General features: G+C 43.3%; 189 protein-coding genes, 1 pseudogene and 1 riboswitch (2 of these 191 only partly in view). Of the genes and pseudogenes, 103 read left to right on the top strand and 87 right to left on the bottom strand.

Going from position 1 to position 230,686, the window contains the following annotated elements:
• A protein-coding gene (locus A3K86_RS02675; protein ID WP_068327301.1) for a hypothetical protein crosses the window boundary here: on the bottom strand, positions 1-413 show its 5' portion. Its footprint begins 64 nt before the window's first position; only the first 413 of its 477 coding nucleotides appear in the window; it begins with the start codon at positions 411-413; the stop codon falls past the left edge of the window.
• A gap of 489 nt (positions 414-902) precedes the next feature.
• On the opposite strand from A3K86_RS02675, the gene A3K86_RS02670 reads away from it, so the two are divergent.
• From A3K86_RS02670 to A3K86_RS02655, 4 genes are all read left to right on the top strand, one after another.
• Positions 903-1,418: a DUF2505 domain-containing protein gene (locus A3K86_RS02670; protein WP_068327297.1), complete on the top strand. Its 516-nt coding sequence runs from the start codon at positions 903-905 to the stop codon at positions 1,416-1,418.
• 27 nt (positions 1,419-1,445) lie between these two features.
• The gene (locus tag A3K86_RS02665) at positions 1,446-2,078 is read left to right on the top strand and encodes a TetR/AcrR family transcriptional regulator (protein WP_068327294.1); all 633 of its coding nucleotides are present in this window, start codon (positions 1,446-1,448) and stop codon (positions 2,076-2,078) included.
• Positions 2,079-2,353: 275 nt separating this feature from the next.
• The gene (locus tag A3K86_RS02660; protein ID WP_068327291.1) at positions 2,354-2,941 is read left to right on the top strand and encodes a hypothetical protein; all 588 of its coding nucleotides are present in this window, start codon (positions 2,354-2,356) and stop codon (positions 2,939-2,941) included.
• Positions 2,942-3,452: 511 nt separating this feature from the next.
• A complete protein-coding gene (locus tag A3K86_RS02655; protein ID WP_068327289.1) occupies positions 3,453-5,225 on the top strand; it encodes a PI-PLC domain-containing protein in 1,773 nt (590 codons plus the stop codon).
• Between the two features lie 371 nt (positions 5,226-5,596).
• Here A3K86_RS02655 and A3K86_RS02650 read toward each other — a convergent pair whose 3' ends face one another.
• From A3K86_RS02650 to A3K86_RS02545, 22 genes are all read right to left on the bottom strand, one after another.
• On the bottom strand, positions 5,597-7,237 hold the full coding sequence (locus A3K86_RS02650; protein ID WP_068327286.1) for a GMC family oxidoreductase: 1,641 nt from the start codon (positions 7,235-7,237) through the stop codon (positions 5,597-5,599).
• 76 nt (positions 7,238-7,313) lie between these two features.
• A complete protein-coding gene (locus A3K86_RS02645) occupies positions 7,314-7,871 on the bottom strand; it encodes a protein kinase domain-containing protein (RefSeq protein ID WP_162844297.1) in 558 nt (185 codons plus the stop codon).
• A 235-nt stretch (positions 7,872-8,106) separates the two neighbouring features.
• Entirely contained in the window at positions 8,107-11,577 is a 3,471-nt protein-coding gene (gene tssM, locus A3K86_RS02640) for a type VI secretion system membrane subunit TssM (protein WP_068327280.1), read from the bottom strand.
• 8 nt (positions 11,578-11,585) lie between these two features.
• Positions 11,586-12,728, bottom strand: coding sequence for a type IVB secretion system protein IcmH/DotU (icmH, locus tag A3K86_RS02635; RefSeq protein WP_068327278.1), 1,143 nt, complete (start codon positions 12,726-12,728; stop codon positions 11,586-11,588).
• A 10-nt stretch (positions 12,729-12,738) separates the two neighbouring features.
• On the bottom strand, positions 12,739-14,061 hold the full coding sequence (gene tssK / locus A3K86_RS02630) for a type VI secretion system baseplate subunit TssK (protein WP_068327275.1): 1,323 nt from the start codon (positions 14,059-14,061) through the stop codon (positions 12,739-12,741).
• A complete protein-coding gene (tssJ, locus tag A3K86_RS02625; protein WP_068327272.1) occupies positions 14,061-14,537 on the bottom strand; it encodes a type VI secretion system lipoprotein TssJ in 477 nt (158 codons plus the stop codon). Before tssJ ends, tssK begins: the two co-directional genes overlap by 1 nt.
• On the bottom strand, positions 14,538-15,584 hold the full coding sequence (locus tag A3K86_RS02620) for a type VI secretion system-associated FHA domain protein (RefSeq protein WP_068327270.1): 1,047 nt from the start codon (positions 15,582-15,584) through the stop codon (positions 14,538-14,540).
• Between the two features lies 1 nt (position 15,585).
• Complete coding sequence (locus tag A3K86_RS02615) at positions 15,586-16,317, bottom strand: substrate-binding periplasmic protein (protein ID WP_084406473.1); 732 nt, start codon at positions 16,315-16,317, stop codon at positions 15,586-15,588.
• Positions 16,314-17,528 carry an ABC transporter substrate-binding protein gene (locus A3K86_RS02610; RefSeq protein WP_232321894.1) on the bottom strand — a complete coding sequence of 405 codons (1,215 nt, stop codon included), beginning with the start codon at positions 17,526-17,528 and terminating at the stop codon, positions 16,314-16,316. Before A3K86_RS02610 ends, A3K86_RS02615 begins: the two co-directional genes overlap by 4 nt.
• Positions 17,525-19,744, bottom strand: a complete 2,220-nt coding sequence (locus tag A3K86_RS02605) for an MFS transporter (RefSeq protein WP_068327267.1) — start codon at positions 19,742-19,744, stop codon at positions 17,525-17,527. The genes A3K86_RS02610 and A3K86_RS02605 overlap by 4 nt, the downstream gene beginning before the upstream one ends.
• Positions 19,745-19,752: 8 nt before the next feature.
• A complete protein-coding gene (locus A3K86_RS02600; protein ID WP_068327263.1) occupies positions 19,753-20,901 on the bottom strand; it encodes a D-alanine--D-alanine ligase family protein in 1,149 nt (382 codons plus the stop codon).
• Between the two features lie 63 nt (positions 20,902-20,964).
• The gene (locus A3K86_RS02595; protein WP_146145583.1) at positions 20,965-22,140 is read right to left on the bottom strand and encodes a hypothetical protein; all 1,176 of its coding nucleotides are present in this window, start codon (positions 22,138-22,140) and stop codon (positions 20,965-20,967) included.
• 141 nt (positions 22,141-22,281) lie between these two features.
• The gene (locus A3K86_RS02590; protein ID WP_068327257.1) at positions 22,282-23,232 is read right to left on the bottom strand and encodes a hypothetical protein; all 951 of its coding nucleotides are present in this window, start codon (positions 23,230-23,232) and stop codon (positions 22,282-22,284) included.
• Between the two features lie 35 nt (positions 23,233-23,267).
• Entirely contained in the window at positions 23,268-25,877 is a 2,610-nt protein-coding gene (tssH, locus tag A3K86_RS02585) for a type VI secretion system ATPase TssH (protein WP_068327254.1), read from the bottom strand.
• Positions 25,874-26,866 (bottom strand): type VI secretion system baseplate subunit TssG, encoded by a 993-nt coding sequence (locus A3K86_RS02580; protein ID WP_068327251.1) that lies wholly within the window; start codon positions 26,864-26,866, stop codon positions 25,874-25,876. The genes tssH and A3K86_RS02580 overlap by 4 nt, the downstream gene beginning before the upstream one ends.
• A complete protein-coding gene (gene tssF, locus A3K86_RS02575) occupies positions 26,848-28,632 on the bottom strand; it encodes a type VI secretion system baseplate subunit TssF (protein WP_068327248.1) in 1,785 nt (594 codons plus the stop codon). Before tssF ends, A3K86_RS02580 begins: the two co-directional genes overlap by 19 nt.
• On the bottom strand, positions 28,625-29,062 hold the full coding sequence (gene tssE, locus A3K86_RS02570) for a type VI secretion system baseplate subunit TssE (protein WP_068327245.1): 438 nt from the start codon (positions 29,060-29,062) through the stop codon (positions 28,625-28,627). The genes tssF and tssE overlap by 8 nt, the downstream gene beginning before the upstream one ends.
• The gene (locus A3K86_RS02565) at positions 29,059-30,486 is read right to left on the bottom strand and encodes a type VI secretion system contractile sheath domain-containing protein (RefSeq protein ID WP_068327242.1); all 1,428 of its coding nucleotides are present in this window, start codon (positions 30,484-30,486) and stop codon (positions 29,059-29,061) included. The genes tssE and A3K86_RS02565 overlap by 4 nt, the downstream gene beginning before the upstream one ends.
• 45 nt (positions 30,487-30,531) lie before the next feature.
• A complete protein-coding gene (gene tssC / locus A3K86_RS02560; RefSeq protein WP_068327238.1) occupies positions 30,532-32,010 on the bottom strand; it encodes a type VI secretion system contractile sheath large subunit in 1,479 nt (492 codons plus the stop codon).
• Positions 32,010-32,519, bottom strand: a complete 510-nt coding sequence (gene tssB / locus A3K86_RS02555) for a type VI secretion system contractile sheath small subunit (RefSeq protein WP_068327236.1) — start codon at positions 32,517-32,519, stop codon at positions 32,010-32,012. The genes tssC and tssB overlap by 1 nt, the downstream gene beginning before the upstream one ends.
• Before the next feature lie 77 nt (positions 32,520-32,596).
• Positions 32,597-33,115 carry an Hcp family type VI secretion system effector gene (locus A3K86_RS02550; RefSeq protein ID WP_068327233.1) on the bottom strand — a complete coding sequence of 173 codons (519 nt, stop codon included), beginning with the start codon at positions 33,113-33,115 and terminating at the stop codon, positions 32,597-32,599.
• 41 nt (positions 33,116-33,156) lie between these two features.
• The gene (locus tag A3K86_RS02545; protein WP_068327230.1) at positions 33,157-34,515 is read right to left on the bottom strand and encodes a type VI secretion system protein TssA; all 1,359 of its coding nucleotides are present in this window, start codon (positions 34,513-34,515) and stop codon (positions 33,157-33,159) included.
• Positions 34,516-35,229: 714 nt separating this feature from the next.
• On the opposite strand from A3K86_RS02545, the gene A3K86_RS02540 reads away from it, so the two are divergent.
• Genes A3K86_RS02540 through A3K86_RS02530 form a run of 3 tightly spaced genes read left to right on the top strand, consistent with a single transcriptional unit; the run spans position 35,230 to position 38,149 of the window.
• Positions 35,230-37,236 (top strand): type VI secretion system Vgr family protein, encoded by a 2,007-nt coding sequence (locus tag A3K86_RS02540; RefSeq protein WP_068327227.1) that lies wholly within the window; start codon positions 35,230-35,232, stop codon positions 37,234-37,236.
• Positions 37,236-37,817: a DUF6931 family protein gene (locus A3K86_RS02535; protein WP_068327223.1), complete on the top strand. Its 582-nt coding sequence runs from the start codon at positions 37,236-37,238 to the stop codon at positions 37,815-37,817. Before A3K86_RS02540 ends, A3K86_RS02535 begins: the two co-directional genes overlap by 1 nt.
• A 35-nt stretch (positions 37,818-37,852) precedes the next feature.
• Positions 37,853-38,149, top strand: a complete 297-nt coding sequence (locus A3K86_RS02530) for a PAAR domain-containing protein (RefSeq protein WP_068327220.1) — start codon at positions 37,853-37,855, stop codon at positions 38,147-38,149.
• A 131-nt stretch (positions 38,150-38,280) separates the two neighbouring features.
• Here the strand turns inward: A3K86_RS02530 and A3K86_RS02525 are convergent, their stop codons facing one another.
• A complete protein-coding gene (locus A3K86_RS02525; protein ID WP_068327218.1) occupies positions 38,281-39,768 on the bottom strand; it encodes an oligopeptide:H+ symporter in 1,488 nt (495 codons plus the stop codon).
• Positions 39,769-40,108: 340 nt separating this feature from the next.
• Here A3K86_RS02525 and A3K86_RS02520 point away from each other — a divergent pair, with 340 nt between their 5' ends.
• Positions 40,109-40,735, top strand: a complete 627-nt coding sequence (locus tag A3K86_RS02520; RefSeq protein ID WP_068327215.1) for a TetR/AcrR family transcriptional regulator — start codon at positions 40,109-40,111, stop codon at positions 40,733-40,735.
• Between the two features lie 102 nt (positions 40,736-40,837).
• Here A3K86_RS02520 and A3K86_RS02515 read toward each other — a convergent pair whose 3' ends face one another.
• Positions 40,838-42,718, bottom strand: coding sequence for a sensor domain-containing diguanylate cyclase (locus A3K86_RS02515; protein ID WP_068327212.1), 1,881 nt, complete (start codon positions 42,716-42,718; stop codon positions 40,838-40,840).
• A 382-nt stretch (positions 42,719-43,100) separates the two neighbouring features.
• Between A3K86_RS02515 and A3K86_RS02510 the strand changes: the two genes are divergently transcribed.
• Positions 43,101-43,931, top strand: coding sequence for a DUF4344 domain-containing metallopeptidase (locus A3K86_RS02510; RefSeq protein ID WP_068327209.1), 831 nt, complete (start codon positions 43,101-43,103; stop codon positions 43,929-43,931).
• Positions 43,932-44,093: 162 nt separating this feature from the next.
• Here A3K86_RS02510 and A3K86_RS02505 read toward each other — a convergent pair whose 3' ends face one another.
• The gene (locus A3K86_RS02505; protein WP_068327206.1) at positions 44,094-44,987 is read right to left on the bottom strand and encodes a LysR family transcriptional regulator; all 894 of its coding nucleotides are present in this window, start codon (positions 44,985-44,987) and stop codon (positions 44,094-44,096) included.
• A gap of 121 nt (positions 44,988-45,108) precedes the next feature.
• Here A3K86_RS02505 and A3K86_RS02500 point away from each other — a divergent pair, with 121 nt between their 5' ends.
• Together A3K86_RS02500 and A3K86_RS02495 are read left to right on the top strand one after the other, a co-directional pair.
• The gene (locus A3K86_RS02500; protein WP_068327203.1) at positions 45,109-46,251 is read left to right on the top strand and encodes a hypothetical protein; all 1,143 of its coding nucleotides are present in this window, start codon (positions 45,109-45,111) and stop codon (positions 46,249-46,251) included.
• A 171-nt stretch (positions 46,252-46,422) separates the two neighbouring features.
• Positions 46,423-47,340: a transporter gene (locus A3K86_RS02495; RefSeq protein WP_068327200.1), complete on the top strand. Its 918-nt coding sequence runs from the start codon at positions 46,423-46,425 to the stop codon at positions 47,338-47,340.
• 140 nt (positions 47,341-47,480) lie between these two features.
• On the opposite strand, the gene A3K86_RS02490 is transcribed toward A3K86_RS02495, so the two are convergent.
• Positions 47,481-48,362 carry a LysR family transcriptional regulator gene (locus tag A3K86_RS02490; RefSeq protein WP_068327197.1) on the bottom strand — a complete coding sequence of 294 codons (882 nt, stop codon included), beginning with the start codon at positions 48,360-48,362 and terminating at the stop codon, positions 47,481-47,483.
• Positions 48,363-48,538: 176 nt separating this feature from the next.
• On the opposite strand from A3K86_RS02490, the gene A3K86_RS02485 reads away from it, so the two are divergent.
• The 5 genes from A3K86_RS02485 (at position 48,539) to A3K86_RS02465 (ending at position 53,480) form a co-directional block, all read left to right on the top strand.
• Positions 48,539-49,678 (top strand): dimethylarginine dimethylaminohydrolase family protein, encoded by a 1,140-nt coding sequence (locus tag A3K86_RS02485; protein ID WP_068327192.1) that lies wholly within the window; start codon positions 48,539-48,541, stop codon positions 49,676-49,678.
• Positions 49,679-50,118: 440 nt separating this feature from the next.
• Positions 50,119-50,316: a twin-arginine translocase TatA/TatE family subunit gene (tatA, locus tag A3K86_RS02480; protein ID WP_068327189.1), complete on the top strand. Its 198-nt coding sequence runs from the start codon at positions 50,119-50,121 to the stop codon at positions 50,314-50,316.
• Positions 50,317-50,396: 80 nt separating this feature from the next.
• A complete protein-coding gene (gene tatC, locus A3K86_RS02475) occupies positions 50,397-51,182 on the top strand; it encodes a twin-arginine translocase subunit TatC (protein ID WP_068327186.1) in 786 nt (261 codons plus the stop codon).
• 108 nt (positions 51,183-51,290) lie between these two features.
• Positions 51,291-51,491: a Sec-independent protein translocase family protein gene (locus A3K86_RS02470; protein ID WP_068327183.1), complete on the top strand. Its 201-nt coding sequence runs from the start codon at positions 51,291-51,293 to the stop codon at positions 51,489-51,491.
• Between the two features lie 417 nt (positions 51,492-51,908).
• On the top strand, positions 51,909-53,480 hold the full coding sequence (locus A3K86_RS02465) for an ATP-binding cassette domain-containing protein (RefSeq protein ID WP_068327180.1): 1,572 nt from the start codon (positions 51,909-51,911) through the stop codon (positions 53,478-53,480).
• 51 nt (positions 53,481-53,531) lie between these two features.
• On the opposite strand, the gene A3K86_RS02460 is transcribed toward A3K86_RS02465, so the two are convergent.
• Positions 53,532-54,596 (bottom strand): helix-turn-helix domain-containing protein, encoded by a 1,065-nt coding sequence (locus tag A3K86_RS02460; RefSeq protein WP_068327177.1) that lies wholly within the window; start codon positions 54,594-54,596, stop codon positions 53,532-53,534.
• Between the two features lie 136 nt (positions 54,597-54,732).
• Here A3K86_RS02460 and A3K86_RS02455 point away from each other — a divergent pair, with 136 nt between their 5' ends.
• Positions 54,733-55,119, top strand: a complete 387-nt coding sequence (locus A3K86_RS02455; protein ID WP_332310114.1) for a DUF805 domain-containing protein — start codon at positions 54,733-54,735, stop codon at positions 55,117-55,119.
• On the top strand, positions 55,116-55,598 hold the full coding sequence (locus A3K86_RS02450; RefSeq protein ID WP_068327172.1) for a hypothetical protein: 483 nt from the start codon (positions 55,116-55,118) through the stop codon (positions 55,596-55,598). Before A3K86_RS02455 ends, A3K86_RS02450 begins: the two co-directional genes overlap by 4 nt.
• 107 nt (positions 55,599-55,705) lie before the next feature.
• Here A3K86_RS02450 and A3K86_RS02445 read toward each other — a convergent pair whose 3' ends face one another.
• From A3K86_RS02445 to A3K86_RS02405, 9 genes are all read right to left on the bottom strand, one after another.
• The gene (locus tag A3K86_RS02445) at positions 55,706-56,452 is read right to left on the bottom strand and encodes a hypothetical protein (protein ID WP_107270201.1); all 747 of its coding nucleotides are present in this window, start codon (positions 56,450-56,452) and stop codon (positions 55,706-55,708) included.
• 228 nt (positions 56,453-56,680) lie between these two features.
• A complete protein-coding gene (locus A3K86_RS02440; RefSeq protein WP_068327166.1) occupies positions 56,681-58,132 on the bottom strand; it encodes a bifunctional 2-methylcitrate dehydratase/aconitate hydratase in 1,452 nt (483 codons plus the stop codon).
• A gap of 47 nt (positions 58,133-58,179) precedes the next feature.
• Positions 58,180-59,340 (bottom strand): bifunctional 2-methylcitrate synthase/citrate synthase, encoded by a 1,161-nt coding sequence (gene prpC, locus A3K86_RS02435; protein ID WP_068327163.1) that lies wholly within the window; start codon positions 59,338-59,340, stop codon positions 58,180-58,182.
• Positions 59,341-59,434: 94 nt separating this feature from the next.
• The gene (gene prpB / locus A3K86_RS02430; RefSeq protein ID WP_068327159.1) at positions 59,435-60,316 is read right to left on the bottom strand and encodes a methylisocitrate lyase; all 882 of its coding nucleotides are present in this window, start codon (positions 60,314-60,316) and stop codon (positions 59,435-59,437) included.
• Between the two features lie 22 nt (positions 60,317-60,338).
• The gene (locus A3K86_RS02425; RefSeq protein WP_068327156.1) at positions 60,339-61,103 is read right to left on the bottom strand and encodes a GntR family transcriptional regulator; all 765 of its coding nucleotides are present in this window, start codon (positions 61,101-61,103) and stop codon (positions 60,339-60,341) included.
• A 170-nt stretch (positions 61,104-61,273) separates the two neighbouring features.
• A complete protein-coding gene (locus A3K86_RS02420) occupies positions 61,274-61,939 on the bottom strand; it encodes a lipocalin-like domain-containing protein (RefSeq protein ID WP_068327153.1) in 666 nt (221 codons plus the stop codon).
• A 172-nt stretch (positions 61,940-62,111) separates the two neighbouring features.
• On the bottom strand, positions 62,112-64,112 hold the full coding sequence (gene prc / locus A3K86_RS02415; RefSeq protein WP_068327150.1) for a carboxy terminal-processing peptidase: 2,001 nt from the start codon (positions 64,110-64,112) through the stop codon (positions 62,112-62,114).
• A 17-nt stretch (positions 64,113-64,129) separates the two neighbouring features.
• Positions 64,130-64,774, bottom strand: a complete 645-nt coding sequence (gene proQ / locus A3K86_RS02410) for an RNA chaperone ProQ (RefSeq protein WP_068327147.1) — start codon at positions 64,772-64,774, stop codon at positions 64,130-64,132.
• Positions 64,775-64,885: 111 nt separating this feature from the next.
• Entirely contained in the window at positions 64,886-65,344 is a 459-nt protein-coding gene (locus A3K86_RS02405; protein WP_068327142.1) for a GAF domain-containing protein, read from the bottom strand.
• Between the two features lie 84 nt (positions 65,345-65,428).
• Here A3K86_RS02405 and A3K86_RS02400 point away from each other — a divergent pair, with 84 nt between their 5' ends.
• From A3K86_RS02400 to A3K86_RS02380, 5 genes are all read left to right on the top strand, one after another.
• Positions 65,429-67,261, top strand: coding sequence for an ABC transporter ATP-binding protein (locus A3K86_RS02400; RefSeq protein WP_068330134.1), 1,833 nt, complete (start codon positions 65,429-65,431; stop codon positions 67,259-67,261).
• 109 nt (positions 67,262-67,370) lie between these two features.
• A complete protein-coding gene (locus A3K86_RS02395) occupies positions 67,371-68,567 on the top strand; it encodes a paraquat-inducible protein A (protein ID WP_068327139.1) in 1,197 nt (398 codons plus the stop codon).
• The gene (locus A3K86_RS02390) at positions 68,548-71,172 is read left to right on the top strand and encodes an MlaD family protein (RefSeq protein ID WP_068327136.1); all 2,625 of its coding nucleotides are present in this window, start codon (positions 68,548-68,550) and stop codon (positions 71,170-71,172) included. The genes A3K86_RS02395 and A3K86_RS02390 overlap by 20 nt, the downstream gene beginning before the upstream one ends.
• Positions 71,173-71,304: 132 nt before the next feature.
• A complete protein-coding gene (gene rsmF / locus A3K86_RS02385; protein ID WP_068327133.1) occupies positions 71,305-72,735 on the top strand; it encodes a 16S rRNA (cytosine(1407)-C(5))-methyltransferase RsmF in 1,431 nt (476 codons plus the stop codon).
• Between the two features lie 402 nt (positions 72,736-73,137).
• Positions 73,138-73,731, top strand: coding sequence for an FMN-dependent NADH-azoreductase (locus A3K86_RS02380; protein ID WP_068327130.1), 594 nt, complete (start codon positions 73,138-73,140; stop codon positions 73,729-73,731).
• A gap of 94 nt (positions 73,732-73,825) precedes the next feature.
• On the opposite strand, the gene A3K86_RS02375 is transcribed toward A3K86_RS02380, so the two are convergent.
• The 6 genes from A3K86_RS02375 to A3K86_RS02350 all read right to left on the bottom strand — a co-directional run bounded on the left by A3K86_RS02375 (position 73,826) and on the right by A3K86_RS02350 (position 78,032).
• Positions 73,826-74,179 (bottom strand): YajD family HNH nuclease, encoded by a 354-nt coding sequence (locus tag A3K86_RS02375; RefSeq protein WP_068327127.1) that lies wholly within the window; start codon positions 74,177-74,179, stop codon positions 73,826-73,828.
• A 136-nt stretch (positions 74,180-74,315) separates the two neighbouring features.
• On the bottom strand, positions 74,316-75,251 hold the full coding sequence (locus tag A3K86_RS02370) for an alpha/beta hydrolase (protein ID WP_068327124.1): 936 nt from the start codon (positions 75,249-75,251) through the stop codon (positions 74,316-74,318).
• Between the two features lie 391 nt (positions 75,252-75,642).
• Positions 75,643-76,002 (bottom strand): phasin-related domain-containing protein, encoded by a 360-nt coding sequence (locus tag A3K86_RS02365; protein ID WP_068327121.1) that lies wholly within the window; start codon positions 76,000-76,002, stop codon positions 75,643-75,645.
• A gap of 79 nt (positions 76,003-76,081) precedes the next feature.
• Complete coding sequence (locus A3K86_RS02360) at positions 76,082-76,699, bottom strand: phasin-related domain-containing protein (protein ID WP_068327118.1); 618 nt, start codon at positions 76,697-76,699, stop codon at positions 76,082-76,084.
• Between the two features lie 285 nt (positions 76,700-76,984).
• Entirely contained in the window at positions 76,985-77,257 is a 273-nt protein-coding gene (locus tag A3K86_RS02355) for a polyhydroxyalkanoic acid system family protein (protein WP_232321893.1), read from the bottom strand.
• Positions 77,258-77,489: 232 nt separating this feature from the next.
• A complete protein-coding gene (locus A3K86_RS02350; protein WP_068327112.1) occupies positions 77,490-78,032 on the bottom strand; it encodes a lecithin retinol acyltransferase family protein in 543 nt (180 codons plus the stop codon).
• A gap of 272 nt (positions 78,033-78,304) precedes the next feature.
• Between A3K86_RS02350 and A3K86_RS02345 the strand changes: the two genes are divergently transcribed.
• Entirely contained in the window at positions 78,305-79,483 is a 1,179-nt protein-coding gene (locus tag A3K86_RS02345; RefSeq protein ID WP_162844298.1) for a transglycosylase SLT domain-containing protein, read from the top strand.
• On the opposite strand, the gene A3K86_RS02340 is transcribed toward A3K86_RS02345, so the two are convergent.
• The 3 genes from A3K86_RS02340 to A3K86_RS02330 form a co-directional block, all read right to left on the bottom strand.
• Positions 79,480-79,824, bottom strand: a complete 345-nt coding sequence (locus A3K86_RS02340; protein ID WP_068327104.1) for a hypothetical protein — start codon at positions 79,822-79,824, stop codon at positions 79,480-79,482. The two genes, A3K86_RS02345 and A3K86_RS02340, sit on opposite strands and share 4 nt — an antisense overlap.
• Positions 79,825-80,240: 416 nt before the next feature.
• Positions 80,241-82,295, bottom strand: coding sequence for a sensor histidine kinase (locus A3K86_RS02335; RefSeq protein WP_068327101.1), 2,055 nt, complete (start codon positions 82,293-82,295; stop codon positions 80,241-80,243).
• A gap of 14 nt (positions 82,296-82,309) precedes the next feature.
• The gene (locus tag A3K86_RS02330; RefSeq protein WP_068327098.1) at positions 82,310-83,779 is read right to left on the bottom strand and encodes a sigma-54-dependent transcriptional regulator; all 1,470 of its coding nucleotides are present in this window, start codon (positions 83,777-83,779) and stop codon (positions 82,310-82,312) included.
• A 265-nt stretch (positions 83,780-84,044) separates the two neighbouring features.
• Here A3K86_RS02330 and A3K86_RS02325 point away from each other — a divergent pair, with 265 nt between their 5' ends.
• The 6 genes from A3K86_RS02325 to A3K86_RS02300 all read left to right on the top strand — a co-directional run bounded on the left by A3K86_RS02325 (position 84,045) and on the right by A3K86_RS02300 (position 90,206).
• Complete coding sequence (locus A3K86_RS02325; RefSeq protein WP_068327095.1) at positions 84,045-84,857, top strand: ABC transporter substrate-binding protein; 813 nt, start codon at positions 84,045-84,047, stop codon at positions 84,855-84,857.
• On the top strand, positions 84,857-85,558 hold the full coding sequence (locus A3K86_RS02320) for an ABC transporter permease (RefSeq protein ID WP_068327092.1): 702 nt from the start codon (positions 84,857-84,859) through the stop codon (positions 85,556-85,558). Before A3K86_RS02325 ends, A3K86_RS02320 begins: the two co-directional genes overlap by 1 nt.
• Before the next feature lie 15 nt (positions 85,559-85,573).
• Positions 85,574-86,278, top strand: a complete 705-nt coding sequence (locus A3K86_RS02315; RefSeq protein WP_068327089.1) for an ABC transporter ATP-binding protein — start codon at positions 85,574-85,576, stop codon at positions 86,276-86,278.
• Positions 86,265-86,858 (top strand): molybdenum cofactor guanylyltransferase MobA, encoded by a 594-nt coding sequence (mobA, locus tag A3K86_RS02310; protein ID WP_068327087.1) that lies wholly within the window; start codon positions 86,265-86,267, stop codon positions 86,856-86,858. The genes A3K86_RS02315 and mobA overlap by 14 nt, the downstream gene beginning before the upstream one ends.
• Positions 86,845-88,614 (top strand): bifunctional molybdopterin-guanine dinucleotide biosynthesis adaptor protein MobB/molybdopterin molybdotransferase MoeA, encoded by a 1,770-nt coding sequence (locus tag A3K86_RS02305; RefSeq protein ID WP_068327084.1) that lies wholly within the window; start codon positions 86,845-86,847, stop codon positions 88,612-88,614. The genes mobA and A3K86_RS02305 overlap by 14 nt, the downstream gene beginning before the upstream one ends.
• Positions 88,615-89,474: 860 nt before the next feature.
• Positions 89,475-90,206, top strand: a complete 732-nt coding sequence (locus A3K86_RS02300; RefSeq protein ID WP_068327081.1) for a DUF3581 domain-containing protein — start codon at positions 89,475-89,477, stop codon at positions 90,204-90,206.
• 39 nt (positions 90,207-90,245) lie between these two features.
• On the opposite strand, the gene A3K86_RS02295 is transcribed toward A3K86_RS02300, so the two are convergent.
• The 3 genes from A3K86_RS02295 to nagE form a co-directional block, all read right to left on the bottom strand.
• Entirely contained in the window at positions 90,246-91,667 is a 1,422-nt protein-coding gene (locus A3K86_RS02295) for a sensor histidine kinase (protein WP_068327078.1), read from the bottom strand.
• Positions 91,648-92,325, bottom strand: a complete 678-nt coding sequence (locus A3K86_RS02290) for a response regulator transcription factor (protein ID WP_068327075.1) — start codon at positions 92,323-92,325, stop codon at positions 91,648-91,650. Before A3K86_RS02290 ends, A3K86_RS02295 begins: the two co-directional genes overlap by 20 nt.
• 107 nt (positions 92,326-92,432) lie before the next feature.
• On the bottom strand, positions 92,433-93,806 hold the full coding sequence (nagE, locus tag A3K86_RS02285; RefSeq protein WP_068327072.1) for an N-acetylglucosamine-specific PTS transporter subunit IIBC: 1,374 nt from the start codon (positions 93,804-93,806) through the stop codon (positions 92,433-92,435).
• Between the two features lie 373 nt (positions 93,807-94,179).
• Between nagE and rsgA the strand changes: the two genes are divergently transcribed.
• Positions 94,180-95,238 carry a ribosome small subunit-dependent GTPase A gene (rsgA, locus tag A3K86_RS02280; RefSeq protein ID WP_068327067.1) on the top strand — a complete coding sequence of 353 codons (1,059 nt, stop codon included), beginning with the start codon at positions 94,180-94,182 and terminating at the stop codon, positions 95,236-95,238.
• 148 nt (positions 95,239-95,386) lie between these two features.
• On the opposite strand, the gene A3K86_RS02275 is transcribed toward rsgA, so the two are convergent.
• Positions 95,387-96,310, bottom strand: a complete 924-nt coding sequence (locus A3K86_RS02275; RefSeq protein ID WP_084406470.1) for a Gfo/Idh/MocA family protein — start codon at positions 96,308-96,310, stop codon at positions 95,387-95,389.
• Between the two features lie 230 nt (positions 96,311-96,540).
• Between A3K86_RS02275 and A3K86_RS02270 the strand changes: the two genes are divergently transcribed.
• Positions 96,541-97,317 (top strand): phosphatase PAP2 family protein, encoded by a 777-nt coding sequence (locus A3K86_RS02270; protein WP_068327060.1) that lies wholly within the window; start codon positions 96,541-96,543, stop codon positions 97,315-97,317.
• Positions 97,318-97,471: 154 nt separating this feature from the next.
• On the opposite strand, the gene lpxL is transcribed toward A3K86_RS02270, so the two are convergent.
• Entirely contained in the window at positions 97,472-98,398 is a 927-nt protein-coding gene (gene lpxL / locus A3K86_RS02265) for an LpxL/LpxP family Kdo(2)-lipid IV(A) lauroyl/palmitoleoyl acyltransferase (RefSeq protein WP_068327056.1), read from the bottom strand.
• Positions 98,399-98,883: 485 nt separating this feature from the next.
• On the opposite strand from lpxL, the gene A3K86_RS02260 reads away from it, so the two are divergent.
• The 5 genes from A3K86_RS02260 (at position 98,884) to A3K86_RS02240 (ending at position 105,694) form a co-directional block, all read left to right on the top strand.
• Complete coding sequence (locus tag A3K86_RS02260) at positions 98,884-99,177, top strand: winged helix-turn-helix domain-containing protein (protein WP_068327053.1); 294 nt, start codon at positions 98,884-98,886, stop codon at positions 99,175-99,177.
• A gap of 281 nt (positions 99,178-99,458) precedes the next feature.
• Positions 99,459-100,127, top strand: a complete 669-nt coding sequence (locus A3K86_RS02255) for a DUF2760 domain-containing protein (RefSeq protein ID WP_068330132.1) — start codon at positions 99,459-99,461, stop codon at positions 100,125-100,127.
• Complete coding sequence (locus tag A3K86_RS02250) at positions 100,127-101,962, top strand: Hsp70 family protein (RefSeq protein WP_068327050.1); 1,836 nt, start codon at positions 100,127-100,129, stop codon at positions 101,960-101,962. Before A3K86_RS02255 ends, A3K86_RS02250 begins: the two co-directional genes overlap by 1 nt.
• Positions 101,963-102,275: 313 nt before the next feature.
• Positions 102,276-105,116 carry an Hsp70 family protein gene (locus tag A3K86_RS02245; protein WP_068327047.1) on the top strand — a complete coding sequence of 947 codons (2,841 nt, stop codon included), beginning with the start codon at positions 102,276-102,278 and terminating at the stop codon, positions 105,114-105,116.
• A 374-nt stretch (positions 105,117-105,490) separates the two neighbouring features.
• Positions 105,491-105,694: a helix-turn-helix domain-containing protein gene (locus A3K86_RS02240; RefSeq protein ID WP_068327044.1), complete on the top strand. Its 204-nt coding sequence runs from the start codon at positions 105,491-105,493 to the stop codon at positions 105,692-105,694.
• A gap of 130 nt (positions 105,695-105,824) precedes the next feature.
• Here the strand turns inward: A3K86_RS02240 and A3K86_RS02235 are convergent, their stop codons facing one another.
• The 3 genes from A3K86_RS02235 to A3K86_RS02225 all read right to left on the bottom strand — a co-directional run bounded on the left by A3K86_RS02235 (position 105,825) and on the right by A3K86_RS02225 (position 108,162).
• Positions 105,825-106,667 (bottom strand): hypothetical protein, encoded by an 843-nt coding sequence (locus A3K86_RS02235; RefSeq protein ID WP_068327041.1) that lies wholly within the window; start codon positions 106,665-106,667, stop codon positions 105,825-105,827.
• The gene (locus tag A3K86_RS02230; RefSeq protein ID WP_068327038.1) at positions 106,664-107,521 is read right to left on the bottom strand and encodes an ABC transporter ATP-binding protein; all 858 of its coding nucleotides are present in this window, start codon (positions 107,519-107,521) and stop codon (positions 106,664-106,666) included. Before A3K86_RS02230 ends, A3K86_RS02235 begins: the two co-directional genes overlap by 4 nt.
• 344 nt (positions 107,522-107,865) lie before the next feature.
• Positions 107,866-108,162 carry a hypothetical protein gene (locus tag A3K86_RS02225; protein WP_068327035.1) on the bottom strand — a complete coding sequence of 99 codons (297 nt, stop codon included), beginning with the start codon at positions 108,160-108,162 and terminating at the stop codon, positions 107,866-107,868.
• A gap of 1,192 nt (positions 108,163-109,354) precedes the next feature.
• On the opposite strand from A3K86_RS02225, the gene A3K86_RS02220 reads away from it, so the two are divergent.
• The 4 genes from A3K86_RS02220 (at position 109,355) to A3K86_RS02205 (ending at position 113,725) form a co-directional block, all read left to right on the top strand.
• Positions 109,355-110,839, top strand: coding sequence for an alanine/glycine:cation symporter family protein (locus tag A3K86_RS02220; protein ID WP_068327032.1), 1,485 nt, complete (start codon positions 109,355-109,357; stop codon positions 110,837-110,839).
• A 223-nt stretch (positions 110,840-111,062) separates the two neighbouring features.
• The gene (locus A3K86_RS02215; protein WP_068327029.1) at positions 111,063-112,007 is read left to right on the top strand and encodes an SPFH domain-containing protein; all 945 of its coding nucleotides are present in this window, start codon (positions 111,063-111,065) and stop codon (positions 112,005-112,007) included.
• Positions 112,008-112,017: 10 nt separating this feature from the next.
• Complete coding sequence (locus tag A3K86_RS02210; protein ID WP_068327027.1) at positions 112,018-112,491, top strand: NfeD family protein; 474 nt, start codon at positions 112,018-112,020, stop codon at positions 112,489-112,491.
• Positions 112,492-112,741: 250 nt separating this feature from the next.
• Complete coding sequence (locus A3K86_RS02205) at positions 112,742-113,725, top strand: ParB/Srx family N-terminal domain-containing protein (RefSeq protein WP_162844299.1); 984 nt, start codon at positions 112,742-112,744, stop codon at positions 113,723-113,725.
• 60 nt (positions 113,726-113,785) lie between these two features.
• On the opposite strand, the gene A3K86_RS02200 is transcribed toward A3K86_RS02205, so the two are convergent.
• From A3K86_RS02200 to A3K86_RS02190, 3 genes are all read right to left on the bottom strand, one after another.
• The gene (locus A3K86_RS02200) at positions 113,786-114,238 is read right to left on the bottom strand and encodes a YaiI/YqxD family protein (protein ID WP_068327018.1); all 453 of its coding nucleotides are present in this window, start codon (positions 114,236-114,238) and stop codon (positions 113,786-113,788) included.
• A gap of 85 nt (positions 114,239-114,323) precedes the next feature.
• The gene (locus A3K86_RS02195; protein WP_068330128.1) at positions 114,324-115,919 is read right to left on the bottom strand and encodes an ABC-F family ATPase; all 1,596 of its coding nucleotides are present in this window, start codon (positions 115,917-115,919) and stop codon (positions 114,324-114,326) included.
• Between the two features lie 142 nt (positions 115,920-116,061).
• Positions 116,062-116,685, bottom strand: coding sequence for a PEP-CTERM sorting domain-containing protein (locus A3K86_RS02190; RefSeq protein ID WP_068327015.1), 624 nt, complete (start codon positions 116,683-116,685; stop codon positions 116,062-116,064).
• 166 nt (positions 116,686-116,851) lie between these two features.
• Here A3K86_RS02190 and A3K86_RS02185 point away from each other — a divergent pair, with 166 nt between their 5' ends.
• The 3 genes from A3K86_RS02185 (at position 116,852) to A3K86_RS02175 (ending at position 120,575) form a co-directional block, all read left to right on the top strand.
• On the top strand, positions 116,852-117,958 hold the full coding sequence (locus A3K86_RS02185) for an anhydro-N-acetylmuramic acid kinase (RefSeq protein WP_068327012.1): 1,107 nt from the start codon (positions 116,852-116,854) through the stop codon (positions 117,956-117,958).
• A 321-nt stretch (positions 117,959-118,279) separates the two neighbouring features.
• Positions 118,280-119,731 (top strand): glyceraldehyde-3-phosphate dehydrogenase, encoded by a 1,452-nt coding sequence (locus A3K86_RS02180; protein ID WP_068327009.1) that lies wholly within the window; start codon positions 118,280-118,282, stop codon positions 119,729-119,731.
• A gap of 208 nt (positions 119,732-119,939) precedes the next feature.
• Positions 119,940-120,575, top strand: coding sequence for a DJ-1/PfpI family protein (locus A3K86_RS02175; RefSeq protein WP_084406468.1), 636 nt, complete (start codon positions 119,940-119,942; stop codon positions 120,573-120,575).
• A 138-nt stretch (positions 120,576-120,713) separates the two neighbouring features.
• Here A3K86_RS02175 and ppsA read toward each other — a convergent pair whose 3' ends face one another.
• Positions 120,714-123,083, bottom strand: coding sequence for a phosphoenolpyruvate synthase (gene ppsA, locus A3K86_RS02170; RefSeq protein WP_068327006.1), 2,370 nt, complete (start codon positions 123,081-123,083; stop codon positions 120,714-120,716).
• 186 nt (positions 123,084-123,269) lie between these two features.
• On the opposite strand from ppsA, the gene ppsR reads away from it, so the two are divergent.
• Positions 123,270-124,103, top strand: a complete 834-nt coding sequence (gene ppsR / locus A3K86_RS02165) for a posphoenolpyruvate synthetase regulatory kinase/phosphorylase PpsR (protein ID WP_068327003.1) — start codon at positions 123,270-123,272, stop codon at positions 124,101-124,103.
• A gap of 263 nt (positions 124,104-124,366) precedes the next feature.
• On the top strand, positions 124,367-125,056 hold the full coding sequence (locus A3K86_RS02160) for a hypothetical protein (RefSeq protein ID WP_068326999.1): 690 nt from the start codon (positions 124,367-124,369) through the stop codon (positions 125,054-125,056).
• A gap of 278 nt (positions 125,057-125,334) precedes the next feature.
• Here A3K86_RS02160 and fruA read toward each other — a convergent pair whose 3' ends face one another.
• From fruA to fruB, 3 genes are read right to left on the bottom strand one after another with little or no spacing between them, the layout of a single operon-like run.
• Positions 125,335-127,068 carry a PTS fructose transporter subunit IIBC gene (gene fruA, locus A3K86_RS02155; RefSeq protein ID WP_068326996.1) on the bottom strand — a complete coding sequence of 578 codons (1,734 nt, stop codon included), beginning with the start codon at positions 127,066-127,068 and terminating at the stop codon, positions 125,335-125,337.
• Positions 127,069-127,099: 31 nt separating this feature from the next.
• Positions 127,100-128,065 (bottom strand): 1-phosphofructokinase, encoded by a 966-nt coding sequence (gene pfkB, locus A3K86_RS02150; protein ID WP_068326994.1) that lies wholly within the window; start codon positions 128,063-128,065, stop codon positions 127,100-127,102.
• On the bottom strand, positions 128,065-129,183 hold the full coding sequence (gene fruB, locus A3K86_RS02145; protein ID WP_068326991.1) for a fused PTS fructose transporter subunit IIA/HPr protein: 1,119 nt from the start codon (positions 129,181-129,183) through the stop codon (positions 128,065-128,067). Before fruB ends, pfkB begins: the two co-directional genes overlap by 1 nt.
• A gap of 332 nt (positions 129,184-129,515) precedes the next feature.
• Here fruB and cra point away from each other — a divergent pair, with 332 nt between their 5' ends.
• Positions 129,516-130,499: a catabolite repressor/activator gene (gene cra, locus A3K86_RS02140; protein ID WP_068326988.1), complete on the top strand. Its 984-nt coding sequence runs from the start codon at positions 129,516-129,518 to the stop codon at positions 130,497-130,499.
• A gap of 220 nt (positions 130,500-130,719) precedes the next feature.
• Positions 130,720-131,163, top strand: a complete 444-nt coding sequence (locus A3K86_RS02135; RefSeq protein WP_068326985.1) for a DUF3592 domain-containing protein — start codon at positions 130,720-130,722, stop codon at positions 131,161-131,163.
• Between the two features lie 110 nt (positions 131,164-131,273).
• Here A3K86_RS02135 and A3K86_RS02130 read toward each other — a convergent pair whose 3' ends face one another.
• From A3K86_RS02130 to A3K86_RS02100, 7 genes are all read right to left on the bottom strand, one after another.
• The gene (locus tag A3K86_RS02130) at positions 131,274-132,095 is read right to left on the bottom strand and encodes a helix-turn-helix domain-containing protein (protein ID WP_068326981.1); all 822 of its coding nucleotides are present in this window, start codon (positions 132,093-132,095) and stop codon (positions 131,274-131,276) included.
• Positions 132,040-132,864 carry an EAL domain-containing protein gene (locus A3K86_RS02125; RefSeq protein WP_068326978.1) on the bottom strand — a complete coding sequence of 275 codons (825 nt, stop codon included), beginning with the start codon at positions 132,862-132,864 and terminating at the stop codon, positions 132,040-132,042. The genes A3K86_RS02130 and A3K86_RS02125 overlap by 56 nt, the downstream gene beginning before the upstream one ends.
• Before the next feature lie 248 nt (positions 132,865-133,112).
• On the bottom strand, positions 133,113-134,411 hold the full coding sequence (locus A3K86_RS02120) for an amidohydrolase (RefSeq protein WP_068326975.1): 1,299 nt from the start codon (positions 134,409-134,411) through the stop codon (positions 133,113-133,115).
• Positions 134,412-134,530: 119 nt separating this feature from the next.
• On the bottom strand, positions 134,531-135,610 hold the full coding sequence (locus tag A3K86_RS02115) for a lipocalin-like domain-containing protein (RefSeq protein ID WP_068326972.1): 1,080 nt from the start codon (positions 135,608-135,610) through the stop codon (positions 134,531-134,533).
• Positions 135,610-138,063: an ABC transporter permease gene (locus tag A3K86_RS02110; protein ID WP_068326969.1), complete on the bottom strand. Its 2,454-nt coding sequence runs from the start codon at positions 138,061-138,063 to the stop codon at positions 135,610-135,612. The genes A3K86_RS02115 and A3K86_RS02110 overlap by 1 nt, the downstream gene beginning before the upstream one ends.
• Complete coding sequence (locus A3K86_RS02105; protein WP_068326966.1) at positions 138,044-138,715, bottom strand: ABC transporter ATP-binding protein; 672 nt, start codon at positions 138,713-138,715, stop codon at positions 138,044-138,046. Before A3K86_RS02105 ends, A3K86_RS02110 begins: the two co-directional genes overlap by 20 nt.
• Positions 138,716-138,993: 278 nt before the next feature.
• Positions 138,994-140,361 (bottom strand): MATE family efflux transporter, encoded by a 1,368-nt coding sequence (locus tag A3K86_RS02100; RefSeq protein WP_068326963.1) that lies wholly within the window; start codon positions 140,359-140,361, stop codon positions 138,994-138,996.
• Positions 140,362-140,715: 354 nt separating this feature from the next.
• Here A3K86_RS02100 and A3K86_RS02095 point away from each other — a divergent pair, with 354 nt between their 5' ends.
• Entirely contained in the window at positions 140,716-142,176 is a 1,461-nt protein-coding gene (locus tag A3K86_RS02095) for a DUF2867 domain-containing protein (RefSeq protein ID WP_068326959.1), read from the top strand.
• 71 nt (positions 142,177-142,247) lie between these two features.
• Here the strand turns inward: A3K86_RS02095 and A3K86_RS02090 are convergent, their stop codons facing one another.
• From A3K86_RS02090 to rsuA, 3 genes are all read right to left on the bottom strand, one after another.
• A complete protein-coding gene (locus A3K86_RS02090; protein WP_068326956.1) occupies positions 142,248-142,910 on the bottom strand; it encodes a DUF2913 family protein in 663 nt (220 codons plus the stop codon).
• A gap of 9 nt (positions 142,911-142,919) precedes the next feature.
• Positions 142,920-144,110, bottom strand: coding sequence for a Bcr/CflA family multidrug efflux MFS transporter (locus A3K86_RS02085; protein WP_068326953.1), 1,191 nt, complete (start codon positions 144,108-144,110; stop codon positions 142,920-142,922).
• Between the two features lie 208 nt (positions 144,111-144,318).
• Positions 144,319-145,014 (bottom strand): 16S rRNA pseudouridine(516) synthase RsuA, encoded by a 696-nt coding sequence (rsuA, locus tag A3K86_RS02080; protein ID WP_068326950.1) that lies wholly within the window; start codon positions 145,012-145,014, stop codon positions 144,319-144,321.
• A gap of 257 nt (positions 145,015-145,271) precedes the next feature.
• On the opposite strand from rsuA, the gene A3K86_RS02075 reads away from it, so the two are divergent.
• The 6 genes and pseudogenes from A3K86_RS02075 (at position 145,272) to A3K86_RS02050 (ending at position 153,523) form a co-directional block, all read left to right on the top strand.
• The gene (locus A3K86_RS02075; protein ID WP_068326947.1) at positions 145,272-145,766 is read left to right on the top strand and encodes a GNAT family N-acetyltransferase; all 495 of its coding nucleotides are present in this window, start codon (positions 145,272-145,274) and stop codon (positions 145,764-145,766) included.
• Positions 145,767-145,839: 73 nt separating this feature from the next.
• Positions 145,840-147,585, top strand: a complete 1,746-nt coding sequence (locus A3K86_RS02070) for a DEAD/DEAH box helicase (RefSeq protein WP_068326944.1) — start codon at positions 145,840-145,842, stop codon at positions 147,583-147,585.
• Between the two features lie 358 nt (positions 147,586-147,943).
• Positions 147,944-148,231 (top strand): annotated as a pseudogene (locus tag A3K86_RS23105) (PAAR domain-containing protein); the annotation flags it as partial.
• Between the two features lie 197 nt (positions 148,232-148,428).
• Positions 148,429-149,244, top strand: coding sequence for a DUF4123 domain-containing protein (locus A3K86_RS02060; protein ID WP_162844300.1), 816 nt, complete (start codon positions 148,429-148,431; stop codon positions 149,242-149,244).
• Positions 149,237-152,446 (top strand): hypothetical protein, encoded by a 3,210-nt coding sequence (locus A3K86_RS02055; RefSeq protein WP_068326938.1) that lies wholly within the window; start codon positions 149,237-149,239, stop codon positions 152,444-152,446. Before A3K86_RS02060 ends, A3K86_RS02055 begins: the two co-directional genes overlap by 8 nt.
• Positions 152,447-152,542: 96 nt before the next feature.
• Positions 152,543-153,523 carry a hypothetical protein gene (locus A3K86_RS02050; RefSeq protein WP_068326936.1) on the top strand — a complete coding sequence of 327 codons (981 nt, stop codon included), beginning with the start codon at positions 152,543-152,545 and terminating at the stop codon, positions 153,521-153,523.
• Positions 153,524-153,622: 99 nt separating this feature from the next.
• On the opposite strand, the gene A3K86_RS02045 is transcribed toward A3K86_RS02050, so the two are convergent.
• Positions 153,623-155,776: a TonB-dependent hemoglobin/transferrin/lactoferrin family receptor gene (locus tag A3K86_RS02045; protein WP_068326931.1), complete on the bottom strand. Its 2,154-nt coding sequence runs from the start codon at positions 155,774-155,776 to the stop codon at positions 153,623-153,625.
• A 384-nt stretch (positions 155,777-156,160) separates the two neighbouring features.
• Here A3K86_RS02045 and rplY point away from each other — a divergent pair, with 384 nt between their 5' ends.
• A complete protein-coding gene (gene rplY, locus A3K86_RS02040) occupies positions 156,161-156,439 on the top strand; it encodes a 50S ribosomal protein L25 (protein WP_068326928.1) in 279 nt (92 codons plus the stop codon).
• A 61-nt stretch (positions 156,440-156,500) separates the two neighbouring features.
• On the opposite strand, the gene A3K86_RS02035 is transcribed toward rplY, so the two are convergent.
• Positions 156,501-156,761, bottom strand: a complete 261-nt coding sequence (locus A3K86_RS02035) for a DUF1289 domain-containing protein (RefSeq protein ID WP_068326925.1) — start codon at positions 156,759-156,761, stop codon at positions 156,501-156,503.
• Positions 156,762-156,916: 155 nt separating this feature from the next.
• Between A3K86_RS02035 and A3K86_RS02030 the strand changes: the two genes are divergently transcribed.
• Complete coding sequence (locus A3K86_RS02030; protein ID WP_068326922.1) at positions 156,917-157,228, top strand: hypothetical protein; 312 nt, start codon at positions 156,917-156,919, stop codon at positions 157,226-157,228.
• A gap of 27 nt (positions 157,229-157,255) precedes the next feature.
• Here the strand turns inward: A3K86_RS02030 and A3K86_RS02025 are convergent, their stop codons facing one another.
• Together A3K86_RS02025 and A3K86_RS02020 are read right to left on the bottom strand one after the other, a co-directional pair.
• Complete coding sequence (locus A3K86_RS02025) at positions 157,256-159,640, bottom strand: DNA polymerase II (protein ID WP_068326919.1); 2,385 nt, start codon at positions 159,638-159,640, stop codon at positions 157,256-157,258.
• Positions 159,641-159,651: 11 nt separating this feature from the next.
• Complete coding sequence (locus A3K86_RS02020) at positions 159,652-160,371, bottom strand: nucleotidyltransferase domain-containing protein (protein WP_232321892.1); 720 nt, start codon at positions 160,369-160,371, stop codon at positions 159,652-159,654.
• A gap of 436 nt (positions 160,372-160,807) precedes the next feature.
• On the opposite strand from A3K86_RS02020, the gene A3K86_RS02015 reads away from it, so the two are divergent.
• Together A3K86_RS02015 and A3K86_RS02010 are read left to right on the top strand one after the other, a co-directional pair.
• Positions 160,808-162,277 (top strand): EAL domain-containing protein, encoded by a 1,470-nt coding sequence (locus A3K86_RS02015; protein WP_162844301.1) that lies wholly within the window; start codon positions 160,808-160,810, stop codon positions 162,275-162,277.
• Positions 162,278-162,355: 78 nt separating this feature from the next.
• On the top strand, positions 162,356-162,682 hold the full coding sequence (locus A3K86_RS02010; RefSeq protein WP_068326911.1) for an HI1450 family dsDNA-mimic protein: 327 nt from the start codon (positions 162,356-162,358) through the stop codon (positions 162,680-162,682).
• 94 nt (positions 162,683-162,776) lie between these two features.
• On the opposite strand, the gene emrD is transcribed toward A3K86_RS02010, so the two are convergent.
• Complete coding sequence (gene emrD, locus A3K86_RS02005; protein ID WP_415860025.1) at positions 162,777-163,985, bottom strand: multidrug efflux MFS transporter EmrD; 1,209 nt, start codon at positions 163,983-163,985, stop codon at positions 162,777-162,779.
• Positions 163,986-164,558: 573 nt separating this feature from the next.
• Positions 164,559-165,158, bottom strand: coding sequence for a GTP cyclohydrolase II (locus A3K86_RS02000; RefSeq protein ID WP_068326908.1), 600 nt, complete (start codon positions 165,156-165,158; stop codon positions 164,559-164,561).
• A 1,018-nt stretch (positions 165,159-166,176) separates the two neighbouring features.
• Between A3K86_RS02000 and A3K86_RS01990 the strand changes: the two genes are divergently transcribed.
• Complete coding sequence (locus A3K86_RS01990) at positions 166,177-167,082, top strand: manganese-dependent inorganic pyrophosphatase (RefSeq protein ID WP_068326903.1); 906 nt, start codon at positions 166,177-166,179, stop codon at positions 167,080-167,082.
• 108 nt (positions 167,083-167,190) lie between these two features.
• On the opposite strand, the gene A3K86_RS01985 is transcribed toward A3K86_RS01990, so the two are convergent.
• Together A3K86_RS01985 and cydH are read right to left on the bottom strand one after the other, a co-directional pair.
• The gene (locus A3K86_RS01985) at positions 167,191-168,468 is read right to left on the bottom strand and encodes a patatin-like phospholipase family protein (protein ID WP_068326900.1); all 1,278 of its coding nucleotides are present in this window, start codon (positions 168,466-168,468) and stop codon (positions 167,191-167,193) included.
• 145 nt (positions 168,469-168,613) lie between these two features.
• Complete coding sequence (cydH, locus tag A3K86_RS23125) at positions 168,614-168,703, bottom strand: cytochrome bd-I oxidase subunit CydH (protein ID WP_107270210.1); 90 nt, start codon at positions 168,701-168,703, stop codon at positions 168,614-168,616.
• Between the two features lie 156 nt (positions 168,704-168,859).
• On the opposite strand from cydH, the gene A3K86_RS01980 reads away from it, so the two are divergent.
• From A3K86_RS01980 to panP, 6 genes are all read left to right on the top strand, one after another.
• On the top strand, positions 168,860-169,453 hold the full coding sequence (locus A3K86_RS01980; RefSeq protein WP_068326897.1) for a hypothetical protein: 594 nt from the start codon (positions 168,860-168,862) through the stop codon (positions 169,451-169,453).
• A 405-nt stretch (positions 169,454-169,858) separates the two neighbouring features.
• Entirely contained in the window at positions 169,859-171,340 is a 1,482-nt protein-coding gene (locus A3K86_RS01975; RefSeq protein ID WP_068326894.1) for a sodium-dependent transporter, read from the top strand.
• A gap of 2 nt (positions 171,341-171,342) precedes the next feature.
• Positions 171,343-171,447: a MetS family NSS transporter small subunit gene (locus tag A3K86_RS22585; RefSeq protein WP_107270212.1), complete on the top strand. Its 105-nt coding sequence runs from the start codon at positions 171,343-171,345 to the stop codon at positions 171,445-171,447.
• 197 nt (positions 171,448-171,644) lie between these two features.
• A complete protein-coding gene (locus tag A3K86_RS01970) occupies positions 171,645-172,163 on the top strand; it encodes a hypothetical protein (protein ID WP_068326891.1) in 519 nt (172 codons plus the stop codon).
• 116 nt (positions 172,164-172,279) lie between these two features.
• Positions 172,280-173,260, top strand: coding sequence for a DUF2860 domain-containing protein (locus A3K86_RS01965; RefSeq protein WP_068326888.1), 981 nt, complete (start codon positions 172,280-172,282; stop codon positions 173,258-173,260).
• 192 nt (positions 173,261-173,452) lie between these two features.
• Positions 173,453-175,108: a pyridoxal-dependent aspartate 1-decarboxylase PanP gene (gene panP, locus A3K86_RS01960; RefSeq protein WP_068326885.1), complete on the top strand. Its 1,656-nt coding sequence runs from the start codon at positions 173,453-173,455 to the stop codon at positions 175,106-175,108.
• Positions 175,109-175,765: 657 nt separating this feature from the next.
• Here the strand turns inward: panP and torR are convergent.
• A complete protein-coding gene (torR, locus tag A3K86_RS01955; protein ID WP_068326883.1) occupies positions 175,766-176,479 on the bottom strand; it encodes a two-component system response regulator TorR in 714 nt (237 codons plus the stop codon).
• A 199-nt stretch (positions 176,480-176,678) separates the two neighbouring features.
• On the opposite strand from torR, the gene torC reads away from it, so the two are divergent.
• From torC to A3K86_RS01935, 4 genes are all read left to right on the top strand, one after another.
• A complete protein-coding gene (torC, locus tag A3K86_RS01950) occupies positions 176,679-177,845 on the top strand; it encodes a pentaheme c-type cytochrome TorC (RefSeq protein WP_068326880.1) in 1,167 nt (388 codons plus the stop codon).
• 71 nt (positions 177,846-177,916) lie between these two features.
• Positions 177,917-180,448, top strand: a complete 2,532-nt coding sequence (gene torA, locus A3K86_RS01945; RefSeq protein WP_068326877.1) for a trimethylamine-N-oxide reductase TorA — start codon at positions 177,917-177,919, stop codon at positions 180,446-180,448.
• A 228-nt stretch (positions 180,449-180,676) separates the two neighbouring features.
• The gene (gene torD / locus A3K86_RS01940; protein ID WP_068326874.1) at positions 180,677-181,327 is read left to right on the top strand and encodes a molecular chaperone TorD; all 651 of its coding nucleotides are present in this window, start codon (positions 180,677-180,679) and stop codon (positions 181,325-181,327) included.
• Positions 181,328-181,599: 272 nt separating this feature from the next.
• Positions 181,600-182,145 (top strand): hypothetical protein, encoded by a 546-nt coding sequence (locus tag A3K86_RS01935; RefSeq protein WP_068326871.1) that lies wholly within the window; start codon positions 181,600-181,602, stop codon positions 182,143-182,145.
• 88 nt (positions 182,146-182,233) lie between these two features.
• On the opposite strand, the gene A3K86_RS01930 is transcribed toward A3K86_RS01935, so the two are convergent.
• Entirely contained in the window at positions 182,234-182,632 is a 399-nt protein-coding gene (locus tag A3K86_RS01930; RefSeq protein ID WP_068326868.1) for a hypothetical protein, read from the bottom strand.
• Positions 182,633-182,795: 163 nt separating this feature from the next.
• On the opposite strand from A3K86_RS01930, the gene A3K86_RS01925 reads away from it, so the two are divergent.
• Together A3K86_RS01925 and A3K86_RS01920 are read left to right on the top strand one after the other, a co-directional pair.
• Positions 182,796-183,902 carry an efflux RND transporter periplasmic adaptor subunit gene (locus tag A3K86_RS01925; protein ID WP_068330122.1) on the top strand — a complete coding sequence of 369 codons (1,107 nt, stop codon included), beginning with the start codon at positions 182,796-182,798 and terminating at the stop codon, positions 183,900-183,902.
• Positions 183,902-187,096, top strand: coding sequence for an efflux RND transporter permease subunit (locus A3K86_RS01920; protein ID WP_084406466.1), 3,195 nt, complete (start codon positions 183,902-183,904; stop codon positions 187,094-187,096). Before A3K86_RS01925 ends, A3K86_RS01920 begins: the two co-directional genes overlap by 1 nt.
• Before the next feature lie 83 nt (positions 187,097-187,179).
• On the opposite strand, the gene hutZ is transcribed toward A3K86_RS01920, so the two are convergent.
• The 3 genes from hutZ to hutW all read right to left on the bottom strand — a co-directional run bounded on the left by hutZ (position 187,180) and on the right by hutW (position 189,817).
• On the bottom strand, positions 187,180-187,737 hold the full coding sequence (gene hutZ / locus A3K86_RS01915; RefSeq protein ID WP_068326865.1) for a heme utilization protein HutZ: 558 nt from the start codon (positions 187,735-187,737) through the stop codon (positions 187,180-187,182).
• Positions 187,738-187,868: 131 nt separating this feature from the next.
• Complete coding sequence (gene hutX / locus A3K86_RS01910) at positions 187,869-188,387, bottom strand: heme utilization cystosolic carrier protein HutX (protein WP_068326861.1); 519 nt, start codon at positions 188,385-188,387, stop codon at positions 187,869-187,871.
• 50 nt (positions 188,388-188,437) lie between these two features.
• The gene (gene hutW, locus A3K86_RS01905; protein WP_068330119.1) at positions 188,438-189,817 is read right to left on the bottom strand and encodes a heme anaerobic degradation radical SAM methyltransferase ChuW/HutW; all 1,380 of its coding nucleotides are present in this window, start codon (positions 189,815-189,817) and stop codon (positions 188,438-188,440) included.
• Positions 189,818-190,262: 445 nt separating this feature from the next.
• Between hutW and A3K86_RS01900 the strand changes: the two genes are divergently transcribed.
• The 18 genes from A3K86_RS01900 to A3K86_RS01815 all read left to right on the top strand — a co-directional run bounded on the left by A3K86_RS01900 (position 190,263) and on the right by A3K86_RS01815 (position 206,672).
• Positions 190,263-190,994, top strand: a complete 732-nt coding sequence (locus tag A3K86_RS01900) for an energy transducer TonB (protein WP_068326858.1) — start codon at positions 190,263-190,265, stop codon at positions 190,992-190,994.
• A gap of 3 nt (positions 190,995-190,997) precedes the next feature.
• The gene (locus A3K86_RS01895; RefSeq protein ID WP_068326854.1) at positions 190,998-191,696 is read left to right on the top strand and encodes a MotA/TolQ/ExbB proton channel family protein; all 699 of its coding nucleotides are present in this window, start codon (positions 190,998-191,000) and stop codon (positions 191,694-191,696) included.
• A complete protein-coding gene (locus A3K86_RS01890) occupies positions 191,693-192,112 on the top strand; it encodes an ExbD/TolR family protein (RefSeq protein ID WP_068326851.1) in 420 nt (139 codons plus the stop codon). Before A3K86_RS01895 ends, A3K86_RS01890 begins: the two co-directional genes overlap by 4 nt.
• A complete protein-coding gene (locus A3K86_RS01885; RefSeq protein ID WP_068326849.1) occupies positions 192,112-192,945 on the top strand; it encodes a heme/hemin ABC transporter substrate-binding protein in 834 nt (277 codons plus the stop codon). Before A3K86_RS01890 ends, A3K86_RS01885 begins: the two co-directional genes overlap by 1 nt.
• 36 nt (positions 192,946-192,981) lie before the next feature.
• The gene (locus A3K86_RS01880; protein ID WP_068326847.1) at positions 192,982-194,019 is read left to right on the top strand and encodes a FecCD family ABC transporter permease; all 1,038 of its coding nucleotides are present in this window, start codon (positions 192,982-192,984) and stop codon (positions 194,017-194,019) included.
• Complete coding sequence (locus tag A3K86_RS01875; protein WP_068326844.1) at positions 194,016-194,798, top strand: heme ABC transporter ATP-binding protein; 783 nt, start codon at positions 194,016-194,018, stop codon at positions 194,796-194,798. The genes A3K86_RS01880 and A3K86_RS01875 overlap by 4 nt, the downstream gene beginning before the upstream one ends.
• A gap of 446 nt (positions 194,799-195,244) precedes the next feature.
• Positions 195,245-196,246 (top strand): substrate-binding domain-containing protein, encoded by a 1,002-nt coding sequence (locus tag A3K86_RS01870; protein WP_068326841.1) that lies wholly within the window; start codon positions 195,245-195,247, stop codon positions 196,244-196,246.
• 260 nt (positions 196,247-196,506) lie between these two features.
• A riboswitch (cyclic di-GMP riboswitch) is annotated at positions 196,507-196,609 on the top strand.
• A 122-nt stretch (positions 196,610-196,731) separates the two neighbouring features.
• Positions 196,732-197,322 (top strand): TfoX/Sxy family DNA transformation protein, encoded by a 591-nt coding sequence (locus A3K86_RS01865; protein ID WP_068326838.1) that lies wholly within the window; start codon positions 196,732-196,734, stop codon positions 197,320-197,322.
• A 221-nt stretch (positions 197,323-197,543) separates the two neighbouring features.
• Positions 197,544-197,936 carry a hypothetical protein gene (locus A3K86_RS01860; protein WP_232321891.1) on the top strand — a complete coding sequence of 131 codons (393 nt, stop codon included), beginning with the start codon at positions 197,544-197,546 and terminating at the stop codon, positions 197,934-197,936.
• Positions 197,937-198,082: 146 nt separating this feature from the next.
• Entirely contained in the window at positions 198,083-198,733 is a 651-nt protein-coding gene (locus A3K86_RS01855) for a carboxymuconolactone decarboxylase family protein (RefSeq protein WP_068326835.1), read from the top strand.
• A 10-nt stretch (positions 198,734-198,743) separates the two neighbouring features.
• Positions 198,744-200,963 carry a dihydrolipoyl dehydrogenase gene (gene lpdA, locus A3K86_RS01850; RefSeq protein ID WP_068326832.1) on the top strand — a complete coding sequence of 740 codons (2,220 nt, stop codon included), beginning with the start codon at positions 198,744-198,746 and terminating at the stop codon, positions 200,961-200,963.
• The gene (locus tag A3K86_RS01845) at positions 200,963-202,186 is read left to right on the top strand and encodes an ABC transporter substrate-binding protein (RefSeq protein WP_068326830.1); all 1,224 of its coding nucleotides are present in this window, start codon (positions 200,963-200,965) and stop codon (positions 202,184-202,186) included. Before lpdA ends, A3K86_RS01845 begins: the two co-directional genes overlap by 1 nt.
• On the top strand, positions 202,187-203,944 hold the full coding sequence (locus A3K86_RS01840) for an ABC transporter permease (RefSeq protein WP_068326826.1): 1,758 nt from the start codon (positions 202,187-202,189) through the stop codon (positions 203,942-203,944).
• 22 nt (positions 203,945-203,966) lie between these two features.
• A complete protein-coding gene (locus A3K86_RS01835; protein WP_068326823.1) occupies positions 203,967-204,617 on the top strand; it encodes an ATP-binding cassette domain-containing protein in 651 nt (216 codons plus the stop codon).
• Positions 204,610-205,215 carry a CDP-alcohol phosphatidyltransferase family protein gene (locus A3K86_RS01830; protein WP_068326820.1) on the top strand — a complete coding sequence of 202 codons (606 nt, stop codon included), beginning with the start codon at positions 204,610-204,612 and terminating at the stop codon, positions 205,213-205,215. Before A3K86_RS01835 ends, A3K86_RS01830 begins: the two co-directional genes overlap by 8 nt.
• 230 nt (positions 205,216-205,445) lie before the next feature.
• Complete coding sequence (locus tag A3K86_RS01825; RefSeq protein WP_084406465.1) at positions 205,446-205,886, top strand: MarR family winged helix-turn-helix transcriptional regulator; 441 nt, start codon at positions 205,446-205,448, stop codon at positions 205,884-205,886.
• A complete protein-coding gene (locus tag A3K86_RS01820; protein ID WP_068326817.1) occupies positions 205,879-206,286 on the top strand; it encodes a VOC family protein in 408 nt (135 codons plus the stop codon). Before A3K86_RS01825 ends, A3K86_RS01820 begins: the two co-directional genes overlap by 8 nt.
• Before the next feature lie 143 nt (positions 206,287-206,429).
• Positions 206,430-206,672, top strand: coding sequence for a DUF3297 family protein (locus A3K86_RS01815; protein WP_068326814.1), 243 nt, complete (start codon positions 206,430-206,432; stop codon positions 206,670-206,672).
• 69 nt (positions 206,673-206,741) lie between these two features.
• Here the strand turns inward: A3K86_RS01815 and punR are convergent, their stop codons facing one another.
• Entirely contained in the window at positions 206,742-207,644 is a 903-nt protein-coding gene (gene punR, locus A3K86_RS01810) for a DNA-binding transcriptional activator PunR (RefSeq protein WP_068326811.1), read from the bottom strand.
• Between the two features lie 105 nt (positions 207,645-207,749).
• On the opposite strand from punR, the gene punC reads away from it, so the two are divergent.
• The 10 genes from punC (at position 207,750) to A3K86_RS01755 (ending at position 220,622) form a co-directional block, all read left to right on the top strand.
• Positions 207,750-208,958 (top strand): purine nucleoside transporter PunC, encoded by a 1,209-nt coding sequence (gene punC / locus A3K86_RS01805; protein ID WP_068326808.1) that lies wholly within the window; start codon positions 207,750-207,752, stop codon positions 208,956-208,958.
• Between the two features lie 402 nt (positions 208,959-209,360).
• Entirely contained in the window at positions 209,361-210,089 is a 729-nt protein-coding gene (artP, locus tag A3K86_RS01800) for an arginine ABC transporter ATP-binding protein ArtP (protein ID WP_068326805.1), read from the top strand.
• Between the two features lie 163 nt (positions 210,090-210,252).
• Positions 210,253-210,984 (top strand): arginine ABC transporter substrate-binding protein, encoded by a 732-nt coding sequence (locus tag A3K86_RS01795; protein WP_068326802.1) that lies wholly within the window; start codon positions 210,253-210,255, stop codon positions 210,982-210,984.
• 11 nt (positions 210,985-210,995) lie between these two features.
• Complete coding sequence (gene artQ / locus A3K86_RS01790; RefSeq protein ID WP_068326799.1) at positions 210,996-211,691, top strand: arginine ABC transporter permease ArtQ; 696 nt, start codon at positions 210,996-210,998, stop codon at positions 211,689-211,691.
• Positions 211,688-212,359 carry an arginine ABC transporter permease ArtM gene (artM, locus tag A3K86_RS01785; RefSeq protein WP_068326795.1) on the top strand — a complete coding sequence of 224 codons (672 nt, stop codon included), beginning with the start codon at positions 211,688-211,690 and terminating at the stop codon, positions 212,357-212,359. Before artQ ends, artM begins: the two co-directional genes overlap by 4 nt.
• Positions 212,360-212,666: 307 nt before the next feature.
• Positions 212,667-215,840, top strand: coding sequence for an EAL domain-containing protein (locus A3K86_RS01780; RefSeq protein ID WP_068326793.1), 3,174 nt, complete (start codon positions 212,667-212,669; stop codon positions 215,838-215,840).
• Positions 215,841-215,874: 34 nt separating this feature from the next.
• On the top strand, positions 215,875-216,213 hold the full coding sequence (locus A3K86_RS01775; RefSeq protein WP_068326789.1) for a hypothetical protein: 339 nt from the start codon (positions 215,875-215,877) through the stop codon (positions 216,211-216,213).
• Positions 216,214-217,034: 821 nt separating this feature from the next.
• Positions 217,035-218,258 (top strand): sodium/glutamate symporter, encoded by a 1,224-nt coding sequence (gene gltS, locus A3K86_RS01765; RefSeq protein WP_068326783.1) that lies wholly within the window; start codon positions 217,035-217,037, stop codon positions 218,256-218,258.
• Between the two features lie 262 nt (positions 218,259-218,520).
• Positions 218,521-218,766: a YdcH family protein gene (locus tag A3K86_RS01760; RefSeq protein ID WP_068326779.1), complete on the top strand. Its 246-nt coding sequence runs from the start codon at positions 218,521-218,523 to the stop codon at positions 218,764-218,766.
• A gap of 623 nt (positions 218,767-219,389) precedes the next feature.
• Positions 219,390-220,622 carry an L-lactate MFS transporter gene (locus A3K86_RS01755; protein WP_068326776.1) on the top strand — a complete coding sequence of 411 codons (1,233 nt, stop codon included), beginning with the start codon at positions 219,390-219,392 and terminating at the stop codon, positions 220,620-220,622.
• A gap of 127 nt (positions 220,623-220,749) precedes the next feature.
• Here the strand turns inward: A3K86_RS01755 and A3K86_RS01750 are convergent, their stop codons facing one another.
• A complete protein-coding gene (locus A3K86_RS01750; RefSeq protein ID WP_068326773.1) occupies positions 220,750-222,048 on the bottom strand; it encodes a phosphatase PAP2 family protein in 1,299 nt (432 codons plus the stop codon).
• 784 nt (positions 222,049-222,832) lie between these two features.
• Here A3K86_RS01750 and A3K86_RS01745 point away from each other — a divergent pair.
• Entirely contained in the window at positions 222,833-225,148 is a 2,316-nt protein-coding gene (locus A3K86_RS01745; protein ID WP_068326770.1) for a cytochrome c peroxidase, read from the top strand.
• 111 nt (positions 225,149-225,259) lie between these two features.
• Here A3K86_RS01745 and A3K86_RS01740 read toward each other — a convergent pair whose 3' ends face one another.
• On the bottom strand, positions 225,260-225,868 hold the full coding sequence (locus tag A3K86_RS01740; RefSeq protein ID WP_068326767.1) for a cob(I)yrinic acid a,c-diamide adenosyltransferase: 609 nt from the start codon (positions 225,866-225,868) through the stop codon (positions 225,260-225,262).
• 437 nt (positions 225,869-226,305) lie between these two features.
• On the opposite strand from A3K86_RS01740, the gene A3K86_RS01735 reads away from it, so the two are divergent.
• Positions 226,306-228,396: a methyl-accepting chemotaxis protein gene (locus A3K86_RS01735; RefSeq protein ID WP_068326764.1), complete on the top strand. Its 2,091-nt coding sequence runs from the start codon at positions 226,306-226,308 to the stop codon at positions 228,394-228,396.
• A gap of 347 nt (positions 228,397-228,743) precedes the next feature.
• Positions 228,744-230,686, top strand: partial view of a PA14 domain-containing protein gene (locus A3K86_RS01730; RefSeq protein ID WP_068326761.1) — the 5' end (the start) only. 2,848 nt of this gene lie beyond the right edge of the window; the window shows 1,943 of its 4,791 coding nt (coding positions 1-1,943); its start codon is at positions 228,744-228,746; the stop codon falls past the right edge of the window.

The raw sequence follows: 230,686 nt of genomic DNA, 5'->3' as shown, positions 1-230,686 counted from the left end.
CATCGTTTACAAGGCGGACTTTTCAAAGGTAAACGAGCCAACGCCGCTCCCTGCTGCCCCATCGCACCTTGCCCCGAAGATCCACCAGCCAAATTCTGATTAGCAACCGGACGAACCGATTTAATCTGCCCTATTCCTTGTGATTCGCCACTAGAGGCATAAGAATCAAACGATGAGCTAAAGCTACTTCCCTCTTGAAACCAAGAAAGTACCGGTGTTAACGGCACGGCTAATTCAGAAACGACATCGTGTACCACTTGCTGTGACACCCCTTTCATTTCTTGCGCTAACTGCGGATCGTTTCCAACTTGCTGCGCTTTTGCCAAGCCGATGTTCATCAACTGGCGGGCGGCTTTGGTCGGCTTTTTGACCACTTGTTTCTTTAAGTTCTTTAAAGCTTTTTTGGCGTTCACAGGCTTTGACTACTCAATCAATAACACCCGCCTAAATTAGCAAATTCCATCCCGCAAGAAAAGATAAATACAAATCAATCTCAGTTGCAATTGATGTTTTTGAGGCAAAGAAAAAGCCACCCGTGCCTAGCGGGTGGCTTATTACTTTCTCCGGACTATGACACCACATCATAAAGAAAGTATGGGTGGCGGTTGTTTGACGACTCCTTCATCAAAAACAACACTGCTCGTGTGGATTATATGATTTAATCCCAAACATATATGATACCAATATCACATTTAATCACCTTTCCTTATTCCCTTATTTTCCAATCTCGCAATCAACAACTTTGACAATTCTCAACAAACTGTGAGCTATTTCTGCAAAAGTGCAAATACTCTAAGGGAATATTGATCAAGGGCTAATTTTTCAGACTTTCACTTTGTTTTCTAATGCTACTCGCTGCACACTGACTCATAGTTGTCAGACCAGTTAACAAAGGAAGAAAAATGGATATTTCTGTCGTTCATGATTACCAAATCGAATTGGATAACCTACTTCGTTTTTTTAGTGAAGAAGAGTTAATCACTGACAAATATCAACAACTTGCAGCTAAAAACGTTAAAGTGCTTGCCATTGATGAAACTGACGATGGATTCGCAGTAAAAACCGAACGTGATGTGCCAGCTAATGTTCCCGGTGTATTAAAAAGCATTCTCGGTAGCTTCAACACCATCAAACAAAATGAAACTTGGCATTGGCAAGAAGATGAAAGCCTACTTTGCAAGATGGCAATTGAGATTGTCGGTGTACCCGCTCAAATCACGGGAACGATGCGTTTTACAGAGCCTGCCAAGCAAGGTGATGGGAAGGTAATGACCAGCAACCGTGTCAAAGTTAATGTGAAAAGTAGCATGCCTCTGATTGGTAGCACGCTGGTTAACTTCATCACCGACGATATCAAACTACAGATGCAGAACGAGTACGAATTTCTGCAACAAGCCGTGCCAGAGCTCGCTGAATAATGTAAACCGTCAAGACAAGGAATAACCATGAAAACCCGTGATCGGATTCTTGCTGTTAGTCTCGACCTTTTCAACCGCAAAGGTGTTGCGCACGTTAGCACCTTAATCATTGCGACTGAAATGGGCATTAGCCCTGGTAACCTTTACTACCATTTTCGAGGTAAAGACGAGATCATCGCCACTTTGGTCGAAGAACTTCAAAATTCACTGACGCGTATTAATCAAGAATACAAAGAGCAAGTGAATGTTTTTGATGACTATTGGCCATTCTTGCACACCATAATGGCGCTGTTTACCCATTACCGTTTTCTCTTTAGAAATTTGGATAACCTCAACAGCCAAAGCCCACAAATTAAACGTAAAATAAGAACGCTGATCTTAAAATTACGTACATTAAGTAGCGAGATGCTTGGCCACCTAGCCGCTCTTGGTATGCTTGATACCGAAGAAAAGAACTTACCGCTGATTGCTGATAACCTGTTGTTAGTCAGTCTTAACTGGTTAAATTATCAAACCTTGTTAGATGATAAACCTAGCGAAGATGACCTAATTCGAGCAGGTGTTTTGCGCCTAATATCTATGGTTGAACCTTATTTATCAGAAGAAGCGCAGTCCCCTTTCTATACCCATCAAGATCTTGTTAATGAGCTCGTGCCGTAACTTTTCGGTATTTAGCAAAATTATGACAAGTCCACTTATCTGAAGATCCAAAACCGTAGCTTATATTGCTACGGTTTTTATATCTTGCCATCAATAAAATCAAATAAAACAAGTTGTTAAAGCGAACCTTGTTTTATTACGCTATCGTGTGATCCCTCACTCACATAATAATATTGATGCTGTTTTTTTGTGGTAGCCATAAACAAAATAAGCTACATATGGTATGAGGTTGCACCAACGACCTCTCAATTTTGCAGCTATAAAAGGAATTAAATATGCCTGCAACTAAACATATAGATAAGACGATCACTTCGATCAGCTACATACCCGGCTTATCAGCACATGCTGCTACCTTTATGGCATCTCGCAGCCGTGAGCGCGAATTTTTGCCTTCACATGGTGCGCATTGGTGGTATATCTCCTTCAAGAATCCGGTGGCACTAGAAAAGTTTATCGCGGAGTTATATCAGCATGGCTTTTATGGTGATATTCAAATTCGTGGCAATGACGTTGAATTACAAACCCGTAATGCAAGCGAAGTTGAAGTTGTTAATGCCTATTGCCACCCAGAAGCATTCCCTTTGATGGTTTCACAACTTAGTGCTGATGTTATATATGTCGCCAACGACAGCCATGCCCTTATTTGCAATCAAAACCATAACGGTGCGTTAAGCTACACTGGCGAGCGTTTAACTCACTTCCAATTTAAAGCATCACCATCTAGCTGGGCTTTACTCAATTCGCTCGCCAATATCATTAGCATTCACGATATCGTGCATTTTGATCCTGAAGGCTACATGATTTTGAAACTTGAAGAACAAGCTGAAGAAAAAGTGATAAAGCATTTAGAGGCATTCGCGTAAACTCGTAGTACCACTACAAACCATTTCAAATAAAAACGCCTCAAATCAAACTAACAATTATCTAGATTAGTCTAACTCACTTTTGCCCCTAAATGAGCTAGTTCAGAAATGAAGCCGATATTGAACATCGCAATTTGGATTGCCTTTTCTTACGCTAAAACTCTAACTATTTGGTGACATTTGTTAGTCCACTACAGGCTCCTTTACAGTAGGCTATGGAAGTGTTTGTTGCGGCAGTGTGAGATTGGGTTATCGCCATTGAAGTACTCGTAGTTGACACTGCCATTATTGACTCGCATGGCGACGTCTGAGTTGTAATGTGTTGGTTTTTAAAAGGAGAAGCGATGGTCCCTCCTTTTTGCGTGTTATCGGCCTAAAGGGGGAAAACATAATATTGTGTGACGACCCTTATAGTTTTCTTTTTATATGCACCTGTTTTTGTATTAATTACTACTCTCAATAGGAACGTGCACCACTGTGTGCTTTGGCTAGTAAACTAAAAGGACTTCCTATGAGCCTTCCAAAATTATGCTCTTTGCAAAACGCCGATAATAAGAAATATCGTTGCAACCATGCCACTAAGCTGGCGTCTGATTATGCCCCCCCACAATGCCTGTTTGAGCTGTTGCCGTATGGCAATGAAACCTATGCGATTAAGAATGTGGATAATGGGGAATTCTACCAAAATCATATTCGTTCATTGGCCAGCAGTGTTAAGGGGGATGGTCAGCTTTGGACGATTGTGCCCGCTACTGAGGCTGAAGGAACGTTTACGATTCAAAATGTCGAAAATGGCGAGTACATGACGAGTCATGCAGGTCAGTTGCATAAGGGCACGCCGGGGGCGAGTGAGCATTGGGTGATTGAATCACGTGGTGAGGCAAAACCGGACTTTAAGGCGTCTTTCTACGGCTTCTTGAAGAACCAAAGTAATAATGAGTATCGATGCAATCACGCCTCGCAGTTGAAGGATAAGCCAGTTGTGCCCAACTGTTTGACGAAGTTTATTCAGTACGATGACGGTACGGTAGCGATTCAAAACCAAGACAATTACGAGTTTTTCCAAAGCTCGATTCTTACGATGACTGACCGCGTGACGTCGGATGAGCAAAAGTGGCGTTTAATTGAGGTGGACTCTGAAGAAGGCAATACATTTTATGTAAAAAATGTCCAAAATGAAGAGTACATGACCCGTAAAGCGAGTCAGCTTCACGCCGGTAAACCCGGTAAAGATGAAGTGTGGGTGATTGAGCCATTTGACTGCGCCCAAACCTCGTCTTGGATGAGCAGTAATGCGGCGCTTCTTGGCAATAAGCCGCTCAGTGAAATTTGTCTGCCAGCCTCTCATGATTCAGGGACGTACAAGCGCACGTACCACACTCGGTATGGTACTCAAGCAGTGACAAAAACTCAGATCTTTGATATCCAAATGCAACTGATGCAAGGGGCCCGTAAGCTCGATTTGCGCCCAGCACTGTGGAATGGTGATTTTTATACGGCTCATTACACAGACATTAGCGAGAGTAGCGATTTAGCAGCAACATTTAAGGTTGGCTTTCAAGGTGCTGCTGGAGTTGCGTTATCAGAGGCCTTAGAGCAGGTGGCGGCGTTTATTGAGAACAATCAAGGTGAACTGGTGATTTTGAAGTTCAGTCACTTTATTGATTGGGCGAAGCGTGATGATCGTAAAGATAACGGTTTGTCTGCAGAACAATCGAGGTTGTTTATCTCGATGGTTCGTGATGTTCTTGGTGCGCACCTTATCACAGGGGATGCGACGAACCTATCAAGTTTGACGGTCAATGAGCTACTCAGTAAAGGGAATGTTATTGCGCTGATGCCGAATGGTTTTGAGGGCATTGATTCGAAGGCAGGGATTTGGGCGAGCGATCAGTTACCTGGGGAGGGAGGTTATTCAAACACCAATGTGCTTGAGAACATGGTGGTCAATCAAGAGAAGAAGTTGACTTCTCATTCCCATGATAACAAGCCTTTTATGATGAACATCTCTTGGCAATTGACGTTGGATACAAACAACTGTATTTCTGGCGCGACTTTGGGGACTCCGACGATTTTAAGTTACGCCCAAAAGGCGAATGCGGCTTTGAGCCCGACGCTTTCCGAGTGGCTTGTCCATGGCGTGATTAATGGTACGTATTATCCGAATACGTTGCAGACGGATATCTGCTATGAGGCGCAGACTCAGGCAGTCGCCCTTTCTTTAGCGGTTACCCGTAAGGTAGATAGGTTACTCCATGAGCGTCAGGAGACGCTGCCAGCATAGGCTTTTTAGTGTGTGATGAATAAACCGATAGGTGAAGGCCTATCGGTTTTTTTGTGTTTCAGGTGGGGGAGCTAGGCTTTTGGGCAAAACTCGAGGTTAAAAAGCTTCGGCTCAAAGTGCTCATCCTTGAGACTCGGCTTCCGTTTACCACCGCACTATTGGTTATAACTAAGACATAACGATGATTTATCCGAGCATTCTCTAACTCGAAAGTGTCCAAAAGCGATTTTGGTGGCATAAGGGACAGTCTGTACGACTAGGTCACGCTTCACCACCATAGATGTCAGATTGTGTATAAGCCAGTACTCGAGGCCTGCCGCTTGTTATGGTTCTGGCGATAAGGTCTAGCCCTTAAAGCTAAACATTGATTCTTATCTGCTCATAGCTCTTTCTGCCATTGCCAAGATAGTCAAAGAAGGATTTACTCCTAAATTACCCGGTATAATACTGGCATCCAAAACTTTGAAATTTTCATATCCAAATAAGTTTCCAGCATGGTCAACTACACCATTATGAGATGAACTCCCCATCACAGCACCTCCCATCGAATGAGCAGTTACAGGCATATCAAACAAAACTTCGGGCAATAAATTAGCAGGCTCACCTTTCATCGCGACCGAAAAATACTTAGCAACCTCTTGGGCAACGGGGAAATAACCATCATGATTACTATCAGACGAGTTTAAACTCAGTGTCCAATGCTTCTTTAAGAACAAGAAATACCAAGGTCGCGCAGATTCAATGCGGAAATAAGCGAGCTTTGATTGCATCACCAACAGCCAAATGCTCTTATTTGAACGATTGGCAGGATTTAGTAACCGCAGCAATTTTAGAGGGTGGCGAAAGCTGTAAGTCATGAAAGTCTGCCATCTTTTACGACCATCAACTTTGTCTGTTAAAGGTACATTTGGCGCCATTAACCACGCTGCATTACTTCCTTTTCCGTAGCGTACCACCTGCACGCGGGTTTCGGCATTTACTTGTATTTCACTGCCAATTGCCACACCTTTCGAGTGATCCTCTTCCCTATTGGCAAAGTTTGTTACCGTTACAAGTGTTTCACTATTAGTCATCACTTGGTGGCCAATGCGCGATGAAATGTTTGGCATTAACCCTGATTCACGCATTTTGATCAACAGTGGTACACTTCCTACTGTCCCCCCAGAAAGGATGATTGATTTTACCGTCACATAGTAAGTGCGCTTTTTCAGCCAACCCTGCCTTTCTTCAACCTTTACTTGGTACCCTTGCGCACCATCGCCATTACTATGAGCCTCCCCAAGATTGTTTAATGGTGTAATGGCTACCACCTTGCTCAAAGGTCGAATTTGTGCACCTTTCTTTTCCGCGAAGAACAGGTAGTTTTTCTCTAATGTATTCTTAGCATTATAGCGACAACCTACCATGCAGTTGCCACAGTAATTACAACTACTGCGTTTAGGCCCCTCGCCATTAAAATACGGGTCATCCACGTCCTTTGAATTAAAGACATCTTCAACCCCGTTATGCTCAGGAAAAACAACGCCACAATCAACTGGAGTGAAAGTTGATTCACAACCTATAGCTTCCGATACTTGATGCAAATAATTATCTGCGGGGGTTAACCTTGGATTCGGAACTACACCTAACATTTGCGAAGCTTTCTGGTAAAAAGGCGCTAGCTCTTCAAACCAATTTTGATGAGATAATTGCCATGGTGCTGCCTCTAATACGGTCTTATCAGGGGTTCGATGGGTATTAGCATAAATGAGCGATCCACCACCAACACCAACACCTGAAATAGACATGAACTTCTTGGTGAAAGATAACCGACAAGGACCAAGAAAATTGAACAAAGGAGCCCACATAAACCGTTTGAGATCCCAGTTCGATAAAGCAAATTCATCATCATTAAATCGCTTTCCCTGCTCAAGAATTAATGTTTTCTTCCCCTCTTCTACCGAACGTAATGCTGCAACTGCACCACCAAACCCTGAACCAATAACAACACAGTCAAAATCAAACTTAAACAAACAGTACTCCCAAAATCATTGTTCTTATATTTATTCTTTTAATACTCTAATCACTAAGTGACTCACACCAAGACTTTCAGCAACCCTTCATCTCTAACCACATTAACCAGCGTGCTAACTGCTTAGATTCTCGCTGTGTCAGCACACCTTGCTCACTCTGCTTTTTTAATTGTAAAACCCACTGCCACAATGCGTACCAATCATCTTTTTCGGTCACTTTATGGTTTTGATAACTACGTGATTCAGGACTGAAACCAGGGGTAAGCTGAATACTCGATTGAGAACTAATCATGGTATTGATAGGCAGAGCTGCGCCAAAATCAATTAATGTGATTTTTAGATATCTTTTATCAAACAACACATTTGAAGGCTTAATATCACCATGAATCCAGCCTTGTTGATGCAACACGCTTATTGCACGTACGATTTGTGGTAACAAATATAAGAACAGCGCCGCTTGCTCACTGTCTAAGCTCAGCAGGCTTTCACCTTCAACATAGTCAAGCACGAGTACATTATCATCCACCAGCCAGGCTTTAGCTTGACGGAAGTAATGAGACTCACAAGATTGTAAGCTATGCCATTCACGCGCAAGGCTATCTTTATCACCTTGCTTAATAAGTACAGGAGACATATCTGAACCTTGCTTATCTTTCACCAACCATAGCTTTGATGAAAGTGAAGCTAATAACTTAAATCGTTTATTGAGATTTGAAGGTAATACTTTCAGGTATTGTTCTGTTCTATTTAACCTTGTCGACATTCGTGATTTCTTAGCGTATTCGTTGTAAACAAGAACACGGAATTAGCATCTCAATTGATTATTGATCGCTAATCCCGTGTTAATCCCACTAGATTGGGAACGAGAGTTAGAGTGAAGCAGGTAAATAGAAGCTATTTAATACCCGTTTATCTAACACACTATTACTACCTTCTAAGGTGTATTCGAAGACAATGCTTTGATCTTCTAAGCCGTAATGCAACTTACGTACTCGACGATCACCTGTTGCACTTGCGCTGCCATCAAAGAGCATTCGGAATAACGCCCACTGCCCAGTGTATGACTTCGTTGCAATACGGTTATCACCTTTGTAGAAGTTCGCTGATAGGTAATCATCCGTGCCAATTGATGGCCATACCACACTCTTCCATAATCGCGGACCGTGGCGGTACGAAAAGACATTTTCATTTTCTCGAAGATTAAACTGCGTTGCCGAAGTACTCATTGAGCTTGCCTTCAACTTAAGTTTAAGTGCTAATTGCTGACCACTTGGACCAAAGAATAGCTCACTGATCTTCTTCGCTTGTTTAAAACGTCTTAACGTTTCCGGTTTAATTGGTAATTTCAAACCATCCACTTCAGCCAACTTCAACACATTGTTATCCCAATATGTAAATGGCTGCAGTTCAGTAGTAATGAATTTATCTAAACGGCCTTGAGGTTTAAACATATTGGCAAAATCATCGATAGCGACTTCACCTCTACCTTCTAATGCAAATGGGAAACGCCCTTCAATTGCCTGTCGATAGAAATAGAACACTTGTTCTTGCCATTGCTGATCCAAGTAACCAATGCCACCTTCGATCACCTTTTTCCAAGCTTGCTTATCAAGTTTTTTCACCCAATCTGCCACTTGGCCTGGAGCTTTACTTGATTGACGACGGAAGTTAACCAATGCATCTTGGCTGCCTGCGGCATGAGCTTTTGCTTTGGCATACAAAGCGCGCTGAGGCTCGCTGCTCGTCATCGCAGAATCAAAGTAGGTATTAAGGTTATCCAGCTCCAACATCAACTCGTCGATTGGTGCGCTTTTACTCTTACCTTTAATTTCCATGAAAGAGGCATAACGACTAAAGGCTTCATTGACAACAAATGCTGGTTGCAAACGAACCAAATCATCACCCGCTACACGGTTGATCTTATCGAGTTTTCTTAACTGCTTACCGACTTTCTTCAAGCCTAGTTGATTTGCCGCTTTGGCGTTTCCTTTGGTATCAGCATCATTTTTGACAGCAAGAGATGTATTCACCACCACAGCATCAAGCACATCAACTAATGGGCTATTCGCTGGTTCACGCGAAATTTTTAACGCATTAGCTAAGTCGTAAATACTAGTAAAGTCTTTAACTTCAATATGATTAACCAACTCTTTCCACTGATATACATAATCAGAGTAGTAAAGACGTTGGATCTTCTTACTCAGCTCAGTCAGCTCTGCAACTGAAGCACCAGACATATCACCTTGAATGCTCTTGAACTCATCATACTGCTTTTTCAACAGCGCAGATTTAACAGATAGGTCTATTTTACTATGCCCTTGACGAGTGAAGAGTTCAGGCAATAAGTAGCCATGGAAACCTGATTTAAATTGGAATAGAGCATCAAATTTATCGCCCAATTGACGACGAATATCAACGCGATTGCGGTATTCCGGCATTGATTTCACGCGAGCGTAAATCAAACGTTCAGGTGATAAACCCTCTAAGTTTTGCACCGCAACAGAAACCAATTCTGCGTTCGGCTCTAATACGTGCTGGTAGTCACTTTCAAACAAGTCCACCATCAACTTACTCAGGTTATTGATATTATCTGCCGAAATATCCCCTTGGTCGTTTAAAGTATCAACCAAGTAATTGATCATCTCCGTTTGATCCAAACGTTGCTTATCAAACAACATTTGGTAATAGCGTAGCAGTTCAAAGACTTTACTTGGATTACCTAAGTTCACGTAAACATACAACTCACTACTTAGTACCTCTTCTAATTGCGGTAATAAGAATACTTGCAGCTGTTGCTGGTAACTTTGGTAAATATCTTTCGCGGTTTGCGATTGATTAAAGCTCACCTTGTTATGCCAAGGAATTGGCTCACGACCTTCCTGCGCCACGACGCGCAACTCATTCAAAACAGGCGTCAGCTCTTCAAGTCCGGTAAAGCCCTCTCGTAGGCGATCGATATCATTACGATACAAACTCAATTGCGTAATGGCTTTCTCACGGAACATCTCATCTTGACTCCAGTTATCACGAAGCTGAAGACCAAACAAAGTCACACCAGCAACCACACTGGCTACCATCAAAGTACGAAGCGCTAAGTAGCTGTAATGACGATTCAGATTAACGCCAACGATCCCTGATTCAGGTAACACCACATGGCTAAAAATACGATTAGCAAACAGACTTTTCCGACCCAGTGGTTGGTGTTTAATACCTTGAGCATTAAACGCTGCTTTATCAGCAACTAATTGTGACAGTAGATCATAACTCAGCTCTTTTTGCCCAGTTGTCAAAAGATACATTCCGCGTAACCATACTGACTGACGCACCCGGTTTTCACGACCAATATATGTCAGGAACTCATTAGCACGTTCAAAGAATACGCGTAACTGATATGGCAAGGCAATAATCGATTTCGACTCTTCTTCGCGCGCCTCACGAAGTAACTGAAACTGCTGCTTTGCTAAGTTCGACAAAATAGCATCGCACTCATTGCGCAAATCACGTGAATCAAAACGGTTGTTTTCATTCATTGGCAACGTTACCCCAAATGGGTTTTCGACGTCACAACCTGAATAGCTAGCGAAATAGTCAACAAAATCAGCAATGGCATCCGATTTTGTGAAGACGGTATAAACAGGCAAAGATAAACCTGTATGTTCACCAAGCGCCAAAATTGACTCTTGCAGGTTTGAGCTTAATGCCAAACGTGCTTTTTTATCGCCTTGTAATAAACGATCACAACCAATTGCCGTGATAACACCGTTCGCTGCTTGACGAGGGCGGTATTTCAGTAATTGCTGAGCGAATACACGCCAAAGGCGATCATCAATACCTGAGTCATCAAACAAACGGTGGCCAACTTCAACCACCACTAAGTTATCGTTGCTCCAAAAACGCAGATATTGTTCAGTGTCACTTTCATCTAAGTGACGATGTAAAACTGGTTCTAATTGGTTTTGTTGAAGCAGACTACTTTTGGCGTCTTTTTCTCCGCCAATTAACACATACCAAGGCAGTTCGTACATGTTTTGCAGTTTATTTACTCGCTGACCTTTAAGTTGTTTTATGCCTTGAGCAAACATCTGGTTGATGGTTTTCACATCTTGCTTAAACAAAACTTCAACTTCGTGTTCTTGCTTCGCTTCTTTTGATTGTTCGCGATACCAATAAGCAGCAAACGCCGTCATCATACTCGCAACCACACCACTCCAAAGTAGTGTCAATCGCCATGGAAAAGCCTCTTCATTATCGACGGGCATCCACACGGCAACCAAAATGGAGCCAATTATTAAGGCAAGAGTTACTGCCAACCATGGCTTATTTAATGTCAATTTTTTCATTGTTGTTACTAACTCTGTTTACTGCGTCGAATGGTTGCATTCAGGCCAAAGCGAACGTTCATCTCATTCTTTAATTGCTTCGCTTTCGTTAAGTTCACTTGTTTAGGCACAACCAGCTCAATGCCATTTTCAAGTTCTCGAATTTGCACGCTATATCCTGTGCCTTGCAGATCTTTTGCTAAACGCTTGGCATTCGATTGAGTCGTAAAGGTTGCCAATAGTACTTCCCATTGCTCAGGTTTAGCCTCAACAACAGGATCAACGTCTTCCGTTACTTCAGGTTCAACCAAGCCAATATCTTCGGCGGTACTGACGTACACCAAATCTTCATCATGATTCGAACTTGAAAAGCCATGCATTTCTAAAGAGGTAAATGCGGTAATGGTTGATTGGCTGCGACTGTCATACCAAAACTCAGAAAAAACGTACGAGCCAATAATTGCCAGCGACGCTAACACCATCAACTTGGGCGCACTCAAAAACTGCCATGGTGTTTTTTGCACAGGCAGTTCCGGCGTGCTAGGTACACGCATAGGTGCCTCTTCACGAAAATGGCGAATCGTTACATACAGCTCAGATTTTAATTCATTAATTTTCCGACGCTCTGCATGACGATATTTGCCAAGAAAACCCAGCATCATGAGTACGTATTGCAGTTCAAGGAAATCAACCAATTTTGAAGGCTGACGACGAGCTTGATCTAACAGTTGGAAAAAGACTTCACCACCATCGCGTTGGTTAAAAACCTTGCTCAGCAGCGAATGGTTTTCCCAACGAATTTGAACACCCCAAGAGGTATGCTGGATCATTTCGTCAAAGGCTGCACATAAGACAAAACAGCCCTTCTCAATCACACTTGGGTGGTAATCAAGAAACAAGCCACGGCGCTTAAAATCAGAAATCGCATCAAGCAACTGCTGACGAAAAGCATCCACATCCAGCGGCGAAGACATACGTGGCAAGCTCACGAGCAAACCCAGTAATTCACTGCATGCATTAAGTAAAGGGTTGCCGTAAATTGTTAGGTTATCGATAACTTTTTCGGTACCAGACAAATCCAGAGCCTGTACATTTTCATGCTGCGTCGGCTTTGGCTTGAACTCGGTACGACGGATCGAAATAGTTTCTTGTTCATTAAATAACGATGTCATAGCGATACCATTAACGAATTACATAAAATTCAATTTCGACATCGCCAATACGGCTGTCGACATGCAACGCAATTGGTTCATCTTTCTGTACCAAGTCATGCCAAATATCTGATTGCGTATCTAGCTCGAAATAAGCAGCATCGGTACGTAATTTAAGCTCCGAAGGTGCAATCGGTAAGGTACGAAGCGGTACGCCAGATAACGAGTTACGGACTAAGTCGGCAATGGCACTATTACCAGCCAATTTCACCGCAAGCGGGAATTGCTCGCTCAACTGTACTGAGCCCAACGGTGAAGACACCACCAAAATAAAGCGGCCTGAATTGTATAGCGCACGATCTTGCACCAAAGTACGCAACAAACGACGTTTCAAGAAAAGGTTCGAATCCCAAGTCAGTGTTGTTACGTTATCAAGCTGAACTTCGCGAAGTAACACGCGCATATCCACGAACAACGTTGAGAACAAACTATAAAGTTTGTGATTGTTCCAACCTTCGTATTCTTGCGGCATTTCGCCGTTTAACCCCTGCATTTCACCCACAATTTGCAAGCACTGATGATAGACCTCTTGTGGTGCAGTAGTACCTACATCGAGCCAGTACTTAACCATAGGTAACCAACGCCCTAGCGATTGCAACCATAAGTAATCACGCATAAGCGCTTGATGACTTTTACTGGCAGACTCCACCTGTAATCGTTGAGAAATCGTACGGGCGCGATATTGCATCTGGGCGTAAAGTTCACTCACTCCCTCTTTCAAGTAATTTGATACAGTGAAATACAAAGATGTCGGAATGAAGGCTTGATTAAGCTCAATCTCACCATCTGATTTGTGCTCAGAGACATGAGCAATAGGAATAAGGGTGTAATCTTGAAGATCTTCCCCCTCCAGTTTCAATACGATATTGAGCTCAGCGAGTTCAAGTTGAAGCGCCTCGCTATTACCACGACTTGTATCAAATACATTGTGATCCACGCGATGATAACGACGGTTACGGTCACTTTTTTCACCAACATTAACGACACCAGAGCGGTAGATTGGCATCGCCAAGTACACCAGCTTATCAATGGTACCGGCAGGAATGTCCAAGGCTAAACCGTTGCGAATATCAAACGGGGTACCATCAGGAAAAATACCTTTGGCATTTTTGATCCCTACCTTGCCAATGCTGGTCATGGAGTGATCTAAGTTAAACTCAGCCAGACCATAGCGCGAAGGGTGCATCAAGCCACAATAATCTTTCGTAAATCCTTCTAAATAACGCTCTTGCTGTTGAAAGTGCTGAGGACTTAAAAACATCCCTTCAGACCAAACGACTTTATTCTTATCCATTATTTGTCCTCTTGACCCGTAACACTCACGTTAATACCGTCAATCATTACGTTTACTTCAATTTTTGTATCTGGCTCTACGGCCACGATGGCCTTATTTTTGGCTTCTCGGTAATTAGCAAAAGCTGCAATAACACCGATGTATTTCACTTCGTTAATTTGCGGAATTTCGACACTTTGCTTACCGCTTGGTAACACACTAGCTAACTGACGCTTTGACAAAAGATCCGCTTTTAGCGCGCCTTGATCGTCATTGTAAAGATCCAAAAAGTTGGCTTGCTTAAAAGCTTCACTGTCTGCTAATTGGTAAATTCGTACTTCCAATGGTGAAGCCAAACCATCAATATTAGGATTAATATTATTCGCCGCTTCAATATGAGCGACGACTACCGCAGGGCTATTGTCTTTCCAAAACATCCAACTGCTGCATCCACTCAACATGGTTACCGCTGCGGTCATCAATAAGAATTTTTTCATCTACTTATCCCCGAATGTTTGCTTAATACGTAAGCTTTCTGCGAAGTACGCTTTAAACTTCATCAACCATTCGTTGTTATCTTGCTGACGCGCATAGTAGCGCTGATACATCTCCCAATAATCTGCTTTTCGTCCCCAGAAACTCTTAGGTGCAAGATCATCAAATAAGCCCTCTAAAGACGCAGGCGACACATCCTGAAGCAAACGTTCCAAAGCCATTTCAGCCGCTTGCATCATCAGTTCTTGCTGTTTGGCTTGAAATGCCAATAACTGCTGCGGGTCGAGCACTTGTGTCGACGCCCCTGCTGAATGGTGACTTGCTGTATGATGGCTTTGCTGCGCGTCATTCATTGTTGGTGCTGCCGACAACTGGCTAGGTACTTGGTGTGAAAACGACACCAATTGACTTGTGGTCTCTTCGGCAAATGGGTCATCGTCAAACCCATCATCTTGAAACACATTGGCAGTTTGCGGTTGTTGATCAATCACCACCTCTGGCTCTTTGGCTAAGAACGGATCTTCAATCACGTTATCTTGTAACATGGCATTGAAAGATAAAGTCGATGCTGATTGCTCACGGTCTTGCTCGTCATGAACAAACTCCGACTCATCGCGCTCAAGGTGAGTGGTAACCGAAGGTAAATCCGAACCAAAAGGATCATCTTCCCAACCATTTAAGATAGGTTCAGCCACCGCCTGCGTGGTTTTGGCTGATGCTTGTTCAGGTACAAAACATGACACCATTAAGCGGTACTTACCCAGATTCAGTACATCACCGTCACTCAAGGTTGATTGGTTATTACGGCCAAGCGGTTCGTGACCACTATTAATGAACAAGCCATTAGTGCTAACATCCATGATTTGATAACCACGGTTGCTACGACTGATTAATGCATGCGTGCCTGAAATTTCACGCGATGCATCTGACAACTGCATGGTTGAACCGAATGCACGACCGATAGTTCCACCCTCATCAGGAAAATTATGTGCCCATGCAGTTACTGGCTCACCATCTGGCGAACTGATAATTCTTAGTGATAACGGCATGCTAACCCTCCTTACACTGCTGAACAGCTTGGTTGAACTCATTAATAAATCGTGGATATTGCTTAGTGAATTTCTTTGAGAAGTACACGCCTAATGGTTTGTCATTAACCTTCGTGGTAGTAATGGCACGGTGGCTAACGCCAAGCTTTTTGATCGCCACTTCCATTACGAAATCATTCGCCAACACAGCGCCAACTTCACCAGACAACAACAACTCCAGCATTGCCGTTGCTTTGCGCGGTTTCTTTTCAACGCGATAACCTCGTTTTTGCAGCCAAAACCATTTGTTTGACCCAAACAATGCCGTAACCACAACTTCTTTCTTGAACATAGGATCATGTGTATCGAGTGAATCTGATAAGCTGAACCAACTCCACGTTTGCTGCATGACAGGATTCGAATAATCCGCGTATTTATCACGGATACCGTTTTTCGAGGCTAAGAAAAAACCATGCTGCTCACCTACTTCAATCAAGATTTGGGCGCGATCCCAATCCGTCATCGTAATTTGATAAGGCTGCTTAAGTGCTTTCATTGCGCACTTTAACTGGCGAATACCCGGCCCTTTCATCTCACCGCGTTCTTGGTATTGATAAGGACGCCATTCTTGAGTCGCCAGTAATAAACGCTCAGGGCGAGCTTCTGCATTTACAGAACCCGCCGAAAATAAACTGCCAAAGAATGCTGCAATCAACGCCGCTTTTGGCACTCGAAAAGATGCGTACAACTTCATTTCTGCTCCTTCACGGGTTTGCCATTAAGGCGAATAACAGTGCCATTCACACCGTAAACATCACTGGCCATTTCCATCAGCACAAACGGCACCTGCTGCCGGATACGTTTGGCTTGTTGGAAACTGATTGCGATATCAGGCGGTGAAATAACACCAACAGGTAATTGACCAACTTCAATTTCACCTTTGATCACTTTCAAACCATAAATAGCGGCTTGGTGCGCGTTATTAACAAAACTGACACCAAACGACATTAACGCACTGTGCTCAGTTTCATTCACCACATCGGGTACCGCTGAAATAAGAGCAAGTTGCTGTGAATGCTGATTAATTTCATCAACGCGCGACAACAAACTAGAACTTCCCGTCAACCACAACACTGAATGCGCTAGCTGCGGATCGCCTTGTTTAAGCGTTTTAATGGCGCGCGGCATCGCAACATCAAGCTTTAACTCTGCTTCGTTCTCATCAACGGCAATTGGTACAATTTTGATCCCTGCTTGTTGCGCTACTTTTTGTAGCGGCAAGAACTGAGTGAGATACGCACTGCGGTTGGTGTTGGCATACAAAATACCAATGCTTTTCAAGGTTGGTTTAAAACGCTGAATGAAGTTCAAAACCACTTCTGCAGGCAAATTTAGCGAAGTAAATGCAAAGTTATCGCCTGAGCCACTGTATTGATCGATCAACCCCAGTTGAACAGGATCTTTGGCGTTAACAGATATAACCGGAAGCTTACCGCCCTTGTACACCTTGCGCACTTCAACTGTCGCTCTTGAACCTAGGGTATAAACTAGGCTCACATCGCCTTCAAAGCGCTGCAACATGGACGAGATTTCATTCGGTGTCGCTGGCAACTTCTTTACGACCCACTGAGCCTGCGGCAATGCACGACTAAACTCACTGAGTAGGGTTTTTAGTGCTATATCGTATGATGTCGCTTTACGCGAGACGATAACTAATACCTTAGGCAACGCCTTGGCAGGAGCATAAAGTACACTTTCATTAGCAACTTCGGCTTTCCAGTGACTGTTCGCCGTTGGTTGTAACTCCTTCCCCAACCACTGTGGCCATTGCGTTTGTTTTGACGATTCAGTTTGAGCTTGAGTGCAAATCGTGAACAACATCAACGCCAATCCCACCATCACCTTACGGAAGTTGACCTTATGAAATACACGACACATCAAATTAAAGTGAATGACTTGGCTCATGATTTCGCCTCCAACGCATGTTGACGGTCAAAAACCATAAAACTCACCGCGGCAATCACAAAGAACACCGCCACGGCCATCAATGCTTGTTCCACTGGGAACCACTGCAATAACTGACCAACAATAATGGCACCAGAAACATGGCCAAGACGCTCAAGGAAGCGGTAAGTCGCCGCGACTGAAGAGTCAGACTCTTGCTGCTGAGCTGTGCTGTTCACCACATGAGTAACAACAGGGGCATTAATCAAACCATGTGATGCCCCCATCAACAGCATCGCAACCATAGTCAACAATACAATCAGCCAGCTTTGATTCATGCTAAAGGCAATCGCCATCACAACTAGCGCGCCACCCGCTAAAAAGCTACCCAGAGTTAACGCAGTTTTGCTGCTACCCTGTTTATCAACCCAAGGACCAACTTTGTAACTTACAAGGAGTACAATCGCCGCATAAGTCATTAACACCTGGCCTATGCTTTCTTTGCTAATACCTTTCTCCGCTAACAACAGAGGCACAGCAAATGAGACGATCCCCGTTAATGCCGCTTTCGTTGGAATACCCACCAATACCATGGTGCGAATAAAGGCGGGCACTTTAATAAGGCGTAGAGAATCTGAAGCCATGGCTTTCATGTTGCTTAGCAACGTACCATCGCTACCGCCATTGCCCTTCATTGACGGTAAGATCAAGCTAAACAAGCACATCGCACCACCAATAACAGCAGAGATAGTGAAGATGCCATGATCACCAAAGTAACTAGCAAGTAAGGCACCAATGGCGGCACCTGAAATGAATCCAGCATTAAAACAGAACACGATAATGCCAGCAGCTTGGGTTTTATTACTTTTATCACTAAAGCGCAAAATATAGCCTTGCACCGAAATAAAGATCAGCGCTTGCCCTGCCCCTGAAATAAAACGAGCCAAAATCACATTGAACATTTGAGTCGGTTCGCTAAAACCCAATAAGCCGCAGCCCACTGTTGACAGTACAATACCGAAAAACAGCACTTGGCGAATATCAAACGCTTCAATCAGACGCGCCGCAGGTAGCAAAGTTAATGCAAATCCCAAAAAGTACAGAGCAAAAAAGAGTGAGGAAGCTGTAGCACCGAGCCCATTAGCGTCTGCGACAGAAGATAAAAACTGCGGCAAAATTGGCGCCATTAATGACTCCATTAAAACCGCACCTAAAAATAAAGGCTTTAATCGCTCAAGCACCTGATCTTTCGTGCATTTACCCATCTCACCGCTCAAAAGGCGAATGAAAGCAAAACACACCAAACCACAAGCAAAGAACAAAATGGCAAAGTTCTTCAATACTTGTGCCAATTGGCCTATCACCATTTCCGCTTGATAAGACAAACGTACTTCACCACCACCCGCGGTTGGGAAGGCATATTCCAAACCACCGGTATCGACAATCATGTGACCCATCGAGTTCGCGTCAATACTGTTCGCGACCAAATGACGACTCTTATAAACCGCAATACTGGCAAGCTCAGGATTAGCGCGACGGAAGTGATCCAGCATGCTATCAACGCCCGTGATCATATCGCGACCAATATCGTACTCTAGTACAGGTGATAGGCGATAACTCACGATATCAGCTAGCGAAATAGCCTTACTTTGCAGACCATCGCGGTATAAGCTGCCGACCAACATCATGACGCAAACCGTCATTGCAAAGAACACGACGGAAAAGCTGGTTAAATACACCGCCCGCTCACGGCTACGCAGCACACTACCAATGAAGATGAATAATAAGATGAAAATCACCCACATCATTGGTTTGAACGAGCTAGTGACTTGTTGCTCTAGCTTGTCCTGACTCAAGAAAACATTGAGAGTCCCTATTTGCGAGAATTTGTTATTCAACGCAATCGCAATGACACTATCTTTATCACCCTCCTCACCAGCACGGTAAATGACCTCTGAGCCAGATAATAAAGTTAGGCCAATAACCGAAGCATCAGACTTCACAATAGGCTGTAACACTAGGTTTAAGCCTGCAATCTCCGATAGCGGCACACCCGACTTCAGAACTTGCTCAATCCCTAAACGTGTTGCTTCTGTCTGCGCCATCACTGCATCAGTTGATAGCTGGCGGTAGCTTTTCAATGCTTGTGCATAGCCCACGATCAACACCAGGAATAGTGACAACGTCACTATTCCTGTGCCAAATGCAAGACGAAGGTTATATTTAACGTTTTCCACTAATACACCTAAGCACTCGCTAAGCTTGCGAACTCATCTGTTAGACAATGGGACAGCGCCCCAGGACGAGTTTTATTCAGGTATACCAAACGGTTGAATACCAGAGATTGGATAAGGTCGTGGTAGCTCATGCCTTCGCTTTGAATATCATGACAAACGATACTGAGCTTATTACCTTCAGGGCGTTTTAGATCTGGCTTGGGATTGGTTTCCAGTACATATAGCTTACCTTGGTTATCCATACGCAAATCCACACGCACCAACGTATGTAAGCCAAGCTGTTTAAAAATCTTAATGCCCAAGTCTGCCAATTGCTGACGCAGTTGAGGATCCTCAACCTTCAACAAACGATCATCGGTGATAGGTTTAACATCCATCGACGTGAAGATAGGCTCATCTTCAAGCAAAACACGCTCTGTGATTGAGAACGCGAGCGGCTCTTCAAGCTTGCTTAAGCCATCATTTTTGAACACAACCGGCCCAGCGACTGCGACAACAAATTCACGACCCGATAAGAAAGGTTCAACCATAACTGTGTTATTAGTTGCAGCCTGAACCTGCTCAATTTTTTGCTTCAGTGACTCACGTTCAAAGACTGGATATACATGTACAGAAGCACGACCCGAAACCGGTTTAACGACAAATGAAGATCCAAACTCAGCTTGCATCGCATCGAGTTTTTGCTGATTAGCTGGCGACGCAATATCTTCACCCAAGGCAACGGTAATGAAAGGAGCCGTTGGAATACCAGCGGCATTAATTTCATGCTTGAACAAGTGTTTGTTATCCAAGATGCCCGCTGTCATTGGTGAATGCCCCACATAAGGCACACCCAGCATCTCCAACATTGATGGTAGATGACACATAGAATCGAAGCCTTGCAGACCACCACTATTGGTGATCACAAGATCAATATTCAGTGCTTTTAGTCGTTGTGGTAAATCAATGTTTTCAGGTAGAACAGCAACATGCTTGAAACCCGACTCGGTCAACGCATCGGCAATATCGCAAGCAACAGGTTGATACGTTTTGGTTGAGCGTGGGCTCAAGTTTTCATAAATAAAATTCTCAGGCTGCGATTTCTCACCACCATGTACGACAGCAATTTTTAATGACTCACGGATCCACGCTTGCTGACTACGGCTAAATACACTCATGTAAAACTCAATATCTCAAAATAAAGCTCAGTGGCTAATTAACTTATTAGCCACTCTTAAACATCAAATAAGGGTCAGCTTATCGACAATGGTTAACCAACCCGCAGGCTCACGCATTAATTTGTCAGCACGGTAATGTTCGCCGCCGACTTTTAATTTATGTCCTTTGATATTGACGATAACGCGCTCTTTTTCGATTTTTGCAATTTGAGCAAATAGTTCGCGAACCATGTTCAATGCTGGCGTATCTTCGTCATATTCATTTGGCAACTCTTCTTCACCAAACGTTGCCGCCAAACCATAATCAATATTCATTTCATGGAAAGCGCGGTAGTGAAGTACTTTTGCCGCTTTATCGATAGCAGGACCTAACTTTTCTAAACGGTATGCCAAAGTCTGACCGTGAATAAAGCTTGCTGTCGCAGTTGCAGCACCGCTAATCACGTTACCTGGAATACAGTCAGTAGCTAATGCTGCTGATTGAGATTCAAGTTTTAACTTTTTACAGTCGATAATGGTCTTACACAGTTCGTACTCAAGGGTTAAACCTTTTGCTTTAAACTGGCTTAGTGACTCATTTAAACGTACTAAGTGAGCAATGGTTTTGGCATCTGAACGACCGTGACGAGCAGCCCCTAAGGCATTAATATGAGTCACGCCGGATAAGACACCACCACTGAATGACACCGCTTCACCACCAATTTTCTTAGCACAACGTTTTGCAAAATAAGCCGCTGTTTTGGTGTTCGGATAAGACGTCGCATCTAATGGTGAAAGTAGCGGGTTCACTTCTAATTCTTTTGCTTTGCGTTTACCGCTCCACTCATAAATTTCAGACAAAATATCGTGGCCCAGTTTCACTGCACCGATAATGTCACCCGCACTACCAAACTCAATACCACTACCTGTGGTATATAAACCCTCGCCTTTAAAGGCGCCGACAATATCTTTGCCCGCAGATGCCATATCACCCACGTAACCAAGAATGTCGCCACGCATATCGTTAACGACTTCACCGTAAATCTTGGCTTCATCAAGTGCTTTCTTCTTTGTCAGCCCTTGCTGTTTTGGAAGTTTTCTCTGGCGCGCATTAAGTTTAGCGCCACTTTTCGCAGCTTTTGGCGTATAAGTGCCCGGCGTACCCACACCAGCAATACCCGCATCAGCCAAGATTTCGTCTCTATTTCTAGTCCCAGTTCTTGCTTCTTCTAAGTCGTAACTTTTCTTTCGACCAAACATAATTCAACTCACAATTTATTCGTTGATAACAGGCTTAAGCTCACCCGGGACTTATTCGGTAATACCCTCTACTGAATAAGTCCCTTTGTTATATTTCCTAGGTGTTTCAACTCAAGTGATACAATTTTGATGGTTTATTCTTTAGTGATTAAACGACCAATCAACCAGCTCTTTGGTCTCATCAAGGTAAGCATCAAAACAAGTGATGTGTGCTGTCACATCAACTGAAGTCGCTTGCATCACGAAACACATCTGCTGGATCTTATCGATGTAGTGCTTCACTTCGTGGTAACTCATTGCCACGTCGTTTCGTGCTTTTTTAAGCTTCATGCTTTCTTGAAATTCATCATGATGAAGACCATCAACCGTGAAGGTATTTTCGATTAAGCGTTCTAATACCGCTTGACGGGTATCTAACAGCACGGCGGCTTGTTTCAGTTTTGCTAGGTTACGTTGCAGCTTATTGCCTAGGTCTGAAATATCTTTTGCGTGCCATTTTGCAATTTTACGAAGTGCTTCTTTTTCACCTAAACTTTCGCTCAAACTATCTAGGTTTTTGGCATCGTATTGCTGACGCTTACGTGCTTTTCGTGCGCTCCCCATCGACTTGGCTACCGCCTCAATACCTTTAAAGGTATATTTCACGGCAATCTCACCGCCAGGGATCAAAGTGAATGGCAATTTAATAAACTTGATCGGGCTTTTCTTTTGGACACGCACTAAATCAACAATTTTACGGCGTGCTTTGTAAAACTTACCGCTGGTTGCTGACTCATACGCATGGGCTGAATTATCTAGGTAATCGCCCCCGCCATAAGTACCACGCTTATAACGCTCGTGACTGATAAAGCTATCTGAATCTGACATCTTAGGTGATGCAAACGCTTGAAGTTTCTGAGCTGCCACACGGCTGAAGCTAGTTGAAAACTTTTGCTTCGCTTCTTGAACAATCTCTGTTTGCTCAACTCTATTGACGACATGCTTATCGATCAGTCCATTAAGCTCAGTGAACTTATCGCTACCTAGTGCAAGATCAATCAGTGGATCTGCCTTACCCGCTTTTAACTGCTTACCAATATCTAAATCAGGCATGATGTTTATACTCCATTAAATTTCACACTAAGACGCTATTCAATCGAAATACTTACCGCACCGTTTTCGGCGCAAACTTCAACGTGTTGAATGCTTAAACCTTCACTCAAACGAACAATGCATTGTGATGCTAATTCAGGCATTAGCGTTCGATTAATTATTTGTTCGATAGCCCGCGCTCCAGTTTCTGGAGAGTGATTTTGCGCAATGAGGTGTTCGATTAACGCATCGCTATAAGAGAAACTTGCGCCGTAATGACTACGCACGCGTTTTTCAATTCGACCTAATGACAAGCGAGCAATTTGTGCCATCTCATCATTGTTCAATGGGAAGTAAGGAACGACTGTCGTCCGACCTAAAAAGGCTGGTTTGAAGTAGTTTTGCAGCGCAGGGAAAATAGTCTCCGTCAGCTCGGGTACACTTGGGCGATCATCAGCACAAGCATCAACGACTGCACTGTCGGCGGCGTTAGACGTCATGATGATAATGGTATTTTTAAAGTCAATTTCGCGACCTTCACTGTCTGAAATCGAGCCCTTATCAAAGATCTGATAGAAAAGATCGTGCACGCCTGGGTGTGCTTTTTCCATTTCATCAAGCAGCAATACTGAGTATGGATTCTTGCGAACCGCTTCAGTTAATACACCACCTTTGCCGTAGCCAACATAACCAGCAGGCGAACCGAGTAGCATTGAAATCTTATGCTCTTCTTTAAACTCGGTCATGTTGATGGTGGTAATGTTCTTTTCACCGCCATACAGTAAATCTGTTAATGCCAAAGCCGTTTCAGTTTTACCTACACCGCTTGGGCCACACATCAAAAAGACACCAATAGGTTTACGCGGATCGGTCAGACCGGCACGCGACATACGAATTGCTTTTGAAATTTCTTCGATTGGTGCACGTTGGCCGATCACACGTTTACCGATTTCAGCTTCGATATTGAGCAAACGCGCTACTTCATCTTTCACCATGTTGCCAACTGGGATCCCAGTCCATAATGAAATCACTTCCGCAATAGTTTGTTTATCCACTTGCGGGATAACCAAAGGCGCTTCACCTTGCAGCTCAGATAGCTCATTCATCAATGCAGCCAGTGCTTGCTGCTCTTGGCTATCAGCGACAACTTCACCAGCGCGGAAACGTTCAGTGATTGTGCTTTGCAGCTCAACAATTTGATCAACCAGTGCTTTTTCTGCACTCCAGCGACCATCTAGTTCAGCATATTCAGCTTCCAATTTCGCAATCGTTACCTCAATTGCAGCCAGCTTATCGGCACCGTTTGCTAACATGGCATGTTCATGCTCAAACGACGTTTTTTCGTTTTTAGCGTAACGAATTTGCTCAGCGAGATTATCTAACTGTTGAGGTAACGCACTTTGGCTCAAACCAATGCGAGAACAAGCGGTGTCAAGTAAGCTGATTGCTTTGTCTGGTAATTGACGTTCAGGTAAGAAGCGAACCGACAATTTCACTGCCGCTTCTAGTGCTTCTTCTAAAATAGTCACTTTATGGTGCTTTTGAAGCCCTTTCGCCACACCACGTAGCATTTGAATTGCATCCGTTTCGTTTGGCTCACCCACGCCAACCAATTGAAAACGACGCGTTAAAGCAGCATCCGTTTCAAAGTACTGTTTATATTCAGCCCAAGTTGTTGCCGCAATAGTGCGGAACTCACCACGCGCTAAAGCTGGCTTCAATAGGTTTGCTGCGTCATTTTGTCCTGCTGCACCACCTGCACCAATCAATGTGTGGGCTTCATCAATGAAAACAATAATTGGGCGCGGCGACTGCTTCACCTCTGCCAGAACATCTTTCAAACGGTTTTCAAATTCCCCTTTGATACTGGCACCCGCTTGAAGCAAAGATAAATCCAATGTGCGAAGCTCCACATCCGCGAGTGATGGTGGAACGTTACCATCCACAATTTGCTGCGCTAAGCCTTCAACAATGGCTGTTTTACCCACACCAGGATCACCCACAAGAATTGGGCTGTTCTGACGACGACGGCAAAGAATATCAATGGACTTACGAATTTCAGTATTACGACCAGAAATTGGGGCTAGCTTGCCGTTACGTGCCGCTTCCGTCAGGTTATGAGTGTATTTATCAAGTGCAACGGTGCTTACTTCACCGTCTACAGGCTGAACATCGCTATGACTGGTTGCTTGGCGCAAAGTCTCTTTGTTTTTTGCAGCTAATTGTTTCAGCGATTCTAACGACACTGTATTTAGCCAAGGTGCAAGCTCACCGTTGTAGCCACCTTGATCAATACGCTGTTTCAACACCATTAAAACGTGGTAGCCATTGATGCTACCGTTATTCTGATTTAGCGATGCCAATAACCAACAATCTTTCAGCAACTCAACCAATGATGGCGATAACGCTGGAGCACTGTCATTACCACGTGACAAACCATTAAAATAACGGGTTAAGCCTTGAATGATCTGCTCATGATCAACATTACCTTGCTGGATTAATGCTTTCCAACCACTGGTAGTCTCATTTAGTAACTGATAAAACCAATGCTCAGACTCAATACTAAAGTGTGTCCTTGCCATACAATCACCCGCCGCCATTTCAAGCGCGCTCTTCAATGTCGGGGTTAATCGTTTGACCAAACTTTGTAATTCAACGTTGATCATGCTGTGTTCCTGTTATGTTTGAGTGGCATTACCACGTAATGTTGTTTTAGTTGTTTCGGTGCAAGCCATGTCGACTGAGCCAGTCGAATATCACTTTCTTCTGAGCTAGTGAGCTGAAGTCCCGGAAGAAAACGTCCACACACTTTCATCATTAGCTTTAAGTTGATATCCGCCCCCATGTAGTGGCGAACAAAGCCATCAATGGCTTCAACCAGATCGTTATCATTTCTGATCTGAGTAAATTCTTTGCTATTAGGTAACACTGTGACTACTAACTGCTGAAAAGCTGTTACAGCACTCTTCCCCACAAGCGCGTCATACCCTAACTGGTTGTTTTGCCCTGACTTGCCAAGCTTAGTCACACAACACGGTAGCAAGGGTTGGTAATCGACATCGCCGTAACACACTTCAAAGTCATACTCGAAGTAATCAATCAGCAAGTTTTTAAGGGTTTCAAGGCAAGACAGTTTCAAGCCCATCACACCGCTGTATTGCACTAAATGGCGACTCGTTAATGCGCTGTTATTGCCTAAATCACCACTCAAATTCGCCAGCATTTGACTTAGCGCTACGTCATGACGATTCCATTTGAAATGCTCTTCTTCCGCTTGTAGCACCAAGTTATTTTTAATTTCGACTTGGCAATGAAGGCGATAATGGCGGTTACTGAAGCCATCAAAAAAATCCACCAGCGCGTCATTACCTTGCTCGAACGATTCACGAAGCGCTTCGGTATAGATATGGCGAGGCATAACACCTTGGCTTCCCGCCAAAGAAGGTAAATCACAATTGAGGTACCATTGGTTTGCCCCTTTAACGCTCACATCAACGATGTCTGAGGGCTGATACGCAGGTAGCGTGCACGATGAAAAACGAATGAATGGTCGTTGTCCAAGTTGTGCCGCTTGGTGTTTGATCAGCTGAATCGCTTGTGGCAATTCAAAGGCGTACGGTGTTTCGCGTAATAAGGTCAAAGAAGATTTTTGCATCCTGACCTCCTTGGAAATACGCGATGTTCACCGTCACGACCATCAAGTAAAATCACCACTTGGGTAAAACTGTTAAAGCCCGCGAAATAAGCGAAGAATTGATCAAGCAAATGCGACAATAACTCCACACCACCACCTAAACTTTTTCCATCAAGGGTGACGTAAACACGAGTACCATTCGCAAAGCAGCTCTTGCCTGAAATACGTATAGGCGCCACCGCCTGCTCTTGCTCTAACTTCACGATTGCATCAATGTACGCTTCGTTTTGTGAGCTTTCGTTGTGGTTGTAGAGGTACAACATATCTTTTAATGCGGATACAGGATTATCAGCACCAAAAATAGCTTGGTAATTGAAATGTAAATGCGCCAATAGCGGCCAAGCATCTTGCTCGGTAGCCTTAATGCGTACCTGTGGCTTAGGTCTTCTTAGCAACGAAATATCAGCTGGAAGAGAAATAGAATCATGACACTGAATATCACTACTCACCGATAACTGCTGAGATAGTTCACCATTTGAACATGTCGCGTTAATCAACATAGTGTGTGCATTGTCATTCGTGCTCACATGCTCAAGATCGGCAATGCGTAAATCACTTTTTAATCTGCGCCCTTCTGAGCACCAAGATTGTTTCAACTGCCAACGCAATCCAATTTCAGCACCACGGTATTTTTCACCGTACAGCGGCGGCACTGTTCTAACATGTTGCTCAGTCACGTCCAACACACTATCGACAGAAAAAACTTGAAGCTCCTCTTGTCCACCCGCATCCAGAATAATTGGGTACTGCGCGCGGCTAAAATCCACTTTCATCGGTTCTGCCGTCAACGACTGCAAATTAATGATGGGTGTACAAAATAAGTGAAAGTTTTCTAAACCTAAGCTGCGCGCCAACTCAATTGGCATATCATCCATGAAGATCACAATCTTCATGGTGTTTTGTTTTACACCCGATAAGGCTTTACCCAACTTCAGCTTCATGGCGTGAAAACGCTCAGCAAACATGAAGAATTCAGTCAGTAGTTTGAAGCCGCCAAAGCTGCTTACGCTATACGGCAAGACATAATCACTGTCATCAAAACCAACGGGCAGTAAACTCTCCGCCCCTAGCTCAATGAAGGTGTCATCTAAACGAATGCAAACTTGGTTAGTACCAGCAAAAAGGTGGTCATATAAACGCAGAATCGACGCTGTCTCACCACGCAGAAAAATAGGAAACGATTCAAGATCAAGATCGGCAAATTGCAATGTCGGATCAGAAGTTTCGAACTCCAACTCCAGCATCGCCTTAGCCTGTTTAGCACTGTGTGGTTTAGCGATATCAAACGGTGCAATCGACACTTGCGCCAATTTTAAAACGATGGGGTATAAATCTACCTCTTGGCAGGTTTTGAAAATCGCAGTATCTGTACCCACATCTGTGAGTCCAAGTTGTGTCCCTTTCGGCAACGTGTAGCACGCAGTTACTTCTTCGTGAGGTTGCATTTTCACCAAGCTGTACGACGGGATCGGACGGGTAAAATGCGGGAATAACAACTGTAACAAGCTATCTGTCAACTGCGGGAAATTGTCGTCTAGACGCTGTTGTAACTTTGCATTCATGAACGCAAAGCTTTCGATCAAGCGCGTCACTTGCGGATCATCAATACCATCACCATTGATGCCTAAGGTCTTCGCAACACCTGCATGGCGACGTGCGAATTCACCCGCATCTTTACGAATGAAGGCTAACTCTTGTTCGAAATAATTTAGCAATGACTCAGACAAGGTTGGTCTTCCTTACATCTAAACTACTGGTGGTGAAATCTAAGCTCGAATCAAATACAACAAGGTCGTCACCAAAATCAGTCGTCACGATTCCTTCAATGCGGAACTTGAGCTTATTACTGTCAATCGAGGCATCATCTAGCTCAATTTCAATGTCTTTTAAACGCGGCTCAAACAATTGGATAAGACGTTTAATTTCGTGCAAAACCACATTACTGTTAGCGCGATTTTGCGCCCGCATCGCATTGACCATGCCAAAGGTAGCAATGGAGTTTTCCACTTGGTCAGGTAATAACGCACTGCCACCGGCTAACGCTCCCCATATTGGTGAACGTGTAGACAAAAGAGCTGTAAGGTTTTCAATGATCGCATCTCGCACGTTATCAACGTCGTTATGCCAATTACCTTTCATTTTGGAGAGCAAACTCATTCTGCATCCTCACCAAGTTTGCGAGCAGGCACATCGGTCAACAGCACGATATGGGTGTCTAACATCTCGTATTGATACTGAGGTTGAAGCGTGATTTGACAGCGATATTTGGTGGAATCGAAGCTGTCTTGACTAAATGCAACACTGGCTTGTTTTAGGGGGTAGCGCGCCATGATCGAATCATCGCCGTAATCCACACCACTAATGTAGTTTTGTAACCAGCGTTCCAAGTCTCGTTCACATCTGGCGGCACTATCGTAACTACCGATGCGATCACGAATCTGTGCTTTGATGTAATGCGCAAAACGACACGCCATTAGATTAGTTTGCAGCATACCGTTAACACGACTGGCTTCGTCAGATGGCAACCACACCGACTGATTGCTAAAAAAGCCTTTTTGACCGCTCAAATACACACTTGATAGCGGTGTAAAGCCTTGTTCAGACCAAAAACTATCGTGTTCACTGTAAATATCGACACGTGCTTCAATTGCTGACGCAGCATAAACCGCTGACTCTTTGCTTGCCGCCCAATGTGTTGCCAAGCCATCCGTTGTTACCGGATTCTGAATAATGGCGCCATAGCTACCCGACTCATCGTAAGCACGTAAAAAACCAAACCAGCTAATACGATCAAATTCACGGATCACATTTGCGGCTAATAAGTACGCTGCATTCCCCCATAACACCGATTTTTCATTGGCCGTTTCTGTAAATACAAAACCGGCGCGATAGTGTTGGTAAGCTGAACGCAAGCGATATTCTGGCAAGACAATATTCAAGAAGCGGCTAGATCCTCGCTGGCGTAGCAACTGCCAACTTTGCAGATCCAAACTCGATAAAATACGCTTTATTCTTGCTTGATCATGAATAAGGCGAGCAGGCTCATCACCAAAGAAATATTGATTTAATCCTAAGGCGACGGGGCATAACGAGCGCTCCCCTAGCTCACCTAATAGTTGCAAGGTGTATAGATCATCGAATGCTGCTTCTTCATCGAGATCGAACTGCACCAAGCGGTCAACCAGTAATAAGCCAAATGGTTGACCACCTGCGGTATCCAATTCATTGGCATACACTTTTTTATAAAGCGCACTATGGGAGATATCGAAAGACTGGTTTAAATCAGCAGATAACTCAGACCAACTCACATCGTTGAGTTTGATTCTTACGCGTCGATTAGACACAGGTAACAGAGTCAGGCGCTGCAAATTAGTCCAACTTGATTCCAACTGCTTAAAAGCTTTGTGCTGGATAACTTCAGAAAGTTGCTCGCTAAGCAAACCATCAAGTTGACTAATGACTTTACTGAGTAACGCTTTAAATACGGCTGTATTTTGCTGGCTGGCATTATCTAACAGCATTCGCCAAAGCCTTACATCTTGTAAGATGCTGGCGGATGATGTTGGATTTGATGTCGTCATAAATAACCTCAAACCGAGGGAAGTTCCCTTCCCTCGGAAATACAATTAGCCCGGAATGTTAGCAACCATACGTAGCGATGATGTTAACTCTTCCATTTGTAGCCATGGGCGCAGGTAAGCAACCGCTGAGTAACAACCAGGGCGACCCGCTTGTTCTTCAACACTAACTTTCGCTTCAACTAATGGGTGAGTTGATTTCGCTTCGTTACCGATCGCATTCGGGTTCACGTACTGGTGAATCCAGTCGCTTAGCTCTTTCTCGATATTGGCAGGATCTAGGTTTGAACCTACGCGATCACGCCCCATCACTTTCAAGTACTGAGCAATACGGCTGCTTGCCATTGTGTATGGCAGACGTGCAGAAATTGCAGCATTTGATGTCGCGTCAGGATCTGTGTAAGTCTTAGGTTTATGCGTGGTTTGTGCACCCATGAACACCGCGTAGTTGGTGTTTTTGTAGTGAACTAGAGGTAGGAAACCAAGATCACTTAGCTCTTTTTCACGCTCGTCAGTCAGGTTTACTTCTGACGGACATTGCTGAACAAGATCACCTGCTGGTGTGTAGTAAGTGAAGTTAGATAGATTCTCAACCTTACCGCCATTATCTGCACCACGAATAGCCGTACACCAACCAAATTGAGTGTAAGCTTGCGTTAATAACAGACCGTATTCGTATGCTGCGTTGCTCCATACAAAATCATTTTGCGACTCTGGTACAGCGTTGCCGTTAGCATCTTTTGACAACTCTTCGAAATCAAAAGAATCAACTTTCACTGTCGCCTTGCCGTAAGGAAGACGCGCAATTGTTTTCGGTAGCGTTAGCGCAACGTAACGAGAATCATCACTAGCACGGAATGCATTCCAGCTTGCGTATGCTGGCGAATCAAAACCTGCTGCAACTGGTTTACCTTCAGAGAAAGTCTCAAAAGAATCGAAATCGAACATGCTTGCGTTTGCCGCAGCAATGAATGGTGAGTGAGAAGCCGCAGCAACTTCACCCATGTAACGAAGTAATGCAACATCTTCGTCACCGTAACCGAAATCGTAGTCACCAATTAATGCACCGTAAGGTTGACCACCTGCAGTGCCGAATTCTTCTTGGTACACCATCGTAAAGAAGCGGCTTCGGTCAATCGCTGGCGCATCTTCAAATTGTTCAAGCAATTCATCTTTGGTGTAGTCAGCAAGTTTGATCTTAAGATCAGGGCCTAGCTCACTGTTTTTAACTAGCTTTTGTAGACCTAACCAAGTACCTTCCAGTTTTTGGAAATCTTGGTTTTTCATAACGGTAGAAAGCTGCTCTGAAATTTTCTCATCAAGAGCCGAAATCGCTTTCTCAATCGTTAGTGTCAGGTTCTTATCCCAAGTAACAGTCCCCTCTAACACTTGAGAAGTAAGAACAGACAAGAGTTCTTTGGTTGTATCTGCTGGTGTTTGTGTCGTGGCTGAAATCGCACGATCAAGGAAATTCAGTTCACCTTCCGCGGCTTCTGCTTGTGGCGCTGCTTGTTGTTCAGTCGTCATTATTCTTCCTCCCCACCTTTCACACCAAGCTCTTCAGCCAAGTGTTGAATCGCATCTGTGCTTTGTAGTACTTCTTTTAGTAAGCGCTCTAGATCGCGAGAGCGATCAGCTTTGCTTAGTAGCACTTTTAGTTGATTACGAGTTTCAACTAACTGCTTCAGTGGGTCGATTTGCTCAACCAGACTTTCTGGGTGGAAATCTTTCATTGATTTTAGTGAGATATTTACTTCAAATTGGCTATCGTCGTTCGCCAATTTGTTATCTACTTTGTAAGACAGGCGTGGGTTGATTTGGCCCATCACAGTGTCGAAGTTGTCTTTATCAACACCAGTAAATTCACGTTCTTCTAGATCTACTTTTTCACTTTCTGGTTTATGACCAGAAAAATCGCCAATAACACCAACAACAAAAGGCAATTCTTTTGTTTCAGTTGCACCGTTAGTTTCAACATCGTAAGTAATGCTTACACGGTTTTTGCTTACACGCTTATGTTGCGAGTTGAGAGCCATACTCTTCCCTACCTATAAATATTCAAAAATAATCAACGGGTTTAATGCGCTGCATTACTGCAGCGCATTAAGAGCGATTATTTAGCGCCAGACAGAAGCTTGCCTTGCGGTACGTGGTAAGAAACAAGACCACCGTCAACCATCTTACCGCCATCAGCTTCATGCTTATGTTTCTGATCAAGCTGGATGTAAGAAAGTGCAATGCTTTCAAATGGTTGAGAACCATCGCTACCACTTACGTTGTAAGACACTAGACGTGCTTTTTTCAGACCAACTTGGAAGTAGATCTCTGCGCCAGAACCGTCACGTGCAGGTTTTGTAAATACGATATCTACATCTTTACCTTCTGCACCTGGGTTAAATAGGAATGAAAGTAGATCTTCTGAAGCACCATCAACTTCTTTAGTAATGTTAACTTCGCTCATCGCAACCATGCCTGAGTCAGCATTGTTGCCGTTACCGATGTCCATCGCTACTTGACGAACAGCACCCCAGCTGTATGAGTTAAGTGCAAACCAACCGTCTTTTGGTAGACCTTCAACAGTTGCACCACCTTCTACTTTAACGCCTTCTATACGCATATAGATGCTCGCCATAACATTTCCTCTCTATCTTTATTGTTTGCAATACAGGTCGATTACCACAGTGAATCACTGCTGGATGTATCTTCCTGTTCCTCTTGTTTTTCCTTGGCTGGCTCTTCCGGCACAACAGCTGGGCTTGGCTCTGCAACAGAGATTGAAGCCGTAGCTACTGATGGCTGAGCCATATTTCTCTCGGGTAATTGTGTTTGACCGTCTTCGTCCAAACCGGATAAATTAAAGACGCTGTTAATCGTATCTTGCTGATGTGAAAGCATTTCTGACATCAATTCAGGCAGCGACAAGTAACCCCAACGAATGGCTTTTTCTAGCAAATAAGAGACTGGGCTGTGCGGCTCTGTTTTCTTAAAAAACTCTGCTAACTCACGCATTTGGTGAAATGCTTGATCACGATTTTTGACCTGCATATCCGCAATTGATGTGAACGACACAGGTGTTACTGTTTGTATTGCAGCTGGAGCTGAAACCATCACTTGCTCAACATTACTCGTTGTCATAGCCTCTCCCTCTGTCGTTGCATTCACCTCAGTGTGCGGTTCTTCAGCACTGCTGCTCTCTTCGATAATTGAGGTCGTTATTTGAGACTCAGGCTTAACGCCAGCAATGTGGTCAATAACGTTGATGAGCTTAGTTAGTAGCCCCAAAACAAACTGAAAACTTGGAGCAGCGAGTAAATACTCTTGGCTGTATTGTTTTACCTGGGATTCAATCTCAGTCAGATTGGTACGAATCGCATCCAAGTTATTCACTAAGAGAGTGACGTCATTACGATGTGTCATCGCAATGCTATGGTAGGTTTGTCTTAGTTCAGCCAAGCTACCTTTACGCTCTTCACTCAAATAGCGGGAATACGTTAAGTCGCCAATTAAAGGCAACATTAATAATGGGGAATAAAGCAGCGAGCTATCTTCAGATTCACCGGTTAATTGAATGAAGGCTTTGAGTTTGAATTCAGCTATCTCTTTGGCTTTTCCAAAATCATCATCAGCACGGATCTTACCTTCGGGTAAAATTGGATGTAGCGATTGCCAATGGTCTTGAACCAATGAAGCGAACCATCCACTGAAATTATTTGCAGACTGTAAACTAGAGTCAGAGATTACTTGGGCAGTTAGCATCCATGATGCAAGTTCAATATCACGAGAAGACGTTTTAAATACGTCATAAAGAGAATCTGACAGCGCAGACCAGTTTTGAACATTGCTTTCATGAAGGGCGTCAATTTCGTTTGGGTCAGGGTTTTGAACCAATTGACGCTGAGAGGTTTGAGCTAGATTAAACTCATTTCTTAATGGTCTAAAAAGCTGTCTATTTGACTTTAAATAGCCTCCGCAAAACCCTTCTTCATTAATCGGACTTGAAAGCTCGATAGCTTTATCATCAGTAAACCGCATAGCAAACCTTTTATTATTATTGTTATTTGATAAACCTTACTAAAGACATGGAATCACATTAACCAGTCAAAAATAAACAATAAACTTATAAGAAAAATACTCATAAGCATGCATTTATAAAATATATAAAACTGTGTTTTCCAATAACTCAACAATATCTTTTTTTATTTATTATAGAAACAAATTTTTACTGGTACGATGTGCGTATAAATGGATTACCAGTAACACACACTCACAACAAAATCATAAATAATCGTTATTAATTAATAAGTTACATCGAAACAATTACAGTTAAATCCTGTTAAAATTAATATTTAATTATCTAAAACTTGTAAAAATACATTTAAAATACACTTATAAAGTGCGTGAATAGATTTATTTTTAACCAAGTGATGCAATTGGTTTTATATTATATAAATAATAAACTTCGCTTATTTTATAAATATTGCCTTTTCTACAAAAGTTAGCCTACAACTGCCGTTGATTAACTCATGACTGCTAAAAGAAAAGTAAACCAGTCGGTCTAATTGAATTATATTGAAAGGATATTAATTAACGCTTAGTATCGTGCTGTATTAAAAAACAACCGATTCGAGAACCTATTGTTTCTTTACCAACAACCGCCTACCCCAAAAGTATTAGAACGACATATTCAATCAAGAGAATATAAATAAAATTAGAATAAAAGCTCTATTATTTAAGGCTAAGAATAAAATGACATCTGTAGAATATAAAGAAGAACAACGTCCAATACTTGCCACCATTGATGGTAAAGGACCTTATATTGTGATTAAGCTGAAGGTCTGTGAAAAATTATCAGACCCAGCTTCATATTGTGCACTTCTTACCACTACAGATCCCATTACTGAAAGTGTGTTAGGTAAAACGCTTGATATAAATTACTCACCAGGTTTTGAAGGATTACGTAAAGAAGCGAAACGTTTTTATGGCATCGTTAGCAGCATTGAAAATGTGAAGTTCGATATTAATAAGCAACTTTACACCTACAAAATTGAAGGTATTGACCCCTTCTCCATTTTAACGTTTCGAAGCTCGAGTCAAGTTTTTCAAGACATGACGACAAAGCAAATCGTGGAAAAAGTTTTATCCAGCTCAGGTTTCAAATCACACTTCAAACTCTCTATGCGTAGTGCGGGGATCAAACATAGTTACTGTATTCAATTTAATGAAACCGACAGTCGTTTTTTACAGCGCTTACTTGCGAGTGAAGGATGGCATTACCATGTCGATCACAGCAGCAAAAAACCTCTAGTCATCATTGGTGACAGCAACCAAGATTTCAAAACCATTGAAGGAAACCGTATTCCATTTGTTGCCAAGGCAAAAGATAAACGTGATGCGATTAGCGAGTGGCACTTTAGTAACAAGCTAGGTGCTAGCAAGTTATCTCTTGCAGACTTCAACCATGAAACAGCAGATGTGCTTGATAGCGGTGAACGCTCATCCAGTAGTAAGAGCAAAGTCAGCGCGCTAAGTCATCACTTCTTTGGCCAAGGCATTAGTGACAAATCCACGACTCGTGATGCCGCCAAAAAACAGATGGAGCGAATCGATAGTCAAAAAGTCTTGATTCACGCTTCTTCTACTAACACCGCTATTAATTGCGGGCAGAGGTTTAAGCTAACAGATCACACAGAATCGGACTACAACCAAGAATATGTGATCACGCAAGCAACACACTGGATTACAGCCGACGAAGGTGTACAGCAAGCAGAATACCGTAATGAGTTTCAGTGCGTGCCTTCAAGCCTAACTTGGCGTCCAGAGTTTATCGCTAAACCTGCGATTTACAGTGTGCAAAGTGCCATAGTAACGGGTCCAAAAAACGAAGAGACTAACCAAGACAATCTTGGTCGGATCAAAGTGCATTTTCATTGGGATAAAGATGGCCAAACCAATGAGAAGAGTTCCTGCTGGGTGCCTGTTGCGCAGGCCACGGCAAGCAATGGCTTCGGTATTCAATTTATTCCTCGGGTTGGTGACCAAGTCTTAGTGAGTTTTATTGATGGTGATCCTGATCGCCCAGTAGTGAGTGGTTCTATCTACACAAAGAAAAACAAACCACCTTATAGTACGGCAACCCAATCAGGGATAAAAACACGCACTACCCCAAACGGTAATAGCAGTACCGCGAATGAATTACGCTTTGAAGATAAAAAAGACAAGGAAGAGATCTATCTGCAAGCCGAAAAAGATCTAACGGTGAATGTCAAAAAAGACAAAAAACAGACCATCGCAGGCTTGGCAACAATGGACGTCACCAAAACGCTCGCGATCAAGAGCAAAGAAGCCATGTCGTTTGAAACTGAAGATACCCTATCTAATAAGGCTGCAAAAGACATTAGCTTAACATCGGATGCGAGCGTAACTGCAAAAGCGAGCAAAAATGCAGAAATCAGCGCCAGTTCTAAAGTCACCATTGATGGACAAACCATAGAGCTCAAAGGCAAAACAAAAATCAAGTTAAGTGTTGGTGCAAATGCAATTGAAATTAGTCAAAGCGGCATCAAGATTTCAGGTACTCAAGTCACTGTCGATGCCAAAGGCACTGCCAACCTTAAAGGCACTATGGTCGCAGTGGAAGGTAAAGCAAAAGCTGACTTTAAAGGTGCGATTGTGGGTATTAATGGCAGTGCAATGACCCAAGTAAAAGCTGGGGCTATGGTACAAATTCAAGGCGCAATCGCGAAGGTAAACTAATGCAATACTTAAAAATCCCTCAATTGAATGCGACAGATATTCTTGACCTGTATGAAGCAAGTGAAGAGCTACTCACACTCGCAAAACAACACGAACAACCAGCTTCACTCATTCGCGCCGCCATTAATGCAGAGCTTTATTCTGATACCGCCATATTTCTTGCCCACGCCCTCCCTGTTCGTGAAGCGGTTTGGTGGGCTTGTTGCTGTGCCAGTTTACGTCCTGACTGGAGTGAAGACGAATCAAATGCCGTTCGCGCAGCAAAGGCTTGGGTTCATACCCCTGATGAAACAGCACGCCGCTTTGCTGAACAAATGGCAACCAAAGCTGATTTACAAACAGGGGCTGGTTGGGTAGCACAAGCCGCGTTCTGGAGTGGCGGCAGCATGACAAGTCCTAGTGATCCTGTAGTACCACCACCAGCGAATCTCTATGCCCACGCGGTTGCTGGCGCAATTAACCTTTGTGCTGCTCTTCCTATCAATGATGAAGTTGAAGGTGATGAAGCTAAGAAGAGATACATCGCCTTTTTTAATATTGGCTTAAACATTGCCCAAGGTGGTAACGGCCAAACCGAATAACATCCGCCTTCCGACAGTTCAATAAAGGAATCATTATGCTACCCGCCGCAAGAGCAACAGATATGCATGTTTGCCCCATGCAAACGCCAGCTGTAGTCCCTATCCCGCATGTCGGCGGTCCCTTGTTGCCACTACCAACAACAGTGCTTATTGGTAACTTACCTGCGGCAACCATGGGCCAGATGTGTGTTTGTGTTGGTCCACCAGACAGCGTGATAAAAGGCAGTGCAACGGTACTTATTAATAACAAGCCCGCAGCTCGTATGGGTGATATGACCGCACATGGCGGCACCATTGTAATGGGAATGCCTACCGTTCTGGTTGGTGGCTAATACACTGTTAGCTACTACATCGATTTTTCAAAACAAAAAAGCCTCGCAGATCACTCAACGAGGCTTAGTTTTTCATCCTACAACTAATTAAATACTTCTAATCAATAGCCGTAATTATTAGTTTATAGCAATTAGTTTGTTGCTAGCTCTGCTACTGTTTCTTCATCTTTTGCATTCATCATGCGAGATAGTAGTGGCGTAGTGATTGCCATTAGAACAGCGACAGCCAATGTCACAATACCAATGTTTTGGAACACTTCAGTATATAGTGGCAATGTTTGTAGTGGATCTGTCACGTTTTCTGGCGTTGCACTGAAAGACGCTACGTAACCACCAATGATGAACGAAGCCGCTTGTGTTAGGAACCATGCACCCATTGTGAAGCCCATTAGGCGCTGAGGCACAAGACTTGCCACCATAGCCAAACCAAGACCACTAATTAGCAGTTCACCCAAGCTTTGGAATAAGTAAACTAATACCATCCAACCTACAGAGACCATACCGGCTTCATCAGCAAACCACAGACCCGCAGCTGCTACTGACAAGAAACCAAATGCACACATGAACATCCCAACGGTGAATTTACCTGGCATTGAAAGGTCACGCCCACGGCTACCGTAGTAAGTGTATAGGTAAGCCAAAATTGGGCTACATAGTACAACCCAGAATGGGTTAAGCGCTTGAAGGCTTACAGGGTTAACGTTGAAACCTAGAATTTCAGTACGTACGTTGTAAATCGCAAAGAAGTTAAGCGATGTTGGCATTTGTGCGTATAGAACGTAGAACACAATCGCTTGAAGCATAAGAACAAATGCCACAATCATTTTCTTACGTGCAGCACCTTGAACTTTGAAGGTTTCTTTCATGAAGATGCTAACCACACCCACACCAATCAGACCAAGTACAACGTTAGCCATAAAGATGTTTTGTAGTAACCATGCACAGATAAGCGTAGAAACAACGGTACCAGCAACCACCATTGCTAGGTGTTTAGGGTTCATTGGTTTTGAATCAGGATCTGAACCAATGCCTTCTACTGTTTTGCGGAACATCACGTAGCTTATTAGGCTAGCAATCAAACCAAGACCACAAACAACAAATGCTGTTGCGTAGCCAAAGCTTGCCGCAATTACAGGGCTTAGAGAAAGTGATACCAAAGAGCCGATATTGATAGACATGTAGTACAGCGTAAATGCACCATCAAGACGGCTATCGCCTTCTTCATAACATTTAGCAAGTAGGCTTGAAGGGTTTGCTTTAAACAAGCCGTTACCCACAGCGATTGCACCTAATGCAAAATAAATGAAGCGAGGCTCTAGAATAGAAAAGCCCATTAAGAAGTAGCCAGCGGCCAGTACAATAGCACCGAAGATCATAGTGCGTTTTGTACCTAAAACGTGGTCACCTACATAACCACCCACTGACACAAGACCGTACACCAAAGCGGCGAATGCACCAAATGTAACGAAAGAATCTTGCTGTGAGAAACCAAGTTGGTTAACGAAGAAAACAGCAAGAATGCCCTGCAGGCCATAGTAACCAAAACGCTCCCATAGCTCGATGAAGAAGATCATCTTAAACGGTTTTGGTTGGTCGAAAATACTAACATTTTTAGACATTACGGTAATAATCCCTAGCTCTTTATAATTTGAGCGGCAATTTAACCTCCTATAGGAAATAAATAAAGTGATTAATGTGGTTGTTTCTAAATATTACGTGTGACAAGAATCTCATTCATAGAAATTTGGTTGCACAATTTAAAATCAACAACTTAAATTAAGGGTTCACCGTATAAATATTACGTACTCAATCTGGTTAAACATCCAAACCCACCAAATTAACTTGAGTAAAAATTGACTCAAAAGATGATAAAGCAGACTAATAAACAACAAGTTAGCAACATGTTACGGATTGCGTTATAGTCTCCCCCCAATACGAAAAAAAGTTGTAAGGAAGCATATGCAAGCTAGGGGCATTAAGCGTAGAGCAGAGTTAAAAGCGGCAACACGTGAGCTGCTTACTGAAATGGATATTTCCGAAGTGACTTTTGCCGACATCGCACAGCGTGCAGACGTACCAAAGAGTTCGGCATACCACTTCTACGCTAATATCGACGATATTTACGCAGAAGTAGCAAGTGAGTACGGTCAGCAGATCTTAGAGCTACTTTCTGAAGTGCCTCAGTATGAGGAAATTGATGGCTGGCAAGATATTGTCGATACCTTAATTGATCGTTGTATTCTCTTCTATGAGCAAGAAAAACCCGCACGAGAGCTGATTATCTCAGGTAAAACGTCAGCGGCAATCAAACAAAAAGATCGCAACAATGACATGATCCTCTCCGCTAAAATCTATGCCATTTTGGATCACTTCTTCGAGTTACCGCAGATAAATAACCAATCCGATATTTTCTATATTTGGATTGAGATTGTGGATGTCATTTTCACCCTATCACAAATGAAGTACGGTTTTATTACCACCAGCATGGCAAACGAAGCCAAACGTGCAGCCAAAGCTTACCTTGGCACGTATTTAGAACCAACGCTTGTAAAAAAACCTAAGTCTGTACTTATTCCTGCATTGTAAAAAATAAGCGAACTGCAAATTACATAGTCATGCATTGCGTAGAGTAAGTTAACAAACGCCTTTATACTAAAGGCGCTTGTTTTACCCCGTCGCCTAGCTTTATTAAGCAACGATACTATTTTTACCTGTACACAACATCTGCGGATCAGAACCGTCCTTTGGCTCATAAAACTGACAAGGACCATCCAACATATCGTGCTTGCACACTTTCGGTCGTTTCTTACCTTTCGCCTCATATAACGCGGTATCGGCTGCCGAAATGACACTATCTAAATCTCCAGTAACCGGAGCACAGCCAATGCTCATAGTAAATTGACATTCCTTGTTTTCATAACTCACGCGATGAAGGCTAATTCTATCTCGCAGCACTGATAGCTTGGCTTTGGCATCCGCAAACGAATCAGCTTGGAACATAATAGAAAACTCATCACCACCATAACGCGCAGCCGTAGAATTTTGCGGCAAAAAACGTTTAAGTTTTTCAGCAACCGTCATGATCACTTCATCACCAAACAAATGCCCTAACCCATCATTGATCATTTTAAAATCATCGATATCCATCATCGCAAGATAGTAGTTTTTGCGTTCGCATTGTAAGGTTTGCTGAAGTTGTATCCGTAAATAATTTTTGTTCATGAGCCCCGTCATCTGATCCTTATTCTGGATCTGCTGACGGAGCAAAACATGGTTAAGCGCACCCTGCGCATAATTACGATAAATATTAACGACCCAAGGTGTTTTTGCGGTGGCACCTAAAATATAAATGATGCCTTGCACATGCTGCTGTTTGGTTAGAGGTACTCGAATCACATTTTGGTGAGGTGCAATAGTACGAGCAATCACATCATAAGGGTCGTGCTTATTCACTCGCATACTACGGTGCTTAGTTACAGGAAGATAGCTTGCCACATCAACATAACTAAAATGGTGATTACAAGTCACGTCAACAAACTCATTTGCTACTTCATCGTAAACAAACAGCATTACTTGATTACAGGGCAACAATCCGTGAATCATCTTGGTAAGCTGCTGATTCAATTCAGATAGCTCGTTTACTTCTATTAGGTTGCGCCCGTTATTGTGGATCAACATCGAAGTAAATCTAACAATCACCATAATGGCAATAATCGCGACTAAGGCTAAGCCGACCGCTCCTAGGTTAAACGCTTTTGCGGTAATATCTTGTTTAATCGTCCCGGATAATAGCACCCAACCAAATGGGTTATCAGCATCATAGACACTGAACTTCCATTGCATTTGATACATGTAATTATCAATCGTACCTTTGAGCTGCCCAGACCGAATCTTTTCAATTAATTCAGGAGATACACTAACTGAAGGTGTCGCAATCCGCCGTTCATCAGGGTGCATCACAACTTGTCGATTACTAAGATCTACCGCATATAAATAGCCATGCTCTAAAGTCTTTAAAAGAGAAAGTTGTTGATATAAGCCCGTGGCATCCATCTCTAACAGTACATGCACTAAACGCCCTTCATATGAACGTGCCACTTTTACTAAGGTAACGCTCCACTTTTTGGTCGAACGACTCATATAAATAGGTGAAAGGTAAGTTTCCCCCGCTTCTCTCGATACCTGAAACCAAGGTCGTGTTTTTACCCGTTCAGTAGCCTCAGTTACGGTGACACCATTCGTAGCGTAATAATTACCACCCGTATATAAACCAATTTCAGAAAACTTAGGCTGTTGATCAACAACATGTTGGGCAGAAGCTAAAAAATCAGCAATTGAAAAACGTTTATTAAGCAATTCATTCAGCAAAAAAAGCTGGTTCTCTGCTGCATTAAAATGCAACTCCAAATATTCCCTAGCAACTTTAATATTCGTCCTAGCCTGTTCATACGCATCTTCTTTGCTCGATTTTAAATCCGTATAACCCACATAGATTAACGATAAGAAAATCACAGCAATTAAGGGGAAAATAATCTTAATCAGATGCTTCGGCTTTATATCCATTGACATTGTCACACTCGATTCATTACTGCCTACTTTGCAAATATGTGTGTGACCAAGCTAGTAAAATGAAAGCAAACCACATAACTAGAAGGCACCTGGCATATAGATGTAAATTTATACTAGCGTAAGTAACTGCTCACACAGCAATCCGCAAATTTAGGCAGATATAAGATTTATCCTGATTTTTGACTATTTTATCAGCCATGTGTTCATACACACTAGTTTCATAATGATGCATGTAAGTTTCTGAAGGCAAAAACCATCAAAAATGAGACCTAGCTCAAATTCATCCTAGCGCTCAACTCGAATTGAGAGTCAGGTTTTGTAATACTGAATTGGCTAACTTTCAGCTTGATCATTAATCTGGTAAAAAATAAAAGGACAATTTATGAAATGGATTCACACTACCCTAAGTTCCTATTTCATTATATTTTTACTTAGTTTCAGTTTCTCAGCCCAAGCAAAAATCGCGCTTAAATTTGAAAAAACAGAGAGTGATATTCCCGAATTTTTCCTTAATGATATAAAAACACTCTCACAAGACTTTATAGAGTTTGCCAATTACCTTGCTCCGATAAAACAAGATGTCACATTACAGTGGGCTGATAATATTGATGGGCCTTTATTCGACCCAGAAACCAATACCATTCAGATGCCTTACCATTTTGCTGGCGAAACATTCACGCTATTTGATGACGACAATTACGACAAAACCGGACGCACTGCATTACAAGCCACACTTGATGCAATTCAATTCATTTTGTTTCATGAATATGGCCACGCCTATTTACACAATTACCAGATCATCACTTTAGGCAAGGAAGAAGATGCAGTTGATAATCTCGCAACAATACTACTTCTCTACTTTAACGATGATGGCGCTGAAATAGCGATTAGTGCCGCTGACTGGTTTGCTATTGCCGATGAGCAAAATGAATCACTCGATGAAGGACATTTTTGGGATGAGCATAGTCTAGACGCTCAACGTTACTACGCAATTCAATGTCTAGTTTTTGGCTCTGATATCGATGCCTTCCGCGACAACTTCACCAAAGAGCAATTAGAAGAAGAACGCGACACCGCCTGTGAATATGAACATTACCGCCAGTTAACCGCATGGATCACGCTAATAGCAAAACACAGCCATAATATGACGGCTGAACAACTTTTTACCCAGTTAGATCAAGAAGCTGAGGCTGAAACTGGTAGTTCACAATAAGCGAAGACACTCCGCCAAACACATCAACCAGAGAGTCACGATAAGAGCACACTAGCTAGTGGCACTCTCGTGACTTTGCCTTGGATAAATATGGGATAGCAATTTAAAAATCACAATGCGTTAATATCATTAACCAAGCTATATTTAGCCCTTTTAATGTCGTTACTTGGTTACAGACTTCCCCCTTAGGAGATCGATAAAACGTGATAATGCAGGACCATTTACTTTACCTGGAGCAGTTAGTAAGTCGACTTCACAACGGGCAGGAATATTGTCAGGATTATAGTCTGTAATAAAATTGGATAATGTCCCCATTGCCACTCGTTCTTGAGTAATTTCTCTTGGCAAATAAGCCCAACCTAGGTCTTGCTCCACCATTCTTGCGACGTCATGCATATCAGCAGCAGTCCATATCTCATTCGAAAATTTTGCTTTAATTCCAGTCAAAGGATTCTCAAGCATATCGCGACTACAGATTTGGCGAGTCATCATTAAAGTCTCACTATCAACCACCGTCATATCGGCTAACTCTGAATCGGGAGAACAAACACAATCAAAAATCACTGGCTGTAAATCAACGAAGTCAACACTTTCTGTTACTGCACCTCGGTTCAACTGAATAGCTAGATCGAGCTCACCAGATACCAATTGATGTTGCAGCGAATCACCACGAGAACGTGATACATGAATTTCTGTATGAGGATATTCGGCTGCTAGCTTTTCCAGCTCAACTTCGAAATACCCGAAGGGCATAATAGTATCAAGGCCTATCTCTAAAGACTCTTCTTCAAATTTTGCTTTACTCGCAGAGAACGCCATCATTCTTTCATTTTGTCTCAATATCAACTTGGCTTGTGCGTATATTTGCTCCCCAATAGGTGTCAACACTGGGTACTTCTGGCTTCTGTCGAACAATTGAACATCTAAAGTAAGCTCAAAATTATTGATGGAAGTACTGATCGTACTGTGGCCTTTACCTAATTGGCGTCCTGCGGCGGAAAATGAACCGGCTTCAACAGCCGTAACTAAAGCTATTAATTGATCCAAGTGATACATACACCTTCCCAAATTTTCGAAACTTCCTGACTTAATCTTAGATTAAATTGAGAGCATTATCTATCTCAAGGCAAGCAAGCCCTACTACAACTTTCAAAACCGATAGATTAACGAGGCAATTATGAAATCATTTAACCGTCGCGATTTTTTCAAACTAGCAGGCAGTACAGCAGCAGTAGCAGGTGTAGCTTCAACAGGCGCTTTAGCCTTATCTGGTGTGGCAAACGCTGCGACGGCTAAAAAGGACTTTAGCGGAAACAATGCGGCTTATCAGGGCCCAATGAAAAGCATCAATGTGTATTCTGAAGATGGCAAACTACGTGAAGTATTGTTTGGTCGCGTTGATAACTTGATACTACCTGAATATGACCCTATCTGGGATTTTGCCGGTGAAGCTACAGTTAACATGCTAAAAAAACATGGTGGTAAGCTTTTCTCAGAAGCTAACCCCGAGTGGTTTGCAAAGGCACATTCTCAAATCGAAAATGTCGTGAGTTTTCTGGAAAGCAAAGGCATAGTTGTCCACCGTCCAGCGGACCACACTAACGACATGATTAATAACTACAACAACATGAGTGTTATGAATGTCGATACCTATTGTCGAGATGGCCAAGTTTCTGTAGGCAACACTTTATTCGAAACGGCCTTCATGACACCAGAACGTGGCCGCAACAAACACGCTGTTCGTTATGTCACTATGGAACTAATGCGTAACGGTACCGACATCAAGTCAATGCCACAACCATTAGACACCTACAACCACGATCATGACCTAGAGCCATTGATTGAGGGTGGCGATGTCATGATTGACCACGGTCATATCTATGTGGGCAACTCAGGTAAGGCATCCAATGAGCTGGGTATCCAGTGGATGCGCAACGCTTACCCTGAGTGGAAAGTACATGAAATAAAGATCAAAACAGACAAGTTCCCTCATCAACATCTAGATTGTTTGATGAACGCGTTTGGTGACTGGGGTGTGATCCTTGAAGAAGACATTGTTGGCGGTATCGAGGGACTTCCAGAGCCACTACGCAATAAACAGTGGATCCCAATGACCGCGGAAGAAGCCCACCTTAAGTTGGCAAACTTCATCGCCATCAGCCCGACTGAACTTGTCATGGCAACTGAAGCAAAACGTCTGCGTGAAGCTATCAAAGCAGCACGACCAGAACTCACTATCTATGACTTCCCTTACTACGAAGTTGGTAAAATTGGTGGCTCCCTGCGCTGCAACACCCAACCAATTTTCCGTGAAGGTTAATTCTTAGCGAGCAAGCAACCTATCAGCCCTGCAATTGGCAGGGCACTTCTATCGTCATTAGCAATACTGCTCACTCCAACGACCTTTCAGAAGAATTGAAATCAACTGATTTCGATATGAGTTAAAGCTGATTGACAATCCTACTCTCAATTCACTTAGGATCAATTTCAAATGCTACGTTCAACAATTACTCGCCAACTCGCGACGACTGCACTCGGGCTATTAGCTACTGCTCAAACATTAGCAGACACTTATGTTGCTCCAGAAATGACAGCTAACCAACCGGGATTTAACGCAACGGCTAATGCTGCTGTATATGCCGGAAAAGGCTTAGTAAGTGCACTTACGTATGGTAACTACAAAATCAAAGGAATTGATGCTAATGGTCAGGATGTGCCAAGAGATGTAAGTTTACAGGTGCTTTTAGGCACTCTGCATTACAATACCGATTTAGAGCTACTCGGTGGTAAATATAGCTTTGGCGCAACGCTTGTCTCTGGTGGTTTGTATCCGGGAGGTTCAGACCGAGATTTGAACGGTAAATTGTTAGATGTCAGTCGCAGCCCTTGGGTGACACCAATCAAACTAAATTGGACCGTTGGTGACGATTGGCATCTGGCGGCTAACTATACGTTTCGCTTGGGTTTAAAATCTGGAAACACAAATACAGACAAAACCTACGATGTGCACCAAATAGGTGGTCAAGCAACATGGAACATCAATAAAAACTGGCAAGCAAACTTTGCTTCAAACATTGAGTACAGAACAAAGGATTTGCGTAGTGGTCACGATATGAAGCCAGGCACTATCGGTTACATTGAAGGCTCCCTTCAACATCGATTTGATAACGGTATGAACTTGGGTGGTTACGCTTACCATGTGGGTCATTTAACAAATGATGCTGGTCATAACGATAAGGGGGAACGTCTAGGCTACTATCGCTCAAATCTGACTGGTGTTGGAATAGAATTTGGTACACCAATCAAGGCTATCAACTCTAGTTTGAGCGTCAGACTGTTTACGGAACCATCGCGTTCTAATCACATGCACGGTGTGAGAGCGTTCGTTAGCTTAGCGCACAAGTTCTAACGCTGAGCTTAACGAAACTTAATTGCTAAATTTACAAATGTAATCTTGAAAAGCCTGCATCAAAGCAGGCTTTTCAATTTGAACTTTGGAAGCACTACTTTGAGCAACGCTTTACCTCATACGTGAAGCTAATGCACCAGCTACTCATTCAAAGACTTGAGCTCTTTCATCAAAAACTGTTGAACAGGCCCTTGTTGATGAGAAGATGACACAAGCATATCAATAAGGATTGTTTGCTTAGTATGGCTAAACTCTGGCTTGAAAATCTTTAACGTTCCCAACGCTAAACGCTCTTCCGCTATCACTTTCGGTACTGCGGCCCAACCAACCCCTTGTTCAACCAACTTAATCATGTCGTCCTGATCTGTCATTTCCCATATTTCTGGCGATACTGACGCATATGCTTTCAATACAGGATTATTTAACATGTTTACACAAGCTAACTGACGAGTCGCTAATAAGACTTCATTTTCGACAATAGGCATATCAGCCAAAGGGGAATCGGGAGAACACACACACACAAACTCGATCTCCAATATTGCATAGAAATCTATTGCTATTGGTGCCGTCTCAGCATTTGCAGCAATAACGATATCCAATTCTCCTTGCTGCAATTGCTCTATCAGCCAAGGATACTCCCCTCTATAAACACCCAGTTTAGTGTGCGGGTAGCTATCTGCCGTTTTCTCTAACAAGCTCTCTATTAATGCAAAGGGCACCATCTCCCCTAGCCCAATACGAAGCTTCTTTTCGACGTTATTCAATGAACTTTGTGCCGAGGCATGCATGCGCTCTATCTGACGAAGTAACAATAATGACTGCTCATAAAAGCGCTCACCGTCTTCAGTTAACGTTGGCATCTTGGTACTACGGTCAAATAACTCAACACCAAGTTCATCTTCCAAGCTTGTAATTGCCATACTTATCGAGCTGTGGCTTTTGCCCACACTACGAGCCGCAGCAGAAAAAGAACCTAGCTCGGCTGATGCAACAAATACTTTAACTTGTTCAATTGAAAACATATTTACCTCAGCTTTTAACTGTACTTAGCATGGGGGTCTACATCATTTTAGTCAATTACGTTACCCAGTCGACTGGCAAAGTGTAAATAATACTGAATATACCTGACTCTATCTTTTCAAGATTCTGATAGATACTGCGTCTCGTCAACACAGATTACCTCAACAGGAGACGCACTATGACAAACTCACTTAACCGTCGTGACTTTTTCAAACTATCAGGTGGAGCCGCGGCTCTTGCAGCTACGGCCACTTTGGCTCCAACCGCTCTGGCCTCAAACGGCAGTAAAAGCTCTGTCGACCCAACAAAACGTCTACACGTGACTCACGAGTATGGCAAACTGACGGAAGTCATCATCGGCAACCCGCCAGCACCGGATTCGAAGATCCCAAACTATGAAGATGGTTTTGAGCACAACATGGCACCTTTCCTAAAGCCAGAGACAGCTCAATGGGTTCGTGATAATAGCGGAAAAACCTGGCTAGAAGCCTACGGAGAAGAGACGTACACAAAACTGTGCGATCAAATCGAGAACTACGCAAAAACATTGCAAGACCAGGGTATTAAAGTCATTCGCCTAAAACAGTTCAATGACAAAGATGGCAACTACCTAAACGACAGCCACGACCAAATTTGGCCACGTGACATGTGGTGCACCGCAGGTAATACTGCGATGGTATCGTCACTACGCATGCCGTTTAAGCGTAAGCAGCAATATATGGGGGGCGAGGTGTATGTGCCAATCATGCTAGCAGGTCAAGGTAACTATGTATCTGCACCGCAAGCATCGCTAGAAACTTTTACTGACAATGTCGAAGTTCAAGAGCTGGCAGAGAAAAACAGCATCCTAATTGATGGCGGTGATTTCCTAGTAGATGGCTTCAATATCTATCAAGGCATTGGCCACGGTTCTAACGAAAATGCAGTTGCATTTGCTCAACAAGTGTTGGGGGATGAGTATAAAGTTCACGGACTTAAGCTACACACCAATGCTCTGCATCTAGACTGCGCAATGTCACTGCTAAGCCCTAAGCTTGGTTTGATTTGCCGCAAGTGGATTCTAAGCGACTTGCCAAAGAGTCTAGATGGTATTGAGTGGATTGACGTTACTGAAGAAGAAGCGTTCTGGTTAGGCACTAATGGCCTACCTTTGGATGAAAACACGGTAATTATGGACTCACGCCATGAGCGTATTATTGCTGAAGTACGTAAGCGTGGTCACAAAGTGATTGAAGTGCCATACGACATGCCAAGCTCAATCGGTGGTGCACTACGCTGCTCTTCACAACCAATTCGTCGTGAACCAGTGACTGCATAACAACAAAGATTTTCTCCTAAGACCCCACTCTGTGGGGTCTTGTTTTACCTCTAATCCAGCTGCTACATAACCGCACTTTCCTCAATTGAGAGCCCCTAGTGATTTCGCACTCCCTCAGTAAGCCTTTCCTCTGGCTTGTATTTAGGCATTCTAAGAATGCTAGTGCCAAGCCATTGAGCCCTATAGTGAACCTTCTCTTTATCTTAATTAACAATACACATAACCAGCAGCAATAACCTGCACTATAAAAACACCACACGCCCCCATAAACATCTCAGTAACCAGTTGTTTTACTTCAACAAAAAACCAACCTTCGAATTAACTGAAAGTAACTGACTTCTTCATTCACACACAGACCCTTATAGTAAACGCACATCCCAAGAGTCGTAGGGATAGTCGACTTACTGTTTAATTATTTAGTATCAATAAGAGGCACTATCATGGCTGGAATTAGTATTTGGCAACTCGCAATCATCGCAATCATCGTAGCGTTACTATTTGGCACTAAGCGTCTGCGCACTCTGGGTGGCGATGTAGGCACCGCAATTAACGGCTTCAAGTCAGCAATGAAAGACGACAACGACAAAAAGCCAACCTCAGACGTAGCTATTCAGCCTAGAGACGAAGCGAAGTCTTAATATCCCACATTCTTCAACGAATCTGCAGGAAGCTGATTTAGACAAGGAAGTCTGTTATCCATGAATTGAGGTAATAGACGATGAGCATAACCCACTCCCAACCTTTAATTGGTCATCTACTAGAACTGCGTGATAGATTATTGCGCTCTGTTGCCGCTATTTTAGTGGCGTTTCTTGCCTTAGTGTATTTCGCTAATGATATCTATTCGTTCGTAGCACAACCTCTGCTTGCGGTCTTACCCGAAGGTGGAGCGATGATTGCTACTGATGTGGCAGCTCCGTTTTTTACCCCTATTAAGTTAACGATTGTGACCGCGGTATTCGCCACAGTGCCTTACTGGTTATCGCAAGTATGGGCGTTTATTGCACCTGGTCTGTATAAAAATGAACGACGCATGCTTATCCCGCTCATTTTTGGCTCCGCAGCACTGTTCTACCTAGGCGCTGCATTTGCTTATTACGTGGTATTCCCATTGGCGTTTGCTTTTTTTGCCACAGTCGCACCTGAAGGCGTCAGTATCGCGACGGATATCTCCAGTTACCTGAGTTTTGTTCTCAAGTTGTTCTTTGCCTTTGGCTTGGCATTCCAAATTCCAGTGGCAACGCTACTTATGTGCTGGAGTGGTATGAGCTCGCCACAATCTCTGGCTAACAAGCGTTCGCATGTAATTGTCGGTGTGTTTGTGGTGGGAATGTTACTCACACCTCCAGATGTTATTTCGCAAACTCTTCTGGCCCTACCGATGTGGTTACTGTTCGAAGCAGGACTTGTAATGGCGCGATTCTATAAACCAAATAAAGCCGATATTCAAAACAATGAAAACCTCCGCGAGAACCACCCATCGTTATATGAAACTAACCATTAATGCACGATGAACTTATAAACATCACCACTCACTGTATGTAGCAGCATATCAACATCGTACTTCTACAGACTGTGAGAGCACAAAAATTGAAATTGAGAGGATAAAATTATGTTCGATATTGGTTTTTGGGAAATGGGTATGATTGCCGTTGTTACTCTGGTCATCATGGGCCCGCAACAAATGACGAAGGCCATTCGCTCAATATTAAACGGCATCAAAAAAGTAAAAGACATGTCAGTTGAGGTAAGTAGTCAACTAAACAAAGAATTAGAGGATATTGAAGCGAGCGTTGAAGACAATAAAAAATAATTTAGGATTAAGAAAATAACTACAGGCGACATAATTAATTTATGAAAAGTAACCAGAGAGTCACGATAAGAGCACACTACCTAGTGGCGTTATCGTGACTCGTTTCAAGAAAAGCTTAACAGCAACAAGCTGTGACAGAGGTCGCTTGCAATTTTCAGTCAAAGCTAGTTACACTCTCCAAATCACTTCTTCAGGAGATTACGCCGATATGAACAACTAAGCCTGTCATCCATTTATCTACATTTTTGGAACTACAGGGTTAGTAGGCGTAGCTCACTCTCCGATATTTCTGTTCGATAGCAATTTGTTAATACAACTCGCGTTTCTGCTGTTGTGTTTTTGTATCGTTGTATCGTTCATTATTCATAGCACTTTGTGCTGCTACGGCTGTTGTCCCTGCGATACAGGAGGCAAATTATGCCAGTATTAAAGGCTTGCAATATCAGTCATCAGTTCGATAACGGCGAACGTCTTTTCGAACATCTATCGCTAACAATGAACAAGCGTCGTGTTGGATTAGTTGGAAAGAATGGTGTCGGCAAAACGATTCTTTCTTCAATTCTGCTAGGAGAAATAACACCATCGAGCGGAGTTGTAACACCGCCCACATCCTTTGCTGCTTATCAGCAACAGCCATCAAACTTACTTTCTTCGGCATACTCTATTGCGCAGTTTTTAAGAAAAGAACAAACGCTTGAAGCACTTAACCACATTGCCGCGGGTGATTGCGCAAGCAAGTGGTTCGATATAGTTGGAGATGATTGGCATATAGCTAGCCAGTTAAACCACCAGCTTGAAATGATGGGGTTACCGCAAGATCCATACTTTCCTTGCGCTCAACTCAGTGGCGGACAGTTAGCGCGTTTACAATTGTGGCAGCTATTCGAGCAGAATGTTGAACTGCTAGTTCTCGACGAGCCATCCAACCACCTTGATGCTCATGCAAAACAATGGCTCATTGAATCAATCAAAGCCTTTGAAGGTTCAATTTTACTCATTAGCCACGACCGAGAACTGCTGCGTGAAATGGAAGAAATCTGGGAACTATCCAGCCTTGGGTTGCAAGTTTACGGCGGCAATTATGATTTCTACGCCGAGCAGAAAAGCACTGAAATACAATCTGTTGAGAGGCAGTTAACACAGGTTACAAAACAAAAGAAACGACTCAAGGAGCAAGCGCAGCGAAATAAAGAGAAAGCAGAACAAAGAGCCTCACAAGGGAACAAATTACGCAAAGATAACAGTCAGCCCAAAATGCTACTCGATGGTAAAAAAGAAAGCGCTGAAGATCGAATTTCGAACCGCAACAAGAACGCTCTACTCAGGCAATCACATTTAGATAAAAAAGAACAATCGGTGAAATCCAAACACGAGCAACTGAAACAGCAAAAACTCTATATAACTGACAATCAAACGCGTTCGCGTAAAGTCATTTCAATTCTTGAAGGCGTACTTTTATACGGCAACGCCCGACCCATTTCATTACAAATCAATGCAAACGACAAGCTGCACCTAACAGGGCAAAATGGTTGCGGTAAATCAACCCTACTGAAAACACTACTCGGCAACCACTTACTAAATAAAGGTGAAATACAAGTAAGCACCCCACTGTATTATCTCGACCAGCATTTCGGCATTGTTCGTGATGCGCTATCAATCCTTAATAACCTGATGTTGCACTGCAAAGGAATGAAAGAAAAGGATGCGCGAACCTTACTCGCGGGGATAGGCTTTCGTCGTGAAGACGTATTCCGTATGGGAGGCATGCTCAGTGGCGGTGAAAAAATGAAACTAGCTATGGTCATTGCCAGCCACCAGCTCAATCAACCTTTACTGCTGCTTGATGAGCCAGATAACCATTTGGATCTCGATTCAAAAATCATGCTTGCGCACGCTTTAAGTCATTATCAAGGAGGATTCGTTCTTATCACCCATGATCAAGACTTTGCTATAGAGTCTGGCTGTAATCGCCAATTCAATATGGGGTAATAAGTCAATATCATCAATAAAGCAGAGCAGCTTACCTACTCTGCTTTATTGTTAGTCGTTCTTGGACAATTCCGACTTTAAATACAGAGATCTACTTTTACGGTATTCACTCGGTGTCATTCCTACGATTCTTGAAAACTCGCGATTAAAGTTAGACTTGGTCTGAAAACCAGAATTCATGAATATTTGTGTAATTGTGTCTTTTGAAGTAGACAAAGAGTGTTTGGCATGCTCTATACGATATCCATTAATAATCTTAGAAATATTTTGTTCGTAGACTTGGTTAACTGCAATTGAAATTTGTTTCGCTGGTATACCTAACTTTCGTGTAAGTTTAGAAAGAGTTAGCTCAGGGTCTAAGTAAAGTAAGTCTTGTCGGATTTTTGTATCTAACAGAGAAGTGATCTCATGAGCCCTCTCACTGGTCATTATCTGGGAACTAGCTGCCTCATCACTAGAGCGGTTAATTTGTCTAGATTTTAACTCATCTGAAACAGGGGTATTAATACCAACAACAACAACAGCTATCGATAACACGGGGAAAAGAATCAAATGTGCCGCAGTAAGGATATATAGTGAAAATCCACCTTGATTAAAAGTAAAATCTAGCGACATCAGCGTATCTACACATGCTGAGAATATCAGCATCCATCCAGCAATATTCTCTGCTTTCTTTACTCCTTCCCAATTCCCTAGCGAAACATTAATCAGTGCTGTTTCTTTTGACGAAAAACGAATTAATGCAATGCCATAACTAACATAAATCAAGGTAAGTAGTACATCTAATGGAAGTGCCAACCATGATTGAGTTACAGAGCTAATAACAACCAGTAATGGTGCAATGAAATGCTTAACCGGCAAGAACCCTAAACCACGATTTGCATGTGTAAACGCATACCACGCAGCAATAGGAATTGTGGAAGCCAGAATAGGTTGCACGATACTGAAAACGCCAAGTCCAAAGGTCCAGCGTAAACCAACCACTGAGGTAGTCACAGCACATAACCCTAAAAACATACTAGCGACTTTACCTTGTTGGGATAACTGGACATAAAGTGTTATCGCAAGTAGTCCAAGTAACATGGAAACAACGAAAGGAACAGGTATTGCAAGCATAGCAAGTCCTAGATTAGTTAATGAGCTCTTTAATACAGGAATATCAAGAATAACTCGATGAAATATAATTGAAAACTCAACATAAACTAAAACTCGTTTTAGAACGACCTAAAACCTGTTTTGAGACGTATGCTCCATGTGTTCCGTTGCAGAATATCACCATCAATCAAATATTGAGGTGGCATTAATGAAATACTATTTTTTAGCCTGGAAGCGCAGTTTAGACTTTTCTGGTTATTCGTCTCGTAAAGAATGTTGGATGTTTCTTTTAGTACATACATTGGTGGCGATAGGATGCATTACCGCAGATATTGCTATGAATATGACTACATGGTTCGACACGGCTTATAGCGTTGTAAGTTTAATCCCTATGCTTTCCGTAATTATCCGTAGACTGCACGATATCAACAAATCTGGCTATTGGGGACTGATCTTTTTCATACCAATAGTAGGACCATTTTGGTTGATATATTTATTGGTTCAATCGACCAATACTCACCACGATGGGAAGGCAATCGCATGAAAAAAGTCATCATTTTACCTATGTTTTTATCAATTTTTGTCTCTGTATATAGTTGGGCCTCAACTATATCTCCCCCAGGTAGTTTTGGAGTTCTGTCTGTCGATAGTATGACTCAAGGGCAGCTTCTTTGGCTTAAAGGTCGAGTCGGAGATGCAATCTACTCATTTACTCATCAAGATGGGAAGTCATGTACTTTAAAGGTACCAGTTGCAGTAGGTCGTATCTCTGAGCCAGATTTGAATATAAGTCAAACTAAAGGTCTAGCTATCGTCGTTGTGAGTCAACGTCTCAATGACGCTCTTATTCAAGGGAAGCGAATAAATAGTGAAGAGTGGCATTTCACCACGAAACAGTATGATGAAAACATTGACGGATTAATAACCAATGGAATCAACGTTAAAGAAGGCTTCATCCTAAATTCCAAACGAAAGTGGATTTCTTGGTTTCTAAAAGATGAGCAAAACGTTGTTTGTCATTAATCTATGCGTTAGTGAAGGAGCAGGATCTCATTCGAAAGTCAGCGACAAATATTTACCTCGCTGACTCCGTTCTAAACAATGTTTTTAAAAAGTTAAACTCTCTAAATTTAGAAAATATAGGAATAACGCAGTTTATAAGTTGCTTCTGTACCCGGTACATATCCTGATAAAGGTGTACCTTCACCGACAAAACGAGTTTTCATATCTGTCGCGCGATTATTAACTACGAAAGCTTCATGCATCAGAGTCAGCTTGTGGCGTTTATCTTCCGTTAGATCCATTGTGGCATTGAAGTCGAGTTTAAGAGTTGACCCTAAAGCTTCTGAACGCCAATATGCGTACTGTGGATGAAAACCTAAGTTGATGCTATCTAAAACTTGATAGTTCATTTTAAGATTAAGTTGGGCGCCTGTGTCTGTGGTATTAACCGCCGATGTTTTTTTAACTTGAATATGTGCTAACGTCGGATTCACTCGTAGACATAAATCCCCCCAACAATCTTTGTATGCTAAACCCAAAGCACCAATGTTCGCACCACTCCCGCGCCAATCACCTTTGATTAAATCTAAAGATAAACCAAAGTTATCATCCCAATACCCGTATGCCCAGTTTCGTGCAACAGTAATCTGCCCTTCCCGATTCCACTTAGCCGCCGTTGTATTTTCAAATTTAAGCCCAAGGAGGTCGATATTAGCGCCATGCAAAATCGTCTCAAGCTGTTGAACTTCTTTTTTGCTTTTTGCAGTTACTGTCTTAGCATGTTCGAAACCTAATGTGCCAACCCACACACTATCCGCAAAACATGGTGTTGCGCTCAACACTCCAACTGCTAATACTGAAGCTAACGTTGACACTCTCATCATTCTCTACCGTCGTTTTCTATTTTAAAAGGCAAAGTATAAATAACGAGTAAAGGTGCCTGAAATTAGCGGCTATTAGCTTAACTAAAAGGTTTATTCAAAGAGTGCAACCATAGAATCCTCACAAAAAGTCGAATAAAACAAGAAAGTTAGAAACAATGGAGGAAACAGCGAATGCCCACTAAAACAGTCAGTACTTAGTGGGCACCAGAATTAAGTGTGCTAATTAATCACCATAAACGCCATAAACTCATGAACGGGCGTTGCTTCTAACTTGGCTTGATCACAACATAACTCATAAATGGCTTGGCTTTTTGCCGCTGGGAAACGGGTATTAAGGTTCGCCATAAACTTACGCTCAAGCACTGAAATACCTTCTTCACGACGGCGTCGGTGTCCAATTGGGTATTCCACCGCAACTTTTTCAGTTTGAGTACCATCAGTGAAAAACACTTGAATCGCGTTGGCAATCGAGCGTTTGTCTTCTTCCAAGTATTCCGCGCTATAACGCTTATCTTCTTGAATCACCATTTTGTCGCGTAGTGCATCAATGCGATTATCGGCATGGTGGAAAGCATCTTCATAATGCTCGGCGACTAAATCACCATAAATCATGGGAACCGCAATCATATACTGCAAACAATGGTCGCGATCAGCGGGGTTAGCGAGCTCACCAACTTTTGAAATAATACGTATAGCAGACTCATGGGTTGTCACTTCGATGCGCTCTATTTCTTCTAGGCGATCTTTCACTTGCGCATGAAGTTGGACGGCACATTCCACGGCGGTTTGAGCATGAAACTCAGCAGGGAAAGAAATTTTGAACAGCACGTTTTCCATCACGTATGATGAAAAAGCTTGGTTCACTTTAAATGGCTGACCATCAAATAAAACATCGTAAAATCCCCACGCAGGTGCAGTTAATACCGACGGTAAACCCATCTCACCTTTCATGGTGATCATGGCTAGTCGAACCGCACGAGCAGTTGCATCCCCCGCCGCCCACGATTTACGAGAACCAGCATTCGGTGCATGGCGGTAAGTTCGCATTGCACAACCATCGACCCAAGCTTGCGATAGCGCATCAATTATCTGTTCACGACTGCCACCCAACATTTTAGTGACCACAGCCGTCGATGCTACCCGCACTAGTAACACATGATCTAAGCCGACGCGGTTATAGCTATTTTCAAGTGCTAATACGCCTTGGATCTCGTGCGCTTTGATCATTGCAGTTAACACATCACGCATAGCCAGCGGAGCTTTGCCTTGCGATACCGCGACACGACTGAGGTAATCTGCCGTTGCTAAAATGCCGCCCAAGTTATCTGATGGATGCCCCCACTCTGCGGCTAACCATGTATCGTTGTAATCCAACCAACGAATGATACAGCCAATATTAAACGCTGCTGTTACTGGGTCTAATTCATGCGACGTCCCTGGTACTCGCGCACCATGCTGTACCGTGGTGCCCGGCACAATGGGGCCAAGGTGTTTGGTACATTCAGGAAAACGTAGCGCCAATAACCCGCAACCTAGGGTATCCATCAAACAATTTCTTGCTGTGTTATAAGCTTCAGCCGAATGAATTTCATAACTATCGACATAATCTGCAATTTCAACTAACAGCTCATCCGGCGCTGGACGCTCATTCATATCCACATTCAAACTCATCATGATTCCTTTCTATTCGTTAAGATAAGTCACTGTTATTTATTGATTCACTGACGCTCGTCGATTGGTAGCCAGTCTTGATGATCAGGGCCATCATAATCAGCACTCGGACGGATGATTCGATTATGTTCACGCTGCTCAAAAATATGTGCAGCCCACCCAGTTAAACGACTCATCACAAAAATCGGCGTGAAAAGTTTGGTCGGGATCCCCATGAAGTGATAAGCCGATGCGTGAAAGAAATCGGCATTTGCAAATAGCCCTTTTTCACGTTTTAACACCTGCTCGACACGCTCAGAAACGGCATATAAGTGACGATCTTTCACATCCTCTGACAGCTGCTTAGCCCACTCTTTGATTAAGGCATTACGAGGATCTGACTCCCGATAAACGGCATGACCAAAACCCATAATTTTTTCTTTATTATCCAACATGAACATAATGCCCTGCTCAGCTTCATCTGGGCTAAACCATTGCGAAATCATATCCATCGCTGCTTCATTTGCGCCACCGTGAAGTGGACCTCGCAGTGTGCCAATTGCAGCCGTCACGCAAGAATGTAAATCTGATAAGGTCGAGGCGCATACACGTCCCGCAAAGGTGGATGCATTAAATTCGTGCTCGGCATACAACACTAAAGAGCAGTGCATCACTTTCTTATGAAGCGGGCTTGGTCTTCGCCCGGTGAGCATCTCTAAGAAATAACCGCCGATACATGGTTCTTTACTCGATTCCGTGTCTATCCTTAGTCCATCGTGGCTATAGCGATACCAGTAGCAAATGATGGCGGGAAACATTGCCAATAAAGTATCGGTCTTATCCTGCTGCTGACTGAAATCATGTTCTTGATCTAAGTTCCCTAACATTGAGCAGCCCGTTCGCATCACATCCATTGGGTGAGCGTCGGCAGGAATCGCCTCTAACACTGTTTTCAGTGCTGCCGGTAAACCCCGTTTAGCAATCAATACCTGCTTATATGCCTCTAACTCCGCCTGAGTTGGTAGCTTGCCCTTCAATAATAAGTACGCAACTTCTTCAAACTCTGCATGATGGGCAAGATCACTGATGTCATAGCCTCGGTAAGTCAATCCGGTGCCCGTTTTCCCCACGGTACAGATCGCTGTAACACCTGCGCTTTGACCTCGTAATCCTGCGCCACCTAAAGTTTGGTTTTCCTTTTCTTGATCAGCTACGGCTAACACAGTCATAGCAGACTCCTTTTCATCACGTTATTGAATTATTTATATAGTAGGTACAACACTCGCCTTGCTATCGGTTTAGTTATTCGATTCAGCTCTTTGGTTAACTCTTAGATTGGTTTTGAGCAAACAACTTATCTAAGGTTTGTTCATATTGGTGATAGCCCAAGAATTGATATAAATCTTCTCGGGTTTGCATACTGTCGACGACTTGTCGCTGATGACCATCGGCTTTTAAATGTTGATACACATTCAAAGCCGCTTGATTCATGGCACGAAATGCACTTAATGGGTAGAGCACCATATCAACCCCACTTTCAGCTAACTCTTGGCAAGAAAACAGTGGCGTTTGACCAAATTCAGTAATGTTCGCCAAGATAGGCACATCAACCGCTGCGGCAAAGGTTTGGTACTGCTCTAATGTGTTGATCGCCTCGGGAAAAATCATATCGGCTCCGGCTTCAACGCAGGCTATTGCTCGCTCTATCGCTGCATCCATCCCTTCCACAGCAAGCGCATCGGTACGCGCCATGATCACAAAGTCAGAGTCGACTTTGGCATCGACACAAGCTTTGATCCTATCAACCATTTCGCTCTGGCTGACGATGGCTTTGTTCGGCCGATGACCACAGCGCTTTTCCGCCACTTGGTCTTCAATATGAACAGCAGCCGCTCCTGCTTTTTCAATCTCTTTGATGGTGCGAGCAATATTAAAAGCGCCACCAAAGCCGGTATCAATATCCACCAACAAAGGTAAACGGCTCGCAGCAGTAACGCGGCGAACATCTTCTAACACATCGTTTAATGTGGTGATCCCCAAATCAGGTAAACCATAAGAGGCATTGGCAATTCCACCGCCTGAAAGATAAATCGCTTGATGCCCGACTTGCTCAGCCATCATGGCGCAATAGGGGTTAATGGTTCCCACTATCTGCAATGGGGTGTTTTCAGTTACCGCGAGTCGAAATCGCTTTCCCGGGGTCATGAGACTTTCTCCTTGTCATTTTCTATGCCCTTTTCCATATTTTGTTTCTGGGCTTTTCTTCACCGTCGTTCAGGTTATTACCATCTTCGATTAATTGTTGCTCTAGCAGTAAACGACTACGCATGATATGACGGCGCATCAGAAGTTCCGCTAACTCAGCATCACGTTCACGGATTGCTGTAAGAATTTGAGCGTGCTCTTGAAGCGCTTGATGAGGGCGAGAATGCGAACGTGGCGATTGATAACGGTACATACGTAGAAGGTGATAAAGCTCATCGCATAGCAGCTGGATCAGTTTGCTATTTTTACTGGCTTTGATAATGCGATAGTGAAAATCAAAGTCGCCATGCTGATGGAAGTAAGAAGCGCCATCGACTTGTTCAATGTGCTGTTGGTGGGTTGTCAACAATTGCTCTAAACCTAGTAACTCCTGAGCGGTGATATGTAAACAAGCCAGCCGAGCAGCCATGCCTTCTAGAGCTTCACGCACTGCGTATATTTCGACTAGATGCGCGCTGCTCAAACTCACCACCCGCGTTCCAACATGCGGTACACGTTCAATCAAGTTAAGTGACTCAACCCGCATCAAAGCTTCACGCAGCGGTCCTCGACTGACCCCAAAACGTTGCGCTAACTCGGTTTCAGACAACTTACTTCCCGCAATATATTCACCCGTTACAATCGCTTCAACTAAGCGCTCTGTTAAATCTTCTGACTTGGTTAGTTCCTTAACCTTGTTACTCACGTCTAAAACCTCATTGTCAACAATTGAGCATTTATTGTTCAAACAATAGTCAGCAATATTGGATATATCAATAAAATAGACAACAAAAATTTAATAATTGCACTTTTGTTGTCGACAACCCAGGTTCAGAGGTACAAAAAAACCGAAGATCATCAATGATCTTCGGTTTCAAAATAGAAGAACGTAAAGCTCTTATCGGTCTGAATTACATCTCAATACTCACGCTGCATAATCGCTTCCATCCCAAACTGCTGGTTGGTCAGGGTTAAAGTATTATCGGAACCTAACTTGAACTGGTTTTCTTGCAAACCGTCTTCGTACAACAACACTATGCTGTCGTCTTCAATATAGTAAATGCCACGGTGCTCTTTCATTTTGCCATTGCTGCCCTTCACTTGCGCAGAGAACAAGAAATCTGGACGTAACAAGATAGACAACCCCGTGATGTGATCATCAACGTCAGTACCTGAAATACGCGAAGCGTGCCATTGACCCGGTAGGTTTTCGGGTGCCAATTTGGTAAAGCGAGCGCCATCAAGAATGAATTGGTTGTAACTTAGCATGTAGGTATGAAGTTGCTCAGGCTGGTCACTTGAGTGGAAAGTAATGTTGGTTTCATCTATATCGTACTTGCCTTTCCACTGATCGACTGAGCCATCAGCACGCAGCAAACGCACCACGAAATCATAGTTAGATTTGAACTTGATGTTCATGGCTGTGTAGGTTTCGCCTTCGCTTTCAATCCCTTCATCATTGGCACTAAACCAATACCAATCACCTAACAATAATGGGTAGTCGAACTCTGTGAGCTTATCGGCAGAAGCTTGTACACTCCAGCCACCAAACACAAAAGCAATTACAATAAGAAATACTTTCATAGCCCGACCTCATAAAAACGAACGCCTACTTAAAACCCTAGTCGTCTTTGCGGAGTCGAGCATCAAAATTTGAGATAAATCACAACTTAGTTGACGCTATCTCATCTTTGAAACAAAAAAACGGCACTGAATTCAGTGCCGTTTTTGATTCTTCATTTGCTAATTATCGCAATTAACTTTGGCTATTAGTCATATCCACAGTAATTGCTACAGCTTCATCAAGATAAGCATCAGGTGCTTCATAGTCTTTTGGCACATCATCGATGGTAGCAAAAGGCTTCTTACCCAAGGCTTTTTGACGTTTGTTCAAACGAGCCAGACGATCAGCTTCATCTTGGTCTTGTTCTGCAATACGTTTTTTCTCGTTAAGAGAAATTGTCTTGATATCTTTTTCAGCTTGATACTTCGCAATATCTTCAAGAATGAAGCCAAACTCCATGTCTTTGTTGATACGCTTGTCATGGTTCTTCGTTAGCGAAGGTAGCACTGCAGAGAAGTTATCTACTTTCTGGTAACCCGCAGGTTTAATGCTATCCCATGGCAATGCATTATCTTCAACGCTTTCACCTGTATCAGCAGGATCAATCGCAGTTGGGAAGCGAATATCAGGCACAACACCTAGATTCTGAGTACTGCCACCATTAATGCGGTAGAACTTCTGAATTGTGTACTGTACATGACCCAATGGCTTATCGAACAAATCATAGATATGGTTGAGCGAACGGTGCTGCTGCACTGTGCCTTTACCAAATGACTGCTCACCTAATACCACTGCGCGACCGTAATCTTGCATTGCTGCTGCAAAGATTTCAGATGCCGATGCACTGTAACGGTTGATCAGTACAGATAATGGACCATCAAAGTAAACGCGATCATCAGAATCACCATTCACTTTCACGCGACCATAACTATCACGCACTTGTACAACCGGACCGCCTTCAATAAACAATCCTGTCAGCGCTGTCGCTTCTGTTAACGCACCACCGCCGTTGTTACGAAGGTCAATCACAACACCGTCAACTTGTTGGTCATTTAATTTAGCCAACTCTTTCTTGGTGTCTTCCGCTAAGCCGACGTAGAAACTTGGTACTTCAATCACACCAATTTTCTTACCGCCTTTCACTTTCACTTCCGATTTTACGGCACGATCTTCAAGACGGATCTTGTCGCGTGTAATTGTGACATCGTAACTTTTAGCGTTTTTGCTTTCAGGCAAAATCTGTAATACAACCTTACTGCCCTTAGGGCCTTTAATTAGCTGTACTACATCGTCTAATCGCCAGCCGATAACGTCGACGATTTCTTTACCTTCTTGCCCTACCCCGATAATACGGTCACCAGCTGTCAGTTTCTTCGACGCAGAAGCCGGCCCACCAGCAACAAGTGAACGAATTACCGTGTAATCGTCTACCACTTGGAGCACGGCACCGATGCCTTCTAACGACAAGTTCATTTCAGACTGGAACTGTTCCGCATTACGCGGTGACAAGTAGCTAGTGTGCGGATCAACTTCACGCGCAAACGCATTCATGTAAATTTGGAATACGTCTTCGCTGTGCGACTGTGTTAAACGTTTCAACGCATTGTTGTAACGCTTACCCAGTGTTTCTTTAATTTCTTTCCACTCTTTACCAGCAAGCTTGAGATTCAACGCATCGTATTTAACACGCTTACGCCAAATTTCATTCAACGCGTTACGGTCTTTTGCCCACGGTAATTCAGAACGGTCAATAACAATGTCTTCATCGGCATCGAAAGTGATTTCTTTGTCGAGCAGTGTTAAAGCGTACTGATAGCGATCAAATCGACGTTGTAAAGTGGTATTGAAAATAGAGAATGCAGCGGATGAGTCGCCGGATTTAAGCTGGTCATCAAACTCAGTTTCCCACTTCTCAAACGACTTAATATCAGATTGAGTAAGGAAGCTGCGGTTGAAGTCTAACATTTTGACGTAACGGTCAAACATGTCAGCTGAGAATTGATCATCAAGTGCAAATTGCTTGTAGTGAGAACGCGTGAAACGTGATGCGATACGCTTGGATGCGGTTGCATGTTGCTTTTCTGCGGCTAACTGCGGCAAGTCACTTAACGAGTATTTAGCCTCTAGGGCTTGCGCTGATGCTGCCAGCATCATGCCGGCAGCGATCAGTGAGAAACGGAATCGACATTTCATACGTCGAGCATTCTCCTTTACGAACGCAGGTGCTCCGCTTTAACAGCCATAGTTAGACCATTACTTAAACGTACACGCACATCGTCCTTATTGATTTCAACGATTGTCGCCGGCATGTTACCTGAACCCATGTTCACGTTTACGTCTTTGCCAACAACAACTTCGTTAGCTTCTAGAACACGAGTAGATTCAGCAGGCTTTTTATCTAGCTTAGTCGTTTTTTGTTTAGTGTTCTTTGGTTTAGCTGAATTAGTGCGATTTTTTTTCGCTTTAGCTGCACCTTCTTTCGCAGCAGATGCTTTAGCAACTGCTTGCTCTTTACGACGAGCACGTACTTTTGCTTTGCTTTCTTCTAGCGTTTTTTGAGCATGTTCAATGTGCTCTTGCTCTAGCTCACCACAATCGTTGCCATCTAGGTCTACGCGGTTAGCGCCAGGTTTTGCACCGTGAAGGTAACGCCAGGAAGAAGTGTATTGACGAAGAGCTGTACGCAACAATGTTTTGCTTACTTTAGGGTCATCACTAAGACGCTCAGCGAGATCTTGGAAGATACCGATTTTAAGAGGCTTAGCTTCACCTTCAACAGAGAAACATTTAGGGAAACGCTCAGCAATGTATGCAATTACTTCTTTACTGTTCGTTAACTTTTCAGAGTTTTCCATGGATTTTCCTGACATAAAGCGAGACTGTCTCGCTGTTAGTACTTTGTTCAAAAAGAAATAGTTGGGGCTATTATAGTTACCTAAAGTTGAAAAACCACCGAAAGCATTAAATTAGAGGTGTTTTTGTAGCCCTTCAACCAAAGAAATCAGCCCCTGTTCATCAAATTGGTCAAATCTTGACAAGCTAGGGCTGTCGATATCAAGTACACCGTACAATTCACCGCCAACTCGGAATGGGATCACTATCTCAGAATTGCTTGCGACATCACAGGCAATATGACCAGCGAACTGGTGAACATCTTCGACACGCTGTACAGCATCTTCGGCAATCGCAGTACCGCATACACCTCGCCCTACGGGAATGCGCACGCAAGCGACCTTGCCTTGAAATGGTCCTAGAACCAATTGTTCGCCTTTCAGCAGATAAAAGCCGACCCAATTAATATCCTCTAACTCCATATTGAGTAAAGCACTAATATTAGAAAGGTTAGCAATGAGATCGGATTCATCTTCAATGATGGCAACAGCCTGTTTCGTAATGCGCTCATAAAACGCAAGTTTATTTTCCATAGCCTACTCCTTGTTTAGCCGCTAGAATGGCGCACCTTGTTAATAATAGGAATCATTATCAAAGTGAAAGATTCTGCAAATCAAATGATTAACTGGTCTTGGCTACTAAAGCAAGCAAAACGTCACCGACCACGGTTAATTACTGCCAATATCATCGCAATCATAGCGACACTGGTTAGCGTCCCTATCCCGCTATTGATGCCGCTGATGGTAGATGAAGTGCTGCTTGATAAACCAGCCGACGGCATTGCCTTCTTAAACACCTTCTTGCCGAGTTCACTTCAAGGGGCGACTGCCTACATCGTACTTGTATTGGTGATGGTGGTGCTTATGCGCATCATCAGCCAAGCGTTAAACATTCTACAAAGCCGCCAATTTACCTTGGTCGCTAAAGATATCACCTATTTATTACGCCAACGTTTAATCGACAAATTAGGTCGTATTAGCATGCGTCAATACGAAGAACGTGGCAGCGGTGGTATTACATCTCACCTTATCACTGACATCGAAACTATTGATAAGTTCGTTGGTGATACACTTAGTCGTTTCTTAATCAGTCTGTTAACCGTCATTGGTACAGCCTCTATCCTATTGTGGCTTAACTGGGAGCTGGGCTTATTCATCTTACTGGTCAACCCTGTGGTGGTTTACGCATCTCGCCTAATGGGCAGTCGCGTTAAGAACCTTAAGAAGATGGAAAACCAAGCGTTTGAGAAGTTCCAACAACGCTTAGTCGAAACCTTGGATGGCTTATACCAATTACGTGCTGCTAACCGTGAACGTGAGTTTCTCACTCAGCTAAAATCAAATGCCAAGGATATCCGCACCAGTGCGGATAAATACGCTTGGCAATCAGAAGCTGCGGGCCGCATTTCCTTCCTATTATTTCTAGTTGGCTTTGAGCTTTTCCGCGCAGCGGCCATGCTCATGGTGATCTTCAGTGATTTAACCATAGGTCAAATGTTTGCAGTATTTGGCTACTTATGGTTCATGCTAAGTCCAGTTCAAGAACTGCTCGGTATCCAATTTGCGTGGTATAGCGCTTCGGCTGCGATGCAACGTTTGAACGGCTTAATGGCGCTAGAAGAAGAGGTTCGCCCTGTTGCCACGGTTAACCCATTTAAGCCTAACCATGCACTCAGCATTGATGTTGAAAATGTTCACTTCTCTTATGACGATGATAAAGAAGTGCTACGCGGACTTAGCTTATCGATCCCTGCTGGCAAACGCGTCGCGCTAGTCGGTGCTTCTGGCGGTGGTAAATCTACTTTGATTCAGCTGTTGTTGGGGATTTATCAGAAAGCTTCTGGCAACATTCGCATCAACGGTGAGAAGATAGAAGATGTAAGTTACGAGGCACTACGCGAAAAAATGGCCGTGGTGTTACAGCAGCCCGTTCTATTTAATGACACCTTAAGGCATAATCTCACTTTAGGCGCAGACTTCGATGATGATGCCCTATGGCAAGCATTAGAAATTGCTCAGCTGACCGATGTCACCAAGCGTCTAACCGATGGTTTAGATACTGAGATCGGACGTCAAGGTATCCGCCTTTCAGGTGGTCAACGACAACGTTTAGCAATTGCCCGAATGATTTTAGCTAATCCAGAATTCGTCATTTTAGATGAAGCAACTTCAGCACTGGATACGGCAACGGAAGCAGCCCTTCATACAGCGTTGAACTTATTCTTAAAAGATAAGACAACCTTGATTGTGGCTCACCGTTTATCGGCAGTGAAACAAGCGGATATTATCTACGTACTTGAGGATGGAAAACTCAGTCAAACTGGTACGCACGATGAGTTAGTACAAGAAGAAGGACTATATCAAACCTTGTACGGGTCAATTCAGACACCAAATCGTCAACCTAGTGTCGATATTCCGCCGCTAACTATAGCCAGAGCCGACGTAAAATAATATAGTGTTCGTTTAGCCGCTGCATCATGCAGCGGTTCTTTTATTCATGAACAACTCATGCTTTGCTCAGTATGAGCTAGCAAAGATTTTTTAAAGGATTAACCACCCCATGTCGACGGCTCGCCTCTGCCCAGGTTGCGATTTGCCCGTGATGCCTCAAGTGGCATTACGTCATCAAAGCGCCTACTGCCCTCGTTGCAACACCCGACTCTACCGTGGTGGTTTTATCCGTTTCAGCGGCGAATTTGCGCTCGCACTTGCTTGCTTAATTCTCTTTTTACCTGCTCATATTTACCCGATGATCACCATCCGTTTATTCGGACAAATGATCCCAGCTACACTGCCTGCGGGTACTTTCACCCTTGCGCCTGAATTTCCTGCGGTCGCTTTTCTGATCTTATTCTGTAGCACTATCGCGCCTCTGCTCGTCAGTTGTGCCGTTCTTACCGCACAGTTAGGTTTGAAAATTCGTCACTTTAAGCTGTTCAAAACCTCAATGTGGATCATCCAGCATCTTAAACATTGGGCAATGTACGAAGTATTTTTGGTGAGCTTGGGGATTTCTTGCTTCAAAGTGCAAGATTACGCTGATATTTATATTGGTCCAGGCTTGATCAGCTTGGTGATCTTACAAATCTTGATGCTATTACTGATCACCCGAATCAGCCCTAACCGCTATTGGGAAGCATGGCAACCAGAAACCAACCATGAGCCAAATGCACTCGCCTATCATTGCCATAGTTGTCATTTAAGCCAAGAAGAAGGTAGCCACTGCAAACGTTGTAATGCAGCGCTTCATTCAAGAATGCCGAACTCAATCCAAAAAACGTGGGCATACTTGATTTCAGCGACGATTTTTATCTTCCCGGCTAACTTGTTCGCGATTTCTATTTTCTTAAATAATGGTAAACGTGCTGAAGACACCATCTTTTCAGGTGTTGCACACCTTGTGAAAACGGGTATGCCGGGCATTGCCGCCATTATTTTCATTGCCAGTATCGTAGTGCCAGTCGCTAAAATTTTAGGGCTTGCCTACATCCTGCTTTGTATTCAGTTCAAACGTCGTGTTTATCACCGCCAACGTATGCACCTTTACCGCATCATTCAATGGATTGGTAAATGGTCAATGATGGATTTATTCGTTATTTCCATCATGGTGGCATTGATCGACCGAGGACAAATTCTTGATTTCACACCCGGCCCGGGCGCAGTGTCGTTCGGTATTGTGGTGGTGCTAACTATGTTGGCCGCTGAAAGCTTAGATTCGCGCTTGATATGGGATAACTATGAACAACGGAAACAATAACCAACCAGAGCCCGTCGATATTCGCCGTGACAGGTCAATATCCCCACTTTGGTTACTGCCAATTTTGGCTTTTGCGCTTGCCGGTTGGCTGGTGTTTAAAGCTGTTAATGATGCTGGGCAACGGATCCAAATTCACTTTAACGATGCTGCTGGTTTAATTGCTGGACGCACGACTATTCGCTATCAAGGTCTTGAAGTGGGTATTGTGCGTGACATTAACTTATCTGACGACCTCGAAAGCATCTATGTTGAAGCCGATATCTACCCAGAGGCAGTTCAAACCTTAAATACAGGCACCCGTTTTTGGTTAGTGAAACCTAAAGCGTCAATCACTGGTATTTCTGGTTTAGATGCATTAGTTTCCGGTAACTACATCGCGCTACAGCCGGGAGAAGGTGAAGCAACGCAAGAATTCATCGCGTTAGACTCACAGCCTTCTGACACCCCTATCGGCGCAGGTTTATCGATTCAGCTACGTGCACCCGATCTAGGCTCAATCAGTATTGGCTCACAGGTGTTTTACAAAAAAATCCCTGTCGGTGAAGTGTACAACTACACCTTGAGCGAAAATAACAAGCGCGTACTGATTGATGTCTTGATCCAGCCACAATACGCCAACTTAGTCACTAACAAGAGTCGCTTCTGGAATGTGAGTGGCATGAGCGCCAACATCAACTTCAACGGCGTTGATGTTCAGTTCGAAAGCTTATCAGCCATGATTGCAGGTGCGATTGCGTTTGACTCACCCGACGAAGGTCTGCCAATTGACACCAATCACTTGTTCCGCCTCTACCCTGATCTCAATACCGCAGGTCGTGGTATCGCGATTAAAATCGAACTACCAGAAAACAGTAATGTTAGCGGTGGCGGTGCACCGATAGTTTATCGCGGCCTACAAATCGGTCAAATTTCCGATGTTCGTTTAGACGAGAACCGTAACAAAGTCATTGCCCATGCCGCTGTTGAACCAAGCATGAGCGATTTACTAACTTCAGGCTCTAGTATCTTGCTAGAAGAAGCCGAAGTATCACTAACTGGTGTGAAAAACATTGGCAACTTGATCCGTGGTAACTACCTCACCCTTATCCCAGGTGAAGGTCAGCCTAGCCGTCAGTTCAAAGCCATCACTCAAGATGAGTTACAAGAAAACCAGCAAGGCGTAGCGACATTTAGCTTGTACGCTGACAGCAGCCATGGCGTAAAACGCGGAACTAAGATCCTTCATCGTGGTATCGAAGTTGGTCGTGTTACTAAGGTTTTCCTAGATAAACAAAACGTACGCTTTAATGTGATTGTTAAGGCGGAATACCGCTCACTGATTGGCTCCGCAAGCCGCTTCTTTATTGATGGTGGCATCAAAGCCAATATCAGTAGCAAAGGCTTAGATGTTAGCTTGCCACCAGCAGAGCAATTGATCAGCACAGGAATCAGCTTCACCAGTGGTGGTAGCAAGAAGATCGCTAAAGAGTACCCGCTATATAAAAGTGAAAGCCTTGCTCAACTGGCTTCTGATAATGCCAAAGGGTTCGCCAACTACACCTTAGTGGCTGATGAACTACCGCCAGTCTCGGAAGGTAGCCCAGTGCTATACCGTAATCTTCAAGTCGGTGAAGTTACTCGCTACGCCCTAACCTCAACGGGTATTTCAGTATCGCTGAAAATTGAAAACCGCTACCGTCACCTTGTGAAAGCGAACACTGTATTCTGGAATCGCTCTGGGGTTGAAGTAGAAGCTGGTCTTGGTGGCGTGAAAATCACCGCATCGCCAGTGGCGACTTTGATTAAAGGTGGCATCGCCTTTGATGAAATTGACGGTGTCAGCAACAAGCAAAACGGTCGCTTCAAAATTTACTCAAGCCTTAGCGAAGCACGCAACTTTGGTCAGGAAATCCACCTATCAGCGAAAGATGCGCGTTCTTTAGCAGTAGGAACGGAAATCCGTTACCACGGCATTGCGATTGGTAAAGTAACCGAGATCACTCCTGATTTTGAAAGCGAAAGCGTTGATATTAAAGCGCGTCTATTCCCTAAATTTGCTCATGTTATTGCACGTGCAGGAAGCTACTTCTGGATTGTGAAACCAAAACTTAGCCTAACAGAAACCAAAAACCTTGATAGCTTATTGAGCTCGTACATTTCTGTGACGCCGGGCAAAGGCATTAAACAACAAACTTTTGCTCTCGGTAGTGCGGAATTGGTTAACGCTGGCCTCACTCTGGTTCTGGAAAGTGAGAAGCGCAACTCTATTAGCGAAGGAACACCACTGCTCTACCGTGATATTCAGGTAGGTCAGGTAGTAAAAGTGAGCTTAGGTGATCTTTCTGATCGCGTCATGATTGAAGCCCAGATTGAACAGGAGTACAGCCACCTTGTTCGTAAGGACACCGTATTCTGGAACGTATCTGGTTTTGATGTCTCAATTGGCATCACGGGTGCAACAGTTAATAGCGGCACAGTTGATAGCTTAATCCGAGGCGGTATTGCTTTCGCGACCCCAGAAAAACACCCGTTAGCCCCTATCGCTAAGCAAAACACTCACTTCTTACTTAACAAGAGTGCGAAACCTGAGTGGAAAGAGTGGCGCACAGCCATTCCTCGTGATTAATCACAATCCATATTAAAGATGAAAGGAGCGCTTCGGTGCTCCTTTTTGTTTTTCCTGTCTCTGAGTCTTCGATTAATTAGCCGATTTACGTTAAACTCACCCGCAAATTACGCCAGTTAATGAGACACTCCCTTGCATTCTAAAATCTATATCCCTGAAGACTTCATTGAACTGATCCGCAGCACCATGCCTGCTAACCTCGATATGGACGAGTTCCTCGCGTGTTGTAAAACGCCGCTTCGCCGTAGTATTCGAGTGAACACCTTAAAAATCAGTGTTGATGACTTCCTTGCTCGTGTTGCCGATAAAGACTGGACCTTAACACCTGTACCTTGGTGTGAAACTGGTTTTTGGATTGAACGTGAAGACGAAGAAACCGTCTCGCTAGGTAACACTGCTGAGCATTTAGCTGGCCTATTCTACATTCAAGAAGCAAGCTCAATGATGCCAGTCACTGCGCTGCTTGCTGACAACGATCAACTTGATTGTGTACTTGATATGGCGTCTGCGCCGGGTTCAAAAACAACTCAAATTGCAGCAGCAATGCAAAACCAAGGTGCGCTAGTTGCCAATGAACTAGCGGCTAGCCGTATCAAGGTTCTACACTCGAATCTGCAACGTTGCGGTGTTTATAACGCCTCCCTAACCCACTTTGATGGCTGTGTATTCGGTGGCTGGGCTCCTGAATCTTTTGATTCAATCTTGCTTGATGCGCCATGTTCTGGCGAAGGTGCGATCCGCAAAGATGAAGATGCAATGGCTAACTGGTCACTATCTTCAATTGAAGACATTGCGGAAGTACAACGCAACCTCATCATCAGTGCATTCCAAGCCTTAAAACCGGGCGGCGTAATGGTGTATTCAACCTGTACACTGAATCGCACTGAAAACCAGGATGTTTGCCATTTCCTAAAAGAGACCTTCGGTGATGCGGTTGAATTTGAACCACTGAACGATCTGTTCGACGGTGCGCAGCAATCAACGACCGAAGAAGGTTTCCTCCACGTTTACCCACAGATTTTTGATAGCGAAGGTTTCTTTGTTGCTCGCATTCGCAAGCATGCTTCTGTTGAAACCCCGAAAGTAAAAAAACGCATGGGTAAGTTTCCGTTTTCGATGGTTAGCGATAAAGAGCACAAAGATATTGCTGCAAGCCTTAAACAAACCTTGGATATCACGATTCCAGAGCACAGCGACATTTGGGTACGTGATAAAGAACTCTGGTTGTTCCCGAAAAACCTGCGCCCACTGCTGACAGAAATTCGTTTCCAACGTATGGGGATCAAACTAGCTGAGCAACATAAGAAAGGCTACCGCTGGCAGCACGAAGCCATCATGGCACTAGCGAAAGGCGATGAAAGCGTGTCTGTTACACTGAATGCTGAGCAAGCCAAAGAATGGTTTATGGGTCGTGATATTCGCCCAGAGAACCTATCCGGTAAAGGCGAAGTGATCGTCATTTACCGTGATTACCCAATCGGTATTGGTAAGTGGGTCGGCAACCGCATTAAGAATGGTCTACCTCGTGAGATGGTGCGTGATACTAATCTATTTAATATCTAGTAGTTTGATATCTAATAGGTAAATATCCAGTGATTGGTATTTAGCAGCCCTAATCTTGCTGCTGTATCCGATTCTCATTGCTAAAACTGGTAAATTATACTGCGTGAACTAACATTGATAGTGTAATTGATCTCCATTTACTAACCAGTTAGCGCAAGGCTCTCACGAGCCATTCCCCTAAGCCCGAAACAGGAGTCGTTTCGGGCTATTTTTTGCCTTGCTTATAGCCACATCCTCGCAACTCAACATTCTCATTCGATTTTTTCGAACAAGTTGACCAACTTCTGTGGATGTTACTTCACCTCGCCAACTCTTATAGTAACGCCATCAGCACAGAGCACTACTTCATCAAACATAGACTGATTGAAACAGCTCATGTGAATTCATTAGAGGAAAATCATTATGGCTAAGGTTCTTGTTCTTAAATCCAGCATTCTCGGCGACTACTCACAATCAAACGCGTTGGTTGACCACTTACTAAACCAGTGGGAAGGAAAAACCGATGCCATTATCGAGCGTGATTTAGTGTCTTCACCGCTACCTATGCTGGATGGTCAAGTTGCCAATGCTTTACGTGGTGGCGATCAACTTTCAGAAGAACAACAATCTGTATTGGCACTTTCAGACCAGTTAATTGATGAAATTAAAGCTAGCGATACCATTATTATGGCTGCGCCAATGTACAACTTTATGGTACCGACTCAATTGAAAAACTGGTTCGATCTCATTGCACGTGCAGGTGTCACTTTCTCATACACAGAAACAGGCCCTGTTGGCTTACTAACCGACAAGAAAGTGATCGTAGTGACGACTCGTGGTGGCATTCACAAAGATGCACCAAGCGATACCCTAACACCTTACTTACGTAACATGCTGGGCTTTGTAGGCATGACTGACGTGAACTTCATTTACGGTGAGGCTTTAGCTATGGGTGATGAGATGGCATCACAATCACTCAATAGCGCAAAACAAGCACTGGCAGAGATCAACGCTTAATAAATCTACTACCCTGAATACGACAAAACGAGGCCCGCAGCCTCGTTTTTTTTATTCCATTTAGAAAGCCGTTTTTAGGGCTAGAAAAGTAAATTTACTTCTTCTGGTCCATCATGGCTTTTAAATTCGCAAAAGGGTTAAAAGTCGCCGCTTCGTGCTCATCTTCCCCTGCTTTCACTACGCTGCCCATTTGCTGATCATGCTCAGTGTATTTCTCATGTTCATGATCGTGACAAAACAAACACAACAACTCCCAATTACTACCGTCTTCAGGGTTGTTAGTATGGTCATGATCCACATGGTGAACTGTCAATTCACGCAAATTTGAATAAACAAACTCACGCGAACAACGACCACATACCCAAGGGTACAATTTCAGGGCTTTCTCACGGTAATCTTGTTCTTTGCGCTTATAGGCCGCACTTGTGCCGTAAAAATCTGATGACATTTTTCAACTCATACAACTATCACTAAGGTAAATATACCCTTCAATTTCCGTCGCGCACAGGCTTAGCCCTACAAAATGTGGGGATGAGCATAAATTCCATCACAAATTATTGCGAGCCAACTCCCACTCTTAGCTGTCAGCTCGCCTGTTTTGTGACGGTGTCACTACATTTATAGGCTTTATTGATAAATTCCGATATCAATTTAATCGCATCTCGCGACTCACTTAATTGATAGAACAAGGGATAAACGTGCGGCACCCCTTTCACAATGTTCAATGTTACGTCGCCACCCTGTGCACTCATTTTCTCTGCAAGACGAATAGCATCATCCATCAATAGCTCTTCTGTTCCTGCTGTAACAAAGCATGGCGGTAAACCATGTAGTTCAGCGTAATAAGGGGAGATATCCGGATCACAAGGGTTATGATTACCTAAATAGTTATTGCGCATTAGCAACAAACTACTTAAATCGAAAAAAGGATCGTCTTTACTCTTAGTGAAGGCTGATTCCCCCGTTACTGCCATATCTGTAACGGGCGATAACAATACGATACCAGCTGGCATAGGCATTTTTGCATCACGTAAGCGCAATAAAGTCGTTAACGCAAGATTTCCACCTGCTGAGTCACCGGCAAGAATGATATTTTGAGGTAAATACCCTTTCACCAATAGCGCCTGATAAACCGCGAAGCACTCATCGGGAGCCGCTGGGTAAGGTTTTTCCGGGGATAAACTGTAATTTACCATTAAACCGCGACTACGCGTTTGCTGCGCGACACGCGCTAAGAAGGCATTGTGAATGTTCGGGCTATAAAAACAAAAGCCACCACCATGAAAATACACAATGATTTTGTTACCGCTACTTTGCGGCATATTCACCCAGTCACAAGCCACATTAGCAAATTTTGTGGGTGTCACGTCCATTTGCTTTGGCGTAGAGATTAATGCACCGTAGTTATCAATACTCAATATCAGCTCACGCATTTCGAGCGTTGAGGTACAACGCGCAAGTCGTTGTCGCATGACGCGATAGAGCAATTTATTGAATGCACGATTACGCCAACTATCCATAATCACCACCTTTCGTTCGCTATCAACCTGCTCCAAAATGAAACAACTCTGATATAAACGTAGAAGCTTATTACTCAGTTGGTCAATCACAGCTCAAAGACTTATGACAAAATTAAGCAAATAGATGTCATAAAATCGTTACATGACCGACAATTTTTACTTATGCCACCAGCTATTTAGTCAGCAACATGCTACGTCCAGTGTTGCGGTATCCTCGTTTGTACGCCCTTTGTCAATATGAGCAAACTTGATACAAAAAAGGGGCACATGCATGGCTCACGTGCCCCCGAACTCCTAACGTCGCTGTCACGTTAGGAAAAGACAGCAACAACTTGGCTGGCATGAGCGCCAGATGCCCTAGCGCTCTAAGCTGTGCTGCCTCAGCTGGCAGTTACTGAGCTTCTGCCAACTTTTCGACAGCTTCTGTAAGCTTGTCGATTTTCTCATCCATGCGTTCTAGTTTTTCACGGTCAACACCGCTTAGACGGTAGAACAAGTCGTTCATGCCGGCTTCAACTTCATCAGTTGCTTTTTCAGCATTCTTACCGATGCATTCTTTCGCTTCGGTTTCAACTTCTTTACCGCGCTCAACTAGCTCATCGAACACCACGTTGGTTTTTTCGTTAAGTTGTTGTGCTTCTTCAAGGGTGCGGCTGTATAAACCTAAGCCTGCTAGCCAGATATTACGCGCTACCCCTTCCCCGCTTTCTACGACGTTTTTAGCCGCTTTCACTACTGTTTTATCGATCATATTACTATCCCCCTGCGTTATACGCTGGATCTTGGTTAATCAATACCAAAGCAAGCTGCCACTGCTTTAGAGTTCACACTTATACTGGCTTCACATCAGCTTTAGGTGCTGGAGCCGGTTTTACTTCAGGTTTGTCTGGTGTGCTTGCCACTACCGGACGAGCTGCTACCTGTGGTGCTGGTTTTGCTTCAGCTTTTGGAGCTGGTGCTGGCGCTGCTTTTGGTTCAGCAGCTTTAGCTGGCTTACGGCGTGCTACGCTAGGTTTACGCGTTGTTTTTGCCGCAGGCTTTTTCGCTTCTGCTTTTTTAGCTGGTACCTTTTTTGGCGCTGCTTGGCGGCGCTCCAACAATTTTTCGATGCTCTCAGTTAACTGATCAATCTTGTCATCAACTTGATCTAAGCGCTCGTTGTCGATACCAATCAGTTTTTGAACAACTTGGTGTACACGCTCTTCGATAGCCACTGTTGTTTCGCTTCGTGCAGTGTGAACACGCTCTTTAGTATTCGCTTCAACTTCACGACCACGTTCAATCAGTTCATCGAACAGGCTTTTGCCTTTATCAGAAAGCTGATTTACCTCATCGGCACTTTTTGCGTAAGCGCCTAAGCCAGCTAACCAAATGTTGTAGACCATAGCATCACGCATAGGACTGTTTTCCTTGCTTGGCTTGTCTGACGTCCGTCTAAAGATGCCCATTATTGTGCTCTCCTTACTCGAAAATAACCTTGTCAGCTGGTGACTTACCCCTGACTGCTTAATTACAGAATAAGAATTTCAATTAGAGTCTTCTTACTAAATCTCAAGTTTATTGTGCGCCAGATCAAACTATTAGAACTTACTGGCAAAGTGGGGATTTGAGGGAGGATTTGTACTGATTTTTCTACCGTAACCTAAACGGCTTGATAGCAAGATAACAAGGCACCTATATTGATGAACACCCAATACAAGAAAAGCGCCGTAGCGCTTCTCTCAAGATGTTCATTAGTTTAAGAGCTGATCAAGCCGTTCCAAGATGCTGGCTTCAATAGATGATGAAAACAAACTGGCTGCGAAGCCCAGCCTTAGCTCTATGGTTATCATGCCCTCTTCAGCAAGCATAAAGCCGCGAGCAGAAGAGTGTCTAATTTCCAACTTTTCGTCTTTCCAGCCCCAGCGGATACCGTATTCCTCAGCAAGTTCTTCGGCAATACTTTCAGACAAGGCGGCAATATGATCAAATTGGTGGTCGTGTTCGCGTTGGATGTATATTGTCACGGTGGCTTCCATTCCTACGTGGTGTTGAGACCCATCAAATGATTGCCGATAGAATTTAATGGCACTCAGTGATAGGGGTAACTCTAATCTAGAATATTTACTTTAATTTTATACCCTACAAAGTTGTTTACTCTTTTTCTGTGTCACAGATCCGATCTCTTTAATTTGTACGCATAATTTCCTATAACTGCAATTAAAATCCAAAAGAAAGGAGTAAACACAAATACCATGATTACGGTGATTTAGAAATAAGGCTCCGGCGCAGTATTCCACGGGCTATCGACGATAACCACAACGCACCACCAGCAGCTATGACGGCGCCTTTCATCGCACGCCGATAAGGTCTTTTCTCAGCAGGCGCTAATAAACTCCCAGCTAACATGCCAGCACCTGCGACTTTAATATAACGATTTTGCTCACCAAACAATAAATAGCCACCGAGCATTAGTACGAGTAAACGCTGAAACTGAGTACACTCGACAGGCAAACCATGCGCCTGACGCACAAACTGTTCGCAGTTCTGTGAAAAAATGTTGTAACGCATACCAATAAAGTTTTTCGCATAATTAAAAGCGGCTTGGGGATCATCACTTGTGATTGTGCTCACAACTATGTCACGACCTTCACAAAACTCTTCAATGGTATCAAATTGTACTCTTCGCCTTTTTTTAGAGTTATGTATTACCCCTCCCACACCATCTGACATTCCATAATGCCAATATGTCGAACAACGAATTTTTAGGACAGTACCAACAGGGTAAACATTAGAAGCCATAATTTGCCTTTCATTTATCTATCGAGTAAAAGCCTATACCAATAATTCGCATACCGCCTCTTCACTGGGCTTGGTGCAATAGTGCAAATGTGTCTCAATCTTTGGAATTATAAGAAACACAAACAAATCCAATAGCGAGGCAACTTAATCCTGTTAATAATTTTATCACTATTCTAAATAAGTATTGGTGGCAAATGATGTTAATGAACAACCCGCATAGGCATGTGATCATTTGTGCTTTTATAATGAGCTTGCTATTTGGGTGTCAGACCGTGCCTACTTTTAGCCAAGCTGAAATAGAAAACGCCATCAATCAACAGCCTCCTTTATATGTGGCATCAGCCCATAATAAAAAGTGCCAAATAGCCTCAAGTCAGTTCGAAGGTAGTTACATTGCAACAGGCGATCTTCCGCACTACCTCTACAACACGGATTTGTTTCATTCCCACCGTTATGACGTTCACAGCACGCTGGCAAAGCATCAATACGATATGTGGGATAAGCTCGCAGCAAATTTAACAATGCCCGTTCCCAATAACCGACGCATTCGCTATTACCGTAAATGGTTTATCAATAAACCGGAACATGTGGTCACAGTAACCGAACGCGCTAAGCCATTCTTGTTTTATATTTATGAGCAAGTCGAAGCACGAAACTTACCCACGGAAATCGCTTTACTGCCCTTCATTGAAAGCTCATTTGATCAGTATGCTTACTCAAATCAAGGCGCGGCAGGTTTATGGCAAATTACTCGCCCAACGGGTAAAACATTTGGTTTGAAGTATTGGCAGGGATATGACGGGCGCCGTGATATCGTCACTTCAACCCAAGCTGCGCTCGATTTATTGGAATACCTACACGCGAAATTTAACGGTAATTGGTTACACGCGATTGCGGCCTACAATACAGGGGAAGGCCGAGTGCGTAATGCGATAAAGAAAAATAAAGCCGCAGGTAAACCCACTGATTTTTGGTCGCTACAACTCCCCAAAGAAACGCGACTCTATGTACCGAAATTGTTAGCCATGTCTTCCATCATTAAGCACCCTAACAATTACGGATTAACACTTAAAACCATTGCGCCTACGCCTGTCGTTAACGAAGTGGTTGTCAACAAACGCGTTAAGTTAAAACAGATTGCAAAAGACGCAGGAGTTGATAGCAAAATTTTGTACGCACTAAATCCTGGCTACACTGGTGGCTACACCGTAAAAGGACGAGATAATCAGCTACTTTTACCACGCCAAGCTTTAGCGACATTCTTTAACAGCAAAGGTACTCGTTATACTAAGCACCGTTATCAGATCCATAAGATCAAAGCGGGCGATTCCTTATACGAAATCGCCCAACTCAATAACACAACGGTGACCTTATTACGCCAATTGAATGATTTGCCAAGTTCCTTTATCACTGCAGGTCAGCAGCTTATTGTGCCAATTACGACCAACTAATTAACTTCGTTTTGAACCGAAAGTCGGGAGTAGGCAATTTTATCGAAATAAGCGCTGATTTCTGACAACGAGATTTTATCGTCTGAGTATGCTTGTGCAGTTTGTTCCATTTGATGGAGCAGCTGTACATCGACTTCGTTATGGGAGAGTGAAAGACCAATCATGATCCCAGCCATCAAACAAGCTGGTGCAATCAAGCTACGAACACCAACTAAAGTACAAAGACCAAACGCTGAGATCATTGTTGCTAAATATATATTCCAATCGGCTTCAAGATAAAATGCAACATACAAAGCCAAGCCTTGTAATAAAGTCCCTAAAATTAAAAACAACAATTTCATTGATATATGCCCTTCCTTGTGGCTTTTCATAAGTATAGCCACAAAAAAATACAGATTTGCTAAAAAAAGTCTGAAAAATAATCCTAAATATCAGTGTGCTGTCTATGATTAATAGAGAACACTAACAATAAGGAGAGATGCCATGCAGCACAACGAATTGATTGATCCTACCGAGATGGGCATTATCGGAAAAGTGACCTTTATTGCTTCTGCTTTTCTAGTCGCAGGTTTAATTTTGATGTAACGCGTGTTTCAGTATTTTTTGAATCTAGTTCCAGCGTCTTCATGATTTTACATTTCGTTTATTTCACCCAGAATCAATTTCTGATCCATTCATATTTAATGAAACAGCATAAAAAAAGCATGGTTTGCACCATGCCTTTTAATTATGCTAATTGTTATTACTTTTCTGAAACTTAACTCTCTAGTTCAGGATCTGTTTCAGCAATTTCAACCATATTTGACGTCGCTTTTTCCGGGAGGTAAACCGAGAAAGTACTACCAATCCCAACTTTGGACTCAACCGTAATTTCTCCACCGATTTCAGTAACAATGCCTTGGCTAACCGATAGACCAAGCCCTGTGCCGCTACGGCGCGTGGTATAAAATGGGTCGAAAATACGATCAACTTTATCTTCTGCAATTCCACAACCGTGATCAGTAATATGAACAACAGCCCCAATAGCTTCACCTTGCTCATTAAGCCAATCTTCGGTTTTTACATGAAGTAAGCCTTTGTCGTCCATCGCATGAACGCCATTCATCTGAAGATTAACCAATACTTGCAACAGCTGATGACGGTTAATTTCAACTCGGCACTTAGCATTGAGTTCCGCCTCAATGAACACGTCTTGCTTCTTAGTACCTGTTCGTACCAGAGTTAAGCTTTCTTCCACCAGCGGATTTAAGTGATGCCATGTCACCTCATCTTGCACCCCACCCTGACGGCTATATTGCAGTAAACTTCGGGTAATATTACGAATACGATCAATCTGCTCGTGAATCGCATCAAGTTCTTCTTTTACACGTTCAGCATCGCCTTCTAGCTCAAACTGCAATAACTCAACATTACCTAAAATCACCGCGGTTGGATTATTGATTTCATGGGCGATCCCCGCGGTTAATTCACCAAGGGCGGCTAGCTTCTCACTTTGTACTAACTTACTCCGCGCATGGTTGAGCAACTTAATATGTTGCTCTAACTCTTCTGTTTTCTCATGCAGACTTTGGGTACGTTCAGCAACTTTATCTTCGAGCTCTAGTGACGCTTGCTTAATGACCTCGTTACGGCTCTCTAGCTGATCCAGCATAGAGTCAAACTGTTTACCCAAGATTTGCAGTTCGTGATCTTGGCTAAGACCTAGCCCGCCAATACGGCGCTCTAAGCCTAACTGAACCGCTTTGACCACTTGGTGAATTTTCTCGATTGGTTGAAACAGATCTTTTGCCCCTCGGTAAACCACCAAGCCAGACAGTAGCAATACAATGACAATACCCACACCAAGTTCAACGATATTGGTTAGGTAAACTTTGATCATTGGCCACTCAAGGTAACCCGTGTAGAGCATGCCGATAATCGCATTGTTATGATCGCGCAGCGGCTCATAAGCCGAGACATACCAATCGTCGTAAACGTAAGCACGATTAAACCAACTCTGCCCTTGTTCCAATACGGTTTCGCGCACATCTTCAGAGACACGGGTACCAATTGCTCGTCCGTTCAAGCTTTCACTATCTAGCGGTACGTTGGTACTTACCCGAATATCGTCCATAAACAGAGTGACGGTTCCAATACTACCTTCTGGCAAAGTATTGGAGGCATAAACAAGATCGCGGATTCTATCAACCAACAAGGTGCTGTTATTTAGCAACATGCCGCCATCTACGATCCATTGCAGCTCACCATGCTCGTTAAAAATAGGAAATAAGCTGCGGCTCACTAAACCACGTGTTTCAACCTTGTGCTCACTCAATAAAGGAATGTGCGCTTTGGCGGGTAAATCTCGATTGAGATTTTCGAGCGCACGCTCATTGAGCACTTGGAAAAAGGTTTGTTCTTTGCCTTGAAGCAAGAGACGACGGCTTGATTTGGAGAATTCCCCTAACGCCGATGCAGGATGCAGCACCACAAAATTCAAACCATAGCGCTTGGCTTGCCCGTTAACCCATTCACTTAAATTGGCTTCATCGGTGCGCAAGCGATGTTGAAACTCATAAGATGATGCCAACGAGCCAAGCTGCATACGCTGCTCGTGTTGCAATAGCTCCATACTATGATGGGCTACCGCTAAATCCGCGCGTACATTTTTCAACGCATTTTGCCAGGTGTACATCACCGTCCAATACATGGTCAGCGCGATTAAGGCGAGCAAAGTGATAATGATAGGTACTGACGTCAGCACTAACAGGCGATAGCGCACCATAGTACGAAAGCGTCGCACCCACATTACAATAAACTGTCTGATATTCATGGGATCACTCGCTATCACAGCACGCCTTCTTCAGCCCAGTCTTTGAATTTACGTTCAAGGGTTTTGCGCGCAACGCCAAGTTGGCGTGCAGCAGCCGACTTATTACCGCCATGCGATTCAACCACTTGTAAGATATGTGCTTTTTCAACGTCTTTAAGTGTCCAATCGCTTGGGTAGCAATATTGCTCGCCCTCGCCTTCCTCATGACAGCGGCATGGACGTTTATCGTCTTCGCTTAAAACGGCAGCGGTGTCATCGCTCATCGCTTGAGGTTGTGCTTTTCGTGGTAAAGGCTCGGCATCGCCTTGTAACTCTCGCCAGTAATCTGCTGGTGGCTTACCTAATAAAATACAGCGCTCCATCATATTACGTAGCTCACGAATGTTACCCGGCCAGTCGTAACTCTGCATCGCTTGAATATCTTCATGGGTCCAGCTCATCGCTTTCATGCCCAACTCTTTGGCAAGCATTTGGGTGAAGTGGTGAGCCAAGGTTGGAATATCATCAAGGCGATCGCGTAACGCAGGTAGATCAATGGTCAAAACGTTAAGGCGGTAATATAAGTCGCGACGGAAACGCCCTTCTTCCACTTCTTCTTTCAAATTACGGTTAGTCGCCGCTACGATACGTACATCAACTTGCACTTCTCGCTCAGCACCAACAGGACGAATCGCCTTTTGCTCTAATGCGCGCAGTAATGACGATTGCATCGATAGTGGCATTTCACCAATCTCATCAAGGAACAAGGTGCCATTATTGGCAACGCGGAATAAGCCTTCACGCCCTTTCTTGGCTCCCGTAAACGCACCTGATACGTGACCAAATAGCTCACTTTCTAAAAGGTCTGGGGCAATCGCGCCACAGTTAAGTGGGACAAAAGGACCCGTTCGATCACTGAGTTGGTGCAATGCACGAGCAACAAGCTCTTTACCTGTACCCGATTCACCTTCTACCAAAACGGCAGCCTGCGAAGGTGCAACTTGGGCAATCAAGGTTTTCATTCGCTGGGTAGAAGCGGCATCACCGATAATATCGATCGGATAAGTACGCTCAACATCGCGTTGCAGCGCAAAATTTTGGCGTTCAACCAAGCGACGCTCAATGCAGCGGCTGACCGATTGCATCATTTGCTCAAGGTTAAACGGCTTTAGGATAAAGTCTGATGCGCCAGCTCGTAGCGCTTTGATCGCAGTATCTAAATCGGCATAACCCGTCATAAAGATCACGTCGCTACGACGAGTAGAAGGATCAAATGCTTCATGCCACTCAATACCAGAACGCCCCGGTAAATTAATGTCGACAATCAGCAGATCAAAATGACAGCGTTTCCGCAACTCTTCCGCTTCTTCAATGCTGCCAGCCACTTCGACTTGGGCAAATTTTTTGCTCAATGCTTTCTTTAAAATGGCGCGCATGCCCGGTTCATCATCAACAACCAGTACTGAAACGGCAGTCCAAAGTGACGTAGACGGAAATTCTGACATAATTCTTATATTCTTTGCTTTTCGGAGAGTGAGACATTTTGTCTCACCGAATACAGTTTTGTCAAAAAACTTAAACAAAGTATTTCAACAGCGAAAATTACACAGTGATTATATTGTTTTAAATCATTTGTTTATGTAGATTCTGGCTCTTGAATAAATTTTCTTTTTCAAGTTGGCATTGCTATTGCTTATAGTGCGACACATTGCAGCTTTATTGTGTTAGCAATAATTAGTACTCATTTATGACATTTCGTCAGGAAGACCTATGAAACTATTAAAAGCAACGTTAGTTATCCTTTCTCTCGCAACAGCAGCAGCTGCACAAGCTGCTGATGACATGAAGATCCGTCTAGCAACAACAACCAGTACTTACCACTCTGGTCTGCTAGATTACCTTCTTCCAGAATTCAAAAAGGATACTGGCTACAGCGTTGAAGTATTAGCAGCAGGTACAGGTAAATCACTACGCATGGGTCAAAATGGCGACGTAGACCTAGTAATGACCCACGCACCTAAAGCAGAAGCAAAATTTGTAGACGAAGGCTACGGTGTTCTACCTCGTAAACTGATGTACAACGATTTTGTTGTTGTGGGTCCTAAAGCTGACCCTGCTAAAATCAATGAAATGAAAGACGTGACAAAAGCGTTTAGCAACATTGTAAGCTACAAGGCAACTTTCGTTTCTCGTGGTGATGATTCTGGTACCCACAAGAAAGAGCTAAACCTTTGGAAACAAGCTAAGATCGAGCCAAACTTCGGTGGTTACAAAGCAGTAGGTCAAGGTATGGGCCCAACGTTAAACATGGCGTCCGAGCTTCAAGCGTACACCATGACTGACCGTGGTACTTGGTTGGCTTACCAAAACAAACTGGATCTATCTATTCTTGTTCAAGGCGACAAACGTCTATTCAACCCTTACCAAGTTATTTTGGTGAACCCAAGCCGTTACCCTGACATCAACTACCAAGGTGCAAAAGTGTTTAGTGATTGGTTGGTAAACCCGAAAGCGCAAGCGCTTATCAATGGTTACAAACGTCACGGAGAGCAACTATTTGTTGCTGACGCTGTTACTCAATAATGGATCTTTGGCTTACTACCCAAGAAGCCGTACAACTGCTCCTCAGTGGCGATAGCGCCCTGTGGAGCATTGTAGGTGTTTCATTTTCTGTATCTTTGCTGGCAATTGCCATTGTGCTGTTGCCATCTTTGCTTATTGGCTTCGCCCTCGCCTACAGTAAGTTTCCGGGGCGATGGTTCATTTTGTCGCTATTTAATACTTTTCAGTCGATCCCTACCGTGGTGATTGGTTTGCTGCTTTATATGCTATTATCGCGCGCCGGCCCATTGGGTGACTGGAAAATGCTGTTCACACAGCAAGCCATGATATTGGGACAAATCCTAATTTGTTTCCCTATCTTGGTCTCTATGATGCACGCAGCGTTCCAAAACAGTGATCGCCGCGCATGGGAAACAGCCATTACTTTAGGCGCTAGTTTACCGCGTGCATTTTTAAGTTTGATGTGGGAAAGTCGCTTCCCGTTGTTTGCTGCTGTTATTGCTGCCTTTAGTCGTATTATCACTGAAGTGGGCTGTTCGATGATGGTAGGTGGTAACATCTTAAATGCGACCCGTAATATTCCGACCGCTATTGCATTGGAAAGCTCGAAAGGTGCGTTTGCCCAAGGCGTCGCCCTGGGGATTGTGCTGTTATTATTGGCACTCGGTCTAAACTTCTTTTTATCAGTTGCACGTGGCAAAGCCCACTTGCGCACTAACTAAGTTGAGGATCAGGTAATGTCTCAAATTTCCATTCAGGCAGATGATCTTTCAATGCGATTCAAGGATCGCATGCTGTTTCACATTCCTCAACTCAACATCGGCCCGCAAGAAGCGATCTACCTGAGCGGTGATAACGGTGTAGGCAAAACCACTTTGTTAAAAATCCTTTCAGGCCTACAAAAGCCCACAACAGGGCACGTTAACCTCCACCACCAAAACTGGGCATCGCGTTTTTTTCGTGGTCAACGCGACGGTGGCGTTATCTACATGCATCAAACGCCATATATGTTTGATGGCACTGTTTTTGATAATGTACGCTACGGTCTTAAATATTGTTTTACAGATCGTCAAAGCCAACGCAACGAGGTGATTAATGCCCTTCGTTTGGTTGGTTTAGAAACCTTAGCCGACGAACATATTTCTGTGCTATCTGGCGGTGAACGCCAACGTGTTGCTATGGCACGTGCGTGGGTACTGAAGCCTAGCGTGCTGTTGATGGATGAATCCAGCGCTAGCCTTGATGCTGAATCTATCGAACGCCAAGTATTACTGGCCGAAGATTTACTGGAGCGTGGCGCCAGCTTGGTGATCACCAGCCACCAGCGAAATGCGCTAACACAGCTTTGTCGTCGTCACTGGACTATTTCGCAAAATAAATTAGTAGAACGAGCTGATTTACAACTCGTCAATGAGGACAAAAACCACTATGCCTTTGCCTGAACAGACAAGCTGGGTCATTTTGGCTGGCGGACAAGCCAGCCGAATGGGCGGCAATGATAAAGGACTGGTTCAACTCAACAACCGCACTATGATCGAGCATGTAATCGACATCCTCGAACCACAAACATCTCAGATCACCATCAATGCCAATCGCAATCACGACAAATACCAAGCGTTCGGCACTGTATTTGGCGATCAAATTCAAGATTACCCAGGGCCACTTGGTGGCATGCACGCTGCCCTTCATGCCATCGACAATGAATGGATTGGCTTTGTTCCTTGTGATTGCCCACAATTACCTCGAGATTTAGTTAGCCGCATGGCAGCAGCTTGCGACGAAAACACAGATATCGCGGTGGCGCACGATGGTGACCATATTCAACCTGTCGTGACCCTACTCCATCGCCGCATTCTGCCTAAGCTTGAAGCATTCTTAGCTAACGGTGATCGCAAAATCATTTTGCTTTACCGTCAATGCAATATGATCACTGTCGATTTTTCTGATCAACCAAATGCGTTCGTCAATCTCAATACGCCTGAAGAACTCCAACAATTTGGGAAACAACATGAGTCAAATTAACGCCGCGCTACCACTACTAGGCTTTGCTGCATTTAGCGGCACGGGTAAAACAACATTGCTAGAAGCTATGCTGCCTAAGCTGGTTAAGCGTGGTATTCGTGTAGCCGTCATCAAACACGCCCACCACAACTTTGATATCGACCAAGAAGGTAAAGACAGTTACCGCTTACGTAAAGCTGGTGCGTCACAAATGCTGATCTCTTCTCGTTACCGTCGCGCACTAGTTACGGAAACACCGGAAGAAGAAGCGAACCTACCTCACTTGATTGCTCAACTAGACCAAACCGAATTGGATTTGATCTTGGTAGAAGGCTTCAAAAAACTCGACTTCCCGAAGATTGAGCTTCACCGCCAAGAAGTGGGCAAACCTTGGTTACATCCTGAAGACAGCAATATCATTGCGGTTGCTGCCAATGTGCCAGCTGAAACCCAGCTGCCTCAAATGGACATCAACAACCTTGATCAAATCACTGACTTTGTAGTGAGCTTTGCCAAAGGTGAACTTTCAAAACCAAGCATGGATTGTAGTGACGTAGATAACAGCGGCATGCTATCGGTAGCCCAAGGTCGTGAAAAGATTCTGGCACAAATTACTCAAGCGCAATCACAGCAAACCGTGTCACTTAACGATGCCCTTGGTCAAATTGTCGCACAAGACATTTTGTCACCGGTAAACGTACCGCAACACACTAACTCTGCGATGGATGGTTACGCGATCCGTGGTGATGATACCGAAAATGAATCGTACCAAGTTGTCGCGCAAGTCATGGCGGGGCACAGTTACGATCAACCGCTTGAAAAAGGTCAAGCCGTTCGCATTATGACTGGTGCGCCTGTGCCGCAAAATGCCGATACGGTGATCATGCGTGAGCAAGCTACTCAAGAAGGCGACCAAGTTCGTTTTGACACAGGTAAGTTCGGTATTAAGAAAGGTCAAAACGTTCGCCAAGCAGGTGAAGATCTGGCGTTTGGACAAGTCGCAATTGCTGCGGGTAGTACAGTAACAGCACCAGAGCTTGGCATGATTGCCTCACTGGGTTTAAACGAACTAACAATCACTACCCCACTAAAAGTTGCGATTTTCTCAACGGGTGATGAAGTTCAGCAGCCGGGCGAAGCACAAAAAGAAAACTGTATCTACGATTCTAACCGCTTCACTCTTCGCGCCATGCTGACCAAGCTAGGTTGTGAAGTGATTGATTTCGGCATTATTGAAGACAGCGAAGCATCACTTGAGCGTACATTAAGTGAAGCAAGCCAACAGGCAGATATGATCCTTTCTTCTGGTGGCGTTTCTGTTGGTGATGCAGATTACATCAAGACGATACTGGATAAATTAGGTGAGATTAACTTCTGGCGTATTAACATGCGTCCGGGTCGTCCACTTGCTTTTGGTCAAATCCAGCAAACACCATTCTTTGGTCTGCCGGGTAACCCTGTTGCCGTGATGGTGGCTTTCTTGCAATTTGTCGAGCCTGCTCTTCGTAAAATGCAAGGCGCAGCCTGGGAACCAACCGTTTACACTGCAATTGCAACAGAGAAGCTACGTTCTCGTCCAGGTCGTACCGAATACAGTCGTGGTATCTTCTCGTTTGATGCCAATGGTAAGCTCACCGTGCGTTCTACAGGACAGCAAGGCTCAGGTATTTTACGTTCTATGAGTGAAGCGAACTGTCTGATCGAAATCTTACCTGAACAGCCAAACGTTGATGAAGGTGGGAAGGTTCGTGTGATACCACTTATGGGCCGTATTTAAACAGTAGTAAGCCCAAAACTTAAATTAGGTACTAAGTAATTAGTACCTAGTTCTTGTAACACGGAATATTGAAAGTAAGCTCGGTTGAAAAATTGTGCTTACCGAATGGCGATTAATAAGCCTGATTTATATTTTTGCACTCAACAAGCGACCTTAGTCGCTTGTTGAGTGCTTTTTTTGTTTGTAGCTTCCGTGCTACTTTTTTAGTTCCTGGGCTTCTACACGTTTAGAAGAAGGTTACTTATACGTAATTGTACTTTTTGAGTTGCTTGAACAAAGTAACCTAGCCGAATTTTTTAAGTGTCTGTTTTTATTGTGCGGCAGATAATACATAATTATTCCACGAGTTGCACTTAATAAATTTAATCACTGTTTATAAATTAGATATAGTTATTCGCACGTTCCAATTTCAATCAAATACCCGCCAGCGTGTTTAATTTATCACCAGAGGTAATGTTAAATATGTACCCATGTTGACACCTTTTCCATAAGCATGCCTTTTTAGCAATTTTTCGTCACCAATTAACTTAGAACACCAAAGCTTAATCAGTACTCTATACCTTTAAAGTACGCCGATTTTACTCCCTCATTAGACCTACCAATCTTATTCACTAGGTTTTCTTATCCAAATGGTGATAAGTACTACCTAAATGCAGTGAAATTCAAATTAATCGCCAATAAATTCAAAATTTAATAGCGAAAAACACCACTCACCCTGATAGCAAAAAGAATAGTTATGCCGAATTTGTGTATGGATTTCTGGGCAAGGCTCGCTAAGCTAAGTGGCTAGACCATTAATATGAAAAAACTCAGGTACAATACCCCGTAGTTAATTGAACGAAGGTTTTCATAAGTTAAGCATGTTTTTAGATTCGTACTTTTCAGAGCAGAATGGCGAGTTTTCATTCTCACGCCAACAAGCAAGCCACTTTGCAAAACGTATTGCTGGCGACTTTAACCCTATTCACGATGAAGATAACAAACGCTTCTGTGTTCCAGGCGATCTATTATTCTCTGTTGTGCTTGCGAAAGCTGGCCTAAGCCAAAAGATGCGCTTTGAATTTGCAGGCATGATCAACGATGGTATTGCGCTTACCATCGATACCAAATCAGATAACGACCAATCTATGGTTGATGGTAACGGTAAAGAATACCTTCATATCACTCGTAGCGGTGAAGCCACTCATAACCAAGCATTAATTGAACAAGTTACAAAAAGCTATGTTCAGTTTTCTGGTATGAACTTCCCACACATCATGGTGCCTTTGATGGAATCGAAGCAAATCATGATCAACCCTATTCGCCCTCTTGTGATCTACGAGAGCATGGAACTGGATTTCGAACGCTTAGACCTCACTAACCCAAGTGTTGAGTTAACAGGCTCTGATATTGATGTCGATGGCAAACGTGGTAGCGTTACCCTGAAATTCTGCTTTAAAGAAAACGGGGAAGTTGTAGGTACAGGTCGTAAGCGCATGGTAATGAGTGGTTTAAAACCATACTGCCAAGACGACATTGACGATCTAGTAAACCGTTTCAATGATCGTAAAGTGCAATTCAGTGCTATCGCAGCAGAAGAACAAGCAGCTTAATAAAGCAGCTGCTTGAGCGATATCGTCAGCATTAGCAGCTCAAAATTCTGACTGTGCAAAGTAAAGCCTGGCTCGTAAGCCGGGCTTTTCATTTTTTGCGACAACTTGATGCTTTTCGCTAAACGTATTGTTTTCAAATACGACTTGTTGCTCTTGAACAACTCGCTTTTCTTGAACACCACAGTTGTCTCGTAATATGAGTTGACCACCATGGCGCTTAATCACCGCATCAACCAAGCTTAAGCCTAGCCCCATCCCCGATTCGCTTCTGCTTTGATCACCCCGATACATAGGATCACATACGCGTGACTTTTCATGGTCTGCAATGCCCTGCCCACGATCAATAACAACGACACCAAACTGATCAACCACCACCACAACTTTACTCGCAACTGGGCTGTATTTGATGGCATTTTCCACCAAATTAAAAATAGCGCGAAACAATAAGTTAGGCTCACCCTGCAACTTATAAGGGGCATCATGACGAGTCAGAAGGTGTATTTGTTTTTCATTTGCCAGCGGCATTAAGAAATCCACCACATCTTCCACAACTTGTGATAAATCCACCGACTGTTTTGCCACTGCTTGCTTACCACTATTTAAGTTAGCGATCTCAAGTAAACCATTGAACATCCCCATTAAGCGTTCAAGATCATCAGCACACTCTTCCAAAACAGGTTGTGACGGATGAGGTTCATCTGCTGCTAATAAGCTTTCAATGCGTAATTTCATTCTTGCCATTGGCGTTCGTAAATCATGGGCAACCCCAACCGTTAAGGCTTTCAGCGATTCTTCTTTTTTCTCGATTTGCTCTATCAAAAAGTTCAAATGTATCGAGAGTAAATCAAACTCATCGTCATTACGGCTTACTGCCAATTTAACGTGCTTTTCTCCACATAACACACGGTTCATTGCTTGATTAACCCGCTGAATCTTCTGAATTATACTGACAGCGAACCAGGCCGCACCTGCAATCATAATGATCACAGGTAAAGCTACACCTGAGATCATCATAGGTGTTAATTCGTCACGATATTGCTGCAACAAAGCTTTATCGATTTCGATCACCAACACTAGATCATTAGGTAGACCTACCATACTACCAGATTGCGTTTCTGTGGTTTCTAATTGTGGGCGCATCCCAGTTAATGCAGCAGGATAACTGGGGCTGTTATTGTGGGGCGTAAAAGGATAAACCTGATAAGAAAATGGAGTATTAACAGCTTGTTTTTCTTTCACAAGAGATTGAATTTTTTCTACATCGCCTGATTTTGCTAATGCCGCAAACACATCAGTTTCTTGCCGTAATTCACGCTCTAATTGCTTACGATGAAAAGCATCCGAGCTTAGATACACCTGATGGACAAATACGGTATAAATCACGCCAATACCAGCGAGAAAATAGAGCAAAACCTTAAAGGTGGAAGAGCGCGAAAGTAGCTCACGATTGGCGAAGGACATAACCTGCACCTCGCACTGTATGGATCAAACTGCCTTGCCCGTATCCGTCCAACTTCTTTCGCAAATTAGCAATATGAACATCTATAACATTGGTTTTAGGGTCAAAATGATAGCTCCAAACCGCTTCGAACAAGTGCATGCGAGACACCACCTGTTCAGCGTGCTCCATCAAATATTGCAGCAGCAAAAACTCTTTTTGTTGTAATTGCACTAAGTGACCACCACGCCACACTCGATGCGATTTCAAATCTAGCTTTAAGTCAGCATAATCGTATTCAGTGATCACTTGCTTCGAGGCACCTGAACGGCGGATCAATAGCTGAACCCTAGCCAACAATTCAGCCAACGCAAAAGGTTTGATCAAGTAATCATCGCTACCCGCATTTAAACCTTCGACACGATTTTCAACCGAGTCCATCGCACTTAGTATTAATACTGGTGTGGTATTTTCTGTCGCCCTTAGAGCAGCAAGCACTTTCATCCCATCCAGTTGCGGCAACATACGATCAAGGATGATCAATTGATATTCGCAGCTGGTTGCCATCACTAATCCCTGATGCCCATTGCTCGCTTCATCGACAACAAATTGCTGTTCTCTCAGTCCTTTAGCTACATATTCCCGCGTCGTTTGATCATCTTCGATGATTAATACTTTCATCTACACATCCTTATCAGCGTCTTGATTTCATCTTACAAAAAAGCGGCCCACATTCCTGTAAGCCGCACGCGGTTTAGGGGGATAAACCACTAATTATTCGATGAAATTTAGAGAAGCTTCATTTCAGTGGCGATCATTTCAGCTTGTGGACCAAGTACAACTTGAACGTTGTTATCACCGACGTTAACTATCCCTTTCGCCCCTAATGATCGAACTTTGGCATCGTTCACTTTACTACGGTCTTTAACGGTTAAGCGCAAACGTGTGATACATGCATCGATATCAGTAAGATTTTCTTTTCCACCAAGGGCTGCAAGGTAAGCACCTGCTAACTCATTACCTGCGACTTCTTCACCTGACAATATTTCATCTTCAACAACCTCCTCGTCTTCACGACCCGGTGTTTTTAAGTCAAAAGTGCGAATCGCAAACGTAAAGGTCACGAAGTACAGCACAGCAAATGCCAACCCTAATGGCAGTAGTTTCCACGCATTCACAGCAGCAGGTGCATTGAAGTTCAGTACGTAGTCAATTAAGCCCGCGGAGAAGCTAAACACCAAATGGACATCGAGAAGATAAGCGATGACTAAGCTCAGCCCCATGAAAACAGCATGCACAACATACAAAGCTGGCGCTAGGAACATGAACAAGAACTCAAGCGGCTCGGTAATGCCAGTAAGGAAAGAGGTAAAACCAACACTGAAAAGCATCCCTGCAACACGTGCTTTGTTTTCAGCTTTGGCGCACACATAAAAAGCGGCAGCGGCAGCCGGCAAACCAAACATCATTACAGGGAAGAAGCCCGCAAGCATCAAGCCAGCTTGTGGATCTTCAGCCCAGAAACGAGAGATTTCCCCTGTCACGCCGTTGTATTCACCAAACACAAACCACACCATGGTATTTAGAATATGGTGCAAGCCAAATGGGATCAGCAAACGGTTAGCAAAACCGTAGGTAAATGTACCGGCCATACCGCTGCCTAGCATCCACTCACCTAAGCTATTAATCGCACTTTGAATCGGCGGCCATACCAAACTAAACGCAATAGCAATCCCCAAAGCGACCAAGCCAGTAATAATGGGAACGAAACGTTTGCCAGCAAAGAAGCCCAAGAATTCAGGTAACTGAATGTTGTGGAAACGGTTATACAAGTGCCCAGCCGCTATCCCAGCAATGATCCCGCCAGCAACCCCAGGATCGATATCAGCATTCAGCGTGGTTAATGCCGCCAACATCACAAAATGCCCTACCACTGCCGCAATGGCTGCCGCCGCAGAACCGTCTTTTGACAAGCCCGCAGCTACACCCATCGCAAAAAGTAACGCGATATTGTCGAAAATAGCTTGCCCACCTTGCGCAATAAATGCCACATCCAAGAGATCTGGCTGACCAAACCGAACCAACAACCCTGCAACTGGTAAAACGGCAATCGGCAACATGAGTGCCTTACCGAGTTTTTGAAAATACCCTAATACGTTCATACCTAACTCCATGAAATCACATTAATGATGACGATGGCGTTAGCTTAACCAAGGCTAAATAAAGGCAAGATTGTGCGAAGATTAAAGATGTTTAATCTAATCGAGACTTAACAAGGACACCTTTTTTTGTTAAGTTTCGCTCGATATTCAAACTAAAGATTAATTGGAGGACAGGTTAATGAATGTAGCAAAGACTGAACGGGCAAAACGAGGCCAACACCAATAACGTCACGTTGTACGTATCTACTACCTTTAACGTCAACGTTTTTGCCTCTCTAATGCCCGGTTTTCACCGGGGCCGCCTAGCCCCTTATGCTATTTAATCGACATTCAGTCGATAAGTTATGACGTATAAAAAACGTCTGGGGTCACAATGACAACATCTATTTCACTTCCAACACTTGGTTGGAAACCGTTTTTTCAACAACAACTTAGTCTAGAAGAATGGGAATCTAGTATCCCCGCTCGCGTGATCGCGCAACATCGTAATCAGCTTGTAATGCAATCTGAGCACGGTGACTTTTCGCTACCCGTGACATCATCTATGCCTATTATCACCGTCGGTGACTGGCTATTGGTAGACAGCGATAATAAGTTCATTCGTTTACTCGACCGCAAGTCTATATTCAGCCGAAAAGCGGCAGGCAGCAAACTCGACGAACAACTTATTTCAGCCAATGTCGACACACTGTTTATTGTCTGTTCACTTAATCATGACTTCAATCTTAGCCGAATTGAGCGCTACTTAACTATCGCCAATGAAGCCGGAGTGGAGATTGTCATCGTATTGAGCAAAGCCGATTGCTGTGATGAACCTGAAACCTATATCCAGCAAGTACAAGCGCTTGATCCACTATTGATGGTGGTTGCGATTAATGGACTTGATTCATTAAGCACCTCGCAACTCGCCCCTTGGTGTAAAGCGGGTGACACGCTCGCGTTACTGGGCTCATCTGGTGCGGGTAAATCAACACTCGTAAACACCTTACTGGGTGGGCATGAGCAAACGACGGGCAGCATTCGTGAAGATGATAGTAAAGGTCGCCATACTACAACATCACGCTCCTTACACATCATTCAGGATGCCACTATTGGTACAGGTGGATTACTGTTAGATACACCGGGAATGCGTGAGCTTCAATTGGTAGCGTGTGAAGAAGGCATATCGACTACATTTGCTGATATTACTTCATTAGCAGAGCAGTGCCGCTTCAGTGATTGTCAGCACAACAATGAACCAGGGTGTCAGGTTCAAGCTGCGATAACCGAAGGAACAATCGATCAACGTCGATTAAATAACTTCTTGAAGTTACAACGCGAACAAGCCATTAACGGCGCTAGCATTGCTGAGAAACGTGCTCATGGCCGAGAGTTGAGCAAGATGTATCGCTCAGTTCAAACTGAATCACGTCGTCGTAAGAAAGGTGACTAACGAGGGAAATGAGTCGATAGCAGAAAGAATCATAACGCTGTTCACTTAATCTCTATCGCCTAATCAAAAAGCCTTCAACCGCAGCATAGGTTGAAGGCTTTTTGTTGTTCGTTAACTGTTATTTCAAAGTAAGCACTTTAAAGGCTGACTAAACCAACCGTTGACAAATCTGCTCGCACAAATAGTGAGAGTGTAGATTACGCTCAATCACCTGCTGCTCAAGATGACCAGATTTCACCACCTCTAACCAATGCTCTAGCATTTCATGGAAACCTTTGGTCGCTAACATGGTTGTCCAATCAGGGCTTCGTAACATACGCTCTTCGCCATCACTCCAGCGTCGACCTTGCACAAAAGAGTCAAATTGGAAGGTCTGATTACGGTAGTTAGCGGTAACCACCTCTTGGGTCACACCGTGTAATCTATGCATTGAAGCGTGATACAAGGTCTCGTTTTGCTGCCATTGCACATCTAAACGCGCCAGTTTATCGCCTTCTCGCTGCTTAACAATATGTAGCTGATCAGCTGTCACATTCCCTTCAATGTTAATACTGTCTAGCGGGTGAATAAAATCATCAAAAACAAAAGTACGCGTCTCACCCACAAGATTATGACGATGCTTTTCCCATCGCAGCGACAATAGCTTGTCTTGTGTTAACCCACCTTGCTGATAAGCAGGCATGGCTTGGTTAAACAAGGGAATATAGCGACGATTGAACCCCATAAAGAGCGGAACTTCCTTCTGTACTGCAAGGTTATGAAGCGATTCACAATCAGAAAAATTATCAGAGAGGGGTTTATCAACGAAAACAGGTAGCTGATGAGACAAAAAGAATTGTGCTATTTCATGATGCGAAACAGTCGCAGTGTGGATCATCACAGCATCAACTTGATGAGAAAGTAAGTCTCGGTAATCCGTGCAAGTTGCATATATACGATACTTTGCCGCTAAATACGACAAACGTTCGTTATTGCGAGTACAAAGCACTAGCTCAATACCTGGTAACTGGGTTAAAACAGGTAAGTGCGCTTTTTCCGCAATGTCCCCTAAACCAATCACACCAATTTTCATTGTCACTCCTTGATTTATCGTTCTCTTATCTTTGTTTCGACTTGTACTGGATTTATTGTCTAACAGCTAAATTTTGCATTTTATTCATAATGTTAACCATCTTATATGCCATGAAACATATCGCCAAGTCATGAGATTCTATACTCACTATGAAAAGTGACATTTTCTTTACACTCGGCATAAAATTCTTTGGTAATATGCCGTTTTTATACGACAAATTACGAATTTTTATGCTGCGCTTATTATTTTCACGCAAAGCTCCGGGCTATCTCGCACTTTGTGGCTTTGCTATCCCATTAGGTTTCCTACTCAGCCTTATACCATCACCTGATTTAATGAGCCCTGCGAGCGATTCACTTGGCTTACTCTTTACCCTTTTATCAGACTCTGCGGGCAACCCTTGGTTCCTCGTGACAGTTTCTGCACTTTGCTTATTGCCGCTTCTATTTAAACAAAATAAGAAAGTCTGCCTTATGTTGTGGTGTCAGTTTGCTTTATTACTAGTGCTTAGCTTCGCTGCCAAGACTGTTATGAAGCAGCTTACTGAAGTGCCACGTCCTTACACTCATCAACTTGCCGCAATGGAATTAGTGGAATCTGCACCTGCTTTCTACCAACTTTCGGCAACAGAAAAAGAAACCGTTATTGAGCAAGCACAGCAAGACGTTAGCCCTTGGCGTATCCGTCACTGGGAAGGGGAAACAAACTATTCACTCCCATCTGGCCACACGATCTTTGCCGCTGTCTGTATTTTATTCTGGGGTGGCTTTTGCCTTCGCAACAAGCACTACGTGACTTTTTCATTACTTATTATATGGGGATTGGGCGTTGCCTTTAGCCGAATTTGGCTTGGTATGCACTGGCCGAGCGATCTGATGATGTCGACTGCAAGTGCTGCGCTACTTTACTTATTGGTTCCAGAACCTAACGCGGTGTACCTTAGGCGGAAAACGATAATGCAGAACTATCAAGCTTTGTATAAACAAGGTCGAGAACAATCAAAGTGATCGACTCAACCAATTAAGATAAGCCATTGTTCAGACATCAACTATTTTCGAGTCTTTGCAGGCTTGTATGACTATAGTTTGGTGAGTATATTAAAAAAATGCCAGCAAATGAGTTGCTGGCATTTTTGTAGGAATCAATTGAAATCACTCAACATCAGTAAAGTGAAGCTTCACCTTCTGGGCGCGTTTTGAATCGACGATGCAGCCACATGTATTGATCGGGGGCCATCATGATGCTTCGCTCAATCGCTTTATTGATATAAGCCGCAGCGGCTTCAGGGTCTTCATGCGGGAACTCCGTTAACGGCTCCAACACTTTCAGCGTGTATTGTCCTGAATCGGTATTTCGCTTCATAACAAACGGGACAACGGCACAATCAGACGCATCAACCAGCAAACTTGTCCCCGTGGTAGTACACGCTTTTTCTACTGCAAACAAAGGAGCAAATGCATGACGACGCGGGCCGTAATCGTGGTCTGGTGCATACCATACACGTTCGCCTGTGCGCAGCGCTTTAAGCATACCCTTAACATCTTTACGATCGATCATGTATTTATTTGAACGCACACGACCATTAAATTGGAAAAAGTCAAAACACGGATTATCATTCGGGCGATAAACACCCACACCCGGTGTCTTCATACCAAATGCACGTGCTCCAAGTTCTAGATTTAATGAATGAATGGCAATCAAAAGTACCCCTTTACCCTGACGCTCAAGTTCTTCAATAATTTCGATACCTTCGCAAGTCACATGGCGCTCAATTCGGATATCAGGCCAGAACCAAGCCATTCCAGTCTCAAATAAAGCCAGTCCAGTATTGTCGATATTCTTTTGGATCAACGCCTCACGCTCATCATCAGGCATATCAGGAAAGCAAAGCTCCAAGTTTCGCTTCATTGTTTGGCGACGCTTTTTCATAAAACGCATCGCTAAGCGACCAATCCCCTGCCCCATACGAAACTGAATAAAATACGGCAGCCAGCTGATCAGATACATCATCCCCATTAAGACTAATGTCGGCCAATAACGAGGATGGAGCAATGCCATCGAAAAAGTTGGCGGTGTAAACTTGCTCATAAGCTTCAAATATTCCCTTGCTAATCGAGATCTTAGAATGTGATCTTTCGGGTAATCGAACAGTACATTTTATGGCTTACCATTCGCTATAGCAAGGAAGCACAGGTTCGCTTGGTGGATTAATGACTGTTTTTGTCACTGCTCCGTCCAGCTACTGAGTGACAACAAAAAGAAAAGCCACCCGAAGGTGGCTGCCAGTAAAGTAAGAACTGATGTGTAACGACACTAGCGCTATTCCCCCTAAGCCTGTGTCATCAGTTTTACATACTGCGAAATAAGCAAAAATGAATTAGGACACTTTCTTTACTGCATAATCGTTGCCAAGTTTTTATTTACTTTAAAATCAGACATCTAAGATAAAGACCTATAATCTCGAGACTTAAACTGTAAAGAATTCTGACAGTGCTTGAAGTAAAACCACTGTAGCTGATATTTTGTGATATGCTTTGAAAATCAAGGACTAACCACACGGACGAAGCGCTAACATGAGCATTAGCAAAACCAAATCCAGTTTCTACCGCCGCCTATACGTTGCTTACCTCATAGACAGCGGAATTGCGACAGTCCCTGCCATTATCGAATTCAGTGGTATGCCACGCCGTACAGCCCAAGACACCATCAAAAATCTGGCTGAACTTGAAATTGAGTGTGAATTTCAACAAGCACCAGGCGAGCGAAACCGAAGTGGTCACTATGTGATTAAGGATTGGGGGGCTGTCAACAAACAATGGGTTAAGCAGCACATTACAGATATACGAGGTGCGCTCAACTACCCATAATGGCCACAAATATGCACTTTGGTTAATTAATTCAAATCATTGCACATATAATTATTTTCAAGCCTTATCATAAAACCCGTAACCTAATGACAAGGCTGTGTCAGGCAATGATTGGTTGCAAAATAAACTAAGACTCCGATTCTTCTGACAATTCAGGTAAAAAAAGCCGCCAGCCTAGGTGTAATAAGGCTTTGTTATGGTAGTATTCTGCCTAAATTGTTCATAGTGAATCGATTTTTCACTGTAAAGAGTAGACGAATATGGCTTTTGATTTTTCTAAAATGACTGTGGATCTTTCGGCAATGCCGACAACTATCGACATGGGACACGCATGGCTTGGCGGTTTAGTTATCGTTTTGCTTGTGCTTTACATCGCTAAAAAAGGCAAACCAGTAGAAGTTGAGAAGATTGTCGAAAAAGAGGTCGAAGTAGAAAAAATCGTTGAGGTTGAAAAACCTGTCGAAAAAATCGTTGAAGTAGAGAAGATCGTTGAAAAACCTGTCGAGAAGATCGTCGAAGTAGAAAAAATCGTCGAAAAAATTGTTGAAGTTGAACCTAAGCTTAAGACTTCAACACCTGACGCTGCCCTTCAACTGCTATCTTTGCTACAACAAGAAGCGCGTTTTATTGATTTCATGCAAGAGGACCTTAAAGGTTTTGCTGATGCAGAAATCGGTGCAGCAGCACGTGTGATCCACGAAGGTGGTCAGAAAGTGCTTAACGAATACTTTAGCTTTGCGCCTGTACGCTCTGAAGAAGAAGAAACTCGCGTAACGCTACCAGCAGGCTTTAATGCCTCTGAAGTTCGTCTAACGGGTAACGTCGTTGGCGAAGCACCATTTACTGGAACTTTGATCCATCGCGGTTGGAAAGTAACCAATGTGAACCTGCCTAAGCTTGCTGAAGGTCATGACGCTCACATCGTTGCTGCCGCTGAGGTAGAACTGTAATGCAAGAAACACAAGAACACCGTTTTAGCGTTGGTATTGACTTAGGTACCACTCACTGCGTGCTATCTTACGTCGACCTTCAAGACGAAGACACTAACGTTAATGTTATGCCTATTGCCCAGCTGACAACGCCGGGTCATGTAGAAGAAAAAGACCAGCTACCTTCTTTCATGTATCAAGCACATGAGTCTGAGCTAGCTGAAGGTGACAAGGCACTGCCTTGGAACACTCAACCTAAAGCCATTGTGGGCGCAATGGCTCGCAACCTAGGTAGTAAGACCCCTATCCGTCTTATCGCTAGTGCAAAAAGCTGGCTATGCCATGGTGGTGTGAACCGTCGTGACGCATTCCTACCGCTTAACAGCCCTGAAGAAGTAGTAAAAGCTTCTCCAGTTGAAGCGACTCGTTGCTACCTAGAACACCTTGTTAACGCGTGGAATCACAAGCATCCTGAAACGCCACTTTGCGACCAAGATGTCACAATCACGGTTCCTGCGTCATTTGACCCAGCAGCTCGCGACTTAACCGCAGAAGCGGCTCGCCACGTTGGCTTTAAGCATCTTACTCTGCTTGAAGAACCACAAGCAGCTGTTTACAGCTGGATCAAAAACAACGATGAGAACTGGCGCGATCAAGTTTCTGTCGGTGACATCGTACTGGTTGTTGATATCGGTGGTGGTACTACTGACTTGTCGCTTGTTGCAGTAACAGAAGATGACGGTAACCTAACACTTAACCGTGTTGCGGTTGGTGATCACATCCTGTTAGGTGGTGACAACATGGATCTGGCGCTAGCTTACCGTCTAAAGATGAAGCTAGCTCAAGAAGGCAAACAACTTCAGCCTTGGCAGATCCAAGCGATTACTCACGCATGCCGTGATGCAAAAGAAGCACTACTAAGCGATGCTGAACTACAAGCGGTACCAATCGTGGTACCTAGCCGTGGTTCTAAACTCCTTGGTGGCACGCTGCAAACCGAATTAACGCAAGAAGAAGTACAACAAACACTGGTTGAAGGCTTCTTCCCCCGTACCAATATCGAAGAACACCCTGTTCAAACTCAACGTGGCGCACTGACACAAATGGGTCTGCCATATGCACAAGATGCTGCTGTTAGCCGTCATGTGGCTGCATTCTTAAGCCGTCAAGCATCAGCCGTTGATGAACTATTCGAGCAATTTGAACAGCTTCACGAAGGTTTCATCCGCCCAACCGCAGTGCTATTTAATGGTGGTGTACTGAAATCTAACCTGATTTCTGAGCGTCTGCTTTCTATTATCAACAGCTGGTTAACGACTGCGGGTTCTGAAGAAGCGAAACTGCTTTCAGGTGTTGATCTTGATCTTGCAGTAGCAAGCGGTGCGTCTTACTACGGTTCAGTACGTAAAGGTAAAGGCGTTCGTATCCGTGGTGGTATCGCAAGTAGTTACTACGTGGGTATCGAAAGCGCAATGCCTGCTATTCCGGGTATGGAGCCACCACTAGAAGCACTTTGTGTTGCACCTTTCGGTATGGAAGAAGGCTCACATGCCGATGTACCAAGCCAAGAATTTGGTCTTGTAATCGGTCAGCCAGTACAGTTCAAATTCTTCGGTTCAACTGTTCGTCGTGATGATCCTGCCGGTACTCACCTTGATTGGTGGCAGCCTGAAGAACTTGAAGAGCTTCCGGCAATTCAAGTGACACTTCCTGTATCTGAAGGTCGCACTGCAGGCGAAGTCGTCCCAGTTCGTCTGGCATCACGTGTCACTGAGCTAGGTACACTTTGCCTTGAAGCCATCCCTACCGATGGCGGTCAAAAGTGGCAAGTTGAATTTGATGTTCGTGAGAAGTAATCATCACTAACACGCGAACGGCGCATCTTTTGATGCGCCGTTTATTTTCCAAACTAACAATTTAAAATAATCACTTAAAACAACAGCCTTAATAACTAAGCGACGCAGTAGCATTAACCAATGCGCTAAACACAGCACTCTGCAACGTTTAGTTATTAAGACTAAGAACACAATAACCAGTCATACCAATCATCATAATATCTACCAGCATAAGTAACGATTCAAATGCTTATCCTCGGTGGTGTAACTTCACACCCGACTTACTCATAGAGTCATATTGGTATTACTTGGTCTCAATTATCTGGAGTGATAAATGGCTTCCCCACACTACCTTGTTGGTATTGATCTGGGTACTACCCACACTGTTGTTGCCTATACAGAAATTTCTGACGACCTAGAAAACAGTCCAACTCAGATTTTCGATATCGACCAACTTATCGCACCCGGCGAAGTGGCGCGTAAACCCCTCCTCCCCTCTTTCCGCTATCACCCTGCTCAATCAGAAATTAACGAGTCTGAGCTGGTGTTACCTTGGCAGCCAAAATTAGTAGATGGCGACATTCCATTGGTGATCATTGGCGAGTATGCCCGCGAGCTTGGGGCAAAAGTCGAAGGTCGCCAAGTTGTTAGTGCGAAAAGTTGGTTATCACACCCAAATGTAGACCGCACTGAAGCTATCTTACCTTGGTCATCAAGCCAAGGCGTTAACAAAGTCTCGCCTGTTATTGCGAGCGCTAGTTACTTAAACCATGTTCGCCAATCGTGGAATTACCATAACCCCGATCATCTGCTTGAGCAGCAAGAAGTCGTGATCACTGTGCCAGCATCGTTTGACGAAGCAGCACGAGCACTCACACTTGAAGCAGCAAAACTTGCTGGCTTGCCGAAAGTATTATTACTCGAAGAGCCTCAAGCGGTTTGTTACGACTGGTATGCGCAAAACAAACATAACGCAGAAGCACTGCTGAAAGACATCCCTCTATTGATGGTGTGCGATGTTGGTGGTGGCACAACGGATTTAAGCTTAATCAAAGTTAGTTCCAACAACGGCGAACTGAAGCTAGACCGAATTGGTGTTGGTGATCACTTAATGCTTGGTGGTGACAACTTAGACCTTGCTCTCGCCCACCAAGCGGAAGTACGTCTTCACGGTGGCAGTAAAAAGCTATCAGCGGCTGGCCTTTCAAAGCTGATCCAGCAAACCCGCAAAGTTAAAGAGCAATTGCTGTCAGGCAATGCACCTGATTCTGCGAAAGTAACACTCTTGGGTAGCGGTTCTCGCCTCATTGGCGGCGCGAAGAGTGTGGAACTCACCAAAGAAGAAGTACATCAAATAGCTCTAGAAGGTTTCTTCCCGCTAACAGAGTTTAGCGATCAACCAAGTCAACGCCAAGCGGCCGTGGTTGAGTTCGGTCTGCCTTATGCTGCCGATCCTGCTATCAGTAAACACTTGGCGCAATTTATCGATCTTCATGATCAAGTCTGCCGAGATGCTTTTGCTGAATCTGAACTTACTATCAATGAGCAGAGCGCACCTATTCCTACTGCAGTGTTGTTAAACGGTGGTGTGTTTAATAGTCCTTTATTAAGCCAACGAGCCCTTGATATTTTCGGAAAATGGAAGGGTGACAACGTCACGCAACTTATCAACCCTCACCCAGACCTTTCTGTCGCATATGGTGCCGTTGCTTATGCGAAAGCACGTCATGGTGCACAGCTAAAAATCGGTGGTGGTTCGGCGCGTTCTTACTTCCTCAAACTGGATGAGAAAAAAGGACCACAACAAGGCTTATGCCTACTACCAAAAGGCACTGACGAGGGTAACGATATCATTGTTGAAGATCGTTATTTCGCCTTAACCTTGGGTGAGCCGGTACGATTTAATCTTGTGTCATCAACCGATGATAACCATGCAGAACTGGGTCATATCGTGGAGCTCGATGATGAAAGCTTTGTGTCCCTACCGCCATTCATCGCAACGCTAGATAGCGAAACAGACCGTACTGAGTTAGCCGCTAACCAAAAAGACCGTGAAGTGGTCACGCTAGCATGTCAGCTAACAGAAGTCGGTACGCTGCAAGTTGAATGCGTCAGCGTTACTGATAAGTCGAAACGTTGGAAAGTGGAGTTCGCGGTACGTAAAGACTTAGCAAAGCTGAATCGTAACAAAGACGGTGATAGTACCCTCGCTGAATCTATTCTACCGGCCCGTATTGATGAGGCAATTCAAGCGATCAAACTGGTTTACGGTGGTAGTGCCAAAGTTAGCGATAACAAACAGCTCAAAACACTACAAAAAGATTTAGAAAAGCTACTAGGAAAACGGGATAGCTGGGATACCCCATGTTTACGTGAACTCGCAACAGCTCTACTCGATAGTAAAAAACGCCGCCGCCGTTCAGATCTACATGAGCGCACTTGGCTAAAACTCGCAGGCTTTACCCTTCGCCCAGGCTTTGGTTATCCATCGGATGAGTGGCGTATGGAGCAAGTGTGGCACTTGTATCAGCAAGGCATTCAGTTTGAAGCGAACACTCAGACGTGGAGTGATTGGTGGACATTCTGGCGTCGCGTTGCTGGTGGCTTAACTCAAGAACAGCAATTAGTGATCTTTAAAGACATCGCCAAATACATTAATCCAAGCGCAACTCGTAACACCAAGCTCAATAAAGAAATGCAAGAGCGTAGCTACCAAGACATGGTTCGCCTTGCAGCTTCCCTTGAGCACCTGCCGTTTGAGAACAAATTGCAGCTTATTGAGTGGTTGTTTGGTCGCCTGCAGAAAACCCAGCACGCTCAAGCGCATTGGTGGGCTATTGGTCGTATTGGTACGCGTAGCCCATTCTATGGTAGTGCTCATAATTTACTAACGGCACAGCACATTGCTTACTGCCTGCCAGAGCTAATGGAGCTGAATTGGCGTAAAGACCCTAATATTGGTTTTGCCGCAGTTATGATGTGCCGTATGACAGGCGATCGCACTTTGGATATTGATGAAGCTAATCGTGAAGCCGTAATCGCTAAACTAAAAGCGAGTAAAGCACCTGAAAGCTGGATTCAAATGGTCTCTGAAGTAAAAATCCTAACGGAAGAAGAGACCAAGCGTGTATTTGGTGATGCGCTTCCTTCCGGCTTACAGCTCATCAAGCACTAATACCAATAGCAAATAATTCCTCTCCCCTTTTTAGGTTCCTGAAGATTATTTTCAGGAACCTAAATGCCAATACTTTGGCACTTTCTCCCTTTTTCTATCTTATGAAAACTCATTAATCCGTTTACACTTTTAGTCATTTTTCATAAGCAATTGAAAATAAAAGGAACTCGACTATCAGGATTATCAATTAGTATCTCTTGTCGAGCGAATGAGAAATATTTAAAAACATATTGTTACTGTTAGTAGCGGCATTTTGACACTAGCTATTAAGGTTCCGTTAGGGTTCGCGTAGGTAATATAGAATTAATTAATAACGAGGCATGTATTAAGCACACCTTACATGCTCAGCAAGAATAAATAGTGAGTGATTTTCTATGAACCGTACACAATTCAACTTAATTGCACAGCGAATCTTCAAATCTCAAAACCAGCGTGTAGCTGTTGAAGCAGTTATTTTTGATGGCTTATCAAGCTACGAAGCTGAGAAACGCTTTGACGTGCCAAAAGGTACTCTTTCTCGTAACGTTCGTAAGTACAAAAACGAAGCTGATTACATCACTACAGTTACTGCAGCATAAGCAATTGCTAGTAGTTAATCATGCACAAAAAAGGAGAGGCAAGCCTCTCCTTTTTCATATCCAAACTTGAACTATCAGTAACTAGAGCAACGCCTTCTCCCTTGTTACTTATAAACCTTCTTCGCTATTTCTATTTTGCTAGAAAGTCGTCTGTCTGGCGTAACTTCACGCTGAACACTAAACATAACCCACTAACTAAGACCATCAGCGCAAAATATAAAAAATCGACAGTCAGCAAAGTTGCTAATGGTTTGTCGCTAAATAGGATGTTCATCGGCAGCTGGTAAAAACGCTTAATCAAATCTCCTAGTAAAGTGCTATCAAACACTAACATTGTCGCCAGATTCAAAATGAAAATGCCGACCAATAAAATAATCAAAGGCGATCGAGTGAGCTGCGACAGTACAAACAAGATACAAGTAAAAGGCACAAGCGTTAAACTCACTGCAGCCATACGTCCAATAAAGGTCAACCAGTGAAGTAGCAAACCCCATAAAGTCACTGATGAAGCAGGCATAGTGTCAGGTAAGTGCCACCATGAAATAACCCACACCACTAAATCTGAAAATACCAGCACGCACGAAGCAATTATTGGCAGCGCCACCAGCGCAAACAGCAACTTAGTAGTAACAGTTTGCCAATCTGAAACTGGCATTGAACGCCAGAACATCAAGCTCCCTTCATCGAGCTCTTTTCGCATCGCTTTTGGCGTGTAGATAAGAAATAAGATCATCGCGACTACGCTCGCGACCCACGCATTCACATTACCAACCGTGCCACCAAAACTTAAAAAATCAGCAACTGACGGCAACATGCTATCGCCATTAGCATGAATCGAGAATTCAACATTGCCATTCCCCGTCAACATTAAGCCAATAAATAGCACGATGAATAGGCAAATAGCCGCAGGTAAACGAAACAAAATAGGATACTCAATGCATTCCTTATGGATTAGCGTCATCATTTTGTTCATTTCTCTAAACCTACTTGCTTTGCAATAAATAACTCAGCCAATGAAGTACGGCATACTTGGCTAAACGCCTTTAATTGATCTGACGCGAGATTCTCAAATATCATTCGAGTCTGCTCTCGCTCCTTACGTATATATATTGGCGATAGTGACTCTGCGCGAGAATAGTTTTCATTATCCACCAGTACAGTTGAATAATTAGTTTCTAACTCTGCCATTGAGCTCTTTAGAACCATTTTCCCTTGCTTGAGAACAATCACATCTGTTAGTAAATGCTCAATCTCTGACACTTCGTGGCTAGCAATAATTAATGCACGAGTCGATTCTTCTAACCACGCTTGTAGTTTTGCATATAGTTTTTCACGATAAATCAAATCAAGCCCTAAAGTTGGCTCATCGAAAATAAGCACTTTCGCATCTGTCGCCATGACAACGGCTAGATGGAATTGTACTTTCATTCCTTTTGATAACTGCGAAATTTTGACTGTCTGTTTTATATCTGTATCTGCAAGATACTGCTGGGCTTTTTCTAGTGAGAACTGAGGATGGACTCCCGATACATAGTCCAGACACTGCTTTACCGTCATCCAGCTCGGTAATGCAGAAACATCTGAAATATACGCAATGCTTTCCATTAATTTAGCTCGGTGCTGCTGTGGGGATAGCCCCATAACCTCGATTTCTCCCTCATAATGCAGCATACCTAACAGCGCTTTAATCAATGTGGACTTGCCTGCCCCATTGTGACCAAGTAAACCAATAACCTGACCCGGTCTAACAGTGAAACTTATGTCACTGACGGCTTTCTGTGTGCCAAAGGTTTTAGAGATCCCCTTAACATCAATCCACTTTTCCAAAATAACACCTTAGTAGTAATTCTTTTATTTTGTATACCAACCAATATATGAAACTTTTCTTATCGTTGGTCAAGAGCTAACAAGATACCCATATAGGCAGTGACGACTAGCAATAGTTCAATGACAGGTTAAAATCTGAATAGATTCAATTTAATATTCATCTATGTCGATGAGATCAAATATAAAGAAAAAACATATGACAAAAGGTGCTTATAACTTTAGCTATAAGCACCTTTATTGAAATTAGGTAATGAACAAAAAAAGATTGTAACGAACCTACCAGAGTTCAATAACAAAGTACTGAATTCTAGTTCTTTCTTATTACTATAAGAAAAGAGTGATTATTACTCTTTATCGATTAGATCTTCTGGGTGTACGCCGTCTTTTTCCATCATCGCTAGAATTTCATTCATGCGACTCTGTTTTGCGTCGTCACGGAATTCGTGAAGAACTGCAATCAAATTATTTATCTTTTCTAGTGGAATTCGTTTAATTACTGCTTTTTGACGACCAGGTACTTCATCAGCAAAATCAATCAAAGTTTGACGATAGTCTGTACGTTCTGGCTTCTGAGTACCGTCTGCATCTACACTTTTCAGCATCGCGCTTAATGCTTTTTCTGCAGCCGCAAAATTATCCATGTATTACCTCTTAATTCACTGCAGGACACTCCAATCATGGCATTAGGAGATCCCAATAGAAATGACTTCAATAAAAGTAGAGAGAGAAGCATTCACTTTATTATTAATGTGGCTATAGAGAACCACGGTTAAGGGTTGTTTATTCCCTAGCAACTAACAGCAAGATCGAGGACCGATCGAACTTTATTATAATTCAAAAGAAGATGGTAAAGCACTTATGTAGTTAGATGTGCAATATACTCTGACTTTTCACATAAGTGAATCACTTTCTCACTCTTAAAATGTAATAAGATTATAGCTGCTCTTACTTAATATTAGTTTAACCGCTCAAAGAGCAACCAATTTTTTTGAAATCATTTTCCAGTTGATTAAATCAACGTCTCATCACAGCAAGCTAGCATTCACAACTGGAATTACTCATCAACTCTCATATATCGGAGCAATATCAAAAATTTCATGTCGTAATACCTTTATTATCATACATATATGTATAATTTGCGCATTTCGAGATTTGAGTAAAATTTATGAATCCTGTGACTTGTGATCGCTGCCACCAAAGTGATGAATTCCTTATCAGCGAGTCTGGTACATACACTTGCATTTGTGGCTATCAATTCGTTATCGAGCCAACTCGAAGCGAATCACACACTGAAGAAAGCTCAGAAGCTCATCTTATTACAGCTTCTGTAACCACTCCGCTCAAACATACCCTTCACTAAGCTACGCGTTCTAATTGTTACATTTTCTACTGCATATTAATGAATCATTATGCTTATCGTGTTAATAAATTATTTTCACAGTAAGCTGCTTTTCATGCATAGATCTCCTCTATATCTAATTGAACAACATTTTTAACGGACAGTTAATAGTACGGCATACCCAATCATAAGGCGTTGGATATAAAGAACTTTTGTTTTTGAACGGCGTTTGAAACCAACGCGTTGCAAATGATACATGGAAAAATGTGATCTTAATCATGTAGTTTAGCCCTGCTTTCATGCTAACTTTCAGCGCCTTTCTTAGGTAACCAAACGGTTTCATGTTTCAAGGATGTTAAATTTCGCATTACAAAATGCCGAATAAAATCAGGGAAACTAGAACAAAATAACCTGAAATCGTTGTGACTCAGCGTCACTAAATGGAAGTTCCAATTCGCTTAATACCTATTAAGCCCTTGTTACAGGAAAACATTATGAAAGTTGCTAACGAGTCTTGGTTAGATGGTCTGAATAATGTACTGATGTCGATCATCGGTAGCATCAACGGACTATTATGGGGCCAAGTTCTAATTTACCTACTTGTAGGTGTTGGTATTTACTTCACGCTTCGTCTTGGTTTTATCCAAATTCGTCAATTCCGCCATGCAGTCGATGTACTGAAAAGCGGTAAAAACATTGAAAACGGGTTAAGCTCGTACCAAGTGTTCTGCACCTCAATGGCTGCACGTGTTGGTACAGGTAATATGGCAGGTGTTGCCGTTGCACTAGCAGCAGGCGGGCCTGGTGCAATATTCTGGATGTGGTTGATCGCGCTCTTTGGTATGTCTACAGCTTTTGTTGAGTCAACCCTAGCCCAGGTATATAAAGTAAAAGATGTTGATGGTCAGTACCGTGGTGGCCCTGCATACTATATGGAAAAAGGCCTAGGTATGCGCTGGATGGGTACACTATTCTCCATCTTCCTTATTATTGCTTTCGGTCTTGTTTTTAACGCTGTTCAAGCGAATACCATTACAGATGCACTTAACCACTCGTTTGGTTTTGATGAAACCATCATGGGTGTGATCATCGTTGCTGCATCGGCGTTCTTTATTATGGGTGGCCTACGTAAAGTTGCTGAAGCATCTTCTCGTATCGTACCTGTAATGGCTGTAGGTTACCTTGCTATTGCGCTAGTTGTTGTGATCATGAACATCACTGAACTACCAGGCGCTATCGCACTGATTGTTAAGAGTGCATTCGGCTGGCAAGAAGCGGCAGCTGGTGGTGTGGCTTATACGATTGCTCAAGCAATGCAAAGTGGTATTGCTCGTGGTCTATTCTCAAACGAAGCAGGTATGGGTTCTGCGGCAAACGTTGCTGCATCAGCAACGCCAAACCCTAACCACCCAGCATCACAAGGTTTCGTACAAATGCTAGGTGTATTTGCCGATACTATTGTTATCTGTACGGCTTCAGCTGCAATGATCATGCTTTCTGGTGTTATGGATCAACCAGATGCAGCTTCAGGTATCGGTCTACTACAACAGGCTCTAACAAGCGAGCTAGGTGGCTGGACAGCTTACTTCATGGCTGCAGCTATTCTACTGTTCTGTTTCTCATCTATTATTGCGAACTACAGCTATGCAGAAACCAACATCATGTTCCTAAATGGCAACACCAAAAAAGGTCTACTGGCGTTCCGCCTACTAGTGCTTGCTATGGTAATGTTTGGCTCTGTAACTAGCCTACCAGTTGTGTGGAACCTAGCGGATGCATCGATGGGTCTAATGGCACTAATTAATATCATCGCGCTAATCCTACTTTCTAAACTGGCATTCAAAGTAATCAAAGACTACGAAGTACAGGCCAAAGAAGGTAAGACACCAGTGTTCGACCGCTCTAAGTTCCCAGAGTTGGATGAACTAGACGGTGCATGGCACCCTAAAGATGCAAAGGTTGCAAAAACCACTGAGTAATCTTTAAGCTCCATCACTTAAATAAGCCAGCATTACGCTGGCTTATTTTTTTATAGAACATCCTTATCACTCCCCCTTTATTATCGAGTTCTAGACGCTTTTCGCTCAATATTCATCGCATATCTACGCTCTTTTCATTTTCATCTGTGTGTTTTTCTAGATAAAGCTGTCTATTTTGATAAAGTAATAAAACGCAATTCAATTTATTATTAAAAGGGTCAATATGGACATCCTAGAATTATTACCAAGTCTTCTTAGCGGTTGGATTTTCCTCGCTATTTTTATAGTTATTTTCCTGCGCTCATCTGTGAAGTTTGTACCTCAAAACTCAGCTTTCATTGTTGAGCGTTTCGGTAAGTACAACAAAACTATGGAAGCAGGGCTTAACTTCATTGTTCCTTTCATTGACCGCATTGCTTACACCCGCTCGCTAAAAGAACAGGCTTATGATGTACCGCAACAAGCTGCAATCACCAAAGACAACATTTCACTCGTGGTAGATGGTGTGCTTTACCTTAAAGTGCTAGACCCATACAAAGCATGCTATGGCGTTGATGACTATGTTTTCTCGGTGACTCAACTAGCACAAACCACAATGCGTAGTGAAGTTGGTAAACTTGAATTAGATAAAACCTTTGAAGAGCGCGAAAACCTTAACACCGCTATCGTTTCTTCTATTAATGAGGCATCTGAACCTTGGGGGGTTCAAGTACTTCGCTACGAAATTAAAGATATCGAGCCACCACGCTCGGTGCTTGATGCGATGGAACGCCAAATGAAAGCTGAGCGTGAGAAACGTGCGGCGATTTTGGAATCTGAAGGCCAACGTCAATCAGACATCAATATTGCAGAAGGTGAAAAACAAGCACGCGTACTGGCTGCAGAAGCGGAGCGCTCAGAGCAAGTGCTAAAAGCAGAAGGTGAAGCGAAGGCGATTCTAGCGGTTGCTCAAGCACAAGCAGAAGCGATTGAAGTGGTTGGCCGTACCGCATCAACCCCTGAAGGTCAAAAAGCGATTCAATTAGAGCTAGCAGGTAAAGCTATCGAAGCTAAGCACGCCATTGCGAAAGAGTCTTCTGTTGTTCTGTTACCAGATGGTCAATCAAACGCTTCTTCATTGGTCGCAGAAGCCATGACCATCATCAACAAACTGAACCAAACCAAGTAAGGGATCCATTATGGATATTTTCGGTATCAGCCTAGCTCAATTGACGATCATCATAGGTTTGATTGTCTTATCGGTGGAAGCTTTTGTCCTTGGCTTATCGACCATTGCACTACTTGCTGTTGGTGTCGCTGCCGTTATCGCTGGGGCGCTAGCTTGGATCGGGGTGATACCTGAAACTTGGCTAAGCCTAGTCAGTACAACGGGTATTGGAGCAGGTGTACTTACCCTTCTGCTTTGGAAGCCGCTTAAACGGCTACAAAACAGTAAAGTAGAGCCTAACAACGTCCATAGCGACTTTATCGGCCTTACTTTTACTCTCACTGCACCACTGAGTCTCAACGCAGACCCTGTCTATGTTAAGCACTCAGGTATTCAATGGCAGCTATTGCTCGATCCACAAAGTGAGGAGCAAACTCTGCCACAAGGTAGCCAAGTTAAAGTGGTGGGTGTTGCTGTAGGTAAGTTTACGGTAACCGGATGCTAAGTTAATAACTTTTAGGTTTAGATACACAAAGCGGTGTGCACTCACACCGCTTTTTTGTTGCCTGTTATTTGGCGCTAGCGCCATTCTCTACTCACCTCACCCCTTGTCGCCTTGATAATTCGCCGCGAGTCACTTTGCACTTTGCTAAACTGACACCATGCAGGTTAATGAGGTTATTGCTATGGCTTGTACTGTTAAGGTCGCGTATCGGGGCTGTCTTTTTGCATTGTCTACATTATTTGGTTTTGGAGTGAGTGCAGAAAAACCAAACTACAGCGAATTACAACAAGGGGATACGATTACCGTAACCCTAGATCAAATCCTACCTACTCAAGCTGTGATGAGTTACGACCTCGAATATGCCCTACTACAAAGCTATAAATCCAATGAAAAAGCCATGTTTAATAAACTCTGCAAGCTAAATGGTGGTGGCAGCGTGAAAGATTGGGGAGAAAAATCAAACCCAACGGATTTAGAAAGCTTCACCTGTGCCAAAAAACTTGGCTCACAAACTCAGGACCTTGCCAAAGTTGTAGTCGGCCCTAAAGAAGGATTACTTTTCCTCACCACTCAGCACCATACGCTTTCTAGCTTCTGGGACATGCCCAATGGTGGCACGAATGTTCCCGTAATGCTCAAAGTCAGTCACAACCTATTAGACTCAGGGGATGATTTTTGGGCTGAGATGAGTCATGACAATACGGTGTGGCTTTTTGGCGCTAAAGGAAAAAAAATATCGCCATCAGACCTGCCTGAATTTATTGGCTCTAAGCAATTAAAAGAAGATAAATTCCTTGCCCTCGCTTTCTTTCTACAAGGTATTAGCTACGATCTGCCACAAAAACAAACCAACCCTAATACCAATGAGCCCTATGCTGTTGTCCCTTATTTAGCGTATCAATGGTCACTTGCCCTACGGGAAAAAATGAATGTTGAAAACTATAACTTCAACGACCGTGATGATTACGCAACAGCACTGACCGAAGCCGCCACAGTGATGACAGATTTAGCTGCCGACACCTTGATTGGCAAAAGTGATAAAACAGCAATTGAAATGGGACAATTTCAAGAGGTGAATTCAAAAGCACTAGAGGCGCTGATCACCAACAAGAATTCAAACTGGTATCTAGCCACTGAATATCGAATTCAGAAAAAGAAAAAAGCCACACCGAAGAAAATTCAAGAAGAGCAAGAAAAACAGAAAGCATTAGAAGAGAAAGAAAAAGCGGAATAGCTGAGTATTCCACTTAACAAAATTAGATCAAGATCTTACGTTTCAGCGCTGGTGAACACATCACTTACGAAAATGCTTAGCGACAAAGCTATCTAACTTGTTAGCAAAGTTCTGGCGATCTGTCTGGTTCAACGGTGCAGGACCACCCGTTTGAATGCCCGAGCTACGCATCGTTTCCATAAAGTCACGCATCTGAAGACGCTGCTTGATCGTTTCTTTGGTGTACATCTCACCGCGCGGATTTAACGCATGAGCGTCTTTGCTAATCACTTCATCCGCTAATGGGATATCAGCAGTAATCACCAAATCACCAGCCTCAACCTGCTTTACAATAAAGTCATCAGCCACATCGAAACCGCTTTCAACTTGCAGCGAACGAATGTGCGGTGATGGTGGTACGCGCACAAAGTGATTCGCCACCAGCGTCACTTGCACACCAACACGGTTAGCAACACGAAACAGAATCTCTTTGATCACATTCGGACATGCATCAGCATCAACCCAAATCTTCATTTCATTCTCCGTTATCAACCTTTTAGAACAGGTCTGCGAATAGAAAAAAGCCGCCATTGAAGGCGGCTTATAATCTCACGTTAACTTAGCCGTTTAGGCCTTGTTTGCGTAGGTACTCATCGTAAGTACCGTGGAAATCTTCTACGCCATCTTTAGTGATTTCGATGATGCGGGTTGCAATCGATGATACGAACTGACGGTCGTGCGATACGAACATTAGCGTACCTTTGAAGTTTTCAAGCGCCAAGTTCAGTGCTTCAATCGATTCCATATCCATGTGGTTTGTTGGTTCGTCCATTAGTAGGATGTTTGGTTTTTGCATAATTAGCTTACCAAACAGCATACGACCTTGCTCACCACCAGAAATCACTTTTACAGATTTCTTAATGTCGTTTTGAGAGAACAGCATACGACCAAGAATACCGCGAACTACTTGCTCGTCGTCACCTTCTTTCTTCCACTGACCCATCCAGTCAAGCAGAGTCATATCTTCTTCAAAATCAGCACTGTGATCCTGAGCGTAAAAACCAATGTTGTTATTCTCAGACCACTTGATCATACCTTCCATTGGTTCCATTTCACCAGCAAGGGTGTTTAGGAAAGTCGATTTACCGATACCGTTTTCACCGATGATCGCGATACGCTCACCCACTTCAACCATTAGGTTTACGCCGTTGATTAGGATGTTTTCACCGTAACCTTGTTTTAGGCTTTCAACTTCTAGTGCGTTACGGAACAGCTCTTTCTCTTGGTCAAAACGAATGAACGGGCTCTGACGGCTAGAAGCTTTCACTTCGTCAAGCTGGATCTTATCAAGCTGCTTCTGGCGAGAAGTTGCTTGTTTTGCTTTCGATGCGTTTGCAGAGAAACGACTTACGAACGTTTGCAGTTCAGCAATTTGTGCTTTCTTCTTCGCGTTGTCTGCGTGTAAACGCTCACGCGCTTGCTCAGCTGCGATCATGTATTCGTCGTAGTTACCAGTGAATAGACGAAGCTCACCGTAATCCAAGTCAGCCATGTGCGTACATACACTGTTTAGGAAGTGACGGTCGTGCGAGATGATGATCATAGTACAGTTACGTGCTAGTAGGATCTCTTCAAGCCAGCTGATGGTGTGGATGTCCAAGTTGTTCGTTGGTTCGTCAAGTAGCATTACGTCAGGTTCTGCAAACAGTACCTGTGCAAGAAGAACACGTACCTTAAGACCTGGTGCAACTTCACTCATTAGACCAAAGTGCTGCTCTTCTGGGATACCAAGACCAAGCAGAAGTTCACCCGCACGCGCTTCGGCAGAGTAACCGTCCATTTCAGCGAATTCAGTCTCAAGATCGCCAACACGCATGCCGTCTTCGTCAGACATTTCTGGTAGAGCGTAAATACGATCACGTTCTTCTTTTACTTTCCACAGTTCTTTGTGACCCATGATCACAGTATCAACCACTGTGTACTCTTCAAATGCAAACTGATCCTGACCTAGCTTCGCCATACGCTCATTTGGATCAAGAGATACAGTACCAGCAGATTGCTCTAGCTCACCGCCAAGAATCTTCATGAAGGTTGACTTACCACAGCCATTCGCACCGATAAGACCGTAACGGTTACCGCCACCGAACTTGACTGAAATATTTTCAAACAATGGCTTATCGCCAAACTGCATTGTAATGTTAGCTGTAGAAATCAATGTACTGTTCCAAATTAATGAATTATCAAGCATTAAAAAAGCTGCCTTTTGATCGGCAGCTTTAGCAAATTACGCGCATGATATCAGATTTCGTGAGCTACATCATCTTTGATGTGAAATTCAGCTTCTGATTAAATCGCGATTACGCTTTATTTTTACGGCGACGAGATAAACCAAGCCCCATCAAGCCTAAACCGAATAACGCCATTGACGCTGGCTCTGGCACATCGGTGATAACACGGATCCAGTCACCCGGCTGAGTTACACGCATTGATACTGTTAGCTTATTACCATCAATGATATAACTATCATTTCCTTCCATTCCACGAGCACCAAATGCACCAGGATATGTTGTACCTGGCGCGCCTAAGAACGAAGAGCTAGCTGCTTCTAAAGTACCGCCAGAGTCAGACATTACACCTAAGATTTTACTATCAAACATCCACTCCACATCGAGATGTGAAATTGCACCACGTACACGATTAGGCTTGTTCAAGAAAATCATGTGGCTCGCAACATTTGTACCCTTAACAATAGTGCCACCATCTACACTAAGGTCTGAAGTTAAGGAAACCAATTGCTGTTCGTTGAAACCTTGTTGTGCTTGGTTTGTCACATTGTTATTTAATACTGAACCTGGTGCAGGTGTTATCTGCGCAGAGAAGCCAGCAGAAGATGTGCCTGAACTCACTGACATAATCGTAGCGCTTGCGTTAGCAGCAAACAGTGAAGATGTTACCAAAGCAGCGATAGTTAACTTTTTCATGATGTTCCCTCACAAAGTATGTGGTGTGTGTACAAGCTATAAAGCAACACCGATGCCAATTTTTTTATTGCTTTATTTTCATTTAGTTAAAGAATTCAGCGCCTTTCTTCATTGCTAAGGTGTAAAATAGTCTGACAGTCGATGAGCGCACTATAAGGCAAGTGAAATGGCAGAAAAATACATAGGATTAATGTCAGGCACCAGTATGGATGGTGTAGATGCAGTCTTAGTTGAGATTGACGATAATAAAACGCATATCATTGATGCGATAAGCTTTCCTATGGGTGATAACTTAAAGCAGGCGTTACTTGATATCTGTTTAGGTCAAGCGACCAACTTGCAAGCCATAGGTGAGCTCGATCACCGACTTGGTCATTTATTTGCTGATGCCGTCGATGCCTTATTAAGCAAAGCAAATGTACCTGCGCATCAAATCAAAGCCATTGGTAGCCATGGGCAAACCGTCTTCCATGCCCCAGAAGCTCACTACCCTTTTACCATGCAGTTAGGGGATGCCAATATCATCTCAGCCAAAACTGGGATTTGTACTGTCGCAGATTTTCGCCGCAAAGATATGGCTTTTGGTGGGCAAGGTGCGCCACTGGTTCCTGCCTTCCACCAACAATTATTCAGCGATAGCAATATTACCCGCGTCATTCTCAATATCGGGGGGATCGCCAATATCACGCTATTAAAACCTGATTATAAGGTGATCGGCTATGACACTGGCCCCGGCAACATGTTGTCAGACGCGTGGATATCACGATACCTTAACTCCCCCTACGACAAAGATGCGGCATGGGCACAGACTGGTTCCGTCAACAAAGGGCTACTTGAAGCTATGCTCAGTGATAGCTATTTCACGCAACCTGCGCCTAAAAGCACCGGGCGTGAACTTTTCAACCTACCTTGGTTAGATAAACACCTTGAGAGCCAGCCAAACATTAAGCCACAAGACACCCAAGCAACCTTAATTGAATTAAGCGCAATAACTATCGCCGCTGAAGTCGCCACATTCACATCTTCAACAACCAATGAATTATTGGTCTGTGGTGGTGGCGTTCACAACCCGCTTTTAATGCGACGTCTGGCAGAGCTTTTGCCTGAGTGGCAAGTGATGAGCACCAATGAGCGTGGTATCGACAGCGACAATATGGAAGCGATGGCGTTTGCTTGGCTCGCCTACCGCACTTTACATCACTTACCCGGCAACCTGCCTGAAGTGACAGGTGCTAGCCATGCCATACCGCTCGGTGCAATTTATCCTGCTTAATCGGTATAAATCTATGTTTTGTGATGCTAAGTCAGTATCAGGGATGATCATCTCATCAATAACAGCGCCATAATTCCGTAACAAAAATTAAGTCGAGATTTTTAGCACAATTTTCACGGTATACAAATCAAAGCGAGAATCTGATCACAAGATTTCAGACGATCACGATCACAATTATAACTGCTTAATTTTACTAGGATAAAAACGACGCAAACGTTACACTTTTCACCATAAAAACAATATATCGCAGAACATCACACCACAGGAATACAGTGTGATGCTTTGTTTCTTCCCCAAAAACGTGAAAGGTCCTAAGTAAAGATGAGTCCGGAAAATCACTTACTTGATTGGCAAGCAAGCCAAACTAATTCAGAATCCATCTCACCACTTCTTGGCCAACTGTACCGACAAAAAGGCGTAGAGATCTTAGTGTTCGGTCGTCAATTGGTTAACGCTTCTACTATCGATATTATTAAAGCGCATCGTCATGCGCGGAAATACACAGGTGAAGCTTTATCGCCATCGCAAACCCTGCCAATTATTCAAAAACTGACAGAGTTCGATTTATCACCTTGTCGTATTGATGTTGGTCAGCTAGCTCATGAGTATTGGAAAAACCAAGACGATGAGAATGGCTTAGAAGATTTCCTTCAAACAGCCCTTGTTGAGTCACTCAGCAGCACACAATCACTAGAGTCTCGCGACGTTGTCCTTTACGGCTTTGGTCGTATTGGTCGTTTACTTGCGCGTCTTTTGATTGAAAAAAGTGGCCCAGGCTACCCATTGCGCCTAAAAGCAATTGTGGTACGCGGCGGTAAGAATGGTGATCTAGAGAAACGCGCAAGCTTGTTGCGTCGTGATTCTGTCCACGGTCCATTCAATGGCAGCATTACGGTTGATGAAGAGCGTAAAGCTATTATCGTCAACGGTAACTACATCCAAATGATCTACGCAAACAGCCCTGCTGAAGTCGATTACACCCAATACGGCATTCACAATGCACTCGTAGTGGATAACACTGGTATCTGGCGTGACACCGAAGGACTAAGCAACCACCTTGCATGCCAAGGTGCTGAGAAGGTGTTACTGACTGCACCAGGTAAAGGTGACATCAAAAACGTTGTATTTGGTGTCAATGAATCAGTGATCAAAGATGATGATCGCATTATCTCAGCAGCAAGTTGTACAACAAACGCTATCACGCCAGTGCTTAAAGCTATGAATGATAAGTACGGTGTTGTTTCTGGTCATATCGAGTCTGTGCACTCATACACCAATGACCAAAACCTGATTGATAACTTCCACAAAGGCGATCGCCGTGGTCGTTCAGCGTCATTAAACATGGTGCTTACTTCCACAGGTGCAGCAAAAGCAGTAGCGAAAGCCCTGCCTGAGCTAGCCGGTAAACTATCAGGTAATGCGATTCGCGTACCAACGCCAAACGTCTCTATGGCCGTTGCCAACCTAAACCTAGAGAAAAATGTGACTACTGATGAGTTAAATCAGTACCTACGTGAAATGGCGCTTAACTCGCCACTTTCAGGTCAAATTGATTTCACTGAGTCTACTGAAGTGGTTTCTACCGATATTGTCGGTTCTCGTCATGCAGGCGTTGTGGATGGTGTCGCAACTATCGCCCAAGATAACCGCTGCGTACTTTACATTTGGTACGACAACGAGTTCGGTTACAGCTGCCAAGTTGTGCATTGTATGGAGCAAATGATGGGTGTGCGTTATAAAACCTACCCTGCACCACAATACGCAACAGCGTAGTAGATTAACTTTATAACAATAAAAACGATCAAGGTGGTGATCCCCCCACTCTCTACCACCTTGGTACTTACCCCTCTTGCATTTTGCCGCTCTGTTAGTCCAGAGCGGCTTTTTCGTATCACTTCTCATAAAGCCACTCAGATAGATTTGACACAAAACATAAATAGGCGCATGGTTAAATACCTTCACGTCTATTAACAGTAAGTTCATGACAAGCAATTCAGAGCAAGATATGTCACCCCACCAAACTCACCATGTGGTCGCATTGATCTTCGATGACTACGAAACGCTCGATCTTCACGGCCCTATTGAAATGCTTGGCCGTGTGCAAACAGATGAAGTTACAACCGTAATTACCTTAGTTGCCGAAAAAGACATCATCAGCAGTAGTCAGGGCACTCGGATCCTTGCGGATCGTAGAATATCAGACACGATCTCCTGCGACCTATTTATGACCATTGGCGGTATGGGCACACGTACTGAAGTCCACAACCAGAAGCTATTAAGTTGGATACAACAACAATGTGAAGTGTCAGAGAAAGTTTTCACGGTATGTACGGGCTCAGCTCTACTAGCCAAAGCTGACGTTTTAGATGGCATTCCTGCTACCACCAACAAACTTGCTTACGACTGGGTGACCTCGCTTAACGACAAGGTGCTATGGCAACGCAAAGCTCGATGGGTAAACCATGGTAAGTTTTTAACGTCATCAGGGGTTGCAGCAGGCACAGATGCCTCATTAGCTTATATCGCTGAGCGCTTTGGCTACGCGCAAGCCAAGCATGTTGAAAAGCTCACAGAATACATCTGGAATGATAACGCGGATGATGACCCGTACGCCTAAGCGTAAGATCTAGTAAATATTCGTGTGTTAACTGGCATAAATGAATACCCAATTAATACACCAAGAAGACAAAACCGCCACTCTCATCACTGAAAGCGGCGGTTGTTATTTGGCTTTAGCGTCTACTACGAATGACGCTTAGCTGTTTTTCTCGCCCAAGTGTAACCAGGTTTCAACCACGGTATCAGGGTTTAGCGAAACAGAATCAATGCCCTGCTCCATCAGCCAATCGGCTAAGTCGTCGTGGTCTGATGGCCCTTGACCACAGATACCCACGTATTTACCTGCTTTATTGGCAGCCTTGATTGCCATCGACAGCATGGCTTTCACAGCGTCATTGCGCTCATCAAACATGTGAGCAATTTCGCCGGAGTCACGGTCAAGACCAAGTGTTAGCTGCGTCATATCATTTGAGCCGATAGAGAAACCATCAAAATACTTGAGGAACTCATCAGCTAGAATGGCATTCGACGGCAACTCACACATCATGATCACTTTCAAACCATTCTCACCACGGCGTAAGTCGAACTTAGCCAGCAAATCAATCACCGAAGCCGCTTCACTCACAGTACGGACAAATGGGATCATAATTTCCACATTCTTCAGACCCATGGTGTTGCGTACACGCTTAATCGCTTCACACTCTAGAGCAAAACAATCTTGGAACTGCTCAGAAACGTAACGAGATGCGCCACGGAAGCCAAGCATTGGGTTTTCTTCAACTGGTTCAAAGTTAAGCCCACCAACCAAATTGCGGTATTCGTTTGACTTAAAGTCAGACATACGAACAATCACGCGTTTTGGCCAGAATGCCGCCGCTAGTGTAGAGATACCTTCGGTTAATTTCTGAATGTAGAATTCAACAGGATTCTCGTAGCCCGCGATACGACGGTCGATTTCAGCTTTAAGCTCATCCGATTGCTGATCGTAGTTAAGCAATGCTTTCGGGTGAATACCGATCATCTTGTTAATAATGAACTCAAGACGCGCTAGACCAACCCCTTCATTAGGGATACAAGCAAAATCAAAGGCACGATCTGGGTTACCCACGTTCATCATTACTTTCAGTGGTAGATCTGGTAATGAATCTACTTCTGAACGACGCACTTCGTAATCCAACTCACCTTCATAAATGAAGCCAGTTTCACCTTGCGCACAAGAAACAGTGACCTGCTGACCATCTCGAAGTAATTCAGTAGCGTTACCACAACCAACAACAGCAGGAATACCCAGCTCACGCGCAATGATTGCTGCGTGACAAGTACGTCCACCACGGTTAGTCACGATTGCAGAGGCTTTCTTCATTACTGGTTCCCAATCAGGATCAGTCATGTCAGCTACTAACACATCGCCATTTTGCACTTGATCCATTTGGTCTAGGCTTGTAACTACACGCACTACACCAGCACCAATACGCTGACCAATCGCACGACCTTCAGCAATCGCTGGCGCTTGACCATTTAAGTGGAAGCGTTCCATTACATTCTGATCATCGCGAGAACGAACGGTTTCAGGACGAGCCTGAACAATCAGCAACTCACCTGTTACACCGTCTTTTGCCCACTCGATGTCCATTGGACGACCGTAGTGTTTTTCGATGATAAGTGCTTGTTTAGCAAGCTCTTCAATCTCAGCATCCGTCAGTGAGAATTGCGATTGCTCTGCAGCAGAGGTATCGATAGTTTCAACTTGGGTACCCAACTCTTCACCATCTGCGTACACCATTTTGATTAGCTTAGAGCCAAGGGTACGACGGACAACCGCAGGGTTGCCAGCCTGAAGCATTGGTTTATGAACATAAAACTCATCAGGGTTTACCGCGCCCTGTACTACCATTTCACCTAAGCCCCATGATGAAGTAATAAATACCACTTGATCAAAACCAGATTCGGTATCAAGGGTAAACATTACACCTGAAGCTGCTTTATCTGAGCGCACCATACGCTGGATACCAGCAGATAGCGCAACACCTTGGTGATCAAAGCCTTGGTGAACACGGTAAGAAATAGCACGGTCATTAAATAGCGAGGCAAATACATGCTTCACCGCTTCAATTACGGAATCAATGCCGCGTACGTTGAGGAAAGTTTCTTGCTGACCAGCGAATGAAGCATCAGGCAAATCTTCTGCTGTCGCAGACGAACGTACCGCCACAGACAACATGTCATCACCTTCGCCAAGCTCAGCATAGCAACGTCGGATATCAGATTCTAACTCCGCAGGGAAAGGCGCATCGTAGATCCATCCACGAATAGTCTCACCCGCTTCCTTAAGCGCGTTCACGTCTTCAACATCCAACTCATCTAGCAACTCGTAGATACGCTTATTCAATCCATCTGCTTCTAAGAAATTATTAAAAGCAAATGATGTCGTCGCATAACCATTTGGTACTTTCACACCAGCATTGGCTAGATTTGCTACCATCTCGCCGAGAGAGGCGTTTTTTCCACCTACTTTGTCAACATCATTCATTGATAAAGCATCATACCAAACAACATTCTGTTGCACGGGGAAGTCTCCTTGTCATTGGATACTGCAGTTAATTAAGGTGATACCACCACGCAATCGTTTGCATTTGTTCACAAAAAAATACAAACGATGTATTTCTATTGTGGCAGATATACCTTTTTCGGTTATTGTAATAACTCTGATGCCCCACACGATTACAAAATAATTTTAAGGATTCAACTTTTTATGCAGCGCAAAACTCAATTTCGTGATGTGTTTTACGTTTCTGACGGCACTGCGATTACCTCAGAGACCGTCGGACACGCTGTTTTAGGTCAATTTCCGCTCGATACTAAACAAACCACCCTACCATTTGTGGAAACGATTGAACGAGCCAACTATGTAAAGAACATTATAGATCAAGCACATAGCAAAAGAGGTATGCAACCAATTGTCTTCTATTCTGTTGTTATTCCAGAAGTAAAAGCCATTTTGGAACAAAGCAATGCCCTACTTTATGATGTGTTACATGCCATGGTCGCCCCATTAGCGAAAGACTTAGATCTTGAGCCAAAACCGCAATTACAGCGTTCACACAGCATCAAAAAAGACACTGACAGCTACATGGATCGCATTGCAGCCATCGAATATACCCTAGCCCATGACGATGGTGTTTCACTGAATAATCTTGATCAGGCCGATATCATCCTGCTTGGTGTTTCACGATGTGGAAAAACCCCAACAAGTCTCTATCTTGCAATGCAGTTCGGTATTCGAGCAGTGAACTACCCGTTTATCGCAGAAGATATGGCACGGCTAAAACTCCCGCAAGCCATTGAGCCATATAGATATAAAACTTTCGGTTTAACCATTAACTCTGATCGCTTACAAGCAATTCGCCAAGAACGTATGGCCGATAGCGACTACGCAAGTCAGCATCAATGTGAGACTGAACTCGATAAAGTTGAAGCTATGTTTCGCCGTGAAGCCATCCCGTATTTGAATACCAGTTCTTTATCGGTGGAAGAAATTTCGACCCGCTTACTTGATATGAGTGGGCTAAAAAGACGTATGTGCTAAATAATTCTCCCTGAAAATTAAGCGCATTCTCATGCTATAAAGAAGTGGCAAAAACGCCACTTCCCTTCCTCACCCATCACCTTTTTTTAACCTATCTACTACGCTAATAGCCCATTTCTCATGAATGAGAGCTAAAGTTTCTATTGCATATCAGCAGCTTAAACATGAGTTCAATTTATTCGCTTGAATTGCTCAAACCAGTCTGAATTCTTGCAATATGCTTACATTAAGATTCATAAAATAATTACAAATGAGGTTCTAACATGTTTAGAACGGCGCTAATCACGGCACTACCGATCTTCATTATCGGTTGTGGCGGTTCAGGGGATGACAGCAGTGAAGCAGCAGCAATCGGCAATGTTGTCGATACGGTTGCCAAAACTCGTCAAGCTGATTTGCACTTTGTAAACACCACAGGTGATGCGATTGATTACCACATTCGCCATACCTTAAGTGAAGATACCTTGTTTGCCAGTACCAATAAGGTAACTTCGAACTTGGATACGCAGATAACACCTTACATGTATCGCTGGAATATCAGTGACACCGTAACTGTTCAAATCGGCATCCAAGATACGAATACACAGTCAATTACATCAGAGATTGAGTCACTGTTAATAAAAGAAAACGATGACCGTTGGGTTATCGCTTGGTTAGACGAAGGCAAAACTGAACAATATAAAGTCAGTAGCGTGACTCGAAACCAATCCAGTGAAGCGGGTAAATATCGAGTGCGGGTGTTTAGCCAAGCCGATGCTCAAATAATTACAACGGCTTCCATTTCATTTACTGATGCAAAACAAGGTGTTGTGACCCCTTACTTAACAGTTGAAAACTGTAATGGCGACCTTCACTTTGGTGCAGAAAGTATTGATATCTGTCAGCTAGATATAGGTAAATCTTATTTGTTGATTACAAATGGGGAAGACTTATTAATGGCAGCAGAGGAATAAAATACTAATAACGATATAACCCTTTTGGGGATAATAATGATAAATGCGCTTTAGCAGCAATGCTTTTAACTACGCAAGGAGAGCCTACGATTATTCGCTGTACTGATAACAACTAAATTCTGATTGTGCTTTGCAACTCTGTTGCACCATTTGGGGAATAGGAATTAGTTAGCTTCGATACAGAAACAAACAAGTAGGCAGCGGTGGCAAAAAAATAGCCCCGATACAGTAGCAGTATCGGGGCTTTCTTTATTTATATATATTGGAGGAGTGCGAGATTACGCTGTTACAAGTTGCTCTTCATCTGAACGTTTCAAGAATGCGTAAGTGACACCTGTTACTAGAGTACCTGCAGCAATTGCCACTAAGTACATGAATACTGGTGTAATTGCATTCGGGATCAAGAGTACAAACAGACCACCGTGGGGTGCCATTAATTGTGCTCCAAAGAACATTGAAAGTGCACCTGTTAACGCCCCCCCCGCCATACAGCTAGGGATAACACGCATTGGATCGCGTGCGGCAAATGGGATTGCACCTTCTGAAATAAAGCAAAGACCCAGTACAAACGATGCTTTACCCGCTTCAGTTTCACTTGCGTTGAACTTACGTTTAGCAAGGAATGTAGCCAAGCCCATACCCAGCGCTGGAACCATACCCGCCGCCATAACAGCCGCCATTGGCGCATAAGTTTGCGAAGCGAGTAGACCCACACCAAATGTGTAAGCTGCTTTGTTTACTGGGCCACCAAGGTCAAAACACATCATGCAGCCAAGGATAATACCCAGTAGTACCGCATTGGCAGATCCCATGTTATTAAGGAAATCCGTTAACCCTGTCATTGCCGCTGACACAGGGCCACCAACAATATAGATCATGATCAGACCTGTGATTAAACTTGCCGCTAACGGAATAATCAAGATAGGTTTTAACGCTTCCATCGATTGCGGAAGTTTCACTTTATCGGCAACAAATTTAGCACTGTAACCAGCAAGGAAACCCGCCACGATACCGCCAAGGAAGCCTGCACCTGTTGAGCTCGCCAACATACCACCGATTAAACCAGGAGCAAGACCCGGACGATCTGCAATTGAGAAAGCAATGAAACCAGCCAATACCGGCACCATTAGCGCAAATGCAGAACCACCACCTATAGTCATCAGTGCAGCGGCAAGCGTCCCTTCTTCTTTAAAGGCTTCAATACCAAAAACAAATGACAACGCGATAGACAAACCACCAGCAACAACCAATGGCAGCATATGAGAAACACCCGTCATGAGGTGCTTATAAGCGCCTGTTTTTTCGGTTTTCTGCTCTGCATCTTTGTTTGCGCCAGCTTCATGTTTGTAAACTGTCGCGGTCGAGAAGGCTTTATCGTACTCTTGCGTCGTTTTCTTCAACGCTAAACCCGTACTGGTTTTATAAAGCTTCTTACCATCAAAACGAGCAAGATCGACTTCGATATCAGCCGCGATAATCACCAAATCTGCCGCCGCAATTTCTTGCTCAGTTAATTGGTTTTTCGCGCCAACTGAACCACGAGTTTCCACCTTAACTTCGTAACCTAGCTTTTTGCCCTCTTCTTCCAGTGCTTCAGCTGCCATAAACGTATGTGCGACACCAGTAGGACAAGCGGTAATTGCCACGACACGTTTCGCACCTTCAGTACCAACCTCGTTAATGGCAATCGTTGGGATCACTTCTAACGTAGTCGCTTTACTGACTGCGTTTTCAAGGAAGGATTTAGGGGAAGCCAAGCACTCAGCAATATCAGCCTGATATACTTTTTTCGATTTAAAACGACTTAAATCAATGTCGCGGTTTGACGTAACAATCACGTAATCTGCAGCGTCAATTTGTTGTTCGGTTAATGCTTTACCCGCCATTACTGACGTTTGGCATTCAATATCTGCATCCCACTTTAGCTCTGCAGCTGCTTTTTCTAGCAACCCTGCTGCAATGATGCTATTTGCGATGCCACTCGGACAAGCTGTAACAATGGCAACTCTCATCATCAGTACCCTCTGAATCTTGTTGTTGGAATTAATGATTAACTGAAATATCAGTTAACGTTACTTGTTGGGCGATTTGCTTAACTCGCTCTAGATCTTCAACACCTACCCCGACTTGATTAACGGCTAACGCTGATAACGCGGTCGCAAACTCTAAGGTGTCACGTTTATTAAACTGGTTTAGGTGCCCCCAGCACATGCCAGCGACTAAGGTATCCCCCGCACCGACTGTGCTTACCACTTCCATCTTTGGTGGTTTTGCCGCTAGCCAACCTTCATGGTTTAGCCACATCACACCGTCTTTACCCAATGAAACAACGACATTGGTAATATCTTGCTCTGCTAACTGTTGCGCCGTAGTCATTAACTCCAGCGGTGAAGTTAACGCTTTGCCAGCCCAATCAGATAATTCTTCATCGTTAGGTTTTACTAACCATGGCGATGCTTGCAGCCCTGCCGCTAATGCTGCTTTTGAACTATCAAAGAAAACCTGTTTGCCTGCTTGATTCAGCGCTTTAATCCAAATCGCGCATTGGTCAGGAGACAAACCTTGCGGCAAGCTACCTGCAATCACAAATACTTGGTGGTGCTCAGCCAGCTCAAATAATTTTTGCTCAAAGCGTGCGATGTCTTGCTCAGAAACAGTGACGCCGGGGAAATTAATGTCAGTTACGCGATCACTGGCTTCAACTAACTTGACGTTAATGCGGCTCGCACCAGCAACACGCACAAACTCGTCATTAACACCAAGAGATTCAAACAATTGGCAGAATGGTTCTTGGTTATCCGCGCCAAGCAAACCCGTTACTGTTACCTCAGCGCCTAAGTCAGACAGAACCTTCGCCACATTCACCCCTTTACCCGCAGGATGAAGTGAGCCTTTATTAATCAAGTTAACCGTGCCCGCTTGAAGCTCTGATAATGAGCCGGTGAGATCAAGTGCTGGGTTTAGCGTCACAGTCACCACTTTTAACTGTGTGTTTTCAACGTGCATCATTATTTTCCTTCACCTAAACCCGCAGCAATCGCTTCGCCGATAGCGGCTAGTGCTTGCTCAGCATCATCGCCTTGAGCAGTAAATTGCAGCTTGTGACCACATTTCACTCCAAGCGCAATCACTTTCATCAAGCTTTTAGCATTCACCGCTTTGCCATCACCGTCTAAGTTCGCCACCAAAATATTGGCGCTGAAACTCTTCGCTTTGCTTACTAACATCGCACCAGGACGGGCATGCAAACCGTGTGGGTTTTTAATTTGGAATACGGCTTCTGCGCCATCCAAAGTTTCTTCGCTCAGCAGTGACACCACTTTCGCTGCATCGGCAGTGAAAAGCTTATCGGCTTGCTGGCTATATAAAAGCTGTGAAAGAAAACCAAGGTTGGCAGTATGTGCGCTGTTACAAGCCGCAACCAACAACACGCCTTTAACTGGTTGAGCCTGGTATTCAAAACTATTCTGAGGTGTTACAAATGCCATTGCAGTTTTACTTACCGCTTGTGAAGTACTTGCTAACCACAAACCCTGCCCAAGGTGCGTAGGCTCGCTGGCAACGACCGATGCCACCCCTTCATTACCTAACAGACCTTTATTTTTTAGCAACCCCGCCGCCACAGCATTAAGTTGAAGCATATCGGTAGCTGGAAAACCTAGTTGTACTTGCTCAGCTGTAAATTCAGCTTCAAGCTGCGCTTCACCGTTAAGTAGAGCAATAATTGCCTCTTCGGTTTTACATGCTTGCAGTTGTTGTTCAACACCATCAGCCGAAAGTACCTTGGTGAGTTGCTTCAAAATGCCAAGATGTTCATCTGATTTCGCCGCAATACCAATCGCAAGATAAACCGTTTTGCCATCACCCCAATTCACACCTTGAGGGAAGTGATGAAGCTTCACCCCAGTTGTTTTCACTAAACCACGGGTATCTGTGGTGCCATGCGGTATCGCAATACCATTACCAAGAAAGGTAGAGTTTTGCGCTTCGCGAGCCAACATACCGTTGACATAACCCGTCTCTACCAAACCTGCTTGTTCCAGTTCTGCTGCCAGTGCTTTTATTGCTTGTTCTTTATTATCAGCACGTTGCGCTAATTGAATATCTGTTGTGGTTAACGACAACATAGTCCACCCTCTTTTGTTTGCTTTTGCTTTCGCAACAAACCTATTTTTAAGTTCGCATATCAAGCTATTGGTCAATGCTTCTACAATTATGACGCAGTAAAGCTTGGTCAGTTTTCTGCTGACACTTAAAGCTGAATCGTTTCAGCAAAAAGTGCTTTTAAAAGTTTCAGCACAGGCTATTCGGATAATCATTGTAAATGATTCAACTGAACACTCTGCTGAAACCTTTCAGCTGACATGCTGAATGGTTTCAGCTATGATTGCAAACATTCGCAGCGAGATCGGTGACGAAACTTTGATCAACTGCACAATTATTCAGGTTTGAGCATAAAATGACCTTAGACGAAATCGCAAAACTGGCTGGCGTATCGCGAACAACCGCTAGCTATGTGATCAACGGCAAAGCCGCAAAATACCGGATCAGTGAAAGAACGCAGCAAAAAGTGATGGCGGTTGTGGATGAACATAATTTCCGTCCGGATCATGCTGCAACATCATTACGTGCTGGGAGCAGTCGCTCGTTCGGTTTGATCATTCCAGATCTTGAAAACAGCAGTTATGCCAAACTAGCCAAATTACTTGAACGTGATGCGCGCAAAGCAGGCTACCAACTTATTATCTCTTGTTCAGATGACGATACCGAAACAGAGATGAAAGTCGCGAATACCCTACTCAGCCGTCGTATTGATGCGTTAATCGTTGCAAGTGCGTTACCTGCTGATAACGAGTTCTATAAAAAGATCCAGGCATCTGGTGTACCTATTATTGCCATTGACCGTGCTTTAGATGATGAAGTGTTTGCGAGTGTGATCAGTGAAGATTTAGAAGGCGCTTTTGCCCTAACACAAAGCTTATTACGTAAGCCAATCTCAAGTATTGGTCTGGTCGGAGCGGTAAAAGAGCTCGGTGTATCGAAAGAACGTGAGCAAGGTTTCTTAAGCGCCATTAATCACCATTCAGAGCAAACCAAGATCATCAGCGAATATGGCGAGCACTTTAGTCAACAAACGGGCTACGATATTGTTCAAGGCTGGATAAAATCTGGCGATATGCCTGACGCAATCTTGGCAACATCCTATACCTTGTTCGAAGGTGTACTTGATAGTCTATTAAGCCAACCCAAACTTCTTGAAAGCACGCAATTAGCGACCTTTGGTGACAACCGACTGCTTGATTTTTTACCAAACAAGATCCAGTCATTACCTCAGCAATATGAGCTTATTGCTGAAACGGCACTTGAACTTGCGCTTAATGCGACTGCTGGGCGATATAAAGCAGGGATCGAAGTTATCTCACGACAACTTAAACATAGGTAAAAAAAACACTCCTATTTAAACATTAGGTTAAATTTAAAAGAGGCATATAGCCTCTTTTTATTTATGACAACTAACACATTAGTTTTGAGTTAATCTTATTCTATTTGCTATAGCTTCAAATTTTACATGAAATAAATTTCGCTTAATTTACAACCATCATAAAAGCATATTTTATATGCTAGCATTCCGACCTTATTATTACTTTTAATGAGACATAGCAATGAAATTAATATTAAGGATTATACTTGCACTTCTTTCTGCCTTACTCATATATATATCGTATTTGCAATTTGGTGAAGTAAGCCATCGACTAGATAATAGCTTAAAAACAAATGGTACTGTCATCGACTACCAAATTAATAAATCTGAAGATAATGAAGGAAGAGATAACTTTGCTCCAATTGTAACCTTTACCACACAAGGTGGGAGTGAAGTCCAATTTGTGAGCTCTATTAGTTCTAATCCACCTAAATATAAAATAGGGCAGACGCTAGAAGTACTCTACGAGGCTGAATACCCAGATCGTGCAGTCATTAACTCATTTTTTGAAAAGTGGTCTTCCGTTGTAATACTGCTGATGATTGCAGCTGTACTACTTCTATTTTCTTGGATGGTTGGCAGATCAAAAGCAAGTGTTTCTATTTCAGTCGGTTTATCATCGTAGCTTACTCAAATCATCAACCACCTACTTATTAGCAATATAGCATCGCTATAGTGATAACAATACTACTAATAGCGCAGATAAGGGGCAATTATGCCCCTTCATTACCTATATCAACTCCCTTTGACGGAACGCCTAAAATGAGTCGGCGTCATCTTAAAATGCTTTTTAAATGAATTAGAAAAATAAGCTAAGTTTTCAAAGCCCGATTTATTAGCAACCTGGGTTATAGGTATCGATGAGTACGTCAGAAAATCTCTTGCTTTGCTTAGCTTCAAATCAATGAGTAACTTTGTAAAGTCTACATCTTCATCATTAAGTTTTCTTTGTAAGGTCGAAACAGACATATTTAATACTGTTGCGATCTCAGCTAACTTCCACTTTTTAGTTAAGTCGTTAGTAATAATTTCGCTGATCAACTTCACAATACACTGCTCATCATGGGTACATGTAAGTAAGTGTGAAGCGTACTTGGATACAATCTTGTAAATGATTGTTTGTGAAAGAGCGTGGCTAATCGTGTCTTTGTGTTGGTTCGTGCCATTTTGAATTTCAAGCAGACTATCAAATTCAGGGTCGAACTCGTCATTGTACTGAAAGTACATCTGGCTTACATTGTTGAACTGACTGTAAACCACAAAGGGCTTTAACACTTCCACAATTTCGTGAAAACAATCTTTTTTAAAACTGAGTATATCTAATTCTACTCTTTCTCCGTTTGCTGACTGAACTGAACATGTAACTTGTGAGTGGCAAGGTATGTAGATGATCCCTTTGCCTTTTATTTCATTTATTACGCCTTTGATTGATACAAAGCCAACTGCGTTCTTTATTCTTATTAATTTATAATCAACAGCGTAAAAATTTGAAAAAGATCCCTTATGGTGTAGGCAGTGATGCCTTATCTCTATGTTGCTTTTTAGAGCGGCTTTCATTACTTATAGTATTCCAAGGCGAATAGTAAGTACGGGATATCGCATCTTCTACAGAACGCGGGTAAGAGAAGTAATACCCCTGGGCGTAAACACGATGACCACAGATAAGTCTACGCTGAAGCTCGGTCTCTACTCCTTCAAAGACAAGTCCTTTCTTCACATAGCTTTGCAGTACCGTTGTTAATGATTCTAGTAGTGATTCCTCCTTTGTATTAAAAAACAAATAGGATTTATCAATTTTAATGATATCCCACTCAATATTCCCTAACGTTAAATTTGCTTCTTTAGACTGATGGAGGTAATCATCTAGCCAAAGTTGATGTCCTTTTTTTTGTACTTTCTGCAAATTAGCAAGTAATCGCTTCGAACGAATATTGGTATCTAAGTTTGTAAACTCAAGCGCTATTTTTTGCGTCGCAGTGCCTAACAGAGTATCAATAAAACATTCATCGTTCATGCAAGATAAAGAAAGGTTATATGAAATTAAAACACGTCGTTGCTTATAAACGCTTTGCTTAAAAGCTTTTATCTGCGCTAATACCAAAGCTTTCAGAAACTCATCATCTAGTTGCTCGAAGAAAAGCTCGTTATTTAACTGCTCACCTTCTTGGGTTAAAACTTTTGATAGGGCTTCGTAAGCGACAACTTCTCCATTTGCAGGCTCAACAATAGGCTGAAGTAAAAAACTGATATCAACGTAATCACGTTCATCTTGAAGTGATGTAATTCGCACGGTGTTCGGCACATCTAATAAGTGGATTTTGTGCATAACTGCTTCTTCTTGTTATAACTTCTAGTGCTGATTTTATTTCTTCAGCTTTGAATGACCAGAAAAAAAGCATGTATGTAAAATATTTGATGTGATATCAATAAAGTGAGTTTTTTTGTCATGTTTTTGGCGTATATTTCCAGATACGCCAAAACATATTATTAATTTGAAATGCTTTTATAAATAGGCGGGCAGTATAATACCAATTCTTCACAATTGCTCAAGCGCATTTAGAGCATATGCTCCGTTTAGCAACTCACTTCAGCCTGAAGCTGGCTAATTATATTCATATATAGCTTAACTGCTGGCAGCATACGCGTTTCATCAATGTCAAAATCACCGTTATGGTGACCTGCAGTAAGATCAGAGCCAACCAAACAGTACACGGCTTTACCGCCATTTTGTTGAACACGATCCACCAAATATCCGGCGTCTTCGCTGGCACCAAAATCTTTTTCACGAACTACGTGAGTAAAACCGCTTTGCTCGCCAAGGCGATATAACAAATTAACCATGCTGGCATCGTTATATAACCCTATCGCTTCACCTTGAGCTTTTATCTCGACATCAACACCATGCATCATTGCTGACGCATGGGCTATTTGCTCAACCTGCTGGTACATGTAAGTGTTTAGTTCACGATTTTCACCACGAGTTTCACCTTTCAGCAATGCCTTCTCTGGAATTACGTTTCGCCCTTCACCAGACATTAGCTGGCCGACATTAACTCGTGTCATGCCATCACGGTGGCGAGGAATGGCAAGCATTTGTGAAACCGCAGTACATGCCGCAGCCAACGCATTACGACCAGCATTAGGCTCAATACCTGCATGGGCTGGTTTACCGTTAAATTGAAGATCAAATTTAGAACTGCACAAGAAATGCTGAGGATCACACACTAATGTACCGCTTGGTACATTCATGCCAATGTGAGCCGCAACGAGATAATCCACATCATCTAACCAGCCGCTCTCAGCAATGGCTTTACCGGCGCGACAACCTTCTTCTGCAGGTTGAAAAAGTAGCTTAATCTTCCCACATAGCTTATCGCGATTTTCAGCTAACACCTCTGCTAAGCCTAAACCGATAGCAACATGTGCATCATGGCCACAAGCGTGAGTGACACCAGATGAAAGTGATGAAAAACCGAGAAAATAAGGGCGATGAGAGTCGTCTTGGCTCTCTGCTACTTCGACTGCATCAATATCAAAACGAAAGGCAATGTTTGGTCCTGGTCTTCCGGTATCTAGCATGGCACCAACGCCTGTGACACCGTTCATCAAAATCAAACTTTCTGTATCTGCGCCCCATTGCAGGGCACGCTCTTGGGCTTGTTGTACTAACTTATCATCTCGTCCCATGATGGATTCAGGGCGGATAATTTGATCGGAAAACGCGAGTTGATAATCGAGGTGTTTTAAGTGGGCGGCGATTCGACTGGTGGTAAAAAATTCACACCATGCCGCTTCTGGGTAACGGTGTAGCTCACGACGATAATTAATGAGACGCTGAGACAACGCTTGCTCATCGAAAAAGAAATTGCTCACATTATTTCCTTATGATCTTTGATCACTCAACGACTCATCACCATTTAATGCTTATGCTTCATAACCTAAGGCTGATGATGAACAGTTAAGCGACCAATCCCTTGTATCAGTTAAATATATTAATAGCCAGTTAGCTCCATAAAGCCACGACCTTGATGACTCCCCGTGACAGAAATAGGACCTTCCCAATACGGAAAAGTAAAAGGTAACCACTGCTCTTTGCGTAATACGCCAACAGATAACCTAATCTCTTGCGAAGGAATATCCACACGCCACTTCATTGGTAAAGTTTTACCACTCGTGGTTGAATAGCTCAGCGGAGTCAGATAAATTTCGCCGTTTTTCAATGGTATAACTTTACCATTAGGCCAACTGCGAGAGCCAAAAGTATACGCTTTGTTATCTTTGGCGCGAATTTGTGCCGCCATCAACGCGCTACCATCATCTAAGCGAATGGAGAACCAATCCCATCCTTGCTGGTCATTAGCAAGCATGCTACTACTCCATTCACGATCATACCAAGCGGTACCCGACACTTTGAAAGACTCACCATTTAGCGTCAATTTCCCATCTACGCTTAAAAATGGCGCACTGTAGTAATATGATGCTCGTGGTTCTGCCGGGTGTTTTTGGCTATAACCATCATCGCCATGAAGGATCAATTCACCTTGGTTGGTAATATTTAGCTCAGCAGCCATTGCTTCATCGGCAAAATGCAACTTACCCGGAAAAGGGTTATCGCCCTCGGCTTCCCACACCCAATTATCCAACCAGATACGGTACGGTGAATTTGTCATCCCCGCCTGACCTATCCCACCACGGGCAAAACGTTCAGCTGATTGGTTGCTGTTTTCAGTCGTGATCACCGCATGTGCCATATAAATTTGTGGACTCCCCCAACCAGGGTTATCACTTTTGCTCGTTGCGATTCGAAATTGCGTCCACTGCAAACCGTATTCATTGCCGTTATCATCGGTTAAATTCGCGGTCAGATACCACCACTCGGTTTTAAAGGTCGGATGCTCACCATGATCATCAGGGAAAATTAATTGACGATCTGGCGTCACTTTTTCAAACGCTTGATCAGCATCATCAGTCTTCGCTTCTGTCAGTACGCTAACCGTTGGCGCGACAGGCTCTGTCGGTTCACAGCCGACTAAACCCATCAATAGTAAAAATAAAACTAGATACTTACCCATTAGAATGACTCACGTAATGAGGTGATCGCTGAACGTTTAACTAGTCGCCACACAGGCCAAGCCCCCGCAGCAAGTAAAACAACTAAAGCAGCACTTAACGACACTAGGTACTGACTCGGGAAGAAGTAAAGCTCCATCGTCCAGCCAAACGAATATTTCAGCACCACGTCTATTAACAGTTGCGCTAATACTAAGCCTAGCGGTAACGCCATTAGCGCGGTCAATAAGCCGATAATGAATAACTGTCCACCACCTAACATAGCAAGTTCACGACCCGTCATGCCCATACAGCGTAATAGTGCGAACTGGCGTTGACGTGACACTTCACCCGCCACTGTCGCCACAAACAGACCACACACCGAAATGAATAAAGTCAATTTACCCAGCGTCGATGTCACAACAAAGGTACGGTCAAAGACTCGCATTGCTTGATTCATTAGCTCGGCATTATTTCGAACTCGCTCTGGCTGCAAACGGAAGCGCTCTCCCATCCGCGCCATGATTGGCTCAGGTGATTCACCTTCTTTCAAATGAATAGCAAAACCCACCGCACCTTTTTTCTGCCACAATTTTTGCCAATTGCGTTGTGATAACAACAACTGACCATGTGGATTACCGTAATCGTAATAAACTGCTGAAATATGCCAGCCTTTACCAAGCGGCGCTGGCAGGTTAACAATGTCCCCCGGCTTCCAACCTTCGCGCAGTGCCATAGATTCACTTACCATCACTGCACGTTGGCTATGTGTTTTTGCCCAGTAATCAGGTGTGGCGACTTTCACTGCCATCGCCGCTTTTTCACCTTGCGAATGACCAATGCTGCGCAGTTCAACAATACCTTTATGGGTATCAAGTTCTTTACGCCAGCGACGCCATACTTGGTCAACTTCTGGCTGCTGTTCCAGCCATGTTTCTAGTCGGGTAGCCACACTTAAAGGAGGACGCACATAAATATCAGCCGCCAAACGCTGCCCCAGCCAGTTTTCGGTTGTATAGCGGAAACTACCAACCATGGTTTCCATTCCGATATTGGAGGCCAGCGCCAGCATAAATGCCATTGCTGCAACACCACGATAACTCAGGCTCGCAGCGGCATCAGAGAAGAACCAACGTAGTCTGGCGGCCTTCACCACCTTGGCGAGCAAACGGAAGAATTGCCATAAAATAAACGGCATCATCAACCCACAGGCGACAAGAATGAAAGCAATCAAGACAAAGCCAGCAGTTTGTCCATGAGGTAATTGATAAACGCCGTAAGCCGCCCCAATAAAGAAACAAGAAATAATGGCCTGAAACGCAAATTCTCGACCACTAATACGGATCAAAGACATTCTTGTCGCCAATCGTAAGGGTTGCGTTTTAATCAAACGAAGTGCTGGCCAACCACATGCCAATACCGAGCCAAATACAGCAATCGCTAAACTTGCTAATCCCCACTGCCAGTGCCATTCAATCGCCAGATTGACATTCGCACCATAGAGATCACTCAAGGTTGCCGCGACTGAAGGTAACAGTTGTTGCGCCAGCAATAAGCCAAGCAAGTTCCCCCCGACTAAACCAAGGATCACCCACAGTAGAATTTCTATCGCCAACGCACCCGATAACTGATAGCCCGAAACACCCATTTGACGTAACAAACCCACTAAAGGTTGACGCTGTGACAAAGATAACGACATGGCTTGATAAAAAATAAACAAGCCCACCACAAACGAAAGCATCCCCATTGCAAACAAATTAAGGTGGAAAGCGTTTGTCAGCGGCTCAAGCGTTGCGCTTTGATTAACATCCATCCCCATTCCAGATGGTAGTTTCGCTTCTAAATCTCGTATCCGCTCAGATGACATCTCACGGCAGATCACAGCAGTGAAACCTGAACTACGGCTGATCTGACGCAGCAATGCCATATCAGCAATCATTCGCGGGCCACCAATACGCTCATCACTCACCACACGCAATGGTCCAATATTCATGCCATCGTCTAGGGTGATCATTTCGCCATCTTGCACCCCGATATAACGTGCTAATTGTTCACCAATTAAAATTGGGTATGGCGGCGTAATTAAGTCAAACAGCTGAGGTTGAGATGGTCCGGTGCTTTTGAGCGTGGAGAACATGGCGATAGGATCAACACCAAGTAACTCGAAGTCGCGTTGTTGTTCGGTTGTGATGCGATGCTCATCGATTGGCACACACTCTTTGAAGCCAGCACGACGAAGATCGATATAAAAGCCCTGCGGTACCTTCATACCACTTTGCAAAGAACGGATACGGTAAGGGAAAGGATTATCAAACAGCTGCTCACCTTGGCGGTAACTTTCACGTGCTTGCTGATTGATAGCCATAACCCCAATCAACAAGGCGATGCCTAACGTTAACCCCAGCCATACGAGCAGAATTTGGAAAGGATGGCGACGATAATGTCCCCAGAGCGCCTTAGCGACTGGCTTGGACATGTAATTGCCCTCCTTGGAGACGAATACAACCTTGCATATGCGCGGCAACTTGCTCACTGTGAGTCACAAGCAATAACGTACAATCGAGCTTGGTCGCAAGGTTAGTTAACAAACGAATGACCGCACTGGCATTACGTTCATCGAGGCTACCAGTTGGCTCATCTGCCAGTAAAATATCGGGCTCCATGTAAAGCGCACGCGCAATTGCCGCACGTTGTTGCTGACCACCCGACATCTCTTCTGGATAACGATCAAGTAACGGGCGTAGATCTAGCGCAGAAACAATTTGACGCCATAAGGATTGATCATCTTTCAGCCCTTTTAGCTGACGACAAAAACGAATATTGTCTTCGGTAGTCAAGGTTGGTAATAAATTAAACTGCTGGAAAACCAAGCCAATATTATTACGTCGGAAAGCGGTACGTTCACGCTCAGAAATAGCATGAATTGCAGTATCACCTAACCAAATTTCACCGGTGTCGACACTGTCTAAACCTGCAATAAGATTCAGCAAAGTACTCTTGCCTGAACCACTTTCCCCCATTAATGCCAGCTGTTGTCCCTGCTTTAATGCGAGCTCAGCACCTTGAAGCACTGAGTGATACTCGTTGCCATCTTTGTAACCTTTACAGAGGCCTGCAAGTCGTAACATTTATGTCCTCGAAACCGTGATTTCCGTTAAGCGATATGTCTTTGTATGTAGGCAGTGAATGTACCGTAAACCCTAACGCCGAGAAAGCAATTTGCGGCATTGGTCTTAATTAAAAGGTAAGGTTTTACAAAGCACATACAAAATTACTATAAGCCTTACAGCTCACTAACATTATAGGGGCTTGTATAAAGAAAAAAGCGTTCCTATCCATTACGATAAAAACGCTTCTTTTGTTCATTTTTAACGGGTAATTTACTGCTTTCGCCCCATTTTACCCTTTATGCTACTAAGTTATTCATCCATGCTTTTGATCTAACTCGCAAAATAGAGCCGACCCATTTCACCAATTCTTCTACCACTAACGAGGCATACACCCATTCAAGTGGTAACTTCAGCACTAATGCCACAATGGCAGTAAACGGCAAGCCAATCATCCATTGCGCAGCGATGTCTTGATAAAAACAAAAACGAATATCACCACCAGCACGAAGTACTCCGACAATCATCGTCATTGGAATGGTGCGGATAACCACCATCACAGCCAATATCGTAAAGAAGTTCTCTGTCAGTTCGCGGGTATCAGGCGATAGCGCAGAGAATAGATCCAACACGAGATTCTTAGAAAGCAGCATAATGATGGCAACCATCACACCACACAATACGTTAAAGATAGAGACTGCCCATGCTTGCTGATAGGCTTCTTCCATCTTATTCGCACCAAGCTGATTACCAATCATCACAGCAGCGGCGTTCGATACACCAATCAGCATCGCTAGCGCGAAAGATTCAATCGGCGTGATAACAGATAGCGCAGCTAACCCTTGAACACTGACCTGACCAATAATGGCGTGATAAACGAAAATCCCCATCGACCACGCGAGATGATTAAACGTTGTTGGCAACGACAATTTCAAGAAACGCTTTACCAGTACCCATTGGCAAGCTTCGCTAAATACCGATAAATCCAGTGCTAATAAATGCTTGCGACCATATAGGAAGCTATACAATAAGCCAACTTCAACCAAACCACTGACTAACGTTGCCCAAGCTGCACCAGCAATACCCATAGCTGGCGCACCCAAATTACCGAATATCAGCACCCAGTTAAGGAACATATTGAGCGCAATACCTATCGCACTAAAGAAGGTACTGACACCCGGTTGATGCATTGCACGCAAACCAACGGCAATACTACTGCCCCATGCAACGGCAAATAAACTCACAGAGGTGATAGCCAAATACTCTGCACCTAAGGTGATGACAGGAGCAGAATCCGTCGCAAGACCAATAACAAACTCTGGAAAAACGAGAAACAGCCCACCGCAAATAGTGGCGGTAATGGTCGTCATCGTAATAGTTAACGCGGTACTTTGCTGTACCCCACGTTGATTTCCCGCTCCCCAATACTGAGCGGTAAGTAAAGCGCCCCCCGTTGTTACACCAAATAGCATGATGGTTGCAACAAACAGAGCTTTACCCGCAATACCAATCGCAGCGACTTCCATTTCGCCTAACTGACCTAACATCAAAATATCAACCAAACTACGGCTGGAAAACAGCATAGTTTGCAGTGCGATAGGAAAAGCAATGAGCAATAAGCGGCGAAGGAAATCTCCCCGTAATTGCTGAACAACAAGATGACGCATTAACAGCCTCACAAACAGCAAAAAGAACGAAAATCGGAACTGGTATTTATCGACGTTTATCGAGTTTACAGCGCATATCCAGCGTATTTTTCTGGCTTGGTCACGCTTATTCTTGCTTGATAAACAGAAGGAAAGACAAGCGGAATTTTATCCACTACAGTTGTAATAACAACCACTTTTTGGTCATTTTTTCACTTCAGTTAATTATACCAATATCGAAGGTTGAGCACGGCGTAATTAAAAGATTACCGTCTGATAAAGTGATGTATTCAGTGAGTAATCTTGAAACAAAATTTGTAATAAGGAATGCGGTTAACGCCACCGTAATTGATCACTAAGGATGGAGTCGTAAGAATGATAAAAACCGTTCTTGTTGTTGGTGCTTCAGGCTATGTTGGAAGTCACCTTGTTCCCGAATTAGCTAACAGTGGCTATCAAGTTAAAGCGACAGGTCGTAGCTTAAAACTATTACAAAAACGCGGCTGGAGTAACATCAACAATATAGAACTAATCGAACTCGATCTTGGGTTAAAAACCGACCTTGCTCCTATCCTCGAAGACGTTGACGCAGTGTTTTTCTTAGTACACGGCATGGCACACGGACACGACTTTATTGAATACGAACTCGAAGTCGCCCGCCACTTTAGCCTCGGACTGAGCAAAAGTAATGTCCAACGGGTTATTTACCTCGGCGCACTCCAACCAGACAGTGGCCATTCCAAACACTTAGCTGCACGAAAAGCCACTGGAGAAATATTACGTGAATCAGGCAAAATCGTAACCGAATTACGTTCGGGCATTATTATCGGTCCTGGTTCTGCGGCTTATGAAGTGATGCGTGATTTTGTGTACCACTTGCCTATCATGCTAACGCCTAAATGGGTGCGATCACGCAACTCTCCGATTGCACTGAGAAACCTGCTGTTTTATCTCACTGAACTGCTTCATTTCTTACCATCTCGGCATCAAATTCTCGATGTCGCAGGGCCAGAACCTTTGACTTACTCCCAGCAAATGAAGCTATTAGCAAAGCAGATGGGTAAGAACATTCGCATAGTTCCATTACCTTTTTTATCGCCCAAACTTGCAGCGCAGTGGCTACGAGTGATCACATCAGTGCCAACAGATATCGCCAAAGCGCTTATTGGCGGCTTACAACACGACTTAACCGCTCATAGTGAAGCAATTGAAGCCCTTATCCCGCAATACCTTCTTACCTATGACGAATCAGTTGAAGAAGCGCTAGCTCATGAAGAAGAGGTGGTACGTAGTGAAATCTGGGGGTTTGATCCTGACGCACTTGCTAGGTGGAACAAAGGCTACGGTTACTACCCTAAACACGCAGGCTATACCTTAAAAACCGATGCTAGCGCTGAAGACCTCTGGAACCAAGTCACCCAAATTGGGGGGAAGCGCGGTTACTTTTACGCAAACTACCTATGGCGTATTCGTGAATGGCTTGATGCTCTTTGTGGCGGCAACGCCATGAAGCGTACTCCAAAACTAGAAGGTCCTTTAAAACTTGGCGATCACATCGATTCATGGAAGGTGATCAACATTAAGAAAAATCACTTTCTATCGCTCTTATTTGGTATGAAAGCCCCCGGCTTAGGTCGCTTGGAATTTACCATTGAAGATCACGGCGATCATCGCACGATAGACATTCGTGCATGGTGGCACCCTGCTGGATTTATGGGGTTGTTGTATTGGTTTGCCATGATGCCGGCTCACCTCTTTATATTCAGAGGCATGACTTACGCTTTGGTAAAAGCCTGCAAAGCACAAGGCGAACAAGGTAAAACGCTGACTCAATAAATGTCGACCATAACGTTCATACAAAAACGCCACCTATTAAGGTGGCGTTGCTGAATTAAGAGGCTGAACAATTACTTACGTGTCGGCAGTTCAGGTAGATGATCGCCGCTATTAGCCGGATACACAATGTACTCACCATGATACTTCACGATCGATTTGTAATCTGTCACCTTGTATAGCAGTAAACCATGCTCGAACGCTGTATCAATTAACTGCTGAGTATTGCCGCGAATGAAGATAGACAAAGGTTTCACCAACTCTCGGTGATTTTCTTCACCTTCCGCAAAGGCATCTTCCGTTTTTTTACAGCAAGCTACCAGCGACGCTTGACCATCGGTGTGGTGTTTAACCTTGCGATTGATCTCGTAAGCCGTCGTTACTTGCCAATCTAACTGCTCGAGTTGATCGTAAAACGCAATAAAGTTCTGCTCAGTGATCACATTCGCTTTGTGTTGATCATCCATAACAGCTGCGTACGTGTCAGCTAGATGTTCAAATTGCAAACGTAGTTGAGCTTTCTGCCCCATACTGCGGGCTTGCTGTTGCCAGTTCATTAAGGTCTTCGCCATGCAATGTGCATAACGCTGTTGTTTGATCGCCTTTGTCACCCAAGCACTAATAAAATGGGTTTCACTTACAGGGTTATTTGGGGTTTTTCCCGCATCAATAGAAGCCTGTAGCTCAGCTAAACCTTCAGTCACCAACTTGTATAATTCTTGATAAAACAGCGTCATTTTCTTCACTTAAGCATCACGTGATAAAAACCAATAAAATCCAGCCGATAGTAATGCACACACAGCCATTGTCATTGCCATAGGCCAAGTGGTTGCATCTGGCATCATCGCCACCGCCCCACCAATCACAGTCCCCGTACCAAAACGTATTGTTCCAGCCAAAGATGAAGCAGTTCCCGCCATGTGTGGATACTTCGCCAATAAACATGCCATGGTGTTACTACCGATAATGGATATCGTACCAACAAAAAGCATGACAGGCACAACCACACCCCACAAGCCTAAACCTAACAACTGACCAAGAATTAAACCAAAACCTGCAATAAATTGTACGCTCAGCCCGAAACGCAGCATCCAGTGCGAACCTTTTTGCTTCACCATGCGGCCATTAATGCTGGTCATTAAAATCAAACACACCACATTTAAACCAAACAAATAGCCAAAGTTTTGGGTACTCACATGATATAGGTCGATATATACAAAAGAGCCAACAGTTAAGAAAGTAAACATACCCGCGAACGAAAAGCCGCTACAGAAAATCAAACCAACCGCAGACTTATTGGTCATCAAGCGGACGTAATTGCGAAGAGTTGATGCCAAGTTAAATGGCAAACGCTTTTCTTTCGGAAGCGTTTCTGAAATTTTAAAGCTAACTGCTAACAAGACAACAACAGAAAACGCCGCTAATACCCAAAAGATCGCACGCCAGCCAAACCAGACCGCGACATAACCACCAATCATAGGCGCTGCAAGTGGCGCTACCGTCATCACCAACGTAATGAAAGACATAGTGCGAGCAAACTCTTCGCGCTCGAACATATCACGCACCAATGCCTGAATAATGACAGCCGCTGAAGCCCCAGCGAAACCTTGCGCAGCACGCACCCAAGTAAGCTGAATGATATCCTGACTAACGGCACTGAAAATCGCAGCAATACCAAATAAAACCACACCGATGATAAGCACGGGTTTTCGACCATAGCTATCAGCCAAAGGACCATGCAATAGCTGACCAATAGCAAAACCTGCGGTATAGGCTGTTAAAGTACTTTGAACCAAACTGGGAGAGACAGCCAAATCGCGGGCAATGGTAGGCATTGCAGGCAAGTACATATCAATCGCTAACGGTGTTAGCGCGGATATAGCACCTAAAATTAGGATAAGCATAAAGCTTAGTTTTTGATTTTCATTCTTGGGCATAGAGTACAACTATCTGCTATTTTTTGAACCGTATATTGTACGACATATTCTCGAATTTTATTCATTCTTTATAAGAAAGAATACGTTTCTTAAATCGGCACGAAAAAGCCCTTTTCTGCTATATCTCGACCTGTTCACAGTGATACATAGCAAAAAAGGGCTTAATTTAAGATCTTAGTAACAGCAAGTAGTACTGTGGCTAAAGCTCTTACTTCATAAATGACGCAATTTCTTCTGCCGTCAATTCACGATATTCGCCAGGTTCCAGCTCTTCATCGAGCTCAACAGCACCAATGCGTTCACGATGTAGCGCTTCAACTTTGTTGCCAATAGCCGCAAACATGCGTTTTACTTGGTGATACTTACCTTCGGTGATGGTAATTAATGCTTCACGTTCACCTAAAATTTCTAATTTCGCTGGGCGCGTTAGCTCTTTCTCACCACGCAGTTCAACGCCATTTGCAAACAATTCGATTGCCGACTCTTCAAGTGGATCTGCCACTTCAACATAGTAGGTTTTCTCGCATACGTGACGCGGCGATGTAATGCGGTGTGACCATTGGCCATCATCCGTCAGCAGTACCAAGCCTGTGGTATCACCATCAAGTCGACCAGCTACATGCAGCTTCTCAGGGCTAACAATATCAAGCAATACAAACACCGTTGGATTGAAATCATCAATGTGCGAACACACAAAACCCGATGGCTTATTCAGCATGTAGTACTGAGGACCCGTTAGCTTCAATGAACGACCATTAAATTCCACATCACAGTCATCAGTAATTTTTAGCGAAGAACTTTTGACGATCTCGCCGTTCACTTCGACCATTTTATCTTTCAAGATCTTACCCGCTTCTCTGCGCGTAATACCTAAGGTTGTACAAAGGAATTTATCAAGCCTCATTGTTGGCTCCAGGTGTTTCAAAATTGGTGGGCTATTATAAAAAGCTGGACTGCAACTTGCATTAAAAACTTATGACCAAACGCCAATTATCCGTTTGTTATGAACAGACTTTACTATCATTAAGTTTTATTTTTCCTTTGCAGTGTGGTTCAAAAAATAGAACATTTCTGACATTTGTTGGTCATAAAAGAGTAACCTTTTAACGAATACATCGCGTATAACTAAAAAGCAGAACGCCTAACAACGAAGGTCATAGTATGAATATCTCTCTTGTTGCGCCAAACGCATCTTCTGTTAATAACCTACTGAATTTAATAGAAGAATTGTTTGATTATGAAGCTTTACCGCAAAAAACTGAACAAACTCAACAAGCTATCCAACAGCTCATCGCTAATCCAGATCTCGGCCAAGCGTGGTTAGTTGAGGCAGACGAAGCAGGCGAAAAGATGGTGGTCGGTCATATCATCGTTAGCTACAGTTTCAGCTTGGAACACGGTGGTAAAATAGGCTTAATCGATCAGTTTTATCTCAAGCCTGAATGGCGTAAGCAAGGCATTGGTACCCAGCTATTGCCTGAAATTGAACAATCACTTGCCCAATTAGGTGTCAGAGCGCTATCACTCGAAGTGAACATAGGCAATGCAGGCGCGCGTAGTTTTTACGAGAAACAAGGTTACATGCCACGTCGTCAGTTCTGCAACATGACCAAAGACATCACCCCACAAACCGTATCGCTGAACATCGCGTCTTAATTACATTCACTGTTCATCTATACAGTTAAGCTATGTTACACTCGCCGAGTTTTCCTAACTCGGCGTCTGTTGCATGTATACCCTCCGCCCTTACCAACAAGATAGCGTTAAAGCGACCATTCACTATTTTCGTAAACATACCAGCCCAGCAGTATTAACACTGCCGACAGGCGCAGGTAAAAGCTTAGTCGTGGCGGAACTGGCACGCATCGCCAGAGGTCGAGTCTTAGTGCTAACGCACGTAAAAGAATTGGTCGAGCAAAACCACAGTAAATACGAAAGCTATGGATTAAAAGCCTCTATCTTTTCAGCAGGGCTCGGTCGTAAAGAAACAGATCGCCAAGTTGTGTTTGCTTCAGTTCAGTCAATGGCAAATAGTCTCAATGCATTCAAAAATGAATTTTCGTTACTCGTGATCGATGAGTGCCACCGTGTACCCGATGATGAAAACAGTGCCTACCGCAAAGTTATCAGCCACCTACAGTCAATCAATCCGGGGATCAAAATCCTAGGCTTAACCGCCACTCCATATCGTTTAGGAATGGGCTGGATATACAAATACCATACCCGAGGTCAAGTTCGCACCGAGCAAGACAGATTCTTCCGCGATTGTATTTTTGAACTCCCGATCCGTTATCTACTTGATGAGGGTTTCTTAACCGAACCTAAAATTATGGATATGGCGGTAATGGGTTATGACTTTTCTAGCCTGACACCTTCAGCCAACGGTCACTATAAAGAAGCTGATTTAGATAGCGTGATTGAGAAATCTTCCCGCGCTACACCGATGATCATTGAACAGGTCATTGAATACGCCAATGAGCGTCATGGGGTGATGATTTTTGCATCCACCGTCAACCACGCCAAAGAAATCATGGGTTACTTGGCGAATGAAAATGCCGCTCTGGTCGTCGGTGATACCCCTTTAGATGAGCGCGATCGCATCATCGAAGATTTTAAGCAGCAAAAGATTAAATATCTCGTTAACGTCTCGGTTTTAACCACAGGCTTTGACGCACCACATGTTGATCTAATAGCCATACTCCGCCCAACTGAATCCATCAGCCTCTACCAACAAATTGTTGGTCGTGGATTACGTTTGTTTGAGGGTAAAGAAGACTGTTTAGTCTTGGAGTACGCGGGTAACTGCTATGACTTATACCAACCAGAAGTTGGCGATCCGAAACCTAACAGCGACAGTGAAGTTATTATGGTGCCCTGCCCTGCTTGCGGCTTTAACAACAGTTTTTGGGGCAAGCTCGATCCTGCGGGTTTTCTTATCGAACACTATGGACGCCGTTGCCAGGGCTATTTTGAAGACGACGAAACAGGCGAACGCGAAGAATGTGGCTACCGCTTTCGTGCCAAATACTGTGAGGAATGTGGCGCAGATAATGATATTGCCGCACGACGTTGCCACGTTTGCGACGCTGTAATGGTAGACCCAGATAAAAAACTGCGAGATGCGCTAAAACTCAAAGACGCGATGATCATCAAATGCCAAGATCTTCGTCTTGAACCCGGCAAAAACAAATTTGGAAAACCACAGTTAAAAGTGATTTACAGCGGTGATGAAGGCTCTGAAATCAGCGAGATTTGGCCACTATCAACCAAAACACAAAAAGACAGTTTCTTGAAAAAGTTTATCAACCCACACTTAGTTGATCGCCATCGTCCATTTACCGACACCGCCCCAACAAAAGTGGCAAACAATGAGCATCGTTTGCGACCACCTGAAATCATTATTGCTCGCAAAAGCGGTCGTTTTTGGGCTATCCGCGACAAGCTATTCGACATAGATCAGTACCAAAAAGATTAAGCTTTATTCTCACTTGCCAATAGTTAGTGGTTATTTAAATACTTCCCCACAATTAATAACCACTAGCTATAATTTCTCTCCCAATATTTAACTAATGACATTTCTGTAATTTTATTGATTTGCGATTTAAATCCATAAATTAAGATTGCCATCAAATTACTAAGCTCGCTCAAATTGTCTCGCTGCTAGCCCACATGCTAAATTTCATCTTTACCTATGTTCCATAGGTTTCATTATTTCGCACCGTTCAAGCTAGGTAAGTTGATAGATAATTTCACTGTGCTCAGCAACTCTCATATATAGAGATCGTAGGCATTTGGTGTAATTGGCTTACCAGCGCTTTAGGAGAAGTGTCGCCATGGGTAAGCCCGCTGCATATATCGGCTGTCATCACACCTGCCCTCAATATTCAGGGAAAACACCTCACGTTGGTGGCCCCGTCGCAGCAGGATCTTCAAACGTGTTCATCGGCGGCATGCCAGCAGCACGTCAAGGTGACAGATTAGTATGCTACGGAGGCCCGCCAGATAGCATCGCTTCTGGCTCATCGGGCGTTTTTATTAATGGCAAACCAGCAGCACGTATGGGCGATTCAACCTCACACGGTGGAAAAGTCGTTGTTGGTAACGGAACTGTTCTGATTGGTGAAAAAAGTAGTGGGCCAGCAGGAGGAGGCTCTACTAAAAACTCAGGCGGCACTAATAATAATGAGCAAAAAGAATTTGAGAGCGCAAGCCCTGATTTTCATGAGGCTATTGTCCGTGCTGTAGAGATTGAAACTCAACTTGTCCCTGTTTGCGGTTTACAGAACGGAGGTAACTGCACCCTTGGAGATAAATGCAAATGTCCGCGTTAACTTCAAAAGAATTGCTTGAATTAGAAAACAATAGCTTATATTTAATCCTTGATATTAATTATTTTAATGACAAACAAATAGATGTTTACAACAACATTATTTGTAATGACTGGGTGCCACTATTTTGTAATACTCCTTATGATGGGAACCTTGATGTCAGCCCAATAATAATAAAATTAGAATCAAACAACGAAATATTATTAGAAAAAGCAAAGAACAAAATTGCCGGAATTGTACTAAATTCTAATTTAGCATTAGATGAGCTTCAACAAAAATTAGCATACATGTTGACGGTTGAAAGCGACATAAAGAAAGAGGGTATTTGCCTGCTGCGTTTTTATTCGCCAATAACAGCATCTTACTTAATAAAAAAACAGCCTGAGTATTTTGGTAAAGATATTAAAGAAACATTCACTCCATCATACTCACGCTTAAGTTGGAATCATTCTTTATTAAAAAACTCATCAGACAATTATAAACTAAAAATAGATGATAGTTTTAGAGCCAATTTAAAAAATCAAAGAATGGCTTATTACCTAGGATATTACGAAAAATGGAAAAAAATAAGCAACACCATAATATATGACAGCGCTACATCTCTTGTGAAATTGATCGAGTCAGGTAAATATAACAAAAAGGAATATAAAGAATGGGAGAATTTAATATTATCCTTCCCTGAGCTACTTAAACACAACTATTGGATACACCTTACATCGCAAAATACTTCTTTTACTGAAAAATGGAAAGAAGCATGCTTTTTAGTTGATTCGATCAAACAGAATCAAGGATTTAAATATGATTAATAAGATTATTCTACCGACTGCAGATAAATCCCCGGAAATTGAACCATTTCCGATCCAAGACGAAAGCATTGATTCATGCGAGAAATGCAGCAATGAAAAAAGATTCCAAGATCTTATATACATAGTTGGAAGTAAAAACTTTTATTTGTTAACTGAAAACGCTTGCGAAAAATTAAATATCGCTGAAAGCAAAATTGAAGAAGCAATTCAAGACAACTCTAAAGATATAATTACTAGTTTATCCGAAGCTGATGCTATCGATGGGCTCATTAAAGCAGATATCGAAGCATTCATACCTAAGTCTAAGAAAGTACAATATGAAAATGATAAGCTTTGGATAAAAAACGCTCGCAAAGAGGCACTAAAATATAAAGAAAAATATAATACCTTTGTTCCAAGAGAAGGCTTTACTTATGTATATAATGATAAAATACGTTTTATCGAAAATTGCAAATCAGAAGCCGTAACAATTGCTCGCAAGAAAGGATACATTTATGATTCTGGCACTTTATACAGCCCAAGAGAGACTGAAATAAAAAAACTTCTAGCGAAATACTTTAAAGTAAAAAAGAAATTCGAAATTGAAAACTACAACTCACCTAAAAGCCAAATAAGCACTCTTCAGAATGAGATCTCCTCTATCGCAGATTTCTATAAAAAAAGCAATTTAACATACAACGTAAAAGATGCTGCTACAATTGCTGAGAGAAGACGAAAAAATGAGTTAGAAGTGAAAATAAAATCATACAAAAAACTTGTTGATATCATCGAAAAATTAGCCTTTGTTGGTATAGCCACACCTGAGTTAGCACTAGGTATCGAATGTAATATCAAGGATGATTTTTTAAAAGAACTCGCTTCTGACACCTCAATCAATTTCAAAACAAAAAAAATAACAGAACAAAGCAAACACAGTGAGATGACTGCGACAGAATACGGTCAAGAAATTTTATCAATATACTACCATTATGAAAAGCAAGAACAAATTATAACTAAAAGTATTAGAGATAAATTAAAATCTTTATCTAATGCAACTAACCATTACGCTATTCCACCACAGTTTATTCTTGAAGAAGAATACACTATACTTAAAAATATCTTATTGAAAAAAGATAAATTTAAAGACTACGCACATAAAGCTATTGCACTCTGTAAAGGGACATTTTTTTTAGTATGGGATATCAGCGATTATAAATCCAAACCGATGGAGTCGCTAATGCTTGACCGATATCCATTGAGGGAGTATTTGAGAGTTGAGAATGCACAAAGCTCTAATTCAAATATCGCTGATGGGCTAAGACACATAAGTTTAATACACTTACCACAATCAGCGGAAGATAGAAAAAGCAGCATTTACAAATCAAGGAAATCTTCAGATGAGGCTTTTTTTAAACTACTATCATATGAGGTAGTCAAAGTCCCTATTAAAAGCTCTTGGTTCTGTAGTAAAGGTTTATTCTTAACAGAAAAGCTTGAAAAACATTTGAAAAACAAAAACATCATTGTAAATGCTCTAAATGGTGACATTACAACTTGGAAGGAAACAATACAGAGAATTCTTTACAGCCAAACACTGTCAAATCGAATCAACCCATTTAATGACAGCTATCAAGCACAGCTTATTAGGCTTATATCTAAACGTGATTATTCAGCTTTTGTTGATAAGGCGTTAACCATAGATCACCAGAATACACACAGAACTTATTCTGGATATGTAAGCAAAACCAAAGGCAGCGACGGCTCTAAGAAATATGAACTTGGCAAGTTTGAAATGAAAACTGAATTTGCTTTACGAACAGGTAACATAAGCCTGGTCGAAGCCATTACAGGGGAAAAATTCATATGTTTACCTAATAATGAAAACATTGATACAACTCAGCTTATTGAGTTTCCCTACATTGATTCCAATAATAATAAAAAGTATTTTGAGTATTGTATTGGCGCAATACAAGCTAAATTTTCATTCGATGCGTTTGGTTTTGCTGGAGTTAATCTTGCTGTATCAAAACAATTAGAATTATCGAAAGATGGATTATCAATCCCTTCACTATACGAGATTGATAATAAAGGAGGAATAAGCTCTGAAGCAGCCTCATTAAAAGCAGAGGCAAAAATTGGAGCTGAAATGGCTTGTTATGTTCTGTGGCATTTACCTACAACGTCAACCAATGACAATGTAGAAGCAATTCCCGATTATATTGTTCCTTCAAACATAAAAGCTATGACTTTGATACGAGCCGCAATCAAATGTACCATCGGCTATGAAGCAAAATGTCCCATTTACTTTTCCATGAAAAAGAAAAAGCTATACGTTAGTGTTACAATTCCGGTTAAATATAGCCAAGTAGAAATATATGGAGAAGTCAACGGAGAAGCTTTAGGTGCTTGGGTGTGGATGTTTCAACGTATTTTGAGAAAGAGTAATTATCACCGTCTTGATATTGCCGATGAAGATAGTTTTAAAAGGCTATCAATACTATCTCAATTAATGATCTATACTACAACAAATATAGGTTTCTACCTTGCTCAAAAGAAAGATACACTAGACAAAATATTAGATATCTTTGACTTCAAAAAGTCTGGAAATACTGCTTATGCAATAGCTTTTGGTAGGGATGATATACTTAGTAAATGGATTGTTAATATGGTACCAGAAGCTTTAGGCCCATTAATTAACACATTAATTCAAGAAAGTTACGAAATTAATGTAAAGTTATCAGATGATAAAACAATTCCTTTCAACAAACATGAAGTTCAAGCTTTGCAGCAAATTGCCTTATGCAAGGTAGTAAACTTTTTATATATTAATGCAAAAGAGTCTCAGATAGAGCTCAAAACAACAGAAAGGCAATTAGAGGAAGCATTTTATTTAATGGCTCCTAGAGTTTACCCAAATATAAAAGAAAAAAGGCTGCTTACTTATAACATAGAGCTTGAAAAAATATGGAGCTATTTATCCAAAGAAGTTAGCACTCCAAAAATTAAACAGCGAGAAGTTTTAGAAATGCTAATAAGAAAGAACAATTGGAAAACCAAACTTAATTATATCACTAGTCGCCTTCATCTAGATATACTTGCTAATCAAGAAAGATATGAAGATGTAATAAAAAAACATCTAGATAGAACTTCAGAGTTAGCAAGAGGAAGCTTCAAGTCAGCAGGTTACCTTCAAAAGTCAACCTCATTAGAACTTATTAAATAATTATAATCGCTCTGATAATCATGAGTGATATTTATTATTAGCCTATGAATCATAAATATTTAATAACTTAAAGAACAAGATATACGTGGAGTTGTAATGACAAGAAAAATAATTTTGTTTTTTTGCTTTTTTTGGTCACAAGCTTGCTTTTCAAACTCAAACTTACAATACAAATTAGCAGAAACACTATTTCTACAAAATCGGTATGAAGAAACTAGAGTTGTACTAGAAAACATAGAGGTCATGAGCGCAGAGTCTCGCTATATTTATGCAAAAACATTTAACATCAACCCTTTTTCATTCAGTCGAGATGAATATATCAACCTAAAAAAGTCAGCATATGATGGCAACATCAACGCAATAGTTAGCTTAACATACCATGACTTTGGGCTAGGGAAAGACCTAAAAAATTTTATTACTCCAATATTATCTAAAAGAGCCACGAGTGGAGATAATTATGCAGTGCATCTTCTATCTTTCATGGATAATCGAGTTAAGTGGCTTACATTTGGTGCAGATAATGGAGATGGAAGATCACATTATGAATTATATAAATATTATATCAACGGAGGGGGGTTCTTCTTTTTTGATAGAAATCGGAAAAAAGTTGCTAATAAACATTTAGAATTATCACTAGATAAAAAATTCAACAAAGCCATAATAATAAAATCAACAGATCACTTTATTGAAGGCAACTATAAAAGAGCATTAAAAATCATCACCCCTTTATTAAATAGCGGCGATGCAGATGCTATTTTATCTTTAGCGCAAAATTATAATTTACGTTTTAAACAAGATAAAAACATAGCGATTGAAAACGCTTATTACTTCTATTACATTTACAATCATTTTATTGGAGATAAAAGCTCAGATTTAAGCTCAGTGGGTATATCACTTAATATGAACATTGAAAATTTGAAGAAAGACTTATCAATTGAGCAAATATCATCGATAGAAAGTAATGCTCATACGTATATATCTAACCACACTGTGAAATATAATCATAATAAAATTTACAACTATTCACTAACAGATTCAGAATTACAAAGGCTAAGAAATATTAATTGGGAACAGTAAAATCTAACTGAAATATAATTTCTGTAATATCAAAACACTCGAAATTCATCGCAAAAAAACCGCGCCAAAGCGCGGTTTTCATTTTAGAATCAACGTTGATTAAAACGCGTAGTCTAAGTTAATGCCCCAGTTACGACCTGGTTGAGTACGGCGGTCAATGCCTTTACTTGATTCAGTAATACCATTTAGATCTTGGTATAACCAGTATTTCTCATCAAACGCATTAAACAAACCAGCACGCAAGGTTAGATCTTGTGTTGGTCGGTAGTAAGCCGTTAGATCAACAACTGCATAACTTGGTGCTTCAATATTTGCTTCAGCACCATTTGATGGTTTTTCCCAATCATCACCTTTCTTAGATGCGACAGCTGTAATACTCATTACACTACCCCATTTCTCACTTGGCGCATCATAGCCCACCCCAAGAACAGCAGTCAGTGGAGCTACGGTTTCAATTGCTTCACCAGTCTCTTTATTTTCCCCCTTCGCGTACGCTAGAGATAAACGAGAGTAAGTACCCATAGGTGCGCCCAGAGCTTCATCAAGGTATAAATTACCTTTAAATTCAGCACCATATATTTTCGCTTTGCCGATGTTTTTCTTGGTGTAGACATCTTTATTATCAACGTTTTTACCAACGTAGTCTTCAGCAATAAAGTTTTTGTAGTCGTTATAGAAACCAACTAACTCTAAATCACCTAGCTGATTATTCGCACGTAGACCAAGCTCGTAAGATTGACTCTCTTCTGGCTTAAGATCTGGGTTTGGAAGATATACCGCCCCCATACCGTAGAAGTAGTACAGGTCTTGCAGCGTTGGAGCTTTAAAGCCTTGGCTAAACTGAGCGAAAGTACTCAAGTTTTGATTAAAGTGATACACAGCACCTAGCTTACCAGTAAATGCGCTACTCTTATGCTCAGGGTATTTAGTTGTATCAATCGGTTTTGACTCGAACGAGTCATAACGCACACCTGCAGTTACAACAAATGCATCATCAAACATAAAAGCTTGATCCTGCAGGAATACACCCCATTGTGTTGAATCTGCTTCTGGGATTTCTGCTCCTTTCTCGTTTGGAACACCAGTATCTAAATTCGTATCCGTGTAATTAAGAACGAAGTTTTCTTTAGAACCTGTTAAACCGTAGATAAGTTGATGGCGGCTAGATGCAAATGCTAATTCTTTATCAAACTGAGCATCAAGCTGATAACTCTTATTCACACCATTACGATTTCGGTTTCGCAAGCCCTTCGCATCCGTATGATCTTGTGTATCATGATCACTTTTAATTTTTTGCCAGTTCGCTTGCCACTTCAACGTGTCGAATGCCACGTTATCTGCCAACCACTCATGCTCTAAGCCAAGACGAATACGGTAATCATCATCCACGCCATAGTTATTCGTATATTTGTAGCCAGGCATAATTTCATAACCGTCTTTGCTCAGAAGGCGGCCTTCAGCTTGACGAGTGAAATACTCTCCCGTAATTCCAACACGGTTAGTATCATTTACTTGATAGAATGCTTTAGCTAATACATTATCTTGGCGGTAACTATATGGGTCTGCTTGACCACGCTCCGGACCGTTAATGTCAGCTCCATCTTTATGCACTTTTGTTTCATTACCATCAACATGCGTATAAATAAGCATGGTTTCTAAATCACCAGTACGATTTGCTAACGTTAGTGTTTGTTTAAATGACTCGTCCGCACTTTTATAACCCGTTTTAAAACCTACATGCGTATCATCACCTGCTTCGAGCAAATCCTCAGGATTCTTTGTTCGAAGCATTACAGCACCACCTAGAGCATCACTTCCATACAAGGTAGAAGAAGGACCTTTATTAATTTCAATTGCTGTCAATGTATCTACTTCATACATGTTTTGATTGAAACGCATTTCAGCAGAGCCCGGATTATAAGAAACAGGCTGTTTAACGCCATCAACCATAACTTTCACACGACTTTCATCCATACCTCGGATATTAAAGCCGTTTAAACCAAAGCGACCACCACCGTTGACACTGACGCCAGGCTCATACTTAACAGCATCACGTATGTCAGATGCTAAATTTTCAGAAAGAGTCTCATCTGTAACTTTAGCAATACTATTAGGTACGTTTTTAATACTCTCTTCCGAACGCGTACCCGATACAACCACCTCATCAAATACTGAAACCGCTTCTTGAGCATGTAGCATTGGTGAAACCGCTAGTATTACTGAGCTAGCAACGAGTGATAGTTTGTATTTCATAATCCCTGCTTAATGATATTTTTATCAAGTAGTATGTTGTTGCTGAGAATTATCACAAACACAAACGAGAATTACTATCATTATCAATATGATTTAGATCACAAAAACAACTTTTTGTGCATCCAGATCAAATTTATTGGAAGCAATATTTTACTTTCTGGCTTTTTACAGCTAGTGCATGATTATCCCAACAGAAATAATACGCACAATTTGCAACCAAACCGCCCTCATTCGAAGCTGCTCTTTGGCTATATTATTGAAAGTCACTAGGAATCACGTTTTAAGGTTGCGACTTTTTAGGGGGGGTGTTAGTATTCGCGCTCGTTTTGAACGACGCTATGCAAGGTCGCATTGCATAGTGAATTTTACTTAAGAGTATTTAAAATGAAATTTGAAGCAGTTGTACGTACTGACCTAGGTAAAGGTGCGAGCCGCCGTCTACGTCACGCAGGTAAATTCCCAGCTATCGTTTACGGTGGTGAAGCAGCGCCTGTATCAATTGAGCTAGTTCACAGCGATGTGATCAACCAAATGGAAAAGCCTGAGTTCTACGAAGTAATCACTCTAGTGATCGACGGTCAAGAAGTTAAGGTTAAGCCGCAAGACATCCAACGTCACGCGTTCAAGCCAAAAGTTGAGCACATGGACTTCAAACGCGTTTAATTCGCGTATACAAAGTTCTAAGAAAGCGCCCTATGGGCGCTTTTTTTTATCCAAATTAAGGCTAATCAAACAAACCAGCCTGTGGATTGTCTATATCCTCATCTGCTTTCGTATCAATTTGTGCAGCTTTTGCAGCTCTCAGCATTCGAAGGTAACGTTGTCGGCATAATCTTAGCGTGTTGCGCTGCTGATCGGGTGTCATTTGTTGCCAATTAAAGCGCTCTTCCCTGTTTCGCATACAGCCACGACAATAACCACGCTCATTAACTTGGCAAACACCAACACAAGGGCTTGGAATAGAAAAAAACTCTAATTGCTCCATTCTCCCACCCTTCTTTATGATGAATTCCTTAATTTAACCATATACTCAATTTAAGTTAACGAAAAGACCGCTTGATGATTCAAGTGATTTGATATAGCGTTTGTTAGGATACTATGTATGGATTATGCATAGTTATTTATAATTTGGAGGGAACCATGGATTTTTTTGTACCATCTGCTGAAAGCCGTGAACAAGCGGAATCTGTTTTTTCATCAATTGCTAACCACGTTTCAGCCCCAACTCAAGAAAAGCGCATTCACAAAGTTGAGTGGCTCCACGAAGGTGAACCTTGCCAATGTGAAATTGGTAAACCTTTACCCACTGTTTTCCGCAATGATGAAACCGTACTCGCCATCTTTGATTGTGGCGATTTACTCAAGATTTGCACCCCAAACCGTGGTGCAATCAAATTCGACCCTATTCATGCGAGCAAAGGTAAAGTCGTTTCAATCGCTTATTTTGATTAATCCAGTTTGATCATCACATTATGGGGCTTAAAACAGCCCCATTTGTGGTGCAATAAGCTCTTCAAAATCTTTGCCTATAAATGGCAAGATCCCTTCTGCTACAGGCTTTATTTGTTTATCAATGTAATGTTGGTAATCAATAGTGCTTTTTCGTGATTCAGCAGGCTCTGGACCGTTTAACGTAATTAAATACTCAATCCAACCACCATGTTGATATTGCAGTGGACGTCCAAGCTGAGCATTAATTTCATCAGCTAAACGTGCAGCCCTTACATGAGGCGGTACATTCTTTTGGTATTCAACTAGCTTTCGTCTTAGTCGCTTGCGATATACCAGCTTATCATCGAACTCACCTTGTTGAGCTCGCTCAACATAATCGCGGATATAGTCTTCCACATCTTCGTTATGGAACACCTTATGGTAAAGCGTTTGCTGAAACTCTTGCGCTAATGGCGTCCAATCAGTACGTACAGTCTCAAGCCCTTTGAAAACAATTTGTTGTTGACCATTACGATCAATCAATCCTGCATAACGCTTTTTACTGCCCGTTTCTTGACCACGGATAGTAGGCATCAAGAACTTGTGATAATGGGTTTCGTACTCAATTTCTAACGCTGAAACCAAACCATACTCATCATCAAGGTGCTTCTGCCACCAGCCGTTGATGTACTCAACAAGCTGTTGGCCTACTTCATCAGCATCTTCAGCTGTATGGGCTTGCTTTAAAGAAACAAAGGTTGAGTCAGTATCTCCATAGATCACTTCATACCCTTGACTTTCTATAAGCTCGCGAGTCATTTTCATGATCTCATGCCCGCGCATAGTGATCGACGATGCTAAGCGATGATCGAAGAAGCGACAACCGGACGATCCTAATACGCCATAAAAGGAGTTCATGATGATCTTGATCGCTTGCGAGAATGCTTTTTCTCCATCACGCTTTGCTTGATCTCGTGCTTGCCATAATTCTTCAATCATTTTTGGCAGAAAGTGTTTCTCACGATGAAAGCGACCACCTCGAAAACCAGCAATGGCTTGATTGTCAGCTTTCCCTTCTTCAAGCAATAAGCCTTCCACCAGCCCCATAGGGTCAATTCGAAAAGAGCGGATAATAGATGGATACAGCGATTTGAAATCAAGCACTAATACCGATTCGTACAAACCGGGCTTAGAATCCATAACATAACCACCTGGGCTCGCAATCCAATTGTCACTGTCAAGGTTTGGTGCTACATAGCCTGCACGATGAAGCTGCGGTAAATAAAGATTAGTAAAAGCCGCCACTGAGCCACCAACACGATCAAGCTCTACACCTGTTAGGCGCGAACGCTCAATAACAAAATCCAGCAAATGGGTGTGCTCAAAAATGCGTGTTACTAGCTTACAATCTTGAAGGTTATAGTGAGCAAGCGAGAGCTTATCATGACGAAACATATGGTTAATTTCAGCCATACGATCATGAACATTGTGAATGGCCTTACCTTCACCCAGCAGTTCTTGAGATACCGATTCTAATGACCAAGAGCGAAAGTTATAAGTCGCGGTTTTTAAAGTATCAATGCCATCGAGCACTACCCTACCCGGAATAGTAATAAAGCCTTGATGGCTATTTTTGTTTGATTGACGCCAATGCGGCGTTTGATTGCCTCGTCCAATACGAAAAGGAAGTTTATGCCATTCCGCCCGCTTTAATAGCAGCCTAAAGTCAAAATCAATCACACTCCAACCGATGATAATGTCGGGATCGTATCGCTGAAACCAAGCCTCTAATGCCAGTAATAATGATTTTTCATCAGAAACCCACTGAATCCATGTTTGTTGTTCAGCTTCTTTTACGCTTGTTGGATCACCAACCATAATTACTCGGCTATCGGCATCAGAATGTAAACCGACAGAATACAGAATGCCTTTTTCAGAACACTCAATATCAAGCGAAACCATAGACAACTGTGGCTGAAATTCAGCCGCTTTCGCTTTTACATTTCGGTATTCAACATAGCCCTGCTTTTGAATACTGTCCCCAGTGAAAACAATGCCACCACGGATAAAACGCTCCATCAAGAAACGATCGGCCAGACGAATGTCAGATTCAAAGCACGTAACACCATTTGTTGCCAATACCTGACTAACTTGATGAGCATCTCGTACAGTTTGGTTATAACATGCAACGACAGGTTTATGCTGATAAGTCTTTAAACCAACTTGGCGCCAAGTTGCCGAAATCTGTGCTTGCGCTAATAATTGCTCTGCTTGCTGCTGTTGTTCTTCAGGCACAAAACAAACGGGTTTATCGCCAGCAACAACAAGTCGTACTGGTCCTTGTTCGGTTTTAACCCACAAAATGACTTCAGTTTGACCTTGGTAATCTCGGCTTTGGCGGGTTAAAACAAACCCTGTGGAATACGATTGCAAAACGACCTCAGTTAACCAATGCGACGATTAATTTTATCGAACTCAGCCACGATCCATTGACCAAATTGATCGAGTAAAAACAAACTGGCTTTTTTCGGCACTTGAGTACGGGAAGCCAAAATAAATGCACGTTCCACATCCATTAGGTGCTCTGGGTACACATCTAAAAACACATCCGCAGCACGGTTTATATCAAGTTCCCACTGTTGCTTGCTATGCAGCACCAAACAGTAGGCACTCCAGATCATTTTCTTACCAATAAACTCACAATAATCGAGGTAATTATCTATCACTTTGGTTTTCATGATCTTGTGACGATACTCGGGCAATAGATCTTTCAAGTCGCCGTTCATTGAGCGTCCAATATCCCAGCTCACTTCAAAACTACCAAAGCGCGATGAAAGATCATCACCATTCAAGCAGACTGAACAATGCTTAAGCCATACACCCCACTCAAAAATACCCTCTAAGCTAAGCACTTGTTCGCGGGAGGCCGTTTTTATCGTCACTCCAGTAATTTTCGGGAAGCTACGCGTCAAACGCCACTGAATGGCGCTAATTGCTGACTCATCTTGGCTGCGCAATTTTTGCTGAGTGATGATAGTAAAATTTAGATCAGATTTACCCCACACAGCTTCATGGCGTGCAACACTTCCATTAAGATAAATGCTATGAAAGTTCTGATTTAAACCGGCTCGAAATTGCTTTGCAGCCTCTAATAATGCCGGCATATATTCCTGTTGAAAGCCCTGTTCCCTGCTTAAGACGGGAAGTCTTTTCGCCACTGTCGTTACCTGTCGTTCTGATGTATCAAATGAATCATATACAATTTGCCCATGATTTTACATCTTATCCATTCCATTGTTTTTATTGTTCATTTTTCACACATGCATGTGTATTTAATCTCTTCACTTATCTATGGTTCGACACTAAATGTTGCAAACCCCAGTGGAAAATTTAATGTAAATCAATAATTGTTAAATTAACCGACATAAGTGCAAAAAATCCTATGCACGTATAGTCATTTGCCTTTATATTTCCTCCCCTTTTAACAACCACCTCTTAAATACCATGATGAGCGCGAGAAGTATCAAATTTATTCCTTTGTTTATTATCTTAGCGCTACTTGTCGATATATTTTGGGTTGTTTTAGATACCGAAGAAAAAATGGAACAATCAGCGTCTATTGCTGTTGAGCGTATGGATGCTTTGTTCACTGGTATCGAAAAAAAACTAGCGGCGATTGATACCAGTAATGATTTTTGTACTGAAAGTGACCGTCAGGCCCTCGAAGACATCATCTACGATTCCGTCTCTATAAAAGAAATCAGCTTCATTCGAGATAACAAAATTGTGTGTTCTGATCGAAGTCGTCAGCACAATGTCGATATCTCCCGTGAACTACCAAAAAATTACAGCGACTTTACCGGACGCTTTACTTACACAGCAAAAGATCAACGCCGTAATAAAAATGCACTTTTTTACCTGATTCCGGCGCAAGATATGTGGGTTAGAGTGTCGTTGCACTTAGATTACATTGATTTTTGGGTCAGTGATTTCGGCGCTCGTCACAGCATGAAAGCTAAAGTCATCTATAACGGAAATTTCGTCGCAGGTGATGCTGAAGTCAAAAACTGTGATTTACTCAATCTGATCGAAGTCGATTCACAGAAATACCCTTATACCGTTATGACTGGCTACAATGGTCACTTACTACTCAAGGCATTTAAAGATCAGCTTCTCTACGCCATTTTAATCATCTTTCTCATTAGCGCTCTATTTGTTGTTGGACTAAGTTCGCTGTGCCGTAACCGCCGTACTTTAGAGTCCGAGATCGTACAGGCCATCAAGAACAATGAATTTGTAGGGTACCTTCAACCTATTGTTTGCAGCCAAACACAACAATGGCGTGGAGCTGAAATCCTACTGCGTTGGGAACACCCTCACAATGGCTTAACAACCCCTGCGGAATTTATCACCATTGCTGAAAATAGCGGCTTGATTAACGATATTACCCTTAAGCTCTTAGCTGAAGCCGCGCGTAATAAAGCTGTTCTCGACAAAATTAACCCAGACCACTACCTGTCACTGAATGTGACAGCATCAATGATTGCAAATCCCTTCTTTGTTCGTAAGCTCATCAGCATCATCAAGCACTCACCAGCGCTTCAGCATGGGATTGTGCTTGAATTTACCGAACGAGAAACCTTCACCGATGATCAACTCGCACAATTACAAACGGGGATGACTAAACTTCGTCAGCATGGTGTTACTTGGGCATTAGATGATTTTGGCAGTGGTTATTCAGGGTTGTCACGCCTGCAACAACTCAGTTTTGAAGTGCTAAAGATCGACCGCGCTTTTGTTGCTGCATCAAGTACCGACACCATCACGCATTCTATTTTGGATAGTATTTGCAACTTAGCTAAACGCTTCGACTGTGATGTGATTGCAGAAGGGATTGAAACAACAGAGCAGGCAGAACGTGTAAACGCGCTGGGCATCAAATATTGCCAAGGTTATCTTTTCGCCAAGCCGATGTCGTTCAGCAAGTATGTTTCTAAGCTTAAGAAGGCACAGCGCCAACCAGTACTTGATCTTGCGCCTAAAGAGCTGGAGCAGATCATCGAGCATTGATCGTCTACCTTGCAGTTGTTCTAGGATAAAGGCTACTATAGCCCTTCACTCATTTGTAAGTAGAGTTATAGAAGTTATATGGAAAACCAAGACCTGATTTCATACGACGACGTAATCGACACCGCGTACGACATTTTCCTAGAAATGGCACAGGATAATCTTGAACCTGCTGATGTCATTCTTTTCACAGCCCAATTTGAAGACCGTGGTGCGGCAGAGCTCGTAGAAACAGGTAAAGACTGGGGTGAACACGTTGGCTTTGACGTCGATGGCGAAGTGTACGCTGAAGTACGTATTGGTCTAGTAAACGAAGAAGACGATGTTCTAGACGATGTATTTGCTCGCCTTCTGGTAAGCCGCGATCCAGAAAACAAATTCTGTCACATCCTTTGGAAACGTGACTAATCGCTTTAAACACACCGTTTAAGCAAAGCAAAAAGGCAGGTTAAACCTGCCTTTTTCTTATCTCAAATCTGATGTTATTTACAGTATTGTATGGTTACACCAGTACTGGCTCATCGTGTTGTTGATTGCGACGAACCCAACTTAAGCTAATGAACACCAATACCGCCATCACAGACATCACAACACCTAGGCTCATTTGGTTTTCAGCTGGCATCAATGAAGCTGCCAATGTTGCCAAACCTGCACCAAGGTTTTGTAAACCACCTAATACCGCACCGGCAGTACCTGCATGATGAGGAAACGGTTCAATCGCTGATGTTGTTGCTGCTGGGAAAAGCACACCAGCACCAATGAAGTACAAGAATGCACCACCAATCAAAGAACTGACTGTTACCATTCCCGCTAGACCTGGTACCAAAATAGTTACCGCACCTAATACGATAGCTGCCATACCAAGGTAAAGCACACGGGTATTCCCCATTTTCTTCACTAAGTTTGCCGATAACCACGAACCGCCTAAGTAACCCGGTAATGGCAGTACGAACAAAAAGCTCACCATTGTTGGCTCTAATTTCAGCACACTACCCAGTAGCACGCCTGCCGCTGCTTCAAATACTGCAATACCCGCGAAGGTTGCAATCAAGCAAAGGACATAACCTTGGAACTGACGGTTAGATAGCACGTGACGGTAGCTAACCCATACTTTTTCATTGCGACGACTTTCTTTTGGCAATGTTTCAGTGAAATGAAACATCATTGCCAAAGTAACTAGCACACCAAATCCAAGTAGGAAGTAGTAGCTCGCTTCCCAGTTAAAGTAGCTAGATAGGTAACCACCTAATACTGGCGCTAATAACGGTGAAAAGATCACTCCCATGCTTACCAAGCTGTTAGCTCGGTGCAAATCAGTACCGTTATAACAGTCACGGGTAATCGTACGACACATAGCACCACTACAACCTGTACCTGAGCCTTGGATAAAGCTAGCTAGTAGGAAGATCTCATAGCTCGGCGCCCAGATTGCCATCACTGTACCCGCTAGGAAAATAGCCATACCTAACATGATCACAGGACGGCGACCAATACGATCTGACATTGGACCATAAACAAATTGCGACAAGCCGTATGGAATTAAATATGCAGCCATAACTGCCTGTAAGTACGAAGACTCAACGGCAAAGAACTCTGACATGGCCGGAATAGCAGGCACATACATTGTTTGCGTCATTTGGCCTACGGCAGCCAAGATGATTATTAAAAATAACAAACGCGCCATTTTAGTTTCTGATGATTGCTGAACCACAGCTAAATCCCTCACAACAGAACAATATAATAAAAAACGTGATTTCTTTGAGAAAAATTGCCCTATCGCAGAATTTTACTCCAACAATAACCCTTTAGATAAATCTATAACCTATCTTAGTGATGCTATTTAGTTTCTATATCTGCTTTAAGTGGTGGTGATAGTAAAGCCGACAAGCGACTCTGGCAAGAAAATAGCGTATCAGCAAGCACGATTCTTTATTATGATTTGGATTAGAAAAGATAATGCGAAGTTATTTTAATTAACAGCATGAAATAAATTCATTGTGGGAATGGGAACAGAAATAAGTAAAAAGCACAGTGAAGAACCCAAGCCTAACGCTTGAAATGACAAAGTTGCAATTAGTGGAATAAAAGGTGAATAGTGCTGAATAGATGTTAGCAACTGACGTCAAACTTGTAATGCAGATTGGTGGCATTACTAGCATGATCAAATACTCAGCCTAGTTAGGATGAGTTAAATAGCAGAGACAAAAACGCCCTTGTTCATTACTGAAAAAGGGCGTTAATAAGTCTTAGACTCGCAGCTCTTAACCTAAAGTGCTAATTAAGGCTAGTCGAAGTTAAAACGGTGCTTACCATGAGCCGCTTTAGTTTTCAGGTATTGCTCATTACCATCTTTTACGTGCGCTTTCGTGCCTACCACTTCCGCAATCTCGATACCGTGCTCTTCAAGCTCACGGATCTTTTTCGGGTTATTTGTAATAAGGCGAATGGTGGTTACACCAAGTGCTTTCAGCATTTGTGCTGCTTCACCGAAATCACGCAAGTCATCACCAAAACCTAGGTGATTGTTCGCTTCATAGGTATTCATGCCTTGGCTTTGCAGCTCGTAAGCATCAATCTTATTGTACAAACCAATGCCACGACCTTCTTGGCGAAGGTATAGCAGTACACCGCCGTGCTCACCCATTTTATTAATGGTTTCGTCTAGCTGCTCGCCACAGTCGCAACGAGATGAATGGAAAACATCACCCGTTAGACACTCTGAGTGCATACGCACCAACGGTGGCTGTGATTGTTTGTCTGCGTCACGAAAAATAACCGCGACGTGCTCTTTACCCGACTCAAGGCCATTAAATGAAAGCAAATCAGCAGGAATGTTGCTCTTGAGACCAACTTTAAAAGGCACTCTCGCCCTTACATTTACCATCTTATTCCTAAATACTTGTTCTTTTTATGGCCCGTATAGCTCGGGTCATAGAATTACTCACCTTAAATTGCCATAGCGCATCAAGGATTAACCGTGGCAATCGTCCCATTTTTATGATGAAAAAAGGAGTTCTTGCCTACTAGATAATTTGATAATAGCTAAAATCACTGCTTGAAAACAGGATTGTCTCGCCAATGCTCTTAGTATGGCGGTGATCGGTCATAATCCATCCACCCGTAAACCAAACTTGCTTTTTAGCACTTATCAAACTGGTGTAAGCCTATTGTTATAGTATAACAATTACAACCCTTTTTAATTTAGGGTTAATGATCAAACTGATAAATCAGTCTGTGCTTAATAACAGTGGTAACGATTTTGTACTTTATGGTGTAAACCACAGCATGCCGATAGCAAAGTAAATAAAACGACCCCGCTCATAATGAACAATAGCCGTGTCCAATCCTCGCCCATCATTAATCGTTGGTTGAGCATGTTATACGTAACTGCAACCCAAAACAGCGCACCTAAACACAAAAAAACTTGATTGGCGTAAAGCACTAGCTTGCGTTTAATCAGAAATAAAAGCGGCATAGAGACTAATACCAAGCAGAAAAGCGTATTACCAAACCGTAAAAAGTGTGCCGCTAAAAGCCAGAAGCTCAACACCATGGGGATATGCCACGCGAAAGTGCTCCATTTGCTAGTAACAGTCTGTGATCTAGATGGTGGTAAAGAAGATGCTTGTACCTGAGATGGTTGCTTCATGACTTTTCTCTGCCCAAAAGTAAGTTGCAATATATATACACCTTTAATCACTAAATTGCGACTTGAGCCACCAGTTCTGACTGAAAAAGCCAGTAACCAGCTGAGAAATAAGCAACTGTGCGTTAATTTGCCCGCTGTGATTGTTATTTTTGTGAAAATCTCTAGAATTACGCCGTTTACAAGCTCATTTATGAGCAAGCCTCATTAAGTCTTACAGCACTGACGCTGTAATTGACGCAGTAAAGGAAACATCATGATTCAAGTTGTTGGTCACAAGAACCCAGATAGTGATAGCATCTGTTCAGCACTTGTTGGTGCTGCTCTTCTTAAAGCACGTGGCGTTGAAGCTAAAGCTGTTCGTCAAGGTGAAATTAACCGCGAAACGCAACACATTCTAAAAACAGCTGGTGTTGATCAGCCTGAAATGTGTACTGGCGTTGCTGGCGAAAAAGTATGGCTAGTTGACTACACTGATCTAGCTCAAGCACCAGACGACATCGCTGATGCTGAAATCGTAGGTATTGTTGACCACCACCGTCTAGGTGATGTGATGACAGTTAACCCTCTTGAAGCATGGATCTGGCCTGTTGGTTGTACTTGTACCATCATGTTCAACCTATTCAAGATGGAAAACGTAGAAATCACTCGCGAACTAGCGATCCTTATGATGTCTGCAATTCTAAGTGACACAGTTGGTTTCGCTTCTCCAACTTGTACGCAAAAAGATAAAGATGCAGTTGCTGAGCTAGCACCACTAGCTGGCGTTGAAGATCTAGACCAATTCATCAAAGATCTACTAATCGCAAAAACTGACATCCAAGGTCTATCTGCAGCAGAGCTAGTAGAGAAAGATCTGAAAGCGTACCCATTCAAAGAGCGCAACGTGGTTGTTGGTCAAATCGAGCTTGCAACACTAGAGCAAGTTGAAGACATGATCGACGAGCTAAACGCTGATCTACAACGTCGTTGTGACGAAGAAGGTCTAGCAATGGCTGCACTAATGCTAACTGACATCACAACTAGCACGACACGTCTACTTTACAAAGGTGAGTGGAACGACGTTCTAGATACGCACGCTAAAGATGGCATGCTAATGATGGAAAACACGCTAAGCCGTAAGAAGCAAGGTTGGCCTTGGCTTCAAACTGTTCTTGCTTAATCACAAGCACGAATAGATAACCGCATATAGAAAAGGAGCGCACTGCGCTCCTTTTTGTTTTTATAACAAATAGCAAACAGACTTGATGACAATTATCTCAGATTAGCTTTACTTAGCTTGCTCTGTATTGCGGATCAGTTCAGCAAAGTGAGAGACAAACTCACGCCCTACAATCTTTCCTTGACGGTAATCTACCTCTAGATCGTCTCTATCGCTCAATAACGCCCTACTCTTTAGCCCTTTCTCGGGCGCAATTTGAATAACTTTGAGCCCTTCAGGCAAGTTAGACAAGAAATCGCACTGATCTTGATAGCTCTTGTAGTATTTGGTCAGCATTTCAAGCACATCGGCATTCTTCCCCTTACCCGTTAACTTCAAAAAACGCTCAATATTATTGTGTTTAAGCCACTTCCAGCTTCCGTTATCACTTCGCGCTAATCTATGGTGCTTATGATCTTGCAATAGCAGCTTCACTTTCTCTGGGGTTGATAGCTTAGCCACCAGCTCATCGGAAAAATCAGCGTCTTGCTCTGCTATAGGATCGTCATGCCAGCTCTGTTTCCATTGCTGAAAACGCAGACGAAAATCACTTCGTGCCGTGCGTAACTTATCAAGCGACTCGTTCAAATTGAGCTTTTCAATATTTAACTTTTCAAGATACTGCGGCAGCGACTGCTCTATCTTGTCACGCCAATCATTAAATAAATCATCCCACTCATCTTGCTCTTCAACAGGCTCAGTTCGGATCACCACAACTAAATCTGCGCCTCGTCGCCATGCTTCTTGAACTGGGACTGCCGCACTGACACCACCATCAACCCACTCTAAATCGTTGATGTTCACTGGTTGGTTATACAATACGGGAATTGCGCAAGTTGCGCGTAGCACATCGTGCCAATCACTACCGAACATAGGTAGGTAAATATCATCAAGCGTATCTTTTCGGGTTGCCGACGCTAATGCCTCTTTACCCGCAAGCACTTGGCGCGCTCGCTCAAAATCTAACGGCGTAATGCCAGATGGAGAAACACAATCAATCGCCCAATCCAAATTCATGGGTTTCTGCTTGCTAAGGTATTTATAGAGATTGAAGAAGTTATCATGGGTGGTGTAATCGACAATGAAATGATAACCAAAGCGCGGCTGACGACTGATATAAGAAGATAAATTCAAAGCCCCAGCCGAGGTGCCAATATACAAGTCAAAAGGATCGAAGTTTGCTTCAAGAAACGCATCAAACACCCCTGCAGTAAAAATACCGCGCTGACCGCCACCTTGCACAACAACAGCTACTTTTTTGTATTTGCTTAACGCAAGTGCTGACGAGAAATTGTTAATTTCTTGTAAGTCAGATTCTTTGAGCGTAAATGATAAATGATTGGTCATGTGTCATCGCTAAATCGTACCTAAGAAAAAACACTCTACCACTATTCCCTGAATACAAATAGAACGAGATATGCGATATATCTCGTTCTATAAAATATCTAACCTTTTGAACAACCAGTCTATTTCTGTTAACTGGCTCACATTGTTACGCGGTAACAGAGATAAATGCAAAGCTCAGTATCATTCCAAATGCTGCCGCTACGGCAATCAACGCTAATTTAAGATCACTATCCATAATCAATCCCCTATACAACGCAGTGTTTTAACATATTTTTAACTCTTGTTTCGGGAGAGATCAAGTTTAACTATCAAGAATATGCGCAAACTTTCGGTTACTGTCACAATATGAGCATATATTAATATAAGTTGAGTAAACACAAGGATGCCGTTAATGAACAACAAGATACTTCCTGTCGCCATACTCCTACTCGCCCCATTGAGTAGTTACGCCAACCCATCCGGTTTGTATGTTACTCCTATGATTGGTTACACCTTCTCTGGCACGATGAAAACCGATGACGGCAAGAAACTGGATGTTAAGAACGCCGAAAATTACAGCCTTGCCATCGAAACAGATCTCGAACCCGGTCGAATTGGGATGTTTCTCAGTCATCAACGTACCGATACCCAAGATATAAATGGCAATACCGACTTTACTTACCTTCACTTTCAAAGCTCACTCAGATTTAAGCCCACAGATCATCTCGGCAGCTATTTTGGTGCCAGCATTGGTGGTACTTTCATTGGTGCAAATTGGTCAGATAAAGATTTGCTCTTTTCAGCAGGTTTATTTGGTGGACTTGAATATGAGATGACAGATTATGCAAAAATCGTATTGGAAGGTCGCTGGCTTGCCAATATGGTAAAAAGCAATACCACGACAATCTGTACACTGCCAAGCGGTAATGAAACCTGTAAAATCTCGATAGATTCAGAGATCCTAAACCAATTTCAAACTAATATAGGTCTACAGTTTTCGTTTTAAGACTTAATTGAAGTGGCTGCATAAATTTTCATTTGGCTGAAAATATTACCTGTTAACAGCATTATGATTACCAGATCCTGCTTTTTGGTGATTTTCCAGCCAATGAAACTCAAATTAAAAATAAAATAATCCCCTTACCCTTCAGTCAATTCCAGTCAATATCACTAGATAAAAGAACCCTAACTCATAACCATCCCTTAAACAGCGTTAATTAGTAACAATTAACACTAAAAATCACACTAGTTAACAAAGTTACACTCTATTGCTTTACATTTTCACACTCGTTAATCTCATAACAAATGCGTAACTTAACTATCTAAAAGTTACGCACAGAAATGGAAATTTTCAGTATTTATCTCTAAAGCTATAAGGGTATTTGAGATAAAGCAGTACAAGGAGCGGTTTATGAAACGAGAACAATGGGGCTCACGGGCTGGATTTATCCTTGCAGCCGTTGGCTCAGCAATCGGACTAGGGAACATTTGGCGTTTCCCTTATATGGCTTACGAGAACGGTGGCGGTGCATTTTTTATTCCATACCTTTTCGCCATGATCTCAGCCGGTATTCCATTTATGATCATGGAGTTCAGCCTTGGTCATAAACTTCGCGGTGCCGCTCCTCGCGCCTTTGCCAAGATGGGTGGCAAACTTGAGTGGCTAGGCTGGTTCCAAGTATTTATCGCAGCGATCATCGCGGTTTACTATGTGGCCATTATCGGTTGGGCTATTTCATACCTTGGTTATTCATTCGGCCAATCATGGGGCAGCGATACCAACGCCTTCTTCTTTAGTGAATATCTACAGCTTGGTGAAAACTCACCAAGTAGTCTTGGTAGCTTACAACTACACATTGCAATTCCGATGGCGCTGGCATGGGGTATCACATTTGCCGCTATTTATACTGGTGTTAAAGGCGGGATCGAGCGTGCATCAAAAATCATGATGCCACTACTTTTCCTGATGGTAATTGCGCTAATCGGTCGTGTGGTATTCCTACCAGGTGCAATGGACGGTCTAAACTACCTGTTCCAGCCTGATTTCAGTAAAATTTTGGATGCCAAAGTGTGGTCAGCGGCTTATGGTCAGATCTTCTTCACCTTGAGTGTGGGCTTCGCCATCATGATTGCCTACTCAAGTTACCTACCAGAGAAGTCTGACATTAATAACAATGCCTTCATGACAGTGCTAATTAACTGTGGTTTCTCTATCACTGCGGGTGTACTTATCTTTGGTGTGCTTGGTTACATGGCACAAGAACAAGCCAAACCATTAACAGATGTTGTTTCCGCTGGTGTCGGCTTGGCCTTTGTTACTATTCCGGCGGCTATTAACTTACTGCCACTACCGTTTATCTTAGGTCCACTGTTCTTCCTTGCACTGGTTGTTGCTGGCTTAAGCTCGCATATCTCAATCATCGAAGCGGTCACTTCAGCGATCATCGACAAACTAAACTGGAGTCGTAAAAAAGCCGCTTCCGTTGTTTGTGGTACAGGTTTTGTGGTGTCCCTTGCCTTCGCGACAAACGGCGGCCTGCTACTGCTAGACCTAGTGGACTACTTCATTAACAACGTTGCCCTACTTTCTAGCTGCTTGATTGAACTGGTAGTGATTGCATGGCTATTTAAGATTTCGGATGTACGTGATTACGTAAATAACATCTCTGAATTTAGTATTGGTAAATGGTTTGAAGTTTGTATTCGCTTCTTGAGCCCAGCGATGCTGGCAGTGATTCTAGCGACCAACTTAATCAATACCTTCAAAGAAGGCTATGGTGGCTACGCAATGTCGGATCTACTAATGCTGGGATGGGGTCTCGTCGCTGCGATGTTTGTAGTCGCGGTGATCATCAACCTATCTTCTAAATCAATCAGTCAGCAGGAGGCATAATTATGACGACAGGTGCAATTATCATGATGGTGTTTGGTCTTGGTATCACTTGGGGCGGCGCTGCTTACTGTATCTCGGTAGCGATGAACAAGAATAAGCAATCATAACTGTCACCATTTACAAGCTTACATCTCAAAGGGCGCATCGGCGCCCTTTTGTTTTGCCAATCTCGTATCAATTTAGTAAAGATTTCTTTTCCTTATCTCAATCAAGACATTACAATCGAGCTATAACTTTCTGCGGCCGTGCATAAGCTCAATGCCGTCGTCACAGATGAGATAACGACAATAATCAAGGAATGGCAATGAAGTTACCTGCTCTACTACTTTCTCTTGCACTTGTACCTGCCAGCGCGATGGCAGCTGACAACACGTGCCTATCCAATAAATACCATCAGTATATTGATGCCTCATTATCTTGGTATGAAAGCTTGGTATCCATGTCTGTTGCCAAAGATGAGAACCTAAAAGAAGTGGGCGAATGGTTCTTAGAAGGTCGTAAACACCACTTTGAACTCAATCGTCAGGCTTTTGACTGGTATCTGACACATGACCAATCACGCCTCGATTTAAGCCAATCAGTTGAATCTTGGCTGAAACTGACACAGGTCGATGTTAAAGCACTATCAGAGCAAGACAGTGAGTTAGCTACGTTTGCTAAACAAGCATTTGAAGACCGCCAGAGCAAGCCGCACCCGAAAAATTATGAATTGCGTAGTGCGTTTGCAGATCTACTCTCTCATCCCGGTGAAATTGAAAAACCACTTCAAGAGTACAACAGTAAAATCGCAGATTTAGAAAGCATCGAATGTAATGGTAAGTAACTAAACACATATTCAATGCCTAAATAAGTGATCTATAGCGGCTACCTTTCCGTATAAATGGTATACGATTTAAGGATATAGGGCATGATGCCTGTATTACTAACAAGGATGTTGTTATGAAAGGCTATCCGCTTATTTGTTTAGCACTACTTTCTAGTTATTCTTACGCCCAGCGACCAGACCAAAACTGGGAGCCGGGCATCGGTGGTGAAATATCGGTGATCACGGGTTATACCCGCTCTACCTCACAATTTAATACCGATAACAAAACCCTATCGTCACCAGATCAGAAAGCGTCTACCCAATCTAGTTTTTTAATAGCGCCACTCGGCACACTCGATTACACCTTTGCCTCAGCAGATAAACAAATCTTCTTTGGTACCCGTCGCTCAGATGTGGCGTTAGGGCGCTTTCACTTAGAGCTCGGCTATCGGCAGAAATTTGAAGACGCGGGAATTTTTAGCTTCAGTTACGTTCCGGGGCTGCTCAAACAAAAAACATGGGCCGACCCTTTTATTCTGAATGAAGACCGTGAAGAAACGAAAGTGAAAACCCGAGCGCTACGTTTAACCGCTGATAACATCATGGGTTCTAACTTTTCTGCAGAACTTGCGGTAGGTAATCAAAGCTATGACTCAGAAAAAAGTGGTTTTGCTAACTTTTCAGCCGAAGATCAAAAGTTACTAAACCGAGAAGGTAACGTTGCTTTTACCGAAGGGTCTTACAGTCAATTTGTTGGACGAGGCATGATCCTTCGTGGGGCGCTGAATTACACTCGCATTGATAGCGAAGGTGAAGCCATGGCGCACGATATCTATGGCAGTGAAGTCAGTGTTATTCAGATGATGCGCTCATCAAGTTTTATTTTAACCTTAAGCTATGACTATGCCGACTTTAACGCCATCAATCCGGTATTTGATAAGAAGCAAAAAGATCATCGCTGGGGCGCTTTCTTAGCTTACGAATATCGCGAACCCTTTGGCTGGAAAGATTGGTCAGCCATTTCGTTACTCGGCTATAACCAGTCACAATCCAATATTACGTTCTATGACGAAGACAGCCTGCTTGCTACTGTCGGTCTAGACTATAAATTCTAAAGCGCTGTTGTTATGTGACCTGATATCGCAATGCGGTATCAGGTTCAGTAGCTTAATACACGCTCACTCCGTTGTTTTATAAATAAGAATATCCAACATTACTCATTTATAACTCATATATGAAAGTTAATTTTTTGGCACCTAATTGCGCCATTATGTTATAAGTAAGAAAATTTTTAAGTAATAAAGTATATGGTAGTGGATAACCGACAAGCTGAAGCCTCTCTAGAATCTATGCATCGTATCTTTACGGTGCCAGAAGCTCCAGATTCAACCCTAGGCGCGATTGAGCTCGATATCTCGCAGAACCTGAATGAGTTTCTTCGCCATCACATCGCCGCAGTTGAAAAACCTTTAGCTGAAATCGAGAAGGATTTCTCCAACGCTGACATTCCTGAAAGCCCGAGTTTCGTCTCTGATCACACCCAGTTCCTACTGGATAAGCTGGTGGCGCAATCAGTTCATACCTCCGCACCAAGTTTCATTGGCCACATGACATCGGCACTTCCCTATTTCTTGATGCCGCTATCTAAGATCATGATTGGCTTAAACCAGAACTTGGTGAAGATCGAAACATCCAAAGCTTTCACCCCACTAGAGCGTCAAGTGCTAGGGATGATTCATAACCTGATTTTTGATCAGCAAACAGACTTTTACGATAAGTGGATGCACAGCGCCAACCACTCGCTGGGAGCATTTTGCTCTGGTGGAACCGTCGCCAACATCACAGCGCTCTGGGTTGCTCGCAATAACTTATTAAAAGCCGATGGTGATTTTCGCGGTGTCGCTCAAGAAGGGCTTTTCCGTGCGATGAAACATTATGGCTACGAAGATCTTGCCATTTTGGTTTCTGAGCGTGGCCACTATTCACTTAAGAAAGCGGCTGACGTTTTAGGTATTGGTCGTGATTGCGTTATTCCAGTAAAAACCGATGGTAATAACCGCATTCGTACCGATGAGCTAAAAGCGACATTGACCAAGCTTGAGCAAAAGCGTATCAAACCCATTGCTATCATTGGCGTCGCAGGTACAACAGAAACAGGCAACATCGATCCATTAGAAGAGTTGGCTGATATCGCCGAGCAGCATCAAATCCATTTTCATGTCGATGCAGCTTGGGGCGGCGCGACATTGATGTCTAACAAGTACCGTCATCTATTAAAAGGTGTTGAGCGTGCCGACTCAGTGACTATAGATGCGCACAAGCAATTGTATGTGCCTATGGGAGCTGGGATGGTGATTTTCAAGAATCCTGCTTCAATGACAGCAATTGAACATCACGCTGAATACATTTTACGTAAAGGTTCGAAAGATTTAGGGAGCCATACCCTAGAAGGTTCGCGCAGCGGGATGGCAATGTTGCTGTATGCTAGCTTGAACATCATTAGTCGCCCTGGCTATGAGCTACTCATCAATGCGAGTATTGAAAAAGCGCAATACTTTGCAGGACTCATTAAGCAGCAAGTTGATTTTGAATTAGTTACAGAGCCTGAACTTTGCCTGCTAACCTATCGCTATGTACCAGCTGCAACCCAGCAGGCACTTGAGTATGCAAACGATGAAGAACGCCAGCAATTATTAGAAGCATTAAACGATCTCACTCAGTTCATTCAAAAACGTCAGCGTGAATCTGGGAAGTCATTTGTTTCTCGTACACGAATTCATCCTGAAAAGTGGCAACGCCAAATAACAACTGTATTTCGAGTCGTGCTGGCAAATCCACTGACTAGCCATGAAATCCTTGATGCTGTACTTAAAGAACAACGTGTACTTGCTCAAGAAAGCACGATCAGTCTACCTGAAATAGAACGACTCACGCAGGCAATTCTAGACAGACACCAAAGCTAATCTGCAGATTACCTTCCTCACAATAACCAGAAAGCGTGTTAGTAAAAGCACGCTTTTTTCTATTCCAGTAGCACCTAGATTGCTCTACTTCGCTAAAAGCCTCTCACCATCTACTGCCCCCCCCTAGCAATTTGCCCTTATTCTGACTCAAATTATCGCCTACAAAGCGTACTGAATTACAACATAACTGCCTATTTAGCATAAGAAATGGCTATTTGTTCTAGAGATTTACCACCCTCACCTAATGTGTTGCTGGTTTTATCAGCAAACAAAGAATAAAAATAATGAAAAAAATATGTACCCGACGAATCGTTCGGTCAGAAAATAAACGATTTTCCTTCACTTTTTCTCATGAAATGGCTGCGAGCAATAATTTGAAAGCATAATTTCGCCAAAATCGTCCCTGTAAGAAATGAGATCTACGTCAACATTGGGCTTAAAAGTAAACAGTATTTGTATCAAATACCTACAGCTGATTCTTTTTCGGTATTCAGACGCTGTTAATAACGCGTCATATAAATTGATCGCAATCAAAAAAGGTGTAGATTTCGGCGCATAAAAAAGCCGTTGCACAAGGTGCAACGGCCTATTTATGAAAGATTATGACAGATTGACGGGGTCGATTTTTAACGCTTGCGTGGCGAAAAAAGCAGCGAATTAATCGCCTGCAAACATGTAACCTTCACCGTGAACAGTCACAAAGATTTGTGGGTTTTTCGGGTCGGCTTCCATCTTAGAACGCATACGACGAATCAATACATCGATAGTTCGATCGTTCGGCGCTTCAACTCGATGGCTAAGCATATTCAGAATACGGTCACGACTTAGAACCACATTTGGGTGCGAAGAAAATGCGACCAAAAGCTCGTATTCAGCCTTGGTTAATTTCACTGGAACACCGTTATGTGTCAGGGCACGTTTGTTGATATCGAACTGCCATTCGCCAAATCGAATGATGCTATCTTCTTGCAATTCAACAACCGCTTCGTCACGCGCTTTTTCTACTAAAGATATGCGCCACAACAGGTTTTTCACGCGAACAAGCAGCTCACGTAACTCAAAAGGCTTAGTTACATAGTCGTCAGCACCCATCTCTAAACCGACAATTCGGTCGATGCTATCGGTGCGTCCAGTAACCAAAATAATACCTACTTCAGAGCGGCTGCGAAGCTCACGTGTCAGCATCAAACCGTCTTCACCAGGTAGGTTAATATCTAGCATAACAAGGTCAATTTTTTCAGACTCCATGATGTCACGCATCTGCGCACCACTCTCGGCCTGACTAACCTTGTAACCCTCGTTTTCAAAGTAACCCACAAGTTTAGTACGGGTCACAATCTCGTCTTCTACAACAAGTACGTGATGACTCATCTCGATCTCTTTTCTAATTATTTGGCTATTTCTAAAACGGTAGCATAACTGGCAGTTATTCACAATTTGTCATAAATCTGCCTTAACTATTAATGCCTACCCTTATCCTTATTCACATCGTGGTTTTAAGATTAAACCATAAAAATTTATACGTCACCGTCAGTTACAGTGACATCATTCTCTTATGGAATCATCCACTATGAAAAAACTTTGGCAAAAGTTGATCAAACCAAGTAGCAAGCATTCAATCCTTGCACTTCTTTTGATCGGTATCGGTATCACCCTTGCGGGCACTTTCGTGGTACACAAAGGTTTTGAAGTTACTTCAACCCTAGAATTCTGTACTTCGTGCCACACCATGGAGCAGAACTACGAAGAGTACAAAGAAACTGTACACTTCAAAAACGCTTCAGGTGTTCAAGCAGTTTGTACTGACTGTCACCAGCCAAAAGATTTCCCAGGTAAAGTTTTCCGCAAACTGGAAGCTGCAAAAGACTTATACCACCACTTCATCACAGGCAAAATCGATACGCCTGAAAAATTTGAAGAACACCGTCTAGAAATGGCGCAAGCTGTTTGGGCACGTATGAGCAGCCAAAACTCTAAAACATGTAAGAGCTGTCACTCATACGACGATATGGATCACAGCAAGCAATCTGCTAAAGCTGCGATGGAAATGAAGAAAGCAGCTGCTGAAAACATGAACTGTATCGAATGTCACAAAGGTATCGCGCACGAACTACCTAACATGGCAGGCGGTTTCCAGAAAGACTTTGAAGCCCTACAAACTACTGCAACTAGCCAAGGTGCAAGCGCTGAGAAACTATTCTCTCTAGGCGAAAAAGACCTATACGCAGTTGCTGACGCATCAAGCAAAGCTGAAGGTAAACTACTACCTGCATCTGAAGTAACTGTGCTTGAGCGTAAAGACGACATGGTTAAAGTGAAAATCGACGGCTGGCTAGAGAAATCTGGTAAAGGTCGTGTGATGACTGAGTACATGGGTAAACGTGTATTCAAAGCAACTATCCGTGGCGATGTTAAAGCGACTGAGCAAATCATCGAAGAACAAACTGACACAGCGACTGACATCGTATGGCAGCACGTTTCTGTTGAAGCTTGGGTTACTAAAGCTGACCTAATCGACAACATCCAACCTATCTGGAACTACGCAGAAACTATGTACGCATCTACTTGCAACGCATGTCACGCGGCTCCAGACCCAGCACACTTCACTGCTAACGGTTGGATTTCTGGTCTAAATGCTATGAGCGCTTACTACCGTCTAAGCAAGACTGAAGAACGTACTCTATTGAAGTACCTTCAGAACCACGGTAAAGACACTGGCGGCGCTGGCCATCACTAATCCTGATAGGCGGAAGGGATAACCTTCCGCCCCATCCACAGAATTTAAAATAATTAAGGATTCACCAAGATATGGCGACTCAAATTCTAAACAAAGGCGTTTCACGCCGTCGCTTCCTATCAGGTATGGTTGCGGCAAGTGCTGCTTCTGTAGTTGGTACAAGCCTTCTAGCTCCACGTCAGGCGCTAGCAGCTTCTGACTCTCAAGCTAAATTCACAGGTGACGTGCTATCTGGCTCTCACTGGGGTGCATTCCGCGCTAAAGTTGTTGACGGTGTTTGGGTAGACACAGTTCCTTTTGAAAAGGACAAAAACCCAACCCACATGATCGACGGTGTTCGTGAAGTAGTTTACAACCCTGCTCGTGTTAAATACCCAATGGTTCGTATCGACTGGCTAAAACAAGGCTACAAGTCTGATACAACGCAACGTGGTGACAACCGCTTCGTGCGTGTGCCATGGTCTCAAGCGCTAGACTTCTTCTACCACGAGATGGAACGCGTTCAAAACAACTACGGTCCAAGTGCACTATACGCAGGTCACACAGGTTGGCAGTCAGTAGGTAAACTACACTCTGCAGGTACTATGATGAGCCGTGCTATCGGTCTTCACGGTACTTACCTTGGTAAGATGGGTGACTACTCAACTGGTGCTGCTCAGGTTGTTCTTCCTTACGTTGCGGGTGCAATGGAAGTTTACGAACAGCAAACATCTTGGCCGCTAGTTCTAGAGCACTCAGATACTATCGTTATCTGGGGTTCTGACCCAATTAAGAACCTGCAAGTAGGTTGGTTGGTTCCTGACCACAGCCCATACGCTTACTACGAGCAACTTGCTGAGAAAGTGAAGAACAAAGAAATCAAAGTTATTCACGTTGATCCAGTACGTTCTCAAACTATGAAGTTTGTTGGTGGTGAGCAGGTTCCTGTAAACCCACAAACAGACGTACCGCTAATGCTTGCTATCGCGCATACGCTGTACACTGAAAACCTATACAACAAAGACTTCGTTGCTGATTACACAACTGGTTTCGACAAGTTCCTTCCTTACCTACAAGGTAAGACTGACGGTATCGAGAAGACACCTGAGTGGGCTGAGAAGATCTGTGGTATCAAAGCTGATGATATCCGTGCACTTGCTCGCCAAATGGCTTCAGGTCGTACACAAATCATCGGTGGCTGGTGTCTACAACGTATGCAGCACGGTGAGCAGTACGCGTGGATGCTAGTTGTTGTTGCCGCTATGCTTGGTCAAATCGGTCTACCTGGTGGTGGTTTCGGTTTCGGCTGGCACTACAACGATGCTGGTTCTATCACTTCTAACGGCCCACTAATGTCTGGCTTTAGCGGTGTGACTGGTGTTGCTCCAATCCACAACGGTTCGTTCAACGGTTACTCAACGTACATCCCTGTTGCACGTTTTGTTGACTGTATCGACAACCCAGGTAAAACCATTCAGTGGAACGGTCACGATGTGAAATTCCCTGAAATGAAGATGGCTATCTTCTGTGGTAACAACCCATTCCACCACCACCAAGATCGTAACAAGATGATCAAAGCGTGGCGTAAGCTGGAAACTGTTGTTTCTATCGACCACCAGTGGACTGCGACTTGTCGTTTCGCTGATATCGTTCTTCCTGCGACTACTACGCACGAACGTCACGACATCGAGCAATACGGTAACCACTCAAACGCAGGTATCATTGCGCTACCTAAAGTAGTTGAGCCAATGTTCGAAGCGAAAGATGACTTCGATATCTTCCGTGACCTATGTCGTCGTTACGACCGTGAAGAAGCATTCACTGGCGGTAAGACACAAATGGAATGGATTGAAGAGATCTACAACGGTGCTCGTCTACAAGGCCGTGGTCTAGGTGTTCGTATGCCTAACTTCAAGAAGTTCTGGGAAGGTGAAGGCTTCATCGACTTCCCTGCTGGTACTGAGTGGGTTCGTCACGAATCATTCCGTAAAGAACCAGATCTAGAGCCTCTAGGTACTGCTTCTGGTCTGATTGAGATCTACTGTAAGACTATCGCAGAAATGGGCTACGATGACTGTCAAGGTCACCCAATGTGGTTCGAGAAGAAAGAACGTAGCCACGGCGGTCCTCGTTCTGACAAGTTCCCTCTGCACCTACAGAGCTGTCACCCGAACCACCGTCTGCACTCGCAGCTATGTTCTTCAACAGAGCTACGTGGTACTTACTCAGTACAAGACCGTGAGCCAATCTACATCAACACTAAAGATGCAGAAGCACGTGGCATTAAAGATGGTGACATCGTTCGCGTATTCAACGACCGTGGTCAAGTGCTGGCTGGTGCTGTTGTTACTGACGATTACTCTCAAGGCGTATGTCGTATCGAAGAAGGTGCATGGTACAGCCCTCTAGAAGGTGGTAAGCCAGGTACAATCTGTACTTACGGTGATCCAAACGTACTAACACAAGACATCGGTTCTTCTAAACTAGCTCAGGCAACTTCTGCGCACTCTGCGATCGTTAACATCGAGAAGTACACAGGCGTTGTTCCAGCAGTTACAGGCTTCCACGGCCCAACTGAAGTAACAGATATCGACCCGCTATTCCCAGCGATGAAGCAAGGCTAAGACTTGCGTTGTGTGGCTCTCAACTGAGCCACACAATAAATCTTAAGGTAGCTGTACGCAGCTACCTTTATTTTTTGACTAAATACTTGTTAGCGGTAACAGTTAACATTAACTCATTGAAGAAAAACCTATTCTCGTATAACGGTTTATGTTTACCTTATAAGCGAATATGTTTTTAGCGAATATGCCCTAGCCTTTCGGCTTCGGTGATACTGTCTTGGAGTAACCATGCAAGAATTTATTGCTTTCAACGAGCAACGTGCTGAAATTTACTGGTGGATGTCTTCACTAATCGCCCGTGAGTTAACCCAACAAGATCTAGATAATTACTTTGGTGGCGAAATGTACACCTTCTTGTCTGGTCTAGGTATGACTGACGAGCTTAAAGCACCAGTTGACGGTTTCCGTGATGCCATCACACGACTACAAAACCGTGAAGATGCGCAACTTGAACTCGCAGCTGATTTCTGTGGCTTATTCCTAAGTACGCCTAAATCCGGCGCTCTACCTTACGCGTCTATCTATTTAGGTAAGTCTGGTCTATTAAACGATAAACCAGCACAAGATATGAATGCGCTATTTAACCAATACGAAATCGCGCAACGTAAAGAATTTAACGAGCCAGCAGATCACCTTGCAATCCAATTGGATTTCTTAGGTAACTTGATCATTCTTGCTAACCAACAACAAGACGATGAGCTACGTGAAGAAGTGATGCAAGCGCAGCTTAAATTCATCGACGAAATGCTAATGTCATGGCTGCCACAGTTTTTGAAAGACTGCCAAGCTCGTGACAAGTTTGGTTTCTATGCCGCAGCGGTTAACCTTTTGGTTGCTTTCTGCCAGCTAGACCAAGCTTTCCTTAAAGGCGAAGAATAATCGAATAATAAGTCCTCGTGCTTTTGAACTTCACCATTCAAATCACGACACTATCTCCCTTGCTGGCAATTGGATTGCCAGCTTTTTTCTTTCTAGGCCCCCACTCTTTTCCCTTGAGATCCTGAGCCTTTCCTTGCTTCAAGCTTTCTCTCAAAGCCTAACTCTCTATACATTCAGCTTACAGTCAAACTCTCTGACACCTCACTGACAATTATGTTTGTGGCTTATTGCATCTTAAAAGCTAATAACAAGCCCAACAAAAGGTAGCCAACATGACTGTACCCACAGATTCGCTTCGCCAGTTCTTCAAACCTTTGTTTGCTGCATTAACCATTGCTGCGTTTTCAATAATCACAACAGTACACGCAAGCCCAGTATCGGCTGACTCTCTTATCGAGCAACAACGAGCAGCAAATAAGGTTGGTGAAATCCAACAAGAGCTAGCGGCAATAAAGCGTGAAGCACTACAAGCTAACCCTGAGCTGCAAAAACAACAGTTAGAATTTGAACGTGCTTTCGAGAATAAAGCTAACCAACTAGGTTATGACCCTGATGCTTTCCTAGTCCGAGCTAAAGAAATCCAGTCAGAAATCCGCTCGGCTGATATCAAGCAAGAAAAGCAACAAGCGCTGATCAAAGAGTTTAATGATGCAAAGGCAGAGCTCGCTGAACAGCGTCATGCCATCATGTCTGATCCTGAGTTAAACAAAATGGAAAGCTCGCTACGTTTAGCCACTATCAATGCTATGACAAAACAAGATCCGAAAACCAAAGCTTTGTTTGATGATCTTGATCGTCTAATTCAACAGATGCGTTAGGTTAAAAACTATTGCTACATACAAATAAAAAGCCCGCCGAACATAATGCTCGGCGGGCTTCATAATTTTTTTGCTAGATGAAAAAGCGTTAAATCTCTACTGCTTCATCCGCTTTTAAACGCATCATGCCTTTGCTGATTTTCACAAACCAAAAACAAATCGCAGCAAAAGAAATACCAGCACCAATGTATGGGATAGCATGACGAATCATGTCAAGAATGCTGCTGTGAACCCAATACTCTGCACCCGCAACCATACCGCTGGTTGTCGCCGCCGTTACACCTAGCACCACAAAAAAAGTAAAGAACAAGAAGAATGTTTTGATGATGGTGTAGTAATGGCTGTAAGTCACGTCATCAGTGCCTTTATTCATTTGATATGCAGAATAAATAATCGCAATGATACCTGAAATCATTAATGTGAAAGGCGTTAGAAAGGTCGCAATATAAGCAAACCAAACACCGTTTCTATTCGTATTTATGGTCATGAGAACAATCCATTTTTGCTAGGTTTTAATGACATAATTATCACACGAAAATTGTGGATTTCAAGAAATTACTACCTATACCTCATAGATTTAGTTCCATAACAGACATGGCATTTTAATGCGTGTTAACATGATGAAAATTCGCTCACAAGGACAGTGGCTTATGACGTCAATTAAGCTTTTTTTCACCCGACGACCTTGGGTACTTTCAATCATCATTATTGCCGTGATCACCTTATGGTTACTATCTGGCATCATGAGTTCACCTTCTGATGATGTTTCCCTCTCCTCCGCTCCAGCTACCGATGCTAAACAAGAGATCCCACTGGCTAAAGTGAAAGTCGATACGGTTCATGCTCAACCAATCACTCGTACTATTTCCCTTTATGGCCGAACGGCACCAGATAGAAAAGCCACACTAGGAGCGGAAGTGTCAGGTAGCGTTGAAAAGCTGTTAATCCGCAAAGGTCAGCGGGTAAAACAAGGTCAAGCTTTGGTGCAATTAAACAAAGCCGACCGTGAGCTGCAACTACAACGTGCGCAAGCCTTATTAAAGGTACGCTCTAAAGAATACAATGCAGCAAAATCACTGCGTGAGCGCGGATTACAAAATGAAGTCGCACTTGTTCAGGCCCAAGCCGCCTTGGTTGAAGCAAAAGCGAGTGTGAAAAATCTAGAATTAGCGCTAGGCAATACTCGCATTCTCGCCCCTTTCGATGGCGTGGTGGAGCTACTCCATGTTGAGCAAGGCGATTATTTGGGCGTGGGCGATCCTGTTGCTGTTGTCGTTGATCTTGATCCTCTGGTTATCACTGCCGATGTCAGTGAACGTCACATCCGCAGCATAAGCCAAGGACAAGCGGCAGATGTAAAACTATCAACTGGTGATAAGCTCAACGCCAAGCTACGCTACAAGGCCAGCATCGCATCTGAGCAAACCAATACTTTCCCAATCGAGCTTGAAGTCCCTAACCCACAGTTCACTTATGCCGCAGGGATTAGCGCAGAAGTTGATTTGATTCTCGCAAGCCAAACAGCAATTAAAGTCACGCCCTCAATGTTAGCTTTGGACGAAACAGGCAACCTTGGCATCAAAACCTTAGGTCTTGATGACAAAGTGGTGTTTGCACCTATCGAAGTCGTTAAGGTTGATCCTGACGCGGTATGGTTAGGCGGGCTTGGCGATAAAGTTGATGTCATTACCGTTGGTCAAGGATTCGTTCGCGATGGTGACACCGTCATTTCAGTAAGAAATACAGGCGGTGAATAATGTACTCAATCATAGAAGCAGCATTAAGTAGAACACGGACCGTTATCACTTTATTGGTGTTAATCCTGATTGCTGGTGGCGCCATGTATCAGGTGATCCCTAAAGAATCTAACCCAGATATCACGATCCCTATTATTTATGTATCGGTTTCTCACCAAGGGATCAGCCCTGAAGATGCCGAGCGTTTACTCGTCCGTCCGTTAGAGAAAGAATTACAATCCATCGAAGGCGTGAAGGAAATGACTTCGACGTCTTCAGAAGGTCACGCCTCGGTGGTGCTCGAATTTAATGCCGGTAGTAACTTAGAACAAGCATTAACGGATGTGCGCGAAGCCGTTGATATCGCCAAAGTAAAACTCCCCGATGACAGCGACGAACCCACGGTCAATGAAATTACGCTTGCTGGTGAACTCCCTGCTTTATCTATGGTGCTTTACGGCACAGTGCCAGAGCGCACCACCATTCAAATCGCCCGCCAGCTACAAGACAAACTCGAAAGCTATCGCCAAGTGCTGGAAGTAGAAATCGTCGGCGATCGCGAAGACGTCGTTGAGATCTTAGTCGAACCGCTACTTATGGAAAGCTATGGCTTAGATCAGAATGATGTTTTCAATCTTGTCTCTCGTAACAACCGTGTTGTGGCTGCTGGCTTTATTGATAGCGGCACAGGACGATTTTCTGTCAAAGTCCCTTCGGTGTTTGATTCGCTCAAAGACATCTTAGAGCTACCAATCAAAGTGGATGGTAGTAAAGTGGTCACCTTTGGTGATATTGCCACTGTACGGCGAGCGTTTCGCGACGCAGACAGCTTTGCTCGTTTAAATGGTCAACCCGCGGTCGCACTCGACGTGAAAAAACGCGCTGGTGAAAACATCATTGAAACGGTCGAGATTGTAAAAGCCGTCATCACTGAAGCACAAAAACAACCAGAGTGGCCTGATAATTTATTGGTCGAGTACACCCTTGATAGCTCTAAAGACGTCAAGATGATGCTCAATGACCTGCAAAACAACATCTTATCAGCCATCATTCTGGTGGTTGTGGTGATCCTCGCTATCCTAGGTTCGCGAACCGCTATTTTGGTCGGTATTTCAATACCAGGCTCTTTCCTTACAGGGCTCTTAGTTCTTGCGGTCAGTGGCGTGACGGTTAACAACATGGTGCTGTTTTCTTTCATCATGGCTGTCGGTATGTTGGTCGATGGTGCCATTGTGGTTACCGAATATGCTGAGCGCCGAATGCAAGAAAACATCCCACGTAGCCAAGCCTACCGTGAGGCAGCAAAACGAATGGCTTGGCCGATCACCGCATCAACAGCCACTACCCTTGCCGCCTTTGGTCCACTGCTATTTTGGCCTGACACCACCGGCGAATTCATGCGTTATCTGCCATTAACCCTGATTGCGGTACTTACCGCTTCACTGGTCATGGCATTGGTATTTGTGCCAGTGCTTGGTAGCGTTATCGGTAAACCACAATACGTCAGTCAGCAAGATCAACAGCGGAAAATTGCACTCGAAAATGGCGATTTTTCACAAGCCACTGGGATCACTAAGCTATACCTTAATACCCTAGCGACCGTCATTAAGCACCCGCTCAAGATACTGCTGTCGGCGTTTATCCTCGCTGGTGTCATTGGATACAGCTATAGCGTGGCAGGCTTAGGGGCGGTGTTCTTCCCAGATGTCGATCCTCCCCACTTCACCTTAAAAGCACGTTCTCACGGCGATCTCTCGATCTACGAAAAAGATGCCTTAATGAAAAGCATCGAACAACGCGTGCTTAACGCTGAAGGTATTGAAAGCATCTATACCAAAACTGGCGGTAAAGATGAAATCGGGCAAATTCAATTTAACCCATACGATTGGCAATACCGCCCGCCAATCAAAGAGATTATCGCTGAACTGCGTGAAAAGACCGCTGATCTTGCAGGTGTTGAGTTAGAGTTTAAATTCCCAGAAGCGGGTCCGCCAAGCGATCATGATGTAGTGATTGAGATCGCTGCTCGTGATAATAGTCAGCTACAACCAGCGGTTATTAAGGTACGTAATTGGCTTGAATCGAACGCTGCTTTCACCAACATTTCTGACACAGGAAATAAACCGGGGATTGATTGGGAAATCAACATCAAGCGTGACGACGCCGCCCGCTTCGGCGCTGATGCCACTTTGGTTGGTAATACCGTTCAATTCGTCACAAACGGTTTGAAAATTGGTGAGTACTTACCTGACGATACCGATGATGAAGTTGATATCTTAGTCAGATACCCAGAGAACGAACGGGATATTGGTCGCTTCGATGAGCTAAGAGTAAAAACACTGTACGGCCTGATCCCAATGACCAACTTTGCACAAGTGAAGCCTTCACCAAAGCAAAACAGCATTCACCACACAAATGCTCGTCGAGTGCTTGAAGTGAAAGCCGATATGGCACCGGGTTATAACCTCAGTCTTGAGCTTCCTAAAATTGAAACTGCGCTTCAGCAGTTAGATTTAGGCAATACAGTGACCGCCGATGTTCGTGGTAAAAATGAAGAACAAAACAAATCTTCAAACTTCCTACAATGGGCATTTATGGTGGCGCTTGCTGTGATGGGGCTGATATTAATTACTCAGTTCAACAGCTTCTACCAAGCGTTCCTTATCTTGAGCGCAGTGCTGTTCTCAACCGTTGGTGTGTTCCTTGGCTTACTCGTATTCCAACGCCCATTTGGCATTGTCATGTCAGGTATTGGTGTCATTGCATTAGCGGGGATTGTGGTAAATAACAATATCGTCTTAATCGATACGTTTAACCAACTTCGCAAACGGGGTTACGATAAAGTCACCGCCATCATGCACACAGGGGCGCAACGTTTACGCCCTGTATTACTGACGACGGTAACAACCATATTAGGTCTGATGCCTATGGTGTTGGAAATGAACATCGACCTTATCAATCGCCATGTGGAATTTGGGGCGCCGAGTACCCAATGGTGGTCGCAACTTGCCACTGCTGTCGCAGGCGGGTTGGCGTTTGCCACTATGCTGACGCTCATTCTCACCCCGTGTTTGTTAATGCTGGGGCGTGATAGCGCAAACGACCATTCACGCAAAGCAGCAGAGAGTAAAGAAGAAACAGAAGGCCCACACGAGGCGTTAACACAGGTTCAACCCAAGAATCAGGCTCTGACGCCAGAGGTAAGCGAAGCCTAGACTAGCCGTAGCCTCCAGCAAAATAAAAGCCAGCAATTAACGTCATTGCTGGCTTTCTTTTATGCGCGAATTACACTCAATAATTATAGCTTTTCAGTTGGCGATTCCACTTCACTGCCATCTTTGATTCGACGGTGACCTTCGGTCAGGTGAACAAAATCAACCAAATCATCACCAGATACTTGGAATGCTTGACCAAAGCCTTTTACAAACAGACCTTGCGTTGGAGCTAGGCGGAACATTTTGAAATCTTCCAAACCACTCAGACCATCAATGATCTCACCAAAACGTGTTTTCAAACCTGCCACAGCTTCTGCCCAACGTTCAGTCTCACGCTCGACCACAGAAACATCCGCTTCAAAAGTTAGTCGTTTACGAGCGTACAGTGTTTTTGCTGTGCCTTCATCTTCAATCATCATCAAAGACACTTGTGGGTTTTCCAATAGGTTACGCGCATGACGAGCAATTTGGCTGATCAGTACGTAGTAACCATCATCAAGTAAAGCAAATGGCGCATAACTTACATTTGGCTTGCCATCTGCATCAACCGTTGCCAGTTGTAGCGTAAGGCAAGACTCACGAAACTCTTTAATCTCTGGACCTAAACGATTCTGTAAGCGCTCTTGTTTAACCTGACTCATCCTATATCTCCTAAGCTTTTATAACCATTCCATCGATTATCGAATCATTATTACGTTTTGATGGAATTGGGTGTTGCACCGCACCGTGAGCAATACGGTGCGGGTTGTATGTTATTTTAAAAACGTCTGTTTTAGCTGTACTGCTGTTTTAGTTGGTTAAATTTCTCAATTTGTTCTGGGAACAGCTGACGTTTTTTATCACGACCAAGGTACACCTTAAATACGCATTCGCCTTGCTCAGCAAAAAAGCCAATGAAGTAACTTTCTTGCCCCATAAATGGCTTACTTACTAACGCAATGTCCGTTACTAAATCTAAGCGTAAGTGACCATGTAGCTCACCATCTTTACCCATCAAATTGTAGTAACCACGCGCTTCTTTACCTTTCGGGAATGGCGCTTTTACTTCAAAAATCGAGCCCATCGAGTGTACGATTGTTGTAACCGGGCCCCATGATGGTAAGTCTTCTAAAATAGTTTTAGCCAATTCGCCAGAAATGCGTTGTTGCAGTTCTTGTGGGAAGGCAAAGATCACTTCACCTTCAGTGATCTCTAATGTTTGAGCAATCGCGCCAGCGTGAAGCTTTGGATCTTCAGCCAAAATTGCCGCAACTTGTTCTTTTACGATCTCAAATGATTTTGATGCGTACACAGTCGTCTCTCTTCTTTATACTTTTTTACCAACAACACAAGCCTAAATACTTACGCTGCTTGCTGAACTTGAATATGAGGTAGCAGCTGAATCATGGCTTGGGCCATAGTTACGGCCCAAAATTGCCCTGCTAACGTCAAAGTTAAATATTGATCTTCAAGCTTAGCTAAACCATTAACCTGCCAAGCTTCAAACAATGGCTTACACGCATTAAACACGTCGTAACCCGCAGCACTATTTACTTCGAACGCTGACACAACCCCGCGATCAAAATTCGCTTTAATGCTGGCGTTAATTGCAGCTTGAGGTGATGACTTAGTTACCATCATCAAAGGTAGATCGCCGTTATTAATGGTTTCGATATATTTATCCAACGTACGATGCTGCATGAAACCATAACCACCAAGATTACCGCCCGCACCTGCGCCTAGCGGTAAAACTTCTGCCGAGGTTTTTGCCAAGCTGTTGTACAAGCTGCGCTCACGATTATCACGCGCCCAGTGGTTAACACTTAGGCGACGAAGGTGATGCTTATCCATAAATGCCGCGCCATACTCAAACATGGTCGCTTTAGTTGCGGTATCAGCTGGCATAGGCAATTTGCCTTTTTCGATCATCCCTTTCATTGGTGTGCCGCCCATTTCGATCAATTGATAAAGATCGACACCATGAGCGCCACTTTCTAAAAAGTCCGCTAAATCCTGTTGCCATACTTCAAGGTCTTGGAAAGGCAATCCATAAAGCAAATCGATCACAATTGGCGCAGCATCAGTCGCGCTCAATTCTTGAACACGCTTAAGTACCACTTCTCTGTCATCTAGGCGTTTTGCTTTACGGCGCACTTGAGTATCAAAGCTTTGAATACCGAAAGAAAAGCGATTGAAACCACCTTCGAGAGCAGATTCGAAAAGCTCATCGGTGAAGCGATTAATACGCCCTTCAAGGGTTAACTCACAATCTGGCGTTAACGGGAAATGCTGACGGATCATTTGGCCTAGCGTCTTTATTTGCGCTGGCGATAAATCCGTTGGTGTACCACCACCAATATAAACCGCATGAAATGGCGCAGCTTGTGTCCAAGGCATCGCAGCTTTGGTTTTTAACTCAACCATTAGAGCAGCGAAGTAATCTTCAATCAGTTGTTGGCTTGAAGCATACTGAAAGAAATTACAGTAAGTACAACGCACACGACAAAATGGCACGTGTACATACAAGCAACGCTTACCTTTCGCGCCTTGGGCATTATTCAATACTTGATTTGCAACGGATTGATGCTGCTCAGCATCAACCATACTTGCACCACCACCAGCATGCGCTGAACGCTTTTGCGCAAAGGCATAACGCAACGGATCAGGTGTAGCAATACCAACAGCCTCAGGTGTTAGTAATGTTGAGTCTAAAGGCTCGACTGTTTGAAATCTCTGTTTCATAACGTTTTGCTGGGTCTCCCCAACCTCTTTGGCAACGAGCAACGCCTTCATACTTTCTAATCAAGCTATTGATTAGAAAGGTATTAACAACGTGCTCTATCAATCTGGGTGCACCCATCATTGAACCATCAAGACAGGCTTACACCGTCATAGTGTTGAGCTTGTGACAGACTGACTAATTTCCAGCCACTTTAGAGCAGACAGCATGTCGTTTTGTATAAGTAAAGTTATGCTGCTATCTCTTTGTTTTTTATGATGTAAGCGAATGTTCGCTTAGTGGTCTGGCTTGTTTGTGTAGGCATCATATTCAGACTCAAATAATATTGCAAATGATAATTGATATTATTCGCCTTTCGTGGATAATGGATTTCATTCGAACAAATGACGTAGTTGATATAACACTCAACGACGACATCAAGACTGCGATAACTCAGCGAGTAAACCAGTGAACATTAAGCGATACATATTAGCGGGATCAGCGTCGATCCTTTTTCATACCATCATCTTCTCTGCGGTGCCGACTAAAACCGTTATGGCAATGCCTGTCGGCGCAGAGTCTACGCGTGTGTCCTTAAATCTTGTTTCTGTTCCGCAACCTAAACCGCAACCTGTACAAGAAGTGACTCCGACACCTCAACCGGAAGTGAAGCCCGTTGTTAAAAAGCAACCAGTTCAAACCAAACAAAAAAAACTAGTGAAGAAAAAGGTTAAGACCCAAAAAGAAGTCGCACCGAAAAAGACGCCTCCAAAGCCTACGCCAAAACCTGAACCGAGAAAGGTCGTCAAAAAAGAAACGAAGCCCGTTAAAAAGAAAGTAGAGAAAACCGTTAAATCAACGGCTGAACAGTCGAAACCACAAGTGAAAAATCAGGCTTCTTCAGGGGTAAATAGCCAACCTAAATTGGTATCTCAACCTACGTTTGCAACGCGCCCTAGTCCAGTGCAGTACCCACGCATAGCAAAACGACGTGGTATTGAAGGACAAGTTCTGGTTGAAATTTGGATTGATAGCTCAGGTAAACAAGTTAAACAACGCTTGATTAAATCATCAGGCGCTAACGTTCTTGATGACGCTGCTATTGCAGCAATTAAAGACTGGAAGTTTTCTTCCCATATTATTGACGGGCAAGCCATTGCCCACCGTGTACAAATTCCTGTTCGTTTCAAGTTGGATTAAGTTATGAACGCGCTTACCACCTACCTAGACCAATTTGGTCTTATGGCATGGCCTTTATTTTTCTGTTCTGCAATGACCTTAATGATTCTGCTTGAACGCAGTATCCAAGTTTTACTCTGCACAGGTGTTGGTCACTCAAAAATCAATGCACTTCTTGCAATGCAAGATCGCCATAACGAAAGCCAACTCGATCAACTGGCAACCGATTTAAAAACAAAGCGCCCTTTGCTTTATAAGGGTGTGGCAATGCTGATTGCTCATCGTCATTTTGATAAACCACTGCGCGAAGATGCAGCAGGTATTTGGCTACAACAAAAACGTAAACAACTTCGTGCTGGATTACGTTTCTTAGCGTTAATCGGTGTGATCAGCCCGTTGCTTGGCCTACTGGGCACAGTGTTGGGTTTGATTGAGATGTTTAAAGGTATTGCAGCATCTTCTGGTGCGGTAACACCCAATGATCTTGCTGATGGTCTAGGACTTGCGATGCGAACAACTGCAGCAGGTTTGATCATCGCCCTGCCTGCGATTACTGGCGCACAGCTACTGGGCCTATGGGCAGATAACGTGACAGCAAAGCTAGAGCATTCGCTTAACCACTGTAACTTGTGGATCGAAGGAATTAACCTCAACGCAGAGACCCCAACATCAGTAACCAAGCACATGACAGCCGATGCAAAAATGCCTGAGGCTAGCGCATGATCCGAACCAATAACCAAGCCAGGGATGCCGATGAGTTAAAACCAGACTTAACACCACTGCTCGATATTATTTTCATTGTCATGGTGTTCTTGTTACTTACCGCCAGCGTGAAAATCCAATCTTTGGATGTTGACCTACCGCAAACCAGTACCGAAGTGTTGGAAGAAACCCAAGCGGATCCCATCACCATTAACTTACTTGCAAAAGCACCTTACTGGGCTTTGCAAGGTGAAGAGTCAGAAGATTGGGAAAGCTTTGAAACCGATCTGATAACTCAGGTCAAAGCAAATCCAAACAAACCGATTGTGATTGGTGCAGATAAAGGCGCGTCTGTTGAACAGATGCTCAAGCTATTGGCGCTACTTCAACAACATCAAATCAAAGCAACTCAACTACTAATGGAAGAGGAAAAATAATGAAACGCTTAGTGCTTGCCACAACACTTTTACTTGCAACAACAAACAGTTGGGCGAACGAGCGAATTATCAGCGCAGGCTCTGCCATTACTGAGTTGATTAACGCTATGGGCGCACAAAACCAAGTCGTTGCTGTAGATGCCACCAGCCGCTCGATGGTAAGCAACGACATTCCCAAGCTCGGCTACCATCGAGCATTGTCTGCTGAAAGCCTTATCGCCCTAACGCCAACTCGCATTTTAGGTTCAGAAGAAATGGGTCCCAAAACCACGTTAGATATGGTTAAGCAAGCTGGGATTGAAATTGATATCGTCAATTCAGGCGAAACCGTAACGGATCTCTTAAAGCGTATCGACACCATTAGCCGTATCACAGGTAAAGAAAGCGAAGCAGTTAACCTAAAACAAAAGGTTAACCAGCAAGTCGCTAACATCAAGGCTAATAACCAAAGTGTAAAGCAGCCAATCCGCGTACTGTTTCTATCAATCCATGAAGGTCGCCCTGCTACCGTTGGTGGTAATAACACAACTGCAGATACAGTGATCCGCCTTGCGGGTGCTGTTAACCCAGCAGCAGCGCAAATCGAATCTTACAAACCGATTTCTACCGAAGCAATGGTTGAGATGCAGCCAGATGTGATCATGCTAAGTAGCCGTACTTACAACAGCATTGGTCAAGCTGACGGCTTACTAGAAAAAATGCCACTGCTTGCAGCAACGCCTGCGGGTGCAAAAAAAGCGGTGGTAGTGATTGATGGTACCGCACTGATTGGCGGGCTAGGTCTAAAGAGCCTCAGCGAGGCTGAGCGCCTAAACCAAGTTTTCTACCCTTAATTAACTCATTATCTCCCCTGTTTATTTAGTGTCATTATGCAGTTGCACAGATTACCAACAAAAATTGTTTTCCCTGTCGGGCTAAGCATATTACTACTGGCGGTTGTTACATCCGTTATTGTCGGCCCAATGGCGATCTCCTTTGGACAGAGCCTTAAAGCCCTGACGCCGTGGCAAAATGAATTGCCTGCGCATATTCAAATTGTGATTCATCAAATTCGTCTGCCACGCACCTTATTGTGTATCGCTATTGGCGCTATTTTGGCAATTTGTGGTGCTGTAATGCAGGGGCTATTTAGAAACCCACTAGCCGATCCTGGCATCATAGGTGTATCCGGTGGTGCCAGCTTAGGTGCAGCATTAGCTATTGTGCTATTTGGCTCGTTATCCGCAAGCTTTCCAATTCTATTAACCTTAGGCACAGTGCCAATCATGGCATTTATTGGTGGTGCTGCCAGCACTTGGCTAGTGTACCAACTGGGTACCAGCAAGCATGGCACATCGGTCACCGTGATGTTATTGGCCGGTGTCGCTATTGGCGCACTTTCTGGCGCTGCGCTAGGTCTAATGAACTATCTGGCGGACGATCAGGCACTTCGTGATTTAGCACTCTGGTCTATGGGCTCTCTTGCCGGGGCGACTTGGCCGGGTATTGCCCTCGCCTTCTCGACCTTAGGTCTATTACTGTGGCTGTTTGATCGTCAAGCAAATGCGCTTAACGCATTCTTACTTGGTGAAGCCGAAGCTAAACACATGGGCGTGAATGTCCAAGGACTTAAACGCAGCTTAATATTACTGTGTGCCGCAGGCGTTGGCGTTTGTGTTTCGCTAACCGGTGTTATTGGCTTTATTGGTCTGATTATTCCTCACTTAGGCCGCATGCTTACCGGACCTAACCACAAGACTTTGATCCCGTTATCTGCATTACTGGGCGCGCTAATTCTACTGGTTGCCGATATGGTAGCGCGCGTTATTGCAGCTCCTGCTGAACTTCCTGTTGGTATTATTACTGCATTACTGGGTGCGCCATTCTTTATCTTCTTATTAGTTAAACAAAAAGGACGCCTATCATGATTGCGGCTGAAAAACACGTTGCCATTTCAGCCCAAGGTCTGAACCTATCTTTAGGTGGTAAAACATTGCTGGATAACTTCGCTATCGATATTCATCATGGCGAAATTACCGCTCTACTTGGTCCTAACGGTGCTGGTAAAAGTACCCTGCTAAAGGTGCTTTGCGGTGAGCTTGAAGCCGGTGGAAAAATTAACTTACTAGATAAACCTCAAAACGAGTGGCAACCTCGTCAACTAGCCAAATATTTAGGTGTATTACCTCAGCACAGTAGCTTAAGTTTCGCTTTCACAGCACAAGAAGTTGCCGAACTGGGTGGGCTGCCATTATCACTCACCAAACGCGATTCTAAAGTTATAGCGACTGAAATGATGGAAAAGACAGACGTGACATCGCTATCATCACGTTTATACCCATCACTCTCTGGTGGTGAAAAGCAGCGAGTGCATTTTGCAAGGGTATTAACCCAGCTAAGTAAAGCCGACGATAAAGCAATTTTAATGCTGGATGAGCCAACTTCAGCGCTTGATCTTGCCCATCAACATAAGACGCTACAAATCGCCCAAGAAATGGCGGCACAAGGTGCAGCTGTGATTATCGTATTGCACGACTTAAACTTAGCGGCGCAATATGCTGATAGGCTTGTTATCGTCAATCAAGGTAAAATTCAAGCAGATGGCGATGCATGGCAAGCACTTAATCCTCAAACTATTGAGCGAGTTTATGGTTGGCCTGTCACAGTGACTTCTCACCCTGTGAATGATCACCCCGTCATTCTTTAAAGCAAATCATTACTTCTATCATTAAACGCCTGTATGATGCGCATCAGAAATATTGAGACATACTCTGATTGATCTAATCACAGGCGTTAACAACCCTCTCTCAAGCAAATGCATAAAGGTGCATCAATTTTCTAATGTTTACATTATTAATGTTGATGTTTATCAAGTATTGCCACCTTGAGGCACAGAAACGTTGCACTGTGCGCTACACTCAGTAAAATGTGAACGCAAGCGATTAACAATGTAACGCGATTTTAAAGATCAATAGAAAAGCCGCTCATCAGAGAAGCGGCTTTTAGCGTTTATATCGCGCTGAATAAATACACTCGAAAGAGTCATTAGGTGATGAACCTAACGTACGGATTGAAATTAGGCTGGCACAGAAAGCAAAAGTTAGCGTATGTATATCCGTAGAATTAATTAAAACTATTATTAGAAGAATAACTATGGCAACGATTAAAGATGTTGCACGTATGGCTGGCGTATCAACTACAACAGTCTCTCACGTGATTAACAAAACCCGTTTTGTCGCAGAAGCCACGCAAAAGAAAGTGCTGGCTGCCGTTGATGAATTAAACTACGCACCAAGTGCTGTAGCGCGTAGCTTGAAATGTAACACAACTCGCACTATTGGTATGTTGGTAACAAAATCAACCAACCCATTCTTCGCGGAAGTGGTTCATGGTGTTGAGGAATACTGTTACAAAGAAGGTTACACCCTAATCCTGTGTAACACTGAAGGTAACCTATCTAAACAGCGTGATTACCTACGCATGCTTGCTGAAAAGCGTGTTGATGGCTTGCTAGTGATGTGTTCTGACCTTGATGATCAACTACTTGAACTTCTAGAACGCCAAAAAGACATGCCTCGCGTAGTCATGTGGGGACCAGAAACACCACAAACTGACCGTATTAAAGATAATGCTGAAGTGGGCGGTTACGTTGCCATTAAGCACTTTATTGAAAATGGTCACACTAAGATTGGCTGTCTGTCTGGCGATCACAACAAGCTGACTTGTAAAGAACGCTTGAAAGGTTTTGAGCGCGCGATGAATGAAGCTGGCCTAGAGATTAATCCTGAGTGGATTATCGAAGGTGATTTCGAGTGTGAAACCGCAGCAAAAGCGACAGAACGCTTCATTGCGATGGAAGATCGTCCTACTGCTATCTTCTGTTTTAACGACATTATGGCAATGTCAATGATCAGTACTTTTGTTCAACATGGAATTCGAGTTCCTGAAGATGTATCGATTATTGGCTACGACAACATCGAACTTGCACCGTACTTTTCGCCACCTTTAACTACAATCCACCAGCCTAAACGCCGCCTTGGTAAAACAGCTGTTGAGATTCTGATGGAGCGAGTAAAAGACAAAAAACACGACAACCGCGTGTTCGAGATGTCACCTGAACTTGTTATCCGTAAGTCTGTGCATAAATTGAATTAATAATTCTTTAATTTGCTTAAATTTCAAAGGCCAACGATATCACTATCGTTGGCCTTTTTTCTTATTCTCACAACGCATATCACTCTTTTACACCTTTATCGCATACACTATTCTGCGAATACAAGATTAGATCAATTGCTCAAATATTCATTTCTATAGTGAATATTCATTACTCACGAACACCTAATTATTGAAGCAAGATCACATTTTTTATTGCGCAGATTAAACGAAATTCTGCTATTTGCGATATGCTTACTGAGTCACGAACAGGGCAAACCATTTGAAAAAATGGGACGCAAAGCTTCCGGCCTAACAGGGTGTGAATCGAAATGTTTTCACTCTCATGGTAGCGGGGTTACCGATGGATTTAATGCAAAACCTTCATATGGTTGACATGCTTTTGACATATATTAAGTGTGCTTTGCTAACCTAAACTCCTCGCTTGATGTTAGGTGACTACCAAATATATTTCACCGAGAAGTCGCATGGATAAACCAATACTAAAAGAAACATTAAAATTATTTGATTGTTTTGGCAGCGTGAAATCACGATCAATGTTTGGCGGTTTTGGCATTTTTGCTGGCGAAACAATGTTCGCCCTTGTTGTAAAAAACCGTCTTCATCTACGTGCCAATGCAGACAACATCGAAACATTTAAAGCAGCAAACTTAGAACCTTACGTTTACGAAAAACGCGGGTTTCCCGTAGTAACTAAGCACTTTGCCATTCCAGAATGCTGGTGGGATACACCTGAAGTGATCCTCAACCATGCAAAAGGTTCTTTAGAAGGTGCTAAAACTGACAAAGAAACCAAAAAGAGCGTTGGACCATCTCGCATTAAAGATTTACCAAACCTACGTCTTGCTAACGAGCGCATGCTGAAAAAAGCAGGCATAGAAACGGTGGACAAACTAATGGAAGTTGGTGCGCTTGATGCTTATAAAGCCTTACAAGATACCCATGACAACAATCTGAACATCGAATTATTATGGGCGCTTGAAGGGGCAATCAGTGGTAAACATTGGTCGGTTGTTACAGAAACTCGTCGAGGTGAGCTTCTTAACCAACTGTCATAATTTCGACACCTGCAAACACCATAAAACGGGCTTTTTGCCCGTTTTTTTATCCTAGCCTGTCAGAAAATGTCAGGTTTACGTCAATTCTTGAGTCTACTCACAAATACTGTTCATAAAATCATCAACAAACTTTTATTCATTTATGAATTAAGTAAAATGCAGTGGCTTACCGTGATTACCCAATCACAGTGTATAGATGAATGACATCAAGTGAGGCCACTATGCTCTGTTCCAAGCCTTTTCCGGGGCAAACAGATCAGATTTTCAAAGACAAATTTTGCAAGTGGCCAAAACTGCTTCGCGTCTTTGTTATTCTGAGCCTCCTTCCTCCTGCTTTCGTCTTTATACTCGTGCAGCAACAACTCGCCCCAAGTCTCGCACTGAATGATGTGCTATTGATGGTTGGTGGTTTTAACGTTGTGCTGATTCTGTGGGGCGTATTACTCAAGATTCGTTCTCGTAAATACTGGTATCGCAACTACCATATTGGTAAAACGCTGATGTTAGCGCTTATTCCTATCTTAGCTTCTTGCTATGTCTCCTTTTCTGAAATGCCAGAAAGCCAAGTGGTCAAACAAGAACAGGTTCGTTCGGTTGAAATCGCCATCAATTGAGCATAAAACACCCTAACGAGGTGTTAACTAGCCCTCATTGCGAAAAATAATCGTAATTATTTGAAATATTTGCGCTCTTAGTCGGGTCTGGTTTTGTAGCTTGGTATAACATTGTGTTACACCGTGTTGCATAAGGAACAGACGCAGTGCGCATCGCAAACAAAAAACAATACTCCATTCTCGTTCGCCCGCTTCTTTGGCTACAAAAACGTAATTTTGGCAAGGTACTGAATCCCGCATTACTTTGGGGACGCCGCCCAGCTCTCTTCTGGTTAGTTGCAGGCTTTTTTGGCTATTTAGACCGTCGCCACTCTCCTCTTTCCCCTATAATTCGCTCACTGGTATGTGTGCGTGTTTCGCAACTGAATGACTGCGCTTTCTGCGTAGATGCTAACGGCATGCGCTTAGCTGAGCGCTGTGATTCAGTAGAGAAAATTAAAGCCCTTGCCAATTGGCATCACGATAGCAGTTTATTTGATAGCCAAGAGATTGCGGTACTTAACTATGTTGAGGCCATGACAATTACGGGTAACAAAGTTACGCCCGAGCAACTCAGCGAACTGTCTCAATGGTATAACGAAGATGCCCTTGTTGAGCTCACAGCATTGATTGCTTTTCAAAACTTATCAGCCAAATTCAACACCGCGTTGGATGTACCCGCTCAAGGCTTTTGCTCAATCCCAATTGCAGCTGAAAGCAATGTAAAGGCGGAAGAAAATCCAGCGGAGCCACAACCAACGACGCCAAAAGAAAAACACTCATCAGGAAGTAACACGCCAACAGATTCAAACGTGTAGGAGTTTACTCATGGATAGAAAGAAACTACTGCTTGCCGCCATTGTTGTTAGTTTGATTGGCTGCTGGTTCATATTCGATTTAGGACAGTACTTCACTCTTGAACAGGCCAAAGCACAGCAATTAGCGTTAAAAGACACGATTGCCGCCCAGCCTTTCACAGCGAGCCTGACCTACTTTGTCATTTATGTGCTAGTCACCGCACTCTCGTTGCCAGGTGCAGCCATCATGACCTTACTCGGAGCGGCATTGTTCGGCTTTTGGTGGAGCCTATTATTGGTTTCCTTCGCCAGCACGATTGGTGCAACTCTAGCGTTCCTCTTCAGCCGCTATATCCTTCGCGACTGGGTACAAACAAAGTTTGGTCATCGCTTGTCACCGATTAACGCGGGGATCAAAAAGGATGGCGCGTTTTATCTCTTCACGCTTCGCCTTATTCCTGTATTCCCGTTCTTCTTAGTGAACTTGTTGATGGGCCTTACCCCAATCAAAACCAAAGTTTTCTATTTAGTCAGTCAAGTTGGGATGCTAGCCGGTACTGCGGTTTACATTAATGCGGGTACCCAGTTGGGTGAAATCGAAACCCTGAGCGGTATCATCTCAGCGCCAGTGTTAGTATCACTTGCGCTATTAGGCGTTTTCCCATTCGTCGCCAAATTTGTCATGGGTATAGTACAAAAGCGCCGCGTCTATGCTGATTGGACACCACCTGAAAAGTTTGACCAAAACATGGTCGTGATTGGTGCAGGTGCCGGCGGTTTGGTTAGTGCCTATATTGCAGCCGCAGTGAAAGCAAAAGTCACGCTAATTGAACGTCATAAAATGGGAGGTGATTGCCTCAATACCGGCTGTGTGCCATCAAAAGCGATAATCCGAGCCGCACATACCATGGCTGAAATCACCAAGGCAAAAGAGTTTGGCATCACAACAGGTGAAACCCATGTCGATTTCAAACAAGTGATGCAGCGCGTTCAAAATGTCATTCAAAAAATTGAGCCACACGACTCGGTTGAGCGCTATTCAAAACTGGGCGTAAATTGCATCTCGGGTGAAGCGCGTATCTTGTCGCCTTGGGAAGTGGAAGTGAATGGCGAGCGCATCACCACTCGCAATATCGTTATTGCAACGGGCGCACGTCCGCTTGTGCCGAATATTCCGGGGCTAAATGAAGTCAGCTACCTAACTTCAGACTCTATTTGGCAACTAGAAGAGCAACCGAAGAAATTACTGGTGTTAGGTGGTGGTCCTATCGGCTGCGAGCTGGCACAAAGCTTCCAACGCCTAGGCACACAGGTTTCTCTTGTTGAAATGGCTGAGCAACTGCTTATTCGTGAAGATGAAGAAGCTTCTACACTTGTCCATCAATACCTCAGTAATGATGGCGTTGATATTAAGCTTCAACATAAGGCTGTTCGTTTTGAGACGACCGAATTAGAAGATGGTACTCGCCAGCAAATTGCCGTACTGGAGCATAATGGCGAGACAGTGAAGGTAGAATTTGACTATGTCATGCTTGCCTTAGGTCGAGTTGCTAATGTTCAAGGTTTCGGTCTTGAAGAACTTGGCATTACAACCACTGAGCGTGGCACTGTCGACGTTAATGAATACCTCCAAACCAAGTACAGCAACATATTTGCTGTCGGTGATGTCGCGGGCCCTTTCCAATTAACTCATGCAGCCGCGCATCAAGCATGGTATGCCGCAGTAAACGGCCTGTTCGGTCAGTTTAAGAAATTTAAAGCTGACTATTCAGTGCTTCCCGCGGCAACTTACACAGCCCCAGAGGTCGCACGTGTGGGGATCAACGAAAAAGAAGCGAAAGCACAAGGTATTCCTTACGAAGTGGTACGTTATGGCATCGACGATCTCGATCGCGCCATTACTGACAGCACCGATTATGGCTTTATCAAAGTTATTACCCCTAAAGGCAAAGACACGATATTAGGAGCAACCATTGTCGGTAGCAATGCCGGTGAAATGCTTGCTGAATTTACGTTAGCTATGCGCCATAACTTGGGATTAAACAAGATCTTAGGTACAGTACACCCTTACCCAACCATGAGTGAAGCCACCAAATATGCAGCAGGACAGTGGAAACAAGCCAATGCGCCACAGTTGCTGCTAAGTTGGGTAGAAAAATACCACGCTTGGATGCGCCAAGGAAAGAAACCGTCCGTTGATAAATCAGCAACTGATCAACCTGCGGTATTGAAAGAAAATAAGGATATGTAATGCATCACCCATCTCGTTTTTCGCGCCTTGTAAAAGGCGCTCTTAGCTTAGCCATTGCGCTGACCTTAACGACTGCGCAAGCGGCTGATAACGACAGTCAAGCTGAAGCAAAAGCACTGACAGATGCCAGTGCTTGGCAAACAACCCTTGAACAAGCAGCCGGACAAACTGTCTATTTTAATGCTTGGGGTGGTAGCCAAGAAATCAATGATTACCTTCGCTGGGCATCACATGAATTGCAATCGCGTTATAACGTGACCCTAAAGCACGTTAAAGTCGCAGATATTGCCGAAACCACTCAGCGTTTGTTAGCCGAAAAAACAGCCGGCAAAAACAGTGACGGCAGCGTTGATCTTGTGTGGCTCAACGGTGAAAACTTCCGCTCAATGAAACAAGGTAAGCTCTTGTACGGACCGTTTGTTGACACCTTACCGAACTGGTCTTTGGTTGATAAGCGCCTACCTGTTGATGTGGATTTCACAGAGCCAACAGATGGACTGGAAGCGCCATGGGGTGTCGGACAGTTGGTTTTCATTCACGATAAGAAAACCCTGAATAACCCTCCCAAAGACTTTATTGAGCTACTCAGCCTTGCCAAAGCCTATCCGGGGCAAGTGAGTTATCCGCAACCACCGGAATTTCATGGTACGAGCTTCTTAAAAGCCGCCTTGATTGCACTAACTCCAGAGCCAAAAGCACTCAGCCAGCCAATCGATAGCCAAAAACAAGCGGATAAATTCCAGCAAGTTACAGCACCGCTTTGGTCTTACTTAGAGCAGTTACACCCTGTCGCATGGAAAAAAGGACAACAATTTCCTTCTGGTACCAGTGAAACTATTCAACTACTAGACGATCGTCAGTTGCTTCTTGCGATCACCTTTAACCCAAATGCAGCCAATGCCGCCATTGAACACGGTAAGCTTCCTGAATCAGCAAAAGCTTATGCTTTTGACCAAGGTGCATTGTCTAACATTCACTTCTTAGCCATTCCTTGGAATGCCAATGCTAAGGCTGGTGCAAAAGTTGCGATTAACTTCCTTCTGAGCCCAGAGGCGCAAGCGCGCAAAGCCAACAGTCAAATTTGGGGCGACCCTTCAGTGCTTCAAGCTGAAGTATTGCCTGCAGGACACCGTGGTTTTGCACTCTTTAAACCCGTTGCCGAGCCGCACCCAAGCTGGCAAACCGCCCTTGAACAAGAATGGCAAAAACGCTACGGACACTAAATGTTCCTTCACCTGTTATTTTTTAGTGCTATCGCGCTGTGTATTTTGCCTTTATTGCCAGGTATGGCGGGGATCATTCTCCCTGCCCTATCTTGGCTTCCTCACTCTCTTACTGGTACAACTGCCAATGCATTCAGCCTACACGCTTTTGAGCTGGTGATTACATGGCCAGGTATTGAGCAAGCAATAGGACTTAGTCTGTTCACTGGCATAAGCAGCAGCTTATTGGCGCTTTTGTTCACCTTTCTGATCTTACAAGCGCATTGGCAGTCGCCACGTTGGCAACGCATTGAGCGCTGGCTTGCTCCGGTGCTCGCCATGCCGCATGTTGCTTTTGCGATAGGCTTTGGCTTTCTTTTTGCTTCGACAGGTTGGTTATATCGCTTAGTCGAACAAATGGGATTCAGTACCCAAGGTTGGGACGCTGTAGTTCAAGACCCTTATGGCTTAGGTTTGATCCTGGCACTCGCAATCAAAGAAACGCCTTTCTTGTTATTAATGAGCGCCTCGGTTCTTAAACAAATCAAAGTTGATACCTTGTATAAAACGGCATCAGGATTAGGCTATCGTCACGCAGATATCTGGCTAAAAGTTATCTTGCCGCAATGGCTACCTAAAATTCGTCTCCCTTTTTATGCAGTGCTTGCTTTTGGATTGTCGGTTGTTGATGTCAGTTTAATCATTGGTCCGACTCGTCCACCCACATTTGCGGTATTAGTTTGGCAATGGTTTAACGAACCCGATCTCACCTTGCTACCACGCGCAGCAGCAGGAGCGTTATCACTTCTTGCGCTTACCTTATTGGTACTGCTAACCGCTCGCGTTATTGAGCATGCTGTACTTAATATATGGAATAAGTGGCTATATTCAGGCGCAAATCAGCTAAGGCTACCAGGCAAGTCCACGATTTATGCCATTCTATTGTTACCTCTGATTGTTACACCGCTCTTGGTATTGTGGTCTATCGCCCAACGTTGGCGTTTCCCAGATCTACTACCGACTCGGTTTAGCTTTCGATTTTGGCAGCAAGAGCTCGCACCATTGTGGGAATACAGCTACAACAGTTTGTTACTGGCAGTCGTAAGTAGCGTCATTGCGTTGGTCATCGCAATTGGCTGCTTAGAGTACCGTGACCGCTTTCAACGCCAAATCCCATTTTGGTTAATTACCATTCCTATGGTGATCCCGCAGTTATCGCTACTCTTTGGGTTACAAGTCACCAGTCATTTAGTTGCAGGACAACATTTCTGGTTGTTGGTCAGTTGGAGTCACGTGATCTTTGTTTTCCCATACATATATTTAGCGCTTGATGGTCCGTGGCGCAGTTTTGATCGCCGACTTACTCAATCTGCGCTGAGCTTAGGATTAAGCCAATGGCACGCTTGGTGGCAAGTGAAACGCGCTTTACTTATGCCTTCAATCTGGATTGCTCTTGCTATTGGGATGAGCGTCAGCTTGGCACAATACCTACCAACGCAAATGTTGGGGGCTGGGCGCATTTCCACCATCACCACCGAAGCCGTTGCACTTGCTAGTGGTCAAGATCGCCGTGTCAGCGCTATCTATGGCTTATTGCAAGCAGTGTTGCCACTGATTTTCTTCTCATTGGCTTTAGTTGCCGGTCGTTGTAGCGGTGTTCAACCATGTAAGGCGAAACCGACTAATTCCAAAGCCCAACGTTCCCAATCCATTGATTCAAAATCAATGAACCCAAAAATCGTTTATTCAAAACAAACAAAATCAAAAACATGTTGTTAAAAAACAAGGAGTACCAACCCGGATGAGTTTATCTGTGGTAAACCTTTCTATAAATAAAGCCGACGCAGCACTGATCTCTGCGTTGAGTTTTACCGTCAATAAAGGGCAAGTGCTCACAATGATGGGACCTAGCGGCTGTGGAAAATCGACTCTTCTGAGTGCGATTGCTGGTCACCTTTCAACTCAATTTACTCTTCAAGGTGATATTCAGCTTAACGGAAAAAGCTTATTGGCAGTAGAGCCAAACCAACGTCGAATCGGAATATTGTTTCAAGATGATTTGCTATTCCCACACCTCAACGTATGGCAAAACCTTGCATTTGGGCAGCCAAAATCAATAAAGGGAAATCAACGCCAACAAGTTGCCCTAGAAACGTTAGAGCAAATTGAGTTAAGCCAACTAGCTGAACATATGCCTGATCAAATTTCAGGAGGTCAACGCGCTCGGATCAGTTTGATGCGTACTCTGCTTTCTCAACCTCAGGCTATTTTATTAGATGAACCGTTTAGTAAATTAGATAAAGCATTGCGCACGACTTTCCGTGAATTTGTGTTTAAACAAATTGAGCAGCAAAACATTCCCGCTTTGATGGTGAGTCACGACATTGACGATGCCCCAACCAACGGTGAAGTTCTAGACTGGCCATGGCATAAGGAGACGGATCATGCTTGATCAATACACCATTCGCTTGATCCGAGCACCGCTAAAACTGTTGTCGGCATTTCCGGATAAACTCGGTATCACTGCCAACCAAGTTACCGTTGTTGGTTTTCTGTTTGGCTTATGTGCTTTACCTGCATTGATACTAGAGCAATACCTTTGGGCATTGGCTTTTATCATTATCAATCGGATCTTTGATGGCTTAGATGGCGCAATCGCTCGCCGCCAAGGGATCACCGACTGCGGTGGTTTCCTCGACATTACACTCGATTTTTTATTTTACTCATTAATACCGTTCGGCTTTGTGCTCGCTAATCCTGAAGCGAATGCGGTCGCTGGTGCTTTTTTGATTTTTTCTTTCATCGGCACAGGTTCAAGCTTTTTAGCTTTTGCGATTATGGCCAGTAAACGCAACATCGAAAGCCCTGTGTATAAGCAGAAATCACTCTATTACATTGGCGGGTTAACCGAAGGGACTGAAACCATTGCATGCTTTGTACTGTTTTGTTTATTCCCTCAGTATTTTGCTTATCTTGCCTTTGTGTTTGGCACCTTATGCTGGATAACTACGGCTACCCGTATTTGGGCAGGATACCAAACCCTAAAATAACACCTACAAATCTTTTCTATCATCAATAGAAGCAGCAGGGGCGCGGCACTATTGCGCCCTTAACTAAGCTGTTTGGTCTACCAGCACTTAATTAAGCCCTCTTTAATTTATTTATATTCATAAACTTAAAAAAATTACTTAGGTTTGACGCAAAACATCATTGCATTATTCCAGCATGATCAATTACACTTAGTTTAAATTTAAACTATATTGCAAATTGGCTTTTTGTCATGAACCCAACAGACACTATTGGTGGCTTAGTCGGCCTAGCCTCTCGCCTACTTACGAATGAGTTAGAGGCGACGTTTAGTCAACAAGGCCACGATATCACCCGTGAACAATGGATATTTCTAATGACGTTAACTGAGGATTCTCCGCTAACGCCATTAGCAATGGCGGAAAAATTACGGAAAAACCGTGGTTCGATAACGAGTTTGATCAAAGGCCTCGAAAAGCGTGACTTGATCACCAAGGTAACCCTTAACGGTGACGGTCGCAGTTACGGCATTGATATTACCTCGCACGGGCGCGAAATAGTCGAAGAAACCAAAGTGCTTGCCTTTGGTGTGTTGGGTCAAGCATTAAGCGGGTTTGATGAATCCGAACAACAACAAATGCACGCATTATTGCTCAAATTCGTGCACAACCTAAGTGGAGAAAGTAATGGATAAGCCTTTTGAAGATCACGGTCTATTTAGCTGGTGTGAACTAATGACCAAAGATTTCGACAGCTCAATGGCATTCTACAACAAAGTACTAGGCTGGACACTGCGAGAAGTACCTGGTCGTAACAACTCACGCTACGCCCTTGTAATGAATGAAAATAGCTCTGAACCGTTTGCTGGTTTATTAACTATGCCAGAGCAATTAGAAAAATCAGGAGCGCCTTCTTTTTGGCAAGCCTATGTGACCGTTGAAAATGTCGACCAAACGTTAGCAACGGCACTTGAACATGGCGCTGACACTGTACTTCCTCCTATGGATATCGAACGCATTGGACGTATTGCAGCCTTCCGCGATCCTCAAGGCGCGGTAATGTCAGTTATTACTTACCAACGTGATAATAAGTAAGGCTCACAGCAAAATACTAGGATAGACAAAGACAGGGGAGCATTGCGCTCCCCTGTTATCTACACTCAGTGCAGTTATTGTCTTGTAGCACAGTTAGCGATTGTCTAGAATGACGCACGTTATTTTTATATCAGGTTACAAACATGAGCGATTCAAAACCAACTCTGCCAGATCACCTATCAGGTAACCCACGTAGCCCACACTTTGTGGAAGAGTGTTTTCAACACCAGATCGGTATTCGTCTTAATGGCAAAGAGCGTACTGACGTTGAAGAGTACTGCATCAGTGAACGTTGGGTGAAAATTCCATCGCCAAAAGCGAAAGACCGTTACGGCAACCCAATGCTAATCACGCTGAAAGGTGAAGTAGAAGCATTCTACAAGTAAGCTGTTTTAATAACGCTTATCTTTAATGCATAGAGCAACACTTGCTCTATGCATTACTTTCATCATCTCTTATCGCATCCACTCTCGGTGCAGCTGCTCACTATCACCCAAGTAATCAAGCAACCAATCCACCGCTGGATTATTACTCTCGTTATTCCATGCCAAGCAACACGGGCTATCAAACGGTTTTTGCACAAGCTCTCGTTCCACCAGCTCCCCCTTCTCAATTCGTGGGATTGCCATATGTGTTGGCACAACCGATATTCCAAGGCCTGATTTAATACATTGCATCGCACTGTGCCAGTTCGGCACCATGATACGACGCTGGTTATCAATCAACCATGTTGTCCGCTTGGGCAAGGTACGCGATGTATCTTCTAAGCATACAGCAGGGTATTTTGCCAACTCATCATCCGCAAGCGGCTCTGTCGACGAGGCTAATGGGTGATCCGGCGCGACAACAAACTTCCAAGTTAGAATCCCCATATCACGATAATCAAAGTTCCCCCCGACAGGGATCGCAGCTGTTGCCCCAATAGCAATATCCGCTCGCCCGTCAGCGAGGGCATCCCACACACCGTTAAACACTTCCATCGTTAAGTGAAGCTCTACATCTGGGAATGCTTGATAAAAATCACGGACCAAAGTATTCACTCGGCTATCACGCACTACGGTATCTAACGCGACTGAGACACTCTGCGACCAGCCATTAGCTACACGCTGAGTTTGCAACCGAATGTCGTCCATCTGTTTTATCAAGTCACGCGCTTGCTCGACGAAGTAATGTCCTGCCGGAGTTAACTCAACCTTACGGTGTAACCTGACAAATAATTCGACAGCTAATCGCTCTTCTATTAACCGAACTGTGTAACTAATAGCACTAGGTACTTTGTGCAATTCTTCCGCAGCGGCTGAAAAACTCCCCCGACGCGACACTACATCAATAACTTGCAAGTCATGGTACGAAAACATATCAAATCAAATTTTTTGAAAGCAATAGTGAAATATTAGCGTTTCACAGCAACAATCACCACATTTATCATATAAACATAATTATGAATATTTACGGTCAAAATAATGAATAACCAACCTTCTAAACTAACTTTAGTCTGGTTTGCTTGCTTGAGTATGCTAGGTTTCCTTGCTACAGACATGTACCTACCAGCATTTGAAGTTATCCGCACTGATTTTGAAACTTCTCAATCACTTATCGGTTTAACTTTAAGTGTTTTCCTACTAGGTATGGCACTAGGTCAACTTGTTTACGGTCCACTGTCTGATCGCATTGGTCGCATTAAAGTACTGCTTGGTGGTATGACACTATTCAGTGTGGCATCTGCACTATGTGCTATCGCTCCTAATGTTGAGATCCTTCTGATCACTCGCTTTGCTCAAGCATTAGGCGCTTGTAGTGCAACGGTTATTTGGCAAGCAGTTGTTGTTGACCGTTACGAAGGTAAAGTGTCTGAGCGTATTTTCGCAACGATTATGCCGCTTGTAGCGCTATCACCAGCTCTAGCACCACTTGCTGGTGCACTACTAGAGCACCAACTTGGCTGGCGCAGTATTTTCTTTGTATTGGTTGCTTTTGGTGCACTTTTGGCTGCTTTGACGCTAAAAGAACCAGAAAGTGCTCCTCTTGATAAAAAACAAGACAAAGTATCAGTACAACTTAAGCGCGATTACCGTCTGATCCTTGGTTCAAAAAAATTCATTGGTAACATGACAATCTTCGCTGCTTGTTCTGCTGCTTTCTTCGCTTACCTAACAGGTTCGCCATTTGTCATGGCAGCGATGGGCTACTCTGGTGCAGATATCGGTCTAAGTTACGCACCTCAAACAGCTGCGTTCATCATTGGTGGTTACGGTTGTCGTACTCTGCTAAACCGTTTTGAAGGTAAGCAAATTCTGCCGTGGCTACTGAAACTGTTCTTCGCAAGCGTATTGGTTATGTTCCTAATCTCAACCAATACTGAGCCAACAACTATTTGGCCTATCCTTGTTCCATTCTGCTTCCTAGCAATTGCTAACGGCGCGATTTACCCAATCGTTGTAAGCCAAGCGCTGGAAGACTTTAAAGAATGTAGTGCAACAGCGGCTGGTTTATTGAATTTCCTTCAAACTATGGTGTGTTTCGCAGCAAGTGGTCTGGTATCAGCTTTCGCAGCTCAAGGTCTACTGACTGTAACAACAGCAATGTTTGTAACTGGTTTTATTGCTTTGGTTGGTTTCGCACTGGTAGTGAAAGCTCGTCGCCAAGCAACATTTAGTGAGCAAACAGCATAACCCTCGCGCTGTTATCACACTTTTAAGCTGCCTTCGGGCAGCTTTTTTTGACTTAAAATTCCTCCTTGCTTTCCCTTCTTCCCTTCCGCTCTCTCTTTTGTAACTTCCCCTATCGACGTACCAACCACATACCACACAGCTCGCTTAACTTCTCAAAGCCGATGAGCGGCTTCTGAACTTACAACCTCTCCTTAGCCAGTAATAGTCATGAGGCCTTAGTTCGCTCTTTCATTGCACCATTTCTGCTAAGTTCGCCAAAACCAGCCAACAGCGTCTTTCACTCCATAACGTACAAAAAACAAACAAAAATGCAACAAAATAGATTTTTTATACATTTTTCTTGCATAAGGATTCGATATCGGTAGTATAAATCACAAGTGATAAACAATTCAGTATTTAGGCATGAGTATTCAAGTTAACAACATCAATAAACACTATGGTGATACGCAAGTGTTGCATAATGTCAGCTTTAACTGCCAATCAGGCGACACCCTTGTTTTACTTGGCCCAAGTGGTGCGGGTAAAAGCTCGCTACTACGGGTACTGAACCTGTTAGAAACTGCAACTAACGGCGATATGGCACTGGCTGGCAGTGAGTTCTGTTTTGAAAAAGGATTCAGCGACAAAGCCTGCACTGACCTACGTAAAAAAGTCGGCATGGTATTCCAGCAATACAATTTATGGCCTCACATGACGGTGATTCAAAATCTAATTGAAGCACCAATGAAGGTCGCTAACATCAGCAAAGAAGAAGCAACAAGCCAAGCGATGGATCTGCTTAACATGCTGCAACTCACTGATAAAGCACAGCATTGGCCGCTTCAGCTTTCTGGTGGTCAACAACAACGTGTGGCGATTGCAAGAGCATTAATGATGAAACCTGAGATCTTGCTGTTTGATGAACCTACCGCAGCACTGGATCCGGAAATCACTAATCAAGTGGTAAGTATCATCAACCAACTCAGTGAAACCGGGATCACGCAAGTGATAGTGACGCACGAGGTCGACTTCGCCAAAAAAGTCGCAAGTCACGTGCTTTATCTCGAGCAAGGAAAGATTGTTGAGTTCGGTACCAAAGCATCATTTACATCGCCAGAGACACAAAAGTTTGCGGATTACTTATCCCATTAATCCCCGCTTCGATTTTGCTATGGATGACATAAAACAACGTAGAAAGTTTTAATTTCATTCAAAGCCCATAACAGAGTATGTATTTAGCTGCCACTTGCAGCCATGAATAAATAATCACAATTAGGAACACACTGCATGGCAGTGGATATTTAGGAGTTATCACATGAAGAAAGTCGTTCTTACTACCTTGCTAGGTCTAACCTCAATGCACGCAGCTGCTCAACAAGAAATTAAATTTGTAATGGAAGCGACTTACGCCCCATTTGAATACATGGACGAAAATAACCAAATTCAAGGTTTTGACGTCGACCTAGCTAACGCACTATGTAAAGAGATCGATGCTAAATGTACTTTTCATAATCAACCGTTTGATAGCTTGATCCCTGCACTTAAATTCCGCCGCTACGATGCTGCAATCTCGGGCATTGACATTACCGAGCAACGTCAAAAGCAAGTAAGTTTCACCCAAGCCTACTATGACAACGCCGCAGCTTTTGTTGCTCTTGAAGGTAAAATTGCCGACCAAGCCGCACTTGAAGGTAAACGTATTGGGGTACAAAACGGTTCGACCCACCAAAGCTACCTTATTGATCAAATGCCAGGTGTAACTGCTGTGCCATACGCCAGCTACCAAGATGCATTCCTTGATATGCAAAATGGTCGTATTGATTCAGTCTTTGGTGATACCGCTGTTGTAGCTGAGTGGTTCCAGAAAAATGATCAACTCGCCTTCGTGGGTAAGCCTGTGACCAATGCAGAATATTTCGGGAATGGCTTTGGTATTGCCGTCAATAAAAGCAACCAAGACTTAGTTGATCAGTTAAATACGGCACTAAAAACCGTCAAAGCGAACGGTGAATACCAAGCAATCTTTGATAAGTACTTCGCGAAGTAATAGGTGTCACCATGTTAGTACCTGAATTTTTCTCTGGCTATCACGCAGCACTCATGTCTGCTGCAGCAGTCACAATCCAGTTGTCTTTGGTCAGCGTGATCGTCGGCTTGGTATTAGCAGTGTTATTTGCAGGTGGCGAAATGTCTCGCCACCGCTTTATTGCTTGGCCTGTTACCGCCTTAGTGACCATGTTACGTGGCTTACCTGAGATCTTAGTGGTGCTCTTTATCTTCTTCGGCTCAACCCAAATTATTTTCTTGCTGACCGATCAATATATTGAAATTAGCCCGTTTGTATCTGGTGTCATCGCTCTGGCATTAATCTTTGCGGCTTACGCTTCACAGACTTTAAGAGGGGCATTGAAAGCTGTACCGCAAGGTCAGCGTGAAGCTTACCGCGCACTTGGCATTTCACCTTTTCATGGTTTTACACGCATTGTCTTGCCACAGGCTATCCGCCATGCGCTACCTGGACTTACTAACCAATGGCTGGTGCTGCTCAAAGATACGGCTTTAGTGTCATTGATAGGTGTCACCGATCTACTAAAACAAGCACAGCTTACTTCAGCCGCTACCCATGAAAGCTTTACTTGGTATGCATCTGCTGCGGCAATTTACTTAATTATCACGCTTGTCACGCAGAAAGCGGTGAAGAAAATTGAACTGAAGTTTGAATCGCAAGGGTTTGCGCAAGGAGTGAAAGCATGAATGACGCCCATATCTGGCAACTTGCCCAAGGTCTCGCTACTAGCTTAGAGCTTACAGCCGTATCTCTATTCGTTGGCTTTACGCTTGCCGTCATCATGACGATTACATTAATAGTGCGTTTGCCTGCGGTGCACTGGCTAAGCCGCGGCATTATTACCCTCTTTACTGGCACCCCACTACTGGTACAAATCTTTTTGATTTACTACGGGCCAGGGCAATTTGAGGCCGTTAGAGAAAGTCTTGTTTGGCAATGGCTAAGTCAACCGTGGTTCTGCGCTATGCTTGCGCTAGCACTCAACACAGCCGCTTACAGCACCCAGCTTTTTCACGGTGCATTCAAAGCAATCCCAGCAGGACAATGGGAAGCGTGTAAAGCCTTAGGCATGAACATGAAAGCAACCCTTGGGGTATTACTACCATACGCGTTTCGCCGTGCGGTACCGGCTTATTCCAACGAAGTAATTTTAGTGTTTAAAGGCACTTCGCTCGCAAGCACAATTACCATTATGGACTTAATGGGCTATGCACAACGCATTAACGCCCAAACCTACGATACATTGACTGTCTTTGGTATCGCTGGTGCGTTCTATTTATTAGTCAATGGCGCCCTTACCCTTGCCTTCCGCCAAGTTGAGAAAAAAGCGCTCGCATTCGAGGTAGTACAATAACTCAAGAATTATTCAGACCGATAATAGCTAATTTACACTTTTATCGGTCACTTCTTTAAATATTTCCTTACAAGTCTATCAGTTTTACTTTTGCCTTCCTTTTTCATCCTGCTGTTTCACCACATGTTTTGCCCTCAAAGCACGGCGTAAGCTGTATTTAATTTCATTAGCCCTGCAATATCATACCTAATCACCATATCTATCGGTTGCGATGTCACAAAACTGCATAACTGGGCAAATAATATATGAAACCAATATCATTGTGTGCCTATAATTTCTTTAGCTTGTTTTTATTCACGGACGATTCATGAAAGCAGCCTTATTACGTTTTGTAGCGCTTTTGCTTCCGCTACTTATCATCACTACAACGATCACCTTGTACATATATAAAGAAGACATTCAGCAACTTGAACAAGGGATCAAAGACCGAGAGATGAGCCTTCAGCGCTCATCTCTCAATATGACGCAATTACATTTTCGTCCTGTGGTCAACGACCTTCAGCTTCTGTCTCTCAATTTAAAAGCGCTCAACATTGCAACCAATTTAACCGACCAACAAGCGCAAGCTATCACCCGCGAATTCATCAATGTCATGAAAACACGTAGCGACTATGACCAGTTGCGTTTAATCAATAGCCAAGGAAAGGAAGTTATACGGGTAGATAATGATGAAGGCATCACTAATGTTATTCCGCCTTCTTTATTACAAGATAAGAGCCACCGTCCTTATGTCCAACATAGTTTGGCATTACCACCGGACAGTTTGTACACCTCGCAATTTGATCTCAATATTGAAAATGGCGAACTAGAACTCCCCAAAAAACCCGTTCTCCGCTTTATCACCCGCATAGAAGCAAACAATAGTACTTGGCTGATTTCCATCAACTACCTAGGTCAATACTACTTAGATAATCTCCAACATGAATATAAGTGGAAAAACAGCTCGCGCTGGCTAGTAAACGGGGATGGAAACTGGCTACAAGGACCTGACGAAGCCCGATCATGGATGTATATGGACAGTGAAAATAATGCCAACGACTTCCATAACCAATACCCTGAACTGTGGCGAGAGATAAATACACATCAAGAGGGTCAGTTCGAGAAAAATGGTAACCTTTATACTTACTCACGATTCTTCTCGGATAAAAACCAACAAGCGTCCGATCTTTATAAGCTTCCTTTTGGTGGCACTGATTTACCGTGGACGGTGATCTCCAAAATCAATCTTAATACTGCGGTGACTTCAATCTCTTTTACACCAGATCGAATCATTAAATTCGCTTTAAGTGCCTTGTTAATTCTCGGGCTACTTTCAGGCTGTATGGTGATGGCGTGGCATCTAGCAAGGCGCTTGCAGCAAGAACGCGAACTCAAACAACGCTCTGAAGATTTAGCTCGCCAGTATGAAACGCTAGTAAAGAACACACCTAATGGTTTGATCACCCTTAACTTCAACAGAAAAATTACCAATATCAATCCAGCCGCCGCTCAGATATTCCAAGTGGTTGCTTCTGATGTTATTAATCAGCCAATCTCAAGCTTAAAACTAGGGGTCAATGCCAAGTATCAAATTAATAAAATCATTGATGAAATCAAACAATCCGCAGAGCTTGGCAGCCGACAGTCGATCAAATCACAAATCAAACTCACCAATGCCACGCTCAAAAAGCAGCATTTAGAAATTATTGGCTTACAGACTCAATACAGCGATCACAAAGAGATCTTACTCGCCATTCGTGATGTCACATCATGGGTAACAAGAGAGCTTAAGCTCAAGAGTCTATCTCGAGCGCTTGAGCAAAGTAACGATACCGTGGTTATCACCGACTGCCGTGGCATTATCGAATACGTTAATCACTCTTTTGAAACTGTTGCTGGGGTTCGTGCTAAAGAATTAATAGGCACTCAATCTGAGCCACTATTAAAAGAGGCGCTGGGTTCTGATCCCGAAGTGCGCAATATTCAGCTGCGCTTAAAATCGGGGCAAACCGTGCATCATGTGGTGTCACGTGAGCACGACAATAGCACTTTATACGAAGAGAAAACCATTTCCCCTATTCGTAACGAGCGCGGCAAAATCAGCCACTATATTTCAACCGGTAAAGACATCACCGAGCGCGTGCTATTTGAAAGTAAACTTCACAAACTCGCACACTACGATGCGCTTACAAGTCTGCCGAATCGTACCCTCTTCTATCAACAACTTGAAAGTGTCGAGCACCAAGCCAAGGTCACGAATAAGCCTATGGCACTATTGCACTTAGACATCGACTTCTTCAAGCAAGTTAACGACTCCTTAGGATACGACCTTAGCGACCAAGTTCTGGTGATCATCGCCAAACGTATTCGCAGCACCCTGCGTGATCACGATATCTTGGCGCGTTTGGATGGCGATGAATTCTCTATATTAATGAAAAATGGCGTTGATGCTGAAAATGTCGCCCTGCTGGCAAACCGACTATTACAAACCATCAGCAGTTTGATCTCTATAAATAGTCAAGAACTGTGGTTAAGCGCCAGTATTGGTATCGCCCTCTACCCAACGGATGCCACAGATCATGATGGTTTGATCAAATGTGCAGATATCGCTCTATCACGCGCAAAACTCGACGGACGCAATCAAGCCACTTTCTTTAACGAACAAATGGCAATTGATAGTAATAAATTGCTCAACCTTGAAAGTGAATTGCGTAAAACCTTAGGGACTTCCCGCTACAAGCTTTATTACCAACCGAAAGTACGCACAGGCAGCCATGAACTCTGCGGTATCGAAGCGCTTTTGCGTTGGACTGACGACAGAGGGAATATTCAGCCACCTAATGAAGTGATCCCAATTCTGGAAAGCTCTGGGCTAATCATTGATGTGGGTGAGCATTTGATTTACCAATCATGCTTACAATTGAAGAAGTGGCAAGACCAAGGACACTTCATTAACTACGCGCTCAATATCTCAGCTCGTCAGTTATTAAACTCTAATATAGTAGAGACAATGCACAAGGCGATCACAGTTACAGGGTGTGACCCACAATACTTAGAGATAGAAATCACCGAAAGTGTAGTAATGTCTGATGTGAAAACAGCATTTGATAAGTTAGTGAAGCTGCAAGCGCTTGGGGTACGCATTGCCATTGATGACTTCGGCACAGGTTACTCATCCCTAGCCTATTTAACTCGCTTCCCTATCCATATTCTTAAAGTGGATCGAGAATTCGTTAAAGAGCTACCGATGAACAAAGACAGCATTACCATCACCCGCTCAATAATCGAACTTGCTCATAATTTACATTTAAACGTAGTGGCGGAAGGCGTTGAGAATATCGACCAAATCAAGTTCTTGGAAACCATAGGGGTTGAAGAGTTCCAAGGTTACTACTTCGGCAAACCAATGCCACTAGAAGAATTTGAACGTACTTGCTTACCAACCAAAGATGATAGTGATGAAACTCAGGAAGAAGGTTACATAGTTTCAGAAAACCATTAGAATTAGTAAGAGTTACATGAAAAGCAGGAAGAATATGAGCTTTAGCGACTATTTAGATGACTATCTCAAACAGCGAGATCAAAAATCGGCTTCTGCTCCTAAGCGTGGAGACTACCGTCAACAACACGTTGTCAAAGATGCCACTAGCCAAAGTATGGCACGTGAAGCATTAGCCAAATCGCAAGAAGAAGCGTTTGAGCGTTCATCACTTGAAACCAAAACGGCCCATTATCGAATTAATGGTCGCTGTGTGACAGAAGATGAAGCCAAGACATTGGCAACAATGAAAGTGCAGGCTAAACCAGAAAATCCAGACCGTTTGGCCTTAATCGCAAAGCTGCGTAAAGATCTTCACCTTAAAAAACGCAGTTAATGCCAGATAACAGAAACCACAAACCACGCTTAGGCGTGGTTTTTTATTAGCGCCTCCTTTTTCCCCTCTTTATATTGGCTATTTACTCCCTTTATCTCCTACCGAAATAAAACAAAGTGCACCGAGCTAGAGAGAAAAAACATGCTTGTATTGAAGTTATTTATAAAAACCATAAAGACAATTCTAGGAAAAAACCCACGCAATCGTTTCCGTTCACATTTTCCATTTTATAAAGTCACCAAAACTTTTGCAGATAACGAGAGTGAATATCTGATTTTGGATAAAAAACGATCTCTAAAGATGGATTTTCCACCGAATAAAACAGTGTCCTACAAAAAAACAAAAAAAATATTAAATTATTAGAATATAATACAGTGTTTTTTATATTCACTTATGATTCACGATTGTTGCATTTGTTATTTATTTGATAAATATATTACAGATGAGAAGATATCCCCTTAGCCCTCTTTACTTTATTAACTTAAAGAGTAGAGATAAATTAGCTACCAAAGCCCGCAAATAAGCTAAGCCATTGATTTAAAAAGTAATGTCAATTTAACCACCAAATTATCACTCTCGAGTGTCACTTTCTCGTCATTACAGAGTGCTGTGACATATATTCCGATAAGAAAAATTGGTCCCATGCGCTATTGACGTTAAACAAAAAACAAAATGGTGAATAAATCGCTGCAAAGTTACTGCATTTTTTTACATAAATCTGGTGGTCGCTACACTATTATTAGAGTTTAGGCAAGATAGGCAGGCATTCTTTTTGTCGCTAAACTCTAGCCACAAAAGAAAAGTATGAAAAAGAAAACAATATGAACTCACTTATTCAAATTAATGAGCTGGAATCCATGCTCATAGCGATTATCGTGCTTTTTCTCGGCTACTTCATTAATAGCAAAGTTAAGGTTCTACGAAAGTACAACATTCCTGAGCCCATTGTTGGTGGCCTTATTGTTGCCATTATCGTAGCCGTACTCCATACACAAGGTGTTGATGTCTCTTTTAACGTTCCTCTTAAAGACACCTTGATGCAGATGTTCTTTGCCACGGTAGGTTTAGCTGCAAGCTTTAAGCTTCTAGCACAAGGCGGTTCTCGCGTATTTTTGTTCCTTGCGCTTGCAACCGTATTTATCATCATCCAAAACGGTGTGGGTGTTGCCCTAAGCTCTGCATTAGGTCTAGATCCGCTATTAGGTCTGATCGTCGGTTCGATTACTCTATCAGGCGGTCACGGCACTGGTGCTGCATGGTCACAGACCTTTGCGACTGAATACGGCCTACATACGTTAGAGCTATCTATGGCATCAGCGACCTTTGGTTTGATCATGGGTGGTATTATCGGTGGCCCGGTTGCACAACGCTTGATCAACAAATTTAGCTTGAAGTCTGCATTTGGAGATGGTGAAAAACACCACATTGAGCACCCAGATCTTGTGACATACAGCGATCAAGAAGAAGACCGTATTACGTCGAAGAACACGATTGAAGTGCTATTCATTCTTCTTGTTTGTGTTGCTGGTGCATCACACGTAAAAGACTTGGTTGATACTTTTGGCATTGATTGGCTTCGTATCCCTGATTTTGTTTACGCCCTTTTCATTGGTGTATTCATTACTAACATTTGCGAAGGCACTAAGATCTACAAGATCAACAGTGAGACTGTCGATGCCCTTGGTACGATCTCACTATCGCTATTCCTTGCTATGGCGCTAATGAGCCTACAGCTTTGGGAATTGATGGAACTTGCACTGCCAATGCTAATCATTTTGGCTGTACAAACCGTTATTCTCGGCTTGTTTGCTTACTTCGTGACATTCCGTGTGATGGGCTCGTCATACGATGCCGCAATCATCGCAGGCGGTCACTGTGGCTTTGGTATGGGCGCAACACCAACAGCGGTAATGAACATGGGTTCTTTAGTATCGCGTAATGGTCCATCGCCACAGGCGTTCATGGTTGTTCCAATTGTCGGTGCTTTCTTCATTGATATTGCCAACCTCGTAGTATTGCAAGGGTACATTAGCTTTATTCAGTAGCCTTAATGGTATCGCTGACTAAAAGCAGTACTACATGCAACTCCCCTTCTCTAAGCGCACCTCAAAGGTGCGCTTTTTGTTGCGCCTTTGCCATCCTCTGCCATTTCTGACTATGCTTATGAAAACAACAAAAGCAACAATCGACAGATAAGTGGCTCAACCACTCTTCAGGGCGCGTTAAACATCTTATTTAAGCCGGGGGTGCTCCTTTATCGTTAAGGCAGCACAGCAAACCACAAACGCGATAACGGAGCAGTAAAAGATGTTAGGCGAAAATCACTCTCTTGCAATTGAATTCCCTGAATACAAAAACCAAATCCATCAGCTCAAAATGGCCGATGCAAGCTTTAAATCCATGACTGATAGGTATCATAAACTCGACCACACTATTCGTGGTCTTGAAAACCAAGGTTTGCCAATTGATGACTTCAACTTCACCCAGTTGAAACTCGAACGCGCTCAGCTCAAAGGTAAAATCTTTGAAATCCTAGGTCAGCAAAACAAATAACCATCCATTTTTGGTTGATGCTCTTTAGTGATACCGTATCTAGTTGCTTACCGCTAACACAAGTAAGCAACTATTTACGAGCCTCTTTCTTCTAATGGCCTACGAGTAACTCTTTGGCTCCAGTTACTTGTCTTAATAGGCTTCATCTCAACGTCAGCCTATTCGTTCTAAACCTAAGATCATCAGCCTTATTTCAGTTAGCGACACCTTTTGCCCAGTCATAAAGGGAAAATAAAATGTAACAGCCCACATTTACATTTTTCTCTCGCTAAAACAGCCTTCACTTAAATAATGTTGTAAATCAGCCTACTACGCCATACCTCCCTCCATACAGCCGCAGTACGATATTTATATTAATTGCATACAAAAACACCAACTTAGACTTGAGTGCAACTTGTTACTTATCTATTTTTCAACAATTTAAACATCTTTGGGCGATAAACATTAATAAGCTATATCATTTGTAACAAAGTATGTAACTTCGACTTTTATCCCATTTTTATTGATAGAATCCGCGCGCTTTAAACAAGTTACTCAACTTTTGTTGAGAGTATTTAATTTTTTTAGAACAGTTTTACTTTCCACCTATTTTCGGAAAGTAACGGCGTTTATTGAGAGTAAGAATGAAAAAGTTTGATAGAGCTATGCAGATCCTAGTAGCTGGATTCTGCATCAACTTGTGTATGGGTATCCTGTACGCATGGAGTGTATTTAAAAAAGCATTGGTTGTAGATCTAGGTTGGTCAAATGCTGACGCATCTATGCCTTATACTATTGCGATCATCACATTCTCTCTATCACTTCTTGTTGCTGGTATCCTTCAAGATCGCATGGGCCCACGTCGCGTACTTATTCTAGGTGCGGTAATGGTTGGCCTAGGTATGATCGCATCAAGCTTTGCGACTTCACCTATCATGCTTATTCTTACTTTCGGTATCCTAACGGGTTGTGGTATCGGCTTTGGTTACGCATGTCTAAGCCCTGCGGCAATGAAGTGGTTCCACCCATCGAAGAAAGGCTTGGTTAACGGTCTAATCGCAGCAGGTTTTGGTCTTGCGGCAGTTTACCTTGCACCACTAACTTCTAACCTAATTGCTTCTTACGGCATCAACACTAGCTTCCTAATTCTAGGTATCGCGGTATTGCTTATTGCTGTTCCACTAGCATGTACTATCAATAACCCACCGGCAGGTTACACTCCTGAAGTACCAGCTAACCTATCTGGCGATGCAGCAAAAGCGGCTAAGCCTGTAGACATCAACTGGCGTGGCATGCTGAAGACACCTCAGTTCTACTCTCTATGGTTCATGTACGCACTAGCATCTGCTGCTGGTCTAATGATCATCGGTAACATCACGTCTATCGCTTCTCTACAAGCAGACATCAGTGATGCAGCATACCTAGTTGTGATCCTTGCTATCTTCAACTCTGGCGGTCGTATTGCTGCTGGTATCTTGTCTGACAAGATCGGCGGTGTTAAAACGCTAATGCTTGCATTCATCATGCAAGGCATCAACATGGTGATGTTCGCTACTTTCCAAAGCGACTTCACGCTAATGATCGGTGCAGCTGTGGCAGGTGTGGGTTACGGTACGCTACTAGCAGTATTCCCATCTATCATTGCTGACTTCTACGGTCTGAAGAATTACGGCGCGAACTACGGCGTACTATACACAGCATGGGGTATCAGTGGTTTCATCGGTCCTGTTGTTGCAGCAGTAGCAGTTGATATGACAGGCACTTACACTATGGCTTACACAGTGTGTGCTGCTATGGTTGGTGTAGCTATCTTCCTATCTTTCATCACTAAGCCTGTTGACGCAGAAGCGCTTGAGAAGAAACTAGCTAACGCTTAATCTTCCAATACATACTGTGATTGAAGAATAATCCAAGCTCAGCAATGAGCTTGGATTTTTTTATGCCGCTATTTAACGCACAAAAAAGCCTGAAACAAGTTCAGGCTCAATGAATACTATTGGGATTCTAGAAGCGATTAGCAAACGTCAGTGCAAACGCATTTGTATCGTAGTTCGCGTTAAAGCTTGAATTAGTAAAGTGAGAATCAGCGTATACGTACTTAATACCCATATCCCATTGCTTGTTCAACTTATAGTTAATACCAGCCTCTGCTTCAATATACTTATCAGTATCCCAGTATTGATACTGCCCTTTCGCCTTCACCGCTAGGTTATCAGTAATATTATATTGGGTATTGAGCGCAAAATTAGGCATTAAGCGCCAGCGTTGAGATTTACCGTAATTATCACCGTTTTTATCGTTATCCATTTCTAAGGTTAACTGGTGATAATACATCCCTAAACCAAAGTCTACCTGCCAATCATCAAGTGGCTGATAACCTTTATACAAGGTGCTACCCACTTTGATATGCTGGAAGTTGGCTAGTACTTCTTCGCCTTTTTGGTAATCGTTTTTACCTAGCTTTTGGTCTTTCGCCATCACACCACGATCGCGTGAATCTGTGGTATTTAGGTAGAGCTCAAGTAAATTTTCATTCGCCAATTCACGTTGATAGTTCAAATATACGAACGGCTTAAACTTTTTATCAAACTCTGGCTGTTCAACGAATGACTGCCCTGCCACTTCCGTGCCACCAGAACTTGTATGTGCGCCAATACCTAGCTCAAAGCGGTTATCATAATTTGTCGGTAATACTGGCTGTGAACGACGTTCTGTTCTTTCATTATCAAATGCACCATTACTGATGGTGACATTCACTCCCATACCACCATCGACAGCCATAGAGCCGATTTGAATGTTTTCATCGTAGTACGGAGAAACAAAGTATTGGTTAACCAGAATAGAGATTCCCGCCGAAGCAATAACATCATCTAGGTGATGACGCTTTCCATGTACGCGGCTATAAGCAACAAAAGTTGCCGCACCATAAGCTGGTACTCCCCACATTGAACCGTAGCGGCTCTGTAGGAATGCAGCACCACTAAACGCAGCTGCGGTATGCCCAGAAGGGAAAGAGTTATCACCACCTTCGTTTGGACGAGCTCGCTTGGTGGTCTTTTTTAAGCCCTCAACAATGGTTGCACTTGCAATGGTGGAATACGTAACTTGCTTTGCACCTTCCCAATCATCGTGCATCCAAGCAGCAAATAAGCCTGCTGCTGGGACCATAATTTGTAAAACATCTCCTGCTACAACAACGTCGTCGTGTACCATAGTATTAATTTGGTTAGCGGCTTGAGCAATATGCGTCACTGGCTGAGTCACAGCCAAGCCAACCAAAAAAGAAAGAACCGTCTTTTTCATTTATATATTCGATATGTGTAGATATTGAGCGTCTCTATTTTTCTATTGCCATCATGACCTAAAAAGAAGAAAAATAGTCTTTATTATTATTTCCGAGGCGCATTCTACACAAAGCAATAAACTACTCAATAACGATAAATCCAGAATGGATAATTGGTTACAATTAACTTAACACTTTACTCAACTTAACGAATATCAAGTTAAGACATTAAGTCTGAATTGGCTGTAATTAGAACCAACACAATGCTTAAAACACCACCAACCCGAATCACAATTACTCATACAAATAACAGTTACACAAACAACCATACCGCCTATGTTCAATTAAGTGACTATGGGCGTTCTTAATAAAGAGCCGGCCTCTAAGTTATTAGAAACTCCACTACGTAATTAGAAACTCTGCCACAAGGCATGTTTTGTGATAACACATTTATCGCCAACTCAAAATTTGAACAAAATATATTAACTACCTCATTAGGATTAATTTAGATCACTCTTATTTTTAAATTATTTAAATGGCCAACTATTCATTATTTGTAGATTATATAAATCAAACACATATAGGCGTCTCAATTAATAACAACAATACTCAAGCTTATTTTTGACACTCTTTCACAACAAAGAGAGTGAGAAAGGCTTTCATCTCATGAGGTATTTTCAAAATTAATAATTGATACAAGCATGTCATTCCATCCTTACTTTGTTGGCTTATCACTTTTTCAGTACAAGGAATAACTCCCAATAAGCCAACAGTAAAATAATAAAATGACGTTTTGGAGTGGCTATGAACAATAATAACTTCCTGAAGAAACGGTTGTTACTCGCCGTTATATCTTCAAGCCTTGTCTCAACATCACTGGCGTATGCTGCCTTTCCGCATCAACCCGAGCCAGAACCCGACCCGACACCACCGCCCAGTAATTCACTAAAAGGAGTACAACCGCCTGCGGTACCGGGTCTAGAGCGTTACGTGAAAGACAAAAAGGCAGCGATAAAACTAGGCAAGATCTTTTTCTGGGATGTGCAAGCAGGTAGCCAAGGGCAAAGTTGTGGCTCTTGTCACTTTAGTGCTGGCGCTGATAACCGAGTAAAAAACCAAATCAGCCCAAGTATATTGCACGAGAACGAAGCAATGGCAGAAGCCTTTAATATGGCAAATTTCCCGCATACGGGTTCGGGAAAAGATGGAGGACCTAACTATACCCTCACCATTGATGACTTTCCTCTTCACCGTTTAGCCGACAATAAAGACCGAGAATCAGAAATATTATATGAATCTGATGATGTTATTTCTTCACAAGGGGTATCAGGAGCTGAATTTATTGGGTTAGGCTTTTTTGGTCATGATGAAAAATGTAAAAACGTTGAAGATATCTTCCACGTAAACGGTAAAAATACCCGTCGTGTTGAACCACGAAATACACCTACGGTGATCAATGCCGTATTTAACTTCCGTAATCTTTGGGATGGACGCGCAAATAACGTCTTTAACGGTGTTGACCCATTTGGGCGCCGTAATAAAGACGCGAAAGTGCTGCGTTTCGACCTCAAACGCGGCAAGCTCAAGTCTGAAACCGTGCATTTAATCAATTCCAGCCTTGCGTCTCAGGCTGTTGGTCCTGCGGTTGATGATTTTGAAATGGCATGTGGCGGTAAAACCTTCCCATTAATTGGTCGTAAACTGTTAAACAGCCAACCACTTGGTAAACAGCTCGTTGATCCGAAAGACAGTCAGCTCGGCAAGCTGTCAGCCTATCCGCACAAAGGACTAAGAACGGATTACCGTCGATTGATCATGGATGCCTTTAACCAAGAATATTGGATGAGCCCTACAGGCAAGAATGGCTTTAGTCAGATCGAGTCAAACTTCTCGCTTTTCTGGGGTTTGGCAATTCAACTTTATCAATCCACTTTAATTTCTGACGATACCCGTTTTGACCGATTCTTAGACGGCGATCAGCAAGCACTGTCGATCCCAGAACGTCGCGGCCTAGGGGTATTCTTTGGACAAGGGCTTTGTGTTCGCTGTCATGGTGGTCTCGCCTTTACGGCTGCAGCACAAGAGCTCATTCCGCCTAACTTCCGAAATGAGTTGGTCGATAGGATGATAATGAGTGATAACCAAAGTGCTCTTTACGATACAGGTTTCTACAATATCGGGGTACGTCCAACCGAGGAGGATCTTGGTCTAGGGCGTAGCGATCCTTACGGTTATCCACTCTCATATACTCGCCAAGTACAAGAAGGCTTAGGTGGTGCCCACATTCCAGATGATTTTGATATCGACATCGATAAACTAGGTATTAACCCGGGTACACCTATCGGTCAGCATGAGAAAAACGCCATTGATGGTGCATTTAAAGTTCCAGGGCTCCGTAACATCGAACTCACCGGTCCTTACATGCATAACGGTGGGATGGCGACATTACGTCAGGTCATTGAGTTCTATAACCGAGGCGGTAATGCACGCACGTTACCTGACGGCACGAACACGACTGCTTATGAGGGTGATCACTCAAACCTTGACCGTGATATCATGCCGTTAGGCTTAAGCGAGCAACAAATCGATGACTTGGTTGCCTTCCTAAAAGCCTTAACCGATGAACGTGTTCGTTGGGAGAAAGCACCGTTTGATCGTCCACAAATCTTTGTACCTAACGGGCACATTGGTGACGAATACGGCGTAAGTGTGGATAAAGATGGTAAAGCACAAACCGAGTGGCTTGAAATCCCAGCTGTTGGGGCGGATGGTCGTGAAGCGAAAAATTTACCTGCAATCCAACCTTTCTTGAGTCAAACGACGACTGAGCCAGTACCTACGGGTCCAAAAGCCATTGATGATCACCTTTCAGGCTCTTTCTTTGGCGCCTTAACTATCAACGTACTCGATAACGATGCATCAGATATTCCACTGGATATCACATCCGTTGAAATAGTGAAAAAACCAAGTCAGATGGATGGTAAAGTGGTTAATCACGGTGATGGTTCAATAAGCTACCATGCCAACATCAACAAAGATGTGACAATTTCATACCGGGTGAAAGATACCGCAGGAAATGTGTCGAATGTTGGGGTGATCCACGTTGATACCCGTTGGTAGTACTTAGATCCACAATCGCTAAGCGTTAACGCTTACAACTCACAAACTAAGATCAGACCCTTGTAGTTTTTTCATCTAAGCTACGAGGGTCTTCTTAATCGTAGGCAAAGGCTAATACTCAATCCCCTTTCGAGCCGATAAACCTTGCTGCAATCCGTGTTTAACACTGTCGACTCGCGAGACAGTATCTGCGTATTCACGCAATTTTCGGTGTGCCGCTCGCCCCGTTAAAATCAAGGACTGGTGTGCAGGTCGCGCTTCAAATGCGGCGATCATCTCATCAACATCCAAGTGTTTACGCGCTATCGTGTATGTCACTTCATCAAGCAAAACCAAATCAATGCTTTCATCTTGCAAAAACTCACGCGTTTGCTGCCACACTTCTTTTGCCCGTACTCGTTCAAACTCTGCGCAATAGCCTTCTTTAAACGAACAGCCTGTATTCATGGTGATAACTGGAACACCCAACTGCTGCAGCAGGTTACGCTCGCCACTTTCGCCGTCGCCTTTTAAAAACTGTACGACCGCACATTGTTGACCATGACCTAAAGCACGAAACACCATCCCAAAACCTGAGCTGGTTTTCCCTTTACCGTTCCCCGTTAATACCAAGGTTCGACGCGCGTTATTAGTCGCTAAGTCCGATTTTTGATGGACTTTTTTCTTCATTTCCTTATGACGCGCGGTCTGCGCTTTGAGCTTACTTTTTTCCGATAACATCAACAACAACGACCTAATAATTCAATAGCAAACCACTTTAACATGCCTTGTTAACAAGGTCTTGCCGAAATAAGTCGCATCAGCAAAGCTCTTCCATACAGCAGTAACAGTGACATCCTATATGACGACGCCATCATAAGAAATTTTGACGACAACCACCCAAAAAACGTCAAATAATCGACACGCTTTTATCATATAAAACAGCCACTTGAATTAATCTCAATTTATTTCATTTCATAGGCTATTTTAATGCCCCTTATAAATAAAGGGGTTAGCGCAGAGCTGTTAACACACCATTAATATAGATTCATAACACATCATAGCTTTCCATTCGCTATTAATAAGAGTCCGATAAAATCCGTTTGCATAATTACAAGACATAACTTCTACCAAACATCACTTTTAGTTAATAGTTTTTATCATTTGAGGGAATTATCGTGTTTAAATCAATAAAAACACGTATTGCTGTTAGCGCAGGAGTTGCGATGGTCTTTACCTTGGGTATTGCCATGGCGTTCACAACCTATTCATTTACTGAAGTACAACAGCAAATCACTGACAAAGTGTCGACTCAGCTTTCTGAGACAACGAAGGCAAACCTGATCTCGACGGCAACAGAACAAAGCAATACGCTAAACAGCCAACTTGCACCTGTTCTAGCTAATCTTGTTCAGCTTCGTGCCATGCTTGAGCTTAGTAGTTCATCTGACGCAAGTGCTGATCTACTCGTAGAACAGTTCATTGCCGCACTTAAAACGCAAAACGATACTGTTTTTGCTGGTTACATGGTGTGGGAAGAGCAACATTGGCAAAACCCTACGACAGCCAATGGTCTTGCTGCAATCAATGAGCAGGGCTATCTATCACCATTTTTCTCACCAACAGCAACCAGCTTTGAACCTGCGGCAATGGCATCATTCCGTAACCAAAATTTAAATAGCAACGGTGAGCGTATTGACGAATGGCACTTAGCGCCATTTGAAAGCGGTAATACTTTTGTGATGGAACCTTATTACTACGATGTGCGTGGTAATAAAGAGCTAATCACGACCATTAGTCAGCCACTAAAAGTGGATGGCAAAATCGTTGGTTCTCTTGGTTTTGACTGGTCACTTGCTGAATTCCAAGGACAAAGTGAGCAGCTTGCTCGCCAACTTTACCAAGGCCAAGGTGACATTATGATCACCTCTTGGGATGGCATCATCATGGCGCACAGCAAGAATGCCGCAGATGTAGGCAAGAAGGTTTCTGGTGAAACGGCTGCTCGTTGGTCAAACATTCAGGCAATGGCTAATAACCCACGCGATGAACTACTGACTTTAGGACACGAGATTGTCGCGGTATCTTCTGTTGATACATCAGGTGAGCCTTGGGTAGTCATGGTTGCAATTCCAGCAGATCTGCTTGCTAAAGACGTAACAGAATTCACCAATTGGAGTGAAGCTCAAAGCGAGAGCGCGATTTCTAAAGGTATTACAGCCGGTATCATGGCTGCAATCGTAGGCATCATCGCCATGCTAACGCTAGCAACACGTATCGGTAATATCTTGGCTCAGCTTGTTGATCGCATGCGTGATATTGCGGAAGGTGAAGGTGATCTGACACACCGCATCCAAATCAATAGCAAAGACGAAACAGGTCAACTTGCACACTGGTTTAATACCTTCCTAAGCCGTATGCAAGACACGCTTCGCCATGCAACCAATACCGCAGAGCATGTGGATGCAAGTGCTGGTGAAGGCCGCATTAAAGCAGACGTTGCTAAAGATAAGTTGCTAACTCAGCTAGGAGAAGTGAACTCTCTAGCAACAGCAATTAATGAAATGAGTGCGACCGCACAAGAAGTAGCAAACTCTGCGGTTCAAGCTGCTGCAGCTGCAAACCAAGTTCAAACGAGTAGCCAAGATGGCATCAGTAAAATGGACTACGCGGCGAACTCAGTGACCCAACTTGCAGAGCGCATTCATAACGCTCAAGATCAAATCCAACGTTTGGCGGAATCAAGTGCTGCTATTCAGAATATCTTATCTGAAATTGGTGGTATTGCTGATCAAACCAACCTACTGGCACTTAACGCTGCAATTGAAGCGGCACGTGCGGGTGAATTTGGTCGCGGTTTTGCGGTAGTTGCTGATGAGGTACGTAACCTAGCTAACCGTACGCAAAACTCAACCGAAGAAATTAAAGGCATGCTGTCTCGCCTTGAAGATGAAACACAATCGATTGTTCATCTTATGGAAGAGAGCCAGCAGCAAGCTTCAGATACCCGTGGCGAAACTCAGGCTGCACAAATTGCACTGGAAGAAATCAATGCAGCGATCAATGTGATCAATGACATGAACAACCAGATCGCCTCTGCGGCTGAAGAGCAAAGTTCTGTCACTGAAGAAGTAAACCGTAATGTCGTGATCATCAACGAAACCGCTAACGATGCGATGGAAAGCATGAATGAATCGGTTGAAATTACGGTAAGCCTTGCAAGTAACGCTGCTGATTTACGTAAAGAGTTAAATAACTTCCGCACTTAAATTACAACGCACCCAAATCATTCAAAAGAGTCAGCTTTCGCTGGCTCTTTTTTTATCGCTTGATGCCCCTTTTCTATCACAGAGCCTTCCGCTAACCGAAGCACCTATAGAGACAAAACTAACTGTCAATTAGCTCATTAGCGTCACTGAGCGCTCATCGGTTAAACAAAAAATAAAGATGGGTACCTAATTCGTGATCTATTGACAAATAAAGCCCCAAGGCACTTTATCGCTTTCATCCATAAGTCCATAATTCACATTTATAACTCAAACGAAAACCATAACACCAACAACGTATTAGTGTTTTTTTATAGCTATCCATTACAACATCAAGAATAAGAATCTATATGCAATTTAAAAAGTCGATTGGCCTTATCGCTTCGCTTTGCTTGCTCACAGCTTGTGGCGGCGAATCAAACTCCTCTCCCACTCCCCCTAAAATTCCGGTCACGCCTTCAAAACCGGTTGCACCAAATAGTGAGATCCCTCCTGTTGAACAGCTTCGCTCAATCACCATTACTAAGAGCTCAATTACATTAGGATGGCAAGATAAGCACCAAGCCGAGCGCTACTTCATTTATCGTGACGGCAAACAAGTTGCCGAAGTTGAAAAAGGCTTTTTTGCCTACTCGGATAACAACCTGACACCGAATCAAAGTTACCGCTACGATGTTGTCAGTGTCAGCAAAGAAGGAAAAACGGCTCTCGCACGCACAATCACACTCACGACACTTGCAAACGATGCGCCCGTTATCAAAGCTCTCACTGCACCTGTGATCTTGATGAGCCAAGCTAGCACTGGCACGCTAGTCGCAAAGATCACCGCAACTGATGCCAATAATGACCCAATCAGTTACCGCCTATCTCCTACCGAAGCAAATGACTTTTTGCGTATATCAGAGCAAGGCGAAATCACCACAACCGACAAGGTTGCCTCGCTTGCAGGTAAAGTGCTTGATGTAAAAATCGAAGCAAGTGATAGCTTTAGCCTTGCAACAACAGAGCTAAAAATCGGCTTTGCTGATGAACAAAACAAAGGTGTACTACGCGAAGTTTATACTGGCGATAACATGACAGGAAAAGTTGCAGCACTAAAAACGCACCCAAGCTTTCCTCATGCACCGAGCTCTGTTACTACCGAAACCAGTTTTTCATCACCTCGCAATACTGGTAACTGGTACGGGCAACGCATGACAGCCTATATCGTTCCTCCTGTTACGGGTGAATATACTTTCTGGATTGCATCTGATGACGATGCTGAGTTATGGCTCAGCGATTCCACCAGCGAAGATCAGCTCAACAAAATTGCTTATGTTCCAAGCTATACCGGAATTGGACAGTGGGATAAATCACCACACCAAAAATCGAAAACCATTGAGTTAGAAGCCGGCAAAGCGTATTTGCTTCGCGCCATCATGGCTGAAGGTAGTGGTGCCGATTTTGTCGACGTTGCCTGGCAGCGCCCAAATAGTGCGCGTGAAATCATTGGCAATACTTATCTGATTTATCCTGCCGATGTCAGCGCTCCATCGCCAGTTAATGCCTTCAATTGGTTAAAGAAAACCGAAAACAGTGTCTTACTAGAGTGGCAAGCAGCGACCGATAACCAAGGCGTTGATCACTACGCCATTTACAACCACGGGCAGTTTCTGCAAAACACAAAGACATTATCTGCCGAGCTAACCCAGTTACAAAGTGACACTCAGTATAACTTTACTGTTAAAGCCGTTGATAAAGCAGGTAATATCTCCGCCAGTAGCCAAACTGGGATCATCGTTATTGATGACATTATTGCCCCATCACAGCCATCACAACTAACACTAAAAAATAGTGACCACCAAAGTATCTCAGTAGATTGGCAAGCATCGAACGACGAAAAACAAACCCAAGTGCTCTACAAGGTTTACCTTAATGATAAGCAGGTTGGGCAAACCTATAATACTCACTACACCTTTGAGCAATTAACACCGAATACGGATTATAAAGTCCAACTACAAGCGTTCGATATTTCAGGCAATAGTAGTGCACTTTCATCTGCCTTAAATGTAAAAACCACAGCGCTTATTGCAGGTACCCCAGCCTTCGAGCATAACCATTATACCTTTGCTGCAGCGAGTAACAGCGCAGTAGGCAGCCAACTGGGATTAATTACCTTTCAGGCAACAAACCCAACTCAGCTTCGTATTATTGACGGTGATCCGCAAGGCTACTTCGCAATCAACAACCAAGGCCAAATAACACTCGCTAAAGCATTACCAACAAATACTTCGCTTCAATTCCCACTCACAGT

The sequence above is a fragment of the Photobacterium jeanii genome, assembly GCF_001650345.1.
Lineage (GTDB): Bacteria > Pseudomonadota > Gammaproteobacteria > Enterobacterales > Vibrionaceae > Photobacterium > Photobacterium jeanii.
Note: the sequence above shows the minus strand (reverse complement) of the source record. Positions and strands in the feature narration are given on the sequence as shown.

Bases quoted from the DNA above. Each gene is read 5' to 3' on its own strand.
- A3K86_RS02565 (WP_068327242.1), bottom strand. From the start codon at position 30,486: ATGACGACATCAAATCCAACATCATCCGCCAGCATCTTACAAGATGTA.
- A3K86_RS02350 (WP_068327112.1), bottom strand. From the start codon at position 78,032: ATGGCTTCTAATGTTTACCCTGTTGGTACTGTCCTAAAAATTCGTTGT.
- tssC (WP_068327238.1), bottom strand. From the start codon at position 32,010: ATGACGACTGAACAACAAGCAGCGCCACAAGCAGAAGCCGCGGAAGGT.
- A3K86_RS02030 (WP_068326922.1), top strand. From the start codon at position 156,917: ATGGATTTTTTTGTACCATCTGCTGAAAGCCGTGAACAAGCGGAATCT.
- A3K86_RS02210 (WP_068327027.1), top strand. From the start codon at position 112,018: ATGGATATTTTCGGTATCAGCCTAGCTCAATTGACGATCATCATAGGT.
- A3K86_RS02235 (WP_068327041.1), bottom strand. From the start codon at position 106,667: ATGAACAAAATGATGACGCTAATCCATAAGGAATGCATTGAGTATCCT.
- A3K86_RS02010 (WP_068326911.1), top strand. From the start codon at position 162,356: ATGGAAAACCAAGACCTGATTTCATACGACGACGTAATCGACACCGCG.
- A3K86_RS02655 (WP_068327289.1), top strand. From the start codon at position 3,453: ATGAGCCTTCCAAAATTATGCTCTTTGCAAAACGCCGATAATAAGAAA.
- prc (WP_068327150.1), bottom strand. From the start codon at position 64,112: ATGAAATGTCGATTCCGTTTCTCACTGATCGCTGCCGGCATGATGCTG.
- A3K86_RS01830 (WP_068326820.1), top strand. From the start codon at position 204,610: ATGCTTGATCAATACACCATTCGCTTGATCCGAGCACCGCTAAAACTG.
- A3K86_RS02035 (WP_068326925.1), bottom strand. From the start codon at position 156,761: ATGGAGCAATTAGAGTTTTTTTCTATTCCAAGCCCTTGTGTTGGTGTT.
- A3K86_RS02465 (WP_068327180.1), top strand. From the start codon at position 51,909: ATGCCAGTATTAAAGGCTTGCAATATCAGTCATCAGTTCGATAACGGC.
- A3K86_RS02460 (WP_068327177.1), bottom strand. From the start codon at position 54,596: ATGCTTGCAATACCTGTTCCTTTCGTTGTTTCCATGTTACTTGGACTA.
- tssJ (WP_068327272.1), bottom strand. From the start codon at position 14,537: ATGAAAAAATTCTTATTGATGACCGCAGCGGTAACCATGTTGAGTGGA.
- A3K86_RS02420 (WP_068327153.1), bottom strand. From the start codon at position 61,939: ATGAAAGTATTTCTTATTGTAATTGCTTTTGTGTTTGGTGGCTGGAGT.
- punC (WP_068326808.1), top strand. From the start codon at position 207,750: ATGAATAACCAACCTTCTAAACTAACTTTAGTCTGGTTTGCTTGCTTG.
- A3K86_RS02390 (WP_068327136.1), top strand. From the start codon at position 68,548: ATGAACAACGGAAACAATAACCAACCAGAGCCCGTCGATATTCGCCGT.
- A3K86_RS02225 (WP_068327035.1), bottom strand. From the start codon at position 108,162: ATGGATAATTTTGCGGCTGCAGAAAAAGCATTAAGCGCGATGCTGAAA.
- torD (WP_068326874.1), top strand. From the start codon at position 180,677: ATGCAAGAATTTATTGCTTTCAACGAGCAACGTGCTGAAATTTACTGG.
- A3K86_RS02380 (WP_068327130.1), top strand. From the start codon at position 73,138: ATGGCTAAGGTTCTTGTTCTTAAATCCAGCATTCTCGGCGACTACTCA.
- A3K86_RS02335 (WP_068327101.1), bottom strand. From the start codon at position 82,295: ATGAATATCAGACAGTTTATTGTAATGTGGGTGCGACGCTTTCGTACT.
- gltS (WP_068326783.1), top strand. From the start codon at position 217,035: ATGAACTCACTTATTCAAATTAATGAGCTGGAATCCATGCTCATAGCG.
- A3K86_RS02200 (WP_068327018.1), bottom strand. From the start codon at position 114,238: ATGAAGATTTGGGTTGATGCTGATGCATGTCCGAATGTGATCAAAGAG.
- A3K86_RS01925 (WP_068330122.1), top strand. From the start codon at position 182,796: ATGACGTCAATTAAGCTTTTTTTCACCCGACGACCTTGGGTACTTTCA.
- A3K86_RS02260 (WP_068327053.1), top strand. From the start codon at position 98,884: ATGAGCATTAGCAAAACCAAATCCAGTTTCTACCGCCGCCTATACGTT.
- A3K86_RS02545 (WP_068327230.1), bottom strand. From the start codon at position 34,515: ATGCGGTTTACTGATGATAAAGCTATCGAGCTTTCAAGTCCGATTAAT.
- lpdA (WP_068326832.1), top strand. From the start codon at position 198,744: ATGGATAGAAAGAAACTACTGCTTGCCGCCATTGTTGTTAGTTTGATT.
- rsgA (WP_068327067.1), top strand. From the start codon at position 94,180: ATGACAACATCTATTTCACTTCCAACACTTGGTTGGAAACCGTTTTTT.
- A3K86_RS01935 (WP_068326871.1), top strand. From the start codon at position 181,600: ATGACTGTACCCACAGATTCGCTTCGCCAGTTCTTCAAACCTTTGTTT.
- A3K86_RS01980 (WP_068326897.1), top strand. From the start codon at position 168,860: ATGAACAACAAGATACTTCCTGTCGCCATACTCCTACTCGCCCCATTG.
- proQ (WP_068327147.1), bottom strand. From the start codon at position 64,774: ATGGAAAACTCTGAAAAGTTAACGAACAGTAAAGAAGTAATTGCATAC.
- cra (WP_068326988.1), top strand. From the start codon at position 129,516: ATGACCTTAGACGAAATCGCAAAACTGGCTGGCGTATCGCGAACAACC.
- A3K86_RS02400 (WP_068330134.1), top strand. From the start codon at position 65,429: ATGATTAACTGGTCTTGGCTACTAAAGCAAGCAAAACGTCACCGACCA.
- A3K86_RS02535 (WP_068327223.1), top strand. From the start codon at position 37,236: ATGCAATACTTAAAAATCCCTCAATTGAATGCGACAGATATTCTTGAC.
- A3K86_RS02000 (WP_068326908.1), bottom strand. From the start codon at position 165,158: ATGGTAAATGTAAGGGCGAGAGTGCCTTTTAAAGTTGGTCTCAAGAGC.
- hutW (WP_068330119.1), bottom strand. From the start codon at position 189,817: ATGAAACAGAGATTTCAAACAGTCGAGCCTTTAGACTCAACATTACTA.
- A3K86_RS02135 (WP_068326985.1), top strand. From the start codon at position 130,720: ATGAAATTAATATTAAGGATTATACTTGCACTTCTTTCTGCCTTACTC.
- A3K86_RS02160 (WP_068326999.1), top strand. From the start codon at position 124,367: ATGTTTAGAACGGCGCTAATCACGGCACTACCGATCTTCATTATCGGT.
- mobA (WP_068327087.1), top strand. From the start codon at position 86,265: ATGCCTTTGCCTGAACAGACAAGCTGGGTCATTTTGGCTGGCGGACAA.
- A3K86_RS02045 (WP_068326931.1), bottom strand. From the start codon at position 155,776: ATGAAATACAAACTATCACTCGTTGCTAGCTCAGTAATACTAGCGGTT.
- A3K86_RS02075 (WP_068326947.1), top strand. From the start codon at position 145,272: ATGAATATCTCTCTTGTTGCGCCAAACGCATCTTCTGTTAATAACCTA.
- A3K86_RS01745 (WP_068326770.1), top strand. From the start codon at position 222,833: ATGAACAATAATAACTTCCTGAAGAAACGGTTGTTACTCGCCGTTATA.
- A3K86_RS02185 (WP_068327012.1), top strand. From the start codon at position 116,852: ATGGCAGAAAAATACATAGGATTAATGTCAGGCACCAGTATGGATGGT.
- A3K86_RS02495 (WP_068327200.1), top strand. From the start codon at position 46,423: ATGCTACGTTCAACAATTACTCGCCAACTCGCGACGACTGCACTCGGG.
- A3K86_RS22585 (WP_107270212.1), top strand. From the start codon at position 171,343: ATGACGACAGGTGCAATTATCATGATGGTGTTTGGTCTTGGTATCACT.
- A3K86_RS02610 (WP_232321894.1), bottom strand. From the start codon at position 17,528: ATGAGCCAAGTCATTCACTTTAATTTGATGTGTCGTGTATTTCATAAG.
- A3K86_RS02485 (WP_068327192.1), top strand. From the start codon at position 48,539: ATGACAAACTCACTTAACCGTCGTGACTTTTTCAAACTATCAGGTGGA.
- A3K86_RS02100 (WP_068326963.1), bottom strand. From the start codon at position 140,361: ATGCGTCATCTTGTTGTTCAGCAATTACGGGGAGATTTCCTTCGCCGC.
- torC (WP_068326880.1), top strand. From the start codon at position 176,679: ATGAAAAAACTTTGGCAAAAGTTGATCAAACCAAGTAGCAAGCATTCA.
- A3K86_RS01865 (WP_068326838.1), top strand. From the start codon at position 196,732: ATGGATAAACCAATACTAAAAGAAACATTAAAATTATTTGATTGTTTT.
- A3K86_RS02020 (WP_232321892.1), bottom strand. From the start codon at position 160,371: ATGCCGGCATTATTAGAGGCTGCAAAGCAATTTCGAGCCGGTTTAAAT.
- tatC (WP_068327186.1), top strand. From the start codon at position 50,397: ATGAGCATAACCCACTCCCAACCTTTAATTGGTCATCTACTAGAACTG.
- A3K86_RS01795 (WP_068326802.1), top strand. From the start codon at position 210,253: ATGAAGAAAGTCGTTCTTACTACCTTGCTAGGTCTAACCTCAATGCAC.
- A3K86_RS01845 (WP_068326830.1), top strand. From the start codon at position 200,963: ATGCATCACCCATCTCGTTTTTCGCGCCTTGTAAAAGGCGCTCTTAGC.
- A3K86_RS01775 (WP_068326789.1), top strand. From the start codon at position 215,875: ATGAGCTTTAGCGACTATTTAGATGACTATCTCAAACAGCGAGATCAA.
- A3K86_RS01780 (WP_068326793.1), top strand. From the start codon at position 212,667: ATGAAAGCAGCCTTATTACGTTTTGTAGCGCTTTTGCTTCCGCTACTT.
- A3K86_RS02590 (WP_068327257.1), bottom strand. From the start codon at position 23,232: ATGCCTGATTTAGATATTGGTAAGCAGTTAAAAGCGGGTAAGGCAGAT.
- pfkB (WP_068326994.1), bottom strand. From the start codon at position 128,065: ATGATGCACGTTGAAAACACACAGTTAAAAGTGGTGACTGTGACGCTA.
- A3K86_RS01890 (WP_068326851.1), top strand. From the start codon at position 191,693: ATGATCCGAACCAATAACCAAGCCAGGGATGCCGATGAGTTAAAACCA.
- prpC (WP_068327163.1), bottom strand. From the start codon at position 59,340: ATGACTGTGTTAGCCGTAGCTGATCAAGAAAAGGAAAACCAAACTTTA.
- A3K86_RS02320 (WP_068327092.1), top strand. From the start codon at position 84,857: ATGGATCTTTGGCTTACTACCCAAGAAGCCGTACAACTGCTCCTCAGT.
- A3K86_RS02125 (WP_068326978.1), bottom strand. From the start codon at position 132,864: ATGCACAAAATCCACTTATTAGATGTGCCGAACACCGTGCGAATTACA.
- A3K86_RS02130 (WP_068326981.1), bottom strand. From the start codon at position 132,095: ATGAAAGCCGCTCTAAAAAGCAACATAGAGATAAGGCATCACTGCCTA.
- A3K86_RS02600 (WP_068327263.1), bottom strand. From the start codon at position 20,901: ATGAGTGTATTTAGCCGTAGTCAGCAAGCGTGGATCCGTGAGTCATTA.
- A3K86_RS01870 (WP_068326841.1), top strand. From the start codon at position 195,245: ATGGCAACGATTAAAGATGTTGCACGTATGGCTGGCGTATCAACTACA.
- tssB (WP_068327236.1), bottom strand. From the start codon at position 32,519: ATGGCTCTCAACTCGCAACATAAGCGTGTAAGCAAAAACCGTGTAAGC.
- A3K86_RS01930 (WP_068326868.1), bottom strand. From the start codon at position 182,632: ATGACCATAAATACGAATAGAAACGGTGTTTGGTTTGCTTATATTGCG.
- A3K86_RS02300 (WP_068327081.1), top strand. From the start codon at position 89,475: ATGTTTTTAGATTCGTACTTTTCAGAGCAGAATGGCGAGTTTTCATTC.
- A3K86_RS02595 (WP_146145583.1), bottom strand. From the start codon at position 22,140: ATGTTTGGTCGAAAGAAAAGTTACGACTTAGAAGAAGCAAGAACTGGG.
- A3K86_RS01740 (WP_068326767.1), bottom strand. From the start codon at position 225,868: ATGTTATCGGAAAAAAGTAAGCTCAAAGCGCAGACCGCGCGTCATAAG.
- tssH (WP_068327254.1), bottom strand. From the start codon at position 25,877: ATGATCAACGTTGAATTACAAAGTTTGGTCAAACGATTAACCCCGACA.
- prpB (WP_068327159.1), bottom strand. From the start codon at position 60,316: ATGACCCCGGGAAAGCGATTTCGACTCGCGGTAACTGAAAACACCCCA.
- A3K86_RS01920 (WP_084406466.1), top strand. From the start codon at position 183,902: ATGTACTCAATCATAGAAGCAGCATTAAGTAGAACACGGACCGTTATC.
- A3K86_RS02115 (WP_068326972.1), bottom strand. From the start codon at position 135,610: ATGGGTAAGTATCTAGTTTTATTTTTACTATTGATGGGTTTAGTCGGC.
- A3K86_RS02660 (WP_068327291.1), top strand. From the start codon at position 2,354: ATGCCTGCAACTAAACATATAGATAAGACGATCACTTCGATCAGCTAC.
- A3K86_RS02245 (WP_068327047.1), top strand. From the start codon at position 102,276: ATGGCTTCCCCACACTACCTTGTTGGTATTGATCTGGGTACTACCCAC.
- A3K86_RS02455 (WP_332310114.1), top strand. From the start codon at position 54,733: ATGTGTTCCGTTGCAGAATATCACCATCAATCAAATATTGAGGTGGCA.
- A3K86_RS02090 (WP_068326956.1), bottom strand. From the start codon at position 142,910: ATGACGCTGTTTTATCAAGAATTATACAAGTTGGTGACTGAAGGTTTA.
- A3K86_RS01975 (WP_068326894.1), top strand. From the start codon at position 169,859: ATGAAACGAGAACAATGGGGCTCACGGGCTGGATTTATCCTTGCAGCC.
- A3K86_RS01815 (WP_068326814.1), top strand. From the start codon at position 206,430: ATGAGCGATTCAAAACCAACTCTGCCAGATCACCTATCAGGTAACCCA.
- icmH (WP_068327278.1), bottom strand. From the start codon at position 12,728: ATGACATCGTTATTTAATGAACAAGAAACTATTTCGATCCGTCGTACC.
- fruB (WP_068326991.1), bottom strand. From the start codon at position 129,183: ATGTTGTCGTTAACCACAACAGATATTCAATTAGCGCAACGTGCTGAT.
- A3K86_RS02665 (WP_068327294.1), top strand. From the start codon at position 1,446: ATGAAAACCCGTGATCGGATTCTTGCTGTTAGTCTCGACCTTTTCAAC.
- nagE (WP_068327072.1), bottom strand. From the start codon at position 93,806: ATGAACGTATTAGGGTATTTTCAAAAACTCGGTAAGGCACTCATGTTG.
- A3K86_RS02490 (WP_068327197.1), bottom strand. From the start codon at position 48,362: ATGTTTTCAATTGAACAAGTTAAAGTATTTGTTGCATCAGCCGAGCTA.
- A3K86_RS02105 (WP_068326966.1), bottom strand. From the start codon at position 138,715: ATGTTACGACTTGCAGGCCTCTGTAAAGGTTACAAAGATGGCAACGAG.
- ppsR (WP_068327003.1), top strand. From the start codon at position 123,270: ATGCAGCGCAAAACTCAATTTCGTGATGTGTTTTACGTTTCTGACGGC.
- tatA (WP_068327189.1), top strand. From the start codon at position 50,119: ATGGCTGGAATTAGTATTTGGCAACTCGCAATCATCGCAATCATCGTA.
- A3K86_RS02190 (WP_068327015.1), bottom strand. From the start codon at position 116,685: ATGAAAAAGTTAACTATCGCTGCTTTGGTAACATCTTCACTGTTTGCT.
- A3K86_RS02405 (WP_068327142.1), bottom strand. From the start codon at position 65,344: ATGGAAAATAAACTTGCGTTTTATGAGCGCATTACGAAACAGGCTGTT.
- artQ (WP_068326799.1), top strand. From the start codon at position 210,996: ATGTTAGTACCTGAATTTTTCTCTGGCTATCACGCAGCACTCATGTCT.
- A3K86_RS02330 (WP_068327098.1), bottom strand. From the start codon at position 83,779: ATGTCAGAATTTCCGTCTACGTCACTTTGGACTGCCGTTTCAGTACTG.
- A3K86_RS02055 (WP_068326938.1), top strand. From the start codon at position 149,237: ATGATTAATAAGATTATTCTACCGACTGCAGATAAATCCCCGGAAATT.
- A3K86_RS01760 (WP_068326779.1), top strand. From the start codon at position 218,521: ATGTTAGGCGAAAATCACTCTCTTGCAATTGAATTCCCTGAATACAAA.
- A3K86_RS02290 (WP_068327075.1), bottom strand. From the start codon at position 92,325: ATGAAAGTATTAATCATCGAAGATGATCAAACGACGCGGGAATATGTA.
- A3K86_RS02360 (WP_068327118.1), bottom strand. From the start codon at position 76,699: ATGGGCATCTTTAGACGGACGTCAGACAAGCCAAGCAAGGAAAACAGT.
- A3K86_RS02615 (WP_084406473.1), bottom strand. From the start codon at position 16,317: ATGAAGTTGTACGCATCTTTTCGAGTGCCAAAAGCGGCGTTGATTGCA.
- A3K86_RS02270 (WP_068327060.1), top strand. From the start codon at position 96,541: ATGCTGCGCTTATTATTTTCACGCAAAGCTCCGGGCTATCTCGCACTT.
- A3K86_RS01885 (WP_068326849.1), top strand. From the start codon at position 192,112: ATGAAACGCTTAGTGCTTGCCACAACACTTTTACTTGCAACAACAAAC.
- A3K86_RS02645 (WP_162844297.1), bottom strand. From the start codon at position 7,871: ATGTCTCCTGTACTTATTAAGCAAGGTGATAAAGATAGCCTTGCGCGT.
- rplY (WP_068326928.1), top strand. From the start codon at position 156,161: ATGAAATTTGAAGCAGTTGTACGTACTGACCTAGGTAAAGGTGCGAGC.
- artM (WP_068326795.1), top strand. From the start codon at position 211,688: ATGAATGACGCCCATATCTGGCAACTTGCCCAAGGTCTCGCTACTAGC.
- A3K86_RS02550 (WP_068327233.1), bottom strand. From the start codon at position 33,115: ATGGCGAGCATCTATATGCGTATAGAAGGCGTTAAAGTAGAAGGTGGT.
- A3K86_RS02580 (WP_068327251.1), bottom strand. From the start codon at position 26,866: ATGCAAAAATCTTCTTTGACCTTATTACGCGAAACACCGTACGCCTTT.
- tssE (WP_068327245.1), bottom strand. From the start codon at position 29,062: ATGAGTTTGCTCTCCAAAATGAAAGGTAATTGGCATAACGACGTTGAT.
- A3K86_RS02540 (WP_068327227.1), top strand. From the start codon at position 35,230: ATGACATCTGTAGAATATAAAGAAGAACAACGTCCAATACTTGCCACC.
- A3K86_RS01990 (WP_068326903.1), top strand. From the start codon at position 166,177: ATGATTCAAGTTGTTGGTCACAAGAACCCAGATAGTGATAGCATCTGT.
- punR (WP_068326811.1), bottom strand. From the start codon at position 207,644: ATGTTTTCGTACCATGACTTGCAAGTTATTGATGTAGTGTCGCGTCGG.
- A3K86_RS01755 (WP_068326776.1), top strand. From the start codon at position 219,390: ATGAAAAAGTTTGATAGAGCTATGCAGATCCTAGTAGCTGGATTCTGC.
- torA (WP_068326877.1), top strand. From the start codon at position 177,917: ATGGCGACTCAAATTCTAAACAAAGGCGTTTCACGCCGTCGCTTCCTA.
- artP (WP_068326805.1), top strand. From the start codon at position 209,361: ATGAGTATTCAAGTTAACAACATCAATAAACACTATGGTGATACGCAA.
- A3K86_RS02340 (WP_068327104.1), bottom strand. From the start codon at position 79,824: ATGAAATTGTTGTTTTTAATTTTAGGGACTTTATTACAAGGCTTGGCT.
- A3K86_RS01825 (WP_084406465.1), top strand. From the start codon at position 205,446: ATGAACCCAACAGACACTATTGGTGGCTTAGTCGGCCTAGCCTCTCGC.
- A3K86_RS02620 (WP_068327270.1), bottom strand. From the start codon at position 15,584: ATGCCGTTATCACTAAGAATTATCAGTTCGCCAGATGGTGAGCCAGTA.
- A3K86_RS01880 (WP_068326847.1), top strand. From the start codon at position 192,982: ATGCAGTTGCACAGATTACCAACAAAAATTGTTTTCCCTGTCGGGCTA.
- A3K86_RS02365 (WP_068327121.1), bottom strand. From the start codon at position 76,002: ATGATCGATAAAACAGTAGTGAAAGCGGCTAAAAACGTCGTAGAAAGC.
- A3K86_RS02370 (WP_068327124.1), bottom strand. From the start codon at position 75,251: ATGGATAGTTGGCGTAATCGTGCATTCAATAAATTGCTCTATCGCGTC.
- A3K86_RS02375 (WP_068327127.1), bottom strand. From the start codon at position 74,179: ATGTCATCAGATTTTTACGGCACAAGTGCGGCCTATAAGCGCAAAGAA.
- A3K86_RS01750 (WP_068326773.1), bottom strand. From the start codon at position 222,048: ATGAAAAAGACGGTTCTTTCTTTTTTGGTTGGCTTGGCTGTGACTCAG.
- hutZ (WP_068326865.1), bottom strand. From the start codon at position 187,737: ATGAGTCAGGTTAAACAAGAGCGCTTACAGAATCGTTTAGGTCCAGAG.
- A3K86_RS02215 (WP_068327029.1), top strand. From the start codon at position 111,063: ATGGACATCCTAGAATTATTACCAAGTCTTCTTAGCGGTTGGATTTTC.
- A3K86_RS02510 (WP_068327209.1), top strand. From the start codon at position 43,101: ATGAAATGGATTCACACTACCCTAAGTTCCTATTTCATTATATTTTTA.
- A3K86_RS02505 (WP_068327206.1), bottom strand. From the start codon at position 44,987: ATGTATCACTTGGATCAATTAATAGCTTTAGTTACGGCTGTTGAAGCC.
- fruA (WP_068326996.1), bottom strand. From the start codon at position 127,068: ATGAGAGTTGCCATTGTTACAGCTTGTCCGAGTGGCATCGCAAATAGC.
- panP (WP_068326885.1), top strand. From the start codon at position 173,453: ATGGTAGTGGATAACCGACAAGCTGAAGCCTCTCTAGAATCTATGCAT.
- A3K86_RS02095 (WP_068326959.1), top strand. From the start codon at position 140,716: ATGATAAAAACCGTTCTTGTTGTTGGTGCTTCAGGCTATGTTGGAAGT.
- A3K86_RS02015 (WP_162844301.1), top strand. From the start codon at position 160,808: ATGGAACAATCAGCGTCTATTGCTGTTGAGCGTATGGATGCTTTGTTC.
- A3K86_RS02500 (WP_068327203.1), top strand. From the start codon at position 45,109: ATGAAATCATTTAACCGTCGCGATTTTTTCAAACTAGCAGGCAGTACA.
- A3K86_RS02515 (WP_068327212.1), bottom strand. From the start codon at position 42,718: ATGTCAATGGATATAAAGCCGAAGCATCTGATTAAGATTATTTTCCCC.
- A3K86_RS02470 (WP_068327183.1), top strand. From the start codon at position 51,291: ATGTTCGATATTGGTTTTTGGGAAATGGGTATGATTGCCGTTGTTACT.
- A3K86_RS01820 (WP_068326817.1), top strand. From the start codon at position 205,879: ATGGATAAGCCTTTTGAAGATCACGGTCTATTTAGCTGGTGTGAACTA.
- A3K86_RS02315 (WP_068327089.1), top strand. From the start codon at position 85,574: ATGTCTCAAATTTCCATTCAGGCAGATGATCTTTCAATGCGATTCAAG.
- A3K86_RS02670 (WP_068327297.1), top strand. From the start codon at position 903: ATGGATATTTCTGTCGTTCATGATTACCAAATCGAATTGGATAACCTA.
- A3K86_RS02530 (WP_068327220.1), top strand. From the start codon at position 37,853: ATGCTACCCGCCGCAAGAGCAACAGATATGCATGTTTGCCCCATGCAA.
- A3K86_RS02255 (WP_068330132.1), top strand. From the start codon at position 99,459: ATGACTGTGGATCTTTCGGCAATGCCGACAACTATCGACATGGGACAC.
- A3K86_RS02070 (WP_068326944.1), top strand. From the start codon at position 145,840: ATGTATACCCTCCGCCCTTACCAACAAGATAGCGTTAAAGCGACCATT.
- A3K86_RS01835 (WP_068326823.1), top strand. From the start codon at position 203,967: ATGAGTTTATCTGTGGTAAACCTTTCTATAAATAAAGCCGACGCAGCA.
- A3K86_RS02060 (WP_162844300.1), top strand. From the start codon at position 148,429: ATGTCCGCGTTAACTTCAAAAGAATTGCTTGAATTAGAAAACAATAGC.
- torR (WP_068326883.1), bottom strand. From the start codon at position 176,479: ATGAGTCATCACGTACTTGTTGTAGAAGACGAGATTGTGACCCGTACT.
- A3K86_RS02250 (WP_068327050.1), top strand. From the start codon at position 100,127: ATGCAAGAAACACAAGAACACCGTTTTAGCGTTGGTATTGACTTAGGT.
- tssM (WP_068327280.1), bottom strand. From the start codon at position 11,577: ATGAAAAAATTGACATTAAATAAGCCATGGTTGGCAGTAACTCTTGCC.
- A3K86_RS02110 (WP_068326969.1), bottom strand. From the start codon at position 138,063: ATGTCCAAGCCAGTCGCTAAGGCGCTCTGGGGACATTATCGTCGCCAT.
- A3K86_RS02440 (WP_068327166.1), bottom strand. From the start codon at position 58,132: ATGAGTTTGAATGTGGATATGAATGAGCGTCCAGCGCCGGATGAGCTG.
- A3K86_RS01860 (WP_232321891.1), top strand. From the start codon at position 197,544: ATGCTCTGTTCCAAGCCTTTTCCGGGGCAAACAGATCAGATTTTCAAA.
- A3K86_RS02275 (WP_084406470.1), bottom strand. From the start codon at position 96,310: ATGAAAATTGGTGTGATTGGTTTAGGGGACATTGCGGAAAAAGCGCAC.
- A3K86_RS02520 (WP_068327215.1), top strand. From the start codon at position 40,109: ATGCAAGCTAGGGGCATTAAGCGTAGAGCAGAGTTAAAAGCGGCAACA.
- A3K86_RS02305 (WP_068327084.1), top strand. From the start codon at position 86,845: ATGAGTCAAATTAACGCCGCGCTACCACTACTAGGCTTTGCTGCATTT.
- tssK (WP_068327275.1), bottom strand. From the start codon at position 14,061: ATGGATAAGAATAAAGTCGTTTGGTCTGAAGGGATGTTTTTAAGTCCT.
- A3K86_RS01985 (WP_068326900.1), bottom strand. From the start codon at position 168,468: ATGACCAATCATTTATCATTTACGCTCAAAGAATCTGACTTACAAGAA.
- rsuA (WP_068326950.1), bottom strand. From the start codon at position 145,014: ATGAGGCTTGATAAATTCCTTTGTACAACCTTAGGTATTACGCGCAGA.
- A3K86_RS02180 (WP_068327009.1), top strand. From the start codon at position 118,280: ATGAGTCCGGAAAATCACTTACTTGATTGGCAAGCAAGCCAAACTAAT.
- A3K86_RS02450 (WP_068327172.1), top strand. From the start codon at position 55,116: ATGAAAAAAGTCATCATTTTACCTATGTTTTTATCAATTTTTGTCTCT.
- A3K86_RS02395 (WP_068327139.1), top strand. From the start codon at position 67,371: ATGTCGACGGCTCGCCTCTGCCCAGGTTGCGATTTGCCCGTGATGCCT.
- A3K86_RS01895 (WP_068326854.1), top strand. From the start codon at position 190,998: ATGAACGCGCTTACCACCTACCTAGACCAATTTGGTCTTATGGCATGG.
- A3K86_RS01965 (WP_068326888.1), top strand. From the start codon at position 172,280: ATGAAAGGCTATCCGCTTATTTGTTTAGCACTACTTTCTAGTTATTCT.
- A3K86_RS02295 (WP_068327078.1), bottom strand. From the start codon at position 91,667: ATGTCCTTCGCCAATCGTGAGCTACTTTCGCGCTCTTCCACCTTTAAG.
- cydH (WP_107270210.1), bottom strand. From the start codon at position 168,703: ATGGATAGTGATCTTAAATTAGCGTTGATTGCCGTAGCGGCAGCATTT.
- A3K86_RS01970 (WP_068326891.1), top strand. From the start codon at position 171,645: ATGAAGTTACCTGCTCTACTACTTTCTCTTGCACTTGTACCTGCCAGC.
- A3K86_RS02240 (WP_068327044.1), top strand. From the start codon at position 105,491: ATGAACCGTACACAATTCAACTTAATTGCACAGCGAATCTTCAAATCT.
- A3K86_RS01875 (WP_068326844.1), top strand. From the start codon at position 194,016: ATGATTGCGGCTGAAAAACACGTTGCCATTTCAGCCCAAGGTCTGAAC.
- A3K86_RS02325 (WP_068327095.1), top strand. From the start codon at position 84,045: ATGAAACTATTAAAAGCAACGTTAGTTATCCTTTCTCTCGCAACAGCA.
- A3K86_RS02525 (WP_068327218.1), bottom strand. From the start codon at position 39,768: ATGTCTAAAAATGTTAGTATTTTCGACCAACCAAAACCGTTTAAGATG.
- A3K86_RS02175 (WP_084406468.1), top strand. From the start codon at position 119,940: ATGACAAGCAATTCAGAGCAAGATATGTCACCCCACCAAACTCACCAT.
- A3K86_RS02050 (WP_068326936.1), top strand. From the start codon at position 152,543: ATGACAAGAAAAATAATTTTGTTTTTTTGCTTTTTTTGGTCACAAGCT.
- A3K86_RS01840 (WP_068326826.1), top strand. From the start codon at position 202,187: ATGTTCCTTCACCTGTTATTTTTTAGTGCTATCGCGCTGTGTATTTTG.
- lpxL (WP_068327056.1), bottom strand. From the start codon at position 98,398: ATGAGCAAGTTTACACCGCCAACTTTTTCGATGGCATTGCTCCATCCT.
- A3K86_RS02220 (WP_068327032.1), top strand. From the start codon at position 109,355: ATGAAAGTTGCTAACGAGTCTTGGTTAGATGGTCTGAATAATGTACTG.
- A3K86_RS02085 (WP_068326953.1), bottom strand. From the start codon at position 144,110: ATGCCCAAGAATGAAAATCAAAAACTAAGCTTTATGCTTATCCTAATT.